Origin of the sequence: Acetobacter oeni (assembly GCF_011516825.1) — a bacterium.
GTDB classification, from domain to species: Bacteria; Pseudomonadota; Alphaproteobacteria; order Acetobacterales; family Acetobacteraceae; genus Acetobacter; species Acetobacter oeni.
Genome location: NZ_WOTA01000003.1, coordinates 57,672 through 231,387, shown reverse-complemented (window position 1 = coordinate 231,387; position 173,716 = coordinate 57,672). Strand labels below are relative to the sequence as shown.

General features: G+C 56.2%; 165 protein-coding genes, 1 tRNA gene and 3 pseudogenes (1 of these 169 running past the window's edge). 67 read left to right on the top strand and 102 right to left on the bottom strand.

Annotation, left to right across the window (positions count from 1 at the left end; all coding sequences use genetic code 11):
* Positions 1–116, top strand: a pseudogene (locus tag GOB90_RS19905) (IS481 family transposase); the annotation flags it as partial.
* 12 nt (positions 117–128) lie between these two features.
* Entirely contained in the window at positions 129–530 is a 402-nt protein-coding gene (locus GOB90_RS03530) for an alanine racemase C-terminal domain-containing protein (protein ID WP_146884662.1), read from the top strand.
* Positions 531–1,040: 510 nt separating this feature from the next.
* Here the strand turns inward: GOB90_RS03530 and GOB90_RS03525 are convergent.
* Positions 1,041–1,250, bottom strand: coding sequence for a hypothetical protein (locus GOB90_RS03525; protein ID WP_146884665.1), 210 nt, complete (start codon positions 1,248–1,250; stop codon positions 1,041–1,043).
* Between the two features lie 107 nt (positions 1,251–1,357).
* Between GOB90_RS03525 and GOB90_RS03520 the strand changes: the two genes are divergently transcribed.
* From GOB90_RS03520 to GOB90_RS03510, 3 genes are all read left to right on the top strand, one after another.
* Positions 1,358–1,564, top strand: a complete 207-nt coding sequence (locus GOB90_RS03520) for a hypothetical protein (protein WP_146884667.1) — start codon at positions 1,358–1,360, stop codon at positions 1,562–1,564.
* 384 nt (positions 1,565–1,948) lie between these two features.
* The gene (locus GOB90_RS03515; RefSeq protein WP_146884669.1) at positions 1,949–3,493 is read left to right on the top strand and encodes a hypothetical protein; all 1,545 of its coding nucleotides are present in this window, start codon (positions 1,949–1,951) and stop codon (positions 3,491–3,493) included.
* Between the two features lie 233 nt (positions 3,494–3,726).
* Positions 3,727–4,860: a glycosyltransferase gene (locus GOB90_RS03510; RefSeq protein ID WP_242011754.1), complete on the top strand. Its 1,134-nt coding sequence runs from the start codon at positions 3,727–3,729 to the stop codon at positions 4,858–4,860.
* Positions 4,861–5,231: 371 nt separating this feature from the next.
* On the opposite strand, the gene GOB90_RS18940 is transcribed toward GOB90_RS03510, so the two are convergent.
* Positions 5,232–5,438 carry a helix-turn-helix domain-containing protein gene (locus tag GOB90_RS18940; protein WP_146884673.1) on the bottom strand — a complete coding sequence of 69 codons (207 nt, stop codon included), beginning with the start codon at positions 5,436–5,438 and terminating at the stop codon, positions 5,232–5,234.
* A 294-nt stretch (positions 5,439–5,732) separates the two neighbouring features.
* Between GOB90_RS18940 and GOB90_RS03505 the strand changes: the two genes are divergently transcribed.
* Positions 5,733–6,155, top strand: a complete 423-nt coding sequence (locus GOB90_RS03505) for a hypothetical protein (RefSeq protein ID WP_146884675.1) — start codon at positions 5,733–5,735, stop codon at positions 6,153–6,155.
* Positions 6,156–6,372: 217 nt separating this feature from the next.
* On the opposite strand, the gene GOB90_RS03500 is transcribed toward GOB90_RS03505, so the two are convergent.
* The 6 genes from GOB90_RS03500 to GOB90_RS03475 all read right to left on the bottom strand — a co-directional run bounded on the left by GOB90_RS03500 (position 6,373) and on the right by GOB90_RS03475 (position 12,696).
* Positions 6,373–6,807 (bottom strand): c-type cytochrome, encoded by a 435-nt coding sequence (locus tag GOB90_RS03500; protein WP_242011753.1) that lies wholly within the window; start codon positions 6,805–6,807, stop codon positions 6,373–6,375.
* A 48-nt stretch (positions 6,808–6,855) separates the two neighbouring features.
* Complete coding sequence (locus tag GOB90_RS03495) at positions 6,856–7,326, bottom strand: c-type cytochrome (RefSeq protein ID WP_173571901.1); 471 nt, start codon at positions 7,324–7,326, stop codon at positions 6,856–6,858.
* Positions 7,323–7,847: a methylamine dehydrogenase light chain gene (locus GOB90_RS03490; RefSeq protein ID WP_373322035.1), complete on the bottom strand. Its 525-nt coding sequence runs from the start codon at positions 7,845–7,847 to the stop codon at positions 7,323–7,325. The genes GOB90_RS03495 and GOB90_RS03490 overlap by 4 nt, the downstream gene beginning before the upstream one ends.
* Positions 7,848–8,081: 234 nt before the next feature.
* Positions 8,082–9,275 (bottom strand): amine dehydrogenase large subunit, encoded by a 1,194-nt coding sequence (locus tag GOB90_RS03485; protein WP_146884679.1) that lies wholly within the window; start codon positions 9,273–9,275, stop codon positions 8,082–8,084.
* A 41-nt stretch (positions 9,276–9,316) separates the two neighbouring features.
* Positions 9,317–10,681 carry an amino acid permease gene (locus tag GOB90_RS03480; protein ID WP_261765825.1) on the bottom strand — a complete coding sequence of 455 codons (1,365 nt, stop codon included), beginning with the start codon at positions 10,679–10,681 and terminating at the stop codon, positions 9,317–9,319.
* The gene (locus GOB90_RS03475; RefSeq protein WP_146884681.1) at positions 10,678–12,696 is read right to left on the bottom strand and encodes an NAD(P)/FAD-dependent oxidoreductase; all 2,019 of its coding nucleotides are present in this window, start codon (positions 12,694–12,696) and stop codon (positions 10,678–10,680) included. The genes GOB90_RS03480 and GOB90_RS03475 overlap by 4 nt, the downstream gene beginning before the upstream one ends.
* Before the next feature lie 543 nt (positions 12,697–13,239).
* On the opposite strand from GOB90_RS03475, the gene GOB90_RS03470 reads away from it, so the two are divergent.
* Together GOB90_RS03470 and GOB90_RS03465 are read left to right on the top strand one after the other, a co-directional pair.
* Positions 13,240–13,908 (top strand): glutathione S-transferase family protein, encoded by a 669-nt coding sequence (locus tag GOB90_RS03470; protein ID WP_146885077.1) that lies wholly within the window; start codon positions 13,240–13,242, stop codon positions 13,906–13,908.
* A 41-nt stretch (positions 13,909–13,949) separates the two neighbouring features.
* Complete coding sequence (locus GOB90_RS03465) at positions 13,950–15,047, top strand: glycosyltransferase family 4 protein (RefSeq protein WP_261765832.1); 1,098 nt, start codon at positions 13,950–13,952, stop codon at positions 15,045–15,047.
* 105 nt (positions 15,048–15,152) lie between these two features.
* Here GOB90_RS03465 and GOB90_RS03460 read toward each other — a convergent pair whose 3' ends face one another.
* Both GOB90_RS03460 and GOB90_RS03455 read right to left on the bottom strand, forming a co-directional pair.
* Positions 15,153–16,571: a glycine-rich domain-containing protein gene (locus GOB90_RS03460; RefSeq protein WP_146884683.1), complete on the bottom strand. Its 1,419-nt coding sequence runs from the start codon at positions 16,569–16,571 to the stop codon at positions 15,153–15,155.
* A 9-nt stretch (positions 16,572–16,580) separates the two neighbouring features.
* Positions 16,581–16,790 carry an excisionase family DNA-binding protein gene (locus tag GOB90_RS03455; RefSeq protein ID WP_146884685.1) on the bottom strand — a complete coding sequence of 70 codons (210 nt, stop codon included), beginning with the start codon at positions 16,788–16,790 and terminating at the stop codon, positions 16,581–16,583.
* Positions 16,791–17,391: 601 nt separating this feature from the next.
* Here GOB90_RS03455 and GOB90_RS03450 point away from each other — a divergent pair.
* The 5 genes from GOB90_RS03450 (at position 17,392) to GOB90_RS03430 (ending at position 25,005) form a co-directional block, all read left to right on the top strand.
* Complete coding sequence (locus GOB90_RS03450) at positions 17,392–17,658, top strand: metal-sensing transcriptional repressor (protein ID WP_146884687.1); 267 nt, start codon at positions 17,392–17,394, stop codon at positions 17,656–17,658.
* Positions 17,659–17,669: 11 nt separating this feature from the next.
* Positions 17,670–18,947: a TolC family protein gene (locus GOB90_RS03445; RefSeq protein WP_146884689.1), complete on the top strand. Its 1,278-nt coding sequence runs from the start codon at positions 17,670–17,672 to the stop codon at positions 18,945–18,947.
* A 2-nt stretch (positions 18,948–18,949) separates the two neighbouring features.
* Positions 18,950–20,113: an efflux RND transporter periplasmic adaptor subunit gene (locus tag GOB90_RS03440; protein WP_146884691.1), complete on the top strand. Its 1,164-nt coding sequence runs from the start codon at positions 18,950–18,952 to the stop codon at positions 20,111–20,113.
* Positions 20,114–20,118: 5 nt separating this feature from the next.
* The gene (locus tag GOB90_RS03435; RefSeq protein WP_146884693.1) at positions 20,119–23,202 is read left to right on the top strand and encodes an efflux RND transporter permease subunit; all 3,084 of its coding nucleotides are present in this window, start codon (positions 20,119–20,121) and stop codon (positions 23,200–23,202) included.
* Between the two features lie 264 nt (positions 23,203–23,466).
* The gene (locus GOB90_RS03430; protein WP_206752464.1) at positions 23,467–25,005 is read left to right on the top strand and encodes a M81 family metallopeptidase; all 1,539 of its coding nucleotides are present in this window, start codon (positions 23,467–23,469) and stop codon (positions 25,003–25,005) included.
* A 22-nt stretch (positions 25,006–25,027) separates the two neighbouring features.
* Here the strand turns inward: GOB90_RS03430 and GOB90_RS03425 are convergent, their stop codons facing one another.
* Together GOB90_RS03425 and GOB90_RS03420 are read right to left on the bottom strand one after the other, a co-directional pair.
* Positions 25,028–25,660 carry an ABC transporter ATP-binding protein gene (locus tag GOB90_RS03425; RefSeq protein WP_146884697.1) on the bottom strand — a complete coding sequence of 211 codons (633 nt, stop codon included), beginning with the start codon at positions 25,658–25,660 and terminating at the stop codon, positions 25,028–25,030.
* A complete protein-coding gene (locus GOB90_RS03420; protein WP_146884699.1) occupies positions 25,657–26,868 on the bottom strand; it encodes a hypothetical protein in 1,212 nt (403 codons plus the stop codon). Before GOB90_RS03420 ends, GOB90_RS03425 begins: the two co-directional genes overlap by 4 nt.
* A gap of 236 nt (positions 26,869–27,104) precedes the next feature.
* On the opposite strand from GOB90_RS03420, the gene GOB90_RS03415 reads away from it, so the two are divergent.
* Entirely contained in the window at positions 27,105–28,523 is a 1,419-nt protein-coding gene (locus GOB90_RS03415) for an FAD-binding oxidoreductase (RefSeq protein WP_146884701.1), read from the top strand.
* A 482-nt stretch (positions 28,524–29,005) separates the two neighbouring features.
* On the opposite strand, the gene GOB90_RS03410 is transcribed toward GOB90_RS03415, so the two are convergent.
* A complete protein-coding gene (locus GOB90_RS03410; protein WP_146884703.1) occupies positions 29,006–31,342 on the bottom strand; it encodes a TonB-dependent receptor in 2,337 nt (778 codons plus the stop codon).
* A gap of 657 nt (positions 31,343–31,999) precedes the next feature.
* Between GOB90_RS03410 and GOB90_RS03405 the strand changes: the two genes are divergently transcribed.
* Positions 32,000–33,400: a GGDEF domain-containing protein gene (locus tag GOB90_RS03405; protein WP_146884706.1), complete on the top strand. Its 1,401-nt coding sequence runs from the start codon at positions 32,000–32,002 to the stop codon at positions 33,398–33,400.
* Positions 33,401–33,746: 346 nt separating this feature from the next.
* On the opposite strand, the gene lepA is transcribed toward GOB90_RS03405, so the two are convergent.
* Positions 33,747–35,549, bottom strand: coding sequence for a translation elongation factor 4 (gene lepA, locus GOB90_RS03400; protein WP_146884708.1), 1,803 nt, complete (start codon positions 35,547–35,549; stop codon positions 33,747–33,749).
* A 178-nt stretch (positions 35,550–35,727) separates the two neighbouring features.
* On the opposite strand from lepA, the gene GOB90_RS03395 reads away from it, so the two are divergent.
* The gene (locus GOB90_RS03395; RefSeq protein WP_146885081.1) at positions 35,728–37,527 is read left to right on the top strand and encodes a M3 family oligoendopeptidase; all 1,800 of its coding nucleotides are present in this window, start codon (positions 35,728–35,730) and stop codon (positions 37,525–37,527) included.
* Between the two features lie 3 nt (positions 37,528–37,530).
* Entirely contained in the window at positions 37,531–38,886 is a 1,356-nt protein-coding gene (locus tag GOB90_RS03390) for an ABC1 kinase family protein (protein WP_146884711.1), read from the top strand.
* A 7-nt stretch (positions 38,887–38,893) separates the two neighbouring features.
* On the opposite strand, the gene GOB90_RS03385 is transcribed toward GOB90_RS03390, so the two are convergent.
* The 5 genes from GOB90_RS03385 to dapF all read right to left on the bottom strand — a co-directional run bounded on the left by GOB90_RS03385 (position 38,894) and on the right by dapF (position 44,518).
* Complete coding sequence (locus GOB90_RS03385) at positions 38,894–40,156, bottom strand: outer membrane beta-barrel protein (RefSeq protein WP_146884713.1); 1,263 nt, start codon at positions 40,154–40,156, stop codon at positions 38,894–38,896.
* 342 nt (positions 40,157–40,498) lie between these two features.
* Positions 40,499–41,281: an acetoin reductase gene (locus tag GOB90_RS03380; protein WP_146884715.1), complete on the bottom strand. Its 783-nt coding sequence runs from the start codon at positions 41,279–41,281 to the stop codon at positions 40,499–40,501.
* A 177-nt stretch (positions 41,282–41,458) separates the two neighbouring features.
* On the bottom strand, positions 41,459–42,415 hold the full coding sequence (gene ftsY / locus GOB90_RS03375; RefSeq protein ID WP_146884717.1) for a signal recognition particle-docking protein FtsY: 957 nt from the start codon (positions 42,413–42,415) through the stop codon (positions 41,459–41,461).
* Position 42,416: 1 nt separating this feature from the next.
* On the bottom strand, positions 42,417–43,694 hold the full coding sequence (mtaB, locus tag GOB90_RS03370) for a tRNA (N(6)-L-threonylcarbamoyladenosine(37)-C(2))-methylthiotransferase MtaB (RefSeq protein ID WP_146884719.1): 1,278 nt from the start codon (positions 43,692–43,694) through the stop codon (positions 42,417–42,419).
* Positions 43,691–44,518, bottom strand: coding sequence for a diaminopimelate epimerase (dapF, locus tag GOB90_RS03365; RefSeq protein ID WP_146884726.1), 828 nt, complete (start codon positions 44,516–44,518; stop codon positions 43,691–43,693). The genes mtaB and dapF overlap by 4 nt, the downstream gene beginning before the upstream one ends.
* Before the next feature lie 178 nt (positions 44,519–44,696).
* Here dapF and GOB90_RS03360 point away from each other — a divergent pair, with 178 nt between their 5' ends.
* Together GOB90_RS03360 and GOB90_RS03355 are read left to right on the top strand one after the other, a co-directional pair.
* A complete protein-coding gene (locus GOB90_RS03360) occupies positions 44,697–46,553 on the top strand; it encodes a hypothetical protein (RefSeq protein WP_146884728.1) in 1,857 nt (618 codons plus the stop codon).
* A gap of 144 nt (positions 46,554–46,697) precedes the next feature.
* Complete coding sequence (locus GOB90_RS03355; protein WP_146884730.1) at positions 46,698–48,461, top strand: DEAD/DEAH box helicase; 1,764 nt, start codon at positions 46,698–46,700, stop codon at positions 48,459–48,461.
* 48 nt (positions 48,462–48,509) lie between these two features.
* Here GOB90_RS03355 and GOB90_RS03350 read toward each other — a convergent pair whose 3' ends face one another.
* The 3 genes from GOB90_RS03350 to GOB90_RS03340 form a co-directional block, all read right to left on the bottom strand.
* Positions 48,510–49,616 carry a flagellin gene (locus tag GOB90_RS03350; protein WP_146884732.1) on the bottom strand — a complete coding sequence of 369 codons (1,107 nt, stop codon included), beginning with the start codon at positions 49,614–49,616 and terminating at the stop codon, positions 48,510–48,512.
* 5 nt (positions 49,617–49,621) lie between these two features.
* Positions 49,622–51,178: a flagellar hook-associated protein FlgK gene (gene flgK / locus GOB90_RS03345; RefSeq protein ID WP_146884734.1), complete on the bottom strand. Its 1,557-nt coding sequence runs from the start codon at positions 51,176–51,178 to the stop codon at positions 49,622–49,624.
* A gap of 160 nt (positions 51,179–51,338) precedes the next feature.
* Complete coding sequence (locus tag GOB90_RS03340; RefSeq protein WP_146884736.1) at positions 51,339–52,682, bottom strand: flagellar hook-basal body complex protein; 1,344 nt, start codon at positions 52,680–52,682, stop codon at positions 51,339–51,341.
* 351 nt (positions 52,683–53,033) lie between these two features.
* On the opposite strand from GOB90_RS03340, the gene GOB90_RS03335 reads away from it, so the two are divergent.
* The 15 genes and pseudogenes from GOB90_RS03335 (at position 53,034) to GOB90_RS19460 (ending at position 70,117) form a co-directional block, all read left to right on the top strand.
* Positions 53,034–55,238, top strand: coding sequence for a hypothetical protein (locus GOB90_RS03335; RefSeq protein ID WP_146884739.1), 2,205 nt, complete (start codon positions 53,034–53,036; stop codon positions 55,236–55,238).
* A gap of 15 nt (positions 55,239–55,253) precedes the next feature.
* Positions 55,254–56,048, top strand: coding sequence for a flagellar hook assembly protein FlgD (locus GOB90_RS03330; RefSeq protein WP_146884741.1), 795 nt, complete (start codon positions 55,254–55,256; stop codon positions 56,046–56,048).
* A 380-nt stretch (positions 56,049–56,428) separates the two neighbouring features.
* On the top strand, positions 56,429–58,093 hold the full coding sequence (gene fliF, locus GOB90_RS03325; protein ID WP_146884743.1) for a flagellar basal-body MS-ring/collar protein FliF: 1,665 nt from the start codon (positions 56,429–56,431) through the stop codon (positions 58,091–58,093).
* Between the two features lie 6 nt (positions 58,094–58,099).
* Complete coding sequence (fliG, locus tag GOB90_RS03320) at positions 58,100–59,107, top strand: flagellar motor switch protein FliG (RefSeq protein ID WP_146884745.1); 1,008 nt, start codon at positions 58,100–58,102, stop codon at positions 59,105–59,107.
* A complete protein-coding gene (locus GOB90_RS03315) occupies positions 59,104–59,850 on the top strand; it encodes a hypothetical protein (RefSeq protein WP_146884747.1) in 747 nt (248 codons plus the stop codon). Before fliG ends, GOB90_RS03315 begins: the two co-directional genes overlap by 4 nt.
* Complete coding sequence (fliN, locus tag GOB90_RS03310; protein WP_146884749.1) at positions 59,828–60,151, top strand: flagellar motor switch protein FliN; 324 nt, start codon at positions 59,828–59,830, stop codon at positions 60,149–60,151. Before GOB90_RS03315 ends, fliN begins: the two co-directional genes overlap by 23 nt.
* A gap of 12 nt (positions 60,152–60,163) precedes the next feature.
* On the top strand, positions 60,164–61,498 hold the full coding sequence (locus tag GOB90_RS03305) for a sigma-54-dependent transcriptional regulator (RefSeq protein WP_146884751.1): 1,335 nt from the start codon (positions 60,164–60,166) through the stop codon (positions 61,496–61,498).
* On the top strand, positions 61,495–63,648 hold the full coding sequence (gene flhA, locus GOB90_RS03300; RefSeq protein ID WP_146884753.1) for a flagellar biosynthesis protein FlhA: 2,154 nt from the start codon (positions 61,495–61,497) through the stop codon (positions 63,646–63,648). Before GOB90_RS03305 ends, flhA begins: the two co-directional genes overlap by 4 nt.
* A 40-nt stretch (positions 63,649–63,688) precedes the next feature.
* Positions 63,689–64,855 carry a flagellar biosynthesis protein FlhF gene (locus GOB90_RS03295; protein WP_146884756.1) on the top strand — a complete coding sequence of 389 codons (1,167 nt, stop codon included), beginning with the start codon at positions 63,689–63,691 and terminating at the stop codon, positions 64,853–64,855.
* Between the two features lie 11 nt (positions 64,856–64,866).
* A complete protein-coding gene (locus GOB90_RS03290) occupies positions 64,867–65,769 on the top strand; it encodes an AAA family ATPase (protein WP_146884758.1) in 903 nt (300 codons plus the stop codon).
* A gap of 345 nt (positions 65,770–66,114) precedes the next feature.
* A pseudogene (locus GOB90_RS03285) lies at positions 66,115–67,202 on the top strand (IS3 family transposase).
* A gap of 28 nt (positions 67,203–67,230) precedes the next feature.
* Positions 67,231–67,656 (top strand): annotated as a pseudogene (locus tag GOB90_RS03280) (IS5 family transposase); the annotation flags it as partial.
* A gap of 460 nt (positions 67,657–68,116) precedes the next feature.
* On the top strand, positions 68,117–68,698 hold the full coding sequence (locus GOB90_RS03275) for a twin-arginine translocation signal domain-containing protein (protein WP_146884762.1): 582 nt from the start codon (positions 68,117–68,119) through the stop codon (positions 68,696–68,698).
* 174 nt (positions 68,699–68,872) lie between these two features.
* Positions 68,873–69,871 carry a hypothetical protein gene (locus GOB90_RS03270; protein WP_146884764.1) on the top strand — a complete coding sequence of 333 codons (999 nt, stop codon included), beginning with the start codon at positions 68,873–68,875 and terminating at the stop codon, positions 69,869–69,871.
* Positions 69,872–69,988: 117 nt separating this feature from the next.
* Positions 69,989–70,117, top strand: a complete 129-nt coding sequence (locus GOB90_RS19460; protein WP_276510647.1) for a hypothetical protein — start codon at positions 69,989–69,991, stop codon at positions 70,115–70,117.
* Positions 70,118–70,229: 112 nt separating this feature from the next.
* On the opposite strand, the gene GOB90_RS03265 is transcribed toward GOB90_RS19460, so the two are convergent.
* Positions 70,230–70,676, bottom strand: a complete 447-nt coding sequence (locus tag GOB90_RS03265; RefSeq protein ID WP_146884766.1) for a DNA polymerase III subunit chi — start codon at positions 70,674–70,676, stop codon at positions 70,230–70,232.
* Positions 70,677–70,698: 22 nt separating this feature from the next.
* Positions 70,699–72,162, bottom strand: coding sequence for a leucyl aminopeptidase (locus GOB90_RS03260; RefSeq protein ID WP_261765892.1), 1,464 nt, complete (start codon positions 72,160–72,162; stop codon positions 70,699–70,701).
* 209 nt (positions 72,163–72,371) lie between these two features.
* On the opposite strand from GOB90_RS03260, the gene cysQ reads away from it, so the two are divergent.
* The 7 genes from cysQ (at position 72,372) to GOB90_RS03225 (ending at position 79,878) form a co-directional block, all read left to right on the top strand.
* Positions 72,372–73,166: a 3'(2'),5'-bisphosphate nucleotidase CysQ gene (gene cysQ / locus GOB90_RS03255; protein ID WP_146884771.1), complete on the top strand. Its 795-nt coding sequence runs from the start codon at positions 72,372–72,374 to the stop codon at positions 73,164–73,166.
* A 143-nt stretch (positions 73,167–73,309) separates the two neighbouring features.
* Positions 73,310–74,362, top strand: coding sequence for an L-threonylcarbamoyladenylate synthase (locus GOB90_RS03250; RefSeq protein WP_146884773.1), 1,053 nt, complete (start codon positions 73,310–73,312; stop codon positions 74,360–74,362).
* Complete coding sequence (locus GOB90_RS03245; protein WP_146884775.1) at positions 74,359–74,898, top strand: hypothetical protein; 540 nt, start codon at positions 74,359–74,361, stop codon at positions 74,896–74,898. The genes GOB90_RS03250 and GOB90_RS03245 overlap by 4 nt, the downstream gene beginning before the upstream one ends.
* Before the next feature lie 256 nt (positions 74,899–75,154).
* Positions 75,155–76,600, top strand: coding sequence for an FAD-binding oxidoreductase (locus GOB90_RS03240; RefSeq protein ID WP_146884777.1), 1,446 nt, complete (start codon positions 75,155–75,157; stop codon positions 76,598–76,600).
* 512 nt (positions 76,601–77,112) lie between these two features.
* Positions 77,113–77,301 (top strand): hypothetical protein, encoded by a 189-nt coding sequence (locus GOB90_RS03235; protein WP_146884779.1) that lies wholly within the window; start codon positions 77,113–77,115, stop codon positions 77,299–77,301.
* Positions 77,302–77,788: 487 nt separating this feature from the next.
* Positions 77,789–78,931, top strand: coding sequence for a glycosyltransferase family 2 protein (locus GOB90_RS03230; RefSeq protein WP_146884783.1), 1,143 nt, complete (start codon positions 77,789–77,791; stop codon positions 78,929–78,931).
* Between the two features lie 11 nt (positions 78,932–78,942).
* Positions 78,943–79,878: a glycosyltransferase family 32 protein gene (locus GOB90_RS03225; RefSeq protein ID WP_146884785.1), complete on the top strand. Its 936-nt coding sequence runs from the start codon at positions 78,943–78,945 to the stop codon at positions 79,876–79,878.
* Positions 79,879–79,944: 66 nt separating this feature from the next.
* Here GOB90_RS03225 and GOB90_RS03220 read toward each other — a convergent pair whose 3' ends face one another.
* Entirely contained in the window at positions 79,945–81,438 is a 1,494-nt protein-coding gene (locus tag GOB90_RS03220; RefSeq protein WP_146884787.1) for a lipopolysaccharide biosynthesis protein, read from the bottom strand.
* Positions 81,439–81,781: 343 nt separating this feature from the next.
* Here GOB90_RS03220 and GOB90_RS03215 point away from each other — a divergent pair, with 343 nt between their 5' ends.
* The 3 genes from GOB90_RS03215 to GOB90_RS03205 all read left to right on the top strand — a co-directional run bounded on the left by GOB90_RS03215 (position 81,782) and on the right by GOB90_RS03205 (position 84,884).
* Entirely contained in the window at positions 81,782–82,762 is a 981-nt protein-coding gene (locus GOB90_RS03215; protein ID WP_146884789.1) for a glycosyltransferase family 2 protein, read from the top strand.
* A 182-nt stretch (positions 82,763–82,944) separates the two neighbouring features.
* The gene (locus GOB90_RS03210) at positions 82,945–84,369 is read left to right on the top strand and encodes an MFS transporter (RefSeq protein WP_146884792.1); all 1,425 of its coding nucleotides are present in this window, start codon (positions 82,945–82,947) and stop codon (positions 84,367–84,369) included.
* Entirely contained in the window at positions 84,366–84,884 is a 519-nt protein-coding gene (locus GOB90_RS03205) for a GNAT family N-acetyltransferase (protein ID WP_146884794.1), read from the top strand. Before GOB90_RS03210 ends, GOB90_RS03205 begins: the two co-directional genes overlap by 4 nt.
* Positions 84,885–85,014: 130 nt before the next feature.
* Here GOB90_RS03205 and GOB90_RS03200 read toward each other — a convergent pair whose 3' ends face one another.
* Positions 85,015–85,869 (bottom strand): aldo/keto reductase, encoded by an 855-nt coding sequence (locus GOB90_RS03200; protein ID WP_146884796.1) that lies wholly within the window; start codon positions 85,867–85,869, stop codon positions 85,015–85,017.
* A gap of 344 nt (positions 85,870–86,213) precedes the next feature.
* Here GOB90_RS03200 and trpB point away from each other — a divergent pair, with 344 nt between their 5' ends.
* Both trpB and trpA read left to right on the top strand, forming a co-directional pair.
* Entirely contained in the window at positions 86,214–87,437 is a 1,224-nt protein-coding gene (trpB, locus tag GOB90_RS03195) for a tryptophan synthase subunit beta (protein WP_146884798.1), read from the top strand.
* Positions 87,434–88,249, top strand: coding sequence for a tryptophan synthase subunit alpha (gene trpA / locus GOB90_RS03190; protein WP_146884800.1), 816 nt, complete (start codon positions 87,434–87,436; stop codon positions 88,247–88,249). Before trpB ends, trpA begins: the two co-directional genes overlap by 4 nt.
* A gap of 128 nt (positions 88,250–88,377) precedes the next feature.
* Here the strand turns inward: trpA and GOB90_RS03185 are convergent, their stop codons facing one another.
* Entirely contained in the window at positions 88,378–89,319 is a 942-nt protein-coding gene (locus GOB90_RS03185; protein WP_146884802.1) for a DMT family transporter, read from the bottom strand.
* 26 nt (positions 89,320–89,345) lie between these two features.
* On the opposite strand from GOB90_RS03185, the gene GOB90_RS03180 reads away from it, so the two are divergent.
* On the top strand, positions 89,346–89,903 hold the full coding sequence (locus GOB90_RS03180) for a helix-turn-helix domain-containing protein (RefSeq protein ID WP_198912610.1): 558 nt from the start codon (positions 89,346–89,348) through the stop codon (positions 89,901–89,903).
* A 155-nt stretch (positions 89,904–90,058) separates the two neighbouring features.
* Here the strand turns inward: GOB90_RS03180 and GOB90_RS03175 are convergent, their stop codons facing one another.
* The 42 genes from GOB90_RS03175 to rplK form a co-directional block, all read right to left on the bottom strand.
* A complete protein-coding gene (locus tag GOB90_RS03175; RefSeq protein ID WP_146884806.1) occupies positions 90,059–90,238 on the bottom strand; it encodes a DUF1328 domain-containing protein in 180 nt (59 codons plus the stop codon).
* Positions 90,239–90,369: 131 nt separating this feature from the next.
* Entirely contained in the window at positions 90,370–90,606 is a 237-nt protein-coding gene (locus tag GOB90_RS03170) for a hypothetical protein (RefSeq protein WP_146884808.1), read from the bottom strand.
* 107 nt (positions 90,607–90,713) lie between these two features.
* Positions 90,714–91,496, bottom strand: a complete 783-nt coding sequence (locus GOB90_RS03165) for an ABC transporter ATP-binding protein (RefSeq protein ID WP_146884810.1) — start codon at positions 91,494–91,496, stop codon at positions 90,714–90,716.
* Positions 91,497–91,500: 4 nt separating this feature from the next.
* Complete coding sequence (locus tag GOB90_RS03160) at positions 91,501–92,280, bottom strand: ABC transporter permease (RefSeq protein WP_146884812.1); 780 nt, start codon at positions 92,278–92,280, stop codon at positions 91,501–91,503.
* A gap of 7 nt (positions 92,281–92,287) precedes the next feature.
* A complete protein-coding gene (locus tag GOB90_RS03155) occupies positions 92,288–93,259 on the bottom strand; it encodes an ABC transporter substrate-binding protein (protein ID WP_242011763.1) in 972 nt (323 codons plus the stop codon).
* A 237-nt stretch (positions 93,260–93,496) separates the two neighbouring features.
* Positions 93,497–93,922, bottom strand: a complete 426-nt coding sequence (gene rplQ / locus GOB90_RS03150; protein ID WP_146884814.1) for a 50S ribosomal protein L17 — start codon at positions 93,920–93,922, stop codon at positions 93,497–93,499.
* A gap of 22 nt (positions 93,923–93,944) precedes the next feature.
* Complete coding sequence (locus GOB90_RS03145) at positions 93,945–94,964, bottom strand: DNA-directed RNA polymerase subunit alpha (protein WP_146884816.1); 1,020 nt, start codon at positions 94,962–94,964, stop codon at positions 93,945–93,947.
* Between the two features lie 131 nt (positions 94,965–95,095).
* On the bottom strand, positions 95,096–95,488 hold the full coding sequence (gene rpsK / locus GOB90_RS03140; protein ID WP_146884818.1) for a 30S ribosomal protein S11: 393 nt from the start codon (positions 95,486–95,488) through the stop codon (positions 95,096–95,098).
* A 115-nt stretch (positions 95,489–95,603) separates the two neighbouring features.
* Positions 95,604–95,981 carry a 30S ribosomal protein S13 gene (rpsM, locus tag GOB90_RS03135; protein WP_146885085.1) on the bottom strand — a complete coding sequence of 126 codons (378 nt, stop codon included), beginning with the start codon at positions 95,979–95,981 and terminating at the stop codon, positions 95,604–95,606.
* 143 nt (positions 95,982–96,124) lie between these two features.
* Positions 96,125–96,793 carry an adenylate kinase gene (locus tag GOB90_RS03130; protein WP_146884820.1) on the bottom strand — a complete coding sequence of 223 codons (669 nt, stop codon included), beginning with the start codon at positions 96,791–96,793 and terminating at the stop codon, positions 96,125–96,127.
* Positions 96,790–98,151, bottom strand: a complete 1,362-nt coding sequence (gene secY / locus GOB90_RS03125) for a preprotein translocase subunit SecY (protein ID WP_146884822.1) — start codon at positions 98,149–98,151, stop codon at positions 96,790–96,792. The genes GOB90_RS03130 and secY overlap by 4 nt, the downstream gene beginning before the upstream one ends.
* Complete coding sequence (locus GOB90_RS19455) at positions 98,135–98,257, bottom strand: hypothetical protein (RefSeq protein WP_260175924.1); 123 nt, start codon at positions 98,255–98,257, stop codon at positions 98,135–98,137. Before GOB90_RS19455 ends, secY begins: the two co-directional genes overlap by 17 nt.
* A 19-nt stretch (positions 98,258–98,276) precedes the next feature.
* Positions 98,277–98,771 (bottom strand): 50S ribosomal protein L15, encoded by a 495-nt coding sequence (gene rplO, locus GOB90_RS03120; RefSeq protein ID WP_146884824.1) that lies wholly within the window; start codon positions 98,769–98,771, stop codon positions 98,277–98,279.
* Position 98,772: 1 nt separating this feature from the next.
* Entirely contained in the window at positions 98,773–98,961 is a 189-nt protein-coding gene (rpmD, locus tag GOB90_RS03115; protein WP_146884826.1) for a 50S ribosomal protein L30, read from the bottom strand.
* The gene (gene rpsE / locus GOB90_RS03110; RefSeq protein WP_146884828.1) at positions 98,954–99,526 is read right to left on the bottom strand and encodes a 30S ribosomal protein S5; all 573 of its coding nucleotides are present in this window, start codon (positions 99,524–99,526) and stop codon (positions 98,954–98,956) included. Before rpsE ends, rpmD begins: the two co-directional genes overlap by 8 nt.
* 13 nt (positions 99,527–99,539) lie before the next feature.
* Positions 99,540–99,902 carry a 50S ribosomal protein L18 gene (rplR, locus tag GOB90_RS03105; RefSeq protein ID WP_146884830.1) on the bottom strand — a complete coding sequence of 121 codons (363 nt, stop codon included), beginning with the start codon at positions 99,900–99,902 and terminating at the stop codon, positions 99,540–99,542.
* A complete protein-coding gene (gene rplF / locus GOB90_RS03100; RefSeq protein ID WP_146884832.1) occupies positions 99,902–100,435 on the bottom strand; it encodes a 50S ribosomal protein L6 in 534 nt (177 codons plus the stop codon). Before rplF ends, rplR begins: the two co-directional genes overlap by 1 nt.
* A 10-nt stretch (positions 100,436–100,445) precedes the next feature.
* On the bottom strand, positions 100,446–100,844 hold the full coding sequence (gene rpsH / locus GOB90_RS03095; protein ID WP_146884835.1) for a 30S ribosomal protein S8: 399 nt from the start codon (positions 100,842–100,844) through the stop codon (positions 100,446–100,448).
* Between the two features lie 9 nt (positions 100,845–100,853).
* On the bottom strand, positions 100,854–101,159 hold the full coding sequence (gene rpsN, locus GOB90_RS03090; protein ID WP_146884837.1) for a 30S ribosomal protein S14: 306 nt from the start codon (positions 101,157–101,159) through the stop codon (positions 100,854–100,856).
* Between the two features lie 149 nt (positions 101,160–101,308).
* Positions 101,309–101,878: a 50S ribosomal protein L5 gene (gene rplE / locus GOB90_RS03085; RefSeq protein ID WP_146884839.1), complete on the bottom strand. Its 570-nt coding sequence runs from the start codon at positions 101,876–101,878 to the stop codon at positions 101,309–101,311.
* 10 nt (positions 101,879–101,888) lie between these two features.
* The gene (gene rplX, locus GOB90_RS03080; protein ID WP_146884842.1) at positions 101,889–102,209 is read right to left on the bottom strand and encodes a 50S ribosomal protein L24; all 321 of its coding nucleotides are present in this window, start codon (positions 102,207–102,209) and stop codon (positions 101,889–101,891) included.
* Positions 102,209–102,577, bottom strand: coding sequence for a 50S ribosomal protein L14 (gene rplN, locus GOB90_RS03075; protein WP_010666045.1), 369 nt, complete (start codon positions 102,575–102,577; stop codon positions 102,209–102,211). The genes rplX and rplN overlap by 1 nt, the downstream gene beginning before the upstream one ends.
* 16 nt (positions 102,578–102,593) lie before the next feature.
* Entirely contained in the window at positions 102,594–102,866 is a 273-nt protein-coding gene (rpsQ, locus tag GOB90_RS03070) for a 30S ribosomal protein S17 (protein ID WP_146884844.1), read from the bottom strand.
* Between the two features lie 11 nt (positions 102,867–102,877).
* The gene (rpmC, locus tag GOB90_RS03065) at positions 102,878–103,117 is read right to left on the bottom strand and encodes a 50S ribosomal protein L29 (RefSeq protein WP_146884846.1); all 240 of its coding nucleotides are present in this window, start codon (positions 103,115–103,117) and stop codon (positions 102,878–102,880) included.
* Position 103,118: 1 nt separating this feature from the next.
* Positions 103,119–103,535, bottom strand: a complete 417-nt coding sequence (rplP, locus tag GOB90_RS03060; protein ID WP_146884848.1) for a 50S ribosomal protein L16 — start codon at positions 103,533–103,535, stop codon at positions 103,119–103,121.
* 13 nt (positions 103,536–103,548) lie between these two features.
* Positions 103,549–104,226 carry a 30S ribosomal protein S3 gene (gene rpsC / locus GOB90_RS03055; RefSeq protein WP_146884850.1) on the bottom strand — a complete coding sequence of 226 codons (678 nt, stop codon included), beginning with the start codon at positions 104,224–104,226 and terminating at the stop codon, positions 103,549–103,551.
* A gap of 2 nt (positions 104,227–104,228) precedes the next feature.
* Positions 104,229–104,636, bottom strand: a complete 408-nt coding sequence (gene rplV, locus GOB90_RS03050) for a 50S ribosomal protein L22 (protein WP_146884851.1) — start codon at positions 104,634–104,636, stop codon at positions 104,229–104,231.
* Between the two features lies 1 nt (position 104,637).
* On the bottom strand, positions 104,638–104,916 hold the full coding sequence (rpsS, locus tag GOB90_RS03045; protein ID WP_146884853.1) for a 30S ribosomal protein S19: 279 nt from the start codon (positions 104,914–104,916) through the stop codon (positions 104,638–104,640).
* 12 nt (positions 104,917–104,928) lie between these two features.
* Positions 104,929–105,759, bottom strand: a complete 831-nt coding sequence (gene rplB / locus GOB90_RS03040) for a 50S ribosomal protein L2 (protein WP_146884855.1) — start codon at positions 105,757–105,759, stop codon at positions 104,929–104,931.
* Between the two features lie 16 nt (positions 105,760–105,775).
* Entirely contained in the window at positions 105,776–106,072 is a 297-nt protein-coding gene (locus GOB90_RS03035) for a 50S ribosomal protein L23 (protein ID WP_173571907.1), read from the bottom strand.
* Between the two features lie 35 nt (positions 106,073–106,107).
* A complete protein-coding gene (gene rplD / locus GOB90_RS03030; RefSeq protein WP_146884859.1) occupies positions 106,108–106,722 on the bottom strand; it encodes a 50S ribosomal protein L4 in 615 nt (204 codons plus the stop codon).
* A 5-nt stretch (positions 106,723–106,727) separates the two neighbouring features.
* Complete coding sequence (gene rplC, locus GOB90_RS03025) at positions 106,728–107,411, bottom strand: 50S ribosomal protein L3 (protein WP_146884861.1); 684 nt, start codon at positions 107,409–107,411, stop codon at positions 106,728–106,730.
* A 10-nt stretch (positions 107,412–107,421) separates the two neighbouring features.
* A complete protein-coding gene (rpsJ, locus tag GOB90_RS03020; protein WP_077806598.1) occupies positions 107,422–107,730 on the bottom strand; it encodes a 30S ribosomal protein S10 in 309 nt (102 codons plus the stop codon).
* 133 nt (positions 107,731–107,863) lie between these two features.
* Positions 107,864–109,054, bottom strand: a complete 1,191-nt coding sequence (gene tuf, locus GOB90_RS03015) for an elongation factor Tu (RefSeq protein ID WP_146884864.1) — start codon at positions 109,052–109,054, stop codon at positions 107,864–107,866.
* A 100-nt stretch (positions 109,055–109,154) separates the two neighbouring features.
* The gene (rpsG, locus tag GOB90_RS03010) at positions 109,155–109,634 is read right to left on the bottom strand and encodes a 30S ribosomal protein S7 (protein WP_146884866.1); all 480 of its coding nucleotides are present in this window, start codon (positions 109,632–109,634) and stop codon (positions 109,155–109,157) included.
* Between the two features lie 15 nt (positions 109,635–109,649).
* Positions 109,650–110,021 carry a 30S ribosomal protein S12 gene (gene rpsL, locus GOB90_RS03005; protein ID WP_003621118.1) on the bottom strand — a complete coding sequence of 124 codons (372 nt, stop codon included), beginning with the start codon at positions 110,019–110,021 and terminating at the stop codon, positions 109,650–109,652.
* Positions 110,022–110,606: 585 nt separating this feature from the next.
* The gene (gene rpoC, locus GOB90_RS03000) at positions 110,607–114,788 is read right to left on the bottom strand and encodes a DNA-directed RNA polymerase subunit beta' (RefSeq protein ID WP_146884868.1); all 4,182 of its coding nucleotides are present in this window, start codon (positions 114,786–114,788) and stop codon (positions 110,607–110,609) included.
* 147 nt (positions 114,789–114,935) lie between these two features.
* Complete coding sequence (rpoB, locus tag GOB90_RS02995) at positions 114,936–119,108, bottom strand: DNA-directed RNA polymerase subunit beta (protein WP_146884870.1); 4,173 nt, start codon at positions 119,106–119,108, stop codon at positions 114,936–114,938.
* Positions 119,109–119,383: 275 nt separating this feature from the next.
* Entirely contained in the window at positions 119,384–119,758 is a 375-nt protein-coding gene (gene rplL / locus GOB90_RS02990; RefSeq protein ID WP_146884872.1) for a 50S ribosomal protein L7/L12, read from the bottom strand.
* 95 nt (positions 119,759–119,853) lie between these two features.
* Positions 119,854–120,378, bottom strand: a complete 525-nt coding sequence (gene rplJ / locus GOB90_RS02985) for a 50S ribosomal protein L10 (RefSeq protein ID WP_146884874.1) — start codon at positions 120,376–120,378, stop codon at positions 119,854–119,856.
* Positions 120,379–120,679: 301 nt separating this feature from the next.
* The gene (gene rplA / locus GOB90_RS02980; protein ID WP_146884877.1) at positions 120,680–121,372 is read right to left on the bottom strand and encodes a 50S ribosomal protein L1; all 693 of its coding nucleotides are present in this window, start codon (positions 121,370–121,372) and stop codon (positions 120,680–120,682) included.
* Positions 121,373–121,376: 4 nt separating this feature from the next.
* Entirely contained in the window at positions 121,377–121,811 is a 435-nt protein-coding gene (rplK, locus tag GOB90_RS02975) for a 50S ribosomal protein L11 (protein WP_146884879.1), read from the bottom strand.
* Between the two features lie 249 nt (positions 121,812–122,060).
* On the opposite strand from rplK, the gene GOB90_RS02970 reads away from it, so the two are divergent.
* The 7 genes from GOB90_RS02970 to GOB90_RS02940 all read left to right on the top strand — a co-directional run bounded on the left by GOB90_RS02970 (position 122,061) and on the right by GOB90_RS02940 (position 126,694).
* Positions 122,061–122,702, top strand: coding sequence for a regulatory protein RecX (locus tag GOB90_RS02970; protein WP_146884881.1), 642 nt, complete (start codon positions 122,061–122,063; stop codon positions 122,700–122,702).
* Between the two features lie 149 nt (positions 122,703–122,851).
* A complete protein-coding gene (locus tag GOB90_RS02965) occupies positions 122,852–123,355 on the top strand; it encodes a CHAP domain-containing protein (RefSeq protein WP_146884883.1) in 504 nt (167 codons plus the stop codon).
* 182 nt (positions 123,356–123,537) lie between these two features.
* On the top strand, positions 123,538–123,801 hold the full coding sequence (locus GOB90_RS02960; RefSeq protein ID WP_146884885.1) for a twin-arginine translocase TatA/TatE family subunit: 264 nt from the start codon (positions 123,538–123,540) through the stop codon (positions 123,799–123,801).
* A gap of 19 nt (positions 123,802–123,820) precedes the next feature.
* Positions 123,821–124,495, top strand: a complete 675-nt coding sequence (locus GOB90_RS02955) for a methylthioribulose 1-phosphate dehydratase (protein WP_173571906.1) — start codon at positions 123,821–123,823, stop codon at positions 124,493–124,495.
* Complete coding sequence (locus GOB90_RS02950) at positions 124,492–125,037, top strand: 1,2-dihydroxy-3-keto-5-methylthiopentene dioxygenase (protein WP_146884889.1); 546 nt, start codon at positions 124,492–124,494, stop codon at positions 125,035–125,037. The genes GOB90_RS02955 and GOB90_RS02950 overlap by 4 nt, the downstream gene beginning before the upstream one ends.
* A complete protein-coding gene (gene mtnC, locus GOB90_RS02945; RefSeq protein WP_146884892.1) occupies positions 125,034–125,756 on the top strand; it encodes an acireductone synthase in 723 nt (240 codons plus the stop codon). The genes GOB90_RS02950 and mtnC overlap by 4 nt, the downstream gene beginning before the upstream one ends.
* Positions 125,753–126,694 (top strand): bifunctional riboflavin kinase/FAD synthetase, encoded by a 942-nt coding sequence (locus GOB90_RS02940; protein WP_146884894.1) that lies wholly within the window; start codon positions 125,753–125,755, stop codon positions 126,692–126,694. The genes mtnC and GOB90_RS02940 overlap by 4 nt, the downstream gene beginning before the upstream one ends.
* A 13-nt stretch (positions 126,695–126,707) precedes the next feature.
* On the opposite strand, the gene GOB90_RS02935 is transcribed toward GOB90_RS02940, so the two are convergent.
* Both GOB90_RS02935 and GOB90_RS02930 read right to left on the bottom strand, forming a co-directional pair.
* Positions 126,708–127,226 (bottom strand): hypothetical protein, encoded by a 519-nt coding sequence (locus GOB90_RS02935; protein ID WP_146884896.1) that lies wholly within the window; start codon positions 127,224–127,226, stop codon positions 126,708–126,710.
* A 70-nt stretch (positions 127,227–127,296) separates the two neighbouring features.
* On the bottom strand, positions 127,297–127,638 hold the full coding sequence (locus GOB90_RS02930; RefSeq protein WP_146884898.1) for a YidB family protein: 342 nt from the start codon (positions 127,636–127,638) through the stop codon (positions 127,297–127,299).
* A gap of 309 nt (positions 127,639–127,947) precedes the next feature.
* On the opposite strand from GOB90_RS02930, the gene GOB90_RS02925 reads away from it, so the two are divergent.
* Entirely contained in the window at positions 127,948–130,137 is a 2,190-nt protein-coding gene (locus GOB90_RS02925; RefSeq protein WP_146884901.1) for an FUSC family protein, read from the top strand.
* A 115-nt stretch (positions 130,138–130,252) separates the two neighbouring features.
* Here the strand turns inward: GOB90_RS02925 and GOB90_RS02920 are convergent, their stop codons facing one another.
* The 3 genes from GOB90_RS02920 to GOB90_RS02910 all read right to left on the bottom strand — a co-directional run bounded on the left by GOB90_RS02920 (position 130,253) and on the right by GOB90_RS02910 (position 133,181).
* Complete coding sequence (locus tag GOB90_RS02920) at positions 130,253–131,077, bottom strand: creatininase family protein (RefSeq protein ID WP_146884903.1); 825 nt, start codon at positions 131,075–131,077, stop codon at positions 130,253–130,255.
* Positions 131,078–131,262: 185 nt separating this feature from the next.
* Positions 131,263–132,693 (bottom strand): cryptochrome/photolyase family protein, encoded by a 1,431-nt coding sequence (locus tag GOB90_RS02915; RefSeq protein WP_146884905.1) that lies wholly within the window; start codon positions 132,691–132,693, stop codon positions 131,263–131,265.
* 402 nt (positions 132,694–133,095) lie between these two features.
* Positions 133,096–133,181, bottom strand: a tRNA-Tyr gene (locus GOB90_RS02910).
* Positions 133,182–133,336: 155 nt separating this feature from the next.
* Here GOB90_RS02910 and rlmB point away from each other — a divergent pair.
* Entirely contained in the window at positions 133,337–134,221 is an 885-nt protein-coding gene (gene rlmB, locus GOB90_RS02905) for a 23S rRNA (guanosine(2251)-2'-O)-methyltransferase RlmB (RefSeq protein ID WP_194300823.1), read from the top strand.
* Positions 134,222–134,284: 63 nt separating this feature from the next.
* Here the strand turns inward: rlmB and GOB90_RS02900 are convergent, their stop codons facing one another.
* From GOB90_RS02900 to GOB90_RS02855, 10 genes are all read right to left on the bottom strand, one after another.
* Positions 134,285–134,422, bottom strand: coding sequence for a hypothetical protein (locus GOB90_RS02900; RefSeq protein WP_183187340.1), 138 nt, complete (start codon positions 134,420–134,422; stop codon positions 134,285–134,287).
* Positions 134,419–135,375, bottom strand: a complete 957-nt coding sequence (locus tag GOB90_RS02895; protein ID WP_146884908.1) for a heme o synthase — start codon at positions 135,373–135,375, stop codon at positions 134,419–134,421. Before GOB90_RS02895 ends, GOB90_RS02900 begins: the two co-directional genes overlap by 4 nt.
* A complete protein-coding gene (locus GOB90_RS02890; RefSeq protein ID WP_173571896.1) occupies positions 135,372–136,703 on the bottom strand; it encodes a heme-copper oxidase family protein in 1,332 nt (443 codons plus the stop codon). The genes GOB90_RS02895 and GOB90_RS02890 overlap by 4 nt, the downstream gene beginning before the upstream one ends.
* Before the next feature lie 202 nt (positions 136,704–136,905).
* Entirely contained in the window at positions 136,906–137,658 is a 753-nt protein-coding gene (locus GOB90_RS02885) for a class I SAM-dependent methyltransferase (RefSeq protein WP_146884911.1), read from the bottom strand.
* A 545-nt stretch (positions 137,659–138,203) separates the two neighbouring features.
* Positions 138,204–139,202, bottom strand: coding sequence for a glutathione synthase (gene gshB / locus GOB90_RS02880; RefSeq protein ID WP_146884913.1), 999 nt, complete (start codon positions 139,200–139,202; stop codon positions 138,204–138,206).
* Positions 139,203–139,292: 90 nt separating this feature from the next.
* The gene (gene greB, locus GOB90_RS02875; protein WP_261765895.1) at positions 139,293–139,799 is read right to left on the bottom strand and encodes a transcription elongation factor GreB; all 507 of its coding nucleotides are present in this window, start codon (positions 139,797–139,799) and stop codon (positions 139,293–139,295) included.
* Positions 139,800–139,824: 25 nt separating this feature from the next.
* Entirely contained in the window at positions 139,825–140,691 is an 867-nt protein-coding gene (motA, locus tag GOB90_RS02870) for a flagellar motor stator protein MotA (RefSeq protein ID WP_146884915.1), read from the bottom strand.
* A 52-nt stretch (positions 140,692–140,743) separates the two neighbouring features.
* A complete protein-coding gene (locus GOB90_RS02865) occupies positions 140,744–141,991 on the bottom strand; it encodes a flagellar motor protein MotB (protein ID WP_146884917.1) in 1,248 nt (415 codons plus the stop codon).
* 62 nt (positions 141,992–142,053) lie between these two features.
* Entirely contained in the window at positions 142,054–143,544 is a 1,491-nt protein-coding gene (locus tag GOB90_RS02860; protein WP_146884919.1) for an ArnT family glycosyltransferase, read from the bottom strand.
* A gap of 234 nt (positions 143,545–143,778) precedes the next feature.
* Entirely contained in the window at positions 143,779–144,267 is a 489-nt protein-coding gene (locus tag GOB90_RS02855; RefSeq protein ID WP_146884921.1) for an Lrp/AsnC family transcriptional regulator, read from the bottom strand.
* A 217-nt stretch (positions 144,268–144,484) separates the two neighbouring features.
* On the opposite strand from GOB90_RS02855, the gene trxB reads away from it, so the two are divergent.
* Together trxB and GOB90_RS02845 are read left to right on the top strand one after the other, a co-directional pair.
* The gene (gene trxB, locus GOB90_RS02850; RefSeq protein ID WP_146884923.1) at positions 144,485–145,453 is read left to right on the top strand and encodes a thioredoxin-disulfide reductase; all 969 of its coding nucleotides are present in this window, start codon (positions 144,485–144,487) and stop codon (positions 145,451–145,453) included.
* Between the two features lie 78 nt (positions 145,454–145,531).
* Positions 145,532–146,416, top strand: coding sequence for a LysR family transcriptional regulator (locus GOB90_RS02845; RefSeq protein WP_146884926.1), 885 nt, complete (start codon positions 145,532–145,534; stop codon positions 146,414–146,416).
* 362 nt (positions 146,417–146,778) lie between these two features.
* On the opposite strand, the gene GOB90_RS02840 is transcribed toward GOB90_RS02845, so the two are convergent.
* The gene (locus GOB90_RS02840) at positions 146,779–148,251 is read right to left on the bottom strand and encodes a mannose-1-phosphate guanylyltransferase/mannose-6-phosphate isomerase (protein WP_173571895.1); all 1,473 of its coding nucleotides are present in this window, start codon (positions 148,249–148,251) and stop codon (positions 146,779–146,781) included.
* Positions 148,252–148,664: 413 nt separating this feature from the next.
* Between GOB90_RS02840 and GOB90_RS18935 the strand changes: the two genes are divergently transcribed.
* Positions 148,665–148,802 (top strand): hypothetical protein, encoded by a 138-nt coding sequence (locus tag GOB90_RS18935; protein WP_206752463.1) that lies wholly within the window; start codon positions 148,665–148,667, stop codon positions 148,800–148,802.
* A gap of 169 nt (positions 148,803–148,971) precedes the next feature.
* Here the strand turns inward: GOB90_RS18935 and GOB90_RS02835 are convergent, their stop codons facing one another.
* The 7 genes from GOB90_RS02835 to aat form a co-directional block, all read right to left on the bottom strand.
* The gene (locus tag GOB90_RS02835) at positions 148,972–149,268 is read right to left on the bottom strand and encodes an integration host factor subunit beta (RefSeq protein WP_146884928.1); all 297 of its coding nucleotides are present in this window, start codon (positions 149,266–149,268) and stop codon (positions 148,972–148,974) included.
* A 19-nt stretch (positions 149,269–149,287) separates the two neighbouring features.
* Positions 149,288–150,250 (bottom strand): signal peptide peptidase SppA, encoded by a 963-nt coding sequence (sppA, locus tag GOB90_RS02830; protein ID WP_146884930.1) that lies wholly within the window; start codon positions 150,248–150,250, stop codon positions 149,288–149,290.
* Positions 150,251–150,412: 162 nt separating this feature from the next.
* Positions 150,413–150,886 carry a MucR family transcriptional regulator gene (locus tag GOB90_RS02825; RefSeq protein WP_146884933.1) on the bottom strand — a complete coding sequence of 158 codons (474 nt, stop codon included), beginning with the start codon at positions 150,884–150,886 and terminating at the stop codon, positions 150,413–150,415.
* 1,005 nt (positions 150,887–151,891) lie between these two features.
* Complete coding sequence (locus tag GOB90_RS02820; protein ID WP_146884935.1) at positions 151,892–155,203, bottom strand: efflux RND transporter permease subunit; 3,312 nt, start codon at positions 155,201–155,203, stop codon at positions 151,892–151,894.
* Positions 155,204–155,808: 605 nt separating this feature from the next.
* Positions 155,809–156,432: a hypothetical protein gene (locus GOB90_RS02815; protein ID WP_242011752.1), complete on the bottom strand. Its 624-nt coding sequence runs from the start codon at positions 156,430–156,432 to the stop codon at positions 155,809–155,811.
* A gap of 10 nt (positions 156,433–156,442) precedes the next feature.
* Positions 156,443–157,144, bottom strand: coding sequence for a DUF4412 domain-containing protein (locus GOB90_RS02810; protein ID WP_146884938.1), 702 nt, complete (start codon positions 157,142–157,144; stop codon positions 156,443–156,445).
* Positions 157,145–157,335: 191 nt separating this feature from the next.
* Entirely contained in the window at positions 157,336–158,010 is a 675-nt protein-coding gene (aat, locus tag GOB90_RS02805; RefSeq protein WP_221223401.1) for a leucyl/phenylalanyl-tRNA--protein transferase, read from the bottom strand.
* Positions 158,011–158,220: 210 nt separating this feature from the next.
* Between aat and GOB90_RS02800 the strand changes: the two genes are divergently transcribed.
* Positions 158,221–159,195, top strand: a complete 975-nt coding sequence (locus GOB90_RS02800; protein ID WP_146884942.1) for a 2-hydroxyacid dehydrogenase — start codon at positions 158,221–158,223, stop codon at positions 159,193–159,195.
* A gap of 38 nt (positions 159,196–159,233) precedes the next feature.
* A complete protein-coding gene (locus GOB90_RS02795; protein ID WP_173571894.1) occupies positions 159,234–159,389 on the top strand; it encodes a hypothetical protein in 156 nt (51 codons plus the stop codon).
* 86 nt (positions 159,390–159,475) lie between these two features.
* On the opposite strand, the gene GOB90_RS02790 is transcribed toward GOB90_RS02795, so the two are convergent.
* Complete coding sequence (locus GOB90_RS02790) at positions 159,476–160,339, bottom strand: EcsC family protein (protein WP_146884944.1); 864 nt, start codon at positions 160,337–160,339, stop codon at positions 159,476–159,478.
* 264 nt (positions 160,340–160,603) lie between these two features.
* On the opposite strand from GOB90_RS02790, the gene GOB90_RS02785 reads away from it, so the two are divergent.
* Positions 160,604–161,134, top strand: coding sequence for a hypothetical protein (locus tag GOB90_RS02785; RefSeq protein WP_146884946.1), 531 nt, complete (start codon positions 160,604–160,606; stop codon positions 161,132–161,134).
* Between the two features lie 125 nt (positions 161,135–161,259).
* Positions 161,260–162,582 (top strand): autotransporter strand-loop-strand O-heptosyltransferase, encoded by a 1,323-nt coding sequence (locus GOB90_RS02780; protein ID WP_146884949.1) that lies wholly within the window; start codon positions 161,260–161,262, stop codon positions 162,580–162,582.
* Between the two features lie 121 nt (positions 162,583–162,703).
* Here GOB90_RS02780 and ssb read toward each other — a convergent pair whose 3' ends face one another.
* Positions 162,704–163,219 carry a single-stranded DNA-binding protein gene (gene ssb, locus GOB90_RS02775; RefSeq protein WP_146884951.1) on the bottom strand — a complete coding sequence of 172 codons (516 nt, stop codon included), beginning with the start codon at positions 163,217–163,219 and terminating at the stop codon, positions 162,704–162,706.
* 395 nt (positions 163,220–163,614) lie between these two features.
* On the opposite strand from ssb, the gene GOB90_RS02770 reads away from it, so the two are divergent.
* A complete protein-coding gene (locus tag GOB90_RS02770; RefSeq protein ID WP_242011751.1) occupies positions 163,615–164,007 on the top strand; it encodes a hypothetical protein in 393 nt (130 codons plus the stop codon).
* Here GOB90_RS02770 and GOB90_RS02765 read toward each other — a convergent pair whose 3' ends face one another.
* From GOB90_RS02765 to GOB90_RS02750, 4 genes are all read right to left on the bottom strand, one after another.
* Positions 164,008–164,499 carry a helix-turn-helix domain-containing protein gene (locus GOB90_RS02765; RefSeq protein ID WP_146884954.1) on the bottom strand — a complete coding sequence of 164 codons (492 nt, stop codon included), beginning with the start codon at positions 164,497–164,499 and terminating at the stop codon, positions 164,008–164,010.
* A 75-nt stretch (positions 164,500–164,574) separates the two neighbouring features.
* Complete coding sequence (gene lnt / locus GOB90_RS02760; protein ID WP_242011750.1) at positions 164,575–166,188, bottom strand: apolipoprotein N-acyltransferase; 1,614 nt, start codon at positions 166,186–166,188, stop codon at positions 164,575–164,577.
* 41 nt (positions 166,189–166,229) lie between these two features.
* The gene (locus GOB90_RS02755; protein WP_146884956.1) at positions 166,230–167,078 is read right to left on the bottom strand and encodes a GNAT family N-acetyltransferase; all 849 of its coding nucleotides are present in this window, start codon (positions 167,076–167,078) and stop codon (positions 166,230–166,232) included.
* The gene (locus GOB90_RS02750) at positions 167,075–167,602 is read right to left on the bottom strand and encodes a Fur family transcriptional regulator (protein ID WP_373322034.1); all 528 of its coding nucleotides are present in this window, start codon (positions 167,600–167,602) and stop codon (positions 167,075–167,077) included. The genes GOB90_RS02755 and GOB90_RS02750 overlap by 4 nt, the downstream gene beginning before the upstream one ends.
* A 266-nt stretch (positions 167,603–167,868) precedes the next feature.
* Between GOB90_RS02750 and GOB90_RS02745 the strand changes: the two genes are divergently transcribed.
* The 3 genes from GOB90_RS02745 to GOB90_RS18825 all read left to right on the top strand — a co-directional run bounded on the left by GOB90_RS02745 (position 167,869) and on the right by GOB90_RS18825 (position 169,711).
* Entirely contained in the window at positions 167,869–168,141 is a 273-nt protein-coding gene (locus GOB90_RS02745) for a sulfurtransferase TusA family protein (protein ID WP_146884958.1), read from the top strand.
* A 236-nt stretch (positions 168,142–168,377) separates the two neighbouring features.
* Complete coding sequence (locus GOB90_RS02740) at positions 168,378–169,337, top strand: VOC family protein (RefSeq protein ID WP_242011749.1); 960 nt, start codon at positions 168,378–168,380, stop codon at positions 169,335–169,337.
* Positions 169,334–169,711: a hypothetical protein gene (locus GOB90_RS18825; protein WP_183187338.1), complete on the top strand. Its 378-nt coding sequence runs from the start codon at positions 169,334–169,336 to the stop codon at positions 169,709–169,711. Before GOB90_RS02740 ends, GOB90_RS18825 begins: the two co-directional genes overlap by 4 nt.
* Positions 169,712–169,859: 148 nt before the next feature.
* On the opposite strand, the gene GOB90_RS02730 is transcribed toward GOB90_RS18825, so the two are convergent.
* From GOB90_RS02730 to GOB90_RS02720, 4 genes are all read right to left on the bottom strand, one after another.
* Positions 169,860–171,011 (bottom strand): aromatic ring-hydroxylating dioxygenase subunit alpha, encoded by a 1,152-nt coding sequence (locus GOB90_RS02730; protein WP_146884960.1) that lies wholly within the window; start codon positions 171,009–171,011, stop codon positions 169,860–169,862.
* A gap of 223 nt (positions 171,012–171,234) precedes the next feature.
* Positions 171,235–173,256 carry an NADPH-dependent 2,4-dienoyl-CoA reductase gene (locus GOB90_RS02725; protein WP_146884962.1) on the bottom strand — a complete coding sequence of 674 codons (2,022 nt, stop codon included), beginning with the start codon at positions 173,254–173,256 and terminating at the stop codon, positions 171,235–171,237.
* A 195-nt stretch (positions 173,257–173,451) separates the two neighbouring features.
* On the bottom strand, positions 173,452–173,688 hold the full coding sequence (locus GOB90_RS18930) for a hypothetical protein (protein ID WP_146884964.1): 237 nt from the start codon (positions 173,686–173,688) through the stop codon (positions 173,452–173,454).
* Positions 173,661–173,716: the end of an HAD family hydrolase gene (locus tag GOB90_RS02720; protein ID WP_173571893.1), read on the bottom strand. The gene runs 544 nt beyond the window's last position; only the last 56 of its 600 coding nucleotides appear in the window; its start codon lies off the right edge, out of view; its stop codon occupies positions 173,661–173,663. The genes GOB90_RS18930 and GOB90_RS02720 overlap by 28 nt, the downstream gene beginning before the upstream one ends.

The following is a 173,716-nucleotide window of genomic DNA, read 5'->3' as shown; positions in this document are numbered from 1 at the left end:
AAAAACATCCCGCATCTCGTAATCCTGATTACGTCAAACCAGCCAATCGTGACATCATGAAACAGGTCGACGAAATCCTCGATTATGCCAATGACGTCTCACAACCTGACAGCTAGGCACCGCTCTTTATGGAATCACCCCGAACGCGGAGTCTGCCATCCCCCCTCCGGCGTCGGTTACACAGCCTGACATACAAGGCGACCACAGCACCCCGGGTGGCTGTCGTGGCGATTGGATACGTGAACGGGGCTGGCCCGCTATGCAGCCGACAGGGCTGCGCCTGGTCCGGAAGCACGCGCCTGCCGTTTCCGGGGTGTGTCTCGACGCACTCCGTGATCAGAGATATGTCCGATGTACCTGAGCAGATGCTGGCCCTAAATATGCCGGTCGACCTCATTGGCCCGCATTACAGCGTGGACGACGCCGCACGAGCGGCGAGAACCATTGGCTATGAAGTCCTCATATCCCCTGGACACCGTTTTCACCGGGACTACATCACGTCTGAAATCCTTACTGAAAAAACCTTATGAAAATTCTTGTTCCCGGTGCCAGCGTCGCCAGCCCGGTCCCCGGTCTGGAAACCAAGGCGTGTCGTTAGTTAAGTCCGATAACAGTCGAGACGAGTTGCACTGCAACGAGGAAGGTTGATTTCAGCTTGTCGAGTATGTTGCAATGCCCCTGAGCTGCTTCAGTCTGGTGAAAAAATATTCGGTAATATTTCTCTTTTTGTAAAGTGAGAAACGGATTTATCGTGGATTACGGTAGTTTTTCTTTTATGGAATGACTGGTATAATCTGCAGGTATTCAAGAACGTTGATAAATGCGTCAGCGTCATACGCCTTGCCGACGATAAAGGCTTCGAAATCAACTTCATTCGGCAATGGTTTTGCTTTGGTGATGGCTGCCCTTTATACGGCTGTCAGAGACAGAGCGACAGCCTTTCCCGCGGCATCGACAATGGTATAGATTTTTGAAGTCAGCCCTCCGCGGCTGTTAGTGCTTTATTGAGGCAAGGAAGCCGGAATAAGGGGCCTCGTGCTTTAATCGAACAGACCCAGTTGTCCTGCCCCCCACCAGAATGCGCCGATCAGGACGATACCGCCGATAATCACCGGCACAACAATGGACATCACGAAACTACCGGATGTCTGACGTGGCTCCGGTATTCCGGCTGCCCGATCTATACGATCAGCTTCCTCGTCTGCCTCCGCAGACTCGGGGCTCTGGGTTGTCCAGTCTTCTTCGCTCATCCTGTCAGAGTAGCGGGCAGATGGAGAAAAGACCAGCATGTCCGCAGAAAAGAGTGTGAAAAAGAGGTGTTTTTCGGGCTCCGCTGTTTTTGTGCCAGGATCGAAGCATGAAACAGCATAAAGTTATACTTGGAGGTCAGGTTCTGTATCAGGCGGCTCAGCTTTCTCATGCTGAGGTGTTTGCAGCGGCACGACGGGCTGAGGGACAGGACTGTCGGGTCGTGCCGGATGAGACACAGCCACCACAGCGTGAGTTACGTATCAATCCACTCACGGGAAAGCCACGGCGGGGACGCAGGACGCCTTCAGAGTAAAGACATTCAGCCCTGAAATAACGGATGGAAGTGGTATCTTTTCAGAACGGAAACTTAAGGGTTTCAGTGTCTGCCCGCACGCTTTTTCGAGGTCTTCCGAGGCAACCACAGGAATGCGTCCGCTGAAAAGACGGCTCCTGCCGGCAGATGCCACTCTGTCGGGATTTGCAGAGCAAATGCCCTCTATCGCTCCGGCAATCCTGAACGGTCATCCGAAATAGGGTCAGACCCGGCGCAATACCGCAAAATATTTTTGCCGATCTTGCGAAGGATACGCTGTGAGACGAAAAGAAACACGACAGAGCTATGCGCTCATGCTCCTTTTTCCCGGCGAGTATATCCGTTATATACTTCACTCCGGTGGATGAATGAATTGTAGGGTCTATGCCAGCGCATACCGGATCGTCCGGCTTTGGGGTTCTGTTCAGACCTGCTCTGACTGTCATCGCCGTCTCTGTTCTGATTCTCTTTGCCGCGCCGGTCCTTGGACTGCGTGCGCCGATCCCTCTGGATTACAATGAGGGCTGGAACGCCTATGCGGCCATGCGGGCGCTTGGGCTGGGGGGCGGGCCGCTCTATCCTGCGCCGGGAGGGCTGATCGCAAATAACTACCCGCCGCTTTCCTTCTTTGTGACCGGCTGCCTTGGATTGTGGTTCGGCGATATGATTGTTGCGGGGCGTGTCATCGCTCTGCTTTCACTGCTGGCATCCGCAGGTTTAGCGGGCGCCATAGCCCGACATTGCGGAGCCCGGGGGCCGGGGATTGCCACGACCGTTTTGCTGCCACTGCTCTATGTGGGCGCCTTCAGCCATGATTACGTGGCGATGGACGATCCCCAGTGGTTTGGCATCGCGATCATGCTGACTGCCGTGCTGGTTTTTGTTTCAGGATCGCCACGCCCTGGTGACAACTCCGGTCTGACGCCCGGCCGGCTTGTCATTACAGCGGCTCTGATGGTGACGGCAGGCATGGTGAAGCACAATGTTCTGACCTGGCCGTCGGCAGTGACGCTGGAACTCGCGATAGCGGTCATGTCCAGATGGAACAGAGAGAGATTTGGCAACCTGGCAATCTGGCTGGCAAGCGGGGCTGTCTGCGCTGCGCTTGCTGTCGGGGTGTGCGTGCTCCTGTTCGGACCGGTTTTTCTGACGGATATGCTTCATCATCCTCGTGTAATCGATTTTTCGCGGATTCTGGGTGGCGCACGGCGGACTTCAGAGATTCTGGCTCTGGGGCTCGTAGCAATGACTCTTATCGGAAGCAGAGTGCGGGCGCTACATGGGCGTCTGCTGGTTCTGGCTGCCGTATGTTCCATTTTCTGGACGTTAATTCAAAGAGCAGGCGAAGGCGTGGCGATGAACGCCTGGTTTGAGCCGCTGACCGTATTGTCCATTCTGACGGGTGTGGCGCTTTCAGTCGCGGCCCGCCGGGAACCGGATGATGTTGTCAGAGGGCCTGCGCGGCTTGCGTCTCATGCGGGTGCGGGTGGTCTGCTGCTCGTGGCCCTGTTGCCGTTTCTGGTCAGTGCCGGAGTTGTGCTGCCGCGAGCCCTGCATCATGCGGTTCATATCGGGGCAGAGGCACGGGGATGGCGTGCTTTTGTGGATAAGGTGAGACAGCGCCCCGGGTCTGTCGGCTGTTCAATGGCTTCCATCTGTTACTGGGCGGGAAAGGACAACGTGGTCGATGTATTCAACTATACCGAATATGTAGCAACGGGAGGCGATCCAGCGCTGCTCACCCGGCTTCTTTACAGCCACGCGCTCTCCGGATTTGTTCTTCCGGATGATTTCAGGGAGACAGATTCCGATCAGAAAGACAGAGAGCATTTCCGGCAGAAGGAATTGCTGAAGTCAGCCATTGACCATAGTCAGCCGGGGCCGGTGTCCCCTGACGGAAAGCTGCGGCTTTATTTTTTCGGTTTGTAATATAAAGGGGGCACTGTGAGAATGAGGCAAATCCCCTGTTGTTTCCCGTGGCTGGTGAAACTCTGTCCCCTGGAGCTCCGGTGAGAACGCTTGATAGCGTGACGCCCGGTTGCCGAAAAATTTACAGATTTCAGCCCGGGTTAAGGTTGCGTCCGTCTTCGTCAGGCGGGAATCCCATCTGATGTCGTCGATGTTATTATTTATACAGAAAGATATGTCCGGATATGCCTTTGTTGCCTGACGAACCGGCTGCCACAATCATCGGCACCGGAGAGCGCGCCGGTTCTCCTGAGATTACTGTCGTCGTGCCCTGTTACAGAGAGGCAGATAACGTCCGACCTCTGGTCTCAGCGCTGGAGATTGCTCTGGCCGGCAGAGACTGGGAGGTTATTTTCGTTGACGACAATTCTCCGGACGGCACGATTGAAGTCATCCGACAGCTGGCCTGGGCAAACTGGCGGGTTCGCGGAATCAGCCGTATTGGCAGGAGAGGACTTTCCAGCGCTGTCATCGAGGGAGCTCTGGCCTCCTCGGCTCGGTTTATTGCCGTGATGGATGGCGATCTTCAGCATGATCAGACGCGTCTTGGTACCATGGTTGACGTTCTGGCTCAGGATCGCTGCGATATCGTCATTGGCAGCCGTCATGTAGAGGGAGGCGATAATGCAGGTCTGGCCAATGCGTGGCGTCACGCGCTTTCCAATGGCGGGATTCGTCTCGCGCAAATGATGCTGCCGGTTCATGTTGGCGATCCGATGAGCGGATTTTTTGCACTGAGACGTGATCTTTTCGTGCGGACTGCGCCCTGTCTGTCCGGACAGGGGTTCAAGATTCTGATGGATCTCATTTTGTCGGCACCTGAAAAAGTGCGGGTTGAGGAAATCCCCTGCACGTTTCATCCCCGCGCGGCCGGTGAGAGCAAACTTGATGCAGTTGTGCTACTTCAGTTCGTCGACCTCATTCTTGAGAAGCTGTTTCGTGGCTGGCTGCCGCTCCGGTTCATCGGGTTTGCAACGGTCGGTATTACTGGCGTTGGCGTGAATCTGATTGTCATGATGCTGCTGCGCTTCGTCGGGATGGATTTCGGTCCGGCACAGGTGATCAGCACTCTCATCGCAATCACCAGTAATTTCTGGCTGGATAACAAACTGGTTTATAGTGACCGGCGTCTGCGTGGCATGGGTCTGCTGGGTGGTTTCCTTGTCTTTCTTCTGGTTTCCGCCGTAGGGGCCTGGGCGAATATTGGCATTGTTCAGCTTTTTCGCGCGAAAGGTGAAGGTCTGGGACAGGCCAGTGCGGTGGGTGCGATTATCGGCGTGGTCTGGAACTATGCCGTTTCTTCTACTCTGATCTGGAAAACGCGATAATACATCGGAAGCAGTGCGTTGCTGTGGCCGACGCCCATACTGATATATCCGCGCAATAATTATGCCTGAGACGGACTTTCCAGCGGTCGTTCTTTTTTGAGGTTCTGCCCGGAATTTACCGCGCGACTTCTCATTTCGGTTTCAATTTTTTCCAGATATGCATCGGCTTCGGGGCGGGTCATACCGGCAAGCGCTTTGCTTTGCCATTTTTTCGCGCTGGAATGCTCTGACTGCGCGGCACGTCCGATAATATCATTGAACAGTTTCGCAATATTTTTATGAGAAAAATCTGTCTCCGCTTCGATTTCCTTACAGGTTTGCGTGTAACGCTCCGACAGCAGAAAGTATGAAAACAGGTGACATTCGTAACGCTACCGTGGTGGCATAGCGTAGTCCAGTTTATCGGCATCAAGATGTTTTCGAACATCCGTGGCGCGTAAAAGCGTTCGTCTTCCCGCCTTTTCGATAAAGACCCGTCCGTCGCTGATCAGGCGATAAAGTCGCGTACGAGATATATCGAATTTTGTGAGTGTCTCACGGACAGTAAGCATTTCGTGGACGGCCGTGTTTCCAGACATCAGATTACCTACTTTTTTGTGTTGTCGTGAAAACTACACGTCCCTGTTTTGTATTATGGGAACCAGCCGTGAATGCAGGGTGGTCAATCACGGCTTTTCCTTTCCATCAAAAAAGAAGTCTTCATCCAGGGACATGCATGATTATCGCGCGGCGGGACTCCTTACTCTGTCTGACTTCAGTGTTTCTGATCAGGCGCATCAGACCGGCTTCAATTCCGGGCTGATTTATTTTGCGTTCGCAATCAGCGGACAGAGGTCTGAGAAACGCCTTTAAAAATATGTAAGGTAGAATGGATGAGTCAGTATTTTTTTGATGGATGGCTGGGGCTGCTGATTGAGGGTGGGACGGAACTGGTTGCCTCCGGCTATAGTCGGACAGCCGTGCAGTTTGCGGCGCTGAATGGCACACGGGAAACACGTCCTGTTGCACAGCCTATTGTATCGACGGAAACGGCCTGGTCGACGATTTATGAAATTGCATTATTCGAAAGATCTGAAGGCAGCGATCTTCCCGTCCTGCGCTGGCCGGTTTCCCGCTGGACGCTGGGTGGCACCACGAATTCATTCGCTGTGCCGGACACAGATACTCATCTTTTGCTGCAAACACCTGAAGCATGGCCGCCGGGCAGCGTGATTGGCCGAACAGCAGCGGGAGAATCTGTTACTGTAGGAAGTGATGTCAGTTTCGTGCCTGGCATTTCGCAAACGACAGACTGATAGAAAAAGATCGAGGCTACACTTTCAGACAATATATTAAGGCGGGGAGCTATTTAAAGCCGGCCCGCCTTAATATAGAAATAAAAATTATATATTTAATACAATTTCAAATTTACGCTTAATGTTTATTTTATATTGTAATAATTTTCACTATTTCTTGAAATAAAATCATTTCCTGCTTTATGTAAACTCAGCCCCGACAAGGCATGCTTAATGCTTACTTCCCTGAAACTGAACAGAGAGCCAGAGAGCGCTGCAAAACCATTGCACGTGCTTTCAGAATATCCGTTGTTACAATAGGATCAGCTCGCAGATCATGAATTTCGCTTGCGGAGTAAGGTTTTGTACCCGGAGGCGTGCTGGCGCCACCCATTCGGAACACCACGAAATTCAGGACATCGGCGAGTTCCTGATCGTCTCTGATAAGCGACATTGAAACACCAGGCACACGGACGAGATAGCGCCGCCCCTCTTCAGAACAGGTGAAAACACCGACAGTTTCGCGGAGTTGCGGCACGAAACTGGCACCGGAAACACCTTCGATCCCGTGGCAGCCTCCGCAATGGGTCAGATAATTCGTAGTCGCCCGGCCAAGTGTTGCGGCCCGGGATGGAGAAGCTACTTCCAGTATGACAATGACTGCTGAAGACATGATCTTCAGCACATCACGGAGTAGCGAAAATAAGCCCTTTTTCACTTGTCAGGGGATGGGATGCGTTGCATTCAGAGCATTTCGTTCCGCAAGAATATCCGCATTTTTCTTCGGTGCTTTGCGAGCTGTCGCAATATCATCGCTGGTAAAGGCAGGGGCTGGTTTTGTATCCCCCAGAGAGGAGACGTAAGTCAGAATAGCAGCAAGATTGTCGTCACTCTGAGCTTTCAGAGATGGCATGAATCCGGCGTAAGGCGACCCGGCGGCAGTAATTGCGCCGTGCAGGCCAGTCAGGACCACGTCGGCAAGATAGGCCTTACCTTCCGGTGACGACGCAATTTTGTCTACGCGTCCTTTCAGTGGCGGGAATTGTCCGGCCATGCCCGCGCCGGCAGCCTGATGACAGACTGAGCAGTTGGCGTTGTAAAGAGCCAGTCCGTCAGCGGCGCTGGCCGAAGCTGAAAAAAACGAAGCTGTTCCGGCTAGTGCGGCAAGGAGGAAAGAAACTTTCCTGATCATGAGGCATTCCCAACAATTACGGATGTCGAACAGTTATATAGTAGCGCACCTGTACCAAAGCACCAGATGATGTCATTATTCGCCTGTGGCCGGTAACTGGGCTGATCGCCTTCTGTTCCGAGGCAGGGCGGCTGGCTGCAGGCATCCTGACCGCAGCAATCGCGATAGGCCACAAGGTAGGAACGACCGTCGGCGGGATTGAAACATGTGCCGATCCAGGACGTGGGAGACGGACTGGTGCCAGGCGGACAGCTATGCACGCCACCACCACAGGCGGCGCACAGAAATCCGTCAATCGCGCAATATCGCCAGTAATTACAGGCGGTCGGGTCTGTTGTTTGCGCGCTGGCCGCGAAAGGTGTCGGAGCTTTGGGTTTGCTGGCCGGCTTCACCGGAGCGGCGGACGCGCGGCTGACAGGCAGCACCGGGATCAGACTGCCAAGTGTCAGCCAGGCACTGGCGCGACCTGCAAAACTGCGTCGGGAGGAATGGCTGGCCATGAGCCGTGTCAACCGTTCCATTACGCGATCCAACGGGCCTGACGCGACGGCACCCCCGTGTTTTCCTGCACGCTGGCTGGCTGTATCGACCTTGTCAGACTGCAACATGAAGAGGCCCCTCCGTTCGGACCATTTTTGTCGCCATTGGCATGTTAGTAACAGATATTTCGTTTCCGGAACGGGCGCAGGAAGACGTCCGCCCAGGGATACCAGGTGCCCATGTTACAGTCGTTGCGGAAACGGACCCGGACACACTCATTCCCCGGGCGCCAGAGCGAAATAGAGGTCTTCACCGAGATGAGGCATCTGGCGCAGTAATTTTCCGCTCGTTGCATCCCAGATATAGAATGTTCCGCTTCTGTCGGTTGTGAACATCAAAGGGCTGGCATCCTGGGTCACGGCAACCATCGTGCTCGGATGTTGTAACGGGATACGGTGAAGAAGTTTGTGAGTTTTAACATCCAGCTCCCAGATTTCTGTTCCGGCCTGTTTATGAGTCCAGTAAGTCCCCTGGTGCATCAGGACAAAGAGGTGACCCGATGCGTAATGCAGGGCGGAGAGATGCCACCCGCCTGGACGCCACGTTACAACAAACGGTGATTCGGCAGCAGGGGCACGCTTCATGCCGGCGGCTTCCTGGAGGGACCAGTTCGTTTCGATCTTCGTGTCGGCGGACAGGGCAGTGGGATAAACCAGGCCACTATAGGAAATGAACCAGGTTTTTCCGTCCGGACGTCGTGTCGGACTATGCTCGAACACGGGATCTTTTTCGGGATCGAAGAAGGGGGCTGTGTGTGTCACGGTTGCGCGAGTGCCATCAAGAGACACATTGGCAAGACCACCATCCGCACAGATCGAAGTAAAGCCGGCATTGCCCCAGGGATATGTCAGCGCACAACCAGGGATATCGACTGTCTGTGTGACTTTATGACTGACTGTGTCGACAACGTGCACGGCACTGGTTGGAACCATTGAAAACACATAGACGTGCTTCCCGTCATTGCTGATGGAAAGATCATTTTTCTTCGGTGTAACCAGCGCGCGCCCCGGCAACACCTCATCGCTGGTGATGGTCAGGGTTTGCGGATCGTATGCCGGAAGCAGATCAAGCCTGTCGCCCCGGTTTCCACGCGACCAGACCGTTTCGGCAACATAAAAAGCCTTGCCGGCGGGGTCCTGCACGACATTTGCGTTATAGGCAGCCTGCACCATGCCCAGGAGTTTCCCTGCATCGGCATCCACAACATAGACGCGGCCGTCTTTGGCATGCTGTCCGGCTTCATCATGCACCAGAACCCTGTGAGGTGTAACGGGAGCAAGGCGAACGACGTCGCTTTCCTCTTCCTGCAACACCGGATCCGAGGCAAGCGCCCGTTCTGAAACGCTGCCCGCCAGCAGGCCGGTGGCACAGACCGCTGTTGCAAGACGGAAAACCTGTAAAAAACTCATGCTACGGCGTTCCTTAGCGGACGGAGAATGACCTGCATACTTTACCTTTGCCACTTTAGCGGTCGGGATGGCCTTTTCCAGCCTGTCTTAAACCATCCTGACAGCGTTATGAAAGCCAGCGCAGCGAAACCGGTCAGTAATTCATGACGTGTGGATGGCTGAAGGAGCATGGACAGCAGGACACCGCTCAGAAGAATGAGCGCCAGCCAGCCTTTCCATGCGTCCGGGCAGGCCATTTTCAGACGGGCACAGACAATCAGGATATTGTAGCAGATAATAAATGCACCGGTCATTGCGATAAGAAACGAAAATACGATGCCGGGCGTGAGCACGGCAGAAACGGACACGACCAGCGTGGCGGCGGCGCAGGCCAGAATGGCACGGTGGGGTGGGTGTGTTTCCGTTTTCTTATATCCGAGCAGTGCCGGCGCATCACCGCCGAGGGCCATGCCGGATAAGACCCGGGAAGCGGAATAGATGCCGGAATTGAGCGTGGACAGCATCGCGATCAGGATGACGGCGCCCATGATGGTTGCAGCCCCGGGAATTCCATAATTCTGAAGAACAAGCAGGAACGGTGACTGTCCCGGAACGACGGTTATCCATGGAACGAGGCACAGAACCAGCCCTACAGACGCCACATAAAACACCAGAAGACGGATTGCGACAGTGCGCATGATCCGGATGATATTGCCATCAGGGTCATCGGATTCTAATGCCGCGATCGTTGCGATTTCGGTCCCTGTCATAGAAAACACGACTGTTGGGACGGCTGCCAGAAAAGCCATGAATCCGTGTGGCATAAGACCATTGTAACCTGTGAGATTCGCCGCAACCGGTATGGTTCTGCCTGTCAGAAGCAGAGCGCCGATGATGATAAACAGGACGATTGCCACAACTTTTATCATGGCGAACCAGCATTCGAATTCACCATAGCTGCGAACGGACATGAGATTGACGCCAGTCATGACCGCGAGAACAAGAAGCTCTGTGACAGCGTAGGGAAGCGGAATGTAAGGATGCAGAAGTGAAGCGGAGCCAATGACTTCGATGCCGAGTGTCGTGACCCAGACAACCCAGTAGATCCATCCCGCAACGAAGCCGGCCAGTGGACCCAGACTATGGCGGATCTGGAAGATGAATGAGCCTGTTCCCGGCATCTGCATGGCCATGTCACGCAGCATCAGATTAACAAGCAGGACAAGAATACCGCCGAAAATATAGGATAAAATGACGATGGGTCCGGCTGTGGCAATCGCACCGGCAGAGCCGATAAACAGGCCGGCTCCCATAGTTCCGCCGAGAGAGATCATTGTGATATGCCGCTGCTTCAGACCACTCTGACATTTTGAAGCCGGGCTGGATGATAGTGTCGCGGGCTGCTTTACGCCTGACAGGCGCGTCACAGAGTGCTGGCTCCGGGCATAGATGACACCATCGGGAATGTCTGGCGCTCAAGGAGTTCGATAACGGCCCGATGAGCCTGCTCGAAGGCTGCATCCGTATGCGGACTTGCGGCTGCATCCGAATTGGCGATGGCGATTCGTCCGAACGGCTGGCGTGCCGTCACACAGGGGCGGGAAGACGTTTCTGTAAAAACCCAGTCCGCCGGCTCATAAAGGCTGTTGTAGGTGTAGGCGTATCCATGTGGCCAGCGATTGACAGTAATCGCCGCTATATCCCGCTTTTCGTCAAATCCGCCCGGTTCGAGGACGCGCTGCAACTGTGATCGGATTTCCTGCTCGAACTGTTCGAATGTTGTTGCAAGCAAAGCACTACGACCGGCCCGGTGCTGATCACGTTTGGACAGGCCCGGCATTCCGAATGTCCGGATCATTCGTATAACGACGGGATGATCCGGATTCTCCGGGGCATGCAGGCGGCCAAGAGACACGGGCTCTGCGAGTTCAATGCTCTCGAAGAACATTCCGGGGCAGTTGATTTCAGAGACGCCCAGTTTGCGAAAAGACTGCCAGTTTTTCAGGGCGACATTGACATAAACAATGGGGCCTTTTGTGCCGTAAGCCAGAGCTTCCTTCTGTGGCGTGGGGAGTTCGGGAATCAGATAGGGGATGATCATATTCCAGCAGGCCATGACGACCTGCCGTCCACGGACATGATGAATTTTTTGCGGCGTCGCATCTCCTGCCTGCGCGCACAAGACAGAAACCGTGCCTGCCGCTTCCGGTGTTCCGTCATGTGTTACACTGACAGCCAGAGTATTCAGTCTGATGCGGATTTTTTGTCCGGCTTTATCGAGATTTTCATAACGAAATTCAGCAACACCCATATCGTCCTGGGTTTGCGCTGATGTAGCGTCCGGCACTAAATGAGCTACCAGGAGGCGTGCGAGCGTTGCGTTCCCGTCTGGAAAATGAACGGTTTTTTCCGACTCTTTTTGCCGCCCATGCTGGCCTCCCTGAAGATCTGAGAGGAGACCTTCCGGGATATTCCCCAGACCAAGCCCGGAAAAGCCGGGATAACCCATGACCCAGGCAAAAAGTGCCGGCAGAGCATCTGCGCCAACACAAAAAACACCAGATCCGGCCTTCTGAAAAACTCTGGCAGCATCAGGATCTATTTTTGCTATCTTAATAAGGTAATCCAGATAGGAAATTTTCGAGAGGATACTCTTTTTTTCTGCGAGACCATGAGATGCAAGATAATCAGGCTGTTTCTGACTGACGAGACGAATAAGTCCCTGACGCACTTTATCGGATAGCGGGGATGTTGAAAGAGAAGAAGGAGAGAGATAACGCCAGCACTCTTCTCCGGGCACCTTGTCGGCGCGCATCAGGCTATCGTGATTCCAGACTTCATGATTGAAAAACAGAGCTGATTTCAGGCCCATTTTTTCATAGAGATCCTTCATGGGAATATTTTCGCGGCGGTAGGCTGTGAGATCCACGCCTATATCCGCGAGGACCATTTCCGCCCACTGATTGTAGCGTTGCGGGGATTCAATTTCGAGCGTACCTCCGTTCAGCACAAGTTCGTGACCATCAATATTAAAGGCATTGCGTTTTGCATGGCCACCGAAGTCATCGTGGTTTTCCACAATCAGGACTGTGCTTTCAGGCCCGGCGTATTTCCGGAAGAAATGGGCAGAAGCCAGGCCACTCAGACCGCCTCCCACGACGACGAGATCGTAAATCTCGCCGGTATCTTCGATTCTGGCGTTGGAGAGGCTGCCGTCGCGGAGAGCATGGGCGGCCTCAAAAGCTCCAGGATGACTTCCGCGAAGGCCGGTGCGCCAGGGGGGTGACACATCTTCACTCCGGACGCGGGCATCCGCTGTTTCCGGCGCAAGGCTGACGGTGAGAGTGGTTGAAACAAGGAGACCACTGATAAAATCGCGGCGTGATATGCCATATGTCGACTTTAACGGTGCCGGGCGATGACGCTGGTTTTGACATCTCATGTGGATCGGCACCCCTTGCTTACAGATCTGTGTTCCACCCGGAAACAGCCATCATAACCGGTTCTTTTCTCTCCATAACCAGAGCCTCGCCAGAGCCGGAAACAGCCGATTCAGCGAAGAGGAACCTGATTCGTTCTTTCACGCGTCATCAGATTCCTCTTCGCCGGATAATCTTACGGATTCGACGATGCCCCATGCGACTGTCAGATCGAACGGATGACGACCATTTTTCTGAGCGAGATGCCGGCTGAGTTCTGTGGTTCTGCGCTGTTGATCGGCGATTAGAAAGGCCTCCCGGTTTCGTTGTGATAAAGATATGAATAGCGAAACGATACAGCAACAACTTTATTCGTGAAATATTTTCAGGGTTTTATACAGCCAGGATAAAACAGACCTCGCATCACCTGTCGGACAGAAGCAGGCCGCAAAAGAAATCCCGTTCCATGAGATGCCGGCCGCTTTTCCGGCTTACTTCCCTCTATTGGGTTAGCATGGAGATTCCGATATGAATCGCTTCCGGTCCTACATATGCAGGAGTTCATGATGGCTGACGGACGACTTGTTATCGGCACCAGACGTTATTCGTCCTGGTCTATGCGGGGCTGGCTTTCTGTCCGACTGGCGGGGCTGGATGTCACAGAAGACGTTATCCCACTTGCTCAGCACGACACGGCAATGCGGATTGGCGCGGTCTCCCCGAGCGGAAAGGTGCCTTATCTTGAACATTGGAATGTTCGGGTCTGGGACAGTCTGGCTATTGCGGAATACTGCGCTGAGATTGAGCCCTCTCTCTGGCCGTCTGATCCGGTTGCGCGTGGACTTGCCCGTTCGGTTTCGGCGGAAATGCATGCGGGATTTCAGGGGCTGCGAGCAGCGATGCCTATGAATCTTGGTCGCGAAGGCCGGTCTCTCGCTCATGGCACGCCTGATGCGGCAATCAGTGATATCACCAGAATCGATGCTTTATGGAATGAGGCCCGGGATAATTTCGGAGGACATGGCTCATATCTGTTCGGGAGAGAGTTCGGCAATGCGGACGCTGCCTACGCGCCGGTCGTTTCCCGTTTCCTGAGCTACGGTGTTCTGCTTTCGCCAGCAGCACAGCGCTATGCCGAGGCTGTTCGGGCACATCCGCTTGTTGCTGAATGGTACAGAGAGGCTGCGGCTGAGCCGGCATCATGGACCACCGCACGATACGAATCCGTTGACTGACTGTTCAATTGGTTGATTTTCCGGCAGGTCCGGCGGTTACAGTGCTGCCTCCCCGCGAGCGCTTCTCGCCTGAGGAGGCCGGGGCAATTGCATTGCTTGTGCATCGCCTGGCGGAGCCACGGGAGATTGTCATCGGGGCGCCGACGAAGCAGCCGCCGTTCCCAGACACAGATTTCGTGCCGGCGCCGGTTTCCGGAGTTTTCAGAACGCGGTGGCCACGGGGCGCGATATGGCCGCCGTTCGGTGTGCGTTTTGGATCGCTTCGTTATGCCGCGGCAGTCGCAGGTAAGATTGCGGCGCTCACGCCCTCTGTCGTGGAAATTCACAATCGGCCGGAACTGGCCTGGCTCCTTCGGGACAGGTTTCCTGACCTTCCGATGCGCCTTGTTTTGCACAACGACCCGCAGAGTATGCGTCGGGCCGGAACGGTGCGTCAGAGAGAAGAACTGGCGCGCAGGCTTGCAGTGGTTTGTGTTTCGGACTGGGTTCGGAAACGTTATTGCGAAGGTACGAAGCTAAGCCCGGCTGAACTGTTTATTTTGCCGAACTGTCTTGATTTTTCTGTTCTGCCGCCTGCCCTGCCGCCCGGCAAACGCGAGCAGGTTATTCTCTTTGCCGGGCGTATCGTTGCCGATAAAGGCGCGGATGCTTTTGTGACAGCCTGCGCCAGGATACTTCCGGAATTGCCGGGCTGGCGAGCGGAAATGATCGGAGCCGACCGTTTCGGCCCCGATTCTCCGGAAACGCCATTTCTGGCGGCCCTTCGTCCACAAGCCTTCTCGGCTGGCATCGTATTGCGAGGATATCAGCCACACCAGGAGATCATGCTGGCAATGAGCCGGGCGGCCATCACAGTTGTGCCCAGCCGCTGGGCTGAGCCGTTTGGTCTGACCGCACTTGAAGCTATGGCATGCGGCTCGGCGCTGATTGCGTCGCCTCGTGGTGCCCTCACATCGCTGGTCGGAGACGCAGGGATTCTTGCTGAGCCGGACCAGCCATCAGTCCTGGCCGAATCCATCAGGAGACTGGCCACGGATGAACAGCTCCGAGCACATTATTCAGAACTTGGCCGCAGACAGGCCGGAGCGTTTAATCTTGATCTGGCACGAGAAAGACGAAGAGCTGCACCTGCCTTTTGAAAACCGTATAATTCTTCCGGAGGGCAGGTCAAATCCCTGCTCCGCAGCTAAAGCAAATATAACATCTGTTTTGATGGTATTTTATGAAAAACTTATGTTTTTGTTTTATCCATACTGCGAAACAATCATCCAGCCCGGACCACCATCACCGCCATTCTGATAAGTCTCGGTCGGAGCTGCACATGCCCCGGACCCGCCAGCCCCGGAGGAGCCATTGTTTCCAGTCTGCAAAGACCCGGATTCAGCACCTCCTGCAAAACCCAGGGAGTTACCGCCCTTGCCGCCGAAACCGAAGAAATAATCGGACGACATGCCGCTGGCATGACCACTGCTGCCGCCCTCCCCCGTTGAGGCAATGATCACGTTAACGCCTGTCGCTGCCGTAATCTGTGGATATCCACCACCACCTGCTCCGGCAATAATGGCCGGACCTCCGGCAAGAATTGATATGCCGCCTGATCCGCCCCCAAGAGTCAGAAAACTGCCCAGAGACGAATTTGCGCCGTTATTTCCACTCATTGCACCGGACGATGACTGACCGCCCCGACCGCCGGTGCCCAGTACGACCGGTACTGATGCGCCGAATGTAGCGGGTTCGATAATGATTCGTGCATAAGCACCTGCGCCACCGCCGCCGCCAAGGCCGGCTGTCGCTGAACCCGCAGTCGCCGCGCCGCCGCCGCCGCCGCCGCCCGCACAGATTTCGATAACTACAAGTTTACATCGAGAATCAAAAGTCAGCGTGAAACTGCTGCTTCCTCCGGCTGTCGCAGCCGGCCCTGTATTGCAGGATTGTGAGAGGAGATTCCCGGCAGCCCAGCCGGTCACAAACGCTGTGGTCGCGATACGGGTACTGCTGTCCGTCAACGCAGGTGTCGGAGCCTGTGGCGTACCAGTAAAAACCGGTGAATTTTTTGGTGCCAGTTGAGGAATTGGCGGATAAAACAGACTCTGATTATTCAGAGCAATCATGCTCTGTGTAATGACTGTTGCTCCGGCAGGCACGGTGACACACCAGACCGGCACAACACCCGTGGCTGACGCTGTCGCGGATATACTCAGTGTTGCAACAGCAGCACGCAATGTCGGCTGACTTACGCCGTCGTTTGAAACCCCGGATAATGTTTTGGTTGCGTCTGCAGCATCTGCGTAACGTAGCAGAGCAGCCCCCATGTCCGAGAGTGATAATGTGGCGGCAATGTAAAGTGTCTGAGCGGCGGTCGATGTTGTAATCGTGAAAGATGTTGCTGCAGCAGCATATTGTCGCATCACTGCTGCGGAACTGGCTCCAAGCGTTCCATAAGCCGTGGGGTCGGTTTTCGCTGCGGCGACGATCTGTCCGGCAGCGATGTTCACCACCATGTCGCTACCTGAACATGTTGCCGCCAGGCCGCTTGCGTAAGGACCTGTCGTGCCCATGCTCAGGCTGACAGTTTCTCCTATAGCCTGTTCTGTATTGCGCTGGGCGATAAGCGTATCTGTGTCCGCAACGACTTGTCCCGGATAGACGATAACCCGATCCATATTCGTTCCTTACGCTGCCGCAGAGGGTTTGTAGTCAGGGAGCGTCGAAAAATAATTATCGACAGATGCTGATTTAATAAGCGTCTTTCCGCCCAGCTTTACCGCCGAGATACGGCCGTCTGATAAAAGTTTATAACAATATGTCCGACCAATACCATATTCATCGCATACAGATTTAACTGTCAGATATTTTGCTGTATTTTTTTTATTTATTTTCATCTGTTACTTCCGAACAGGAGGACCGTCGTACAGGACGGATCGGCCATGATTAAATATGTCCCTGACAGTCTGTGTGCATATTTTTCGATATTTGTGATTTCATGCAGAAACGGCTGATTGCTACCTGTAGAAATCTGTCCTCTGTATCCCAGGCTCAAAGCCTGTTCATTTCCGGGAAGGCGCCATGATTTACAGGCACCTGTGAAGAATTAATTTCAAAAATAAAACGGAATACATGACCCGTATACGGACTTCGGCGGAAAGGTGTACCGAAGTTTAAGATCATGACGGCGCAGGTCGGACACCCGGGTATACTGCGATTACAGGATCGGCCGCTCTCTCGCGGCGCCGAACAGGACGGCCTGTATTCCACCGAAGAAAACCCGGGAATCGGAATCCCGTCGTATCGCAATCCGATACAATCAATGCTCTCACATATTTCTGTCAGCAATTCATATCACGACAGCTTTCATCATCACATTCAAAGAATGTGTCCTGACTCCGGAAAACAACGACTACTTTCCTGGCAGGAAACCTGCACAGCCATACCCGTGTAAAATTTAGTTGCCCTACCCCTCCCCCCTTGGGTAGGGAGTGTTAAGTGACGCATGATACACATCCCCTTGTGCAACGACGGCTCAAACAGGCCTTCGGACATCTTGCCAGGGTGATGGCGATGGTGGACGCGGGACGGTCATGCTCCGATCTGGCCCAGCAGCTTGAGGCTATTGAGAGCACGATCCGGAATGCGAAGCGTGAGCTGATCCGGGATCATCTGGAGCACTGCATCATTGACGCGATTGCGGACGGGAATATGAGTCGCGAGGACGCGATTCAGGAATTTTCGTTTCTCACGAAATACTTTTGAGCCGTCATTTCATGAAACCGCTCATCTTTCGCTCCGCCTCCCGCACAGACCGGATCATTCGTCTGTGCGGCGTCTGCGTTGCGGTTTTATGTCTGTCATCTGCCGCGCGTGCCGCGGACGGCAGGCTGATCCCGCTGCACGAAGCTCTGGCGGCGGCATGGAACAACGATCCGGTGCGTCGCGAACTTGCAACGAATGCCGGGTCAGCCGATGCGCGCGCCGCAGCGGCGCGGTCCTGGTTCGCTGGCGGTCCTGTCCTGACCGCCAGTTATTATGATGACCGGGCGGGCGGCACAAATCTGGGCTATATCACCTGGCAGGGCGGTGTCTCGGTTCCGCTCTGGCTGCCTGGCCAGAGCACCGCAACGGAGCGGGTTGCGGCAGCGGATGCCAAATCGGCTCTGGCGCGTGTGGATGTTGAGCGGATGGCTGTGGCCATACGCGTGCTTGAGCAGTCTGCGGCAGTGATACTGGATGAGCGTCGGCTCAGCGCCGGCCATGCGATTGTCCGGTCGCTCGAACACATTGACGCGCTGACCGCGCGCGCGCGGGGTCATGGTGAAGTGGCCGATATTGAATTACAGGCGGTGAACGCTCAGCTCGCCAATGCACGCGGAGAGATTGCGCTGGCCGAGGAAGCGCGTTCGGGTGATGTCACGTCCCTGACGACATTGCTGGGTATTCCGGGTCTGCCCGATCTGATGGCGGCTGATCCGCACTGGCTGGATCGTATCCCGCCCGGCGAAACCCGCATGATCGAGGAACGCGATCCCCGTGTGCAGGCCGCACATCGCGCCGTGGCGGCAGCGCAGGAGCAGATGCGTCTGGCCCGCGCGAGTTTCATGCCCAACCCGGAAGTCGGTCTGGAAGCGATCGACGAAGGACAGTATGGCAGTCCGTGGGCGACGCAGGTTGGCGTGAATATTCGCGTTCCGCTGCCGAGCGACGTGACCAGCACACCGATGATTTCAGCCGCGCGCGACCGGCTTGCGGCGGCCTCGCGCACAGAAACAGAGGCCCGACGCGCGGTGCATACCGAACTCGCGCAGGTCATGGCGCGGCTGACCGGCGCCCGGGAAGCGCTGATTCAGGCGCAGGCGGGCGCATCGCAGACCATGCGGCGCGCGGATGCCATGGAACACTCCTGGACCCTTGGCGAGACGTCCCTCATCGAAGCGTTGCGCGCGCGGACGGAGGCATGGCATTCCCTCCTGGCCTTCAATCAGGCGGAGGTCTCCTGGCACAGCGCCATTGTCCGCATGGGCATTTCCACAGGAACGCTTCCCTGATCATGAAATATTTTCAGGCTCTGGCTCTGACTCTGGCTCTGACGCCGATCGTTCCGTCACAGGGCCGCGCAGACACGCCCGCCTGGTCCAGGACAGTGCATCTCGACGCCGCCGCACAGGCCAGCGAAAAACTTGTGATCGTTCCGGTCAGATCCGGCGAGCTGCATGGGGACGTGTCCGCCATGGCATCGGTTGTCATCAATGCCGCGCGGTCCGTCGTCATCCGCCCGGCGGGAAGCGGCAAGGTCACGGATGTAAAGATTATTCCCGGTGAGCATGTCAGCCAGGGACAGGTCATGATCGTCTATACGGATCACAGCCTGCACGAGCTTTATCTTCAGCGAAGTCAGGCGCTTGCGGCGCTGGCTTCGGCCAGGGCCTCTCTGTCCGAGGCGACGACGGCCTGGCAGCGGGGACATGCGCTCAATGGCAGCACGGTTTCGACGGGCGAGGTCCAGCGGCGGCTCGCCACGAAGCAGCAGGCGCAGGCGATGCTCGCGGCACGTCAGGCCGATATCGATACGATCGATCACCGGCTGACCGAGGAATTCACGTCCGTTACCGAAACCATCGGTCATGGCGAGGAGTCACGGCTGATTTCTCCCGTCAGCGGCATGGTGCAGAGTCTTGCCGCCGCCGTCGCATCAGATATCACGGCCGGAGAAGCCGTCGCCGTTGTGACCGATCTTTCGACGGTCTGGATCGTGGCTGAGGTGCGCCCCCGGGAGGCGGCGGAGCTGTCCCTTGGGGGGCGTATCTTTACGAGGCCCGCCGGTGATGAGATGGCACCTCCGCTGGTCACGACGATCAGCACGATCGACGGGATGGCAGACCCTGCGACGGGTCTGTTGCGGGTGGTCAGCATCGCGGATAACCGGTCGGGCAATATTCGTCCGGGCGAAATGCTCGACGCCCGGCTTGAGACGAAACGCAGCGTTTCCGGGCTGATTGTTCCGACGACCGGCATTCAGCAGATTGACGGGCACAGCGTCGTTTACACGCCGGACGGCAGGGACGGATTTCAGCCGCATGAGGTTCGCGTGCTTCTTGCGACGGATGACCTGGCGGTTATCGGGAGCAATCTCACCGCATCGGATAAAGTGGTCAGCGACGGCAGTTTCGCGCTCAAGGGCGCGGCGCTGCTGGCCGGTGCGGATGGCGGCTGAGACGTATGCGCGGCCTCTTCCGGAAAAACGCCTTTCTTCTGCTCGGTCTTGTCGCGGCGCTGCTGGCTGCCGGTCTGATGACGGTACCGGGACTGCCCGTGGAGCCGGTGCCCGATATCTCGCCGCAGCAGGTCATGGTGTCCGCCACGGCGCCCGGTCTTGCCACAGGGGAGGTTGAAAAGCTGATCACGTTTCCACTGGAATCCGGTCTGACAGGGATTCCGGACGTAACGGATCTGCGCTCCGTCTCCCGTACCGGCGTTTCGGCTGTCTATCTGCAATTTGCGGATTCAACCGATATCGATCTGGACCGCGCCCGGGTCAGTGAACGGCTGCAACTGGTCCGCGACACCATCTCGGTGCCGGGTATTTCCATTTCCATGGGACCGCTCGCAACCGGCATGGGCGAGATCATGCAGATCCAGATCCGGGGCGCCGGATACTCGCTGACGGATCTCAACCGCATCATGACGTGGACAGTGGTGCCGCAGCTCAAGCTCGTTCCCGGTGTAGTAGACGTCAACGTCAACGGCGGGGCGCAGGAGACCTTTCAGCTGACGCTCAATCCGTCCCGGATGATTGGCTTTGGCGTGTCGCTCCGCGACATCGAACAGGCGATCGACACGAACAATGCGTCGACGGGTGGCGGATGGATCGCTCATCACGATGAGCAGCAGGTGATCGTGGCGCGCGCGCGCATCACGAGTCTGGAGTCCTTTGGCGCCATTCCGGTCAGGACGGGACAGAATGGCCATGTCATCCGTGTCCGCGACATGGGCGCGGTGTCGATCGGCGAGCGGACCCGTCTGGGCGCGGTGACACGCGACGGACAGGGCGAGATCGTCAATGGCGTCGTGCTGATGCAGAACGGTGTCAGTTCGAATGCGACCCTGGCCGCGATCAGCGCCGCGCTGCCTGCGATCCGGCAATCTCTCCCCGCCGGGGTGGTGCTCGATCCGTTTTACACGCGGGCCACACTCACATCCGAGACCATCGGCACCGTGAAGGAGAATCTGGCGCTCGGGGCAGTGCTGGTCATTCTTGTGCTGGTCGTGGTGCTGGGCGACTGGCGCGCGGCAATGGTTATCGCCTCGGTCATTCCGGCGGCGCTGATCTTCGCCATGGCCGGCATGCGCTGGTTCGGCGTTTCGGCCAATCTGCTCAGTCTCGGCGCGATTGATTTCGGAATGATCGTGGACAGCTCCCTGGTCGTGGTGGAGCATCTTCTGGCGACCCGGACGGAAGCGCATAACAGACAAAGTTTCACGGATCTGGCTCAGGACGCGCTTTTCAGCGTCATCCGGCCGGTCAGTTTCGCCATTCTCATCATCATCATCGTCTATCTGCCTATTCTGACCCTCCAGGGGATCGAGGGGAAGATGTTTCGTCCGATGGCGCAGACCGTGATCATGGCTCTGGCGGCATCCCTTCTTTACTGCGTGGTGTGTGTGCCAACGCTGGCTGCACTTGTCATGCGCTTTGGCAGGCCGGATCGGGAGACCCGCTTTATCGGGTTTGTCCGGCGCCGTTATGAGCCCGCGCTGACATGGAGCCGGCATCATGTCCGTCTGCTGGTGGCGATCACCGCGGGCACGTTCGCGGTTGCGGTGTTTCTGGCCACGCGGCTTGGCGGCGAGTTCGTGCCTCAGCTTGAAGAAGGGTCTCTGCTCGTCACGTCCCTGCGTCTGCCAGGCGCATCTCTCGATACGGTTGTGCGTGGCGTGACGGAACAGGAGCGTATTCTCAAAAGTTTTCCCGATGTTGCGACTGTTGTCAGCAACACCGGCACGTCGGCCATTCCGACCGATCCGATGGGGACGGCTGAAACCGATACGTTCGTTTTTCTCCGGCCGCGTGCGGAGTGGACGACGGCATCGACCCAGGCGGGGCTGGTGAAAAAGATGAGCGCGGCGCTGGAAGACCATCTGCCAGATGCCAGCTATTCCTGGACCCAGCCGATTCAGATGCGGATGGACGATCTGCTTTCGGGGGTCCGGACGCAGCTTGCCATCTCGATTCGCGGTGATGATCTTGCGGCCCTGTCGCGTCTTGCGGATCAGACCGTCGCGGTTGTCAGCGGCGTGCCTGGCGCGGCGGACGTCACCTCGGCCAGCGAGGGCACGGTTCCCTACATGCATATCGATGTGGACCGGGATGCGGCGGCCCGTCTCGGCGTAACGGTTTCCGATATTCTGCAGACCGTGGAAGCGACGGGCGGTCATATCGGAACGAGTGTCACGCTGGATGAGGCCATCATTCCGACTCAGGTTCGCTTTGCCCGCGATGCTGTAAAATCCGTTGACCGGATCAGCCGGTTGCAAGTCCGCAATGTCAGCGGAACGGGCTGGGTTCTGCTGGGAGACGTGACCCGCATCCGGCTCGTCGACGGGCCCTCGAGGATTGATCGCGACGGTTTGCGGCGGCGGATCATCGTGCAGGCGAATGTTCGTGGGCGCGATGTTGCCAGTTTTGTGGCGGCGGCACGGAAAGCGGTCGGGCGGAAGGTTTTTTTGCCGCCGGGATACACCATGGTCTGGGCGGGGCAGTTCCGGAATCTGGAATCTGCGTCTCACCGTCTCGCTCTGGTTTTGCCGGTTGCGCTGGCGCTGATCTTCTGCCTGCTGGTAGCCGCCCTGTCGTCGGTCGGCGCGGCGGTACTGGTGTTCGTCAATCTTCCCGTGGCCGCGACCGGCGGTGTCGTCGCGCTGGTTCTGCGCGGCATGCCCTTCAGCATTGCGGCGGGGATCGGATTCATCGCGCTGTTCGGAGTTGCGATCCTGAATGGTGTCGTTCTGATCTCGCAGATTCAGGTTTTTCGCGCGGAAGGGATGGATGCGGCGGCGGCGGCTTTCGCAGCGGCGCGCGCCCGGCTTCGCCCGGTTATCGCGACGGCTTCGGTTGCCAGTCTCGGCTTTTTTCCCATGGCCTTTTCGGGCAGCGCCGGGGCTGAAGTCGAGCGCCCGCTGGCGACTGTTGTGATTGGCGGTCTGGTTTCGTCGACTCTTCTGACGCTGCTTGTGTTGCCGTCGCTCTATGCCCGGATTGCCGGTCGTGCATCCAGTGATGCGCGGGAGACCCCGGTCGCCTGAGTCCGCATGGGGTCATCAGGCGACCGGACCGGACGAATTGTCCCGATGGGATAAATCGTTTTTACTGATTGAGACGAGCTGTGTTTTTTCGCGGGGTTCGGGCAAATCCCGGGAAGCGGGCCGGCTGTCTGATGGCGGGGGTCTTGTCGGCGCCCGAATTGAAACGTATCCGAAACGTATGAGCGTTTCGCGCAGGCGCCGGCGATCCGGTGAGGGTCGGGATGGCTGCCGCAGCAGAAGGATACCGTTATGCGCCGAAGAGTTATGCTAAAGATGCTTCCGACGGGGTTGCTTGCCGGGTTGCCTGCTTTTTCAGGATCGGCGTGCGCGGCGGGCCTGGTTCCGGGATTCAGGGGGATGCCGCGGATCGCGACCGGGGGAATTGCGTCGGAGTGCAGCACATATAGTCGCATCAGGTCGAGGATGGGGGATTTCACGGTTCTGCGGGGGCAGGAGGTGTTCGGGGCGCCGCTGTCTTTGCCGCTACTGCGTTATGAGGTGCCTTTTTTGCCGACACTGGAAGCTTCGGCGCCGCCCGGCGGGCCGGTGGAGCGCGGGACTTACGAGACGTTGAAGGCGGAGTATCTGGAGCGTTTGCGACAACTGCTGCCTCTGGACGGGGTTTATCTGGCGATGCATGGCGCTCTGAGTGTCGAGGGCATGGATGACGCGGAGGGCGACTGGTACGCGGCGACGCGGTCTGTCGTGGGGCCGGACTGTCTGCTTTCGGCGTATTACGATCTGCATGGCAATCTGAGTCGTCGGGCGGTGGATACGCTGGATGCGCTGTCGGCGTACCGGACGGCGCCGCATGTGGACCGGGTTGAGAATGTGATGCGGGCGGCGGACATGCTGACGCATTGTCTGCGTTACGGCCTGCGTCCGGGGATTGTGTGGGCAAGTATTCCGGCGCTGCTGCCAGGTGAGCAGAGCAGCACGGAATGGGAACCGGGACGGCGGTTGTGGGCGGATCTGAGCGAATATAATCGTCTGCCGGGTATTCTGGATGTGTCTCAGCTTGTTGGTTACGTGTGGGCGGACGAGCCCAGGGCAGCGGCCTCCGTGGTGGTGACGGGGACGGATGCCGGGGCGCAGAAGCGGGTCGCGACGGAACTGGCAGGACGCTACTGGGCAGCACGGCATGAGTTCCGGTTCGGCAGTCCGACGGGGACGATTGAGGAATGTCTGTCGCGGGCGATGGGGTTGAAAACGCATCCGGTCGTGATTTCGGATTCGGGCGACAATCCGGGTGGTGGTGGCAACTCGGATCAGACGTTCTTTCTTCAGGCTTTGCTCAAGGCGGGAACGAGAGATGTGTTGCTGGGCGGGATGACGGATCGTCCGGCGACGGATGCGTGTTACCGGGCAGGTGTGGGGGGGCAGTTGCCGCTTTCGATCGGGGCGACGCTCGATTCGGTGATGTGCCGGCCCGTGCATGTGAAGAAGGCTGTTGTGAAGCATCTGACGGCGGTGACGCGGCCGGAGGATGGCGAAGCGGTAGTTGAGTTTGACGGGATTACGGCGACGCTCTCGGCGCGCCGGCGACTGTATCATGCGGCCGAGGCGTTTCGGGACATCGGTGTGGACCCGGCGCAGTTCCGGATTGTGGTTCTGAAATGCGGGTATCTGCATCCGACTATGAAGGCGCTGGCCAGTCCGGCACTGATGGCGCTTTCGCCGGGGGCGATCGACCAGGACATCGTGCATATCGGAAATCATCGGCGCAGGCCGACATGGCCGTGGGTGGCCGATCTGGCGTATGAGCCGGCGCCTTATGTTTCGGCGCGGTTCGGGCGAAGGTAAGGGCCAGAGCGCGGGCTTATCTTTATCCGCGCAGGGTATCCATTTCGAGAACGGTCGCGTCGCTTTCGGAAATAAATTCATCGTCATGAGTTGAGAACAGGAGGACGTGCCGGTCGGCGGAATGACGTGTCAGCGCGGCGAAATGCGCGCGGGCGGAAGCATCGAGGCCGTTTGTGGGTTCGTCTAGAAGCAGGACTTCCGGCGTGCCGATCCAGGCGGCGCAGAGCATTATTTTCTTTTGCGTGCCGAGGGACATGGCATCGAAGCGTGTGTCCAGGCTGTGGCTCAGGCTGAGGAGGCTGATCATCTCGCGGGCCTGGCGATCGATCGTCGTTTGTTTTGCCGTGGCGACGAAACGGAGAAATTCGTTACCGGTCATGAAGGGATAAGCGGGGCACGTATCGGGGACATACGAGAGCTGTCGTTTTGCCTGTTCCGGCGAACTGAAGAGGTCGGTTCCGGCTATCCGGATTTGTCCCCGGGCGGGGCGCTGCGCTCCGGCGAGGATCCGCAGCAGGGTTGACTTGCCGGTGCCATTTGCGCCCCGGAGTGCGAACAGACCTGATTGCAGCGAGAGAGTGAACGATTCAAAAATCACGCGACTGTTGTAAGCGGCGGCAATGTTTTCGCAGGCGAGCCGTGGCGGGTTTATCATGGTGAGACTGCCGCGAGGGCGGCTCCGGACCAGGCGACGGACAGCAGGACGCCATAAAGCAGGCTGCGTCTGCCGCCATGGAGAGTGGGCCAGCGCAGGAGCGCGAGCAGGAGCTGACAGTAGCAGGCCAGAGTCAGGAGGGTGACGACGGGCACGGGGCCGCGAAGGATGAGGGGCGCACAGAGGATCATCAGCGGGATGGTATTTAGCATCAGCATGAATCCGGTGTCCCGCACGAGCCAGTAGTAGCGCGGGAGCGGTAACGTCGCCAGAAACGGGGTCATGATATGCCTTGCTGTGATCAGGTGGCGATAGAAACCGGTCAGTACGAGACAGATGACTGTCATGGTCAGGATAAGAACCTGCGGCGTGCGCGCATTGAAGCTGAAGAGGCGGATCAGACGGTCGGCTCCGACGGCCAGTGAGAGTGCGGCGATGAGTCGCAGGCTGGTCGTTGCCGGTCGTTCCGCAAGAGATTTGCACTGAATGAGCAGGGCGGGTGCCCGGTCCGTCAGGCTGGAGGCGACGCGGGTAGCAAACTGCGATTTAGGGCGGATTTTTCTGTGCTGATCAGAATGACCGGAATGGTGTCTGGCGAACAGAGGCAGACAGGCGGTGATGATAGCCAGGGCGGGCAGCAGCCAGCGTGCGGGAGAAGCCGGCATTGCCAGGCCCGTGGCGAGGGCGAGGCTGGCGGGGACAATGCCCGTCATGACGAGCCGGCGCCGATGGAGAGCGGCGCTCTGGGCGATAGCGGCGAGTGTGAACAGCGCGATCAGGCACCAGATTGTGTACAGTGCAGGCTGTGTCGGCGGAAGCGTGAGGACTGCAAGACCTGTAACCAGAAGCGCCGGGCTGTTCGCAACGGCGAGGAGAGTGGCTTCGACGCCCGTTTGGGTGGAACGTGGAAGCGGGAGTGTTTCAGAAAAATGGCTGAACATCCCGCCGGACAGCGCCTCTTTTTGCGGCAGAGTCCAGAGAATGGCGAGGGCCTCGGTTCCTGCGATGAGAAGCAGATGCCGGAGCAGGCCAGTGCCGGGTGTGATGGAAAGCTGCATCAGCAGGGCTGTATCGGTGAACAGGGACACGACCGGCGTCCCGGGGACGAGGATGCAAGCCAGTAAGATCCACTGCCAGTATCTTAAAAGAAGTGCACCTCCGGTTCGCGCGTACCAGCGCAGTCGCTGTCTGAGCAGTTGGTCATACATGCTTGTTGGAGACCTCCCGCGCCACGCTTCGCTCCATTACGATACGCGATCCGGGATGGCGGACAATCCCGGATGTATCTGTTCTTTACGAAAAGGCGGGGCCGCGCTGAAGCAGCGGATCTGTTGTGCGGTGTCCCGGGGTCTTCAGGGCGTGCGTGGCCAGCAGGTGACGGGCATGGCAGGGGGCTGCTACGGTCCCTGCTCTGCTCTCTGGTTTCTTATGAGGTTTTGCTGTCATGGCTGATGGTTCCGATCTGGCCGCGTCGCGTATCCGGCTTGTTCTTTCCGCGCTTCAGACGCGTATGGGGGCGCAGGTCAGCACTGTCGGGTCCGTGCGGGAGGAGCACAGTCATGGCGAGGCGCTGGATGCATCACGGCTGCCGGAAGCGGTGGTGTTTGCAGAAAGCACGGATGACGTCTCGGCTGTTCTGAAGCTGTGTCATGAGCACCGTGTTCCGGTTGTTGCGTTTGGGGCGGGGACTTCGGTTGAGGGGCATGTGACGCCGCCGGAACATGCGATCAGTCTGGACCTGTCGCGGATGACGGAGATTGTGCAGTTCAATCCAGAGGATCTGGACTGTCGGGTGCAGGCGGGACTGACGCGACAGGGACTGAACGCGCAGATCCGTGATTGCGGGCTGTTTTTCCCTGTTGATCCGGGTGGCGAAGCGACGCTGGGCGGGATGTGCGCAACGCGGGCTTCCGGCACGGCCGCAGTCCGGTATGGGACGATCAAGGAAAATGTGCTCGGACTGACGGTGGTTCTTGCGACAGGTGAGGTGATCCGCACCGGAGGGCGGGTTCGGAAGTCTTCAACGGGGTATGATCTGACTGCGCTGTTTATCGGCTCGGAAGGGACACTCGGGGTGATTACCGAGGTTCAGTTGCGGCTGTACGGGTTGCCGGAGAGTGTGGCGGCTGCGGTGTGTCAGTTTGAGACGGTGGACGCGGCGGTTCGCACGGCGGTTGAGGCGATCCAGTATGGGATTCCGGTAGCGCGTGTGGAACTGGCGGATGAGATGCAGATGGAGGCGTGCATTCGCTATTCGCATCTGGATGAACTTCGGGCTTTGCCGACGCTGTTCTTTGAGTTCGCGGGCGGACCTGGTGCGGTTCGGGAGCAGGTTGAGGCGACGGAAGAGATTGCGCGGGAGAATGGCGGACTCGGGTTTGCGTGGGCGGACACGCCGGAGGAGCGCTCAAGGCTATGGAAGGCACGGCACGATGCTTACTGGGCGACGCGGGCACTTGAGCCCGGAGCGCTGGTGATTTCGACGGACTGTATTGTCCCGATTTCGAAACTGGCCGAGCTGATCTTGGGGGCTCGCGATGACATTGCGGCTTCAGGAATGCGAGCGGCGATGGTGGGGCATGTGGGGGATGGTAATTTCCACACACTGATTCTGGCTGAGGACAATGCGGAAGGCCGGCGCCGGATTCTGGATCTGGACCGGAAGATTGTCGGGCGCGCGCTGGCGATGGGCGGCTCGTGCTCGGGGGAGCATGGAGTTGGTCTTGGGAAGCAGGAATTTCTGGAAACCGAGCATGGGGCGGGGGCGCTACGGGTGATGCGGGCTCTGAAGATGGCAATGGACCCGCGTGGGATTCTGAATCCCGGGAAGCTGTTGCCGGAGGGGGAGGTTTATCGGGGGTAGGCGGGCAGGTTGAGTCCTTTCCATATGGCGAGACCACGCAGAGCGGCGCCGAAGGTGAAGTCCGTGGCCAGAGCCGGCGTTGCTGAGACACCGCAGGCGGTAAGGGTAACGAAGGTGCCGGCAGCGATGGCGGCGCGGCGGGGAGCTAAGGGATGCCGTGCGCTCCGGCTTTTGCGGCCTCGTAGACGGCATAGGCGGCAAGACCGATGCCGTCAAACCAAGCGATGGTGCGGTCCGACCATAGCTTGTGTGGGGTGAATCAGACCAGCAGGGCCATGATGAGGTTCTGGCGGCTACGAGGACGCCTGAGATCGCGAAAACGGCCGTTCCGGCGATATCCAGGTCTGTCAGTCTGACGGGAAAAGGGAACACAGGACGTTACAGACCTTGCAACCGGGAAGAAAGGAAGGCTGTGCTCTGCGACGCCTGCTCGGGGGCAGGGCTCTCTTGACCCGTTTTAGCAAAACATGAGGGCTCTGCTTTCAGAAATCGCAGGAGATACGACCGCCGATGAAACGCGGGGGGCCGGGGATGTACATATAGACAGTTGTGGCCTGGCCGCCGCTTTCGGAATAGTGGCGATTGAAGATGTTCTGGGCGTAGATGGTAGCCTGCCAGTGGCTGGCAGCGGGGCGGAAGGTGACGTGGGCGCCCATGAGAAAATAGGGCGGCAGGCGGTAGAATCCGGTGCCACCGGGGGTCATGGCCTGGCTGCCGCGATAGATCCAGTCGGGGCCGAAATCGAGGCTGTAGCGGCGGGAAAGAGGCTGACGCCATTCCGCTGAGCCGTTGAGGGTCAGTTTAGGCTGGCCGCTGTCGACGCCGGCGAAGTTGCTGTCGATGGCTTTCCAGACCCCGTGGGCGGCGTAGTACGCATTGGTTGCGGCGCGGTTGACGGTCGGGAAGTTCTGGAAGGTGCCGCGCTGCCAGCCGAAGTTCTGGGTGAGATAGAGGCGTTCGAACGGGCGCGCTTCGATGGTGCCCTCGAAGCCCCAGCTTTCGGATTTCGGGGCGTTGGTGATTTCGCTGTCCGGGCCGTAATTCGGGATGAGGACGGTGCCGAGAATCTGCTGATTGTGGTAATCGTTGTAGAAAGCAGCGCCGTTGATGCGAAGACGGTTGGGGATCGGATCGCTTTTAAAGCCGACTTCGTAGGTGAGGACGGTTTCCGGTTTGAACGGATCGAGCTGCCCCTGGACCTGGGTATTGTTGGCGGTGAATCCACCGGGTTTGAAGCCTTTGCTCATTTTATAATAGAGCATTGCGTTCTGCATCATCTGCCAGGAGATGCCGACCTGTCCGGCGAACTGGTTCGCGGCGGTGCTTTCGCCGTGAAAATTCTTTGTGGTGCCACCATAAATAACGGATTGCAGGTTGCTGATGCTGCGGTCGTCGAGTTCGTGGAGCAGCCCGGCCCAGATGGTGATATTATGGGGCAGCCTGTAGCTGACGTTTCCGAATTCCGATGTGCTTTCCTGATTGAGTCCGAAAGTGGTGGACATCATGTAGCCGCGTGCGGGTACGTAATCGGTGTAATCGAAAAAGAAGCGCTGATGCATGCGGCTGCGTTCGTACATTGCACCGACGGTCCATTGCAGGCGGTTTTCGGGGTGCGATGATGAGAGGCGCAGTTCCTGAGTGAAGACGTTGCTGTCGATGTCGCGGTAGGTATCGGCTTCCGAACTGGCGAGCGCGTCCTGGTCCGTGTATTCGCCCCGGCGTTCGGTATTAAAGGCGCTGATGGAGGTGAGGGTCGCGGGGCCGAAATCGTGGCTCATATTCAGATCGGCGCCCCAGTACTGGTTATGTTCACTGGGTTTGAGGCCCGCTTCCCGGCCGATGAGTTTTGCGAATTGCGGGCGGATGCCCCATTCGGCCTGTCGCCAGGCGAGTTTGGGGAGGGCGGTGGTGCCGATCAGGCGGTCGATGGGGATTCCGGTGACGACCTGGCTGTCGTCCTGGGTGAAGTGGCCGGACAGAGTGATGGTAGTGTGGCTGTCGGGCTGGTAGCGAAGTTTGCCGCGTAGAGCCCAGAGGTCGGCATCGCCGAGATGGTCGCCGTTGAGCGGATTGGTCTGCCATCCGCCGCCATGCTGTGTCTGACCGGCGAGACGAAAGGTCAGACCTTTGGCGAGCGGGCCGGAAACATAGGCTTCGGAGCGACTGCGGGCGTAGGAGGCGATGTCCTGCTTTGCGCCGAAATGCCAGGTGTCGGTGGGATCGGCCGTGCGGAGCATGACTTCGCCTCCGGTATCGGACATGCCGTGCTTTGTGCCGACGGGACCGGGCGTGACAGTGGCGCCTGCCATATCGAACATCATGCCGTCGGTCATGCCGGAATAGACGAAAGGCACGTCATCGAAATAAGTGAGGACCGGACCCATGTTGTTCTGGGTGAAGTCATTGAAGCCTGCGCCGCGCAGGTAAAAATTGGTTGAGGCGGTGCCGTTGATACTCTGAATGGTCAGGTTGGGTGCGATATATTCAAGCCCGCGCACAGTGACGATGCCGCGTTCGATGAGACGGTCGGCGGTAACGCGGGTTGAGGCGTCCGGCGTGCGCTGGGCTTCCTGGTAGGAGAAGTCACGACGCTGGGCGGTGACGGCGACGGTCTCAGTTCTGGCTGCCGTTGTTGTGCGCGTGTGCTTCCGGGGCGACGGAACATGATGGTGCTCCGGCTTCGTCTGTCGGACGGAAGCGACGGGAGCGACGGGAGCGGCGGCTCTGGCGACGGAAGTTGTGGTGGCCAGGGCGACGAGCAGCAGAGAAAGACCTGTGCATGTTCCGTGGCGGCCAAAAGGGAGCAGGAGGCTGCACATTCGCGCAGTCCGGCGTCTGACCGGCGGGCAAGCGTAGCAGGCGGAAGACAAGAAGGGACCATTCAGACTCACAGGGGAAACCATTCCTGATGCAGACGATTTGCTGATATGCGGTCAGGCCATACACGCTATTGAGGAGTGGGTCACCGCAAACTGACCGGTGAATGTTATTTCCTGCCCGGCGCAGATCATTTTACATCAGACCGGAGATCGGGCGCGGCTCACATTCAAAAATAATATGCAGGAGTTGAGAAAGGAAGAGCGACAAGCGGGGTTACGGTCGCATGCTCTGCCGTGCTAAACTGTCGGAAGTGTCGCAAACTTAACGGATCGCCAAAAATGACGGTCTATGGTTCTGAGCGGCAGGCCACCTGCGTCGTGAAAACCGGACGGCAGGATGAGAGATGTCCCGGATATAAATCCGGCCTGGGTTTTCGTTTATTTGTCTGCTGTTTGCCGCCAGACTTGCCGCCAGTCATATTAGCGTCGATATAGCCGTCCGCCTCCTTTGAAGCAGTCGTCGCATTCTCCCTGGCTGAAACAATGGGAAAATTACGTGAGCGCACGGCCTTCAGGGCTTCTTTAACATTATGTTGCACAACATCCGGGACTCCCCTTCAGGCAGTGAGCGGGACCGGATATTTTCGGAAGGTTTGGATGGATCATCCCCTGGCGTCGCCTGAGACCGGGACGTTTAAGCGCGACAGAGATGAATGGCGCGCCGTCATTGATGGCGCCGACAATGCCGTGCGTCTCGACGTATCCCGCCTTGTCGGCCGGATTGCGCCTCGTTGCACGGAGGTGTTTTACGCCACCCTTCTGAGCAACCCCGAGGGGAAGGTCTTCATCTCTTCGGAGGTTGTGCAGGAACGGCTGCATGAGGCACTGACGAACTGGCTGGTTTTTCTGTTTCCCGAGCGTGCCCCGGATGTAACCAGGCTGATGACTTTGCAGGAACGGATCGGGCTTGTACACGCCCGTATGCGTATCCCCATGACGCTTGTGCTTCAGGGAATACGAGCTCTGAAGCAGGAATTACGGCTGAATCTCTTTGCTATTGACATGCCGCGGGACAGGCTATTGCAGGCTCTGACCTATACGATGACGATGATCGACATTGCGGTCGAGATCATGGGGCAGGAACTCTCAAAGGATTTAAAGAAAGAGATTGAATCCGACGAGGCCTGCCGGATCTTTTCGCTGGGTCAGGATATTGCTGTCGAAAAAGAGGTGCAGCGTTCAGCCCTCCTGGACTGGGGACACCGGGTTCTGCTGGCCATCTGTTGCCGTACACCTCCGCCCCTCCCCGCTCTTGAGAAATCGGCTTTCGGTCTGTGGCTGAATCACAAAGCCGGCCTGCTGTTTTCCGGCAGAAACGGGCTCCATGCTGTCCGGATGATTGTCAGCCGGATTGACCATGAGTTGCTGCCGACGCTGATGAAAGACATGCCGGTACAGCCGGTCAGAATTCAGGAACTGCAAGGGCTTATCGAAGAAATTCGTTTTCTGATGAACGATATGTTTGCCGAGAGTGCGTTGCTTGAAGGCGGGCGCGACCCGCTGACGACCGCTCTGAGCCGGCGGTTCCTGCCTACAATCCTGTCGCGGGAAGTGTCGCTGTCGCTTCGTCGCAAGACGTCTTTCAGCATCCTGCTTCTGGACGTGGATCATTTCAAACGCGTCAACGACCGGTTTGGGCATACGCGTGGCGATGCGGTGCTGCGGAATGTCTCAGATATCATTTCCACGCAGTGTCGCCCGAGTGATTTTGTTTTTCGATATGGTGGCGAGGAGTTTCTTGTCGCGCTCACTGAGACAAGCGGTCAGGAGGGTCTTGTCGTTGCCGAGCGTATTCGCGAGGCCGTGTACGCAGAGGGGCTTCAGCAGGACGAAAAGGTCACCGTGTCTGTTGGCGTTGCTGAATTTGCCGGACATCCTGATTATGAACAGTTGATTCACGAAGCGGATACGGCCCTTTATCAGGCAAAGACACAGGGGCGGAACCGCTGCATCCTGCATGACCGACAGGAGCGTATTGTGACAGATCGTATAAGCTGAGTTCGTTTTCCGGGCTTATTTCAGAAAGCGAAATTAAGGTCCGAACAGGCTGCCACCTGACCGGGATTGCAGGCGTCCGATAAGGATGCTGGCTGGCAAAGTTGCTTTTGAAATACCTCGATAATAGCAAAGAAGAAATCAACGCTGGAAACAATTCTCCGGCCATTCGTGACGAACGGTCGGAGTGGGCGCAGGTGTGTTGTCTGGTGGTAGTCATGAGAGCTGACATGCTCAGGATATAACCTGATTTTCGAGAAACAGATGGTTCCCGGAATATGCGATCTCTGGTGACTTTCGGGGCGGCATTCTGAGCAGCGTCGGAAGATCAGAGGCTGTAATCTCCGGATCAGTCCATTTTGAGCGCGGCGAGGAAGGCACTCTGAGGGATTTCGACCTTGCCGAACTGCCGCATACGCTTTTTGCCTTCTTTCTGCTTGTCCAGCAGTTTGCGCTTACGGGAAATATCGCCGCCGTAGCATTTCGCGGTGACGTCCTTGGAGAGAGCCCCGATGGTTTCGCGGGCAATGACGCGGGAACCGATGGCGGCCTGAATGGCGATTTTGAAGAGCTGCCGGGGGATCAGTTCTTTCAGGCGGGCGCAAATTGCCCGGCCCCGGCTTTCGGCGGCGGAGCGGTGGGCGATGAACGACAGGGCGTCCACAGGCTCCTGGTTGACGAGGATGGAGATGCGGACGAGATCGCTCTCTTCGTAGCCGTCCATCTGGTAGTCGAAGCTGGCGTAACCGCGCGTGAGGGATTTCAGGCGGTCGTAAAAATCGAACACCACTTCGTTAAGCGGCAGGCGATAGACGGCCATGGCGCGGCTGCCGACATACGTGAGATCGACCTGGATGCCGCGACGTTCGGTGCAAAGGGTCAGGACCGCGCCGAGATATTCATCGGGGACCATAATGGTAGCTTTGATCCAGGGCTCCTCGATGGATTCGATCAGGGACGGATCTGGCATGTCGGCGGGATTGTGGAGTTCCTCACTGGCGCCGCTGTTCATCTTGAGGTGATAGACCACGGACGGAGCTGTCGCGATCAGGTCGAGATCGAACTCGCGGGAGAGGCGCTCCTGGATGATTTCCAGGTGCAGCAGGCCGAGGAAACCGCAGCGGAAACCGAAGCCCAGGGCGGCTGACGTTTCGGCTTCGTAGTGGAACGAGGCGTCGTTCAGGCGCAGCTTGGAAAGGCTGTCGCGCAGTTTTTCGAAATCGTCGGCATTGATGGGGAAGAGGCCGCACCAGACGACGGGAATGGAGGGTTTGAAGCCGGCAAGCGCTTCGGAAGCGGGTTTGCGATCGTCAGTGATGGTGTCACCGACATTGCAGTCCGCGACGGTTTTGATGGCGGCGTTGATATAGCCCATCTCGCCCGGACCGAGATCGTCCACAGGGACCATGCGCGGCGAAAAAACGCCGATCTGATCGACGAGGTGGACGGCGCCGGAGGACATCATGCGGATGCGCGCGCCCTTTTTCAGGCGGCCTTCCTTGATGCGGACAAGGATGATGACGCCGAGATAGGCGTCGTACCAGCTGTCGACCAGCATGGCTTTGAGCGGCTTGTCAGCATCACCTGTCGGGGCTGGCAGGCGGGTGACGATGGCTTCGAGCACGCCTTCGATATTGATGCCGGTCTTGGCGGAGATTTCCACGGCGTCTTCGGCGTCGATCCCGATGACTTCCTCGATCTGAGCCTTTACGCGCTCGGGCTCGGCGGCGGGCAGGTCGATTTTGTTGAGGACCGGGACGATCTCGTGGTTGGCGTCGATCGCCTGATAGACATTGGCGAGGGTCTGGGCCTCGACACCCTGGGAAGCATCGACGACGAGCAGCGAGCCTTCGCAGGCCGCGAGCGAGCGGCTGACCTCGTAGGCGAAATCGACGTGACCCGGGGTGTCCATCAGGTTGAGGACGTAAGTCTTTCCGTCTTTAGCCGGGTAGGTCAGGCGGACGGTCTGCGCCTTGATGGTGATGCCGCGCTCGCGCTCGATGTCCATGCTGTCGAGGACCTGGTTGGTCATCTCGCGGGCGGTCAGAGCGCCGCACGCCTGGATCAGCCGGTCGGCAAGGGTGGACTTGCCGTGGTCGATATGGGCGATGATCGAGAAGTTACGGATCAGGTCGAGGGGCGTGTCAGTCATGCGCGTCCCATAAGGGATAAAACCGCAAAAGTCAGCTAGTGAAAACGAGGCTCCATGCGGGATGAAGGATGGCCATGCTCTCGCCTCCCGCGAGGAGCCGCGCTACAGTTGGTACATGGTTAATCAAGCGCCCTTCCCTCGCCTGCTTTTTCCTCTTTCCGCGCCGTTGCCGGGAGCGATGATGTGTCCTGACGGCAGTCATCCCGCCGCGCCGGCGACAGGGGATACGCCGCCTCGCTGGAATCTGTCGGATCTGTATGCATCGGCCGATTCGCCACAGATGAAGGCGGACCGGGAGCGGATTGCCGGAGACGCGAAGGCGTTTGCGGAGCGGTATCGAAGCAAGGTGGCCACGCTGTCCGGCGCGGAACTAGCGACGGCGATCGATACGTATCAGGCGATCGATGAAGCGATGGGGCGGATCGGGGCGTTTGCCTCCCTCTCTTTCTCAGCGGACATGGCCAGCCCGGAGACGGGGCGGTTCAGCCAGTCCGTGCGCGAGACGCTGTCGGATATTTCCACCGATCTGCTGTTCTTCACGCTGGAAATCAACCTGATCGACGACGTGGAGCTGGAGAGGAAGCTGGCCGATCCGGCGCTGGTGCACTGGCAGCCGTTCCTGCGGGATCTGCGGATGTTCCGGGCGCATCAGCTTTCGGATGAGATCGAGCAGGTTTTGCTGGAGAAATCAGTCACGGGGGCTTCGGCCTGGTGCCGGCTGTTCGACGAGCAGATGAGCACGGTTCGGGTGCCGCTGGACGGAAAGGAGCTGACGCTGGGCGAGGCGCTGAATCTCCAGTCCGATCCGGACCGGATGGTGCGGGAGAAATCGGGTCGCACGGTGGGCGAAACGTTGCGGGGCAATCTGCAACTCTGGTCGCTGATCACCAACACGCTGGCCAAGGACAAGGCGGTTTCGGACAAGCTGCGGAAATATCCGCGTCCGGAATCGTATCGCAACGTTTCCAACATGGTCGAAGACGACGTGGTGGATGCGCTGGTTTCGGCGGTAGTGACGGATTATCCGCGGCTCTCGCATCGGTATTACGCGCTGAAGGCGAAGTGGCTCGGGCTGGAAAAGCTGGAGCACTGGGATCGCAACGCGCCACTGCCGGGGATGAAGGAACAGAATATCCCCTGGAGCGAAGCGAAGGCGCTCGTCCGGCAGTCATACGACGGATTCGATCCGCGTCTTGGCAGTCTTGTCGGCGAGTTTCTGGATAAACCATGGATCGATGCGGCGCCGGTTCCGGGGAAATCGCCGGGGGCGTTCGCGCATCCGGTGACGCCCTCCGTGCATCCTTATGTGCTGATGAATTATCGTGGGCGTACGCGGGATGTGATGACGCTGGCGCATGAGCTGGGACATGGAGCGCATCAGATCCTGGCGGCGAAGCAGGGTTATTTCATGTCCTCCACGCCTCTGACGCTGGCGGAGACGGCGAGCGTGTTCGGAGAGATGCTGACGTTTCAGCACTTACTGGACACTGAGACCGATCCTGAGCAGAAGCGGCTGATGCTGGCGGCCAAGGTGGAGGATATGCTCAACACGGTGGTGCGACAGATCGCGTTCTACCGGTTTGAGAGTCTGGTGCATGGCGAGCGGCGGAAGGGGGAGCTGCTTCCGGAGCGGATTGGTGAGATCTGGCGACAGGTCCAGACGGAAAGTCTGGGGCCGGCCTTTAATTTCACGCCTGAATATGACGTGTACTGGACCTATGTGCCGCACTTCATTCACTCGCCGTTTTATGTTTACGCCTATGCGTTCGGTGATTGCCTGGTGAATGCGCTTTATGGTGTTTATCAGGACGGCTCTCAGGGTTTTCAGGACAGGTATCTGGCGATGTTGTCAGCGGGCGGAACGAAACGTCATCAGGAACTGCTGGCGCCTTTCGGGCTGGATGCCGGCGATCCGGGATTCTGGCGCCGGGGGCTGGATGTGATTTCCGGATTTATCGATCAGCTTGAGGCGGGCTGAGTCATGGCACAGAAAGATCTCGACAGCTCGGGCCTGTTTGGCGAACTGGGGCGGATGATCCGGACTACCGGCACGGTAGGCGGCATTGCGGCGCGGATCGCCGGAAACCGGATTGGTTTTCGTGGCAATGACGCAGCGCATGCGGAAGATCTGAAGGCGATTCTGGGTGGTCTGAAGGGACCGCTGATGAAGGCGGCGCAGCTTCTGGCGACAATTCCGGGCGCGTTGCCGGATGATTATGCCGCTGAACTGGCTCAGTTACAGTCGAATGCACCGCCGATGGGATGGAGTTTTGTCCGGCGTCGGATGGCAGCTGAGCTGGGAGCTGACTGGCAGAAGCATTTCCGGGAGTTCGGGCGGGAAGCGGCGGCGGCGGCGAGCCTCGGGCAGGTTCACCGGGCGGTTCTGCAGAATGGCGAGACAGTCGCCTGCAAGCTGCAATATCCTGACATGACAACGACGGTCGAGGCGGATCTGAAGCAGTTCCGCATGGCGATGGGAGTGTATCACCGCATCGACAACGCTGTGCGTCAGGAAGATGTGATCGAGGAGCTGACGGAGCGGCTGCGCGAAGAGCTGGATTACCGTCGCGAGGCGGCGAACATGAAGCTCTACGGGCTGATGCTGGAGGAGTTTCCTTCGGTAACGGTTCCAAAGCCGGTGGATGCGCTGACCACAGGGCGGCTGCTGACGATGGAATGGGTGACGGGACGCGGGTTGCAGGCGATTCTGGATACGAATCCGAGCCAGGAGCAGCGTGACCGGATGGCGAAGGCGCTGTTCGAGGCGTGGTATGTGCCGCTTTATCGTTACGGCGTGATTCATGGTGACCCGCATATGGGGAATTTCACCGTCCGGGCAGATGGCGGGTTCAACCTGCTCGATTTCGGTGCGATCAGAGTGTTCCGGCCGCAGTTTGTGCGCGGGATCATTGAACTTTGCGAGGCGCTGCGTGCCGGCGATGAGGACCGGGCGGCTCATGCTTATGAGATGTGGGGCTTTGTCGGACTGTCGCGGGAAACGATGACAGTTTTGAACGAGTGGGCGAGCTTCCTTTATGAGCCGATGATGCAGGACCGGGTGCGGACGATTAACGAAAATCAGGAGACGATTTTCGGGCGCGACATTGCGGCGCGGGTTCATGCCGGCCTTCAGCGCACGGGGGGCGTAAAGCCACCGCGTGAATTTGTGCTGGTGGATCGTTCAGCTATCGGACTGGGATCAGTGTTCATGCGGCTTGGCGCGAAGCTGAACTGGCACCGGATGTTTCAGGATCTGGTGGCGGATTTCAGCGAGGAAGCACTGGCGGCGCGGCAGCAGGAGGCTTTGCGGAAGGCGGGCGTGGTCGTTTCGGTCTGAGCCGGGGTCAGAATCCCATCATCATGTCGCCGCCGAAGGTGAACATCCCGGTATTACGTCCGTCGTTGAAGGGGGATGTACCGTTCAGGGAGCGGTCGAAGCGGATTTCCGGACGGATGGCGAAGTAGCCAAGTTTTTTCGTCAGCGGTTTTCTCCAGGTGACGCCGAGGGTCAGCGCGCCATATGTGGTTGGTGGGGCGCTTTCAGCGTAGGAAGTCGTACCTGCGATGGCCTTCATGTAGCTTTCGTCGGTGAGAAAGCTGGAGACCATGAGGCCGGTATTGTCGCGATAGATTTCGCCGCGATAATTGAAGGTCAGGTCTTTCGCGAAGTTCCATGAGAGATAGGTGACAACGCTTTCCGTGTCGGCGCGGAGGCCGTCATCATGGAGGTAGTTGACCTCTCCGGTCAGGGTCAACGTGTCGCTGACGTGATAGATCGCGGTCAGATCGTTCCAGAACCGCATGGCGCTATTGGCTTCACGGACGCCTAGAGCCAGGCGGGAGTCTTCCGGTCCGAAGCGGCTGAGTTCGGTGATCGTCAGCTTGCCGTTCGCCAGATTTTTGAGTGTGAGACCGGCGTAACCGGCGGGCATGCTGTTGTTATCGCTGCGTCCGAAGGTGGTCTGGTTGCCGGTGTCGATGCCGGTGAGCACGTCGATCATCGGTGTGACGTGAATGGTGGCCATCATGCCGAGATGTTCGAACGGGACGGAATATTCGCCTGTGTAGCTGAAGGTATAGAATGGCCGGCCCTCGGGGTCGAAAGCTTCGGGACCCATCGGGGCCTGGAGGATACCGACGTTCATATCGACGCCGAGTCCGGTGAACCACGGCAGATGGGCATCCACATGGGCCTGTGCGGGAATGATCTGATAGCGGGCGTTGAGGGCGCGATCGGAGATTCCAAGCAGATGATAATAGCGGGAATCCGAGCCATAATTCGCTTCGAGCGTGAAGCCGAAGCTGTAGCCTTTGGCGTCGGGATCGACAGGGCGACTGATCGTAAGGTCGAGCTGGTTTAGCTGGACCTGGTTGGCGTGATCGCCAATGAAGTTGCCGAAGTTGATGCCGTTGGCGGGGCGGGCGGGGTTGGCGGTGATGCCACCGTCGATGCGGCCAGCGAGGGTGATGCCACGCCACCACTGCTCGAATTCGTCAGCGCCGGGGGCCGGGGCAAAGAGGGAAACAGCGGCGTGGGTCGGTGTGGAACAAACGATTGTTATGCAGGCCAGCAGGATACCTGCAAACCATGGCCGCTTCCGAAACATTCCCTGCCTTTCATCGTCTCAGTCAATCTGGGGCGGATCAACTTTCTGAACCGATGACTACTTACGACGCAGAGGGATTCTGAAGCTTCCAGATCAAATCTGTCATTCCACAATCGGAATATCTTCTGAGCGCAACAGCAACAGTTCAGTTACAGCAGATAGCTGCAATCAGATCGTCCTGAAAAGGCCATATCGATTATTCTTTTTGTATTTTCAGCAGAAACGACCGGAAAGGGCGGTGCGGGAGGGGCTGGCGCGACCGGTTTTTTTTACCACCCCTGCCTTAGCAACCCCTGTCCGTTCAGGCGTCTTCCGTCTGACGATTGCGATACCGTCCCCGGGTTAACGGTAGACCATGCCGCCGTCGATCAGGATGGCCTGTCCGGTGACATAGTCTGAATCGGGGCCGGCCAGCCAAGAGACGAGACAGGCAACATCATCGGGCGTTTCGGCGCGGCCGAGAGCAATACCGTTCACGAATTTGTTATATGTTTCGCCCTCAGGCGCGCCTGTTATTTTTGAAAACTCACTGTCGATCAGCTTCCACATCCCTGTGCCGACAACGCCGGGGCAGTAAGCGTTGACCGTGATTCCACGGGAAGCATATTCTTTCGCAGCGGCCTGAGTGAGTCCTCTGACGGCAAATTTTGTGGCGGAATAGGCACCGAGCATGGCGTAACCTTCATGTCCCGCGATCGAGCAGGCATTGATGATCTTGCCTTTCTGCTTCCGGCTGATGAATTTCGCGGCGGCAAGCTGGATTCCCCAGAGGGTTCCTTCCAGATTTATGCGAAAAATCGTGTCGATTTCTTCAGGGGTGACATCTGACAGGGGCTTGACCTGTGCGATGCCCGCATTGTTGACGATGATATCGAAGCCGCCGAGTTCGCTTTCCGCGTGGTCGATCGCAGCAGCGACTTCATTGCGATTACCGATATCGGCGTTGTAAAAAACTGCTTTGCGGCCCAGAGCTTCGATCTCCGCGACCACATCCTTCATCGCGGCTTCGTGGATATCGACGACGGCGATATCGGCGCCATCGCGGGCAAGACGCAGGGCGATCCCGCGTCCGATCCCCTGCCCTGCTCCGGTTACCAATGCCACTTTTCCCGGTATTCCAGCCATTGTTGAGGTCCTGTTCATAAAAGGCGCCGCATATCGGCCAGCAGTGAACGGTGTCAGCGGTCCGGAGTTTCTGCAGTGGCTTTATGGCCAGGTCGCGAATCGCTGGAGCCGGGTGTCCCCGCACGCGGGGCTGTCTTCAGCATCTTTGGGATAAATTCAGCGAAACAGTCGAAAGGTTCAGGACGCCGGAGGAGCGTCTTCCCCGGCCTCGGTCAGGCCGGAGAGTTCAGTACGACCGACGAGGCCAAGGGCGAAATCCCGGGCTGAGAACGGACGCAGGTCTTCGGCTTTTTCGCCGACACCAACGGCGTGGACGGGAAGTTTGAAAGTATCGGCAAGAGCGACGACGATGCCGCCCCGGGCGGAGCCGTCGAGTTTGGTGACGATCAGACCGGTGACATTGACCAGTTCGCGGAAGACGCGGACCTGCTCGATGGCGTTCTGACCGGTCGTGGCATCGAGCACGAGAATGACGGAGTGCGGTGCGGTCTCGTCGAATTTTTTCATCACGCGGATGATTTTCGCGAGTTCCTCCATCAGCGCGCCTTTGTTGTGCAGGCGTCCGGCGGTGTCGATCAGGACGAGGTCGGCGCCTTCGGCCTTGCCGCGTTTGAGGCCTTCGAAAGCGAGACCGGCGGCGTCGCCTCCCGGCTTGCCGGCAATAACCTGGGTTCCGGTACGTTCACCCCAGATCTGAAGCTGCTCGACGGCGGCAGCGCGAAAGGTGTCGCCCGCCACCATGATGACTTTTTTACCCTGCTCGCCGAAATAGCGGGCCATTTTGCCGATGGTGGTGGTTTTGCCCGTGCCGTTCACGCCGACCATGAGGACGACGTGAGGCTTCAGCTCGGGGTTTGGCTCGAAGGGAATGGCGACGGGTTCGAGCACGCGGGCGATTTCGTCGGCAAGAGTGGTGCGGATTTCCTCGTCGGTGACTTCGGTGCCGAAGCGGCTGGCGCGGAAGGATTCGATGATGCGACCGGCCACGGCTGGGCCAAGATCGGCGGCAATGAGCTGGTCTTCCAGCTCCTGCAGGGCAGCCTCATCCAGCTTTCGCTTTGTGAAGACGGCGCTGAGTTTCTGGGTGGAGCGTGACAGCCCCTGCTTGAGACGGGAGAAAAATCCGAGTGCCATATTACACGATCTCGGCCACGAGGCCGCCTTCGTCAACCGCCGTAGCACGCAGGATCTCAATACGCCCGGCTTCGGAGCGACCTTCCGCGAGGCGGACGGGAGCAAATTCCGCGCTGTGACCGCTTTCCGGGGTTTCCATCAGGACGCGCAGATCACGACCGAGGAGGCTGCGGTAATAGGTTTGTGCAGCCTGGTCACCAATGGCGCGGATCCGGGCGGCACGGCTCTTGCGTTCGGCGACGGGAATGGCGGGCATCCGGGCGGCGGGGGTATCGGGCCGGGCGCTGTAAGGAAAGACGTGCAGGTAAGGCAGGGCGGCCTGCTCCAGGAAGGCTACGGTTTCCTCGAAGAGGGGTTCGTCTTCGGTGGGGAAACCGGCGATGAGATCGGCGCCGATGCCGATTTCCGGACGGATTGAGCGGGCGCGGTCGATGACAGCGGCGGCATCGGCCACAAGATGGCGACGCTTCATGCGCTTGAGAATCATGTCCGAACCGGCCTGAAGCGACAGATGCAGATAAGGCATGAAACGGTTTTCGTTTTCGAGCAGACGCCAGATGCCCTCGTCGATTTCGACGGGATCAACGGAGGAGAGACGGAGGCGTTCGAGTTCCGGGACCAGGGCGAGGACGCGGCGGCAGAGCTGGCCGAGACGGGGGGTGCCGGGGAGGTCGCCGCCCCAGGAGGTGATATCGACGCCGGTGAGGACGACTTCCCGGTAGCCGGCGGTGACGAGGGCGCGGACCTGTTCGACGACGGCGCCGACCGGCACGGAGCGGGAGGGGCCGCGACCGAAGGGGATGATGCAGAAGGTGCAGCGATGGTCGCAGCCCTGCTGCACCTGGACGAAGGCGCGGGTGCGGCCTGCGAAATCGGTGACGAGATGGGCTGCGGTTTCTTTTGCCGCCATGATATCGGAGACGGCGTGGCCTTCGGTGAGGGCCTTTGCTGACCAGCTTTCGGCTTTCAGCTTATCTTCGTTTCCGAGCACGCGTGAGACGCCGGGGATGGCGGCCCAGCGGTCGGGGTCGATCTGTGCCGCGCAGCCGGTGACGACGATGCGGGCGCCGGGGCGCTGACGATGGGCGCGACGGATGGCCTGGCGGGCCTGGCGTTCGGCCTCTCCGGTGACGGCGCAGGTGTTGACGATGATGACATCATCCAGTCCCGCGGCATGGCCGCGCATGACTTCGCTCTCATAAGTATTGAGGCGACAGCCGAAGGTCAGGATGTCCACACCGCCGCCTTCTGTCGGGGCGTCGGCATCTGTACTGGTCATTTTGGATAGGCCTCGGGATCGACCGTGCCTTCGAACGCGAGCTGCGCCGGGCCGGTCATCTGGACGTGATCGTTGTCATCCCATGCGATAAGCATCTCCCCGCCGTCAACCTCAACTGTCATCCGGCGCCCTGCAAGGCCTCGTCTGACGGCGTTGACGGCCGCCGCGCAGGCTCCGGAACCGCACGCCAGGGTGAAGCCGGCGCCGCGTTCCCATACGCGGAGACGCATGTGGTCGGACGCATCAATGCGGGCAAAGCCGATATTAGCGCGATCAGGGAACAGGGGATGCATTTCCAGCGCGGGGCCTCGCTCGGCCTCCGCGAGGTCGTCCACGAAGAAAGTGACATGGGGATTGCCCATGGAGAGCGCAGCAGGTTCGCCGTCCAGCGGCAGGCGCAGAGTATCAAGCTCTTCGGCGAGAGGAACGTCCTGCCACCCGGTCCGGGGGCGGCCCATATCGACAGTGACGGTTGCCCTGCCCTCTTCCTTTGCCGGGAGCACGCGGGCGGTCAGGAGGCCTGCGCGTGTCTGGAGGGTCAGGTCGCTCTGCCCGGTTTCGGTGGCCAGCAGGCTGGCAACGCAACGGGAGGCATTGCCGCAGGCCCCGGCTTCGCTGCCGTCCGGGTTAAAGAAGCGGACGAAGGCCTGGGCATTTGCGTTCAATGCGGGCGTCAGCGTGACAAACTGGTCGCAGCCAATCCCGCGACGGCGATCGGCTAGTGCCGCAATGCGTGTCGGTGAGAAGTCGCGGGGGGTTTTTCGTTCATCGACGACAATGAAATCGTTACCCAATCCATGCATCTTGCGAAAATGTATCGACATACCGCCTTATATACGGAGGGAACTGTTTTCAGGCGACAAAAACACAGAGTTTCAAAAAGTAACACACCTGATATGCAATTTACGAATATCTGTAATTTGTATAATTATTATTTACTGCGTTTAGTCAGCAATGCTTTGTCGCAATTGACTTCTTCTTGAAAATGGACGCTTCTCGCCAATGTCGCAACGCCCGACGACTCTCCGCCGGACCAGATACTCTTTTGTACTCGCTCTTTTCACGGGATCGGCTCTGATCCCGCTTTCGGCCCGCGCGGATGATCAGAGCGAATCTCTGGAACTGATGGAAAAGCAGATTGCGCGTATTCAGGAGCAGCAGTCTCAGCTGACGCATGCGCTGGTAGGGCTACAGAAGCAGCTTATCGCACGCAAATCGTCATTACAGCATTCATCGTCGAGCCATGCGGCACTGAGCAAAACGACGCGTCAGCATATTTCTGTCGCCAATGGCACGGCTCCGGAGCGGCTGGCAGCCTTGCCTGGCGAGGAGACCGAAGGCAATCGCGTTGTCAGTCGGCGCAGCACGGGTCCGGATGTGACGCCGACCTTCAGGGGAGTTGATCAGCCCACGGTCGAATCGGTGGTTGCCCGGCGTGCCGAGGACGTCATTTCGCGTATGGCTGAAAATAATGTCGGCCCGCATTCGCGGGATACGGTTGGCGCGCAGGCGGCAGGTGCCGTGGGTGATCGCGGCGTTTTCCACATGGGACCGATCATGCTGGCGCTTGGCGGATTTATTGATACGTCTTCCGTTCTTGAAAACCGGCACATCGCCAGCGGGACATTCAATTACTGGCAGGACATGCCGTATCCGAACGAGCCACGCTATCATACCAACAATTTTGAAGGCAGCGCCCGTTACAGCCGTATTTCGCTGATGGCGCGTGGCAATATCAGCAAGACCGAAACCATTTCCGGTTTTTTTGAAATGGATTTCGGCGCGGGTGCGGCGACGACGGACGCCTATGAGAGCAACAGCTATTCGTTCCGGCTCCGCCAGGCCTATCTGGCCTATGACAACAGCGAAGCGAATTTCCATTTTCTCGCCGGTCAGGCGTGGAGCATGCTGACACCTGATCGTGTGGGCATTATTCCGCGTCAGGAGAGTTTGCCCGAAACGATTGATGCGGCGATGCTTGCCGGTCAGACATGGACTCGGCAATGGCAGGCGCGTTTTGTGAAAGACATGATGCATCATCGGCTGTGGCTGGGGCTTTCGATCGAAAATCCGCAGACGCTTTACGATACGACCGGCTTTACCGATAATGACGGCGCGGTTTCTCTGCCGAACGGTCAGACGGCAACGATTACATCCGACGGCACAGGCCTGACCAACCCGGCTCCGTTCTCGAACGAAGTTGCGCCCGATGTGATTGCCAAGCTCGCCTACGATCCATCCTGGGGACATTACGAACTTGAAGGCATTCTGCATTTTCCGCATGACCGTGTGTCCGGCGTTGGTTATGGGCACAATAACACTGTGATTGCAGGCGGGGGCGGCGGGTCGATGATCGTCCCGATTATTCCGCACAAGCTTGAGGTCAGACTGGCTGGTCTGGCCGGTGTTGGAATCGGGCGATATGGCTCGGCTCTGCTGCCGGATGCCACACTGAACGCACAGGGCAAGCCGGTGCCGTTGCCGTCGATCCAGGCCACGGCCGGCATTATCGCGCATCCGACTTCCGCGCTCGATGTCTATGGGTATTTCGGGACGCAGCGTGAGGGACGCCGTTCCTTTTCCGTCGATGGCGCGAATTATGGATATGGCAATCCAAACTATTCCAACGCGGGCTGTGAGATCGAGCTGTCCTCCCTCCCCTGCACGGCCAACACGAAAGGCGTGACCGAAGTGACAATCGGTGCGTGGTGGCGTTTCCTGAAGGGGCCGTTCGGCACGGTGGAAGCCGGCACGCAGCTGGCCTATTCGCGGAGGCAGATCTGGCAGGGTGTGGGAGGCGATCCTTCGACGTCCATGAGCCAGATATTCTTTGATTTCCGGTATCTGCCGTTTCAGTAATCCGGGGCCCGGACGGTCATCGGCGAGAGAGAAATTCCGGAGACGATCCGGACTCTCTTTCCCGTTTTCGGTTCAGTGCTGGCATTTTTAAGCAATAGTCTTTATTGCGTGCTTCCGACTTCGTTCCATGGACATCCCATCACAATGCCTTTTCCGGACACCGTTCCTGCCCTCGCCCGCGCACTGGCCGAGCGGGGTTATGACGACCCCACTCCTGTACAGGCCGCCGTTCTGGCGGATTCTGCCCGCAAGCGGGATCTGCTTGTCTCTGCCCGGACGGGCTCCGGAAAGACCGTGGCTTTCGGGCTGGCGATGGCAGAGGATCTTCTCAATCCCGCCGGTGAAATTCTGCCGGCTGCCAAACCGATGGCGCTCGTGATTGCACCGACACGTGAGCTTGCGTTGCAGGTCAAGAACGAGCTGTCCTGGCTGTATGCTCAGACCGGTGCGCGAATTGTCTCCTGCGTGGGTGGAATGGAGCCCCGCAAGGAAGCTCGCGCACTAGCGGGCGGCGTTCATATTGTCGTCGGCACGCCTGGACGTCTGTGTGATCATCTGTCGCGTGGCAATCTTGACCTGTCCGATCTGAAAGTTGTCGTGCTCGACGAAGCGGATGAGATGCTGGATCTCGGCTTTCGCGATGAGCTGGAAACGCTGCTTCAGGCGACACCCGATACCCGCCGCAGCTTCATGTTTTCGGCGACGATTGCCCGCGAAATCGCACGGCTGGCCAAACGCTATCAGCACGATGCGCTGCGGGTGGACACGATTGGCGACAATGAGCCGCACACGGATATCGAGTATCGGGCCATTCTGGCTGACCAGGGCGACATGACAGGGGCCGCGATCAATACGCTGCGTCTGATCGAGAGTCCGGCTTCCATTGTGTTCTGCCATACCCGCGAGGGCGTCCGGCAGATGCAAAATGCGCTTCTTGAGCATGGTTTTGCTTCTGTCGCGATTTCAGGCGAACTCGGCCAGAACGAGCGCAGCCGGGCGATCGAGAGCCTGCGTAACGGTCAGGCACGTGTCTGCGTAGCGACTGATGTTGCAGCGCGAGGCATTGACGTTCCAACGCTTGGTCTTGTCATTCACGCCAGCCTTCCCGGGAGTCCGGCCACGTTGCTGCACAGATCCGGACGCACGGGGCGAGCGGGACGCAAGGGGATCTGCGTTCTGATCACGCCTCCGGGACGTCGCAGGCAGGCGGATCGTCTGTTCCAGGCAGCGGGTATTGACGCGACCTGGTCATCTTCTCCGAGTGCTGAACAGATTCGCGCTGCGGATGCGGAACGGCTTTTGTCGGCGCCGGTGTTCGATCACGAGCCGACGGCCGCGCAGCAGCAACTGGTTGAACGCCTGACAACGGAACGCACGCCGGCTCAGCTTGCCGAAGCGCTTGTTTCGCTCTGGCAGGCCAATCTGCCAAAGCCTGCCAATGTTCGCAGCATAGCGCCCGGCGCCCCGGCTCCGGCCTCTGCTCGCGGACCGCGAGAGTCATCATCGCGTTTCGAGCGCACGGGAGACCGGGCCAAGCCTGCAGCGCGGGATCGGGACAGCGCCGGGGGGGCATGGTTCCGCCTTTCGGTCGGACGTGCGGATAAAGCGGATCCAAAATGGCTGGTGCCGCTTCTCTGCCGTCTTGGCGGTGTGACGAAACAGGATATCGGTGCGATTCGGATTGCGCCGCAGTATACGCTGGTTGAGATTGCCAAGGATAAGGCCGAGCGCTTTACGTCCTGCGCCTCGGGGGCTGATGCCGACGAGATCAGCATCGAGCCGTCTCAGCCGCCTTCGGATAAAGAGTCGGCTCCTGCGCGGGGGCGTTCTCCGGGAAGCAAGCCACCTGCGCGGAAACGGTTTTCTTCCGGCCCGCCAGGCAAAGGGTCTTCGCGCAAGCGAGGCTGAAAACATAAAAAGGGCCGATCCTGCGCTTGCCGGACCGGCCCTTTTGATTCAGGAAATGTAGCTGGCCAGCGTCAGGCCTTTCAGGTCTGAGATCAGGGTGTAGGATGCCTCCAGCTGATCTGTGATCTGCGTGCTCTGCGTGGATAATGAAGCCATATCCGCATCCGTCACATTTCCGAGCTGCGTACTCAGCATTGTGCTCATCGAAGTGAGAACGGATGACCGGGACGAAAGGCTGTCCTGCGTAAGACCAAGGCTGCCTTCCGTACTGGTCAGCGACGTCGAGATCGAGCTTGTCGAAGACTGCAATGTGGAAACAAGATCCGAGAATTCTGTGCTGGACGTATCGGCGCTGCCGAGTGATGCCACGATCATCAGGTTCCGCATCAGATCTTTAATCGTCGAACCTGTGGATGTTGATGTCGCTGTCGTGCCCTCGGTGGCGACCACACCGACTTTAACTATGTCGTCCTGTCCGACCACGGCTGTGCTGTCGAGTGTCGAAACGGTCGAGGGATCACCGGAGAGCGAGCTGGAGAACACGGAGGCGCTGGAAAGGGTTGTGCCGGAATCAGTTGTGCCTGAGTTACCGGAAGCCAGTGACGTTGCCTCTTCAAAGACAGATGCTGCGCCGTCCGTCGAGAGCTCTGACACGATGTCAGCGGTGGACGTTGCCAGATCGCTTGTTGCGAGGCCGGATGGATCGGTAACGGGAGGATTTGAACTGTCCGTGCCGGCGAAAACATAGCCCGTCCCGGATGTTGTGTTCAGAAGTGTACCGAGTTCCTCAAGATCCGACGTTGCTGACGCCACGATCGTTGCGAGTTCGCTCTGCCCTTCTGAGCCTGACAGCGAAGTAAGGCTGGTTTGCAGACTGGTGGCGATTGAGGAAATCGCCGTCAGTGCTGTCTGGGTGACGGACAGATTTGTCTGAGCGGACGTTACGGAACTCTGCCAGGTCGACACGGCGGTAATCTGCGGAGAGAGACTGATCGCCTCCGCCCTGTCATCGCCGAGACCGGCATAGGTCTGCGAGACGACCCCAGTGCTGGTCTCGTCCGCGATATCGGTCTGTTCTTCTGCAAGAGTTTTTATGGACTGCTGAAGCACATAGGATGTGCCTGTCGCGCCATATAATCCAACTGATGAGCTCATGATTATTACACCGCATCCAGGAGGGCCGTCCACATCGTCTGCACGACCGTGACGACTTTAGCATTGGCCGTATAGGCATTTTGCAACGCCACGATATTTGACATCTCGTTGTCCACATCCACGCCCGACACATCGGAAACTTTGGTTGCGAGACTGGTCTGCACGGTGGTGGCCGTTGAAAGATCTGAGGTGGCCGAAGATGCGACGGCGGCCTGAGCTGAGGTCAGCGTCGTAGCCAGTTCGCTCAGACTCTGCGTTCCGCTGTAACCGGTCGAGATGGTTCCGGTGGCGCCCAGCGAGGTGGATGGCGCCGCCAGGTCTCCCGAGACATCGGCGTCCGCAGACCCCAGTGCTGTCGAAAGGGCCGCCGCGGCCAGTGTGGTGCTGCCATCGGGAACAAGCTGCGATGTATCACTGACGAACGAGGGATTAACTTCCAGCGTACTGGAAAATCCGGTTATGTTTGTACTTGAGATCGAGCTGCTGTTCGCCGTCGTTGTCGAGCCATCGGATGCAAGCGTTGTTCCGTCCGAAAAAGTCATGCTGTCGGAGCTGCTGGTGAACAGCGACAGGCCTGCACTTTCGAAACGATTTGCAAGCGTATAGGAAAATGAATCCAGTTGTGCCTGCATCGTCGGATAAGTCGTGTCGCGAAGCGCTATGTTCGCACCCAGACTTCCGCCCGTCAGACTGGTAGTGATATCTTTCCCGTTCAGTTCGATGGCTGCGGGATCGCTCGTCAGGGTCGAGGGGTCTGTGTAGGCGGAAGTCGTTGTAAGTGTTGAATCCGAGGTTGACAGTGGCCAGGTCGACGTCGGGATTTCTATTCCGGACCCGCTTGCCGGCTCTGTTGGCAACTGTGTGCCGTCAGCCGTTTTGACAAGCATATCACCCGTCGAGGTTTCGGTGAAAGTGACCGAAACTTTCGATGAGAGATCAGACATCGCCTCTGCGCGCTCATTTTCCAGATCCGCGGTACTTGCCCCCTGCACCTGCAGCGCGACAATCTGCTGGGACAATGAGCCGATTGTTGTCAGATCAGTATTGACGCTGGATACGCCACTGACGATTGAATCCTGGGCAGACTGCCGGGCACTCTGATAGGCATCAGAAAGCGTGCTGATTGTACTGACCAGCGACTGCGCATCGGAAATGACGGTAGACTGCGCTGTTGAATCTGTCGGATCTGAAACAAGGGTTGTCAGTGCATCGGACACATTACCGAGTTCATCGGAAAGGGTATCAGTCGATCCGGAGTCCGAACTTGTCGAGCCCTGAAGCGCGGTGATTGTGGAGAGGGAGTTATCTTTAACGGTCAGAGCTTCGACATCCGCATTCTGCGTATATAAGCCAGCTTCAAGAGCATTATTAACATTGCGTGTCGTAAGGCCAATCGATACGCCCGAGCCGGTTCCCGTCGTGTCTTTTGTGTTAACGTTAGCAACTTCCTCGACGTATCCGGTCGTACTGGCATTCGATACGTTTTGGGAAAGCACACCGATAGCGTACTGAGTGGCTTCGAGGCCGCTGGTTGCGATCGACAGTGATGTGTTCAGGTCCATGGGCACCAGCTCCACCGAAAAATGCTGCCATCATACTCAGATGAGACGAAAAGAATCAGGACCAGCATCCGGCCTGTCCTGACAGTTGGAACAACCCGGGTGAGACACCTGCGTATGAGGCAGGCTGCCTCACCGGAGTAAAAAAGACGTAAATAATCCCTTAGCGGATCATGGAGATCGTATCTTCAAGCAGGGTATCTGCTGTCGTGACGACCTTTGTATTCGCGCTGTAGGCTTCCTGCGTCACGATCAGATCGGAAAGATCGGATGTCAGATCGGTTGTTGAGGATTCCGTGGAGGATGTCTCAAGCGTTCCGGTCCCGTTCGCGCCGACTTCGCCGGTTGTGGCCGAGCCGGAGGTAGATGTGGACACATACGCCTGTCCGTCAACGGCTTCCAGCCCGTCCGCGTTTTCAAAGGACGACAGTGAGATCTTGCCGACCAGCTGTGTATCGCCGTTGCTGAATTCAGCCATGATGGAACCGTCCGATTCCATCTCGATACCTTCATAGGTTCCGGTGGTGACGCTGTCGCTGGTGAGTGTGGGGTCCGTTGAGTTCGCGGCAGCTGTCGTGGTGCCTGCGTCGCTGCCGATGTCGCCGAGGTTGATGTCGATCGACTGGGCGGCGGCGCCATTTGTATAGGTCAGCGTGACGCCAAGGTCAGCACTGGCGCCGGATGTCGAGATGCTGGACCCGGCGTAGGATACCGCTCCATCGGAGCCCGCAACCCCCTGCACGGCGGACACGAGGTCGCCGGATGAATCGAATGTGACCTGATAATTAGATGTAGCGGAAGAGACGGACATTGAAGAGTCCGAACTCGATATGGCGACATCATAGACAGTATCTCCGGAAGCGGCGCTTGCCGAAGCCGTTGTATCTTCCGTCCATGTTGTCGTGAGTGTGTGCGCGTCCGACTGAGAATCGTAGATTGTCGAAGACAGGGACGTCGATCCGGATGTTCCGGGAGTGATACTGCCGGTCGAGGTAAGGGTCGTCGTTTCCGTCGGACGAAACGCGATATCTGCTACGTTAATCTGCGTCAGATTGGATGTATCCAGCACGCCCGTAGTTGGATCGACCACATATCCGTCGAGGTAATAACCGGAGGTGTTTTCAAGGTATCCGTTTTTATCTTCAGAAAAATCGCCGTTTCTTGTATAATATTGCTCATCCGAGAAACTCTCTTTTCCTGCCGTCGCCTCTCCGTCCGCCGCTGAAACGTCAAAAAAACCGTTGCCCGAGATAGCAACTGACAGCGAGTTGGTGCTGGTTGCTATTGTCCCCTGCTCCTGCGTCTGCGTAGTTGTTACAGCTCCCACGCCGTCAGACACAGCCTGCGACGTGGACAGTGAATCCGATACGAAATCCTGAAAAGAGGTTTCGGAGGCTTTGTATCCGACCGTCTGACTGTTTGCGATGTTATTACTAAGATTTGTAAAGGCTGTTGACTGAGCATTGATGCCCTGGACTGCGGTATTCAGTGCGTTAAAAATCGACATGGATCACTCCCTGAGTCGGCTGCCGGAAGCCAGGACGCCGACAGACCTCGATAAAAGAGAGTATGCAGGAAACGTGCCAGACGGATGCGAACCGGTAAATTGCCGTATTTCTCAGGCATTTCCTGCCACCGGGCGGCATCATGACAATGATTATGCCTGGGCGACGAAGGGCTGATGCGATCACAAAAGACCGAAAGCGCCCGGCATATTTTGCCTACACGGCACGAATAGCCGGGAACAGCGTCCTCCCGTGATCCGGCCACGGTCAAAAAACTGCGAAAATATGATGTTCGGCCGCGTGGCCCGAAATTTGCATCATCTCTGACAAGGATCACAGGATCAGGGATTGTTATGGCTGGCTTGCTGACATCGACGCTTTCGGGAAACAGCCTGACCAGCTTCAGGGGAGGCAGCGGCGCGCCGTCTGCCGGGGGCAGATCAGCATCTGAAGCCGGCGTTTCAACCACAGGGACGGGCGTGGCGACATTTTCCGATACCCTCGATTCGATGACGGCGGGCACTCAGGTGAGCGCGACCGGCGATATACCCCCGGTTAATTCCTCGACTGTAGACTCAGCCTCATCGACGGTGTCTGCGGCTTCAGCCGGGACAGTAAGCGGCAATGCAAGCCAGGGAGTGAGTAACAGCGTGTTCGGTTCGTCGACCATTCTGTCAGGCGATTATATCGCGGGAACTGGCGCTGGCGGTTCCAGGAAGGCGGCCGCAGGCGAAGTGGAGCAGGAGCAGGAGCAGGCTGATGCCGCACTGGCGCTTTCAGAAACCGGCTCAGACGGTCACAGCGACGCGCCGTCGGCCGGGGACAAGGACACGACGAAGGCTGCGAAAAAGAATTCGGATAAAGACGGGGATGTGAATGATGGCGGCGAGTCCTCTGCCCTTCCGACTGACCTGTCGACAGATGCGCTCAGCCTTGCCGTTATGATGGATCGTGGGGGTGAGGAACGATCGGTTACACTTCCGACTGCGGGGACGGACGATGACAGCATATCTGTCGCGGCGGTCTGGGGCAGCGTTGCAACAGCATCGGCAACCGGCAGCGGGGCGGCTGTTTCGCAAAACAGTTTTGAAGAGCTTGCAGCTTCTTCCTCCGGAGCGGGCGGGATATCGACCTCTCCCGCCGCAGGTGCGGTGGCGGCCACAGACACGCTGACGTCTGCCTCTCTTTTGTCTGACGCGCTGACGTCGCAGATATCGAGCGAGGGCGCTACTTCAGAAACCAGTCTGACGGAAACCGTTTCCGCAACATCTGCACAGGCGGATGCGTCCGGCACATTATCGGTGTTGGCTGGTGACAGTCCGGGCAGGAACACTGAAAACGGAAGTTCGGTTTCGACGTCACAAAGCTCATTGTCGACGGCTGTGTCCGGGCAAGCGAGCGCTGAATTACAGATGTCGACATCCTCTTTAGCTGCGCAACCGATAAGCGGGAAAACGTCGCGATCGGGAACCGGCGGGCGGGCGGCAAACGCCGTTGCATCTGGTCGACAGCTCGGGACGACCGCCGGGGATGGTGGGGCGCCCGTCTCATCCGGAACGCCCGACATGACGATGCAGCCCTCCTCCTCGTCTCAGGCAACACCTGATCAGCTATCGGCGGTGAATTATGAAGGAAATTCTGCGCAGACTGCTCCGGGTGGATCCGGTCAGCAGGGCGCCTCTATTGCCGGAGCATCGACGACGGCTGACACGGTATCGGTAGCAGCTTCCGGAAACAAGAGTCGTGAGGCCAGGTCATCGTCCGGGACAGACGCTGTGGCGACGACCGACGGGACGACGCAGACTGCAGGCAACGACACGGCTGACGGCGTGACAACGCAGTCGGCTTCAGCGCATGAGTCTTCGTCCGAGCAGCAGGAAGATGGAAGAAATCATCAGGAAGCCAGCCGCGAGACACAGCCGGCAGGCGAAATGACTGGTCCGCTTCAGGGCGTAACGGAAAGCCCCCTGTCTCCGGATACGACATCGGGCTTCAGCGTTAGTGACAATGAAAATGAAAACATAACGAGCTCGACAACAAGTGACACAACTGATGTAACCGCTGCCCGGATGACGGTCGGGCAGTCTGCGGATGGAACGTCATCTGTCAGTCTCACTGTGCCGGTCAATGGTGATCAGATGCCGGTTCATGTCACCATTGGTCAGAATGAAGATGCATCCGGCCTTCATATCCACATCGGAACGGAAGCGCTGACCACGCTGAATGAACTTCAGTCACACAGGAGCGAGCTTGTCGATGCGCTGGAAAGCGCGGGCGTTTCTGCCGGCAATGCTCAGATTTCATTTGGGATTTCAGATACGTCAGGTAATTTTTCTTCTTCTCAGCAGGATTTTTCTAATTCTGACAACAGTTCGGCGTATCAACCCTGGTCCGGAGATTCGGGGACCTTCTCCGGAGAGAGCGGCGAGAACCCGGGTGGTTCCGGGCAGCAGTCGGTCCGGGCAGCAGCATCCTCGGGGCTCAGCCTCAAGACAGATGAAACACCCTATATTTCCTCATCAGATTTTTCACGCTCCGGCATCAACATAACAGCCTGAAGGACAGGAAAAACCGTGACCTCCGTATCAAGCACGACTTCCACAGCATCGACCGCCAGCCTGCTTTCGGCAGCTGTGACTGCTGCCCAGGGAGCAGCTTCGACGAACAAAGCAACAGCAGCGTCATCGACCTCTACTTCGACATCGTCCGGAACGAGTGCGCTGTCATCGCTAAGCAGTAATTTTAACACCTTCCTGACCCTGCTGACAACGCAGCTTGAGAATCAGGACCCGAGCAGTCCGATGAGCAGCGATACCTTTACCACCGAACTGGCACAGTTCGCCGGAGTTCAGCAGCAGGTGGATACAAATACGAATCTCGAAACGCTTATTTCACTGACTGAGGATGGTCAGGAATCCAGCAATATGTCTCTGGTTGGAAAAACAGCGACAACAACAGCGAGTGTCTTCCCGCTACAGGATGGCTCCGCGAACGTATCTTATACGACAACCTCTGCTGAACCTATTGCCATTGCCGTCACCAACAGTTCCGGAACGGTTGTCAAAACTGAAGAACTGACCTCCACCGCCGGCACCAATACCTGGACGTGGGATGGCACGGATAGTGACGGGGATCAGCTTGCAGACGGGGCCTACAATATCGCCGTCGAGACGATGGACAGTTCCGGCAATACGTCTGCTGTCGCAACCAGCGTGACGGGAACGGTGACTGGAATCGACCGGAGCGCCAGCGCGATTTACGTTGAGATGGGCAGTTCGAAGGTCAATATGACGGACGTTACGTCTTTCTCTGACAGCTCTTCCGATACCTCGGCATCAACCAGTACGTCTTCGAGCAGTTCATCATAACTATCCCCGGACTGCAAAGCACCTGCCGGCACCGGCTGGCCGGAAGGTTGCGGGAATCAATGCCGGGCTCATCTGAGCCTGATTATGCCGGCTACGACCTGTAACTTATCAGTGGTCCCTGCCGCTTTACACTGACTGAATATAATTACGCGTTCGATTCTGTTACGCGCAGCAGCGGCGCAGCCTCTCATTAAATCAGATTCTGACGCCTTACCCGGCAAAAAATGCCGAGCATTAACCCGACAGTAATCGCCACCTCTCACATTTACGAGACAAGATGCAGCCAGACTGAAACGGAACTACGTGCCCGCCAGAACTCTCTTTCTCACGAGACATTTCAGAATGCACTTCCAGTCGATTCCTTTGTCGGATGGTCTCCATTGAAAGCAACATTATCCGGCCTTAAATCACTTGGCCTGCCTCGTCTGATCGCGCTTGGCGCAGTCGGCGTCGGACTCCTCGGAATGCTCACGGCACTCACGCTGCACGGCTCTCAGCAGCCGATGTCACTGCTCTACAGAGATCTTGATCTCCATGAAGCATCGCAGATGTCCGAAGATCTCGAAAAAGCCCATATCGCACACACTGTTTCACCTCAGGGCGATTCCATTTCGGTTCCCCGTGATCAGATTGCATCGGCCCGGCTGATGCTAGCGCGGGATGGCCTGCCCTCCGGAGGTTCGGTGGGCTATGAGATTTTTGATCACGCCAACACCCTGACGACCACGCAGTTCGAGCAAAGCATTGATGAGACGCGCGCGCTTGAAGGAGAGCTGGAACGGTCTGTCCGGCTGATACGCGGCGTCCGGGGAGCGCGGGTGCATCTTGTTCTTCCGCATCGGGAGATGTTTTCCACGGAAAGTCAGGCAGCGCAGGCCAGTGTTCTGCTCACTACGGCGGGAGGCAGAATTGACTCCGAAAATGTTCAGGCCATTCTCAATCTTGTTTCTGCTGCGGTCCCGGGACTGAAGCCACAGAATATCTCAATTATTGACAACCACGGAAATGTACTTGCCCGTCCGGGTGATGAGGCTGGCCCGCTGGGCCTCGCGCACAGTATTGATGAACAGCGGCAGACAAATGAAACGCGGCTCTCCCAAGCCGTCGAGACCATGCTCACGCCGACGCTGGGAGCAGGTCATGTCCGGGCTGAAGCTGCCGTAACGATGAATCTTGATCAGGTTCATGAAACTCAGGAAAGCTATGACCCTGATCAGCAGGTCCTGCGTTCGCAGCAGACAACGTCGGATAAAAACGTAAACACCGAAGGACAGCAAAACGTCTCGGTTGCCAACAATCTTCCCAATGCGAATGCCGGCCAGCAGCGCGGAGGAAGCCAGGATGACCGACGGGAAGAAACGAACAACTACGAAATCGGGAAGCGCGTAAGGACTGTTGTTCAGGACCAGCCGCGTATAGCGCGTGTGAGCCTTGCCGTTATGGTTGACGGAACCACCCACCCCGGCACCGATGGCAAGCCGGTATGGGCGCCTCTTGACGCGGCGGAGATTGAGCGGATTACGACTCTGGCAAAAACGGCGATCGGTTACGATGAAAAACGTGGCGATACTGTCAATGTCGTGTCGATGCGTTTTGCATCTGAAGCGGAGAATACTGTTCCTGCTCATACAGGATGGATGGGTCTTTCGATCGATAAAGACGACATCTTTCATATTGGACGCGGCCTCGCTCCCGGCCTCCTGATCTTCCTGGCACTGGCATTCTTTGCAAAGCCACTTCTGAAGAAAGATGCCGGGGATAAAAATGAAGTTGGCGAAAATTCTGTTGCCACGCTTTCTGACGAAACAGAGCGTCCTGTCACAGCCCTGAAAGAACTCGATGAAGACTCTCCCGGCTTCGGGAGCAATGCCCCTCTTGCCCTGGAAGGTCCGGGGACCAGCCAGTCAGAATTCATGAATCTGTCCGGCATCGACGGGCGGCTGAAAGCTTCCGCAATCCGTCGTGTTCGTGATCTTGCAACGAGCAATCCTGATGAGAGCCTTACCATTATCAGATCGTGGCTTTCGCCGCAGTACGAGGGTTAAAACATCATGATGGGAAAAGCTGGCGTAACAGGCGCACAAAAAGCGGCTATCCTGCTTCTTGCTCTGGGCGAAGACAGCAGCACTCAGTTATTTTCAACGATGCATGAATCTGAAATCCGCGAGATTTCAGCTGCAATGGCCACTATTGGCACCATTCCGGCGGAAACTGTCGAAACGGTCTGCAATGAATTTTCCAAATCTTTTTCCTCCGGTGACATGCTGGTCGGGACTTTTGAGACGACCGAGAAAATGCTCAAAAAGGCTCTTCCTCCAGATCGGGTCAACCAGATCATGGAAGAAATTCGCGGACCTGCCGGCCGCACCATGTGGGACAAGCTTGGAAACGTTCCTGAAAACGTTTTAGCGAATTACCTGAGAAATGAATATCCGCAGACAGTTGCTGTCGTTCTCAGCCGTCTTCAGCCAGCTCATACGGCACGCGTTCTTGGACTCTTGCCAGAAGATTTTGCAGTCGATGTTATGATGCGCATGCTCCACATGGAGAATGTTCAGCGCGACGTTATCGACAGTCTGGAAACCACACTTCGATCAGAATTCATAGCCAGCCTTGCCCGCTCATCCAAAAGAGACAGCCACGAACTTCTGGCTGAAGTATTTAATAATTTTGATCGCCGGATTGAAGGGCAATTCATGAACGCGCTGGAGCGCCGTAATCTTGAGGACGCGGAGCGCGTCAAGGCGCTCATGTTTACCTTTGACGATATCAAACGTCTTTCAAAAGAAATAATCATGAGGCTTATGCGCGACATCAACCGGGAGAAACTTCCGCTCGCGCTGAAAGGGGCATCTGAAGAGGTTCGTGCTCTTTTCCTTTCCTCCATGACCGCACGCGCGGGGAAAATTCTGCAGGATGAAATCACATCCCTTGGTCCGGTACGCCTTAAGGATGTTGATGCGGCCCAGTCAGAAATTGTAGCTGCCATTAAAGAGCTCGCTAACCAGGGCGAGATCGATATCAATCCCACGGCGGGCAACAACGAGTTGATTCCGTGACACGTGATATTGTGATTCCTTATTCAAATACAGCAGGTATTCTGTTTGCCGAGGATTTCGATGCGCTGCCTGACGAAACCATCTCCGGAAATGATGAAGCTGTTGCGGCAGACGAAAATCCGGGGGCGCCCCTCCCCCCTCCGGTAACGACTTACACCGAGGACGAACTGCGCGATGCAATTGACTCCGCTGTCAGAGAGGCTGTCGAAACGACCGAGAAGAAAACCCGCGAAGCCGCTGAAAAAGAATATCAAGCGAAACTTGAAAGCGAACACAATATACGCATCCAGAATATTGAAAACATTCTGTTATCTGTGCAGGCGAACTTATCGTCTCACATGGAGGTCTATACAACAGCTGTCACGAGGTCATTTCTGGAAGCCATTGTGACTGCATTCCCGCAATGGGCAGGGAATATCGAAGCATTACGGCCTGGAGCGCTGCTTGGTGACATATTACCACTTTTTAGCGGCGATTTTCAGGTCGGTCTTCATCTGAATCCGGAAACGGTTGTTCTGTCAAAAGAGGACGAAGTTCTGACTCGTTTTTTTCAGAGTAAGTGGCTCAGTCTCGAAACTAATAATTCTCTGGGACCAGATGATTTTATCATGACATGGCCTGATGGAAAACTCAGTCGAAACCTGGATGATACAGTTAACGCTCTTTTATCCACACTTCAGTCTTCTTTCAATTCTTCGTCCCAGCAAAAGGATATGCACAATGGCTCCTCAGTCAGCGCTTGACGACCTGAACCAGTTCGAAACGGTCAATCAGGATCAGGATGCGGCGTCATCGCATAGCCTTGAGGCCGTATATGACATCCCGGTTACAGTCAGTGCCGTTCTCGGGCGCTCGACTATGCAGGTCAGCCAGCTACTAAAACTGGGACGCGGAGCGGTGGTCGAACTCGACCGGAAGGTAGGAGAAGCCATCGATATTTACGTCAACAACAGACTAATTGCACGCGGCGAGGTCGTTATGGTCGATGATAACCGGCTCGGCGTAACAATGACAGAAATCATCAAGTCGGATAAAAATAACTGAGGTTGTGACCCGATGCGCGTTCTTATTGTCGGCCCTTTATCTGGCGAATTGGGTAAAGCTGCGAGTATTGTGCTCGCACGCGGCGCTCTGGTCGATCATGTTGAGTCCGTGGATCAGGCTCTGACCAGAATATGCGATCAGGGAGATCATAAACTTGTCATTTGTGGTATAGATTCCTCCATTTCATGCTTAGTAGCAGGACTTCAGCGCGAGCGCATTTCAATACCTGTTCTTGCCTGCGGTCCCGAAGATCCGGAACTGGCAGCTCTTGCGATTGCAAACGGGGCTGAAGACTACATTCCTCTGCCCCCGGACCCGGATCTTATCGCTGCCTTTATCCAGAATGCCACAGATGAAAGCCTGACAGTTCTTTCATCTGATCCTGTCATGCTTAGCGTTGTCGCAAAAGCTGACCGAATAGCCGCTTCTGATGCATCCGTTCTGATTACCGGAGAATCCGGAACTGGAAAAGAAGTCATGGCACGCTATATTCATCAGACATCTAAACGCGCAAAAGGCCCGTTTGTCGCATTGAATTGCGCGGCATTACCTGAAACACTGGTTGAATCCGAATTGTTCGGTCATGAACGTGGTGCTTTCAGCGGAGCGGCCGCTCGACGAATTGGCCGTTTTGAAGCAGCGGATGGCGGCACTTTGTTACTTGATGAAATCAGTGAAATGGACGTTCGCCTGCAGGCTAAACTGCTCAGAGCGATCCAGGAACGCGAAATTGACCGGCTGGGAGGAAGCTCTCCGGTTCCGGTCAACGTGCGGCTTATTGCAACATCAAATCGTGATCTTCCGTCGGAAGTCTCTGCCGGAAGATTTCGGGAAGATCTGTATTTCAGACTTAATGTCGTTTCAATAACTCTTCCCCCGTTGCGGAGCCGTGCACTTGATATTGCTTTTCTTGCCCATCATTTTTCACGTAATTACAGCGAGATAAACGGGCTTCCTGACCGTCCTCTCAGTCCGGAAGCGCTACAAAAACTTGAAAAGCATAGCTGGCGAGGAAATGTGCGTGAACTGGAGAACGCCATGCATCGTGCAGTATTAATGGCACCAGGAAAAATTATCGATGCGGATGCCTTCGAATTTTCTGAAGTTCCGGACCTTCAGAAAGTGATTTCTGCCCAGGAGATTCTGGCACCCTGGGTCGGGCACAGAATGGATGAAGTGGAACAGGCTCTTATTCTTGATACACTCTCACACACCGACGGAAATCGTACACACGCGGCATCTCTGCTTGGCATTTCCATTCGCGCTTTACGGAACAAACTGCGCGATTATGCTCAGCAGGGGGCAGCTATTCCTCCTCCCACACACGGCATGACAGCGTCTCAATGAGCAACACACAGACACCAGCCGTCTCGGGCTCACGGAAAATCGCAAATGATTTAACCAGAAATCTGCGTGCCTTCGACATTAAAAATCTGAAAAATGGCGGATGGCGAAGGCTGTTACCTGGAACGGATGTGGGCCTTGCGCTCGGCGTAGCGGCACTTCTTTCGATCCTGATTTTACCACTCCCAACCATGATCCTAGACATTGGACTGGCTTTATCGGTCACGTCTTCCGTTCTGATCCTCATGGTTGCGCTGTTTCTCAAACGCCCTCTCGACTTCACATCGTTTCCAACACTTCTTCTGCTCACGACACTCCTGCGCCTTTCACTGGAAGTGGCGACGACGCGGCTCATTCTTGGCCATGGCAATGAAGGTGTTTATGCCGCCGGGCATGTCGTTGCGGCTTTTGGCGGCTTCCTCATGGGCGGAGATGTTGTCATCGGAGGAATTCTGTTTTCGATCCTGCTTGTCGTCAATTTTATGGTGATCACGAAGGGATCTGGACGAATTGCGGAAGTTGCTGCCCGTTTCTCACTGGATGCGATGCCTGGCAAGCAGATGGCGATCGACGCGGAACTTGCATCCGGAGTAATTTCCGACAAAATCGCACGCGTCAGGCGGCGAGAGCTTGAAGAGGAAAGTGGTTTTTACGGCGCCATGGATGGTGCGGCAAAGTTCGTAAGGGGCGATGCCATCGCCAGTTTGCTTATTACGGCCATTAACATCATGGGCGGCCTCACGATCGGTCTGGTTCGGCATGGCATGCCGCTTTCTGAAGCGGCTTCAGCGTTCACGACATTAACAGTCGGTGACGGGCTCGTATCGCAAATTCCGGCCCTTCTTGTCTCGACTGCCGCTGGTATTGTTGTCACTAAGGGAGGAACCGAAGGAGCTGCAGATGCCACTTTGGTGCGACAGCTGGGCGGGGGAGTAAAACCGCTTGCCCTTGCAGGCGGGATTGCATGTGTCATGGCATTTATGCCGGGGCTGCCAGCTTTTCCATTTCTTGCCCTGGGCGGTCTTGCCAGCGCTGGTGCATGGATGCGTTATAAGCATCCTCTTACTGATGAAGACGAAAATCCGGTTACGACGGCAGTCGTTCCTGCCAGCTCAGAGCCTCCGATTACGGATTCTCTCCGGATTGACATGATCCGTCTGGAACTTGGTTTCGGTCTGCTTTCTCTCGCAAGCGGAGAGACGCCGCAACTTACGGAACAGATCAAAATTCTGCGCAAAACTGTCGCATCTGAAATGGGTTTCATTCTCCCACCCGTACGCATTCAGGATAATCTGCAGCTTGGCACTGATCATTATTCGGTCAGGATTAAGGAGATCGAAGTCGGTTCCGGCGAGGTTCGGCCTAATCGTCTTCTGGTGATGAATCCCGCCGGCGGTCTGCCCGATCTTCCTGGCGAGACTACTAAGGAACCGGCTTTCGGACTACAGGCCATGTGGGTGGAAATGAACCTGCGGGAAAAAGCGACCTTTCAGAATTATACCGTCGTTGATCCCGCAAGTGTTATTGTTACCCATCTTAGCGAACTGGTGAGAGAAAATCTTTCGGATTTGCTGACATATACCGAAACTCAGAAGCTTCTTGACGACCTGCCACGTGATCAGCAGAAGCTGGTCGCGGATCTGATACCATCGCAGATTTCACTTGGCGCCGTGCAGCGCGTGCTGCAGGCTCTTCTTGCTGAACGTGTTTCCGTGCGGGATCTTTCGACAATCCTTGAGGCTGTTCAGGAAGCCTGCGGACTGGGTCTTCGAGCTATACCGCAAATTGTCGCACATGTCCGAACCCGGCTCTGCCGACAGATCAGTGCCGCTTTTACCGGACCGGGAGGCTACATTCCGATCGTCACTCTCGGACCGGCGTGGGAAAGCGTCTTTCTTGAAAGTATGGTTGGACCGCCGGAAGATCGTCAGCTTGCCATGGCACCGTCAAAGCTGAACGAATTCATTTCCCGCCTGAAATCGACTCTGGATCAGACTTCGGCACACGGAGAAGCCCCTGTTCTTGTGGTGAGCGGTAGCATCCGCGGTGCCGTGCGCGCGATCATGGAACGTCTCAGGCCAGCAACACCGGTGCTGGCACAGACTGAAATCGCGCCTCGTGCGCGTATTCGGACGCTTGCAACCATTAAGTAAGTAATTCAGCTCAGAATAAAGTTTCATTACGGAATATAGCATGAAATTAAGAACATTCTCTGATGTCAACATGAAAGATGCCGTCAGGCAGGTACGAGCGGCGCTCGGGGAGACAGCACTTATCCTCTCTGAGCGCGTCACCGTGAATGGTGTCGAGGTTGTTGCCGCCACAGACGTTCCTGACCCGGAGGCTGTGGTTTCTGATGCAATCCGCAACGAACGGCTCTGCGGTCATGCCGGCACAGAGCCGCCATCTGCTGATATGGATCTGAAAACATCTGATTTTAACACTCCGACAGATGTCAGCGACTATACTGCCCCTACCACTCTCAAAGAGAGCCTGCTCTGGCACAGAATTCCGGAAATACTGGTCGAAGACCTCACGACTGCAACGCTTTCTGTTTCAATATCAAAGCTTGTTCGTTTTGGTTCTTTTTCTTTTTCGCCCGGGAAGTCACCACTGGCTCTGGTCGGCCCTCCAGGTTCGGGCAAAACCCTCTCCGTGGCAAAGCTTGCGACCAGGCTTGTACTCGCAGGCAACACACCACTTGTCATTACGACAGATCGCGAATGTGGGGGTGGCATTGACCAGCTTGCCATTCACACGCGTCGCCTTGGCATTCCATTGCTGGCAGCGCATGATATCAAAACGCTGAAGCGAGCTCTGAATCAACGACGGAACGGGCAGCCTGTTCTTATTGATACCGCTTCGGTCAATCCCTATTCTGCTGATACGCACGCGGTTCTTACCGAACTGACATCTTCGACGCGGGCACAGCTCTGTCTTACTGTTCCGGCAGGACATGATACTGAAGAGTCTGCTGACATCGCCGAAATTTTTGGCAAAGCGCGGACCCGAATGATGATTGCCACCAGGATGGATCAGGCCCGTCGCATTGGAAATGTGGTTACGGCAGCAGCCTGCGGACTGGTTTTGACAGAAGCAGGGATCAGTGATGCAACGGTTGGAGGGCTTGTCCGCCTTACACCCCGCATACTTGCCTCCCGCCTGGCAAAAAGGGGAGACCCACCTGTCGCAGATGACGCTCCGTCTGAGCAGGCACTCTCCGCAACAGATCAGGGACAATCCTTCGAGTCGGATTTACCTACGCAACAGATTAAAAACCGGGCGAATCTGACACATCGTCATCCGGTGGCATCTCTGGTGCAACGGGCAACCCACCCTGCCGCGCTGTCTGCAATGTGAGGAACGACGAAATGTCAGAGACTGTGTTTACCTCTCAGCCTCGTCCTTACAGCAAAGCTGTCAGGCCGTTATTTTCCCAGAAAACAAAAATTGCCGATCTGAAGTCCACGCCGCGCATTATTGCAGTAGCCTCCGGGAAAGGTGGAGTTGGCAAAACATGGTTTTCTCTCACGCTCGCGCATGCTCTTCTCCGCGAAAACCCTGACAGAAGGATACTCGTTGTCGATGGAGATTTTGGTTTGGGAAATGTGGATATCCAGTTGGGTCTGCACCACAAGTTCGATATAACACACATACTAAAGCAACAGATTTCGATTCCCAGGGCCGTTACACCATATTTTCTGACAGATCCAAACAGGCCGGCCACCCGGCTTCAGCTTGATATTCTTCCGGGCCACTCCGGGGCTTCGACGTTGAGTTTCCTGAAACCGGATAATGTACATGATCTTCTCGAACAGCTTCGGATGCTGTCTGCTTACGATATTATTCTCATTGATCTCTGTGCCGGGATAGACTGGAGTTCCAGGGCAATTGCAGCTGCGGCAGACAGGCTTCTTCTGGTGACGACAGAAGAGCCAACAGCATTGACCGATGCGTATGCGGTCCTGAAATTATCGATCAAAGACAGACAAACAGACGGTTTCTCCATGACAAATGCAGAAATTGTCGTGAATCAGGCGACCGGCCTCCGGTCGGGAGAAGCAGTTTATGCTGTTCTTGCCGAAGCATGTAGTCGCTTTCTCAAACAGGTGCCTAAGTTTGCTGGTGTCGTGAGGCGTGATCGACGTGTTTCAGAAACGATTCGTCTGCAACGTCCTTTTCTTGGCCATAATTCAGGGTCAATGGCTGGGATTGACGTGACACGGATTGCACGACGTATGTCTGAAGATCGTTCTGGGTATGTCGTCAGTTAAGTCCGATAATTGCGGACACAAGCTGAACTGCTGCGAGGAAGATTGATTTCAGCTTGTTATAACGTGTTGTAATACTCCTAACTGCTTCAGTCTGGCAAAGAAGCATCTGATCTCGTTTCTCTCTATAAAGCGGGAAGCTAATTTTCCGTGTAGTGCGACGGTTTTTCCTTGATAGAATGACCGATATGGTCTGTTGTTCTTCGAGCTGTTCGATGAGTGGATTGGTATCACAGGCCTTAGCAGCGATGAAGACTCCGGGATCGACTTCATCGGGCGGTAATCCCCCCTGCGATTAAGGGGATTGATAAGTAGAATTTTCTCGGCATTTTGCATGAGGACATTTTGATGAAACAGTCTCGCTATAGCGAGACCCGGATTTTGGCGATCCTTCGCCAGGCAGAGGGCGGTATGCCTATAGCGGAGCTTTGCCGTGAGCATGGCATGAGCAACGCCTCATTTTACAAATGGCGGGCCAAATACGGTGGCATGGATACGTTGATGATCTCGTCGATGAAGGCCCTGGAAGACGAGAACTGCCGTTTGAAGAAGATGTTTGCCGAGTTGAGCCTGCAGAACGAGTTGCTCAGGGAGAGGCTTTGGGGGGAAAATAACGCGGCCATCTCAGCGCCGGGAAATGGCCGCGTTGGCCGTAGCGAGGCGAAGTGTCAGCATTGCGCTGGCCTACCGGACGTTTGGGGTGAGCGAGACATGTTATCGCTATGCTCCCCTGCTGAAGAGTGAGAACGAGCAGATTGCTGAGTTGCTCCTGGGGGTGACGCAGGCGCGGCGGAATTGGGGTTTTAGCCTGTGTTTTTTGTATTTGCGCAATGTTAAGGGTTACCGGTGGAACCATAAGCGGGTGGGTCTACCGGATTTACCGGGAGTTGGAGCTGAACCTGCGGATCAAGCCGCGTAAACGCGAGATAAGCCTGAGACGCCCTGGCTGTGCCTGAGGCACCGAATATCGTGTGGTCGATGGACTTTATGGCGGATCGTCTGGAGGATGGCCCGGTGTTCCGTCTGCTGAATGTGCTGGATGATTTTAACCGTGAAGGCCTAGCTATCGAGGTGACTTCTCGCGGCCGGCCGAGAGGGTGATCCGTAGCCTGAACAGGATCATTGAATGGCGCGCCAAGCCAGTCTGCATCCGCATTGACAACGGACCTGAGTATAGCAGCGGAAAGCTGTCGACCTAGGCTGAAAAACTCCAGATCAGTATCTGCCACATCCAGCCCGGTAAGCCGCAGCAAAACGCCTATGTCGAACGCTATAACAGGACCGCCCGGCACGAATGGCCGGACCAGAATATCATTGGCAGCATAGGGGAAGCACAGGATTACGCCACGCAATGGCTATGGACATACAACAACGAACGACCGAACGTGGGGACCGGCGGGATCACACCCGCTCAAAAACTGAAACTCGCCGTGTGAATTCTACGGATGCACCCCATTTTTAATGGGGGGGGATTACCAGGCCATCGGACGATCCCGTGGGGGACTGACCAAGAAAATGCACGCCGTTGTCGATGCTGCCGGGAAGGCTGTGGTCCTTTCCCTGACACCCGGACAAAGAGCGGACATCACTGAAGCAGGACCTTTACTGCATGAAGTCGATCCCAAAGCCTTCATCGCTGACAAGGCTTATGATGCCGATCCCCTGATCGATAAGCTCGAAGAGCGGGAGATCACACCGGTCATTCCATCAAAAAGAAACCGTAGAAATCCCCGGAAGACCAGCTTCCTGCTTTATAAAAACAGAAACATCACCGAACGCTTCTTTGCCGGACTGAAGCAGTTCAGAGGTATTGCAACACGCCACGAAAAACTAAAGTCAACATGCCTCGCTGCCGTGCAACTCGTCTCCGCAATCAGCGGTATTAAATAACGACACGCCCTAGGAACGAAATCCTTTTCATTCAAAAGAAAATATTACCCCAATGATAGCCGTTTTAATCTTTTGATTCGATTTTACCATCCCCTTTACCATCCCCGGTCACAACGCTGGCCACCCGGGCAGCTTTTTTGAACGGACACAAAAATCCATCTCCATGCACCCTGATATACTACCCTGTCAGAGATATACCCATATTCCCCGGCCAAACACTTCGATGACCGTTGATATCGGATGCTGAGCCGCCACTTCGTGGCCCGCCGGCATTTTCGCAAAACTGTAACAAGCCGGCGAGCATATAAAGAGGTCTGTCGACGCTGTTGTGCTGATACAGGAGCCGGCTTCCTGACCGGATCAAACCCTCATTATCTCCATAGATCCGATAGCCGCGGGCCGAGACAGTTACCCTCACGCAACCGCCCACGCCGGGTGACTTTATTTATGGGAAAATACCATGACCAACCTCTCCCGCCGCAATTTCCTGCTCAACACTGCTCTGGGTGGCGCAGCTCTCGGACTTACAGCCTGCACGACCGCCACCTCCGGCGACACGACGACGATTACTATCAATGTGTCAGAAATCACGTCGGACACCACGGCAGCACTGAATATCGTCAAAACTGTGCTGGCGTTTACCGGAGTTCCGGCTGCCGTCGTTACTGTGGCAGACGAAGTGATTTCCGCTGTCGAGACCGCACTGACTGCATGGAACGCTTATTCGTCCGGAAGCTCGACCATCACCTTCACGAAGGGCAGCGCCCCGGCAGTCGTCACCAGCGTTCTCACGGCGCTCAACACCGGTTCCACTGAACTGGCGGCGGTCGTTCAGTCTGAAGCATCCACACTCGGCGGCACGCTTACGTCAGAAATTTCGGCTGTTGCGTCCGATGTCGCATCGGTTGCCGCTGTCATCTCCAGCGCGGTCTCAACCGTCACAGCGGCCTTTCTGGCGCCTCGTTCTGCTGGTGCTGCCCCGGGTTCGCCTCAGTGGCGTGCAGCCGAGATCGCCGCAATTCGCAGTCGGCACGGCGTCTGATGACCTTCTCTTACCTCGCCACATTCCTGGCCGGTCTCTGGATCGGCGGCGCGCTCGGCGCACTGACCGCAGTTCTGGGACAGGTGGCTGAACGATGACTACGCTGATCATTGTCGCCCTGGCGCTCTGCGCTTTCTGGCTCATCTCAGTCCCTGTCCGGATTTGGTATCTCTGATGCTTGCCTCTCAGCTTCACGTTGTCTCAGTGTTCTCAAATAATCGCCAATGGCAGTCCCGTATCCGGCTGCTGCGGGAGTATATTCCGCAGATGCTTCAGGCGGGCGTCACCCTGACTCTGGTTGAGCATACTATTGGCGAACGTGACTTCGCTCTCAATCCCGATGATCCGATCCTGCGCCATGTGCGTCTGTTCCAGTTGCGCGGTGATGCCCGGCACGAGAACTGGATGAAGGAAGGGCTGGTCGCTTACGGCGTTCGCATGCTGCCGGAGGATGCGAAATACATAGCGGTGATCGATGCGGATGTGTTCTTCCAGCGTCCTGACTGGCCTCTGGCGACGCTCGATATGCTTCAGGTTCACCGCGTCGGCCAGCCATGGTCCTATTCCATTGATCTCGGGCCGGACCAGAATCCCGTCCCGAACGAATGGGGCTCGACGGTTGACCGCTCTTTCTGCGCGGCGTGGCTTGCCGGAGATGTCAATGTTCCGACACCGGACTACAGCGGCCAGATGACTTATGGCTGGGGTCTTGATCCGAACCGGAAGAAAGACACGAGAGCGCATTGCGGTTACGCCTGGGCTTACCGGCTGGATGTCTGGAATGACATCGGCGGACTGCCGACATGGATGGTAAGCGGGAAGGCTGATTACGTATCTGCCATGGCGTTCGCAGGGAAAATCCCCATCACTCAGCTTCAGGAAACCGGTGGCGGGGCACGCAGGCTGAAGCGTTACGCGGAACTGTGCGATGAGTTCGTGAAACAGGATATCGGCGTCGTGGGTGGAATGCTGATGCACGGCTTCCACGGCTCCAAACGCAAACGCTACTATCTCACGCGCGAGGACATTCTGCGGGAAAGTCAGTTCGACCCGGACATCGATCTGGGAGTCGACCGCCACGGGTTGCCATTCATCGTGTCAGATAACCGTAAGTTGCGAGATGGTCTGCGGCGGCTGTCCACTGTCAGGGACGAAGATGCCAATGTTGTATGAGTGCTGTCTGTGCCCCTGCATTCTGCCTGATCGCGCTCTCCGTCTCAGTTCTGTTTGTCGTCCTCATGCTGAGGATGAAGAACCGCTGATACGGACGGGTGATGAAAACGGCAGAAAATGAAGAAAATATTCGAATGGTTTGAGGGCGTTGTCGTCTCTGTCTCCGTATTAATCGTCCCGGGCGCATTTCTCTATCGCTGGAAAAAGGCGCAGCGATGGCCGTATAACGGAAGCGGGCGGCTGTGACCGGACTTCTGTCTTGCAGACTGAATTGCTCCTCGCATCGAAAAACAGATGTCGCCCCGGTCATTCCCTCCGGCACGGAACCGCTGCATCCACGTAAATTTCCCATCCGGAGTTAACCGGCACGGGTCCAGCCCTTTGCCTCCTGACGCCAGTAGGCCAGAGTATGGCCCTGCGCTTTGAGCGCCATCCAGCGCCGACGGGCCGCCGCCACCGCAACTTCGTCGCGGCCATCGAAAAGATCGAAGACTCGTTCGAAAGGGTCGATTGTCAGAGTATCTGTAGCACCGAGCAGAAAGAGAAAAGTTGCACCATTAGGCACATCTTCTCCGGCAGTGATCCAGATCGGCTGGCGATCCGGATATTTCCCGCCGGTCGCCGCATGAGGAAGCCAGACAGGATCAGAGACTTTCCAGAGCGCAATATCCAGCGCACCGGCTTCCTCGCTCTTGCCGCAGCGGATAACGGCGCGCCTGCCGCTGTCGAGCGTCCGCCCGAGAAGCACCGGAAGCGCCTCATGGGCATCGGTGCGGGTCAGATGATAGAAGCCGATTTCCGCCATCTTCCAAACGTCTCGTTCTGCCTCACTTCGCCTCATACTGACGAACAAGGCGATCAAGCAGACGTACACCGAAGGCGGTGGCGCCCTTCAGCGCACCAGGCTTTGCCTTCGAGGCCCAGGTGACACCGGCGATATCGAGATGCGCCCACGGCGTATCGCCGACGAAACGCTGAAGAAACTGTGCTGCAGTGATGGACCCGCCCGGACGTCCGCCGATATTCTTCATATCGGCGATGTCAGATTTCAGAAACTGATCATAGTCGTCAGACAGCGGCATGCGCCACAGTTTTTCACCACTGATCCTGCCTGCTGCATCGAGATTGGCGGCCAGTGTGTCATCATTGGAGAACAGTCCTGCATATTCATGGCCAAGAGCAACGATGACAGCACCTGTCAGTGTGGCAAGATCGACCATGAAACGAGGCTTAAAAATTTCCCGGGCGTACCAAAGAACATCAGCCAGCACGAGACGGCCTTCGGCATCGGTATTGAGAACTTCGATGGTCTGACCGGAAGCGCTGCGGACGACATCGCCGGGGCGCTGGGCATTACCGGAAACCATATTTTCGACAAGACCGATAAGACCGACAACATTCACTTTAGCCTGACGACGCGCGAGCGTTGACATCAGACCGGTAACGACACCGGCACCACCCATATCCCATTTCATATCTTCCATGCCAGCCGCAGGCTTGATGGAGATACCTCCGGAATCGAAGGTGACCCCCTTGCCGATGAAGGCAAGCGGCGCGGACTCATCCCCAGCCCCGTTCCAGCGCATGACGACCATACGGGGTTCATTGCTGCTGCCCTGGGCCACACCGAGCAGGGCACCGAAACCAAGCTTTTCCATAGCCGGACGATCGAACACTTCGATGGTCAGTCCCAGGCTGCGGAGTTTCTCCGTGCGGTCAGCGAATGTGACGGGCGTGAGAATATTGGCAGGTTCGGTTACCAGGTCGCGGGTGAGAGTGACGCCCCGCGCCACGGCATCCCAACCGGCCCAGGCAGGCTGAGCCGTATCGGCGGCACTTGTCAGGATTGTAAGGCCGATAAGCTTCTGCGGATCGTCATTGTGGATCGTATGGTAGCGGTCAAACCGATAGAGACCGAGACTGGCCCCCAAAGCAACGAGAGGAACCTGGGCACTGGCGATGCCGTCCGTGGAAATGGCGGCCTGAGTGTGCATCGCCATGGCGATCGCCGCGACCCCGCCCGCACGCTCAGCGGAGACTTCAGTGAAATCTTCTTTTTTGCCAAGACCGACAAGAACGACGCGTTCCAGACCGGCGCCCGGCGCCAGCACAGTGCAACTGGCACCCGATCTGAAGGTAAATGATGCCGCTTCGACGGCGCGACTGATGGCGCCCCCGGTCGCATCATCGGCTGCCCTGAAAAGATTCGAGCGCTCCGATTCGGCAAATTCAGGAAGCGCCAGAGCGCCGCCAGAGGGGAGTGAGAGGTCCTGAAAGCTGATCTCTGCCACGGTAGCGCCCTTTTTGCATGCCTGGAGTTGTGAATGGTCGCAACGCGGATGCCCGACCTCTGACCTCATGTCCGAATTGTGAGCACAGGCGTAGCGGAGGCGCTGCCTGCCTGGCAAGCGGCCTGCCGGGCAATGAGCTATGTCCAAAGCAATAGCAGGTTGACGGCAATATCAATTGCACGTCCATGCATGTGGAGTAAAATAGACTCATGACAACCGATGCTCATCCACAATCAGATACGGACCTTCTTGCTCTTGCCCTTCGTCTGGCGCGTGAAGCCGGCGACATTATCAATGCCATTCGCAGGAAAGGTTTTGTGACGACGGTGAAGTCTGACCTGTCTCCGGTGACGGAAGCGGATCAGGCGGCAGAAACACACATTCTTAAGGCGCTGCGAAACGCCACTCCGCAGATTCCTGTCATTGCAGAAGAAGAGGTTGCCGCAGGCATCCATGTTGCAGCCGGTGATATTTACTGGCTGATTGATCCACTGGACGGCACGAGGGAATTTGCTGCCGGGCGTGACGATTTTACAGTAAATATCGGTCTGGTGCGGAATGGTCGGGCAGTGCTGGGTGCAATGGCATTGCCTGCCTATGGACAATTTTATGCCGGCGGGGCCGGGCTCGGAGCCAAACGTTTCGACAGCGATGGCGAGCACGATATTCACGTTCGCACGGCGCCGGCCGAGGGAATTGCCGTTCTGGCATCCAGACACCATGGAGATGCACCTGAGCTGAAGCGGTTTCTTGATGGCCATGTTATCGCGTCGATCGGAAATATCGGTTCAGCTGTGAAATTTATGCGGGTGGCTGAGGGGGTAGCCGATTTTTATCCCCGTCTCGGTCCGACAATGGAGTGGGACACAGCGGCACCGCAGGCGATTGTCGAAGCAGCGGGCGGGACCGTTACGTTGCTGGATGGCACGCCGCTTCATTACAGCAAGCCCGGCTGGAAAAATCCTTCGTTTGTCTGCGCAGGCATTCTGTCGGACAAGGCGTAACTGACCGGAATTTGCTGGTTTTTTTCGGGCTGTTTCCACTGTCATTGTATGAACTGCATGAAGCAACCGGGCCGGACGCATCCTGGTACTGGTGATCCGCCGCTTATTTATGTTATGCGGACGGTCTTTCCTGCAGGATCAGAATGACCGAACGCCTTGCCGCAGATACCGCCGGACTATCCCGGGCCGCCGAGCTTCTTCGCTCAGGCGGTCTTGTCGCGTTCGGGACAGAGACAGTTTACGGACTGGGAGGCGATGCGACCGATCCGCTGGCCGTCGCACAAATTTTCGAAGCAAAAAACAGACCACATTTCAATCCTCTCATCAGCCATTTTGCTGACGCGGAAAGCGCTTTTGAGAATGTAGTGGCCGATGAACGCGCGCGGGCGCTGGCCGTGCGATTCTGGCCCGGTCCGCTGACGCTGGTTTTGCCACGACGGGTGGACGGACGGATTTGTGACCTGGCAACGGCGGGCTTACCTACGGCGGCGGTAAGAGTTCCGGCACAGGAGGCCACGCTGACTTTGCTTCGCGCTGTTGGCCGTCCTGTTGCAGCTCCGTCCGCCAATCGATCAGGCGCGGTGAGTCCCTCCGATGGCGGACATGTAATGGATGGCCTGGGCGGGCGCATCGCCGCTGTCCTGGACACTGGCCCCTGCCGGGTCGGAGTCGAAAGCACTGTGCTGGACCTGTCCGGTTCTGCTGCCATTTTGCTGCGTCCAGGCGCGGTGACCGCAGAAGACATAGAGGCTGTAATCGGCCCTTTGACATGGCCTGCTCACGACAGCGTATCGGGTGCGCTACCCGGACCGGGAATGCTGAAATCGCATTACGCTCCCAGGCTTCCGGTGCGTCTGGATGCGTCGACTGTAGCAGACGATGAGGCGCTTCTGGCATTTGGCCTTCCGCTGCAGGGAGGACGGCTGGTGTGGAATCTGAGCGAGGCCGGAAGGCTGGATGAAGCAGCTTCCCGGCTGTTCGCCGGCCTTCGGGCGCTGGATTATGAAGGTGCCTTACTTGGCCTGCGCGGAATAGCGGTACAACCCGTGCCCGGAAATGGCCTGGCTGTCGCAATCCGGGACCGGCTGTCGCGGGCGGCCGCACCACGTCCAGGGTCCGGCTTCGCCTCAGGTAACGAGTCAGATATTCCGGGCGAAGGACAATCCCCGCCCCGTCTTCAGCGGAACATTGCATGAGCGAGACCTTCGATCCGAAAGAGCTGAAAGTTCTTTCTGACATCCTTGCTCTGGTGCTTGAGGATCAGCCCGGACAATCGGCCACGGCTCTTGAGACGATCAGGTCGCGGGCGCGACGGAACGGCATGACCGGCGGCGCACTGAAAAATCTTTTCATTGCGATTGCCCCTGATCCGCCGAAGCGTGCCGCATCGTCTACGCGATCACGATCCACCAAATCCTCAGCTTCAGCTGATGTGCAGCAGGAACGGATGCGCGTTCGTGAACTGACGGAAAGTGTGACAAAGCTTGATCTGGAATTGCGTTCGGCCCGGGCCAATAATGCTCAGCTAAAGACAGAACTGTTTCTGACACAGCAGGCTCGGGCAGAAACGCAAAGTCAGCTTTCCGCTGTGCAGGCGACCAGCCATACGCGGTTCGGACTTGTAGGGCTGGCAGTGCTGGTCGGGTGCGTCGCCGGTGTGGCCGGGACGGAGCTGTTTCATTCGCTGCGGCCGGCGCCACATCATACGCCAAATTCCGTTTATCTGCATTAACCAGTGAGAACTGCTCTTTTTTCGCGTATTGGCTGCCAGTAAAATATCAGATGCCCGCTGATCTGCATGAATAAAAGATGGGATACCGGATTTTTGCGGCATGAGTAATTGACTCAGCCGTAATTGATCGTCTGCCGATGGGAAGCGGGCTAGCATTCTGGCCGGCGGCATGACAAACCGACATCAACCGGGGGGCGCCCGGCTGATACAGAGGGGTCGTGTACCCCGGGGTTTTATTTGCCTGGAGACAGATGGCATGACCGGATCTTCCTCTGCTGCTTTTTCGGACACTCTGATCAATGCTCTTAAGAGCATTCTCGGGCCAGGCGGATTACTGACACAGGACACGGATACAGCCCCATATCTGACCGACTGGCGCGGTATGTTCCATGGCAAAGCATTCGCGGTGGCCCGTCCGGCCAGCACGGAAGCCTGCGCAAAGACCGTAAAACTCTGTGCCTGGCACAAAATTCCAGTGGTCCCACAGGGCGGCAACACGAGCATGGTGGGTGGCGCCACGCCGGATGACAGCGGGCGGGCGCTGGTGATCGTGATGAGCCGCATGAACCGGGTACGTGATATCGACCGGATCGATAATACGATGAGCATCGATGCCGGCGTGACCCTGAAAGCGGCGCAGGATGCGGCACTGGATGCGGGCCTGATGCTGCCACTGTCGATTTCATCGGAAGGCTCTGCGGATATCGGTGGCATACTGGCGACCAATGCCGGTGGCAACAACACGGTACGTTACGGCAATGCGCGAGAACTGGCACTGGGCCTGGAAGCGGTGCTGCCAGACGGACGGATTCTGAATCTGATGCGGCGGCTGCGCAAGGACAATACGGGCTATGCTCTGCGGCAGCTGTTCATAGGCTCGGAAGGAACACTGGCGATTATTACCGGAGCCATCCTTCAGTTGCAGCCAAAGCCGAAATCCATTGAGACAGCCTTATGCGCAGTGGCGGACGCAAGAGCGGCGCTGGAGTTGTTCGCAGCATTTCGCAATGCGGAACCAAGTGCGATTCAGGCTTTTGAATTCATGTCCGGCCTCAGCATGCAACTGGTCAATACACTTATTCCTGACGCACCGCTTCCGCTGGCGGAACCATCTCCGGCTTACGTACTGGTGGAACTCGCCAGCCCGCGCGGAGGCGACACTCTGCGAGGGCTGATGGAAGAGGTGCTCGGTAAAGCACTTGAGGACGGACTGGTCAGCGATGCAGTGCTTGCGGAAAGCGAAGCCCAGCGCCAAGCTTTCTGGAAACTGCGCGAGGAACACTCGGAAGCCCAGAAACGCGCCGGAACATCCGTGAAAAACGATGTGTCTGTGCCGCTTTCTGCAATCCCTGAATTTATTGATCGGGCGACCACAGCCTGCAAGAAGTTGATTGCGGGCATTCGTGTGGCGCCGTTTGGTCATATCGGTGACGGCAATATTCACTTCAATCTGGTGCAGCCTGAAGGGGCTGACGGAGCCGCTTTCCTAGCATGCGATCATGAAATCATGGATGCGGTAACGGCGATAGTACGAGACCTGGGTGGATCATTTTCAGCTGAACACGGGGTCGGACAGCTGAAAACTTACATGATGCCTGCCTGGCGTGGTGGTGCCGAACTGGACGTGATGCGGCACATCAAGACAGCGATTGACCCCGAGGGTATCATGAACCCGGGCAAGATGTTGCCGGAGGTTGGGTGAGGACCATCCTGACTAAAGACAGCACACTGAACACCGCAGTCTTGATCATGCGCGTTTGCAAATCGATCGGACATATGATGCTAACGGGCTCGCAGGCGACCAGTCAGAGTATGAAACGATAATCGTAAAATCGCTGGAGAACAGGTTTTAACCCATTATTATCCGATCTGCCCTTTTATTAAGCGTTTTGTCCGCAGACACGACAATAGAACAGATAATGACCGGCACTTATGTGGCTCAGAATAGTGTACGGACATATATGCGCGAAAGAACAAATAACGAGCAGAGATACCGCTATTGCTGGTTGAGCTGTATGTTCAGAGTTCTGTTTATGCGAAGACGGCATTCAATTCGTTTCCGACAACCTCTGAATACGGCCACAAGGCGTGCTGTAGTCAACAGATCTGTTACTGTGTCGCCATACGCTGCTCCCGTGTCTATGCATGATGATTGTCCGTTTTTGGTTACACGCGAGCGGGCAGGTTTTTCATGAAAATTTCACCGGTTCCTGAATGAAAACAGGTATCTGCCTGAACTGCCGCGCCGGCATGTCATGTCTTCACATGGTCAATCCGTTACAGGTCTCAGCATCCGGAGTTTTCATTGGCGCATCAAACAGGATCTTAATCAGCCGTGAAAGAAAATTTGCCGCCAGAGAGCATGATGACGAGATCAATAACGGTGTCATTCCACTGTTCTGAAGTCTGGCTTTCATAAAACTCAACATTCGTCACTGGTATCCTGACAATCAAAGTGAAATCAAACGGCCATCCCCTGAAAACAATATCGGAGCATTGCAGGAAATCTATATTTGTGTAATATTTATTATGAAATACCTATCTCAATTTTTATTTTTTCTTCAATCTTCTTTTCGAGATGCCATTAAACTTAATGGAGTTCCGGAAGATGATCGGCTGGCAACTATTTTTGATGCTGGTTATAAAGCATGCAATCATCTGGAAAGCGAGAATTCCGGACCATGTTATCCGCCTGAGATTCGAGAAGCATGGCTTTCCGGCTACAAGGCGTGTATCAGAGATACAATGGAAATCTGGTGAATACCTGCGCAATCATCCGGAGCGAAGGGATACTTACGCTGGTGGTTGCTTTCAGGAAACCAGGTGACGGTACAGCTGGTAGCTGGCGTCGTCGCGGGCAACCTCGGCTTTGTAACAGGAAGGGTGATGCGTGGCACAGATCGATGTTCTGATGTCTGTGTATAACTGCGAAAAATATATCGCAGAGACACTGGCCAGTATTCAGGCTCAGACTTTTCGCGATATTCGAATTATTGTTATCGATGACGGATCGACCGATCGGACCGGCGATATCGTTCGCGAAGTTGCGAACAAGGATGCACGCATCGAATATCATCGGCAGGAAAATGCCGGAATTGTAGCGGCTCTCAACGCCGGCCTGCCATTCTGCGACGCTGAACTTATCGCCAGGCATGATGGCGATGATATTTCCTATCCTGATCGATTTGAGAAAGAACTGGCTTACCTGAAAACTCATCCGGATTGTGTAGCGGTCAGCGGACTGGCAAGGCACATCGACAGCAATAGCCACACCTTGAATCACGTCACTAAAGCGAAAGATCTGTCAAAAGCAGATCCGTTTTCGATCCCGGCAAATGAGCCTTATATCATGCAGCCGCTTCTGATGGTACGCAGGGAAACACTGGGGAAGGCCGGGGGTTACCGGTATCTTAGTGTTGCAGAAGATACCGATCTTTACTGGCGTCTTTCAGATGCAGGACAACTCCATATTATCCCTGATATAATGGGGGATTATCGCATTCATTCAGGATCAATATCATCGGGAGATATCGTCTCCGGTCGCCAGCAGGCTGTCTGGTCGCAGCTTGCGGCTCTGTCGGAACAGAGGCGCAGAAAAGACGAGCCCGACATTTCGTTTTCCAGAGATTCTTTTGAGGCGATAAGAAGTTGTAGTGATCTGGATGAAACTATATCTGCTGCTCACGAACTTATTGATAAAAATGAATACAAATGGTTTGACTGTGCTGTAGCGGCAAAGATTCTGGAGATTTGTTACTATCGTCCATATGAGCCTGAAAAAGCAGATATTGATATTATCAATACATATGAAAAGCTATACCCATCTATTAGTGAATACAAAGGATACGATATATTTGTATCCGGAAAAATGTCCTGCGCCATACGGCTCATCGGTGATGGACGTGTCTTAGATGCTCTCTCTCTGATTGGCTGGCTGAATATGCCAGTTGCGGTTGCCCGCGCGAGTTTCAGATATTTGATTCCTGAAAACTACAGAAAATTGATAAAAAGATTTGTAAAAAAAATATTATAAAGCCAGAAGCAATGAATGATAAAATCAGAATCATTAAAGATACGGTAAAAAGTATTGTCTATGGATTTTCCAGACAATCATTGCCAGAGTTTACAGGATGGCACGATAATCTCGTCGCCGGTATAAAAAGAAAAACGACAGCATCGATTCCAAAAATCGTCTGGTTTTTCTGGGATAAAGAAGAAAAACCTTCTCTTGTAAGTGCGACCATCAAAAGAGTACAGGAATTAAATCCCGACCATGAAATCCGTTTTCTAAATAACAAAAATATTTCCCAGTATATTGAAGTTTCATTTTTACATGACGCATCCATTATGCCGCAGCACAAAAGTGATATGATCCGGCTTGAATTGTTACATCTCTATGGCGGCATATGGTGCGACGCAACCTGTATTTTCCACGAAAGCCTAGACTGGCTGCATAAAGCCAACATTGAAAATTCTTCTGATCTTATTGCTTTTTATCGGGAGCAGGATACACGAAATACTGATTATCCGGTCATAGAAAACTGGTTTCTCGCGTGTCCACCGGCAGTTCCGTTTATCAGAGTCTGGCGTGATGAGGTCAGAAAAATTATTTCTCAGGGTGCGGCCGCTTACTTTAAAGATATATCCAATACTCCAGCCTACAATGATCTGCGACAGGGCATCACCCGTCCGGAATATCTCGTAACTTATCTTGCCGAACAAGTTGCGCTTCGCGCCCAGAGACCTTCATTTTATCTGCGCAAAGCTGAAGACGGTCCTTTTCTCTATCAGCAGTTTGTAAACTGGGACAGGGAACGTATCGCAACAATTCTTTGTCGGATAAAAATGCCGGCAAAAGTGCCGCCGGTCATTAAACTGACTCACAGCAACCGCTATCTGCTTCCGTTTCTAATCCGTTTTCATCTTGTTCGGAAAGACAGCATCGCCGGGCGCTTCCTTTCACCATTGATGCGAAGTTAAGCGGATAAAAAGCCGATTTTGACGATCATATTACGAAAATGAACAAGGCTGCCGCAACGGGCGAAATTACGGTGTTGCCTGCTTGCGCCGCCGGAGTTTCCCTGTAAGGCCGGAAAATCTGTTAAGAATTTCATGCATCATGTCGCGTCGGAAAACTGCCAGAAACGCAATGTATGTTCCACACATCACGGTGCCGATCACCAGACACTGAATAAAATCGCTATTCCTGATACCAGGCAATCCGGCGCAGCCGATCCCGAGGCTGGCCGCCACAGCCGAAAAAATAGCCGGCATGAAATAGAATTCGGCGACGGTTTTCCATGAAACACCGCCTCCGATAAGGACCAGATAAGACGTTGCCGGAGGCCATATAAAATAATAAACCGCCACGGCAATGGCGACGCCCATAGTACCATGCAGCCAGCCGCCGATAATAACTATAGCGTAAAACAGGGGCATTCCAACGAGCTGATAGCGAAATCCTCTGGCAAACTCCCGGCGGGCGCTGAGCAGAGAACCTGTCAGCCAGCTCATGGCATCAAACGGCAGGCCAATGCTGAGAATGATGACATAAGGGACTGCATTCATCCAGCGCTGGCCGAACAGGAGATGCAGCCCGGGCTGCGCCAGAGCCGCCTGAAGGAAGCAGAACGGCATAACCAGGTAGCCAAGCAACCTGCTCGCGCGGATGACCGAAGCTATCTGTTTTTGCGGATCGTTTCTGAACTGAGCGAGAGCCGGAAAGACGACGTTAGTGACGTTGCCCGCCAGCATACGCACCGGCTGGGCTGAAAAGCGGAACGCGAAAAAATAGTAACCGACCTCGATTTTTGATGCAATCAGACCGAGCACTATGTAGTCGCCCTGGTTAACAAATTCGATCAGAGTCCGACTGAGAAGTACAAGCGTACTGTTGCCGAACAGATACTGGAGCTGAACAGAACGGAAACGGCGGTTCAGACGCGGCGCTGAGCGTCTCCAGAACCAGAAAGCCCGGAGCGCGCCGACGATCGGATAAGGGAGCGCGAAAGCATAGGCCCCCATCCCGAAGGCTGCAAAAACGACAGTGAGTATCTGAAGGGCAAAAATATCGAAAGTGTTGTAGGTAGCGAGAAAGCGGAAATCCATTTCCGCCCTGATCCTGGCGGTCGGCACGGTTGCTACGGCGCGCAGAGGCGTTGCGATAGCAATAGCGACGATCAGTCCGGTAAGGCCCGGCGAATGATACCATTTTGCAGCCAGGGGGGCGAAGACAAACATTCCGATCATGCCGGCAAAACTGATGCCGAAACTAAGCCAGAAAGCAGGAGTTTCCCACTGAGCGATTGTTTTCTGGCGCTGGAGCAGAACTTCGTCGATCCCGAAGCCTATCAGGGAGTTAGCGATAGTGGTGACGGTCAGCGCCAGGCCGATGACACCGAAATCTTCCGGCATAAGCAGACGGGCGAGGACAAGCTGGGTGACGAATCCGATGCCGCGGGCAGCGAGACTCTGAAAGACCAGCCAGAGAAAACCGCTTGTTGCGGCGTTGCCAACGCCTGAAGGTTTCTGGGCACTCACGGATACATGCCTGTCATCTGAATGCCTGTTCTGCTTCGCATTCGTTTATCGCTCCTTTTTTATCGCACCACGAAAGGGGCGTATTAACCCTTCCCGTATTAGAGCGGGAACAGAAGCGGCGCCAGACCAAGCTTTTCGGCCTGCCTTATATCATATGTTCGGGCTACTCCTCCTCATGCCTGAACATATGATAAAATATACCGGGAAGCCGGAGGTGTTCCTGCAGATTTATAAATTCGCTGAAAAATACCGACGAGCAAAGGAGCGAAACTTTGCTTCCCGGAAGATTTCTGCGTTACTGTCACAATCTTTAATCCGATTGCCCCTTCTGTGCCGGTGAGTAATGCCTGTCTCCTTTTCCGTTATCGTCACCACCTATAATTCGTCCGCTTTTGTTAACCGGGCGATTGAATCATTAAAAAATCAGACACTTCCTCCTATGGAGGTTCTGATTGTTGATGATTGCTCCAGCGATAATACAATCGATGTTATAAAACAGCTTATCACAGGCGACGAGCGGTTCCGGATTATTGCTCTCCCGGTCAACGGGGGACCATCCGCAGCGAGGAACGCAGGTATCGGATTAGCCGGAGGAGAATGGATTGCGACTCTGGACGCAGATGATGCGTATGCACCAGAACGTCTGGAAAAGCTAAGCGCGGCCATCGAACAGACGGGGCCATTGGATATGGTTGCGGATGATCTTCTGTTTTACGATTCGGACATTCGTACGGAGACGGGAGCATCGGGCGCGATACGAGATTTTGGCGGAAAAATAATTAGTCTGCCAATATTCTTTCAATATAATCTCGTGAATGGACAAAGGACAGACTGGGGTCTGCTTAAGCCATGTTTTCGACGGGCGTTTTTGACGGAAACGGGGCAACTTTACCCGACAACGATTCGCCATGGCGAAGATTTTCTGTTTTTCACCAATCTTCTTCTCAAGGGAGCCCGGTGGGGTCTCGTGGATCAACCCCTTTATATTTATACGCAACGAGTAGGCTCTGTCAGCCAGAAATTATCTGAAGTAACACGCACGACGGTTGCTTATGGTGCACTTGCGAAATCCGCACTTAACCTTACGAAATATGATCAGATCAGCAGTAATAAAAATATGATGCGGCTTCTTACAGAACGGGCCAATAATCTGATGAAGCTTGACGATGCGCATTTCTTCTCAGTGGCAATCAGACGGAAAGATATTAAGGGGTTGCTGCAGCGGGCTATGTCACGACCAGTGTTTGTGCCGCATGTCGTTGAGTGTGTATTCCTTGCGGTGAAACGCCGTGTCCGTCGGGTAAGCTGGCTCGGGAAGGCCTGAACTGCCAGAAAAGACATCTGTCAGATCAGCCTCATTCCTGATTTGTACCCATAGGTTCCTTGAACTGTCCCGACACCGGCGTGAGATCTCTGCCCCCCGTTGCCCGGAGCATTCAGAGCGGGGTTGGAATTTTATTATATGACTCTGCAAAGTGCATAAGGCGCACTATAGGGTGGCGAATTATGCCATTACGTAATTCCGCCTCTTCCGTCCCTGCTCCCGGAATATCCCTGACAACCGGCGTATCGGACGGTCTGTATGGCGCGGCACGCGTCCGGGCGATGACGGCGATGTGTCTGTCGATTCTGCTGGCACTGCTTGATTACGCCATTGCCAATGTCGCGCTGCCGGATATTGCGCTGGATCTGCATACGACAGCATCAGAGACGATCTGGGTGGTGAATGCCTACCAGCTGTCGAGCATCGTCTCATTGCTGCCGCTTGCTGCGGTCGGCGCCTGGATCGGCTATGCCCGGCTCTGCGTTATCGGCGTGATTCTGTTTATGCTTTCATCGGTGGGGTGTGCCATGGCCCCGTCCCTTCTGGTTCTGACGCTGGCTCGCGCCGTTCAGGGGATCGGCGCGGCCTGCATGCTGGGCGTCAATACGGCGTTGATCCGTTTCATCTATCCAAAAGCGGAACTGGGACGCGGGATTACCCTGAATATGCTTATGGTCGGACTTGGACTGGCGCTTGGCCCGTCCCTTGCGGGCATTGTTCTGGCTTTTACCACCTGGCCATGGCTGTTCTGGATCAATATTCCCTTTGGCGCCCTGACACTTTTTCTGGCGCAGACTTCCCTGCCGCGCCCCCGGATGCGATCGGCTATGCCAGATCCGGTGGGGGCGCTGCTCTGCGTTATCGGACTTGGTGCGCTGGGGCTGAGCGGCGACGGGTTCGCACATGGCAATAATATTCTGAGCAACCTGGCGTTGCTTGCAGCCGGAACAGGTGCGACGGCTATGCTGGTGCGGCATGAATCCGCGCTGACGCAGCCGATTTTGCCTGTCGACCTTTTACGTGGAAACGCATTTCGAATTGCGTTTTTTACAGGGCTTCTGGGATATATTGCATCGAATTTCTTTCTTGTTTCTCTTCCGTTCGCACTGAATCAACATTTTGGCTGGAGTGCGACAGCGACGGGACTGCTGATGACATCGTGGGCGGCAGGACTAATTCTCTCCACGAATGTTACGAAGCGGCTGGCGGACCGGATTCCGGCCGGACAGATGTCCTCCGTGGGACTGATGATCACGGCAGCTGGTTTCGTTATGTTCCGGATGCTTCCCGAAACGCCGGGGGCTTTTGATATTGCGTGGCGGATCGCAGTTGCCGGTTTTGGCTTTGGCGTGTTTCAGGTTCCGAACAATCGGGCAATGATGCTTTCAGTCCCTTCCGGGCGTGAAGGGGGTGCGAGTGGCATGGTCCAGATGGCGCGGCAGGGCGGACAGACGCTGGGAGCGATGGCCGTGGCGATGACATTGCGTCTTGTGATGACGAACGGCACGATGCACTGCGTTGAAGGCGGGATTCTGTTCGCCGTTGCCGCAGCCATGCTGAGCGCATCGCGACTACTGGGCACCGCCCGGCCACGGCCGGTATCATGAAATCAATAGCGATCCGGCGGACCTGTCCGGCAGAAACAGGATTGCTTCCCGCTGTCGAGCGTTCGGCGGCGCTCGCGTTTCTGGAGGTTCCGGGGCTGGAATGGGTTACCTCCCATGACGTGACACCAGACACGGTGCATGCGGAAGCGCTGCGGGCAGGTCTAAGCTGGGTTGCTGTATGTAACGAAGCGGCGGTCGTCGGGTTTGTAATTGCGGAAGAGTATGATGACGCGGTTCATGTGCTGGAATTGTCAGTGGCTCGCGAGGCACAGGGACGCGGAGCAGGAACACAGCTTGTAAAAACTGTGATCGCTGATGCACGGGAGCGGGGAAAAATGTCCGTGACATTAACGACGTTTCTGGACCTTTCTTTTAATGAGCAATTTTATCAAAAGTCGGGATTTGTTCGCATTCCGAATGAGGCAATGCCCGCACGACTACAGGCGGCCCTAGAATATGAGAAATCGCTTGGATTGCCAAGAAACCGGCGTTGCGCAATGCGGCTGGCATTATAATCCCGTATCGGGGAGAAAATGAACAATCGCCAGCCATCTGCTTCTACTTCAAAAGCGTGACAATCATTCAAAATCTGGTGATTCCCCGAAACGGTTTCGCCGCCCCCAAATTCTGGCCTGAGAAAACAACTCAGATCATTTCGAGTGAAACATGATGTTTGGGTGGCGGAAAGGCCTGATCAAGGGCAGCCAGATCCTCATCTGAAAGTTTTATTTCCCGTGCAGCTATATTTTCACGCAGATGTTTCACCGAAGAAGCTTTAGGTATCGCTATCAGATCAGGCTGACGCAAAACCCAAGTCAGCGCGATCTGAGCCGGCGTTGCTCCTCCAAGCGAAGTTTTATGCTTCTGTGCAATGGAAGCGAGAACTTCGTTTCGCAACAGCACACCCCCCTGCCCTATAGGTGAATATGCCATGGTCGCGATATTGCGTCGCTGGTCATCGGCCAGCAGGTCAAATTCAACGCCACGATGATCGAGACTGTACAAAATCTGATTGGTGACGCACTGGTCACCGCCGACTGTATTATCAAGTTCCTGCATGTCTTTGACATCGAAATTCGAAACGCCCCAGCTTCCGATGAGACCTTCGTCACGCAGTTTTTCGAAAGCCTCTATGGTCTCAGCCAGAGGAACCGCCCCTCGCCAGTGAAGCAGATAAAGGTCGATATGATCAGTCTTCAGACGGTTAAGCGAATTGCGACACGCCTGCGCAACCCCCTTGCGAGATCCGTTTGAAGGCAGCACTTTGGTGACGAGAAAGACTTTATCCCGGATACCGGAGATGGCTTCGCCAACAACATTTTCGGAGCGGCCGTTACCATACATTTCTGCCGTATCGATCACACGCAGTCCGAGTTCAATTCCTGTTCGCAGACTTTCAAGCTCTTCACTGCGGCGAGCGGCATTATCACCCATATTCCAGGTACCCATTCCGAGCGCAGGCACTTCTGTGCCGTTTCTGAGTTTCACTGTCATGGACATGATGTATCCTCCCAATGGTCAAAGCGCATCTGACGAGAAATCGTTCCCTCATACTTATGTTCTCAATAATCAGGATATCCGGCTTATTCACTGCATGTAGTCGCAATATGTTTTCAACGTGAAATGTCTGAATGCAATGAGACACAGTCCGCAAAGTGTTTCTGATCGTTTTTCGTAATTGATTCCAGTGGCGGTGCGGCTACTGACTATCAGCACCCGAGACAGAAGCCGGCTTTTTTCTTTCGGGACGGCCTCGCATGGACGCTCTCCTGCCGGCTCTGTTATACCGCAGATAAGACGGACCCGCTTCCGGTGCGGGCGAAGGAAGCAGGGGCGGATTTTGCATGACGGACGATATGAGAACGAACAGCCTCCGCAACGGACCGAATGCGTCCGGGCATTTCGGGGACGGGCTTGGTGGCAGGTTTGTGGCCGAAACCCTGATGCCGCTGATTCTGGAACTTGATGACGCTTATAAAGCGGCGAAAGCGGACCCCGCCTTTCATAAAGAGCTGGTATTTTATCTGAAAGACTATGTCGGGCGCCCTTCCCCGCTCTGGTTCGCGCGACGTCTCACCGAACATTGCGGTGGCGCGAAGCTCTATATGAAGCGTGAGGAACTGAACCACACCGGCTCGCACAAGCTGAACAATGTGATGGGCCAGATTCTGCTGGCCCGTCGCATGGGACGGAGCCGGATCGTAGCGGAAACCGGCGCGGGTCAGCATGGCGTGGCGACTGCGACAGTCTGCGCGCTGTTTGACATGCAGTGCGTGATCTACATGGGTGCAACCGATGTGGAGCGGCAACAGCCCAACGTGTTCCGCATGAAACTGCTCGGAGCGGAAGTCATCCCGGTGACGGCCGGAGCCGGGACGCTGAAAGATGCGATGAACGAAGCGATGCGGGACTGGGTGGCCAATGTTCACGACACCTATTTCCTCGTCGGAACGGTTGCCGGGCCGCATCCGTATCCGGCGATGGTGCGTGACTTCCAGAGTGTGATCGGTGACGAGACAAAAACGCAGATGCAGGAAAAAGAAGGACGTCTGCCGGATGTGATCGTAGCGGCTATTGGCGGCGGCTCGAATGCGATGGGGATTTTTCATCCGTTTCTTGATGACCCTTCGGTTCGGCTGATTGGCGTTGAAGCTGCGGGGCATGGACTGGACAGCGGTAAGACGGCGGCTTCCATTGAACGTGGGAAACGCGGGGTAATGCACGGCAACCGGACCTATCTGCTGCAGGATGAAAACGGACAGATTACCGAGGCCCATTCGATTAGCGCCGGTCTGGATTATCCTGGTGTTGGTCCGGAACATTCCTGGCTGCATGAAATCGGGCGGGCGGAATATGTCGGTGCGACGGATGATGAGGCGCTTGATGCGTTTCAGCTCAGCACACGTACCGAGGGGATCATTCCCGCCCTGGAATCCGCACATGCCATTGCTTACGCAACAAAGATCGCACCGACACTGAGCTCCGACACATTGCTTGTGATCAACATTTCAGGCCGTGGGGATAAAGACATCAATACGGTCGCGGACCATCTGGGGGTGACACTGTGAGCCGCATTGCACGCCGTTTTGCGGCATTGAAAAAGGCGGGGCGCGGAGCGCTGATTCCGTATCTCGAAGCCTGCGATCCCGATTTTGAAACATCGCTGGCGCTGCTGCGTGCAATGCCGGAAGCGGGTGCTGATCTGATTGAAATCGGGATGCCGTTTTCAGACCCGTCGGCAGACGGGCCGATTATTCAGCTTGCGGCGCGGCGAGGACTGAAAGCCGGCGCGACATTGCCACGTCTGTTTGAAATGGTGCGGGCATTTCGCAAGCACGATAACGAAACACCCGTGATCCTCATGGGGTATCTCAATCCCGTTGAGGCTTACGGGATGCTGCGGTTTTGCGAGGATGCCTCACATGCCGGCATCGATGGACTGATCATTGTCGATATGCCCCCGGAGGAAGCCGGCACGATGCTGGCCTGTGCAGCGGAAAATGGACTGGATATTATCCGCCTGGTAGCGCCGACGACGGATGATAAGCGGCTGAAACTGGTTTTGAGTCATGCGTCCGGTTTTGTTTATTATGTAAGCATCACAGGCATTACCGGAACGCGGTCTGCAAGCGATGCCGATCTTGAAGCTGCACTCCCCAGGTTGCGAAAAGCTACGGATCTTCCGGTTGCAATCGGGTTCGGTATCCGTACACCGGAACAGGCGGCTGCGGCATCACGCATTGCTGATGGCGCCGTCGTCGCTTCGGCCCTGCTCAGTACACTGGCCGGGACGCTGGATGCTAAGGATCGTGCCACAGCCGACACATTGCCAAAGGTTCTGAAGCAGTTACGCGAACTTGCTGCAGCAGTCCGGGCCTAAGTCTTTCCGGGCCGGCAGGCTGCGATGTATCCCCGATGCAGATTACGCCTGATGGTCTGAGACAACAGAAGGCGTAATCTGCCGGATCATTTTTTTCACGACATGCACCTTCCGAACTTTCTAATCGATCAGACTGTCATATCTGAATGCTGACTGGCGCCATTCACGTGATCGGGTACTCGTCTGAATTTCGGGCGCCACTCGCTTGCAATAACTCCGGCTATAATGAAGGCACCGCCAAGCAAGGCGAGAGACGGCAGACTATCTCCCGCAAGTCGTCCAACGATACCGCCCCAGACCGGCTCTCCGGCATAAATGACGGTAGCCCGGGTGGGGGACACGACTTTCTGTGCCCAGTTCATGGTAAGCTGAATCACCACACTCGCAATACCGAGACCTGCGGCGCAGGCGATCCATATGGGTGGGAGAGACGGAACGGTCTCGCCCGCAAAGGGCATGAATGCCAGCGAAAATAGCCCGGCGCAGAGAAGCTGCACGACTGTAATACGACGGCTGTCAACCAGAGGCGCGAAACGACTGATCAGAATGATCTCGGCCGCCATCGCAACAGTTCCAAGAAGAGTCGCTATGACACCGCTTCCGGACCCGACATGATAAGCGCCAGGGCCAGCAAGCAGTATGAGGCCTGTGAAAGCAAGACCGATCCCGGCCCAGCTCATGACATGCGGCGGCTTGCGGAGCACGAACCACTGCATCAGAGGCACGACTGGCACATAAAGCGCTGTCAGGAACGCGGACTGGCTGCTGCTGATACTCTGCAAGCCATAGGTCTGAAGACCGCACCCCAGACAGATTGACAGTCCGATTGTGGCCCCTGCCCCCAATTCGCGCAGCGTCACGCCCCGCATCGTTTTCAGAAACAGGAGCGAGGTTATTATGCCTGCAATAAGAAAACGTGTGCCAACGAAAAGCAGTGGTCCGCTATGATGCACACCGGTCTGAGAGATGAGAAAAGACGCACCCCACAATACGGTAATCCCGACCAGAGCCAGTTCCTGGTGGCTCGGTCTGAAACCGTAACGCTTGCGATCAGAAGAAATGTGCAACATAATGCACTGCATATATGAGCACTATAATGCACAATCAACCCCCGAAAGATGGTGTTCTCTCTCATGTCGGGCAAAATTTGCGTCGCCTGCGCAAAGATGCAGGCCTGAGTCAGGACAGTCTTGCAAAGGCCTCAGGCCTGAGCCGTCGTACTATTGTCAATCTGGAGGGCGGTGACACGAACATCAGTCTCGCCAGCCTGGACCGACTCGCAGAGGCGCTGGAGACAAGTTTTGTGCAGCTTGTGGCTGATCCGCTGGCAGAACCGCGGCGTATTGAGGCGCTGGCCTGGCGTGGTCGGGACAAGGATAGCGAAGGGATCCTGCTCGGCAGCGTTTCTGCGCATCGGGAAGCTCAACTCTGGTCCTGGTCGCTCGGCAAGGGAGATTCTTATCACCCCGAACCTGACCCGCCAGGCTGGAAGGAAATGACATTTGTCACTCAGGGAACGCTAAGAATTGACCTGGAAACAGAGAGCCTGACGGTTACAGCAGGGGACTTCGCAATCTACAGCAGCGCACAAAACTACAGCTATGCTAATCCGGGCGACAGCACAGTACGTTTCGTGCGCACAACGGTGGAATGAAGCTGCAAGGAATAATTCAGTCGGGTGTGCAACCAACCTCTTCAGAAAAAGTTATCAGCTGAAAAAATACAGCGGCTGCCACCCGGGACAGCCGCTGTTTCTTTATTCTATAGTCTATAGTCTCTGTGCCGGGCCGGCATATTGTGTCAGTTGCGTCACTTTCCCGATGCAGCACCGACACCAATCAGCACAAATACAAACAGAATGACACAGATCGCTATGGCGATGAAGAACAGAATCTTCGCCATTCCTGCCGCAGCGCTGGAAATACCACCGAAGCCAAATAAACCTGCGATGATCGAAATAACCAAGAAAAACAGAGCGAGCCTGAGCATCGCATCCTCCTGCTAACATGGCAAAATGCCGTCGTCTTATAAACAGGTTTCCGGCGTGCGGGTTGCACAAAACAACGCATAGCGGAACGACTATCTGTCCTGCTTCGTCTCCATATTACTTCCGGGCCAGCTTAGCGGCGCGCGATCAGCGCTCCTGTGACAACCCCGAACACGGCAGCTACTCCCAATGATACCAACGGAATATCTGCGGTAATGTCCCGAACTGTATCAAGGCTGTCAGCGACACAATCGCTGCACCAGGCCCACCCCGTTCCGCCTTCGGAAGAACCGGCAATCGGATCGTCCTGTAGCCGCCCTACACCTTCTTCGAGTGTGTAGCTTGTTTTGTCTTCGCCGATCTCAGCCATGACGCTGCCCTTCACTGAATGATCCCCGAAACGTATGTGGGTCAAACTTACACACCGGGTCAACGCCCTCCCACAAAACCACGAACCGGCACCTACGTTATATCCCGTCAGATCTCTGCTGATTGCCAGTAAACCGCTCCGCCAGGATCAGGTTCACCGGAGATGAGCGCACGCATCCGTCCGGCCAGAGCACGCATAGCCGCTGAGGACGGATCACGAGGTCGTGGACCAACGATAAGATCACCACGAACAGAAGCCGGGCACCCAGCCAGAACGACGATCCGATCAGCCAGGAGAAGTGCTTCGTCGATATCATGAGTCACGAATAGAACTGTCTTTTTTGTCGCTTCCCATATTCCGAGAAGTTCGGATTGCAGCCCTGCACGTGTAATGGCGTCCAGTGCACCGAATGGCTCATCCATGAGAAGCAGATCGGGATTGACTGTCAGCGCCCTCGCCACACCAACCCGCTGCCTCTGACCACCGGAAAGCTGACGCGGCCACCGATCAGTTACGGCCGATAACCCAACGAGACGGAGCGCTTCATCCGCCCGGACATAGCGTTCCTGGCGGCTTAACCCCAGACCTTCCAGACCAAGTTCGACGTTATGGCGCACATTGCGCCACGGCATAAGACGCGCATCCTGAAAAACGAGGGCAGTTCTCCGTGATCCGGCCAGATCAGGTGCAGGGGCCAGTATCACACGTCCTTCGGTCGGAGCGATCAATCTCATGACAACGCGAAGAAGAGTAGACTTTCCGACCCCGGACGGGCCAAGAACAGCCACAAATTCTCCGGCTTCCAATGTCAGATTGACGTGGCGGAACACGAAGCTGGCGCCATTGTTATGCGACAGGCCAGCGTCCTCCAGACGGATCAGAGCGGTCATACGTTCAGCCCTGCCATCGCAACAACCGTGCCCGCACAAAGCTAAAAAGAAAATCTGTCAGAGCATAAAGTCCGGCCATGGTGATCATATAAACAACGACGATATCAGTCGCGAGCAGGCTGGATGCCTGCATCATACGGGCACCGATACCAGGCACCCCAAACAGTTCAGCGGCGACAACAGACATCCAGCCTTGTCCCAGCCCGGTTCGCAGCCCGGCGAGCAGTCCGGGAGATGAGGCGGGAATGATGACATACCGCATCCGTGCAATAAACCCGCTATGTCCGAAAGCGGCAGCGACTTCATAGAGTTCCGGGTCAACGGATTTCACCGCGCCATAGGCAGCGTAAAAATTGATCCAGAAAACTGAAATAGCAATTACAAAAGTTGCACCTGCCGTATTCAGTCCAAACCACAGAATGGCAAAAGGCACCCAGGCGAGCCCCGGAATGGGACGAAGAAAACGCACGATGCCGGCAGTCAGCGCATCAGCAAGTGGCACGGCGCCGCAGCCAAGCCCCGCCAGAGCGCCAAGAACAGATCCGATAACGAGACCGGTCGAGTAGTGCTCAAGACTGTCACAAACGGCATGCTGCCAGTAGCCACCGGCGACTTCACTGCGCCAGGCAGGCCAGAGTTCTGTCGGCGCAGGTAACAGACCTGGAGGCACCACATGAAACTGAACACATGCCTGCCAGATACACAGCAGTACGATAAGCCCGACAACGCCCAGAACCGTTCGCGTGCCGGAGCCTTTTCGTCTGAAAATCCTGAACCTGGTCATGAAGATTTTACTGGACACCCTGCCGCCACGTCACCGTATCGAACAGGCTGTCAACTGGAATGGCATTATGCAGGAGACCCTGAGAGACTTCAAAATCCTGCAGGATTTTGACCCCTGCTTCAATCCGGGTGGGATCGGAAACAAAATCCCGGGCAGATGCCTTTAATGCGCTTTCAATCAGAGCCGGTTTCATGAGGCCATCACCGAGCGCAGATGTGACGTATGGCGCCGCTTCTTCGGGGTGTGAGGCAAGCAGTTCTGTCGCTTTGACGAATAATGTCGTCAGCTTACTTTTCCATGCAGCGCGATCCGGAGCATCCGGATGGAGCACCGCAAAGACGGAGCCTGGCTGGTCCGGCATCAGGTCATGGCCTGTCGCAAGAATCCTTGCCTCCGGCACACGATTACGGATGATGGTCAGAGCCGGTTCACGGAGCACGGCGGCATCAACGGCATCAGCCAGAAATGCCTGTTGGGCAGCGTCGATATCTATTCCAACAATATCGACTGTATCAGGAGCAATTCCAGATTCTTCTTTGAGCCAGTAACGCAATACGGTGTCGGGAACAGAACCCTGTGGCTGCGCTGCGATTTTCGGATTACGTCCGACAACTGCTTTGAAATGCGAAAAACGTTCCTGAAGCGCTTCATGCGTTAACCCGCCCGGTTGCGATATATCCAGACCTGCCGCAAGAGGGCCCCGGGCAACAACAGCAAGCTCCTCAATGGCGCCGGTTGCGAGCACTTTCACGTCCACCCCGTGACCGCGAGCTTGCAGTAACGGCAGCACGCCGGCCACATAAGCATCAATTCGGCCTGAAACGAGCGCCTGAATAGCTTGTGGCCCGGACGTGAAACGAACAAGCTGCAAATCCAGCCCTGCCTCCTTCGCCCAGCCTTTGCCATCAATAACGAACAGGGCAGAGGAACCAAGAACGGGAATATAGCCAACCCTGATCACAGGCGCGGCAGAGGCCATGCTCACACTCACCAAGAATGTGACAAAAGCCGTCAGTATCATGCGCAGGACTGATATCCGAATATTTTTTTTAGTCGCCACGGAAGAGCCCCGCTTTATTTAAACGAATTAGGTCTGTTATAATAAAACAACCCCGCATCAATAAACAACACACCCCGTGAAATTATTTATTCCACGGTTCGAATGCAAAAAAGCCGGCCATAAGGCCGGCTTTCTACATCAACGGCAAAAAAACCATTAAGCCGCCAGATCATCCTGAGTTTCATGAACAGGACGAGGACCGCTATCCTGACCTTTTGCCGTCACATCGCGGTCAATCAGTTCAATGACAGCCATGTCAGCGGCATCGCCATAACGCATTCCCGCTTTCATAACCCGGGCATAGCCACCGGTGCGGGATTTATAACGCTCCGCAACAACCGAGAACAACTTGCTGACAATAGTATCGTCGCGAAGCTGGGCATAGGCCTGACGACGTGCATGGAGATCACCACGCTTACCGAGGGTAATCAGCTTCTCTATGACCGGACGAAGTTCTTTCGCCTTAGGCAGAGTAGTCGTGATCTGCTCATGTTTGATCAGGGCGACAGCCATGTTACGGAACATCGCCGCACGATGGGTGGAGGTAACGCCGAGCTTCCGACCGGCAACACCGTGACGCATTGTTAAGTCTCCTTGTTGCGGATCAGAAGGGCTCGTCGAGCCGCTTCGCCAGATCCTCGATATTCTCCGGCGGCCACGCCGGAACATTCATGCCAAGAGAAAGCCCCATAGTGGTCAGGACTTCCTTGATCTCGTTCAGTGACTTCCGGCCAAAGTTCGGCGTACGAAGCATTTCCTGCTCAGTCTTCTGAACGAGGTCACCAATATATATGATGTTATCGTTCTTCAGGCAGTTAGCCGAACGCACAGAAAGTTCAAGTTCATCGACTTTCCGCAGAAGATTACGATTGAACGGCAGATCGTCTTCCGGTTCAGCCGGAACGACCGGACGCGGCTCATCGAAATTAATGAACAGCTGCAACTGATCCTGCAGAATACGGGCTGCCAGAGCGACAGCATCTTCCGGCGTAACCGAACCGTTAGTTTCAACCGTCAGCAGCAGGCGATCATAATCGGTCACCTGACCAACACGGGTTGGCTCGACTTTATAGGATACGCGCTTGACCGGCGAATAGATCGCATCAATGGGAATGAGGCCAATCGGGGCATCTTCAGGACGGTTCGCAGCAGCCGGAACATAGCCCTTGCCGATATTAACCGTAAATTCCATGCCGAGCTTAACGCCATCATCAAGCGTACAGATAACGAGATCCGGGTTCATGATCTCGATACCGTGCCCGGCCTGTATCTGGCCGGCACGGACTTCCCCCGGACCAGTTGCCGTCAGCATCATCCGCTTCGGGCCTTCGCCATGCATGCTCAGCGCAAGCTGCTTGATGTTCAGCACGATGTCCGTGACATCCTCACGCACACCAGGCACGGAAGAGAATTCATGCAGCACACCGTCGATCTGGATAGCGGTGATGGCTGCGCCCTGCAGAGAAGAAAGCAGAATACGGCGCAGCGCGTTACCGAGTGTCAAGCCAAAGCCGCGCTCAAGCGGCTCAGCAACCACCGTCGCAACATGCGACGGAACGGATCCGGGCTCGACTTCCAGCTTTTCCGGCTTGATCAGGGATTGCCAGTTTTTCTGGAGCACCAAGGTCTCGGCCTTTCAAAAAAGGACGCCGTAAAAACGGCGGACAGCCCCGGCCATGACCGGAGCAGGTTCATTTCACGCCTCATCAGCGATGCGGGTGGCAAACCATTCATTCGCCGCCACCCGAACCGGGATCAGACGCGGCGACGCTTCCGGGGGCGGCAGCCATTGTGCGGCACCGGGGTCAGGTCGCGGATTGAAGCAATCTGGAAGCCGACAGCCTGCAGGGCACGCAGAGCACTCTCGCGCCCCGACCCCGGACCGGAAACTTCGATATCCAGCGTTTCCATACCATGCTCACGTGCCTTGCGACCGGCATCCTCTGCCGCAACCTGAGCCGCGTAAGGGGTCGATTTACGTGAGCCTTTGAAACCCTGCGCACCGGCTGACGACCAAGCAATCGCATTACCCTGCGCGTCAGAGATGGTGATCATGGTGTTGTTGAACGTGGAAAGCACATGCGCCACGCCCGAAATAATGTTCTTGCGCTCTTTCTTCCGGACACGCGGAGTGGCGGCCTTACCCATATCTGATAGCCCTGTTCTTTAACTGATCTGACAAAATGATATCTGCCAGAACGTCCCGACGGAGAACCGCCGGGACGTGAAGAATTCCAATATTACCCGCCAGACGGGCAACAACTTAACGTGTGACTTTCTTCTTGCCTGCGATCGCCACAGCCTTACCCTTACGGGTGCGTGCATTTGTGTGCGTACGCTGACCGTGCACGGGAAGCCCCCGGCGATGACGCAGGCCGCGATAGCAACCCAAGTCCATCAGACGCTTGATGTTCATTGCGGTCTCACGACGAAGGTCACCCTCGACGCGATAACCATTATCAATGGTCTCGCGGAGCTTCGCGATCTCGTCGTCGCTAAGTTCGTTCACCCTCTTGGCATCGGGAAGATCAAGGGCTTTGCAAATCTGCTTAGCCTTCGTCTCGCCAATTCCGTAGATATACTGAAGCCCGATTACAACCCGTTTGTTGGTCGGGATATTAACGCCGGCAATACGCGCCACGCTGCACACTCCTGGTATCCGCCCGGCTGCGCGCCTGAGCGTTTATATAAAGAATCTTTGCCTCTGCAGAGCCGCAGAAGCGACCGCACGGTCCAGAGCGCGCGCAATAGACCGAGCGGGCTCTGAGAGTCAATAAAAACTTATCACTTTTGCGTGATTTTCTCGACGTCCTGCATGATAGAATCGATCCGGGCGCTGACCGTTTCGATCGGAGCCATCCCGTCAATGAATGCTACTTTTACCTTTTTCTCATAGTAAGGCAGCAGAGGCATCGTTTCCTTGCGATAAGACGCGAGGCGCGAAGCCACGGTCTCCCGGTTATCATCAGCCCTGCGTATGAAGTCATGCGACCCGCACACGTCGCACGTATCCGGCACCTTCGTGGGTTTTGACACATCATTATAGCTTGCGCCGCATTTTGCGCAGGAAAAGCGTCCGGCGATTCGATCCGCCAGCGCACCTTCGTCAACCTGCAGAACGAGCACCACGTCGATCCTGCTTTTCAGCCGTGCAAGAACTTCATCAAGCGCCTCAGCTTGCCCGACAGTACGAGGAAAGCCGTCGAGAATAAAGCCTTTCGCACAGTCCGGCTGCTGAATCCGGTTTTCCAGCATGCTGACAATCATGGAGTCCGGCACAAGCTTGCCGCTGTCCATAAGCGTCTTTGCCGCGCGACCGGTTTCCGAGCCGGCCTTAACCTCGGCTCGCAGCATGTCGCCAGTCGAAATCTGCGCAATACCGTAGCGCGCTTCCAGACGTTTGGACTGAGTGCCTTTTCCCGCGCCCGGCGGGCCCAGAAAGATGATATTCATTTCCGAATGATCCTTCGGTTCATTCCACCGCGCCGACTACGCTGAATAAGCCCCTGATACTGATGAGCAACAAGATGTGACTGGATCTGCGTTACCGTATCGATCGTGACAGACACGATGATGATCAGACTCGTACCACCGAAATAGAACGGCACATTATACCGGCTGATCAGAATTTGTGGCAGCAGACATACCACGACCAGGTACAGCGCACCGATCGTCGTCAGCCGGGTAAGGATCCTGTCAAAATAAGCCGATGTCGCGGCGCCTGGCTTGATGCCAGGAATAAAGCCGCTCTGCTTTCGCAGATTGTCTGCGGTCTCGTCCGGGTTAAATGTTACGGCGGCGTAAAAATAGGAGAAGAATATGATCATTGCCGCATACATCAGCATGTAAAGCGGCTGTCCCTGACCGAGTTGCTGCCCCAGGAAAGACAACCAGCCGGGCATCCCTTTGCCTGCCATGAAGCCGGAAATCGTGACAGGAATTAGCAGTACCGATGACGCGAAGATCGGTGGAATCACGCCCGCCGTATTCACTTTCAGCGGCATATGTGTCGACTCACCACCGAACATACGGTTGCCCATCTGCCGCTTCGGATACTGGATAATGACCCGGCGCTGTGCCTGTTCCATGAACACGATGAATGTGATCGTTATTGCGGCCAGAACAAGAAAAATAAGCACAAAAACCGGAGACAGCGCGCCCGTATAACCGAGTTGAAAAAGCGTTTCGAGCGCATGCGGAAGGTTGGCGACAATACCGGCGAAAATAATCAGGGAGATACCGTTTCCGACCCCGCGGGAGGTGATCTGCTCACCGAGCCACATCAGGAACATTGTGCCACCCACAAGGGTAAACACGCAGGAAACAATAAAGAACATCCCTGGATTCACAACGGCTGACCCTGCGTCCGAACTCATCCGCTCAAGCCCTACGGCAATGCCGTAAGCCTGAAAAAAAGCGATCGCGACTGTCAGATATCGCGTGTACTGATTGAGACGCTTCCGGCCCTGTTCACCTTCCTTTTTCAGCGACTCCAAGGAAGGCAATGCCGTCGACATAAGCTGAACAATGATCGATGCCGAAATGTAAGGCATGATGTTCAAAGCAAAAACGGTCATACGTCCGAGGGCACCCCCCGAGAACATATCGAACATTCCGAGAATGCCACCCTGGTGCTTTGCCAGCAACTGCCCCATTACCGTCGCATCAATGCCGGGCACAGGAATATATGTTCCCAGTCGGTAGACAATCAGGGCACCAAGCGTAAACCAGATCCGCTTTTTGAGCTCGGTCGCCTTATTGAACGAGCTGAGATTGAAACTGGCTGCAAGCTGTTCAGCCGCCGAGGCCATACGCCTGTCCTTTCACGAAAAACAGCGCCGCCGCAAAGCGGGACGCTGTTATGGCAGACGCCGGGGTCTGCAAAGCCACAGGAAAAATCAGACTGGTCTTTACCATACCAGTCCGTTCCCGAATGTCACGACGACGCAGCTTCGCCTGCCTGTTTCGGTGCGACCGTAGTCTTCACTGAGCCACCGGCTTTCTCAACAGCCGCGATCGCGGAAGCAGAGGCGCCAGCGACCTCGACATTAATGGCGCGAGAGATCTCACCCCGAGCCAGAAGGCGGATACCAGCGACTTTACCTGTACCAACGAGACCCGCCTTGCGAAGAGCCTCCTCGTTCACGACAGCAGACCCGTCCAGCTTACCGTCGGTGATTGCCTTATCGACGGCGCCAAGGTTAACCGGGGCGTAGACCTTACGAAAGATGTTCTTAAAGCCACGCTTCGGCATACGCCGATAGAGTGGCAACTGACCACCTTCAAACCCATTCAGAGACACACCTTCGCGTGCCTTCTGACCTTTGACACCCTTACCGGATGTCTTACCCTTGCCGGAGCCAATACCGCGACCGAGACGTTTCTTGCGATAACGGGAACCTTCGTTATCGCGGAGTTCATTCAGATTCATTTCAACCCTCCACCTTAATCAGGTGGGCTACCTTGCGTAGCATGCCACGCACAGAAGGCGTGTCCTGCAGTTCTCGCGTACGACCGATCTTATTCAAACCAAGACCGATCAGCGTTGCCTGCTGGCCCGGCTTACGTCCGTTACCGGACGCAATCTGGGTAACACGGACCGTTGTCTTTGCCTCAGACATCAGCGCCCTCCGCTGCCTGCTCGCGCTTACCCAAGATATCGACAACCTTCTTACCACGGCGGCTCGCCACGGAACGAGGGCTGGCGCAACGCTCAAGAGCAGCAAACGTGGCTTTCACCATGTTATGCGGGTTACGGGTTCCAAGTGACTTGGCAACAACGTCGTTAATACCAAGGCTCTCGAACACCGCACGCATAGGACCACCAGCGATGATACCTGTTCCGGCGTCAGCCGAACGCAGAACCACTTTGCCAGCGCCGAAATGTCCAGCAACATCATGATGAAGGGTGCGGCCCTCCTTCATCGGAACGCGGATCATGCCGCGCTTCGCGCGCTCGGTTGCCTTACGGATCGCTTCCGGCACTTCACGGGCTTTACCCGCTCCATATCCCACACGACCTTTCTGGTCACCGACGACGACAAGAGCAGCGAACGCGAAACGACGTCCGCCCTTCACCACTTTCGCCACACGATTGATCGTGACGAGTTTGTCGATCAGATCGTCGCCTTCGCGGTCACGATCGCGCTCACGGCCCCTGCCGCCTTCTCTCGGTTCACGTGCCATTACGTGACCTCCCTCAGAACGAGAGACCGCCCTCGCGGGCAGCCTCCGCCAGCGCACGGACGCGCCCATGATACAGATAAGCGCCGCGGTCGAAGACGACCTGCTTCACGCCGGCAGCGGTCGCGCGTTCCGCGATCAGCTTTCCGACAGAAGTTGCTGCGTCGCGGTTCGTGCCTTTCGTGCCCTGGGACCGGAAATCCTGCTCGAGCGACGAAGCGGAAGCCAACGTGCGGCCACCTGCATCGTCGATGATCTGAGCGTAGATATTCTTGCCCGAGCGGAACACCGACAGGCGCGGACGCCCGCCGGCCTTGCGGCGGAGCTGGAACCGGAGGCGTTTGCTCCGCCGGTCCCGCAATTCCTGTTGCGTGCTCATTACTTCTTCTTGCCTTCCTTACGACGAATGGTCTCGGTCGAGTAGCGCACACCCTTGCCTTTGTAAGGCTCAGGCTTGCGGAAGCTCCGGATATCCAGCGCAACCTGACCGACACGCTGTTTATCGATTCCTTCGACAACAACTGCGGTCGGACGTGGTGTCGTGATCTTGATTCCCTGAGGAATCGGATAGACCACGTCATGCGAATAACCGAGGTTCATAACCAGGTTCGAGCCCTGAACCGCTGCACGATAACCCGTTCCGGTGATTTCCAGCGTCTTCGAGTACCCCTCGGAGACCCCTTTAACCATCGAAGCGACGAGAGCACGGGTCGTGCCCCACATCATACGGGCCTGAGCCACGGTGCCGAGAGGCCGGACCGAGACCTTGCCGTCATCGATCGTCGTCTCAACATGGGAGGAGAGCGGCAGCGTCAGCTCGCCGAGCTTTCCTTTCGCCGTAAAAATTCCATCAGCTATCGAAACCGAAACGCCGGACGGAACTTCAACGGGATATTTGCCTACGCGCGACATTTATCCCTCCTCAGAAGACGCGGCAGAGCACTTCGCCACCAACATTGGCAGCGCGCGCTTCTGCGTCGGAAAGAACCCCGCGTGGGGTGGACAGGATGGAGACACCCAGTCCGGCATAAACCCGCGGCAGTTCTTTGATCTTCGAATAGACACGACGGCCCGGGCGGGAAACACGATGGATTTCCTTAATAACCGGATCGCCATCCGTGTATTTCAGCTCGATGCGGATCTGGGAAATACCCTTGCGGATCTCTTCAACAGAGAAACCGCGGATATAACCTTCCCGCTTCAGAGCTTCGAGAACGCTGGCACGCAGCTTGGAGGCCGGAGCGACACAGGCAGCGTGACGCGCCCGCTGAGCATTCCGGATACGGGTGAGCATATCACCCAATGGATCAGAAAGTGACATCGTCCGCCCTTACCAGCTTGCCTTCACGACACCGGGGATATGGCCATTGGAGGCCAGATCGCGGAGCGCAATACGACAGAGTCTGAACTTGCGGTAGTTACCGCGCGAACGACCGGTGAGTTCACAACGCAGACGGACGCGGACGCGCGAGCCGTTACGTGGCAACTCAGCCAGCTTCATGGAAGCATCAAACCGATCTTCCATCGGCAGAGAACGATCCATCACGATATTTTTGAGCGCCATACGCTTCGCTTTGTCACGCTGCGCCATGTGGGCGCGCTTTGCGTTGCGAGTGACGGCGGAAATCTTGGCCATGCCTGATTTACCCTCCGGAACCTGCCGGACCATTCCAGCGGTTTTCCAAAACCTTTAGCTTCGGACCCCGATCCGGGACCCGGGTCGTGAAGCACAATAATACCCTGCGATGACTTTGCCGCCACAGGGAACGAATATCAGCGGAACGATTACCCGACGAAGGGCAGATCGAACGCCTTCAGCAGCGCCTTCGCTTCGGCATCGGTCTTCGCTGTCGTCACAAAGATGATGTCCATACCACGGACGGTGTCGACTTTGTCATACTCGATCTCAGGAAAAATAATCTGTTCCTTGAGACCCATCGCAAAGTTGCCGCGTCCGTCGAAGCCTTTGTTAGCCGGCAGGCCGCGGAAATCGCGGATACGCGGCATGGCAATGGTCACCAGACGGTCGAGAAACTCGAACATACGGGTTTTGCGCAGCGTGACTTTACAGCCGATCGGGAGACCTTCACGGATTTTGAAACCAGCGATCGCCTTTTTCGCGATGGTTTTGACCGGACGCTGACCTGCGATCAGCATCATGTCACCCAGCGCTGCATCCAGCTTCTTCTGGTCTCCGGCGGCCTCACCCACACCCATATTGAGAACAATCTTCTCAAGACGAGGAATTTGCATGACGTTTTTATAGCCAAACTGCTCGCGAAGCTGACCGGTGAGTTCTGTCCGGTAGCGCTGCAGAAGGCGGGGCGAAGCGCCTGCGTTTGAATTATCCGACATTATCAGCCCCTCAGCCTTCAATCACTTCGCCCGTGACTTTCGCCACGCGGACTTTGCGACCATCATCGAGCACACGGAAACCAACCTTCGTTGGCTTCTCGCTCTTCGGATCAATGAGCGCGAGATTGGACAGGTGAACCGGCGCTTCACGCGAGATGATTCCACCTTCTTCGCCCATGCGCGACGGCTTTTTACGCCGCTTTGCAATCGCCACTCCGCGCACGACTGCCTTGTTTGCAGTCGGGTTCACGGAAAGCACTTCGCCGCGCGTACCTTTGGATGAACCCGTCGTTACAACGACGGTATCACCTTTTTTAATGCGAGCAGCCATTACAGCACCTCCGGCGCCAGCGAGATGATCTTCATGAATTTGCGCGCACGCAGTTCACGGACCACCGGGCCAAAGATGCGGGTGCCGATCGGCTCCTGCTGCTTGTTAATCAGAACCGCAGCATTCCGGTCGAAACGGATTGCGCTGCCGTCGGCACGACGTACCGGGTAGGACGTACGAACGATGACGGCCTGATGGACGTCACCTTTCTTCACCTTTCCACGGGGAATCGCTTCCTTAACGGAAACGACGATCACGTCGCCGACCGAGGCGGACTTCCGCTTGGAGCCGCCCAGCACCTTAATGCACTGCACCTGACGGGCACCGGAATTATCGGCGACCTCAAGGTTGGTCTCGGGATGGATCATTTACCTTATACCCCTGTTACGCAGCGACGCCGGACGTCGCTGCGACAACGGTCTCACCGTTGCGCGCAATGACCGTCCAGGTCTTGCGTTTGGAGATCGGCGTGCACTCTTCAATGCGTACCGCGTCCCCAATCCTGCACTGATTCTGTTCATCATGCGCCGCATACTTCTTCGAGCGACGAATGAACTTCTTATAGAGCGGGTGCATAACACGACGATCAACAAGAACGGTAACCGTCTTGTCCATCTTATCGCTCGTTACGCGTCCGCTCAGAATGCGCTTCGGCATTAACGGCTCCCTCAGGCTTTCGCAGCAGAGGCGACTGCCCCTGCTGCATTTTTCTTCGCGGCTTCAGCCACGATCGTCTTGATGCGGGCAATATCGCGACGCACAACGCGAACCCGCGATACACCTTCATTCTGACCGGTCGCCTGCTGGAACCGAAGATTGAACTGCTCGCGCTTCAGATCAAGAAGAAGCGTCTGCAGCTCATCAACGGATTTCGCACGCAGATCAGCCGGCTTCGTTGCCTTGCTCATCTTACGCCTCTCCGATTCGGGTCACGAATTTCGTCTTGATCGGCAGCTTTGCGGCACCGAGAGCCAGCGCTTCACGCGCGACTTCCGGCGGAACGCCTTCAATCTCGAACAGAATACGACCCGGTCGCACGCGGGCTACCCAGTATTCAGGGGACCCCTTGCCGGAGCCCATACGCACTTCGGCAGGCTTTGTCGAGACTGGAAGATCCGGAAAAATACGAATCCACACGCGACCGGCACGTTTCATCGCACGTGTGATCGCACGACGGGAGGCTTCGATCTGGCGCGCCGTGATGCGCTCCGGCTGGAGCGCCTTCAGACCGAACGTACCGAAGTTCAGCTGAGTGGCACTTTTTGCCAGACCGTGAATGCGGCCCTTATGAGCCTTGCGGAATTTAGTCCGCTTCGGAGAAAGCATTGTTCTCTATCCCTCAGCGCTGCGGCGCCTGCTCGGCGGCGCGGCGATCCTGAGCCAGCGGATCGTGTGCCAGGATCTCACCTTTGAAGATCCAGACTTTCACGCCGCACGTCCCATAGGTCGTCTTTGCCGTTGCAGTTCCATAATCAATATCGGCGCGGAGCGTGTGCAGCGGCACACGGCCTTCACGATACCACTCGACACGGGCGATTTCAGCGCCGCCCAGACGACCGGAACAGTTGATCCGGATACCCTGTGCGCCAAGACGCATGGCGGACTGGACCGCACGCTTCATCGCACGACGGAAAGCCACACGACGCTCAAGCTGCTGAGCGATATTCTCGGCAACGAGGGTCGCATCGATTTCCGGCTTACGGATCTCGACAATATTCAGCGACACCTCAACGCCCGCCATCGCGGTCAGCTGCTTACGCAGCGCATCAATATCCTGTCCCTTCTTGCCGATCACCACGCCCGGACGAGCCGCATAGATGGTGATACGCGGCTTTTTGGCCGGACGCTCAATCACCACGCGGGACACACCCGCGCCGGATAAACGACGACGCAGGAATGCGCGCAGTTTCAGGTCGTCATGCAGCAGCCGGGAGTAATCTGCGCCAGCATACCAGCGGCTGTCCCATGTGCGATTAATACCGAGCCGAAGCCCGATCGGATTGACTTTATGTCCCATCGTCAGGCCGCCTTCTCTTCCGTCTTTGCCTCTGGCTCGGGTGCACGCTCAGCGACGACGATCTTCAGGTGGCTGAAGAACTTCTCGATCCGAGCAGAACGACCACGACCACGCGCATGGAAACGCCGCATAACGATCGACTTACCAACGTCTGCGGTTTTAACCACCAGCTGATCGACATCAAGCTGATGGTTGTTTTCCGCATTCGCGATAGCGCTTTCCAGCGTCTTCTTTACTTCCTGAGCAATACGACGCTTCGAGAAGGTCAGCGTTGCCACAGCAAGAGAAGCCGGCTTGTTGCGGATCAGACCGGCTACCAGACCGAGCTTACGCGGACTCACACGGATATTCCGTGTAACCGCCTGCGCCTCGTTCTCAGCCAGTGTACGGGGATGCTTCGCTTTACTCATCTCAGCCCCGCTTCGACTTCTTGTCAGCGCCATGCCCATGGAATGTACGGGTGGGCGAGAACTCACCGAACTTATGTCCGACCATATTCTCGCTCACCTGCACGGGCAGGAACTTATGACCATTATAAACACCGAAGGTCAGTCCGACGAACTGCGGCAGAATCGTGGAACGACGCGACCAGATTTTGATCACCTCGTTACGACCCGAAGCGCGCGATGCGTCGGCTTTGTTCAGCAGATACCCGTCCACGAACGGGCCTTTCCAGACGGAACGTGCCATCTCTTTTGCCCCTTACTTGCCGGTCTTCCGGCGACGGATAATCAGACTGTCCGTACGCTTGTTGACCCTCGTCTTATAACCTTTAGTCGGCTTACCCCACGGTGTAACCGGATGACGGCCACCGGAGGTACGACCTTCACCACCACCATGCGGATGATCGACCGGGTTCATAACCACGCCGCGGTTATGCGGGCGGCGACCCAGCCAGCGGGAACGACCCGCCTTACCCATGTGCTGGTTCATGTTGTCCGGGTTCGACACCGCACCAACCGTGGCAAAACATTCGCCGCGAACAACACGCAGTTCACCGGACTGCAGCTTGATCTGTGCGTAGCCGGAATCTTTACCAACAAGCTGAGCATAGGTTCCGGCCGAACGTGACAACTTGCCGCCAGCACCCTGTTTCAGCTCAATGTTGTGGATGATCGTTCCAACCGGAATGGCGGAAAGTGGCATCGCATTACCAGGCTTAATATCGACGCGTGCGCCAGCAACGACCTGATCTCCGGCCTTTACGCGCTGCGGCGCCAGAATATAGGCCAGCTCACCATCTTCGTACTTCACCAGAGCGATGAAGGCCGTGCGGTTGGGATCATATTCCAGACGCTCGATCATGCCGATAACGTCAAGCTTCCGACGCTTGAAATCGACATAGCGATACGACTGCTTGTGTCCGCCACCACGAAAGCGCGATGTCGTACGACCATGATTATTACGACCGCCGGATTTGTTCTTACCCTCGGTCAGCCGTTTGACCGGCTTGCCCTTCCAGAGCTCGGACCGGTCCACCAGCACCGTGCCGCGAAGGCTCGGCGTGACGGGATTAAAGTGCTTCAGTGCCATGTGTGGATACCCCGCGTCACGCCAGTTTCGCGGTCAGGTCGATGGACTGACCTTCCGCGAGTTGGACGAACGCCTTCTTGATATCGGAGCGCTGGCCGGGACGACCTTTAAAGCGCTTCGCTTTACCTTTTTGCACGAGCGTGTTGACGCCAAGAACCTTGACGCCAAACAAAATCTCGACAGCGACTTTGATCTCCGGCTTTGTCGCCGACAGCGCAACCTTGAAGACCATCTGGTTCTTCTCAGACAGTGCAGTCGCCTTTTCCGTGATCAGCGGCGCACGAACGATGTCGAACATCGCCTCACGAGACAGCCGCTCCGCTTTCTTACGGATCGCAAGCACGTTTGTCATGCCAGCCGCTCCTTCAGCTTCTCGACGCCATCACGCGTAATAGCGAGGACATCATGGTTCAGAATGTCATAAACATTCGCGCCGATTGTCGGCAGAACATCGATCTTCGGCAGATTACGCGCTGCGCGAACGAAACCTTCATCAACCGCACCGTCAACAATCAGGGCTGACTTCCAGCCGAGAGCTCTCAGCTTAACAGCCAGCTCAGCCGTTTTCGTCACACCTGAAGCAGCATCAAGAACGATCAGCTTGCCGTCTTTCGCTTTTTGCGAAAGCGCCGAGATCAGACCGAGACGACGAACCTTCTTAGGCAGGTCGTAACCGTGATCACGAACGACCGGACCGTGAACGGCGCCACCGGTGCGGAACTGCGGCGCGCGCAGCGAGCCCTGACGTGCCGAACCTGTGCCCTTCTGCTTGTAGGGCTTTTTGGTCGTTCCGGAGACTTCGCCCATGCCCTTTACCTTATGGTTGCCGGCACGGCGCTTTGCGAGCTGCCAATGAACGACGCGAGCCATAATGTCAGGGCGTGGTGCGATCGCGAAAATCTCGTCCGGAAGCGTCTGCGTTCCCGCGCTGCCGTTATCGAGAGTTTTGATATCGAGTTCCATTATCCTCAGCCTTCCGCCGTCGCGAGTGCAGCCGGATACGGCGCCTCAGCATGACGGGCCTTTTTGATAGCGTCACGGACCATAACGAGTCCGTTCTTGGCGCCAGGGATGGAACCGCGAATCATGATCAGGTTCTTGTCCGGATCGATCGCCGCCACTTCAAGGTTCAGCGTTGTCACCCGCTCATCACCAAGATGGCCTGCCATCTTCTTGTTCTTGAAGGTCTTGCCGGGATCCTGACGGTTGCCGGTTGAACCATGGGAACGGTGAGAGACCGAAACACCATGCGATGCTTCGAGGCCGGCAAAGTTCCAGCGCTTCATCGCGCCGGCAAAACCTTTACCCTTGCTGGTGCCGCACACGTCCACTTTCTGCCCCACAATGAAGTGCGAGGCGAGAATGCGGGTTCCGGCTGCGAGCACAGCGTCAGGGGCCACGCGGAATTCGCGCAGAACCTTTTTCGGCTCGACCTGAACCCGGGCGAAATGGCCGCGGTTCGGCTTTGTGACGTTCTTTACCTTGGCTTTGCCGAGACCGAGCTGAACGGCGGTATAACCGTCACGTTCCTCGGTCTTCGACTCCACTACCTGCACGTCGTCGAGGTGCAGGACGGTGACGGGCACATGTGTGCCGTCTTCTTTAAAGAGCCGGGTCATACCCAGCTTTCTTGCGATCAATCCGGTGCGCATCGTCTGGACCTTAGAGTTTGATCTCGACATCCACGCCAGCGGCGAGGTCGAGTTTCATGAGAGCGTCCACGGTCTGCGGGGTCGGCTCGACAATGTCGAGCAGCCGGCGATGAGTCCGAATTTCGAACTGCTCGCGGCTTTTCTTGTCCACGTGGGGTGAGCGGTTCACCGTGAACCGCTCAATATGCGTCGGCAGCGGGATAGGACCCCGAACCTGCGCACCCGTACGCTTCGCCGTATTGACGATTTCCTTCGTGCTATTGTCCAGCACGCGGTGATCGTACGCCTTCAGGCGAATGCGGATGTTCTGGTTGTCCATCGTTTTATTCAGTCCAACTTCACTAACCCGGGTCAGCATCTGTCCGGGATATTCCCACCGCCAAGTAAGACCCCGGTGGATCACTCCAACCGGGGCTACTTAGTTCAGGGCCCATCGGGGCTCCTGCCCCGTATTACTCGGTGATGGAAGCCACCACGCCGGCACCAACGGTGCGACCACCTTCACGAATAGCGAAGCGCAGCCCCTCATCCATGGCGATCGGAGCGATCAACTCAACATCCATGGCGACGTTATCACCAGGCATAACCATCTCCGTCCCTTCCGGCAGATGAACGACGCCAGTAACGTCGGTCGTGCGGAAATAAAACTGCGGACGGTAGTTCGTGAAGAACGGCGTGTGACGGCCACCCTCTTCTTTCGTGAGGATGTAGGCCTCAGCCTTGAACTTCTTATGCGGGGTGATGGAACCCGGCTTCGCCAGAACCTGACCACGCTCAACATCTTCACGCTTTGTGCCTCGAAGCAGTGCGCCGATGTTGTCGCCCGCCTCTCCGCGATCAAGCAGCTTGCGGAACATCTCGACACCGGTGACGATTGTCTTGACGGTATCCTTCAGACCCACGATCTCGACTTCGTCACCAGTGTTCACGATGCCACGCTCAACACGCCCCGTAACGACCGTGCCACGACCGGAGATCGAGAACACATCTTCGATCGGCATCAAGAATGGACGGTCAATCGGACGCTCAGGCTGCGGGATGTATTCGTCAACAGCATTCATGAGATCAAGAACTCGGTTTTCGCCGATTTCAGGATCACCGTCTTCGAGGGTTACCAGAGCCGAACCCTTGATGATGGGGATATCGTCGCCAGGGAACTGGTAAGACGACAGAAGCTCACGCACTTCCATCTCAACGAGTTCCAGCAGTTCCGGATCATCAACCTGATCGACTTTGTTCAGGAACACGACCAGAGCCGGCACACCAACCTGACGGGCAAGCAAAATGTGCTCACGTGTCTGCGGCATCGGACCATCTGCAGCGGAAACCACCAGAATGGCGCCGTCCATCTGAGCCGCACCAGTGATCATGTTCTTCACGTAGTCAGCATGACCAGGGCAGTCGACGTGAGCATAGTGACGCTTCGCCGTTTCGTACTCAACATGCGCCGTTGAGATCGTAATACCGCGAGCGCGCTCTTCCGGAGCCGCATCAATCATGTCGTACGCTTTGTACTCAGCGCCACCGGTCTTTGCCAGCGTTTTTGTGATTGCTGCCGTCAGCGACGTCTTACCATGGTCAACATGACCGATGGTGCCGATGTTGCAGTGCGGCTTATTCCGCTCAAATTTAGCCTTTGCCATCGTTTCTCTCCGTTATCCCGCAAGGCGGGATGCGGTTGTTGGTCCTGTTTCGATATACCGGGACAGAGTGCGTCCGGCATCCGGAAAATCTATTTCGCCGTTACCAGCGGTAGTGACTGAATGCCTTATTGGCTTCAGCCATGCGATGCGTGTCTTCGCGTTTTTTTACAGCGGAACCACGATTATTCATCGCGTCCATCAGCTCATTCGACAGACGATCCTGCATGGTGTTCTCCCCCCGCTTACGCGAGGCGTCAATCAGCCACCGGATTGCCAGAGCCTGACGACGATCCGTACGCACTTCAACGGGCACCTGATAGGTGGCACCACCGACGCGACGCGAACGAACCTCAACGGCCGGCTTCACGTTGTCCAGCGCTGTGTGGAACATCGTCACAGGGTCAGCGGATGCTCCGCCACTCCGACGCTGAAGTGACTCCAGCGCACCATAGACGATGCCCTCGGCTGTGGACTTCTTACCATCATACATCAGCGCATTCATGAAACGCGTGATAACGATGTCTCCAAATTTCGGATCCGGAAGGATCTCACGCTTTACAGCGCGGTGACGGCGACTCATGCCTCGATATTCCTCTTACTTAGGACGCTTCGCGCCATAGAGCGAGCGACGCTGACGGCGCTTGGCGATACCCTGCGTATCGAGCACACCGCGCAGGATGTGGTAGCGGACACCCGGAAGATCCTTCACGCGGCCGCCGCGGATCAGAACGACGCTATGCTCCTGGAGGTTATGCCCCTCACCAGGAATATAGCTCACCACCTCGTAGCCGTTCGTCAGACGCACTTTGGCGACCTTTCGCAGCGCGGAGTTCGGCTTCTTCGGTGTGGTTGTATACACGCGAGTGCAAACGCCACGCTTCTGCGGGCAGCCCTGAAGAGCCGGCACCTTGTTGCGCTTGGCCGCAGGCTCGCGCCCTTTTGCGATCAGCTGGTTGATGGTCGGCATGCGCCTATCCCGATCCTTACACAATTCGGCCGGCTAACCCTGTCTCCGGCTGCCGACTGTCATCCAAAACGAACCCCTTCGGACGTGAAACGCCCGGGAGCCTATCTTTACATCTGGCCTTGGCATTCCCCCGGAGAGGATACGGCACCACATGCTTTAACTTGCTGCTTACAGCAACCGCGCCTGAAAAAGCTATCCGGCGACAGGCTATGCTGAGGGCGCGGAAACTACGAAGGGGAGACAGGCAAGTCAAGAACAGACATGCAATTCCCGATCGATTTTTCCACACCGTATCTCAGCTATGCACCCTGTCAGGGACGAGCAAACCTCGTGACGCGATGAATTGAGGCGCTCTTAACGCGGAATCGGTCCGAAGGCCAGAGGATTCGGCGGAATATGGCAATAAATCGTTGAGAATCGGGGCCTGAGAGGATTCGCATGCGGGCTCTTCCCGGTTGATTGGTCTCTGTCCGAGTCGGAGAAGATGCCTTCGTGAAATAAACGTATTGTTTGCGGCAACGTGGAAGGCAGAAAAAAGGCCGGACAATCTGCCCGGCCTTTTCGCTTTGTCCTGATGAAGACGCTTTATTCGGCGGCTTCCGTTTTTGGCGACAGGCGCTGACGGTCCTGCTGAGCAGCGACGGCGCGCAGCTTGTTCATGACGCTGCCTGTGCCTGCCGGAATCAGACGACCAACAATCACATTCTCTTTGAGACCATTTAGTGTGTCGACTTTACCTGCCGTAGCAGCTTCGGTCAGCACCCGTGTCGTCTCCTGGAAGGACGCCGCTGAGATGAAGGACTGCGTCTGCAGCGAAGCCTTTGTGATACCCTGCAACACCGGCATAGCCACAGCAGGACGATCGCCAGCATTCAGACGCTTCGTATTCTCGGTCTCGAACTCGATCCGATCCACAGTCTCACCGATGAGATATGTCGTATCGCCGGGCTCGAGAACTTCGACTTTCTGAAGCATCTGACGGACGATAACCTCAATATGCTTATCGTTAATCTTCACTCCCTGCAGTCGATACACATCCTGAATCTCATTCACGAGATAATCAGAAAGGGCCTCGACCCCCATGACCTTCAGGATGTCATGCGGCACGCGCGGACCGTCGACCAGCGGATCGCCCTTCTGGACAAAATCGCCTTCCTGAACGGAAACGTGCTTGCCCTTCGGCACCAGATACTCGGTCTCTTCACCGGTTTCATCGTTTTTCACGATAATCCGGCGCTTCGACTTATAATCCTTACCGAACTCAACGCGGCCTTCGTTCTCAGCGATAATCGCATGATCTTTCGGCCGCCGTGCCTCAAACAGTTCGGCCACACGAGGCAGACCACCGGTGATATCACGGGTCTTGGAACCCTCACGCGGGATACGTGCAAGGACGTCACCCGCATGTACGGCGGAGCCATTCTCGACAGACAGAAGCGAGTCAGGCGACAGGAAGTAGCGGGCATCGTTACCGTTATCCAGCTTGATGACCTCACCTTTCTCGTCTTTGAGCTGCAACCTCGGACGCAGATCGACACCTTTAGACGCCTGTTTGTAATCCACGACAACTTTTGATGTCAGGCCTGTCACTTCGTCCATACGCTCGACAAGCGTGATAGAATCAATCAGGTCGAGATATTCAACTGTTCCCGCCTTCTCCGTGATGATCGGCAGGGTGTACGGGTCCCATTCGGCCATCTTCTGATTGCGCTCGACCGCCTGCCCTTCATCAACCAGGAGACGGGCACCATATGGTACACGATAACGTGCGCGTTCTGTTCCATTCTCATCCGTCAGGATGATCTCACAGTTACGGGACATAACAATCGGCACGTTCTGGCTGTTCTGCACCACATTGCGGTTACGAACAGTCACCTTACCGTCGCGGGATGCTTCCACCATTGACTGCTCAGCGCCGCGCTGCGCTGCGCCACCAATATGGAAGGTACGCATTGTCAGCTGGGTGCCGGGCTCGCCAATAGACTGAGCGGCGATCACGCCCACCGCCTCACCGATGTTGACCGGGGTTCCACGAGCAAGATCACGGCCATAACAATGACCACAGACACCAACACGACTGTCACAGGTCAGCACTGAACGGATGAGAACCGTTTCAACTCCGCTCTGCTCCAGCTTCTCTGCGTCCGCTTCATCAATCAGATGATTACGCTTAAATACAAGCTCGCCGGTTGATGGATTGACAACATCTGCCGCGAGTGTGCGTCCCAGAACACGCTCGGAAAGCGACGAGACGACTTCACCGCCATCCATGACAGCCCGGACAGTCAGTCCGCGCTCAGTTCCGCAATCATCTTCAACGATGATGCAGTCCTGAGCAACGTCAACGAGGCGGCGGGTCAGATATCCGGAGTTCGCTGTTTTCAACGCCGTATCAGCCAGTCCCTTACGGGCGCCGTGGGTCGACGTGAAGTAATCGAGAACCGACAGACCTTCTTTGAAGTTGGCGATAATCGGCTGCTCAATAATCTCACCCGACGGCTTAGCCATCAGACCGCGCATACCGGCAAGCTGCTTCATCTGCGCCGGCGACCCACGCGCACCGGAATGGCTCATCATCCACACAGAATTGATGGGCTTGCCAATTTCAGCCTTGGACAACTCCTTGGTCATCGCGGCCTGGACTTCATCCGTGCAGCGTGACCAGGCATCCACAACCTTGTTGTAGCGCTCGCCTGCCGTGATCAGACCATCCTGATACTGCTGCTCGAACTCTTTAACTTCGGCCGTCGTATGATCAACCAGAGCCTTCTTCTCTTTCGGGATGATCATGTCATCCTTGCCGAAGGAAATACCTGCTTTCGCAGCATGACGGAAACCAAGTGTCATCATCCGGTCGCAGAAAATTACGGCTTCCTTCTGACCGCAATGACGGTACACAGCGTCAATAACATCCGAGACGTTCTTTTTCGTCAGCTGCTTGTTGATCAGCGAAAACGGGATCAGCGCGCTTTTCGGCAGAATCTGCGCAATGAGCACACGCCCCGGTGTCGTTACCACAGTCTCACGAACAGACTTGCCTTCAGCGTCCACTGCCTCGAGACGGGCACGAATTTTGTCATGCAGCTTCAGAGCGCCGGAACTCAGAGCATATTCGACGTCGTTGATCGAACCGTAAGCAGGAGCGCCCTCTTTAATCAGCGCGCCGGTTTTATCGTCATATTCGCTCTTATCCGGCGTTGCAGCAAATTCCGGCGTCTCCAGGCTAAGATAATACAGACCGAGAACAATATCCTGGGACGGCACGATGATCGGCTTGCCGTTCGCCGGGCTGAGGATGTTGTTGGTGGACATCATCAGCACACGGGCTTCCAGCTGGGCTTCGAGCGACAGCGGCACGTGAACGGCCATCTGATCGCCGTCGAAATCAGCGTTAAAAGCAGTACAGACCAGCGGGTGAAGCTGGATAGCCTTACCTTCGACGAGAATCGGCTCAAACGCTTGAATACCAAGACGGTGAAGTGTCGGTGCACGGTTGAGCATGACCGGATGCTCGCGGATCACCTCCTCGAGAATATCCCACACTTCCGGACGCTCTTTTTCCACCATGCGCTTTGCAGCTTTGATGGTGGTTGCGTGGCCATATTTCTCAAGCTTCGAGTAGATAAACGGCTTGAACAGCTCAAGCGCCATCTTCTTCGGAAGACCGCACTGATGGAGCTTCAGCTCAGGTCCAACCACAATGACCGAACGACCGGAATAATCAACGCGCTTACCAAGCAGGTTCTGACGAAAACGCCCCTGCTTACCTTTCAGCATATCCGACAGCGATTTCAGCGGACGCTTGTTCGCGCCGGTAATTGCTCGTCCGCGCCGACCGTTGTCGAACAGGGCGTCCACAGCCTCCTGTAACATGCGCTTTTCGTTGCGGACGATAATATCCGGCGCGCGTAACTCCATGAGGCGTTTCAGGCGGTTATTACGGTTGATGACGCGACGATAGAGATCATTCAGATCCGAGGTCGCAAAACGACCACCATCAAGTGGCACCAGCGGACGCAGTTCGGGTGGAATCACCGGCACGAGATCCAGAATCATCCATTCCGGCTTGCAGCCGCTTTCTGCGAAGGCTTCAATCAGCTTCAGGCGCTTGACGAGCTTCTTACGCTTGGCTTCGGAGGTGGTCTCCTTCAGATCCTGACGCAGCTTCACCTTCTCAGCGTCACAGTCGATACGCTCAAGAATCTTTTTGACGGCCTCTGCACCAATGCCGACCTCGACGCCGTCTTCGGCATGTTCGTCCATAGCATCGAGATACTGATCTTCCGAAAGCAGACTAAACTGCTTGAACGGTGATGTCCCAGGCTCAAGAACAACGTAACTTTCGAAATACAGAACCTTTTCGAGATCTTTCAAAGTCATATCGACCATAAGGCCAATACGGCTGGGAAGAGATTTCAGAAACCAGATGTGAGCGACGGGGCTGGCAAGCTGGATATGCCCCATCCGTTCACGCCGCACTTTAGCAAGAGTGACTTCGACACCACATTTTTCGCAGATAATCCCACGGAACTTCATCCGTTTGTATTTACCGCAAAGGCATTCGTAGTCCTTGATCGGTCCGAAAATGCGCGCACAGAACAGACCATCGCGCTCAGGCTTGAACGTACGATAGTTGATCGTCTCGGGCTTTTTGATCTCGCCATACGACCACGATCTGATCTGTTCGCTGGAGGCCAGCTGAATCTTGATCTGATCGAAGGTGGCTGCCTGGCCTGTCTGACCAAGAATCTTCATGAGTTCATTCATGCGCCGAAAACCTCCAGAACGAAAATAGCGCGGTGGGCTGCCGCGCCATGCGGGGCGTTATGACCCGCACCCGAATTCATCGAAAATACTGTGACGCCGGAAGGATTTCTCCTCCCGGCGGAAGCCGGACCTTGTTTTGTTCCTGACTTAATCACCGCTGCTTTCCAGATCGACATTCAGACCGAGCGACTTCAGCTCTTTGATAAGAACATTGAAGCTCTCCGGTATGCCTGCTTCAAAGTCATCCTGCTCGCGCACAATCGACTCATAGACCTTGGTGCGACCAGACACGTCATCAGACTTAACCGTGAGCATTTCCTGAAGCGTGTAGGCGGCACCGTAGGCCTCGAGTGCCCAGACTTCCATCTCACCGAAGCGCTGACCACCGAACTGCGCCTTACCACCCAGCGGCTGCTGCGTGACAAGAGAATAAGGACCGATCGAACGGGCGTGGATTTTGTCATCCACGAGATGATGCAGCTTCAGCATGTAAATGTAGCCGACCGTTGTCTTGCGCTCGAAAGGCTCGCCGGTGCGCCCGTCAATCAGTTGCGACTGGCCTGACCGGTCAACCCCTGCTTTTTCGAGCATGTTCTCGATATCCGGAATAGATGCACCGTCAAACACCGGGGTTGCGATGGGGACGCCCTTACGCAGATTATTCGCCAACTCGACCAGTTGTCCGTGTTCCATTTCGGCGATGTCGGCTTTGTAAACCTCTTCGCCGTAAACGTCTTTCAACTCATCCAGCAGAATCTGCTTTTTCTCACCATCACGCTGATAAGCATCGACCATGGTGCCGATACGCTTGCCGATATTAGCACACGCCCAGCCCAGATGGGTTTCGAGAATTTGCCCGACATTCATACGAGATGGCACGCCGAGCGGGTTCAGTACGAGATCAACCGAAGTTCCATCTTCAAGAAACGGCATATCTTCAACCGGAACAACACGGGAGACGACACCTTTATTACCGTGACGGCCAGCCATTTTATCACCCGGCTGCAGCTTACGCTTCACCGCGACAAACACCTTGACCATTTTCATCACGCCGGGCGGCAGTTCGTCACCCCGCTGCAGTTTTTCGACCTTGCTGTCAAACCGGCCTTTAATCTTGCCGACAGCGACGTCGAACTCGGCACGCAGGGTTTCGAGCTCGGCCATCACAGCGTCAGATGACACTGTGATATGACGCCACGCACCCCGAGGAACCTCCGCGAGGACCTCCTCCGTGATCGGCGTGCCTGACTTCAGGCCTTTGAAACCCGCTCCCGCCGTCTGGCCAAGCAGATTTTCACGCAGACGATTGTAGAAGGATCGCTCCTGAATAGCCTGCTCATCATCGCGGTCCTTCGCCAGACGCTCGATTTCAGCGCGCTCGATCGCCATCGCACGCTCATCCTTGTCGACACCGCGACGGGAGAAGACGCGGACGTCGACGATCGTGCCGGTTGTTCCGGGCGGCAGACGCAGAGACGTATCACGAACGTCGGAAGCTTTTTCGCCGAAGATGGCGCGCAGGAGTTTTTCTTCCGGCGTCATCGGACTTTCGCCCTTTGGCGTGACCTTACCGACGAGAATATCGCCAGGATTCACCTCAGCGCCGACATAGACGATGCCCGCTTCGTCGAGACTGCGCAGTGCTTCTTCACCGACATTCGGGATGTCGCGGGTGATTTCTTCCTGACCCAGCTTCGTATCGCGGGCCATGACTTCGAATTCCTCGATATGGATCGAGGTGAAAACGTCATCACGGGCGATACGCTCGGAAATGAGGATAGAATCCTCAAAGTTGTAACCATTCCAGGGCATGAACGCGACGAGCACGTTCCGTCCGAGGGCCAGTTCACCGAGTTCCGTGGACGGTCCGTCCGCAATGATATCGCCCGAAGCAACCTGATCGCCAACCCGGACCAGTGGACGCTGGTTGATACAGGTGGACTGGTTGGAACGCGAATATTTGCGAAGACGATAAATGTCGACGCCCTGCGTCGCCCCATTATCATCAGTCGCACGGACCACAATCCGGGCGCCGTCAATCTGATCAACGATACCCGGACGGCGCGCCACGATGGTTGCGCCAGAGTCATGCGCAACAGCAGCTTCCATGCCCGTCCCGACCAGAGGCGCATCGGAGCGTACCAGCGGCACAGCCTGACGCTGCATGTTTGAACCCATCAGCGCGCGGTTTGCATCATCGTTCTCAAGAAACGGTATCAGCGCAGCAGCGACAGAAACAAGCTGTTTCGGCGAAACGTCACAGGCAGTCACTTCAGTCGGCGGAACGAGACGGAAGTCACCACTCCGGCGCACCGAGACCAGATCACCGGTCAGTCTGCCGTCAGGACTCTGCTTTGCATCGGCCTGAGCCACGACAAGGCGATCTTCTTCCATGGCGGAGAGATATTTCCAGCCCTCCTGGAAAACACCATCTTTCACGAGGCGGTACGGCGTTTCAATGAAGCCGTACTTATTCACTTTCGCGTACGTCGCCAGTGAGTTGATCAGACCGATATTCGGACCTTCCGGGGTCTCAATCGGGCAAATACGACCGTAATGCGTCGGATGAACATCGCGGACCTCGAAGCCCGCCCGCTCGCGTGTCAGACCTCCCGGACCGAGGGCCGAAAGGCGGCGTTTATGCGTCACTTCCGACAGCGGATTGGTCTGATCCATGAACTGGGACAACTGCGAAGAGCCGAAAAACTCACGCACAGCAGCGGCAGCCGGCTTTGCGTTGATCAGATCATGCGGCATGACAGTGTCAATATCGACAGACCCCATACGCTCGCGAATAGCGCGCTCCATACGGAGCAGACCGACGCGGTACTGATTTTCCATCAGCTCACCGACAGAACGAACACGACGGTTTCCAAGGTTATCGATATCATCGATCTGACCGCGACCATCCTTCAGGTCGCACATAACCTTGATAGTGCGCAGGATATCTTCCTTACGCAGGACACGAACGGTATCCGGGCAATCAACACCAAGACGCATGTTCATTTTCACGCGACCAACCGCAGACAGATCGTAGCGGTCCGGATCAAAAAAGAGGCTGCGGAACATCGCTTCAGCGGTTTCTGCCGTCGGCGGCTCACCCGGACGCATGACACGATAAATATCGATCAGCGCTTCATCACGCGAACTGTTCTTGTCGACCGTCAGCGTATTGCGGACCCACGGACCGTTCGCCGGATCAACAGCGAGCGTCGGGAGCTCGGTAAGACCAGCCTCCTCAAGCGCCTCAAGACGCGCCTCAGTCAGCTCTTCACCTGCCTCACCATAGATTTCACCCGTCTCAGGGTTAGCTATGTCATGAGCAATGAAACGACCAAGAAGATCGGCTTCACCAACCAGCACTTCCTTTGTCGTTTCGGCAATTTTACGAACGGTGCGCGCTGTCAGCTTGGAATCCGCGGCAGCGACCACTTCACCGGTCTGCGCATCAACCATATCGGACAGCAGCTTCTGACCACGGAACGCTTCCGGGTCGAACGGGCGAGCCCATCCTTTCGGTGTCTTGGTAAAGACTACATTATTATAGAAATAACCGAGGATCTCATCCGGATCCATACCCTGGATCTCAAGCGAATCGACGTCTCCGCCTTCTTCCGCCTTCTTTCGACGCGCAGCTTCGGAATGCATCCCTTCCAGCGCGTAAAGCAGGGTTGTCGCGGGAAGCTTACGCTTGCGATCAATACGGACATAAATCAGGTCCTTCGCATCGAACTCAAAATCAAGCCACGAGCCTCGATAAGGAATAACACGCGCCGAAAACAGATATTTTCCGGATGAATGCGTTTTACCTTTATCGTGATCAAAGAACACACCCGGGGAACGGTGCATCTGACTAACGATGACGCGCTCAGTACCATTAATGATAAAGGTGCCGTTATCTGTCATCAGGGGCATATCGCCCATATAGACCGGCTGCTCCTTAATATCTCTGATCGAGCGCGAACCCGTATCTTCATCCACGTCCCACACGATGAGACGCAGGATAACTTTCAGTGGCGCCGCGTAGGTAAGACCACGCTGGATACATTCCTCGACATCATATTTCGGCTCTTCAAATTCGTACTGAACAAATTCCAGCCGACCACGACCGGCGAAGTCGTTAATCGGAAATACTGAGCGGAAAACTTCCTGTAATCCCGTCTGCGTGCGGGCATCAGGTGAAACATTTGCCTGCAGAAACGCCTCGTAAGAGGCACGCTGCACATCGATAAGATTAGGCATCGGCGCAACTTCGGGGATTCGTCCGAAGCTTTTACGGATCCGCTTGCGTCCCGTGAACGATTTCGTAATTGCGTTCATTCTATCCTGCCCCGTCCCTGCCGTCGGACCACAAGGCCCCCCACCCCCGGAATTACCGGAAAAACAGGAGGCCAGACGGTCCGGCCGAAATATCGCACCAAATGCAGCCGTTACCGCTCTGCTTTCGCGCACCCTGCCTCAATCGCCCGACTTAACAGACCCACTCTGAGATCCGTTACAGACGAACAGGCGGAGACCAGAACAGCCTCCGCCCGATAATCTAACTCAAAAAACACAACGAAGCGGCACACGCTCCGTCATAAGAACATATATCGTTATTTGATTTCAACAGATGCACCGTTGTCCTCAAGAGTCTTCTTGATTTTCTCGGCCTCATCCTTGTTAACGCCTTCCTTAACGGTTTTTGGCGCTCCCTCAACGAGATCCTTCGCTTCCTTCAGACCCAGGCCGGTGATCGTACGGATTTCCTTAATGACGTTGATCTTTTTCTCGCCTGCCTTGGCAAGGATAACCGTGAATTCGGTCTGCTCTTCAGCCGGAGCAGCGGCGGCACCCGGAGCAGCAGCAGCGACAGCAACAGGAGCAGCAGCAGAAACGCCCCACTTCTCCTCAAGAAGCTTTGACAGCTCAGCAGCTTCGAGAACCGTAAGAGCGGACAGCTCGTCAACAAGCTTGTTCAGATCGGCCATGTGATAGTCTTTCCCAATATAGATACTGATTATGGTTGCACAACCCCGTTTCTCAGGAGTCATACGAATTTCCCTACCCCCATGACGGGGACAAATCAGGCTGCGTCAGCCTCGCCCGTTTTGGCATAGGCCCCAAAGACCCGAGCAAGCTGCCCCGCCGGCGCCTGAAGAACACCCGCGATACGCGTGGCCGGTGTGGAGATAAGCCCCACCAGCTGCGCGCGGAGTGTTTCGAGCGACGGCAGCTCGGCAAGCGCCTTGACACCTTCGACGCTGAGCGTCTGGGTGCCGAGGGCTCCGCCAAGCAGAACCAGCTTCTCATTGGTCTTGGCGAACTCGACGATTGCCTTGGCCACTGCCACAGGGTCCTGCGACCACGCGAGCGCGGTCGGGCCTTTCAGCAGAGGAGCAATCCCGTCGAACCGGGTCCCGTCCAGGGCGAGAGTGGCCAGCCGGTTCTTCGCGACTTTGTATGTCGCACCCGCAGCGCGCACCTTGCGTCGCAGATCCGTCACCTGAGCGACTGTCAGCCCGTCATTACGGGTGACAACCACCATGGACGTCTCGGCGAATACGGCGGCGAGGGACGCGACAAATTCGCGCTTCTCCGTACGGTTCACTTCCCGTCTCCATTTGAGCCTTCCCACACAAAGCGGGTCGGCCGGGTTATCCAGGGACCGTCAGTCACACAGACGTCAGGTCCGGCTCGCCTGTCCTCTGTTACGGAACACACGGAGACGCAGATGTGAAACCTGCATAACCAGTATCCTCGTCTCCCGGTCGCACCCACCTTCCGACAAGTCGGAGACAGATTATTAAGGCTTCAGCCGCAGCCGGTCTTGGACAGGATCGGGCAGCCCCCTGAGGCGCCACCCTGGAAACCGGACGACTGTGACATCATCCGGGATCATCTTTATGATGTCAGGCCGCGAAGCCCGACACGTCAATATGCACCCCAGGCCCCATGGTGGACGACAACGCCATCTTCTTCAGATACGTGCCTTTCGCACCTGTCGGCCGAGCCTTCTGAACAGCATCCACAAATGCACGGATGTTCTCAGCGAGCTTGTCCTCTCCGAAAGAGGCCTTACCAATCCCGGCGTGAACGATACCGGCCTTTTCAGCGCGATACTCAACCTGACCGGACTTGGCCGCCGTGACAGCGCCTTTAACATCCATCGTCACAGTACCAAGCTTCGGGTTCGGCATCAGACCACGCGGACCGAGCACCTTACCAAGACGGCCAACAAGACCCATCATGTCAGGGGTCGCGATGCAGCGGTCGAAATTAATTTCGCCAGCCTGCACCTTCTCCATCAGATCTTCCGCACCAACAATGTCGGCACCGGCCGCCTGAGCTTCCTCAGCCTTCGGACCCCGTGCGAACACAGCGACGCGAAGCGTCTTACCCGTTCCGTTAGGCAGGGAGAGCAGGCCACGCACCATCTGATCCGCATGCCGCGGATCAATACCGAGATTCATGGAGATTTCGACGGTTTCGTCGAATTTCGCTTTGGCATTCGCCTTCACGAGACCGATAGCCTCATCAAGACCGTAGACCTTCGTGCTGTCAACAGATGCACGGGCGGCCGTCAGACGCTTGTTCTTTGCCATAATATCAGCCCTCCACAACCTGCAGGCCCATAGAACGGGCTGAACCGATCAGCATCCGGACTGCGCCGTCTATATCGTTGGCATTCATGTCCGGTGTCTTTGTCTCAGCGATTTCGCGCAGCTGCGACATCGTGACCTTGCCGACTGTGGCCGACTTACCGACGGTCTGGCTGCCCTTGGAGATTTTGGCGGCCTTAAGCAGGAAGTAAGTATTCGGCGGCGTCTTCGTGATGAAGCTAAAAGTACGGTCAGCGTAGGCGGTGATGACGACCGGAACCGGCATCCCCGGCTCCATACCCTGCGTCTTCGCGTTGAACGCTTTACAAAATTCCATAATGTTCAGACCACGCTGACCGAGAGCGGGACCGACCGGCGGCGACGGATTTGCCTTGCCTGCGGGAATCTGCAGCTTGATGTAGCCAACAATCTTTTTGGCCATATCCGGGACTCCTTATAATATTGTGCCCGGACCGCGGTTCGAGCGACACCGGCATGCTTTATCACGGGCATTCCGGAAATTCTCCCGCGTTCCGTAGGAGGGGCGCGCATACGCCTGATATGAAAGTGAGTCAAGCAGGAGTGATTATCATGCCATCATCAATATCGATCCACACCAATACGCCGTTCTGCCCTTATCTCAATCCCCGCTATGACAACTGACAACTCAATATGTTAGAATTGCAGAGCAATGGTTACCCGGACTCCTCGCACACAACGCCCGGCAGGACCGCCTCCCGATCAGGCGGCACTTCGTGAGGCCGCACTCGCTCACCTGGCACGCTTCTCTGCAACCGAGCGTGGTCTGGCTCAGGTTCTTGAACGACGTATCAGCCGGTGGGGGCGCAGAGCCTCAGAGTCCGGTACAGACGCTTCTGAAATCGCAGAAATAACGGCACGGCTAATGCCGCTGGCCACGTCTGTTGCGCGCACCATGGTGGAACTTGGCGTTATAAACGATTCGTCTTTTGCGAAGGCGAGAGCAACGCGCCTGAGCCATTCAGGCCAGTCCCGCCGCGCCATTGAAGCACGACTGGCTGCGAAGGGGATTGCAACGTCGACAGTCAGCAATGTGCTGAATGTGACACTTGGCAGTGATGAACGGGCCCGCGAATCGGAACTGGGAGCGGCTCTGGTTTTCGCACGCAAAAGACGAGCAGGACCGTTCAGCGTTGCATCGCCTGACGAGTCCGCTGACAGACAAAAAAATGAGCAGCGTCTTTTGATGGCGTTTGCACGGGCCGGATTTGCACGGGACATTGCCATGCAGGCGCTCACAACTGATCGGGAAGAAGCAGAAGACAGAATTATCGCGTTGAAAGACGCACTGTGAACAGCTTCGACTTTCTTCGAAATATATTTCGGAACCCCGTCAGACACCGGACCTGTCGCGGTGGCTTCCGCGTCAGAACTCCTTCGGTATCCACGGATACAGGGCGAAAAACAGCGTCATATCATACCGAAAAAACAACAAAGCACGACATGCCCCCCCGTGATCGCTTTCGCCTCACCCGGTCCCGTTTGATTGTGCTTGTCATGCCTTTTCTGCTTGCGGCCTGCGCAGGAGGTGGCGGCACGGGACGAAGCTGGCATGGACGGCTGCAATGCGCTCCGTGGGCCAGGGAGCATTCCACGATCGCACTTACAGGGCGCGCGGCTTCATGGTGGGTGGCTGCTCGTGGTGAGTATCCAAGGGCAGCGACACCCCAGGCCGGCTCAGTGCTTGTCTTCCGCTCATCTTCCAGACTGCCTGACGGACATGTGTCAGTCGTACGATCCGTTCGCGGCCCGCGAGCCATTCTTGTCGATCAGGCCAACTGGAATCCCGGACGTGTCGATCACGCGGTTCCGGTGGTGGATGTTTCGCCGGCAAATGACTGGACCCATGTCCGTGTGTGGTGGTCTCCGACGGGAACAATGGGCCGCACAGTCTATCCGACTTACGGCTTTATCCTGCCTGCCCCGCGCCCCGGATGGATTTCCTGATGTCTCAGTCATTGCTGCAGACCGGAGACAGATGGCGTTGTCATACGTTGAAGTGTAATAGCTCATACAGAACGCTTGCATGACGGGCGCGGGGCAGCCATCTCCCATATGAGTTTATTAAAGCAAATGCGCGCCTGGTCCGATCCGGCCAGCGCGATGAAATATAACCAGGAGTCGAGGCAATGGGTAGCTTGAGCATCTGGCACTGGCTGATCGTGCTGGCCGTTGTGGTGGTCGTTTTCGGCGGCGGCGGAAAAATCAGCGGGCTTATGGGCGATTTCGCCAGAGGCATTAAATCATTCAAGAAAAATCTTGAAGATGACGAATCCATGGAGCAAAGCGGCAAACCTGACAGCCGTATTCCCGCCCCTCCTCCGGCAGGAACGACTTTCACAGCCGACAGTAATGTCACCAGCCGGACTCCCGGCAGCACACATTCGTCCTGAATACTGAAAGATCGGGATGATGAGTTCGGCGTCGGGAAGCCTGTCCGTGATATCCGGTGACAACCAGACATGGGATCTCGCTGTTGCAGCGATCATCCAGGCCGGACACCGGATGGATGATCGTGGATGGGTTCCGGCAACAGCTGGCAACCTCAGTATTCGTCTGGCTGATGGCAGGATCGCGATAACGAGATCCGGTGGCCATAAAGGGTTTTTGACTTCGGACGGCGTAATTGAGGTCGGCCTGAACGGTGAGGCACGTCATGAAGGCGATCGGCCGAGCGCTGAAACTTTGCTGCACTGTCAGATTTATGAGCATTTCCCGAATGCGGGCGCCGTGCTGCATGGTCATTCCGTAGCAGCTACCGTACTTTCCATGGTCATCAAAGAGCCCGCGCTCTACCTTGAAGATTACGAAGTTCTCAAGGTATTTGAAGACCAGACAACACATGAAACACGACTTTCCGTGCCTGTGTTCGCCAATGATCAGAATATTGCGCGCCTTTCAAGAAGTGTCGCGCTGTATCTGGATGAAATGAAGGCCGGATATATTATTCGTGGCCACGGGGTGTATATCTGGGGACCGGATATGACGACGGCGCTGACCCGCCTTGAGGGACTGGAATTTCTGCTCACCTGCGAGCTTGAACGACTTAAACTCCTCCCTGCCATACCTGCGCGAGACGTGATGTGAGCAGCCTTGTCATTTTCAACGATGTAAATGCCGGTCATCCGGAATTTTCCACGAATGATCCGCAGATGATTGCCGCTCGGCTGAAAATGATCGGCGTCAGGTTCGAGCGCTGGGATGATGTCGAGCCACCAGCCCGGGACGCCGATGAAACCACCGTGCTGGGTCGGTATCGTCTCTGGCTCGACAGGCTGATGGGCGAGACTGGCGCCGGCTCTGCCGATGTTATTCGTATTGACGTGAATACGCCGGGCCGTGAGATGTTACGGAAGAAATTTCTTTCAGAGCATATTCATACAGAGGATGAGGTTCGGTTCTTCGTGCATGGGGCTGGTCATTTTGTGCTGCATACCAATGGCCGCGTTTATGATATCGGATGCACACAGCGCGATCTGATCTCAGTTCCTGCGGGCATACCGCACTGGTTCGATGCCGGTGAGGAGCCAGACGTCGTCGCATTGCGGATTTTCACCAACAGGGACGGATGGATCGCGGATTATACCGGCGATGACATTGCGGATCGCTTCCCGGTGCAATCGGTATGAAACCGGTCGTGGCTACACCGCCGAAGGTGATCCTGCTCGACATTGAGGGCACGACAACCCCCGTCTCCTTTGTTCACAGAGTGCTGTTCCCCTACGCGCGAAAGATACTGCCTGATCTTATTAAACGACGCCGTCACGACCCGGTCGTCGAACAGGCGCTTGCGGCAACAAAGCTTCTTGCACCCGGAAAAGAACCGGCTGAACAGTTGCTGACCTGGATGAATGAAGACGCGAAGGTGGCTCCGTTAAAAACTTTGCAGGGCCAGGCGTGGGCGGAGGGTTACGCTGATGGGACACTGGTGGCGTCACTCTTCCCGGATGTGCCACCGGTTCTGCGGGCATGGTATCAGACCGGCCTGACACTTGCTGTTTACTCTTCCGGCTCATCGGCGGCGCAGAAACTGATTTACGCCCACACGACCGATGGCGATCTGACATCTCTGTTTTCCGCTTTTCTTGATCTGGAGATGGGTGGCAAAAAAGACACGGCCAGCTATCGTAAGATCATTACGACTCAGGGCTGGGTGGCGAGTGATGTGCTGTTTGTCTCCGATGTCGTGGCCGAACTGGACGCGGCAGGCTCTGCCGGAATGCTGACCTGCCAGATGGTAAGAACAGAGGACGAAACTGTGGCGGGTGATGATCACCCTGTTGCACATGACATGACGGAAGTTGCGACCCTGTTTGCTCTTCCGGCCCCGGCTTCCGCCTGTCTATGAATGCTACGCTCCATACCGACTGGCGCACAATTCCTGTCCATGCCCGGGGCGCCGTTGCGGCCCTGGGAAATTTCGACGGTGTCCATCTCGGGCATGCTCATCTGGTCCGAACCCTGCACCAGGCGCGCCCGGACGAACCGCTCGCCGTCGTCACATTTGAACCACATCCGCGTGAGTTATTTCGCCCTCAGGACCCGCCGTTCCGTCTGACACTGCCGGAGGAGCGGTTTTCTGCTCTCGCGGCGCTCGGCGTCAAACATGTATTCCAGATTCGCTTCGATGAAGCATTCTCACAGATGAGCGCGGAGCAGTTCGTAGAAGATGTTCTGCATCAGGCGCTCGGGTTGCGGCACATTGCCTGTGGTCATGATTTTGCCTTCGGACATCGCCGGGGTGGCAATACGGATTTTCTTGCCGAACGTGCCTGCGAACTTGGAATGGGCTTCACGCTTGTGCCTGCTCTGACAGATACGAACGGCCCCTATTCCTCCACCCGGATCAGACGCCTGCTTCAGGACGGCTATCCGGAGCGGGCAGCGCTGGAACTGGGCCGGCCCTGGTCTGTTCGGGGCATTGTTCGGCATGGAGATAAGCGGGGACGCCTGCTCGGCTTCCCGACCGCGAACATACAACTGGGACGACATCTGGAGCCTGCCCGCGGCGTTTATGCCACAACGGTCAGGCTGGAAGACGGAAGACTCTGTCGTGGCGTGGCCAATATCGGGCGCAGGCCAACGATCAATGATGGTCAGGAAAGCCGCCTTGAGGTCAATCTCTTCGACTTTGATGACGATCTTTACGGTCAGACACTCTCCGTCTCATTGCACACACTGCTCCGCGCCGAGAAGCGGTTTGACGGACTTGATGCCCTGAAAGCCCAGATCGCACAGGATGCCATGCAGGCCCGGGTAATTCTGGATCAGTCGTCTGAATTCTGAACGGATATCCTGCTCAGGTCTGATCCGGAACGCTGCCGAATTCGCGTTTCCAATTGACCTGCTTCTTTTTCGGCGGCGTCTGTTCGCAGGAAATCATATAGACCCCGCATGTAAATGCCAGATCGGCCAGAGCGTTAAACCACAGACCTATGCTGAACGGTGGAGGCAGGGACGTGCTCTGCCAGATCGCATATAGCAGGAACACAAATGAGATCGGGCGGAAGCCAAGGAACATAGTCCGTAACGGATTCATGAAACCAGGACGCACGAGCCCGCGCATACGGTTCACACCCAGATAAAACGCCACCCACATCCCCCAGATCAGAATGTCGTAAACAGCGTTTACCGGGTCTTCGCCCAGCAGAACAACCATCGCTGCAATCGATGTCGCCAGCAAAAGCAGCGAGCCCAGCAGAAGGCTCATCCCGGTTTCCCAGACCGTAATGCGTTCCGGCAGACGGTCAGCAACGGGTTGAAAAACCCGGTCGAGCAACCAGAGATCGAACCGGGTGATGGCATCGGAGAGGCTCATGGCATCCTGTTCAGTCTTCTGTCCGATCCGTCATGTCCTGCATAAAGCCCGCCCCGAAGCCGATAACGGGTCAGGCCGTGCCTTCAGGTGTTTTTTTATCGACGGCGTCGGGCAGAAAATGCGCCAGAGCGGGAAGCAGCGTCTCTGCCGGAAGGCCGGTGCGTGACACCAGATTCTGGACTTCGGAGTTGCCCAGAATCTGTTTTATCTCGTCCGGTGATACCGGGAGATTATCCCCTTTTCCGATCCACGAACGGACCTTGTCACCCAGCCCCGCTTCGTCGGCTTTGGAAACAATCTGCTGAATTCTGGCGGGATCGAGCAGCGACGCCACCTGCTCATTCAGTTTGGAATGCAGATCAATCCCGATCGCATTGCCGATTTTATCGACCATATTGCCCAGTATGCTCATGACCGTTCCTTCTGGCCGTTACTTTGCGCATCCCGGCATCTTTCACGGGACATCCGGGCAGGAGGCTACCGCACTTCCCGTTGTTTTGCGACCGGAACACCCGGAGATTTTCGCCTGACCGGCAACTTTCTGCGAAGAAAACCATCATGCACCGGCGATGGTCTCCGGACACAAGACAATCCGGAGCCGGGCCGGGGTTCCTGTGCGTTCCGACGAAGGATGGCTGTTATGCGGCTACCACCCCAAGCACGACATTCAAACTTCCGCTATCCACATATCGATACATCCACTCTCTGACCTAAGCAGATCGTGCCCGCGCTTCCCGGAATTCCCCTCTTTCTGATCAAGCGCCTCTCGTCGTTGCGTCACCTGCGCCCGATCAGGCGACCAGGCGAATCGCGGAATGCGGCGCTGAAATGGCTGTACGCCCCCACGCCTGCCGCTGCCGGCTTTGCCGTTCGCACAACTGCGGCCGCGTTACTGGCTCTTGTTATCGCGATGTGGATGGAACTGGACGATCCGCAATGGGCGGCGATGACCGTCTGGATCGTGGCGCAGGGTTCACGCGGCGAAAGCATGTCCAAGTCGCGCTGGCGTCTTGTCGGCACGGTTCTGGGCGTCGTGTCGTCAATTACGCTGGTTTCGGCTTTTCCTCAGAAACCCTGGCTGTTTTTCCCCGCGCTGGGTCTCTGGCTCGGGTTCTGTTGTATGTGCGCCACGCTCGTACATAACTTTCGTTCCTATGCGCTGGTATTGGCGGGTTATACCTCTGCCATCATCGCTCTGGGTTCGATTAACAATCCCGACAATGTCTTCATGATCGCGATGTCCCGCGCGACTTATATCGTCCTGGGCATTACCTGCGAGGCGCTTCTTGCAGGTCTGTTCGCTCACAATCTCGCTGAGACGGCGCGTCTTAACATCCGGACCAAGCTTGCCACGGCTGTCTCCAGTGTGTCCGAGGCGATCGCTTCTCTGCTCGAGGGGAAGCAGGCGGCTCTGGTCCGTTCCCGCGCTCTGTTTGGCCCGCTGCTGTCAATCAACGACCAGATCGAATTCAGCGAAGTGGAAATGGGACCACACGGGCATGAAGGCGATCATGCCCGTGCGGCCCTTGCGGCGGTCTCGGTATTGCTTTCAAGGGGCCTGGGCATGGCCGTGCGGCTCCAGTCGCTTGAACATGCTCAGCCTGCTTTTGAAAATACAGCCGGGATGACGCGCACCTTCCTGCTGACGGTGCCGTCGCGGCTCGAAACTGATGAAGACGTTATCGCACTCCGGCATGATCTCTCGCAGTTACGCGCTGAATGCCGGCAGCAAATCGTGAACGCGCTGACGGAGGAGATCTCGCTCAATCTCCCGTCTGCAGATGACCGGGTCAGCGCTTTGCTCGATGAGCGCATCCTGCATAACGCTCTGGACGAACTGCTGGGAGAGCTGGACGGCGCGCTCTCGGAGTTTGACGCCAGCCACCACGAAATTAAGGGCGATCACTTCCGTTTTCGTCTTCAGTCGCACCGCGACTGGCGTGAAGCTTTCTATAACGGCATTCGCGCCACACTGGCCATGACGACGGCCGGGCTGGTGTGGGAAGTCACGGCATGGCCAGCCGGGATCGGCTTTATCACCTTTGTGGGCGTTGTCTGTGGCCTGTTCGCGACACGTGAAAATCCGGTTCTGGCGACGACAAACTTCCTGAAGGGCAGTCTCTGGGCAGCTTTTGTCTCATTTTTCATGGTATTTCTCGTCGTGCCGCAACTGACAGTTTACGAGGAACTGATTGCGGCGCTGGCAGTCCCGATGATTGCCGGAGGCCTGGCAGCCCGCAACGCGGCAACAGCATTGCATGCGGCAGCCTACACATTGCTGCTGCCGAACTTTGTGCATCCCTGGAACCAGGGACGCTGGAACGAAATCGAGTGGTTTAACTCAACGAGTGCCGTTGTTCTCGGCGTTGCCTTTGCCGTGAGCATTTTTCGTCTCGTACTTCCATTCGATGCGTCATCCGAACGCTGGCGGATGCGACGCACAATGCTTCAGGATCTTCGCACCCTTGCCTCCGCCGAGCCGATCCCGCTCACCCAGGACTGGACGGGCCGTAACATCGATCGTTTTGCCCGCGTTATCCGCCATGCAGGTCCAACCCCTTCTCCTACAATTGAGGGCTATTTGCAGGGCACTCTGGCAGCCATGACGATCGGCCTGAACATTATCCGGATCCGCACCCTGCTGAAACGTAACCAGATCCCGCATCAGGCGCGTCGGGCACTGGAAATCACAATGGCCCGGATGAGTCAGTTCACCGGACAATATGGCAAAGCTTCAAGCACAGCACGACGGGCGACGGCGCTTCTGCGAACAATCGAGGCCCGTGAGGCCAACATCACGATGCGGATCGAACTGACACGCGCCATCGCTTATCTGATCGTTATTTCACATGAGCTGGATGCGAACCACCAGTTCCTTGATGCCTCCAGGCGTTTCAAGGTGAGGGACTAAAAAGCGGAAATCCCGTCCGGTTTGTAATCACCCCCCACGCTTTCGGGAGCCTCCCGGCTCTGCCACGCGTGATTCAGCAGCAGAAGCTGAGTTTTAACCGATGCGGCACAACCGATTAGCGGATCTGCTCCTGTAGCTTTCTGATCTCTCCCACCGCAGCCTTTACCTGCATATCCACGCCTATCTGACCGAGTTCTGCTGTAGCGGGACGTGGATCGCCTCCGTAAACTCCGTCCGCTGTCGTTGGCTTCGAGGCTGAACGCAGGGCGCCGGTGCGCACCATCGACGGGTCAACCGCCAGCATCAGGGAGGTATCGCTCAGATCGGCGTGTGTGCCGACATCCGCCGCCAATCCACGAGAGCGCAACGCCTGATCATAATTACCGCTGACGACAGTGTAATAATCGTCGATACATGCAGCATGAGCACCGGTATGAACCCAGGCCCGGTCTGTTTCTTCAGCTACCCTGCACATCTCGGCCCGGTATCCCCCGTGGTCGCCGATGAAAGCGACAAGACGAAAACCCTGCACACGGAAGCTCTCGGCCACCGAGCGCAGAAGGCCCGAGAATACAGCAGGCGTTACCGAGATTGTACCGGGAAAGCGCATATGCGATGTACGTGGCGCAGTGCCACCTTCCGGAACATAAGCGATGACGGGTGCAACAAGCGTATTGCCCAGATCCAGGGCGATGCGATCGGCCATGACCTGAGCACGAACATTGTGTTTGCCAACAGCGATGTAAGGACCACTCTGCTCGGTGCCGCCAATCGGAACAATGATGGTGTCATAGCCCGCATGGAGAGCGTTCCGGATTTCCGTCCATGTCAGACGCTGGAATTCGATCTGAGGAGCGGCATCAGCGACTCCAGGGAGCACCGCCAATGCCAGACTGAACGCGACAGCGACAGACCGCACGGCTCCGGCGGGAAAAGACATGGATGCACGCTCCTGCGCTATTAAAACGGCCTGCGGTATCCCGCATCGCGCAGGCTCGCAAGCAGGACAGCTTTGAAACAGGTTCCTCAGGAAACGCTTTGCCGGAATGCAGCCTTCGATTGTCATGCCGGACGATCCGTCAGACTGCCTCCGGCGGAGTCCTCCATTTCGATCAATGAAAGTTTTCAGTCAGCCCGTAAATCCCGCCACGCAGCCAGCGCGCGATCACGCGCCTCACGATGATCAACGATCGGAGAAGGATATCCCTGCCTGCTTTCGTTGCCGGACGTTTCTCCTGCCTCCCAAGGTGTATGGATGAATTCATCTGGCAGGCTGGCCAGTTCGGGAACCCAGCGACGAATATAGACACCCTTGGGATCGAATTTCTGCGACTGCAGAACAGGGTTCATGACCCGGAAATACGGCGCGGACTCTACCCCTGTTCCTGCATTCCATTGCCAGTTCATAGCGTTGCTGGCGGGATCGTAATCCACCAGAGTATCCGCGAACCAGCGTTCACCTTCGCGCCAGTCGATAAGCAGATGTTTCACCAGAAAAGAAGCAACAACCATCCGGACGCGATTATGCATCCAGCCAGTGTGCCAGAGCTCACGCATCCCGGCATCGACCAGAGGATAGCCGGTCCGGCCCGTCTGCCACGCCTTCAGGGCTCTCCCGTCTTTACGCCAGGGCATTGCGTCGAAAGCAGGTCGGAGATTGCGAGTGGCGAGATCATCATGGGCGAAGAGGAGCGACCAGGCGAATTCGCGCCACCCGAGTTCGGCGAGAAATTTGGCAGCACCTGCCTCACTGTCTCTGTGCGCTTTCTCTTCGACAGCATGCCAGACCTGAGCCGGAGTGATGTGACCGAAACGCAGATAAGGAGACAGATGCGAACTTGTATTTTCCCCGGGAAAATCACGCGAGGTCGCATAGGCCGTCAGGTCACGAGACATAAACGAATCGAGAAGAGCATGGGCCTCCTCTTCGCCCGGAATCCAGGTCTCCCGGAGCCCGACTGCCCAGTCAGGACAATCCGGCCGAAGAGAATAGTTATCCGGGTTGAAGCAAACTTCGCTCAGAGCCGCAGGCAGGCTGGCAAACGTGAGTCCGGACGGCACGGCCAGAGGCGAACGAGGCAGAAAAAGCTCCCGGGCTTCTCGCCAGAACGGTTTGAAGACCTGGAATGGCGCACCTGAACGGGTCTTTACGGTCCATGGTTCGTTGAGAAGAGCTCCGATATGACTGTGGACTGCAATGCCATTGTTTTTTAATTCCGCTTTGATAGCCGCATCTGTCTGACGCCCCGGCAGATCATAACGGCGGTTCCAGAAGATGGATTGCGCGCCCGTTTTCTGCACGATCTCTCTGACAATGAGTTCTGATTTGCCTCGAAAAACATGAAGCTTACCGCCCCGGGCCTGTAACTGCGCATTGAGAGCATGCAGAGCGCCATCAAGCCACCACCGAACGGCTGCGCCCTGAATATGAGCATCATCAAGGATAGTGAAACAAAGGAGCGGTGCGCCGCACCGTGAGGCATCGCTGAGCGCGGCATTATCCGCGAGGCGGAAATCTTCGCGAAACCAGACAAGTGCAGGAGATATGGGGAGCATCAGGGATTTTTAACGATATGGTGAATACGGTCAAATTCAGCAGCCAGCATGTTCGGCTCTTACAGCCTGATCTCGCAACTGATCGGACGCAGCATATTAACAACCACCTGACCTTCAGTATTCCAGATCAACGCAATTGCCACGCCACTTCTTACCCATCCAGGGATAAGCAATAATTATGCAGTTTGCCGGATTCAGGTGCCTGGAGTCTGCGATTATGCAATATAATGCATTAGAAGCCACCGCCGCGACATGCACGATCCTAAATTAAGACAGGAATAAAGTCAGCCAGTTCGTGGCCAATGTGACTATGTCCGAGGCGTTCACAGAAACGCAAACAGAACTATCAGCAACAAACGCTAAAATATTCTGCTTATTTTCACATAATGCATCTGATGTATATGGTGGACAGGGTTGGATTCGAACCAACGTAGGCGTACGCCAGCGGATTTACAGTCCGCCCCCTTTAGCCACTCGGGCACCTGTCCGACGCGAGGAGGACTTAAGGTGATCAGACTGTTGTGTCAACACTCCGATCACTGTGTCCACGAATGCAGTATCATACGGCGGCGTTCAACCTGATGCATCCCGGATCATAACTGAGCGTGATGACGGCGCTTTCAAGGCGTCGTATAGCAGACATATGCGCACACCATCCCGTCCCGCCAGTTCCCGCCCTTCCCCTTCCGCCAGTTCCGCGAAAGACTCACGCTCCCGGTCCGGTGGAAACAGTGAGCGCTCCCCCCGGGAGAACTCGTCTGCCGATCAACCGCAGCGTCCGCCACGGCGGCATGGACGGTCGTCCTCAACACGTGGAGCACGACCGTACTGGGTCGCCGGGGTGCATGCGGCGCAGGCCGTCCTTGAAAACCCGAAACGGACAGTGCTCCGGGTTCTGCTTTCCGCTGAAGTCCACGAAGAATTTGCACGCCGGCTTTCAGTTACATTACCGCCCGACGCCGAGCGCGCTGACCGGGCTCAGTTTTCCGCACTTCTTGGCTCGGAGGCTGTGCATCAGGGCGTTGCGATTCTGGTAGAACCGCTGGAAGCGATGGATCTCGAGGATGCGCTCGAGCGACCGGGACCTGTTCTGGTTCTCGATCAGGTCACAGACCCGAGGAATGTGGGCGCCATTTTACGTTCTGCGGCAGCATTTGGCGCAGCCTGCGTGGTGATGCAGGATCGACATGCGCCCGATGAAAGTGCCGCACTGGCAAAAGCCGCCTCCGGTGCGCTGGAAGTCGTTCCCCTGGTCCGGGTCGTTAATCTGTCACGCTGTATCGACACGTTGAAACAGCACGATATCTGGACGATCGGACTGGATGCAGGGGGAAGCCGGCTCGACGGCAGTTCGCTGGGCGGTCGCAGAGCGGCTCTGGTTCTCGGCTCGGAGGGTGATGGCCTGCGTCGTCTGACCCGGGAAGGTTGCGATGAGATTTCGGGCCTCTATATGCCGGGAACTATGGAGAGCCTGAATGTATCCATTGCGGCTGCAATCGGGCTGTATGAACTGGCGCGAAGGGAATAACCGACTTTAGTTCAGTAAATGCTCATTAACCTGTTCGTTGACCGGACAGGTTAGCAGATGCCCTCAGATGCGGATCAACGCTACAGCATAGATCACCAGCACCATGCCCAGCGTGAACCCGACAAGGCCCAGCACACGCCCTCGCTGTCGGGCTGCCAGTTCTGCCTGCTCCTGTTCTGTCATCTTCTCCATCGCAGTCATGACAACCACCATGTCAGCCCATGGTCCGCAAGCAGACCACAAAACAATAAAAACAGGTAAGCCAGAGAAAAACGAAAAGAGAGTCGTGCGGCCTTATCACCATTTAGACTGACGCCACCTGCGTCCTGCTTTTCGAGCAGCACCCGAACCGCGCAGGCCACAAAGCCAAGACCAAGAATCAAAGCCGTCAAAGTATAGAGTATGCCGCAGAGATGCAGAAAAGAAGGAACCAGCGATACGGCGAGCAGAATCAGTGTGTAGACAAAAATATTCCAGCGTGTGTGCCGCGCTCCGCGGACGACAGGAAGCATCGGGATCCCGGCACGCCCGTAATCCTTGCAGGCATAAAGCGACAATGACCAGAAATGCGGGGGCGTCCACAGGAAGACGATCGCAAACATTACGATCGGCAGCACGCTTAGTGAACCTGTCGCCGCAGCCCAGCCGATCATCGGAGGGAAAGCCCCGGCAGCGCCGCCGATAACGATGTTTTGCGGCGTCGAGCGCTTCAGCCACATCGTATAAATGACAGCATAGAAAAAGATCGAAAAGGCGAGGATAGCGGCAGCCAGAGTGTTGGTAGCCAGCCACATCAGCGCCACGGACAGCACCGAGAGACCAGCTCCGTAACCAAGCGCCGCGTCGGGTGGAATGCGCCCACCTGGAATAGGGCGTGTGGCAGTACGCTGCATCACAATATCAATATCGCGATCGTACCACATATTAATCGCACCGGCCGCCCCCGAGGCAAGGCAGATACTGAGAATACTGACAGCCGCAATAACCGGACTGACCCGACCGGGCGCGACAATCAGGCCAGCCGCACCGGTAAACACCACCAGCGAAATAACACGCGGCTTGAGAAGCTGCACCCAGTCATGAGCCCGCGTTCCGACACGCGCTGTTTCGAACCTCTGACGCGGAGCGCGCTCCGCAGTTGCTGCCCCGCTCATCGTGTCTTTTCCACACCTGAAAAGAGCGGTTCCTGAAGCCGCGTTCCCATTTCATGCTGCTTCAGGGCGCTGACAAGCACAGCGAGAAAAACCCCCAATGACACTGCCATAGCCGCATCACCGGCAATCTGTATCGGGCTATGCGCCACCACCCCACCAGCGGCGGAAAGCAGCGCTCCCGCAAAAAGGAGAGCAAACTGGAACCGGGCAAGACCCGTAGAATAGCGAGTGTCTGACGCTGTTTCCAGCCAGCTATAAAAAGCACCAAACAGAACAAATACAGCCCCGCTCAGAACTGCCGTATGGAGCCCTTGCCCGCTTTTCATCTCCATGCACCAGCCACCAGCCAGCAAGACAAAGAATGCAGATACCCAGAGTAAAGGGACACCGGCACGCTTATGAAGCGAAACGGTCCGGCACCACAGTGTCCGCATCCACAGGCCGGCAAAGGCCAGTGACGCGACAAATGCGAGACAGCTTACACCCAGCATGATCATCGATTGCGGCTGATGCGCAAAAATACCGCGTGCCCAGACCACCGCGCCGCCGTCTGCAGTAATCCCGGCAACAGCGGCGGCGATCAGACGACTGCGGGCAGACGGAGGAACTGCAGAGTCAAAAATCTGTGCGGCGAGTCCGAATGCGGCAACCAGAACAATCAGCGTTACAGGCATCGCAAAGGAAGAAAAAATGCTTTCCATCCCTGAAAAACCAAGAAGCGCCCGCGTCGCGGACGCAGCCAGCACAGGCGCGGCAAAGAGAAGACCCGTTGCAGCAAAAAGCTGTGTCCAGACCAAAAGCGAAAAAGCAGCCACCTGCGGATGCTTGTCATAACCGCGCAACGCAACACTGCCTGCGCGTGCGCAACTGTCCAGAATGATCGTTATGATCGCTGTCGCCTGCAGAACGGCACCCAGGCTCCACACCAGCAGTCCCGCCGCAACAGAATTCTCCGTCCCTTTTCCAGAAATAAAAATGGCCAGCGACGTCAGCATCAGAACAAGGGAAATGGCATCCATACGTGGCAGGCTGGCGAGGCCGCCATTATCCTGAGTTGAATCCGCAAGCTCCCGAGCCAGAAAAAGCCGGCCAAAACCGCCAAGAAAAGCCGGCACAGCAACAAACAGAAGCATGGCAACCGGATGAAACCAGACTGCCTGCCGGTTCAGTGCGTCCGGGAGAACCCCTGCCTGCTGAAGGAGCCCTGCCACACCGGCAATGATTCCCACCCCAACGGCAAGACCAATCGATACTGCAGAGACAGGCGGAACAGAAGCCCGGCACGAGAAACCTGCTGTAAGAGGCAGATCATCCGAAGCTTGCGTCATAACAGACATCGTTACAGGCATCTTTCGTTTGACGGACCACCGGACTGACCGGCGCGGATCAGGTGACCATGAAACACGGCTTCCACCCGAAACAGATTCCTATAACGGCGTCTTACCGGAATTTCACAAAAGACAAAAGCACGATGGCAACGTCCGGCAACAGCTCTGCATTGCTCAGAGCGCGCCCCGGTCGAAATCACAGTCAGGCAACAGCGTTCTCCGGCCCTGCCTCCAGACCACAACTTCCACTCTGCGTATCGCGTGTCAGTGTCACGAGAGTGAACAGCCCCACCGGAGGAACAGGCTCAACGCGGGCACGCGCCATATCTTCCGGAGGCAGCAATGCTTCCATCGCAAAATCAGGATGCCAACCCAGCGAATGGGATGCCCGCGCCATACCACGCTCAATGGCGCCGCGTACGCCGTTCGGCGCCAGGAAATGATTTACAAACAGGATATGGCCGCCCGGCTTCACAACACGTTTCAATTCTGTGAGCAGCCGACGCGGATGCGGCACAACCGAAGCCACGAACATGGCCACGGCAATATCAAAAGATGCGTCTGCAAAGCGCGTCTCTTCCGCATCCATTTCAAGAAGCGCGTCGACATTTTCCAGCCTGTCACGGCGCACACGCTCGCGCGCCCGCTCAAGCATGTCTGACGACAGATCAATCCCTGTGATGCGTTTATTGCCTGTATAATGAGGCAGGGCCAGTCCGGTGCCCACCCCGACTTCCAGCACACGGGTTCCCGACAAACGGTTCACCGCGGAAACAGCCCGCCTGCGTCCAAATGCAGAAATTCCGCCAAATACGGTGTCATATACGCCGGCCCATCGCCGGTAAGCAGCCCTTACGGCATCGGCATCGAGGGCAACACGTGGACCGTGAGCCTCCTCAGATTGGGACACACCTTCCGCGGACTCGTCGCGGACACGTTGCAAGACTTCGCTCATGCGCCCTATCTGCCCGGCGTAACCAGGTTCTACAAGAGGTTGAAACTCAAGACACGGTCGAGACGTCATCGAAGCGGCGTTATTGCTTCACGTCGTAACCGAACATTGCCATACAGCAGGACGATGACAAAGTCTTCACCTGCTAAGATTAACCTGCCCCGCTTTCCGTAAGATTCGCAGCTTGTGCCTCAGAGGGCCTGCCTGGCCTTCAGAAGCAATTGACTCTGTGAATATCTTTCTGATTTACGATTAGCACCCGGGGCAGGCCACACAGGTCATCAATATTCATTTTCAGTAATTTGAAATTGCAATACAATCAGCTTATACTGCACCTCAGATGAAAGAATAATGCCATGATTCCTCTGCTTATTCTGCTTAGCATTATCATCTGGGCATCAATCGTAATTGTTTATTTTCGGGTCGATATTCACAAATGGCTTGAACGTCACTCCGATATTCCAGACAGACTCCGCGCGCGCAGAGAGCGGTCCGAAGCCAGAAAAGCACAAGGAAAAAAGCCTTAACCCTATAATATCAGATATAATTCAGACGCCAGCAGCCAGCCTGGCCTCAATACAGTCCCAGAGAATTCCGGCAGGATTAATCCCGTCAAAGCGTGCCAGTTCCTGCAGACCGGTAGGAGATGTGACATTAATTTCAGTCAGCCACTCTCCTATGACGTCGATTCCCACGAAAATCAGACCACGTTCTTTTAGCATCGGCCCGATTGCCTCGCAGATTTCGCGATCACGTGCTGTCAGGTCAACTTTCTTCGCCACCCCGCCAACATGCATATTTGAACGCGCCTCACCTTCAGCCGGAACACGATTAATCGCGCCAATGGGTATGCCGTCCGCGAGTATGATACGCTTATCACCAGATCTGACAGCCGCCTCGTAACGCTGGATCATCAGCGGCTCACGGGAACGCGCGAAATGTAACTCCAGCAGAGCGTTCAGATTCTGATCATCTTCCCGAATCCGGAATACTCCGCTTCCGCCGTTTCCAAAAAGTGGCTTGACGATAATATCCTTCCATTTCTGACGAAATGTACGGATTTCCTGATGATCCCACGTGACAAGCGTAGGTGGCATGAGTTCCGGATAATGTGTGACAAGCAGCTTTTCCGGCGAATCCCTTACAAATCGGGGATCATTAACAACGAGTGCCCGCCCCGGCCCGATGCCATGCACATGTTCGAGCATATGAGTTGCGGTGATGTAAGCCATGTCAAATGGCGGGTCCTGGCGCATCAGGATCACATCCATTTCACTCAGATCCCTGCGAACGGGCTCACCGAAAATAGCGTGATGACCTTTTTCCCGCCGGACACGTACAGGCCGGACCAAAGCTGTGAGGCGATTTGAATACCCTTTTCCTTGCTCCCGGGTACCTTCGCTTAAAGCCAGTGACTCCACACCGTAAACAAACAGGTGACTGCCACGAGCCTGCGCTTCCAGCATCATCGCAAAAGAGGAATCTCCATCGATATCGACCCTCTCAAGGGGATCCATCTGCACTGCGACATTGAGCCCGGCGGTCATAATCTGCTCCATTCCTCACGTTTTCATCTTAGAGCAAATTCGTCCGGTAAGGAAAAGCAGCCCTGCGTTCGCTGGCATGCACCCTGAATTTTATGAAGCATCCGGATACGAAATACTCAGCACCTCAATCTGCTCCGAACCGCGCGGCGTCCGAAGCACGATTTCATCACCGACAGCATGGCCAAGCAAAGCACGAGCCACGGGTGCAAGCAGAGTGATTTCGCCTCGGTCGGAGACAGCCTCATCGGCACCAACAATAGTGACAATGATCTCCCGATCACCTTCGTCAATGTAAGAAACTTTTGCGCCGAAAAATATTCTGTCACGCTTCAACTGCGCTGCCGGATTGACCTCAATTGCATTTTCCACGCGCTTTGTCAGAAAGCGAATTCGCCAGTCAATCTCGCGCAAACGTTTTTTGCCGTAAATGTAATCCCCGTTTTCTGAACGATCACCATTACCCGCCGCCCAGGACACAATCTCCACAACGGCAGGTCTGTCCTCACGCAACAAACGCGCAAGCTCCTGTCGCATGAGTTTAAGCCCTGCCGGCGTAATGTAACGAACCAGATCCTCGTTCGTGCTGTCAGCAACCACTCTTCAAAACCTCTGTCACCTGCTTCTAGCCGATGGCAAGCTCGCTGATCGCGGTATCGACCTCCTCGAAGCTGGGCATCAGCGGCACAGGAATATCTTTGCGGCCAATTTCAACGCTGACCTGAGGCGCATTGCCCTGCAAAAAAGCAACAAGCACGACGCGAATCAAATCATAATAGCTGGCGTCTTCTTCCACCACACTCTGCATACGGGCAGCAAACGGCCCCACCATGCCATAAGCAAGAAGAACGCCCAGGAATGTTCCTGAAAGTGCGCCTGCAATCATTTCTCCCAGCACTTCAGGCGGCTTGCTGATTGATCCCATCGTTTTGATCACACCGAGCACAGCAGCAACGATTCCGAGAGCAGGAAGAGCATCGGACAGTGATTGAAGACCGTGCGCGACATGTGTGTCTTCTTTAAGATTTTTGGCAAGCTCCCGTGTCATGACCTCATCGAACTGAAAAGGATCATCCATATTCATGCTGATCATTCGCAAATAATCACAGATCAGGTTTCGCACACGATTATTATCTCTGATTTTGGGATAATTTGCGAAAGCGGTGCTTTCCATAGGAGTCTCGATATGCGGCTCCAGCGCCATAGCGCCCTGACTCTGCGCGAGTCTCGTAAAGAAGAACATCAGCCCGAGCAGATCGAGATAATCCTGCCGTCCGAAAGAGGGCCCTTTAAGTGCCACCTTAAAAGCACCGGGAACGTGTTTCAGATCACTCATGGAATTCGCCATGAGGAATGTTCCGATGCCTGCGCCAAGAATCGTAAGCAATTCAAAGGGCATGGACATCACCAGAGGCACAATCGCACCACCGGATGCCGCGAAGGAGCCAAAAACACAGAGCAGCAGGAAGACCAGCCCGCCGATTACCAACATTCAGTTTATCCTCGCCTCAGAGTGAAATAGTACGATCCGGCACGGTCCATCGTCACGTGGGCGGATCGGATTGTGCGGGAGCGGCGGCATTAACGCCGGACGTCGGGGCACCTGATGCAGGAGGATCTGATGCGACCGGAGTGGCATTCGTGACAGATGTCGGAGCTGGCACAGTAACGTCATGATCGCGATGCAGCAGCAGCACGACCCTGCGGTTGGCGGCAGCACCCGGATCATCTGGCCGGGCGAGTTCACGGTCGGCACGACCGGATACCTCAACCAGGCGGCGCTCCGGAAATCCATCCTGCGTCAGAATGCTCCGGGCTGAATCGGCACGCGCACCCGACAATGTCCAGTTTGATGAACTGCTGTTATGGAAAACTGCCCCGTCAGTGTAGCCATAAATCGAGAGTGTCTGAGGCATGGCAATCAGATAGGGCGCAATAACACCAAGAAGATGAGCAGCACGGGTATTCAGCCGGGCAGACCCAGTGTCGAACATCGGCTTCTGCTCGCTTTCGGAAAGCTGGATTCGCAATCCTTCCGGCACAACATCGATACTCAGTTGCCGGGCAGCCTGCCCCCCTGCGGGATCGGAAGCCAGCGCAGCCTTGAGCTGTCGCGCATCGCGCTCCAGATCTTCCTGCTCATGTTTCGCCGCATCCCGGGCATCGCTCTGATGGCCATCTCCAAATGATACGACCGCACCACTCTTTTCGCCCCCTATCGGTACAATCCGGGCCACATCGGGAGGGGCAAGAGCTATCGTGCCAATACTTCTGTCAGGAAACGACGGAGCAGGCACCCGGATCGTGCCTGCCTGCTGCCGGTTTTTTCCGGCGCCGGCCGTGTTATCGCCGCGAACCGCGCCGATATCCGGCCCGAATCCTCCTGACGGGGCAGCTACCCCACCTTTTCCGGGCGCCAGGCCGCGCGGCGCAACTGCCTGCGCATCTTTCGACGACTTACCTGCCGTCGATTTGGTATCGCCAGCACTCGCGCTGGCTCCGCTTTTCGTATCCTGTGCATTACTTGCACCTGAATCCACAGATGCACCAGGCTCAGACGCTGCCTGCGCCGAAGCAGATCCTTCAGATGACATCGGATTAAAGACGTTAGCGATGCCGCGGCGACGTTGCTCAGTCGTGGCATTGATCAGCCACATCACGAGAAAGAACGCCATCATCGCGGTCACAAAATCCGCGTAGGCAATCTTCCACGCACCACCATGATGGCCGCCGCCGCCGCCGCTACGACGGATGACGACGATTGTCGCCTTATTGTCTCCTTTTTTCGGCATATGCCTCTCCGACCTTCGGGGGCATGCTGACGCACGTGACTTAAAACCGGCTTAACAACGCCTCAGTAAGTCGCCGGAAGTTGTCGCAAATCTTTGCTAACGGCCGTCGAAAGCGGGCAATTCACCCAATAAAGAATGTAACTTTCAGCTTCCCGCCCGTGTCCGGCCCGGATGAGCGTCTGTCCACGCGAAACAAACCCGGGCCATGCGCTTTGAAGTGGAAAATCTCTCCGGGCATTGCGAATCAGTACGCCCCTGCCTGTCTCACAATGAAACTCCGGCAGATCAAACAGTCGCCAGCGCGGGTCGGAGCCAAGAACTGTTCCATGCCTCATACGCAGTGCGAGCTCTGATGCGAGCCCGTAATCATCAGAAGCAATGAAGGCAGCTCCCCGGGACTGCACACTCACATCCCGTACAAATTCGGGCCATCCGCCTCCCTGCCGCAACGTGATGTCGAGGTGGCGGTTGAGCGGCAAAACACTGGTCAACGCCTGGATGAGAACCAGCACACCAAGCGCGAACCCCAGACAGGCAGCCGCTCGCCACCCGCGTGACGCAGTCAGAGCTGTCAGAACTGCAAGCGCCGGATAGATCAGAACCGGCCAGTTTGCCTGCACACGATCACCCAAAGCATGCTGAACGAAGACCAGCAGCGGGACTCCGATAATGGCAAGAAGCAGGCGATCCGTCTGTTCCTGGCTGCGGACCGCTTTCCAGAGAGCCATAGCGCAGAGTGCAAAAACGCCCGGCGTAAGCAGGCCAATCTGCCCGCCAGTCAGTTCGCCAAGAAACTGGAGCGCACGTTCCGGTCGCCAGTCGCCTGTCCGTCCGCCCTGCCTGATAAAACTGGCCCATCCATGCGTCTCATTCCACCATAAAACCGGCATGACGCAACCTGTCGCCAGCAATACCCCAAGCCAGACCTGGATTGTCTTTAACCACTGACGACCGGGACGGGAGAATAAACACCAGACGCCAACACCAGCGACGGGAAGAAGCATCGTATACTTGCTGTCAAAACCGAGGCCAGCAGCAATTCCGGCGACCAGCCACCAGTAACCATTCCCCGTCACAACCAGACGTCCCAGAGCCGCGAGAAAAACGGCCATAAAGAACAGCAGCGGCGTGTCCGGCGTCATCGTGACCGCACCGAGTCCTACAGCCAGTGTCGCATTGAGCAGCGTACCGGCAATAACCGGGGGGCCCACACAGTCTGATTTTCCTGTGACCGTCTGTGCGCCGCGAACATCCATGAAATCCCGCGTCGCGAAGCCAATCAGCAATGTGCCCAGGGCGGCGGCCAGAGGACCTGCGACACGAATCCCAAAACCATTATTGCCAAACAGAGCCGTCCCGGATCTGATCCACAGAGCAACCATCGGCGGATGATCGAGGTAACCGGCCTGAAGATGTCGGGACCAGGTCCAGTAATAGGCTTCGTCGGGGGTCACCGGCAGCATGGCGGCAATAATGAGACGGAGGACCGTAACCACGGCAAGCGCGGACAATGCGAGACGCAGAACAGATGGCTGATGCAGCGTTAGTCGCATTGAAAAAGCGCTTGAGAAACTAATAGTGACAGATCGGGATACCGGAACCGCTCCGGTTCAAAGGAAATGAATACCGTCAGAGCAACGTCACTCCACCCGGCACCGGGTGAATGCGAATTTCTTCCTGTGCGAATACCAGCGCTATTACCGTACCTCCGTCCCCACCCACGCAGCCTTCTGCTTTTCGTGACAGTACTGACAACGCGTGAACGGCAGTGGGCCATCACGAACATGCTATTTCGGCTCGCTTTCAGAAAACGGCTCAGGCGACGGCAGGCGTGACAGACTTGTACGAATCGTTTGCAGCGTCTGCACGCGGGCAACATGCTGCGCCTCCGTGAGGCGACGGGTAAGCTGATTTTCGTGGGCTGTATCGCGCGCAACCAGACGAACAAGAAAATCACCGCCGCCGCGAATCATGTGGCATTCAAGAGTTTCCGGCCACGCAGCGACCATAGCTTCAAAACCCGAGAGGACAGCCTCCTTCTGACTGTCGAGGCCAATCAGCGCGAAGAGCATAATAGACCAGCCCAGCGCCTGAAGATCAGTCTCTGCCCGGTAGCCGGAAATAATACCAAGTTCTTCCAGACGACGCACACGTCTGAGGCAGGGCGGCGCGGAAATTCCGGCGCGACGGGCAAGTTCAACATTCGTCATACGCCCGTCAGTCTGCAGTTCGGCGATGATCCGCCGATCGACGACATCGAGTTCCGCTGTGGCCACTCTGCCCTCTCCATGCCCGGTTCGGAGTGGATATAAGACGAAGCCGGATCGCTGTGCAAAGGGCCGCCCCGGCAGAAACAACCGGAGCCGGGAGCGCCGGAAAAGAGGCCGGCGGGTTGCCCCGCTCTGACAGGGGCGCCATATCGACCTGACGCCAGCGATTTCATTTCAGGCTTCACAGCGTGCTGGCCGCGTTCAGGGACGGACCCGGGTGACGATGAGTAAAACAATGACGACGGACCTTCTGATCATAGGCGCAGGCCCGGCTGGTTACACGGCAGCGATCTATGCGGCCCGGGCAAATCTTAAACCCGTCCTTGTTGCCGGCATGCAGCCTGGTGGTCAGCTTATGATTACCACTGATGTCGAGAATTATCCCGGTTTTGCTGAAGCAATTCAGGGACCCTGGCTTATGGAACAGATGGCGGCTCAGGCCGAACATGTCGGCACTACAATTCTGCATGACCTGGTTACCGAAGTGGATTTCCGGAGTGGTTCACCGTTTCAGGTGAAACTGGACGGAGGCGATATCTGGCTTGCCCGGTCTGTTGTTATTGCTACCGGGGCGCAGGCCCGCTGGCTTGGGTTGCCTAGCGAAAAACGGCTGCAGGGCGCCGGCGTTTCAGCATGCGCAACCTGCGATGGTTTTTTCTTCCGGGGTAAAAAAGTCGCTGTCGTGGGTGGTGGCAACACGGCTGTCGAGGAAGCGCTTTATCTTACCCACCACGCCGAACACGTCACTCTGATTCACAGACGTGATTTTTTGCGTGCAGAGAAAATCCTGCAGGACCGTCTCCTCGCTAATCCGAAGGTATCTGTCGTGTGGAACTCCGTGGTCGCAGATATCCTGAGCGAAGGTGCGCCAGCAGTGGTGACAGGACTGCAACTCTGCAACACGCTAAATGAAACAATGAGCACGCTGGCTGTTGACGGGGTTTTTATCGCTATCGGTCATTCACCGAATACGGGTCTGTTTCATGACCAGCTGATGCTGGATGCCGAAGGCTACGTGATGACTGAACCCGGAACGACGCGGACCTCAGTCCCGGGCGTGTTCGCCGCAGGCGATGTACAGGACAAAATTTACCGGCAGGCGGTAACCGCGGCAGGCACGGGGTGCATGGCTGCGCTGGACGCGGAGCGGTATCTTGGCAGAATTGTTACAAAGTCAAGCTGGAATACTTGACCTAGCTTAACAATTCTTGCACCACACGCATAGGACGCCATACCGGATGGCGTAGCTCACACGATCAGGGAGATTGGGGTGGACTGGGACAAGCTCAGGATATTCCACGCGGTTGCCGAGGCTGGTTCTTTCACCCACGCTGGTGATGTTCTGAACCTTAGTCAGTCAGCCGTATCGCGTCAGATTTCGGCGCTTGAAGACGTGCTTCAGGTTCCTTTGTTTCACCGCCATGCCCGAGGTCTGATCCTGACCGAACAGGGCGAAACTCTGAATCAAACGGTTCGTGAAGTTTTCTCAAAACTTGAGATGACACAGACTTTGCTCACCGAGAGCAAAGAGAAAGCTGCCGGTCGCCTTCGGGTGACAACAACCACCGGATTCGGAAGTTGCTGGCTCGTGCCGCGCCTGCACCGCTTCATGGAGCAGAATCCGGAAATTGCGATTACACTGATCCTGGAAGATAATGATCTGGATCTGGGAATGCGTGAAGCTGACGTCGCTGTACGCATGCACGCGCCCCGACAGCCCGATCTGATCCAGCGTCACCTCGCAGATTTCCCCCTCGCCGTTTTTGCATCCCCGCGTTACATCGAAGAGAACGGACAGCCCGCCACAGTGGATGATCTGGGCACGCATAATCTGGTGGCTTTCGGCGGTTATCATCCGCCGGTTCCCCATGTGAACTGGCTCCTTGAAGCGGGCCTGCCTGAAGGAAGCCGTCGGGCTGCCCGACTTGAAGTTAACAGCATGGTTGCCATGGCTGATGCTATCGAGGCCGGTCTCGGCATCGGGTCAGTACCCGGTTACGCTGTTTCCGAATATCCGGATCTCATCAAGGTTCTTCCTGATGTCGAACCACCTCTCGTCGAAGCATTCTTTGTCTACCCGGAAGAACTGCGCAGTTCGAAGCGCGTGGCCGTCTTTCGTGACTTCCTGACCAGTGAACTGGGTCTTCGCGGTTAAATTATCATACCTGCGCAACCAGCATAGAAGACGTGGAGCCTGCTAAACATGGCCACGTCTTCTATACCGCATTAGCTATTAGCTTCTCAGGCATAACTATAAGAAGCCAGGGGTCAGGCAATATCTGCTAATTTTTTAACTGTATAACTGCCTCAGTGCGTCACACCTCTGAACTATTGGGTTTTCCGTAGCTCCTGAATTTTACCAATAACGTAGCTTACTGGCCATCTCTATATAAACAAAGTTAGCTTATAAAGCTTCCCGAGAACACAATAGCAGGGTTTACCTGAGGCTTTTCGACTGCTCCTGATCGGAGCAAATGTCCTTTCCGGGAGCGCTATACGTGCGCTCCCCTCAGACACTCACGCTCTGTTATATGTATCTTCAATCCGCACGATATCATCTTCACCAAGATACGATCCGGTCTGAACTTCAATCAGTGTCAGAGGAATTTTGCCTGGGTTCTCCATGCGATGAATGCACCCGAGAGGCAGATAGATACTCTCGTTCTCACGGACCAGAACCTTATCATCATCCCGTGTAACCAGCGCAACACCGCCTACAACCACCCAATGCTCAGCACGATGAAAATGCTTTTGCAGTGAAAGTTTTTCACCAGGCTGAACAACGATCCGTTTAACCTGAAAACGATCGTTCTGAATAAGACTCTCGTAGAAACCCCATGGTCTGTAGCAACGATTATGCGTCGCTGCCTCGGGCCGCTTTTCCTTTTTCAGACGGTCAACGATTTTCTTGACGTCCTGAGCGCGGTCACGATGAGTAACAAGAACAGCATCATCTGTTGCGACAACCACAACACCTTCGACACCGGCTACAGCCGTCAGATATTTATCCGACCTCACGTAACAGTTTTTCGCATCCTCAATCAGCACATCTCCGATTCCGACATTTCCATCGGCATCTTTTGGGCTGATATCCCACAACGCATCCCAGCTTCCGACATCGGACCAGCCTAAGTCTGCCGGCACAACTGCGATATTGCTACTGCGCTCGGCGATAGCGTAATCAATCGAAATATCAGGAATACGCCGGAATTCCTCTCCGCCGAGGCGCTGAAAGAACAGATCACCACGCCGTGCGGCATAAGCCGCCCGCACTCCGGCCATCACATCCGGAGCATGCTCTTCCATTTCACGGATCAAAACATCAGCGCGAAAGACAAACATTCCGGAGTTCCAAAGATAATCGCCTGCCTTCAGAAACTCTTCCGCCTGTTTTGCATCAGGCTTTTCACGGAATGCCCTGACACTGAACACCCCTTCAACATCCGGCAGAGCAGATCCAACTTCAATGTAACCATACCCGGTTTCGGGACGGGTTGGTTTCATCCCGAATGTCACCACCTTACCCTGTTCAGCGCCGGCAACAGCACTTTGCAACGCCGCCACAAGAGCATCTGGCTTCAGCATCGCGGCGTCGGCGGCCATAAGCCATAAAACCGCATCCGGATCAGTTTCAGCTACAAGAAGAGCAGCAGCAGCGATAGCAGGAGCGGAATTGCGCCCGACCGGTTCGAGCAAAATACGTGAAGACTCGATCCCCGCCTCCCGAAGCTGTTCGGCTATCAGAAAACGGTGTTCCTCATTGCAAACAATGACAGGAGCAGCAGGAGTGAGCTTCCGGGCACGCAATGCCGTTTCCTGCAACAGCGATTTTTCACTGAGCAAAGGCCAGAGCTGCTTCGGAAAACTCGCACGGGACATCGGCCATAACCGCGTGCCGGACCCGCCTGACAGAATGACCGGGACAATCATTGAGCCGCTTTTTGTCGGCAGATCCTGCTCCGCGAGATGCTGTTCAGTCAAAATAGCCATGTCGGTCCCTGTTCCGCGCGGGAATCGTCATCCTGACGGTATGACCCGCAGCACAATATAAGGTCTGAAAACCCATCCCAAAAACTTCCGGCAAATTCGCACTCTCTGCAAATGCACCGGAGCGTCACTCTAGCAGAAAGTCAGACCTTCGCGAGTGGGTGTCTGGGGCTTAGCTGCAACAAAAAATGTAGAAAAAAGCATCACCCATGTCGCCGGGTATGTTTTCCCGGCATGCAATAATGTCGCGCGTCCGTATAATATACCGCACGATTAACCGGAGCCATAAGCTTACCCCGACGGCCTATCGTATGCAGCTTACGCCCATGTGTGGCAATAACCGGCCCTGCGGACATACACCCGCGCAGCATATAACGATGATGCGCAGTGGTTTTCGAATGGTGAGTTTGCGCCCCATGAGCACTACTGAAATGCGTCTGCAGGCTAAGGCACACTGCACAAGCAACGACTATTGCACGAAAAAAATTCGCCATTTGAAAAACGGGCAAGCCAAACTGCTGCATGTCACACCAAGTGTAGCTGCAACCATTTAAATTCAGCCCATCAAAATTCCGGATCATATGTCGATTGCCCACAATACCTTTCTGTCTGTATCCAGGCCAATCTAAAACAAGCAATAAAATTTAAAGCTTCGCACAGTCACCTTTTAAAGAGAGCCGGATGATGCCGCAATATTTTTACTGGAAATAGCCAGATGGTCAACTATCCATCTTTAGGTTCAGTATTATTGACACGCTCACGTAGTTCTTTACCAGCCTTAAAAAAAGGCACGACTTTTTCGTCAACGGATACAGATGCACCAGTGCGGGGATTGCGTCCCGCACGCGCATTTCTTTTTTTTGCGGTAAAAGCGCCAAAACCTCGCAATTCAACGCGATCTCCACGAGAAAGCGCCTGTGTCAGCTCATCAAAAATAGTGTGAACAATAAGTTCCACATCCCTGACGAGCAAATGCGGATTAGCGGCCGCAATTTCAGCCACGAGTTCGGATCTGGTCATTGCGCCCCCTCGCCGGGCACTAAGGTTTCCAGATCGAAACAGCGCCGTCAAGGCGGATCGGATCCTGTGGCAAAATTTCGGCAAAATCATGCCCGAGCCATGACATCAGCGCCCCCCCAAACAGACCAGCCAGCCGTCGACGGAAAGAGAATCGCTGAGCCGCCTCTCCAATTGCTTCGACGCAAGGCTCTCCCTTCAGGTCAGAAACTTTTCCAAGCCAGTCAACCGCATCATCCCGGCTACCTAAAGCATCGATTAAGCCCAGAGAAAGCGCCTGCTGACCTGTGTAAGGACGACCATCCGCCAGTGACCGAACTTTTTCCTCCGGCATATGACGACCGGAAACAACCATCGCCACGAACTGATCGAACAGATTACTGACCACACCCTGAAGCATGATGCGCCCTTCAGGAGAGATTGGCTTCACCAGGGAGGGCTGCCCCTTGAGTGGGCCGGAGACAAGCTCATCCACATTCACGCCAATCTTTCCGAGCAGACCGGAAAAATCGGGGCTTTCCATGATGACCCCTATTGAGCCGGTCAATGTACTTCGTTCAGCATATATCCGCCTAGCAGGAAGAGCGATCATATATCCCGCAGATGCGCCCACCCCGCTCATAGTCGCGACAACCGGCTTTAATTTCGAAAAATGTTCAATAGCATCATGGAGCTCTTCTCCCCCAGTGACCGAACCGCCAGGACTGTCAATGTCAAGAATGAGTCCTTTAACAGCGACTTCTTTTTCCGCTTTTGCGAGAGCCTTTGTCCAGCGTGACACATCAGGGCCGATGACGCCATTCACCCGTATCTTCACCAGATGAGGACGCATCAGGGAATTGTGATTCCAGATACCAGACTGCCGACTACCAGCACTGACAGCAGCTACAGCCACACCAAAAAGCACTACGGCACCGACACGCCATCGACGCAGTCGGCGCTTCAGTTCCGCCGCAGCAACCGCAGCATCAACGCCAGAACTCATAATATATTAACCTGCGGCTATGCCCTTTAGGCGCGACTGAAAGTAGCTTCAACTTTACTACAAATTTAATGTTCGTGGCGCATCAGAAGGACACGCCACGCACCAGACAACCCGTTAGTTCTGGCCAGACAAATTCCATTCAGAACGCCTGACACAACCAATTCAGGACTGCGCCTTTCGACCACGCCGACGGCCGCTTCCGCTCTCATCCGTATCGCTGGCCGGCGCTGCGGTCGCGCTGATTTTTCTGCCAAGTCCGATCTCACGCGCCAGCGTTGAGCGCCTCTCCGCATAGTTCGGCGCAACCATAGGATAGTCAGATGGCAATCCCCAGCGCTCACGATACTGATCTGGCGTCATGCCATAGGCACTCTGAAGATGACGCTTCAGCATCTTCAGTTTTTTACCATCTTCCAGACACACAATATAATCCGGAAAGACAGAACGCTTGATTGGAACAGCCGGCTGAAGCTTTTCCGGCTCCGGCACGGCCTGGCCTGCCGCCTCCAGTGCGGCATAGACATCGCGAATCAGGGCCGGAAGGCCATCAGCCGCAAAGGAATTGTTTGCCACATGCGCAGAGACAATCTCTGCGGTCAGTTCAAGAAGCGGCGAAACGGGCTTGCTCTCACTCATGATAAACTCCGTTACATTTTAACGATACAACGCAATCATTAGCCGCGAAAAAAAAATTGGCATTGAGAATGCTGCGCCAAAACAAATAATCACGTGAAGCTTTTTACGCAATACCTAACGAAGGCATGGCCAGACAAATGTTTTTCAGCACCTGGAGAAATCATAACATCACGACAAAAAAAGAACATGAAACAAACGGAAAACAAGACACACCAGATAAAATATCTCCGGGTTAAAGAGCAAATCCTCAACAAAAATTGTACGCTTCATGCGGGCTTAATTAAAACAAAACGTGGCTCAGGCAAAGAGGCGCTACGTTATTCTACAAATCAGAAACCGACCTGCAGTAAAAATTTTTATCTGCTGTATTTTATTAATGTAAATTACATTTTTTAACATAAATCCACGCCTGCGAAAAACACAACATTACAATTTATATTACTCAGACAGACCCCGATAAAATAATTTTCCAGCACAATAAAAATATATACAAATCTTCATAAGTGCTGAAGAACCACCACAAAGAATTTACAATTAAATTTTATTTATAAAAATATTCTCATCAAGGCTGACCCGGGGAAATTCATTACTCCCCTGCCTGCGGCATCATAAAACAACGCGGACAGGAGATTCTTAGTTCATGCAATTTATTTCTGATTACTCAGGATTTTCTGAATTTCTTCCAGAGAAGGCCTGCAATGCCCGTAAAAACAACAAGCCCGACAATTTTTTTCAAACTGCAGCAGCCTTTTTTAGGAGCACAACAGCCTCCCGTCGTACAGGTATCCTTACTCATAAAATCTGTCCTTATCTTTATCTAATATGCTCTGGAGCGGAGACAGCCTCCGACCAGACCAGATATCTACTGATACATGAGATGGATGTTAAGACAAGCAAGCGCGCCTGAGGTGCCAAGGTTAAATATTAATAATTATTCAGGAGCATACACTCAAATGGTTTTACCAGAGAAAAACTGAAACACGCGTCTTGCGCGTAAATATTCTGCTACTTCGTCAGAGACGCCCGGCTAATTCCGGATTTCCCTGTCATACGAGGAAGCCAGTTTTTCATCCGGCGACGCATCGCCTCCATAAACAGATAAACGACCGGCGTTGAATACAGTGTCAGTAACTGACTCATCGCAAGACCACCGACAACGGCAATACCAAGTGGGCGCCGGAGTTCCGCACCATAACCGTTGCCGATAACCAGAGGCACGGCACCCAGAGCAGCCGCCAGCGTCGTCATCAGGATTGGACGGAAACGTTTGAGACAAGCCTCACGAATTGCCTGATCGGGTGTCATTCCGCCATCGCGCTCGGCATGCAATGCAAAATCGATCATGAGAATTGCATTTTTCTTGACGATCCCGATCAGCAAAATGACGCCAATCATGGCGATCAACGAAAAAGACTGTCCGGACAACCACAATGCCAGCACCGCTCCGACCGCCGCCGACGGCAGCGTAGAGAGAATAGTAAGCGGATGGATATAACTTTCATACAGAATACCCAGCGTTACATACATCGTCGCCAGGGCCGCGATGAATACCAGCACTTCATTAAACATGGCTTTACTGAAATCTGCGGCCCGCCCCGAAAAGCCACCACGAATGGTATCGGGCATATGAATGGTGATGGCGACGCGCCTGATTTCGGCCTCAGCGTCATTGATTCCTTTTCCGGATGGCAGATTGAATGAAATCGAACCTGAGACAAAGCCACTCTCATGACTGATACTCAAAGGCGTCGGGCGATGGTTCAGATCCGCCACGGAGACCAGGGGCACCATCGTCTCGGATGATGATGAGACCGCCGATCCGTTCGACGCTCCGGCTCCCCCGGCCAGACTGTTGGCAATCTGATTCCGAAAAGATTGCTGGCTCAGCTTCGCAGTCGTCGATTCCGCCGCCTGGGATAATGTCACACGAATAGAATTCGAGACCGTGCCGCCGCCCGCCGAGCCCCCAGCCGTCGAAACCCACATGGTATTCAGAACTTCAGGATTCTGGCGATAACGCTTTGCAGTTTCCATCACCACGTAATAGGTCGTCAGAGAGGTTGAAATGCTGGACGCCGTGCGCTGGCCATAAGCATCGAACAGTGCATTCCCTATCAGTTGTGGCGTGATCAGATAGCGGGCAGCTGTATCGCGCTGAATATCGACATGCAGGGCAGATCCGGCATTATGCACATTCGTGCTGACATCAGTCAGAACAGGACTGTGACGCAGCGCCTCCTCCAGACGAGGCACCCACGTATAGATCGCCTCCGCGCTGTCACTTTCAAAAACATAAGTGTAATTCCCCTTATGCTGGCGTCCCCCTCCGCCATTCACGTCGCCTGAATTTGAAATGTGCACATCAAGACCAGCAATATCTTCAACCCGCTTCTGTATGCGGGCCGCAATCATCTCAGGTGTTTCATAACGCGACGCCTTATCCCGCAACACGGCAAAGGCTTCAGACTCATTGGCGGCATCGTCGCCGGTAAATGCAACAACAGACGTGACCTGAGGGTCTGCCCCCATGGCGTCCACGACCTGTTTCGTTTTCCGTGAGACGTCGGTGAAAGAACTGGTCTGATCCGCACTGACAAATCCCGACAGCAAGGCGATGTCTTCTGCCGGAAGAATTGTTTTCGGCATGAAGATGATAACGGCGACAGTCACAATGACGCTGAGCGGCAAAGTCGCAAGAACCAGCCAGCGATAACGCAGTGTGCGATCCAGCGAACGCATATAAACGCGAAGCAGGAAATTCAGTCCGGCCTCAATCGCATCGAACCCTTTGTGAGCCAGCCTGGCAAGGCCGCTTCCCTGGTCGGCCGGGCCACCATGATGCACTTCCAGGAGATAAGCGCACATCATCGGAGTAAGCGACATCGATAGCAGAAACGAGATTGTTACCGCCGTCGCGAGAGTCATCGCGAATTCATAAAAGATTTTACCAGCGGTGCCCGACAGCAGCAGCAAAGGCATGAACACTGCAATCAGCGAGATGGTAATCGATAAAACTGTAAACGAAATTTCGCGCGAACCATGGATAGCCGCTTCCATGCGACTCATTCCGTCTTCCATGTGGCGGGCCACATTTTCAACTACGACAATCGCGTCATCGACAACAAACCCTGTAGCGATAGTCAGAGCCATCAGCGAGAGCGTGTCGAGCGAAAACCCGAGCATATGCATCACACCGAGGGAGCCGGCGAGTGAAACCGGAACCGTGATGGCGGGAATCAGGGTCGATCGGGGCGAGCGAAGGAACGCAAGAACGACAAGAACGACAAGAATCAACGAAATCACCAGCGTGAACTGGGTATCGACCAGAGCGGCGCGGATGCTCAGCGACATGTCCGCTGCCAGCGTCAACTTCACGTCGGCAGGCAGGATACTTTGCAGATGTGGAGCGTGAGCTTTGATCTGGTCCGTGACCTCAATAACATTCGCACCGGGTTGCGGCCGGATGATCGCAAGCACTGCCGGTTTCCCATTGAACCATGCTGCCTGCCGCTCGTTCTGCGGACCGTCCCGGACCTCCGCGACATCGGTTAATCGTATGGGCCGGCCGTTACGATAACCTACAATCAGGCCACGATACTGTTCAGCCTTGCGTGCCTGATCATTCGTCGCCAGCAGCATCCGCTGGCCGCCGCTGTCAATAAATCCTTTCGGCGTATTGGCATTCGCGGAGGCCAGCGCAGAACGGATATCTTCGTAGCCAATACCATATTTATAGAGCGCATACGGGTTGATTTCGATACGCACCGCCGGCTTCGCCGAGCCTTCGGGCTGCACCCAGCCAACACCGCGAATCCCGGCGAGTTGCGGGAGCAGGCGCGTTTCGGCGAAGTCCCGCAAACTGATCAGGGGCCGCGTATCGGACGTCAGCGTCGCGACAATAATCGGGTTATCGCTGGGATTGGCCTTATAATATTGCGGGTTCTCGATCAGCGTATGCGGCATGTCCTGCCGCGCGGCCTGCAACGCCGCCTGCACATCGCGGGCAGCCCCGTCGATATCCCGGTCATCATCAAAAAAGAGTAAGATAAAAGCCGATGTATCAGTCGAATCTGACGTCATCTGCGTCAGCCCTGCAATGTTACCCAGATGACGCTCCAGCGGAGTTGTCACGGCGCTCGCCATCTGCTGCGGGGAACTTCCCTGCTGATTGGCGATCACATAAATCACCGGCACCGAGATATTCGGCAGATCGGCTACCGGCATCGCCCGGTACGACAGAGCCCCGGCAAAGACGAAAGCAATTGCGATCAGAATCGTTGCCACCGGACGGAGGATGAACACACGACACAGGTTCACGCGAGCAGCCTTCCGGTCATGTCATCAGCCCAGCCCCTCACGGAAGTGCAATTTCTCCCTGTTACACCGGTTCATACAGCCAACCCGTTTTGATTTCGAATTATCTTAACACGTAAAGAGACGTCGTTATATGCCAGAAACAGGACGTTATTCGGCGCTCCGCCGCGTCTGGCAGAAAAAATAACGCTGTCGGCTCAGAACATAATCTGACTTCTGAAAAACAAGCCGATATATGTATGCCAGAATGCATAAAAATATCCGGGAAAGTGCGTTCAGATGCTTTGTGGCACTCCCGTTTTCCAGCTCCGGCCATAATCGTTTCGTTTGTGACCATCGCCCTTTGGGCGCTCATCCCCACAGAGCCATTTTATTGCAGCAAGGTTGTTGTTTCCATTCCGGATCGAACCATTCATCGGCTATGCAGGCGATGGCCAGTCCACCTCTAAAATCGCTGATGCAGCAAGAAGGCATATTCACCCTGTCATCCGAGCCGACTTCGTTCAGCTCTCACCGGGCAGACATTACTTTTCACGCGAACAATGACAGGCATTTCCGAAAGGTTCGTCCCGGCAACGCACCCGCGTAATAAGGAAATCAAATCCCGATTAATGCGCCGGAGCCGCTTCTTTATAATCGGCGGGAATCGCAAAAATCGCATCATCCTGCGGGATGCGGCTGACTGATACAGCACGCACCACTTTCCTGCCCTGCTGCATGACGAGTACCATGATCCCGTCATCCGTGTAACACGCATCGCTCTGACGTCCGTCCTGATCCGTTGTACGCCAGATCACACAATACTGACCCGCGACCAGATCCGTTCCAAGGCGCTGAAATGACCCTGCCGGTATCTGCCCGGGCATCGTGAGAGCCGTTCCCGGCGCGGCCATCTGACTGCGCGTGTGCCTGAGCGTGTCCAGTACGGTCAGTGTGCGGTCCTTCCAGGATGTCACCATGTAGACAACTGAGTTTTCCGGATCGACACGCTGCCGCAGGGAAGCTGCCTGCCAGCGCATCTGCTGATGAACGGGCGGTCCTCCATCCGGAGAGTCCATTTCATACTGCACATCGACATCCGTGGAAGGCGTCACATATGGCCCGGCGGGGCTTGCGGCAGAAACATCTTCTGCCTTCGCGGCAAACGGCAGAAAACAGATCCCGATTATCCCCAGCAGACCGGAAAACAGAATTATCCCGGTTGGAGGCAGCTTTTTTCTGTATTCCGTCATAAGCCTGAACTCAGTCTCCGGACGCAGGAGCCGGGGATGATGGCGCCGGCGGGCCGCTATCCGGCCCGAGGACCGGACCAGCCGGGGCGTGGTCCGGATTGATGCGATGACGCCGGACCTGCTGGTAGCCTGACGGCGCTTCGAATTCCGTAGACGGAATTGTTTCGTAACTGACTGACAGCGCCGTCAGCTGCCCTTTCAGACCGTCTGCGTCCACGCCACTCTCACTGAGAATCAAACCATTGTCAGTCACGCAGGCATCGGCCTGGCCCTTACCTGACGTCACAATCCAGCGTGTGCAGTCAATTCCGGCAATCGTGGTGTGGCCATTTTTCTTATACTGCATCGACACGTCGAGCAGAAATGGATTGCGAACCGCACCGCGATCCGTAAGCAGCGTAAAGACACGCTGCTTATGCAGTATAATCATGACGCTTTGCGCCGTTCGGTTCAGAACCGTCGAAGCCGCTCCGTCCGGAGAATCAATCCGCATCCGCGCGCCCTCCGAGGCAAACCAGACTTTCACCTCCTGCTTATCCGGCGCCCCTTCCGGCTGCACACTGTATGTTACCACCGCATCACGCGCCGGCATCAGCGGCGGATGATCTCCCTGAGCATGAGCCATCAATGGCGCAAACATCCCGAGAGCCACAGCGATCAGGCCTGCACGTTTTACTACGGAGCTGTCCGTGAAAAGCGTATTTCTGAACATCGATGAGGCTCCCATATGGACTGTGTTCATCTTTAATCGCGCTATCGTTAGAGCAGTTCCCAATCAGATGGAAACCGCTTCCCGAATAAAAATCGGTGCAAAAACAAAGAACTGGATGCGCCATTCGGAAACGACAACATAACACGGCCAGGGATTGCCCCTCAAAACTCCGTCGGACCGCCCGCTCACAATCATGAACCGGCCTGTGCCCGCCTCTCCCCCCGCATCCGGCGAATCTCCTTTGCGATGTCTTCGGCGGTCACATCATTCCAGACGACGGGCACAGTGATCGCCCGGGCCAGAATGTCTTTATATTCCGATGCTGAAATCTCGATGCCTCCGAAGCTGGCCAGATGAGAGGTACCGAACTGCGTATCGAGCAGACAGAAGCCCGCGAGACGCAGGCGCGCCACCAGATGAGTCAGCGCAACTTTAGAAGCATCCGTCTTTCGGCTGAACATGCTTTCACCGAAAAATGCACCACCGAGCGAAACACCATACAAACCGCCGACCAGTTCTCCGGCACAGTATGCTTCCACGCTGTGAGCAAATCCTGCCACATGCAACGCGCAGAACAGAGAAATGATGCTCTCTGTAATCCATGTCGAGTTGCGCCCGGGAGCGGGCGCCGCACAGGCCCGCATCGTCTCCTCAAATACTGTATCTGTCCTGATATCGAACACGCCACTCAGTACAGTCCGGGCAAGACGACGGTGCAGATGAAATCCCTGCAAAGGCAGTACGCCACGCGGATCAGGATCATACCAGTCGAGACGCCCCGGATGTTCACTGTCTCCCATAGGGAACAGCCCGATTGAGTAGGCACGCAACATCATATCCGGCGTCAGCGCCATTTCAGCAGCCATAGGTTGTCCTGATTGCGATTGACGAAACTGTAACCACAACATCTCCTTTTTACGACATAAGATTGCCTGAGCTTACGGCAAAGGCTTTTTTGCGCATGGCTTTTCTTATCAGCCGGCAACATTTTCCTCTCTCAGGTCGTTTGCGACGATGGGTTTCCGGTGCCTATGCCGGATAGTCGCCCGACCTTAATTGTCAGACCGGAGCTCCCGATGCCCGAAAACCGTCCACGTATTATCCGTAGCGTGCGCCTGCCGCAGCCCGTTGAAGACCGCATCACCGCCTCGTTCGATGCGCCTCCGGTTCCGACGTCACCATTGTCCACGGATGAAGTCTTCCGTCTTGCTGAGGAGACAAAGGCTGAAGGACTGCTGGTGACCCATCATGCCGCAATCAGAGGCGCTGACGTGGAACGGATTCCGAAATCCGTCCGGATCGTCGCAACAGTCAGCGTTGGCCTCGATCATCTCGACGTGAAAGCAATTCTCGATCGCGGGATCGCCGTCACCAACACGCCGGACGTGCTGACGGATTGCAATGCCGATCTCGCCATGATGCTGATTATCGCCGCGTCACGTCGGGTAAAGGCCTATACCGAAATTATAAGGAATGGCTGGGGGCACACGCTGGCTATGGACGAACTGCTCGGCGTTCGCGTGAGCGGCAAAACCCTGGGCATCATCGGAATGGGCCGCATCGGGCAAGCTGTGGCGAAGCGCGCAAAGGGCTTCGACATGAAGGTGCTCTATCACAACCGTCGCCGGCTCGACCCTCTGGACGAGCATGGCGCAACATGGTTCGGCAATTTGTCTGACATGCTTCCGCAGTGCCAGATTCTGACACTGCACCTGCCAGGCAATCCGGAATCGGATTCAATCATCAACGCAAAGACCCTCTCCCTGCTTCCGAAAGGCGCCGTTTTCGTCAATGCAGCACGAGGAATTCTGGTCGATGAAGATGCGCTGCTCGATGCACTGAACAGCGGCCATCTCTTCGGCGCAGGACTTGACGTCTGTCGTAATGAACCCGATCCGGCCCCACGCCTTCTGGCAGAGCCAAATGTGTTCATGACCCCCCATGTGGGCAGCGCCACCATCGAAACCCGCACCGCTATGGGTATGCTGGCCCTCGACAATGTCGTTGCAGAAGTTGCAGGCAAACCGCTGCTCACGCCCGTTAAGGCTTAATTTTCATATCCGGCACACAGGAACAGGAGTTTAGTCTGATGCATATGCTGGTGAGTTGTGTCGGCGGTATCGGTCTGACGGCGATGATAGCCACGATCGCTCCGCATTATGCACCTGCCGCGCTTGTCGTGGCAGTCATCTATACGATTCCCGGTGTATCCGCTTCATGGATTACGCTGCATGAAACGCCCTGAGAAGCGCCCGGAAACCGGGCACTTCAATCTTACTGTCCAACAATTCACACAGTAGCGAAAAACATGTCCGCCGATGCGACAATAATTTAGCCGGCGCTCTCTGTTTCCGCCCGCGCCATCGCCTGCTCCCTCAGGGCCACAGCCGTGTCGCGCACGACCGGACCATGTTCACGCTCCAGCCGGCGAATCGTAAAGTGAGCTCTGGCCAGCGCCTGATAATGCGCCAGAAACGCCGCATTCAGTGAAGCGCCGCACAGGGCTCCCGCCACCGGCATCAGTTGCAGCGAAATTTTATGTCCAAGCGCAAGGCCGTAATGCGAGGCGACTTCCGAGATCAGCATCACGACCGGACGCCCCCGCAGCACGGTGCGGGCGGAAAAATACCCAAGCTCACTCTCGCGCCCCTCCCCGATATTCGGAAAAGCCTTCAGCGCAAAAACCTCCAGACAGGCCCGGCGCGCATCAGGCGTCGACAGATCCTCGCCCTCTTCCCGCGCGATACGTGCAATTTCGCGCATGATGGTCAGCGTTGTGAAACTGACATCCGGAGCGAGTCCGACAACACCGGCGAACCCACCGACAGCCCCTGAAACAGCGACGGCAGCCTGTAAAGCGCGATCACGTATCCTGCCCGGAGCAACACGATCCGCACCTGCTTCCGGCGCAGACGCCACGGATACCGGTCCCGACATTCCGATTACAGCAACATCAAATGCGCGTGAAATCGCTGTCTCGGCGATTCCACGCAGTTTATCCTGAATCGCAGGAGTCATCCCGAGACCGCGCATGCCGAGTCGTGTGGCGTGCCCCACGGCCCCACCCATCAGATCAGCCAGCCTTACAAGGACCCCCCGACCTGCTTCAACCTGGTTCAGTGCTTTCTCCAGCTCCGTGATCTGGCCTTCTGTGAGAGCCAGTGGGGCAAGAGCGCTTCCCGTGCTTAGAGTCATTGTGCTGCTGTCCTGTGTCACTCTGCGTCTGGTATATTAGCGCGCCAGACCATAACAGGTTCGCGGAAACACTCATTGACCGCAAGCGTTGCGCATTCGACTCTGTTATGGAACGCGTAAGGAGCCCCGATTATGGTTCACACGTCATCTGTCACGTCGCACCGGGTCTCTGTCTGGTGTTCACTCCCTTTCCGGTCCGGATTCATCAGTCCGGATTTCCGTATTCAGTCGATGTGCATAACGGGTCCATCCATGAAAAAAATTATGTCCGGCATCGCCCTTGCGACCATTGTAAACCTCGGGCTTCCGTTCGCCACAGAAGCATACGCGCAGACTGATCCGTCCCTTCAGCCGACCGACAACGCACTCACACAGAGCGCGGCGACCAGCCTTCAGGCTTCTCCTGTTCGTCATGCGCATCACAGGAACCGGGTCATGCCCGCCGCGAATGTGCCGGCCACAAAGGCTCCGCAATCCCTGGAATCCCAGGAAACCGCACAGCCTCTGCCTTCAGGCTATGAACCCGTGGAAGATTTCGACGTTACGCTGGCCGCTCATTCCGATGCAGTTCTTGCGACGAAACCTGTAAGCGGCCACGTGCCGATTGAAGCCCAGCAGCTACCACGTTCGGCCAGTTCGACGGCACACCAGTTCGACGTGTTTGGCGTGCCGGTTCGTGTGGAAGCTCCTGTTACGCCCCCCTATAACGCCTCGTTCACTTATGAGAATTATGGTGGACAACCAGGGAAGGGGCGCGATGCAACAGGTGCATGGGGGGCTGCGGGGCAGCCATAACCTCCCGGGCCTGAGGTTTCCGCTCCCGGACTGTTCCTTATTTAATCGACTTTCTATTAATTCCTCTGCGCCCGAAACAGCGCAGCACGACCTGTGCATAATACAAAACGGATCATTACGACGGCATGCCTGACACACAGAATTCCGTACCGGATACAGCCCTCACTCCGGATGAGACACCTGCCATTTCTTCTGCTTCCGGCGCTGAAAACAAACCCGCAGAGGCAAAAACTTCAGCAGACGACAACACGAAAGCCGAAAAAGGGCCATTCGTGCCACCCGCCCCAACCCCCACCCAGACTGGTCCGGCCGATATCCGGTTCGATTTCAATCTCGGCTGCCGTGTGCAACTGCCGGAAGGCGCCTGGACCATCCGGCTGCGCGACCTCGATACTGGCAACGTCCTGTTCGAGACAAAAGCAGGCAAAGCGACGGTCAACAGCGCGAAGCGATTTTATGTACGTTTCAGTATCGAAATATTCGATACCGCCGGAAAGGTTTTTTCGCACGAATTCGACTGTCGTAACCAGGACGTTCTGATCCAGTTGCCTGTCGGCACCCTGGGCGACACACTGGGCTGGTTTCCCTACGTCGCGCGTTTTGCTGAATTACATGGCTGCCGTCTGACCTGCGCCATGTCAAAGGCAATCATTCCGCTTTTCCAAAGCGTCTATCCGCATATCTGCTTCATGACGCCGGAAGAAGTCGAAAATGAAGATGTTCTGAAAACATTCTACGCGACCTACACACTTGGCCTCTTCTTCGATGATGCCGCCGCCATCTGGCAGCCGAGCGACTTTCGTCTCGTCGGTCTGCACCGCACGGCAGGCTATATTCTCGGCGTGGACCCGACCGAGCAGATTCCGATGATGGCGCCCGACGAAGAGACCTCGCGCCCGGTCGAAGAACCCTATGTGTGTATCGCCACACAAAGCAGCTCACAGTGCAAATACTGGAACAATCCCGACGGCTGGCGGCAGATCATTACTTTTCTGAAGGAGAGCGGCTACCGGGTCATCTGTATTGATCAGAAGCCGGCTCACGGCACCGGGATCATCTGGAATCAAATCCCGCATGGAGCCGAAGATCAGACCGGCGACCGACCGCTCACCGAGCGCGTCCGCTGGCTGCGACATGCGGAATTTTTCATCGGTCTTTCCAGTGGTCTGTCGTGGCTGGCCTGGGCCGCAAACTGCAAGGTTGTAATGATCTCAGGCTTTACGCATCCGACAAACGAGTTTCATACACCCTGGCGAATCGTGAACTGGCATTCCTGTAATTCCTGCTGGAACGATCCGGGATACCGGTTCGATCACAAGGATTTCCTGTGGTGTCCGCGTCATGCAAATACACCGCGCCAGTTCGAGTGCACGCGATTAATTACCGTTGAAAATGTCAAACGTGTCATCAGCACGATCCCGGGATTTCCCGCAATGCCAAATCTCTGAAACGCCAGAAAAGCGGGAAATCAGAGCTTACCTGAAAAACCCTTATCCAGGCATTTGTGCCTGGTGCGGATGCCTGTCACGGCACCCGACACTTTTACTGGCATAAAATTTCCGACGTGGCTCAGAAGGGGATCTCGTCATCAAGATCACTGCCACCGGGAGCATCCCAGCCGCCCGGAGAGGCGGCTGGTGCACCACCACGGGGCGCACCGATCTGACGCGGAGGAGATGATGAACTGCCGCCGCCTCCACCATAACTACCGGACTCGCCGCCATCAGCGCCGCCCCGGCCATCAAGCAACACCAGTTCACCCCGGAAGCGATCGAGCACGACTTCGGTCGTATAGCGTTCCTGCCCGGACTGATCCGTCCATTTGCGGGTCTGAAGTGTCCCCTCAAGATAGACTTTGCGACCTTTTTTCACGAAGCGTTCGACGACATCGGCAAGACGGTCATTGAACACAACGACACGATGCCATTCGGTCCGCTCGCGACGTTCACCGGAAGCCCGGTCGTTCCAGGTCTCGCTTGTCGCAACCGAAAAAGACGCAATTTTCTGACCATTCTGACTGGAGCGAATTTCCGGGTCTTTGCCTAAATTTCCGACCAGAATGACTTTATTGACACTGCCAGCCATTGATGCCCCTCATTTTGATTCCAGTGACGTTTACATGCTCGCATGTAGTCCCATCCGACGAGGGCCGCCACCGTCAGGCTGATATTTTCTCACGAAACTACGCCGGTCGGGCACCTGCAACTGAACGAATCTGACCTTTTCTGGATTCTGGCAGGAAACCCGCTGCTGTTAGCCAGCCAATAACCAGATACGGTATAAATTCATCATCGTATGTTGCGGGTCTTGAATGCCCCTGTCATATCCGGCCTTATGATCCGGACGACGCCGAACAAATCCTGTCCGTGACAGGCCACAGTCCCGGATAACCTCGTCTCTGAAGCATAACTATGGACCAGAAGCGAGCGTTCCTCTTACATTTGTCCGCATGGACCTCATCCCAGGAAAGGCAGACTGCCATGCCGCAGCGCCGTGATACCGGCCACCTGATCTCTGATGAGCAACTCGAGAATGCAGCAAAAGCGTATTACGACTACTGCGACGCCTCATGGTACGATCTCGACCCGAAAGCACAGGCACATTACCGCGCCCGGATGCAACTCGCCCTCAATGCGTTCGTGGCCGATGCATGGCGTCCGATCGAATCCGCACCGAAGAACGGAAGTGCCGTCCTGCTTTTTTTTCATATGCCAGACCGGGGCGACTATGTCTGGCTGGATAAATGGGATGTCCAGGAGAGAAACTGGCTGGTAGCGCCACGCACTGCGCCCACCCACTGGATGCCGGTCCCGGCGGCCCCGGTGCCCGAAAACCAGCATCTCTGTCGGCTGCCATCGCCCTCTGGCGGATAATCAGATGCCGTCAGATGGGGGAGCCATGGACCGGATCAGATCCAGAACGCGCTTCCGCACGCCCGCATCAGGAATCCTGTAATACGCACGCACAAGATCCAGTGTCTCACGCCGGCTCAGGACATTCGCATCCAGGGAAGCCGTCGAAGGTGTGGATAACGCAATGGTCGGCGGCCCGCCAAAACTTTGCTGCGCCTCGGCAAAGCCTGTTACGACTGCCGGTGAAACAGGCGGCACGGCAGCCGGATCGAGCGGCATGTCATCATAGAAAAAGCCAATCGGAACATCGAGCACTCTGGCTATATCGAACAGCCGCGATGCACTGACCCGGTTAGTGCCACGTTCATATTTCTGAATCTGCTGAAATGTCAGCCCTATCGCTTCGCCCAGCTTTTCCTGAGACATCCCCAGCATGGCACGACGAAGGCGGATACGAGCGCCGACATGGGTATCAAGATCTCTGATACGACTCCCACTCTCTTCGTCAGCCATGAGTTGCTCCTGTCGTATCCGCCGGACTATCCAGCAAACAATCAGAGGTTAACATACAACCAGAAGCTGCGTTTGTTAACCTGATATCGATTTTATGTAACCTGCCCGGGGCCGCAGCATGGCGATCCCCATGGCAAAAACACACAAAATGACAGGGATCGTCTGTCCAAACCGGGCAAAAAGTGTGGGAGATAAAGGCGGTGGCATAGTCCGCACAAGCGTGCCTTCCACACCCCAGTCAAGCCGTCCCATCTCGTGACCGCGGGCATCATAGACAATCGTCACTCCGGTATTGGCGGCCCGGGCAACAGGTAAACCTTCCTCTACAGCACGAAGACGCACAGCAGCCAGATGCTGACGAGGCCCCGCACTGTTTCCATACCAGGCATCGTTGGTCACATTGACCAGCCAGGCCGGACGATCATGCCGGTTTACAACATGCCCTGAGAAAATCACCTCGTAACAGATGAGAGGACCGACATCGGACAGCCCCGGCAGATGCCAGCTTATCGGCCCGGGTCCTGGAGTCATCCCGCCGCCCGGAACAATCTGAAGCGGCAGAAACGGCGGCTGATATTCTCCGAATGGCACCAGCCGCGCCTTATCATAGCGCTCCAGAAAACGACCGGCACTGTCAATCGCCACCACTGAATTACGCCAGCGCCCGTCCGGTCCGGTCCCGAGCGTGCCGATCATGCCCTCATTCGCACCGCTGGCAGCCCGCGCGATGACAGTTCGGCTCAGACCATCTTCCTCCAGCACACCCGGATAGGCCGTCTCAGGCCAGACATATACTACCGGAGGTGCCGCACCCGGGGCTTTCATGGCAATATCCACCCCACGGGCAACCCCCTGCTGAGTGAGTCTCAGATAACGATCAAAAATTGTCTGAATATCCGTCCGGCTGATCTTTTCCATCTCGGTTACATTCCCCTGGACCAGGACAACGACAGGCTGATGCCCCGCCTCAGCCTGACTGATTTCATGCCCGGTTTCATAAAAACGTGTGGCTCCGGCAACGATCCAGACAAGCAGAACCATTCCGCAGAGAAAGACAAACCGCCGCCCGAGCGGGAGGAGGACGGCCATAAGCACCGTCACAAGCGTCAGCCCGTCAACGCCGATCCAGGCAGATGGCTGAATCAGAATATCGCCGACCAGACCGTGAAAGGCCCAGTCGCTGCCCAGAGGGTTCCATGTGAAACCACTGAACAGGAACAGCCGCCCCATGTCACAAAGCGTCCAGAGTCCGGCAAAGAGTACACCACGCCTCCAGCCAGCAGGGGCCAGGCGACAGAGCGCAGCCGGAACCGCAGCGAAAGGTGCCAGAATCAACGCACAGCCCAGCGACGGGAAAGGCACAAACCACCAGAAATCACTGGCACGAATAAGAACCGCGTTGATCAGCCAGTAGAGCCCGACGGTATGAAGTCCTAGTCCGAACGCAAATCCCGCCGCTGCCGCTCCTCTCATCGTCGGCGCCCTGTCGACAGAGCGCAGCAGAATAAAAAAGGCGAGCGGCAGGACCGGAAGAAAATGTAATGGTGGAAAGCCCAGCGCAGCCAGAGCACCGGCAAACAGGGGCAAAGCAAGCCGTTTCAGCCCGAAACTCATGCGCTTCCGCCAGGTCAGACGCGATGTTTCACGCACGCTTTCCCCGCCCCGCTCCCGGATCGCCAGGGCACTCATCCTCTTACCCTTTTTCAGATTTTCAGAAACCGAAACCGCGCTCAGTCGAGCGCATCGCGCAGGCGGCGTTCATAGTGGCGATAGTATTTATCGGCCAGGAGTTCGCTCTTAACCAGAACAGCTACATCAGTCGTATTGAAACCATGGTCTACAACGGCCCCATCTCCGACATAACCGCCAAGCCGGAGATAGCCCTTTATGAGGGGAGGAAGACGCGTCAGCACACGGCGCCGGTCGAGACTGAGAGGATCGCAACGCAACATATCCACACGGCGTTCCGGCAAAGCCTTCACCCGCAATGCGGGCGGTGCGAGGTGGTTATGATAAAGATAGGTCAGTTCCTCGGCGACATCGTCCGGCTGTGTTCCGGGCAGGCTGGCGCAGCCGAACAGCACATCAATCTGATAGAGGAAAATATAGGACGCAATGCCGCGCCAGAGCAGTTGCATTGCAGCCCGTCCGCGATAACGGGCATCGACGCAGGAGCGCCCGACTTCGAGCAGTTTGCCAGGAAATTTCTTCAGCGGCGAAAGATCGAACTCACTTTCGCTATAAAAGCGACCCAGTATTTCAGCCGCCTGCCCCTGCATCAGCCTGTAGGTACCGACGACACCTTCGGGCCCCGATGAAATGGCATGATCAATAACCAGCAGATGATCCGCGTAATTATCGAACTCATCGACATCCCGCTTCAGACTCCGGGCCCGCTCATCCGGATGCGCCCCCATCTCCTCAAAGAACACCCTGTAACGCAGGGCCTGCGCCGCCTCGATTTCCTCAGGTGTGGACGCAATCCTTACACCCAGATTGCCACCGCGCAACTCCGGAAAACCGTCGCGCTGCAGTTCAAGAGTAGAAAGCGTGGCCCCGCGCGGCTTGTCGGCGCTCATCTGGCGCTTCCCTTGCCACGCTTTGCTTTTTTCGTCGCGGCAGGTGCATCCGCCTGTTTCAGCCGACGCCCGAACAGTTCCAGACGCATTGACACGAGTTCAAAACCGAGACGCTCGGCAATCCGACGCATCAGTGCCTCATGCTCCTCGTCTTCGAACTCCGTCACCTTGCCGCTGTCCACATCGATCAGATGATAATGCCGACCATGCTCGCTGGCTTCATAGCGAGCCCGTCCTCCACCAAAGTCCCGGCGCTCAAGGATGCCCTTTTCTTCGAGGAGACGAACGGTGCGATACACGGTTGCCACCGAAATACGCGGATCAAGAGCCGATGCCCGACGATAGAGCTCCTCTACGTCCGGATGGTCCTCCGCATCCGACAGCACGCGCGCAATCACTCGCCGCTGCCCCGTCATTTTAAGACCGCGCTCCACGCACAGACGCCCGATCCTGGATTCCTGACTGTCCGCCGAACTTACGACGTGGACAGAACGGGCCTGGGAGGAATTCTGAGGCGGAGTCACGGCATGCTTCCTGCTGCCAGTGTATTCACGAACCATGCGCTTCCGCGTAGCTGATTGAGCCAAAAACGATCCATTCGACCACCATTTTCCGATTCCGCGAAAGCACGATACCGCAGCCTGGCAGGCAAACCGTTCGTATTCTGCCCCATTCAGTCTGTAAAGGAAACAGCATCCCGCAAAGACGATATCGCATCGACGCGAATATGACCCGCATCATGCGCTGAAAGAACCTTGCGGCAGACTGCATATCCCTCCAGCTTAGGAAAATGACAACCGCAGTTCCTTCCCGCCCAGGGAACATCCCTCCGCCTGTCACTCAGCTCGATATCACTCGCGAAATATGCCCGATGACCTTCGTCAGAACACGTCTCGCCCTCGATGCTCTTCTCCCGGGCGCTTTACTTCAGGTGACGCTGCACGGCAGTGAGCCACTGCGCAACGTCCGTCGCTCGGCGGAAAGCCTTGGACACAAAATCCTGTCACAACACGAAAGCGGAGACGGCACGGCCATTCTGCTGATTCGCAAAGCAGGTCCCTGAGACAACAGATTCGTTATCATACAGAAAAACGAGCTCTCCATTTTGTGACCAGCCGCATTACAAGAGTATTCAGTCGAAACGTGACGCCGAATCATCGCGCGACACGCGATGCCAGGTTTCAGACAAAGATTGCGGCGAGCACGAGGCCATCTGCCTGCCTTGTGTATCCTGAGTCGATATGGCGTGATACCGCTTACGTAATGCCCTGGCCGCCCTGTTGATAAGGAGAGCTTGCCTTGCCGTCTTCTTCCTCATTTCCCGGGGGCTTCCTCCCTCGCTGGCGCATTCACCACGCTGCAATAGCGCTCCTGCTCGGAACATCCTGTTCCCCGCTAACGCATTATGCACGGGCGGCAGACTTACTTCCTCCGCTTGTCGCCCCGCCGACAAAGGCTTTGCAGCCCGGCAAAATTGTCTATGCCCAGCTGACCATACCGGATCTGAAAAAAGCAAAAGCTTTCTATGGCGAACTGCTTGGCTGGACGTTCAGGGATATCCCCGTCTCCCGGGGACACTATGCGCAGGCAATGATCGGAACCCGGAACGTCGCCGGGTTCGTTGAGCAGCCACCGCCTGACGGAGACACGGCCCGCCGCGAGCCGGTATGGTTACCGTTTGTTTCAACTGACAGCACCGATACCCTTGCCAGGACCGCGCGGGACTGGGGTGGCAAAGTGCTTTTCAAGCCCAGAAATATCCCGGGGCTTGGACGGGAAACCATCATCGCAGATCCTCAGGGCGGTATTTTCGCGGCCATTCGTTCGGACAGCGGCGACCCTGCGGATTCAGATACACCCGCGGTCCAAGGCGAATGGATATGGAATGCACTGCTGACAGACATCCCGTCGAATGCCGCCGGTTTCTACCAGAAACTGTTCGGCTATCGGATTGAAGCGGAGCAGGATCCATCCAGTCCGTTGCGTTATGTGCTGGAATCTCAGGACTTTGCGCGGGCCACGGTGAATCCTCTCCCGCCCGGCCTGCCGGCAAATGCTCCGGCGCGCTGGATGAACTTTGTGCAGGTCGATAATGTCGGCGCGACAGCGGAAAAAGTTCCTCAGCTGGGCGGCCGTGTGCTTGTCGAACCGCATCTGGATCATAACAACAGTATGATCGCCGTTGTGACCGACCCGGCCGGCGCCGTGTTCGGAATCATGGAATGGCATGCGCCGACAGATGCCGGAGAAGCAAAATGATAACATTTCGGCCCGGTAAACTGATTCTCGTCGCAACCCTCGGCGTCACCTGCCTGCTGACAGGCTGCGCCTATGATGGCGGCTATGGTTATGGCGGCTACGGCGGTAATTATTACGGTTACGGTGGTGGCTGGAATGGCGGCTGGGGCGGCTGGGGACGCGGTTATGGTGTCGGCCCCTACGGCGGCGGTGCCCGCTGGCGTGGTGGCCCCGGCGGCGGTGGCGGCCCACGTGGAGGAGGAAGTCCCGGCGGCGGAGGCCGGGGTGGTAACGCTCCAGGTGGCGGCGGGCATGCAGGTGGCGGAGGGGGACACGGTGGTGGCGGACCCGGCGGTGGTGGACATGGCGGCGGAGGGGGTGGACGCGGCCGCTGATCGCCCCTTCCGTCCTCCCGGAAAACGTAGAGTCAGTTACAGAGCAGATCCCAGACGACTATGGATGCACTAAGGATTCCATGTGAAGGATCACGACTGCTTTCGACAAAAAACTTTGTCCTGACCGAAACAACTTCTTTCCTTCGCGTCAGAAGGCCTCCGGAGCAGTCTCTGCCGTAACATGCCCTGCTCCGGCGCCCTCCTGCATCAGCCGCTCTATTCGGCGGCGCACGCGAATGGCGGTGGCATCTGTCGTAAAATTCGGCTCGCTCCGGGCATCCGTCCGCTCAAGATAGGGTTCTATCGACTCAAGGAGTTTTATATCCTCGTCGACCACACGCTCATTTCGCTCCGCCAACACGGATGTGTAATCATCGTTGTCCTGCCCGAAATCACGTGTTCCGCCCAGGAAATAATGCGTCGTCGTAGCTGTTTCCGGGGTAATACCGTGAAAAAAATTCATGCGCCCCGCTGTCGCCTGTGACTCTCCCTGTTCGTCGCACGAGACGCTTTCGGTTCCCACGGTATTAACCAGCGCCACCCCGAACAGTTCGACGCGATAATCAACGCGCATGAAAGAACCGATCGCAGGAAAAAGTAACCGCATCGCTTCTGTCACCGGCCGGCACGGTGAAGAATGGCGAAACGCCAGATATCCCGCCCGGTCTGTGATATCGAATGATTTCGGAGGGCCTTCCGCCTGCGTCCTGGTCCCCAGGGAGGCCGCATGAGTAAATGTAATATGAGAGTGGTCAAAGAGATTTTCGAGCACAATCTGGGACCGTGCCCTGACATGACGGAGCCCGCATCCGAACAGACTGTAATTTTCGTTCATCAGACCCAGCGAACTTACATCGGGCAGAAGGCCGATATCCGCAGTTGAAGCATCCCCATCCCAGACCCAGATGAATGGCCCTTTCTCCTCAACCGCAAATGACCTCAGATTCATCGCTCCCGGAATATGTTCCTGAAACGGCAGCCGCGCACAGCGGCCTTCTGCATCAAATGCCGCTCCATGATACGGACAGATGAGCTGATCATCGACAATCTGCGCCGTTGCGAGCGGCATTTGTCTGTGCGGACAGAGGCCTGATACGGCCGTTGCTCGGCCGGATGCTGTTCGAAAAAAGACTATTTCCTGATCAAGAATTTTTCGCATCAGGGGTACGGAGCCGACCTCCCGGCTCCAGGCCGCGATATACCACTGATGCCGGGGCCAGGACTGATTGCCTTCAGAAAAAGGATAAGGCACCACGGGATCTGTTTCTCCTTCGCCGGAACGGGCTTCCTTTTGAAGCATCCCGGTAAAGAAGAACTGAACATCTCAGAAATTCAGGGTATATTTACCAAATACCCTGTAATATTTACATTCTGAGATACAGAGATATCTGACGGATACCAGGTTAACCTTGTCAGACGTCAGCACACTTCATCACATTTTCAGAAACAAAGAAAAAACGGCTCTTCACTCCATATGCCTCCGTCCACAACGTCTCCCGGCAACGAGCCCCGAAGACCACCTCTCACAATAGCGCCGCCAGCCGCACACCCTGATCAATGGCGCGCCTGGCATCCAGTTCCACGGCAACATCTGCCCCGCCGATGAGATGCACGATACACCCCGCATCGCTCAGCGGCTGATACAATTCGCGCAATGACTCCTGCCCGGCACAAAGCACCACTGTATCGGCCGGGATCATCCGGTCCTGGCCCGCAATAGCCACATGAAGACCAGCCTCATCAATCCTGCGATATGTGACACCAGACATCGTCATCACCCTCCGGGCTTTCAGCTCTGCCCGATGAATCCAGCCCGTGGTCCTGCCAAGCCCTTCGCCAGTTTTGCCCGGCTTACGCTGCAGCATCGTAATCTCACGCGCCGACGGTTCGACACATTCCGACCCCAGGCCACCGGGCAGGCGATATTCGGTGTCGATCCCCCAGCGAGCATTGAATCGTGCCGGATTCAGTGTCTCGCTTTCACTGCTCCGGGACAGATATTCAGAAACATCGAAACCAATGCCTCCGGCGCCGATCACCGCAACCCGCTGCCCGACAATCCTTTCGTCGCGCACAACCTCAGCATAGGTCAGAACTTTTGCCAGCCCGATACCTTCGATATTCGGGATACGTGGGGTCACGCCGGTTGCCAGAACAATCTCATCGAATGATCCGACAGATAATATTTCTGCACCCACACGAATACCCGACAGAAGCTTTACGCCTGTCAGCTCAATCTGCCTCCGAAAATAAGCCAGCGTATTATGAAACTCCTCCTTTCCCGGAATTTTCTTCGCAATATTGAACTGGCCACCAATCTCAGTAGCGGCCTCATACAAGGTCACATCATGACCGCGCCTGGCTGCCGTCGTGGCGCAACTCAGTCCGGCTGGTCCCGCTCCCACGACCGCAATCCGTTTGCGATGTGCCGCAGGCACAATCATCAGCTCCGTTTCATGACACGCCAGAGGATTGACGAGACAGGAGGCGGTTTTCCCGACAAAAACCTGATCCAGACAGGCCTGGTTACAGGCAATACAGATGTTGATTTCATCCGCCCGGTTATCGCGTGCCTTTCGCATAAACTGAGGGTCTGCAAGGAACGGTCGCGCCATTGAGATAAGGTCACAATAACCTTCACTCAGAAGCGTCTCGGCAACCTCCGGCGTGTTGATACGATTCGTCGCCACCACCGGCAGAGAGACATGCGCCCTCAGCCGCTTCGTCACCCAGGCGAACGCGGCACGCGGCACACAGGTCGCAATCGTAGGAATACGGGCCTCATGCCAGCCGATTCCGGTATTGAGAAGAGTGGCGCCTGCACTCTCCATCTTCTTCCCGAGCTGAATGACTTCCTCAAACGTGGAGCCGCCGGAAACCAGATCGAGCATGGAAAGGCGATAGATCAGGATAAAATCAGGCCCGGCTCCCTCCCGCACGCGCCGCACAATTTCGACAGCAAAACGGATACGATTTTCATAAGGTCCGCCCCACTTATCATCACGATCATTAGTCTGTGAGGCGATGAATTCGTTGATCAGATATCCTTCAGAACCCATGATTTCGACGCCGTCATAGCCGGCAAACCGGGCCAGAGCCGCGCATCGGACAAAATCTCCGATCGTCTGTTCGACTTCTCCGGCCGTCAGCATATGAGGCGCGAAAGAACTGATCGGCGCCTGGCCGGAGCCCGGTGAGACCAGTAACGACTGAGCGGAATAACGACCGGCATGCAGAATCTGCATCACGATTTTCCCGCCATTCCTGTGAACAGCATCGGTCACGGGACGATGTTTCTCAGCCTGGGCTTCAGTCATAAGCACGGCGCTGCCGGGGCCAGTCCGCCCGGCAGCACCAGGCGCGATGCCCCCTGTGACAATCAGCCCGACTCCACCCGCAGCGCGCTCGGCATAAAATGCCGCCAGACGATTAAACCCGTCCGGCTCATCTTCCAGCCCGGTATGCATCGATCCCATAATGACGCGATTATTCAGCGTCGTGAAACCAAGATCGAGAGGAGAAAACAGAGCCGGATAGCGCGACATGGCGCTCGTCCTTTATACAATTGCTTCGTAAAATATTGCCGTGGCAAATGTTATACAACGCATTGCACGGGTGCTCCGGATTATGTGTACACCCGGCCTGATCTGCCCCCGGATTCCGTATGGCACCCGGCGAACTGACATGCGAAAAGAGCCGGGAACACCCTCTGCTGCGCCCGCAAGCGAGGTCCCTTCCAGCTAACGATCCTGACTTTTAGCTTTCTCGTGCCGGCTGATTTTCAGTCGGGCGATCGCCCGGTCAAGACAAGGCGGACACAGACAGCCCGACACGCCGGCCTCCGTCACCGGAAGCGCCCGCTCCCGCGTCATGCACCAGCAACCTGTGGTGCCCATACAGGACATTTCAGCCCCGCACGCCGAACACTGCGTGATGCTCTCAGGACCGGTCACGGCGCAATGCGAAACTCCGAGCATGGTCGCACGTCCTCTGCCATCATTCCGG

Coding starts and splice junctions, on each gene's coding strand:
- GOB90_RS02865 (WP_146884917.1), bottom strand. CDS start 141,991: ATGCCGAAAAAAGGAGACAATAAGGCGACAATCGTCGTCATCCGTCGT.
- rplV (WP_146884851.1), bottom strand. CDS start 104,636: ATGAGTAAAGCGAAGCATCCCCGTACACTGGCTGAGAACGAGGCGCAG.
- lepA (WP_146884708.1), bottom strand. CDS start 35,549: ATGACTGACACGCCCCTCGACCTGATCCGTAACTTCTCGATCATCGCC.
- GOB90_RS03245 (WP_146884775.1), top strand. CDS start 74,359: ATGAGCGAGACCTTCGATCCGAAAGAGCTGAAAGTTCTTTCTGACATC.
- GOB90_RS02795 (WP_173571894.1), top strand. CDS start 159,234: ATGCATATGCTGGTGAGTTGTGTCGGCGGTATCGGTCTGACGGCGATG.
- GOB90_RS02825 (WP_146884933.1), bottom strand. CDS start 150,886: ATGAGTGAGAGCAAGCCCGTTTCGCCGCTTCTTGAACTGACCGCAGAG.
- GOB90_RS03205 (WP_146884794.1), top strand. CDS start 84,366: ATGAAATCAATAGCGATCCGGCGGACCTGTCCGGCAGAAACAGGATTG.
- GOB90_RS03130 (WP_146884820.1), bottom strand. CDS start 96,793: ATGAATATCATCTTTCTGGGCCCGCCGGGCGCGGGAAAAGGCACTCAG.
- rpoC (WP_146884868.1), bottom strand. CDS start 114,788: ATGAATGAACTCATGAAGATTCTTGGTCAGACAGGCCAGGCAGCCACC.
- GOB90_RS02890 (WP_173571896.1), bottom strand. CDS start 136,703: ATGACGCAAGCTTCGGATGATCTGCCTCTTACAGCAGGTTTCTCGTGC.
- aat (WP_221223401.1), bottom strand. CDS start 158,010: ATGGCTGCTGAAATGGCGCTGACGCCGGATATGATGTTGCGTGCCTAC.
- rpsN (WP_146884837.1), bottom strand. CDS start 101,159: ATGGCCAAGATTTCCGCCGTCACTCGCAACGCAAAGCGCGCCCACATG.
- GOB90_RS02780 (WP_146884949.1), top strand. CDS start 161,260: ATGCCTGACACACAGAATTCCGTACCGGATACAGCCCTCACTCCGGAT.
- GOB90_RS02955 (WP_173571906.1), top strand. CDS start 123,821: ATGAGTTCGGCGTCGGGAAGCCTGTCCGTGATATCCGGTGACAACCAG.
- mtnC (WP_146884892.1), top strand. CDS start 125,034: ATGAAACCGGTCGTGGCTACACCGCCGAAGGTGATCCTGCTCGACATT.
- GOB90_RS03340 (WP_146884736.1), bottom strand. CDS start 52,682: ATGTCGATTTTTAACGCACTGAATACCGCAGTCCAGGGCATCAATGCT.
- cysQ (WP_146884771.1), top strand. CDS start 72,372: ATGACAACCGATGCTCATCCACAATCAGATACGGACCTTCTTGCTCTT.
- GOB90_RS03415 (WP_146884701.1), top strand. CDS start 27,105: ATGGCTGATGGTTCCGATCTGGCCGCGTCGCGTATCCGGCTTGTTCTT.
- fliN (WP_146884749.1), top strand. CDS start 59,828: ATGGCTCCTCAGTCAGCGCTTGACGACCTGAACCAGTTCGAAACGGTC.
- rpsK (WP_146884818.1), bottom strand. CDS start 95,488: ATGGGTAAGGCCGCCACTCCGCGTGTCCGGAAGAAAGAGCGCAAGAAC.
- GOB90_RS03225 (WP_146884785.1), top strand. CDS start 78,943: ATGAATGATAAAATCAGAATCATTAAAGATACGGTAAAAAGTATTGTC.
- GOB90_RS03395 (WP_146885081.1), top strand. CDS start 35,728: ATGATGTGTCCTGACGGCAGTCATCCCGCCGCGCCGGCGACAGGGGAT.
- GOB90_RS03265 (WP_146884766.1), bottom strand. CDS start 70,676: ATGGCGGAAATCGGCTTCTATCATCTGACCCGCACCGATGCCCATGAG.
- GOB90_RS03275 (WP_146884762.1), top strand. CDS start 68,117: ATGACCAACCTCTCCCGCCGCAATTTCCTGCTCAACACTGCTCTGGGT.
- GOB90_RS02725 (WP_146884962.1), bottom strand. CDS start 173,256: ATGTCGCGCTATCCGGCTCTGTTTTCTCCTCTCGATCTTGGTTTCACG.
- GOB90_RS03155 (WP_242011763.1), bottom strand. CDS start 93,259: ATGGCCTCTGCCGCGCCTGTGATCAGGGTTGGCTATATTCCCGTTCTT.
- GOB90_RS03410 (WP_146884703.1), bottom strand. CDS start 31,342: ATGTGCAGCCTCCTGCTCCCTTTTGGCCGCCACGGAACATGCACAGGT.
- GOB90_RS02755 (WP_146884956.1), bottom strand. CDS start 167,078: ATGAGCGCCGACAAGCCGCGCGGGGCCACGCTTTCTACTCTTGAACTG.
- GOB90_RS02790 (WP_146884944.1), bottom strand. CDS start 160,339: ATGACTCTAAGCACGGGAAGCGCTCTTGCCCCACTGGCTCTCACAGAA.
- GOB90_RS03440 (WP_146884691.1), top strand. CDS start 18,950: ATGAAATATTTTCAGGCTCTGGCTCTGACTCTGGCTCTGACGCCGATC.
- rplP (WP_146884848.1), bottom strand. CDS start 103,535: ATGCTTTCTCCGAAGCGGACTAAATTCCGCAAGGCTCATAAGGGCCGC.
- GOB90_RS02885 (WP_146884911.1), bottom strand. CDS start 137,658: ATGAGCGAAGTCTTGCAACGTGTCCGCGACGAGTCCGCGGAAGGTGTG.
- GOB90_RS02810 (WP_146884938.1), bottom strand. CDS start 157,144: ATGTTCAGAAATACGCTTTTCACGGACAGCTCCGTAGTAAAACGTGCA.
- GOB90_RS03305 (WP_146884751.1), top strand. CDS start 60,164: ATGCGCGTTCTTATTGTCGGCCCTTTATCTGGCGAATTGGGTAAAGCT.
- GOB90_RS18940 (WP_146884673.1), bottom strand. CDS start 5,438: ATGTCTGGAAACACGGCCGTCCACGAAATGCTTACTGTCCGTGAGACA.
- GOB90_RS03180 (WP_198912610.1), top strand. CDS start 89,346: ATGCACAATCAACCCCCGAAAGATGGTGTTCTCTCTCATGTCGGGCAA.
- GOB90_RS03270 (WP_146884764.1), top strand. CDS start 68,873: ATGCTTGCCTCTCAGCTTCACGTTGTCTCAGTGTTCTCAAATAATCGC.
- GOB90_RS03445 (WP_146884689.1), top strand. CDS start 17,670: ATGAAACCGCTCATCTTTCGCTCCGCCTCCCGCACAGACCGGATCATT.
- trxB (WP_146884923.1), top strand. CDS start 144,485: ATGAGTAAAACAATGACGACGGACCTTCTGATCATAGGCGCAGGCCCG.
- GOB90_RS02930 (WP_146884898.1), bottom strand. CDS start 127,638: ATGAGCATACTGGGCAATATGGTCGATAAAATCGGCAATGCGATCGGG.
- GOB90_RS03390 (WP_146884711.1), top strand. CDS start 37,531: ATGGCACAGAAAGATCTCGACAGCTCGGGCCTGTTTGGCGAACTGGGG.
- GOB90_RS03350 (WP_146884732.1), bottom strand. CDS start 49,616: ATGAGCTCATCAGTTGGATTATATGGCGCGACAGGCACATCCTATGTG.
- GOB90_RS02970 (WP_146884881.1), top strand. CDS start 122,061: ATGGTTACCCGGACTCCTCGCACACAACGCCCGGCAGGACCGCCTCCC.
- rlmB (WP_194300823.1), top strand. CDS start 133,337: ATGCGCACACCATCCCGTCCCGCCAGTTCCCGCCCTTCCCCTTCCGCC.
- rplD (WP_146884859.1), bottom strand. CDS start 106,722: ATGGAACTCGATATCAAAACTCTCGATAACGGCAGCGCGGGAACGCAG.
- GOB90_RS03455 (WP_146884685.1), bottom strand. CDS start 16,790: ATGAAAATAAATAAAAAAAATACAGCAAAATATCTGACAGTTAAATCT.
- ssb (WP_146884951.1), bottom strand. CDS start 163,219: ATGGCTGGCAGTGTCAATAAAGTCATTCTGGTCGGAAATTTAGGCAAA.
- rplE (WP_146884839.1), bottom strand. CDS start 101,878: ATGTCGGATAATTCAAACGCAGGCGCTTCGCCCCGCCTTCTGCAGCGC.
- GOB90_RS03490 (WP_373322035.1), bottom strand. CDS start 7,847: ATGGAACGGTTGACACGGCTCATGGCCAGCCATTCCTCCCGACGCAGT.
- GOB90_RS02920 (WP_146884903.1), bottom strand. CDS start 131,077: ATGTCTTTTCCCGCCGGAGCCGTGCGGTCTGTCGCTGTCGCGTTCAGT.
- rplQ (WP_146884814.1), bottom strand. CDS start 93,922: ATGCGTCACGGTGTTGCCGGTCGGAAGCTCGGCGTTACCTCCACCCAT.
- GOB90_RS03520 (WP_146884667.1), top strand. CDS start 1,358: ATGAAACAGCATAAAGTTATACTTGGAGGTCAGGTTCTGTATCAGGCG.
- GOB90_RS02770 (WP_242011751.1), top strand. CDS start 163,615: ATGCCGCAGCGCCGTGATACCGGCCACCTGATCTCTGATGAGCAACTC.
- GOB90_RS02960 (WP_146884885.1), top strand. CDS start 123,538: ATGGGTAGCTTGAGCATCTGGCACTGGCTGATCGTGCTGGCCGTTGTG.
- sppA (WP_146884930.1), bottom strand. CDS start 150,250: ATGAGTTCTGGCGTTGATGCTGCGGTTGCTGCGGCGGAACTGAAGCGC.
- dapF (WP_146884726.1), bottom strand. CDS start 44,518: ATGTCGATACATTTTCGCAAGATGCATGGATTGGGTAACGATTTCATT.
- rpmD (WP_146884826.1), bottom strand. CDS start 98,961: ATGTCTGAGGCAAAGACAACGGTCCGTGTTACCCAGATTGCGTCCGGT.
- GOB90_RS02840 (WP_173571895.1), bottom strand. CDS start 148,251: ATGGCTATTTTGACTGAACAGCATCTCGCGGAGCAGGATCTGCCGACA.
- flhA (WP_146884753.1), top strand. CDS start 61,495: ATGAGCAACACACAGACACCAGCCGTCTCGGGCTCACGGAAAATCGCA.
- GOB90_RS02745 (WP_146884958.1), top strand. CDS start 167,869: ATGACAACCGCAGTTCCTTCCCGCCCAGGGAACATCCCTCCGCCTGTC.
- GOB90_RS03235 (WP_146884779.1), top strand. CDS start 77,113: ATGAAAACAGGTATCTGCCTGAACTGCCGCGCCGGCATGTCATGTCTT.
- GOB90_RS03250 (WP_146884773.1), top strand. CDS start 73,310: ATGACCGAACGCCTTGCCGCAGATACCGCCGGACTATCCCGGGCCGCC.
- GOB90_RS02940 (WP_146884894.1), top strand. CDS start 125,753: ATGAATGCTACGCTCCATACCGACTGGCGCACAATTCCTGTCCATGCC.
- GOB90_RS03385 (WP_146884713.1), bottom strand. CDS start 40,156: ATGTTTCGGAAGCGGCCATGGTTTGCAGGTATCCTGCTGGCCTGCATA.
- tuf (WP_146884864.1), bottom strand. CDS start 109,054: ATGGCAAAGGCTAAATTTGAGCGGAATAAGCCGCACTGCAACATCGGC.
- GOB90_RS03170 (WP_146884808.1), bottom strand. CDS start 90,606: ATGGCTGAGATCGGCGAAGACAAAACAAGCTACACACTCGAAGAAGGT.
- trpB (WP_146884798.1), top strand. CDS start 86,214: ATGACGGACGATATGAGAACGAACAGCCTCCGCAACGGACCGAATGCG.
- GOB90_RS03210 (WP_146884792.1), top strand. CDS start 82,945: ATGCCATTACGTAATTCCGCCTCTTCCGTCCCTGCTCCCGGAATATCC.
- GOB90_RS02860 (WP_146884919.1), bottom strand. CDS start 143,544: ATGCGACTAACGCTGCATCAGCCATCTGTTCTGCGTCTCGCATTGTCC.
- rplL (WP_146884872.1), bottom strand. CDS start 119,758: ATGGCCGATCTGAACAAGCTTGTTGACGAGCTGTCCGCTCTTACGGTT.
- GOB90_RS03405 (WP_146884706.1), top strand. CDS start 32,000: ATGGATCATCCCCTGGCGTCGCCTGAGACCGGGACGTTTAAGCGCGAC.
- flgK (WP_146884734.1), bottom strand. CDS start 51,178: ATGGACCTGAACACATCACTGTCGATCGCAACCAGCGGCCTCGAAGCC.
- GOB90_RS03380 (WP_146884715.1), bottom strand. CDS start 41,281: ATGGCTGGAATACCGGGAAAAGTGGCATTGGTAACCGGAGCAGGGCAG.
- GOB90_RS18825 (WP_183187338.1), top strand. CDS start 169,334: ATGATAACATTTCGGCCCGGTAAACTGATTCTCGTCGCAACCCTCGGC.
- GOB90_RS03475 (WP_146884681.1), bottom strand. CDS start 12,696: ATGAGATGTCAAAACCAGCGTCATCGCCCGGCACCGTTAAAGTCGACA.
- lnt (WP_242011750.1), bottom strand. CDS start 166,188: ATGAGTGCCCTGGCGATCCGGGAGCGGGGCGGGGAAAGCGTGCGTGAA.
- GOB90_RS03525 (WP_146884665.1), bottom strand. CDS start 1,250: ATGAGCGAAGAAGACTGGACAACCCAGAGCCCCGAGTCTGCGGAGGCA.
- rplK (WP_146884879.1), bottom strand. CDS start 121,811: ATGGCCAAAAAGATTGTTGGCTACATCAAGCTGCAGATTCCCGCAGGC.
- GOB90_RS03175 (WP_146884806.1), bottom strand. CDS start 90,238: ATGCTCAGGCTCGCTCTGTTTTTCTTGGTTATTTCGATCATCGCAGGT.
- GOB90_RS02815 (WP_242011752.1), bottom strand. CDS start 156,432: ATGACGGAATACAGAAAAAAGCTGCCTCCAACCGGGATAATTCTGTTT.
- rpsC (WP_146884850.1), bottom strand. CDS start 104,226: ATGGGACATAAAGTCAATCCGATCGGGCTTCGGCTCGGTATTAATCGC.
- fliG (WP_146884745.1), top strand. CDS start 58,100: ATGATGGGAAAAGCTGGCGTAACAGGCGCACAAAAAGCGGCTATCCTG.
- GOB90_RS19455 (WP_260175924.1), bottom strand. CDS start 98,257: ATGGTAAAGACCAGTCTGATTTTTCCTGTGGCTTTGCAGACCCCGGCG.
- secY (WP_146884822.1), bottom strand. CDS start 98,151: ATGGCCTCGGCGGCTGAACAGCTTGCAGCCAGTTTCAATCTCAGCTCG.
- GOB90_RS02900 (WP_183187340.1), bottom strand. CDS start 134,422: ATGACTGCGATGGAGAAGATGACAGAACAGGAGCAGGCAGAACTGGCA.
- rpsH (WP_146884835.1), bottom strand. CDS start 100,844: ATGTCACTTTCTGATCCATTGGGTGATATGCTCACCCGTATCCGGAAT.
- GOB90_RS03200 (WP_146884796.1), bottom strand. CDS start 85,869: ATGTCCATGACAGTGAAACTCAGAAACGGCACAGAAGTGCCTGCGCTC.
- GOB90_RS03240 (WP_146884777.1), top strand. CDS start 75,155: ATGACCGGATCTTCCTCTGCTGCTTTTTCGGACACTCTGATCAATGCT.
- GOB90_RS02915 (WP_146884905.1), bottom strand. CDS start 132,693: ATGCTCCCCATATCTCCTGCACTTGTCTGGTTTCGCGAAGATTTCCGC.
- rpsS (WP_146884853.1), bottom strand. CDS start 104,916: ATGGCACGTTCCGTCTGGAAAGGCCCGTTCGTGGACGGGTATCTGCTG.
- rplR (WP_146884830.1), bottom strand. CDS start 99,902: ATGAGCACGCAACAGGAATTGCGGGACCGGCGGAGCAAACGCCTCCGG.
- GOB90_RS03460 (WP_146884683.1), bottom strand. CDS start 16,571: ATGGATCGGGTTATCGTCTATCCGGGACAAGTCGTTGCGGACACAGAT.
- GOB90_RS03435 (WP_146884693.1), top strand. CDS start 20,119: ATGCGCGGCCTCTTCCGGAAAAACGCCTTTCTTCTGCTCGGTCTTGTC.
- rplC (WP_146884861.1), bottom strand. CDS start 107,411: ATGCGCACCGGATTGATCGCAAGAAAGCTGGGTATGACCCGGCTCTTT.
- GOB90_RS02800 (WP_146884942.1), top strand. CDS start 158,221: ATGCCCGAAAACCGTCCACGTATTATCCGTAGCGTGCGCCTGCCGCAG.
- GOB90_RS02935 (WP_146884896.1), bottom strand. CDS start 127,226: ATGAGCCTCTCCGATGCCATCACCCGGTTCGATCTCTGGTTGCTCGAC.
- GOB90_RS03430 (WP_206752464.1), top strand. CDS start 23,467: ATGCTAAAGATGCTTCCGACGGGGTTGCTTGCCGGGTTGCCTGCTTTT.
- GOB90_RS02835 (WP_146884928.1), bottom strand. CDS start 149,268: ATGACCAGATCCGAACTCGTGGCTGAAATTGCGGCCGCTAATCCGCAT.
- rpsL (WP_003621118.1), bottom strand. CDS start 110,021: ATGCCGACCATCAACCAGCTGATCGCAAAAGGGCGCGAGCCTGCGGCC.
- GOB90_RS03530 (WP_146884662.1), top strand. CDS start 129: ATGGAATCACCCCGAACGCGGAGTCTGCCATCCCCCCTCCGGCGTCGG.
- GOB90_RS03355 (WP_146884730.1), top strand. CDS start 46,698: ATGCCTTTTCCGGACACCGTTCCTGCCCTCGCCCGCGCACTGGCCGAG.
- mtaB (WP_146884719.1), bottom strand. CDS start 43,694: ATGACCAGTACAGATGCCGACGCCCCGACAGAAGGCGGCGGTGTGGAC.
- GOB90_RS03295 (WP_146884756.1), top strand. CDS start 63,689: ATGAAATTAAGAACATTCTCTGATGTCAACATGAAAGATGCCGTCAGG.
- GOB90_RS18935 (WP_206752463.1), top strand. CDS start 148,665: ATGAGCACTACTGAAATGCGTCTGCAGGCTAAGGCACACTGCACAAGC.
- ftsY (WP_146884717.1), bottom strand. CDS start 42,415: ATGGCACTCGGATTTTTCTCCCGTCTCAAGCAGGGGCTGTCACGCTCC.
- rplF (WP_146884832.1), bottom strand. CDS start 100,435: ATGTCGCGCGTAGGCAAATATCCCGTTGAAGTTCCGTCCGGCGTTTCG.
- GOB90_RS03420 (WP_146884699.1), bottom strand. CDS start 26,868: ATGTATGACCAACTGCTCAGACAGCGACTGCGCTGGTACGCGCGAACC.
- GOB90_RS02730 (WP_146884960.1), bottom strand. CDS start 171,011: ATGCTTCAAAAGGAAGCCCGTTCCGGCGAAGGAGAAACAGATCCCGTG.
- GOB90_RS03215 (WP_146884789.1), top strand. CDS start 81,782: ATGCCTGTCTCCTTTTCCGTTATCGTCACCACCTATAATTCGTCCGCT.
- GOB90_RS03290 (WP_146884758.1), top strand. CDS start 64,867: ATGTCAGAGACTGTGTTTACCTCTCAGCCTCGTCCTTACAGCAAAGCT.
- GOB90_RS19460 (WP_276510647.1), top strand. CDS start 69,989: ATGAAGAAAATATTCGAATGGTTTGAGGGCGTTGTCGTCTCTGTCTCC.
- rplO (WP_146884824.1), bottom strand. CDS start 98,771: ATGAATCTGAATGAACTCCGCGATAACGAAGGTTCCCGTTATCGCAAG.
- rplX (WP_146884842.1), bottom strand. CDS start 102,209: ATGGCTGCTCGCATTAAAAAAGGTGATACCGTCGTTGTAACGACGGGT.
- GOB90_RS03335 (WP_146884739.1), top strand. CDS start 53,034: ATGGCTGGCTTGCTGACATCGACGCTTTCGGGAAACAGCCTGACCAGC.
- rplN (WP_010666045.1), bottom strand. CDS start 102,577: ATGATCCATCCCGAGACCAACCTTGAGGTCGCCGATAATTCCGGTGCC.
- GOB90_RS03425 (WP_146884697.1), bottom strand. CDS start 25,660: ATGATAAACCCGCCACGGCTCGCCTGCGAAAACATTGCCGCCGCTTAC.
- rpsQ (WP_146884844.1), bottom strand. CDS start 102,866: ATGCCGAAGCGCATTCTGAGCGGACGCGTAACGAGCGATAAGATGGAC.
- GOB90_RS03495 (WP_173571901.1), bottom strand. CDS start 7,326: ATGATCAGGAAAGTTTCTTTCCTCCTTGCCGCACTAGCCGGAACAGCT.
- rpsG (WP_146884866.1), bottom strand. CDS start 109,634: ATGAGTCGCCGTCACCGCGCTGTAAAGCGTGAGATCCTTCCGGATCCG.
- GOB90_RS02765 (WP_146884954.1), bottom strand. CDS start 164,499: ATGGCTGACGAAGAGAGTGGGAGTCGTATCAGAGATCTTGATACCCAT.
- rpmC (WP_146884846.1), bottom strand. CDS start 103,117: ATGAGCAAGGCAACGAAGCCGGCTGATCTGCGTGCGAAATCCGTTGAT.
- GOB90_RS18930 (WP_146884964.1), bottom strand. CDS start 173,688: ATGCTCGGAGTTTCGCATTGCGCCGTGACCGGTCCTGAGAGCATCACG.
- GOB90_RS03185 (WP_146884802.1), bottom strand. CDS start 89,319: ATGTTGCACATTTCTTCTGATCGCAAGCGTTACGGTTTCAGACCGAGC.
- motA (WP_146884915.1), bottom strand. CDS start 140,691: ATGTTGGTAATCGGCGGGCTGGTCTTCCTGCTGCTCTGTGTTTTTGGC.
- GOB90_RS02785 (WP_146884946.1), top strand. CDS start 160,604: ATGTCCGGCATCGCCCTTGCGACCATTGTAAACCTCGGGCTTCCGTTC.
- GOB90_RS03360 (WP_146884728.1), top strand. CDS start 44,697: ATGTCGCAACGCCCGACGACTCTCCGCCGGACCAGATACTCTTTTGTA.
- gshB (WP_146884913.1), bottom strand. CDS start 139,202: ATGACCGCCGGGCTCAATGTCGCAGTGCAGATGGATCCCCTTGAGAGG.
- GOB90_RS03515 (WP_146884669.1), top strand. CDS start 1,949: ATGCCAGCGCATACCGGATCGTCCGGCTTTGGGGTTCTGTTCAGACCT.
- GOB90_RS03165 (WP_146884810.1), bottom strand. CDS start 91,496: ATGACCGCTCTGATCCGTCTGGAGGACGCTGGCCTGTCGCATAACAAT.
- rpoB (WP_146884870.1), bottom strand. CDS start 119,108: ATGAACGCAATTACGAAATCGTTCACGGGACGCAAGCGGATCCGTAAA.
- rplA (WP_146884877.1), bottom strand. CDS start 121,372: ATGGCAAAGAACAAGCGTCTGACGGCCGCCCGTGCATCTGTTGACAGC.
- rpsE (WP_146884828.1), bottom strand. CDS start 99,526: ATGGCACGTGAACCGAGAGAAGGCGGCAGGGGCCGTGAGCGCGATCGT.
- GOB90_RS02965 (WP_146884883.1), top strand. CDS start 122,852: ATGCCCCCCCGTGATCGCTTTCGCCTCACCCGGTCCCGTTTGATTGTG.
- GOB90_RS03470 (WP_146885077.1), top strand. CDS start 13,240: ATGGCTGACGGACGACTTGTTATCGGCACCAGACGTTATTCGTCCTGG.
- GOB90_RS03485 (WP_146884679.1), bottom strand. CDS start 9,275: ATGAGTTTTTTACAGGTTTTCCGTCTTGCAACAGCGGTCTGTGCCACC.
- GOB90_RS03500 (WP_242011753.1), bottom strand. CDS start 6,807: ATGTCTTCAGCAGTCATTGTCATACTGGAAGTAGCTTCTCCATCCCGG.
- rpsJ (WP_077806598.1), bottom strand. CDS start 107,730: ATGGACAACCAGAACATCCGCATTCGCCTGAAGGCGTACGATCACCGC.
- GOB90_RS03160 (WP_146884812.1), bottom strand. CDS start 92,280: ATGACCAGGTTCAGGATTTTCAGACGAAAAGGCTCCGGCACGCGAACG.
- GOB90_RS03505 (WP_146884675.1), top strand. CDS start 5,733: ATGAGTCAGTATTTTTTTGATGGATGGCTGGGGCTGCTGATTGAGGGT.
- rplB (WP_146884855.1), bottom strand. CDS start 105,759: ATGGCACTGAAGCACTTTAATCCCGTCACGCCGAGCCTTCGCGGCACG.
- GOB90_RS02895 (WP_146884908.1), bottom strand. CDS start 135,375: ATGAGCGGGGCAGCAACTGCGGAGCGCGCTCCGCGTCAGAGGTTCGAA.